Consider the following 190,675-nt stretch of genomic DNA (forward strand, 5'->3'; position numbering starts at 1 on the left):
GCGACGATCGCTTGCCACGGGTCGCCGTCCGCGGCGGCGACGAGGCCGAAAGCATGCGGCACGGCCTCCGCCATGGCAACGCCATTGCCGATCACCTCGATCAGTTCAGAGCGCGCGGCCTCGATATCCGACTTGTAGCGGATACCGATCTCGACCGCGATCTCGATGCGGCGGGCAACGCCTGCGCCGCCGACAATACGGCCGCTGCGATGCGCTTCCGCCTCGCCAAGCCGCGCGCCTTCAAGTGCTGCCTCGACAATCGTCATCGACCGCGCGGGCGAAAGCCCGACGGCGATCGCGCCGGCAACGGCGGAAGCTCCGGCATAGGCAATCTGGGTGTTGTGCGTCGGCGCCGACATCAGGCAGGCAATGCGCACGGCCTCCGAAAGATTGCCGGCGGCTGCGCAGCCTGCCGTCGGCGCGCGCATGGCGCCGCCGTTCGACGTGCCGAACATGCATGAATAGACCTCCGGCGTGGCCACCGCCTCTGCGGGCGCGCCGGCGCGCATCGCTTCCACGGCAATGCGGGTCGTCGGGCCGGCAAAGCGCTGGAACATTTCCTCGTCATGCGACCAGTCGATGAAACCGGCAATCGCATCGGCGGAGACAGGCGGGCGATCAAGCCCGATAATCCGCCTGGCCATCGCCAGCATCTGCGTGGCGTCATCCGTCAGCCGGCCCGGCGCGAGCCCCCTGGCGAAGGGCGATTTCTCCGGCGGCGTGCGAAAGGTCGTTACCGGCCCGCCGAAAACGCGGATGATTTCGTCCGGGTGCATGCATTCAGTGGCGGCCCCCAGCGCGTCGGCGACACAGGCGGCCGACAACACGGCCTCGATTGCTTTCGACGTGGTTGCCATTTTCTACAGTCTTTCCTTCATCTTGTCCTTCATCAGCGCCTCCGCGGCTGCGCCGTCGCACCGTCCCGTTTCCAGGAAATGCGCGGCGGCCGCCGTGCCGAAGACCAGCGCCGCGCCAAACCGGCCTCCGCGCCTGATGGCTGCGGCAAGGCCGGCCAGAAACACATCGCCTGCGCCGGTCGTATTGCGTGGCGTCACCCTGAACGCACCGACGCGGTGAACCGCATCGCCGTCGATAGCGACCAGCCCGTCGGAGCCGAGGGTGACGACCGCCTTGCGGCTGCCATCGGCGGCGAGCAAGCGCGCCAGCTCTTCAGCGGCCTCATCGATCGGCCGTTCATTGCCGCTGCGCGCCATCCACGCTTCCAAAACCTGCCGGTTGGTGACGACCAGCGAGGCGAAGGGAAGGATGTTTTCCATCGCCTGCCAGCCCCAGCGCTCGATTTCCGGCAGTTCGAGATCAATCAACCGGTCGATGCCCTTTTCCGCGGCGCGGTCGAACATGCGGGCCACGGCCTCCGGATGGAAGAAATTGGACACGACCGTGTCATCTGTCTGCAGCGTCACCGCGTCGCCGATCACCGCCAGCGTTTCGACGGGCACCGGATCAATCAGGATCGCCTTCTCGCCCGTGCGGTCGACGATGATGGTGGCGGATGCGGTTGCACTGTCGGCCTTGACGTCAACGGCCTCGGTGCTCATGTCGCGTTCGGCGAGCCACTGCATCAGGATCGCGCCCTCGCCGTCATCGCCGATGATCGACACCAGCCGGGCATCCTCGCCGAGCCGGCTCAGCGCCCAGGCGCAATTCAGCGGCGGACCGCCGGCGCGTTCTTCCTTTTTCTTGATGAAGGCCTTTTCATCATGGCCGGGCAGGTCGTCGACCGTGAGCACCCGGTCGAGGACGAGCGGGCCGAGACAATAGACGGCGCCGCTCATGGAAGCGCCACCTTCGCGCCGGTTAAGGGATCAAACAGCAGCGGCTCGGCCTCATCAATGCGGATATGCACCGCCTTGCCGAATGCCGGCGGGCGCGCTCGCGTCGGCACTGCAATACGATGTTCACCGAGCGCAACATGCACCAGCCAGGAGCCGCCGATATACTCGCTGGAATGCACCTCACCGGTGATCGTCAGCGGACCGGGTTCATCGGCGAAGGAGAGCCGGTCGGAGCGGAGCCCCAGTAGCACCGGCTTGCCCTCTTGCATCGCGATTGCGGCGGCGAGAGACCTGGATGGGGTGAAGACCGTGCCGCCAATGCCGTAGCCCCTGGCCGTCCTTTCCACCGGCAACAGGATCGCCGGCGGGCTGCCGACAAAGGTTGCCACAAAAGCCGATGCGGGGTGCTCGTAGATCATTTCGGGCGTGTCGTGCTGCAGCACATAGCCATCGGCCATCACCGCCACGCGGTCGGCCATGCTCATCGCCTCTTCCTGGTCGTGGGTGACCATCACCGTGGTGAGCCCGATGCGTTCATGCAACTCGCGGATATCGACGCGCACGCTTTTTCTGAGCACCGCATCGAGATTGGAGAGCGGCTCGTCAAGCAGCAGCAGTTTCGGGCGGATCACCAGCGCGCGGGCAAGGGCAACGCGCTGCTGCTGGCCGCCGGAGAGCGCGTTGGGCATGCGGGCGGAAAGCCCGTCAAGCTTGACGAGATCGAGCGCCTCCGCCACGCGCCGATCGGCTTCGTCTCCCCTGATGCCGCGCATATCGAGACCGAAACGGATATTGGCGTCGACCGTCATGTGCGGAAACAGCGCATAGGACTGGAAGACGATGCCGATATCGCGCCTGTAGGTGGGGATCGCGTCCAGCCCCTCGCCCGCCAGGGCCATCTGCCCTTCGGTGGCCTTTTCAAGACCGGCGATGATCTTCAGGAGCGTGGTCTTGCCGCAGCCGGAGGGGCCAAGCAGTGCCAGGAACTCGCCCTTGCGCACATTGAGCGACACACTCTTCAGCGCCGGCTCGCCGCTGCCATACTTTTTCATCGCCTTCTGGATCACCAGATGGTCTGGTGCGCGTGTCTCAGGCATCAGTGTCCTCCCGGAAAAGGCGCGCAAGGGCGGAAAGGCCGACCGTGATCGCCGCCGTCTGGCCGGAGCCCGACTTGTGCAAATCGCCGGTCACCACATTGTCGCCGACCGAGCAGACCGCGCCGCCGCGACGGCCGTAAAGGCTGCAGAGCGTCAGGATCGCGGCGGCCTCTCGGTCCGTGTTGAGCACGCCGGCGCGGCACCAGTAATCGATGATCTGCTTGTGGTCGTCCTGCAGATAGCCGCCCGGCCCCGGCTTGCCCCAGCCGCAATACTCGCTGTCGCCCGAACGGGTGATGCCGATGTGATAGGGATGGCCGATCTCATAGGCCGCCGCCTTCATCGCGCCGACCACCTGCCAGTCGGCAACCGCCGGATATTCGGCACGCACATGGGCTTTCGTCATGCCCTCGTCGCGCACCGCGCCGGAGGAGATGACGATATCGCCGACGCCGACCTTCGGGCTCCACGCGCCGCAGCCACCAATGCGGATGACGGTGGTGCAATCGGTGAAATTAAACAGGTCCATCAACGCAAGCTCCGCCTCGGGCGAGCCGGAGCCGCCGGAAACGATCGAGACCGGAGCATCTTGATAGGTGCCGGTCACCGTGGTGAAGAGGCCGGTCCTGGCTGCGACTTCGCCATTGTCGAGAGCGGCGGCGAGGGAATCCTCCTCCGCGCCGTCACCGACGACCAGCGGATCCTTGACGGCGAGCACCACGTAAGGGGCGATGCGGTCGCGCTTGAAGCCGGTGAGCAGCGGCACGCCGTCGCGCACGAAATGCGGCATGGTTTTGAGGTAGCGGTATTCTTCGGACATTGTTCTTTCTTTCTCAAAGACGGCGTGACCATTTGAACATGAATTCGCCGATCAGCGCGGCGACAAGGATGAAGGCGACGATCGCCGATCCGATGGCAAGCGTGATCGGATCGATGCCCTGGCTGCGAAGCTGGGCGTAGAGCCGCACCGGAAAGGTGATCCAGCGCGCGCCCGCAATCAGCGAGGAAACGATCACATCGTTGAAGGAGATCAGCACAGAGAAGGCAGCGGAAGAGACAAGTCCCGGCATGGCAAGCGGCAGGGTGACGCGCCGGACAACGCGGCCGGGTGAGGCACCGAGCGTGGCGGCGGCCTGTTCCAGCAGCGGATCGAGATCGGCAAAGGTCGAGACCATGATGCGCACGGAAAAGGGCATGGTGATCACCGCATGGGCAAGCACCAGCGCCGGCAGCGTGCCGGACATGCCAAGGCGCGAATAGATCTGCAGAAGCGCGATCGCCCAGACGATCAGCGGCAGCACCAGCGGCGTCATCAGGATCGCTTCGACGATCCGTCCGCCGGCAGGCCTGTAACGTACCAGCGCAAAGGCCGCCATTGCGCCGAAGAGGACGGCGATGAAGCCCGCAAGCAAGGCGACCAGCACCGAGACCGACAGCGCGCTTTTGTATTCCCGGCTTTCCAACGCTGCCTCGTACCAGCGCAGCGAATAGGAATTGGGCGGAAAGCGGAAGAAGCTCGCATCGTCGAAGGAGGCAAAGACCAGCACCGCGATCGGCGCCAGAAGGAAGACGAAGGCAAGGACGGTCCAGACAAAACGGGCCGAAACGGCAAAGCCATAGGTTTTCATGCGGGCCTCCGGGCGAGCAATTTCGCGGCGAACGAGCCGATGGCGAGGCCAAGCCCGAGAATGGCCAGCATGACCACCGCGATGGCCGAGGCAAACGGCCAGTCAAGCACCAGCGAGGCCTGCTGATAGGCCATGGTGCCGAAGGTCGCGATCTTGCCCTGGCCGAGAATCTGCGGCGTTACGAAGGAGGTGAGCGAGGCGCAGAACACCAGCACCGAACCTGCGATGATGCCCGGCGCGATCAGCGGCAGGATGACCCGGCGCCAGACGATGAGTGTCGGCGCGCCAAGCGTTTCGGCCGCCGCCTCCACATCCTTCGGCAGGCGGGAGAGCGCATTGACGAGCGGCAGCAGCATCAGCGGCAGGAAGGCCTGCACCAGCCCGATGATGACGCCCGGCGTCGTGCCGAGAAACTTGACACTGCGGGTGATCAGCCCGAGGTCCTTCAGGATGGAGTTGATGACGCCGAGGGGCCCCAGAAGATGCAGCATGCCGAGCGTGGGCAGAAGCGCGCCGGAGACGAGCGGCACCAGAATGAGCGCCAGCAGCAGGCCCTTGGCGCGACCGGCGCTGACGGCGATCTGGCGCGCCATCGGCAGTGCGATCACAAGAGAAATCGCGGTTGCCGCTGCGCTCATCCAGATTGTGCGGAAGAACACCTCGGCGAAGTATGTATCGGACACCAGCCTGGCGTAATTGGCCGCAGAAAAACCTTCCGCCATCAACAGCGAGCCTTCCCCCTGCAGCCTGAAACTGGTGACCAACAGCCACAGGAAGGGAAGCAGAAAGACGACGCCCGACAGGACAAGTGCCGGCATCAGCAGCATGAGCGCCCGTTTGTTCATGGAAATCACATCTACCGGATTGCAGCATCACCGAAATGGTGAACGCCGCCGCGCCGGTTTCGGCGCGGCGGCAATGATCGCGATGCTTACTGTTCGAGCAGTTCCTTGTTCCAGCGCTGGGTCCAGTCGCTGCGCTGTTCGATGACGTAGGGCCAGTCGAGCTGCACAAGGCTCTCGACCTCTTCCGGCGTGTCGATCACGTCAGCCGAGGCTGCTTCCGAGAGTTCGACCTCGGAATTGGTCGGGCCGAAGAAGATCTGCTCGGCATAATCCGTCTGGTTTTTCACGCCGAGCGCCTTTTCGGCGAACATCCTGGCAAGTTCCGGCTCGGGGCTGTCTTTCACCAGGCACAGCATGTCGCGCACCAGAACCGGGCCGGGATCAGTCGGGAAGGAGAAGCCGATATCGGGATGTTCCTTCAGAGCGGAAAGCACGTAGCCGGAAATCATCGGGGCCATCGCCACTTCGCCGGCATCCATCATGGCGAAGATTTCATCGAGATTGGTATAGGTCATCGCAATCGGCTTCAGGCCCTGAAGCTTTTCGAAAGCGGCATCGGGATCATGCTCGTCGGCGCCGGCAAGGCGTGCCGCGACCCCGATCAGGCCGTCGCCTTCCGAGCCCGGATACTGGGCAACGGCGATCATGCCGTTATATTCCGGGTCCCACATGTCTTCCCATTCCGGGGCTTCCGGAACGATGTTCTTGTTATAGGCGATGCCGAGGCCGACCAGCGACATGGCGTAGCAGCCATTGTTCATGCCGTCCCAGATGGCCTTGTACATGTCGCTTTCCGGGTCCGGCGGCAGCACGATGCCATCGGAAAGCGCCTGCGGGGCCTCGTACATATTGAGGAATGCGACATCCATGGTCGGATTGTCCTTTTCCGCATAGATGCGGGCCATGCGGTCGCCCGTGCCGCCGAGAACGAATTCGACGGAAGCGCCGGTTTCCTCTTCGATCGGCTCGGCGACATTTTCGCGCAGCAGGCGTTCGATATCGCCGCCCCAAACGCCGACGACCAGCGTGTGGCCGGAATAATCGTCAGCGGCAAAGGCGCCGGCGGCCGGCAAAGCGATGGCGCCGGCAAGAAGGGCTGTGGTCAGTTTCTTCAGCATGATGTTCCAATTCCCCTTGTTTGTCTGTTTGGCTGGAACCCGGATCGCGGCAATGTGAACCGCTTGCCGGATATCAAGAAGAGGTCCGCGGAAGACCGGCTCTCTTGAGACCAATTAAACGGCAGGAATCGACCATTCATAAGCCCCCCGACGCCAATAGACTCTATTGGCGCCCGCTAATGGCTTCGGGCGAAGTTTCACTTGATGGACGGGGTGTGAATTCGCTTATCTCTCTGGCAACCCGGCGCAACAATCTCCTGAACCACTGATTGCCGGGCGAGAGATGCGACCGTTCATGCCACAGCGTATAAAAGCTCATCCGGGCCAGTTCCTCCGGCGCGCCGACAATCGAAAAGCCGCCCGACTGCGCCATCTGCTCGGCAAAGGGTCGACTGCTGGTGAACACCAGATCGGTGCGCGCCAGCATGTGCGGCACCAGCGTGAATTCGGCAACCGACATGGCGATCTCGCGCTTGGCATCGAGTTGGGCAAGCTGTCCGTCAATGGGACTGATGGCCGGGCTCGTATGCGGCGTCGGCGAGAGATGGTCGAGGCTCAGATATTCCTGAAGGTCGATCCGTCTGCGCCCGGCGAGCGGATGCTCGTTGCGCATCACGAGAACAATGTCGGTCTCAAGCAGCGGCGCGAACCGCAGATAGTCGCGCGGCATCGGCCAGTTGCCGATCACAAGATCGAGCTTGCCCTCCTCCAGCTCGGTGAATATCCGCGATTCCTCGGGAATAGCGCAGAAATCGAGCGGCATGTTGGGCGCTTCGCGGCGCACGAGTTCGCCGATGCGCGGCATGAAGAAGGTTCCGAGGCAATTGGCCGCGTAAACGCGGAAGCGGCGGTTGTAGCTTGCCGGATCGAACGTATCCTCGGAGATGGCGAGCGCGTCGATCTCGCGCAGGATATTGGAGACCTGGGCGCGGATCGCAATACCCTTTTCCGTCGGGATCAGCTTCACGCCGGACCGCACGAGAAGTGGATCACCGAGAATTTCCCGCAACCGCTTGAGCGCGAGCGAAACGGAAGGCTGGCTCTGTCCGAGTATCGTGGCGGCTTTCGACACGCTGCACTCGTCGAGCAGCACGTCGAGAATGCGCATCAGGCGCAGGTCGAGACCGTGGTCTCCGGCTGGTGTGGCCAAAACGCTGTTCCTTTCACAAGGTTTCCGTCTGGCCGGATCGCTCCCACCACAAGCGGCCCGACCGGCGCAATTTCATCCCCGGCAAATACCCAAGCAATTTTCATGCCGCCTCACCAGAAGCGGCAATCAAACGGAGTAAAGCATGGCAATCCTGATCAAGAACGGCCTCGTCATCAACCAGAAGACCGGCGCACACAGCTTTGCGACCGGCGATGTGCTGATCGACGGTGACCGGATAATAGGCAAAGGCGGTGATCTTTCGGCACGCGCCGCCGCCTTTCAGGATATTCAGGTGATTGACGCTTCCGACAAGCTGGTCATGCCGGGCTTCATCGATGCCCACATGCATTCCAATGAAGGCTTCGAGATGGGCCGCTATGACAATCTGCCGCTCGAAATCTGGCTGTCGGAAGTCTATCCGCCCTTCGGCTCGCCGACGATGACATGGCGCGAGCATTATCTGCGCGCCATGCTGGTCGCGATCATCTCGCTGCGCTCGGGCGTCACCACGCTGCAGGACGATGTGATCAACATCTCAGGCACGCCGGAAGCGGTCGACGCAACCGCGAGCGCCTTCCGTGACGCAGGCCTGCGCGGCTGGATCACCGCCTCCATGTGGGATGAAAGCTATTGCAACAGCCTGCCCTTTGTCGGCGATCTCGTGCCAGCCGAAATGAAGGCGCGGCTCGATGCCATGCCCGCGCCGGACTGGAAGGCGCAGATCGAACTGTTCGAGGAATTGTCCGGCAAGTGGCACGGCAAGGACAATATGCGCATCATTCTCGGCCCGTGCGGCCCGCAACGTTGCTCGGAGAAACTGCTGCAGGAAGTGGCAAGCCTTTCCGAGGCGCGCGACCTGCCGGTCCATTGCCATGTACTGGAAACCAAGACCCAGGCCGTGACCGGCGAGGAGAAATATGGCCGCACGCTGGTGCAATTCCTGAAGGACATGGGCCTGATGACCCATCGGCTGACCATGAACCACGCAATCTGGCTGACCGACGAAGACATCGCCATGATGGGCGATGCCCGCTGCTCGACGACGCATAATCCGCTGGCAAACCTGAAGCTCGGTTCCGGCGTTTCGCCGGTACGGCGGATGATGAATGCCGGCGTCAATGTCGCGCTCGGCTGCGATGGCGTGGCGTCGGCCGATACCGCCGATATCTTCGTGGCCTTCAAGGCGGCCGCCGGCCTGCACAAGATCGGCACATTCGAATACAATGACTGGATCTCGGCCCATGAGGTCTATGACATGGCAACCACGTCTGCCGCGCGCTCCAGCCTTATGGAAAAGGAGGTCGGCACGCTTGAGGAAGGCATGCTCGCCGACGTGATCCTGATGGACAAGACCGACTGGGGCTTCATGCCGCTGCATGACCCGATCAAGAAGATCGCCTTCTCGGTCAATTCCGATGTCGTTACCCATTCGATCGTCGGCGGCAAGCTGGTGATGGAGGATCGCAAGCTCACAAGAATAAACGAGAACGATCTGCGCGGGGAAATCGCCGAAGCGGCGGCAAAATTCGAGCGTGACCACTGCCCGGAAATGAGCAAGGGCGCCGCCGAAGTTCGGCCCTATCTCGACCAGATGTACGACACGGCGATCACGCGCGAAATCGGCCTTTATCCGCGCGTGGAGGCGTAGGGACAAGGAGATCGCCATGGCCTCCGTCGCCATCATCGGCGCGTCCGGCATGATTGGCCGTGCGCTTGCCGAAACGCTGATTGCACGCGGCGCGCTCGGTCGGGAGCGGCTTGACGCGCTCGTCCTCTCCGATATCCGAAAAAGCGATATCGAAGGGGAGGCCACGCATTGGGTGACGGGCGATGCGGCGGATTTCGGGACGATCGGAGAGGTGATAGCCGCCCGTCCGGACGTGATTTTCCACGTGGCCGCCACCGCCATGGGCCAGGCCGACAGCAATTTCGCCATCGGCTATCACATCAACTTCGATACCGTGCGGGCAACCGTCGAGGCGATCCGGCTTGCCGGCGATGACTATTGCCCGCGCCTAGTCCACGCCTCCTCGATCGGGGTCTATGGCGCCCCCTTCCCGGCCCTCATCGATGATGCAGCTAGGCCCTGGCCGGACAGTTCCTACGGCATGCAGAAGCTGATGAGCGAGGCAATCATTGCCGATTATTCGCGCATGGGCTTTGTCGACGGCATCTGCCTGCGCCTGCCGACAATTGCGGTGAGGCCCGGCGAAGCCACCCACGGCAATTCCGGCTTCTTTTCCAACATCATCCGCGAACCGCTGGAAGGACGCCGCGCGCTTCTGCCTGCTTCCGACGATGTGCGCCATTGGCTGGCCTCGCCGGAAACGGCGGTTGCCCAGCTCATCCACGCGGCAAATATCGAGGGCCCGATCCCCGCGTATGCGCGGGCGCTGGCGATGCCCGGCGTCTCGCTGACGGTCGAGGCGCTGCTTGCCGCGCTCGCAGAACGGGCAGGTGACGACATCTTGTCGCTGATCGACCGTACGGATCCACCACTTTATGGACCGCAGGATTTTCCCGCCTGTTTTACAGCCGAGACAGCCCGAAACCTTGGATTTCCACTGCTGGAGGAAAAGCCCGCGGATTTCATAGACGGATTTCTGCGCAAACGCTTTCCGGCCTGAGAAAGGTCAGTCCACAAGCGCCAGGCCATCGGCGCGGGGATCGGCGGCGGCTTCCATCAACCCGTTTTCGTGCAGCACGACTGCGCCTGCGTGACCGGCGGCATCGCTGTAGGCAGGAAGCATCTCGACATCGTGGCCGGCCTCTTTCAACGCCGTCACGAGTGCCGGGTCAAACCGGTCCTCAAGCTTCAGCGTCGTGGTCTCCTCCCCCCAGGTGCGGCCGAGCAACCAGCGCGGCGCGGTAACGGCGGCCTGCAGATCCTGGCCGAACTGCACATGGCGCGAGAACACGGCGGCCTGTGTCTGCGGCTGGCCCTCGCCGCCCATCGTACCATAGGCCATCACGCGGCCATCCTTCAGATGCGCAAGCGCGGGGTTCAGGGTGTGGAACGGGCGTTTTCCAGGCGCAAGCTGGTTGGGGCCGGGCGAAAGCGAGAAGCCGGCGCCGCGGTTCTGGAAGAACACGCCGGTCTCGGGACAGGTGAGGCCGGAGCCGAATTCCCAGTAGACGCTCTGGATAAAGGAGACGACATTGCCGTAGCGGTCGGCGGCCCCCATCCAGATCGTGTCACCCTCAGCAGGCTCATAGGGCCATGGCAGCGCGGTGTTCATGTCGATCCTGCCGGCAAGCGCATCGAGCCGGTCATCGGCAAGCCAGCCTTGCGCGGGTTCGGCCATGAAATCCGGATCGCCGAGCCCGGCATTGCGAATGATGAAGGCCCGTTTGGTGGCTTCGATCAGGCCATGAAGGTGTTCGAAGCCTTCGCCCTTTGCGACCCCGAGCCGATCGAACAAAGCCAGGATCATCAGCGAGGCGACCCCTTGGGTCGGCGGGATCATGTTCATCAGCCTGCCATGCGCGGTCTCGACATGAAGCGGGTCGACCATGCGCGCCTGATAGGCGGAGAAATCCTGGAAGCGCAGCGGAGAGCCGGTTTCTTCAAGGAAGGCAGCGTGCGTGCGGGCGAGTTTACCGGAATAATAGGAAGATAATCCTTCCGCCGCGAGCCTGCGCAATGTCGCCGCCAACGGCTTCTGGCAAAGCCGCGCCCCGGTCCTGGGAACCTCGCCATCGATGAGGAATGTCTCGGCAAAGCCCGCAACATCGCGCAGGCCTTCAAGTTTTTCAGCCGTGCACAAAGACTGGTTACCGGTCACCGCAATGCCGCTTTCGGCATAACCGATCGCCGAAGAAAGAAGCGTTCCGAGCGGAAGGCGCTTTTCTTCCGGCACCAAAGACAGCGCCTTTTCCCAGCCGCCAACCGTTCCCGGAACCGTGAGGGCGGCAAGGGCCCCGCGCGTCGGCATGGCCGTGGCAAAACCACGTTCGACATACCAATCAGGCGTTGCCAGACGGGCTGCCTGCCCACAGGCGGAAATGCCCGTTACCTCGTGGCCCGGTCGGTGGATCAACCAGAAGCCGTCGCCGCCAATGCCGTTCATATGCGGATAGGTGACCGCAATCGTGGCCGCCGCGGAGACCATGGCCTCCATGGCCGTTCCGCCGGACTGCAGAATGTCGCGGCCTGCCAGGGCCGCTGCACGGTGCGGTGCGGAAAACGCCCCGTCAAAGCCTTTCGCGGTATGAAGCATGATATCCTCAGAAGAAGCGTTTCGCCGTCTCGATCAGCAGCCTGTCGCTGCCGGGTGCCGCGACCAGCGAAAGCCCGAGCGGCGAGCCCTGACTGGCTGCAAGCGGAATGGACATTTGCGGCAGGCCGCCATGGCCGGCGATCGCCAGCATCGAAAGGGCGCGATTGCGGAAGGTCTCGACAATGTCATTGCCGTCGGTCAGAAGCGGCGCGGGGCCCGGCGAGGTCGGGTAGACCATGATGGTGCCCGGCGACAACACCCTGCCGAGATGCGCGCGGAACGCGGCGCGCTTCGTCTTCGCCGCCTCGAATTCCTCCGCCGTGATCTTCGCCGCCATGGCGAAACGGTCGCGGATGCCGGGGCCGAATTCCGGCTCGCGCCTTTCGATCCAGGGCCCGAAATGCTGCCACACCTCATAGCCCTGATGGGTGCGGAAAACCGGCAGCAGCTCCTTCAGATCGCCGCCCGGAAGCAGCGGACTGTCGTTGCGGTCGCCCTTCGGCAGCGCCGATTTCAGGGCCGCCGCCGCTTCATCCTCGCACAGCCGCCAGACATCGGCGGGATAGACCAGCCGGACATCCTCATCAACGCCTTGTCCGCCGGCGAAGATTTCGCCAAGCATCTCCAGCGTTTCCAGATCGCGGGTCAGAAAGCCCGGCACGTCGTAGCTTTCTGCGAGCGGCAAAAGCCCCTCGCCCGACACCAGTCCATGCGTCGGACGCCAGCCGAACAGCCCGCAGAAGGAGGCCGGCAGGCGCACCGAACCGCCGGTATCGGAGCCAAGCCCGATATCGGCGAGCCCCGAGGCGACGGCCGAGGCCGATCCGGAGGAGGAGCCGCCCGGAACGCGCGAGGGCGCTGCCGGATTTTCCGGCGTGCCGAACCGGGCGTTCACCCCCATCAGGCTATAGGCGAGCTCGTCCATATGGACCTTGCCGACAAGAGCCGCGCCATTATCGAGAAGGGTCTGCACGGCAGATGCATGATGCGCTGCCGCGGCCTGATCCTCCGCCCATTCGGGATTGCCGCCGCCGGTGATCTTGTTCGCAACGTCGAAATTGTCCTTCACCGCGACGGAAAGCCCGGACAGCAGGTTGGAAGCCGGCGTCTCCCGGGCGATAGGAGGTTCGAAACGTTCGACAAAGGGACCGATGGATTGCGTCATGAAACATGCCCGATAACGGAGGAAGAATGGAGGGAGCATGCACGCGCGGCGGTGAAAACGCAACGCGAAGTGCAGGCCCGGAATTGCAGGGCCTGCGCCCGGCAATCGGCTTCAATGGGTATTGCCCATCAGCGAGACATGGGCGGCGGCGACCTTCCAGCCGGAGGCCGTGCGGATCCAGGTCTGGCTCTGGCGACCGCGAACGGCAGCGCCGGGCCGCTGGAACTCGAGATCGCACACCGCGCAGTCCCTGCCGAAGGTCGTGATCTGGCGGCGAATGACATCGCGTTGCGGCGAACCGCCTGAACGGCCCTTGCGGAAGTCGCGGATTTCGGAAATGCCATAGAGATTCTCGCCGACGCCATAGCGCAACGTCTGCTCGCTTTCCCAGAACAGCGCATCCAGCGTATCGAGATCGTTTTCCATCAGCGCCTTTTCGTAAAGGTCGCAGAGTTTGGTGACCTCCTCCAGAACGTCGGGAAGGTTGACGGGCTGAACGGCTGCGTCCTTGTCTTGCTGTGTCATGCATCTACTCAAGAAAGGCCGGCGACGATATCATCCGAGGAACAGACGAAGCCGAAGCACTGGCGGGTGTTGTAAAGTGTGGCGTCCATGCAGAATTGCGGCGAGGTGGTTGCCGAACAATCCTCGACCAGAATGCAGTCATAGCCGAGGAAGCTCGCATCCTGCAAAGTGCAGAGCACGCACTGGTCGGCATTGACGCCGGCAAAGAGCACGGTGGTGACGCCGAGATTGCGCAGTACGCTGTCGAGTTCGGTATCCTGAAAGCCGGACATGCGGAACTTGTCGACAGCAATATCGGTTTCCGCGATCTCCAGCTCGTCGATCACGGCTGCGGCCCAGCTTCCCTTCTCCAGAACATGCGCGCCATTGGGCAAGGGATCGCCAATGCCTGTTTCCCGGCCCGTGGGCTTGTAGACATGCAGTGTGGAGGGCGGCAGGTTGGCCCTGTCCGGGCGGTTGCCCCAGTTGAGCCAGATCACCGGAACTTCGGCGTCACGAAGGCCGGGCAGCAGGCGCTTGAGCGGTTCGATCGGCGTTCGGGCCGGAGACACATCGACCCCGATGCCGGCAAGCCAGCCATCGGGATGGCAGAAATCATTCTGCATATCGACGACGATGATGGCCGTGCGGTTGAGATCGAGAACAACTTCGCGGTCGCCATCCTTCACCGCAAGCGGACGCGGCGCGGGTTGTGGCCGGATCAGATCGACCCGGCCTGCACTGACCTGCCAGCGGTTCAGCCGCGAGGGGCCGAGCGGCAGGGCATCGGCGTCTTCCTGCATCAGGCCGCCTTCCCGGACAGCACCTTCAGGTCTTCGGCGTCAAGCGAGACGCGCTCGCCGGAACGGATGAGCTCGGCAAAATCCTGGTTCGGCGTCATCACCGTCAGCGTGTAAAGCTTGGAGGAGCCGGTATTCTTCACCACATGTTCGGAACCCGGACGCAAAATCAGCGCATCGCCCTTCTTGATCGGCATTTCCTCGCCATCGCTGGAGGCCATGCCCTCGCCTTCGATAACGTAGAAGAACTCGTGCGCGTGGCTGTGCTCGTTCGGGGGCGTCGCGCCGCCGACGGTGAAGATCTCGATGACGAAGATGTTGTCGATCTCATCCTTCTTCGGGTCGAAGAGAATCGCGAAATAATTGGTGTCGGTCGGCGCGATCTTGAAGACTTCGGCCTTTTCGACCTGTTCGAATGCATAGGTGAGCATGGGACCCTCTGGAAATCCTGTCTGAAAATAGGGGCCGGCATGAGCGGCGCGGAGTATTTCAAGGTGGTGGGAGACCTTTAGGGTCCGCTCATGCCGGAACCGAAGGCTGAAACCGCCGCATTGCAGGGGAAAGCGCTTTGCGGCGACGCCTTCAGCATTAGGCCCATGGTGATGCAGTTTTTGTCGCTTTAAAAGCATTTATTTTCGCATAGAATGTTGCCTTTAAGGCAACAAAGGAACCATCCCCATGCTGCACGGTCGCCTGCTCAACTATCTGGACGAGGTCGCGCGCACGGGATCGGTGCGCAAGACGGCCGAGCGGCTCAATGTCTCGGCCTCGGCAATCTCGCGACAGATCGCGGCGCTGGAGGAAGCGCTCGACACGCAATTGTTCGACCGCAGCCGACGGCGGCTGACGCTGACGGCGGCGGGCGAAATCCTCATCGGTCATGTACGCGACACGCTGAAGGGCATGAACCGCGCGGAAGCGATGATGGAAGACCTGAAGGGCCTCAGGCGCGGCGTGGTGACGATCGCGCTGATGAGCGGCCTGGCCGCCAATCTTCTGCCGCGCGCTGTTGGCCGTTTCCAACGCGCCAATCCCGGCATCAGCGTTAGGATGATGCTGATGACCACTGGCGATGATATCCGCAATGCCGTGCGTGCCGGCGAGGCGGATATGGGCCTCGGCTTCGACTTCCCGGCCGATGCCGATGTCAGCGTGCTTGAAATCGCGATCGGCCGGCTGGGCATTGCGGTCGCGCCCGATCACCCGCTGGCGCGTTCCACCAGCGTACGCCTGTCGGAATGCGTCGGCTATCCAGTTGCCGGCGCCGACCAGACCACGGCAATCCGCCCGCATATGGAGCAGGTGTTTTCCCGCGCCAACCTGCAGCTGTCATTCGCGGTGGAGGCGAACTCGATCGAAATGATGCGGCATCTCGCCATGAGCGAAGGTTATCTCACCTTCCTCACGCCCTTCGATATCGCGTTTGAAAGCCGCATGGGCCGGCTCGTCTATGTGCCGGTGCGCGAGTTCCAGTCCGAAACCCAGCAATTGATGCTGATCGGTGGCCGCCGCAATATTTCGGCGATTGCCAGCGTGTTCGTGGAGAATATCAGGACGGTGATGCGGGAGATGGCCGACTGACCGGCGGACCGAAGCCGACCGGTGAGTTTGAAGCATCGGCCGATCATGACTGATCGCCCGATGCTCTTGTCTAACGTGCATAAAGCCTGTCCAGCCGGACGAAGCGGCCGACAATCGCAAGCAGGGCGACGGTCAGCAGGATCAGCACCGAAGAGAGCGCGTGCGCCGTTGGCCTCAGTTCGAACGAGGCTTCGGCGTAAAGGCGCACTGGCAGCGTCGTCAGCCGGGCGGTGGTGAGGAAGCTCGTGACCGTCACCTCGTCGAAGCTCAAGAGGAACCCGACGATCGAGGTGGCGAAAAGGCCGGGCGCCAACCCCGGCACGATCACCAGCAGGAAGCGCTTCCAGGCGTTGGCTCCGAGACTGGCGGCGGCCTCTTCCTGCGCCTCGTCCAGCCCGATCACCGATGCCGTCAGAAGCGTGATGGCAAAGGGCAGGATGACCACGACATGGATCGCCACCAGCCCGATGAAGGGCGGCACGGCCACATAGATCTGCAACAGCTTCAACATGCCGACGCCAAGCGCCACATGCGGCAGCGTGAGCGGCAGCAGCCAGAAGGCGAGCAGCGCCGAACGCCCCCGAAACGGGAAGCGGGCCAGCGCGAAGGCCGCCGGCACGGCGATGATCAGCGATACGGCAAGGGCCGCAAGCGCCACCTTGACCGAGACGATGAAGGAATCCGTGTAATAACCGGAGACGAAAACCTCGTGATACCAGCGCAGCGTGAAGCCGCGGAAGCCTGCGGCGGTGGCCAGTTCGACATCGTTGAAGCTCTGCACGAATACGAGACCGAGGGGCAGCAGAAGCAGGATCACGGCGGCGGCAAACAGCAGCCAGGACAGGATGGGGCCGGCGAAATTGACGGCGGGCTCGACAAAGCGCGGCAGCGCGATCGGTCGGCTCTTGCCGCCGTAACGCCAGGTCATCAACCGGTTGAGCGCGAGCGTTGCCAGCACGGCGAAAAGCAGGCCGGTGACGGTCATCACCAGCGCAAGGGCTGCGGCAAGCGAAGTGTTGAGGTTGTGCATGGCTTCCTGAAGCACCAGCATGCCGGTGGTCCAGACCTTCTTGCCGCCCAGCATGGTGGCCGAGACATAGGAGGTCGATGACAGCAGGAAGACCACGATCGTGCCGGATTTCAGCCCCGGCAGGGAAAGCGGAAGGTCAACCGTGAGGAAGCGGATCGCGGGCGAGGCGCCGAGACTTTCAGCCGCCTCGTGCACGCGCGGCGATGTGTTCTGCAGATTGTCGTAGAGCGCCAGCACCATGAAGGGCATATAGACTTGGGTGAGCGCCACGATCACCGCGCCATGGTTGAACAGCATGGTCTTGACGGGCGGAATGCCGAACCAGCCGGTGACGATGTTGATGAGCCCTTCGGGCGACAGCAGGAGAATGATGCCGAGCGAGCGCACGACCACATTGGTCAGAAGCGGAATGAGGACGATGGCAAAGGCGAAGGCGCGGTATTTGCCGGGCATGCGCGACAGCCAGTAGGCCACGGGATAGCCGAGCAACGCGGAGACAAGGGTCACAGCGAGCGAAAGCCAGATCGTCTCGAACACCACCCGATAGTAGAAGCCGTCGGAGGCGATATCGATGAACTGCTGCAGCGAGGGCGTCTGGATCAGCGGCCCGAACGGGTCGGAATATTCATGCAGGGACAGGAATATAACCGCGACAAGCGGCGCGGCGAAAGCGATCAGGAGCCATATGGTGACCGGCGCTGAAAGCGCCGGTCCGAGCCATTTCCTCATCCGGCGATCTCCCGGTCGTAGATGGACTGCCATTTGTTGCGGTTGCCGTTGATGTAATCCCAGTCGAAGTCGACGAGCGTATCGATCTGGTCGGGCATGATCAGCTTGCTCTGGATGTCTGCCGGGATATCGGCATTGGTGACCGTCGGGGAGTAGTAGATTTCCTTGGCATAGGCCTGCATGACTTCCGGCGACAGGTGCAGGTTGACCCATTCTTCCGCGAGCTTCTGGTTCTTGGTGCCCTCGGTGATGCAGGCAACGTTCATCGCCAGCGCCTTGCCTTCTTCCGGATCGGCCAGCGCGAAATCGGGATTGCGTTCCTCGATGTATTTTTCGCAGAAGCTGCCGAACTCGACCGAAAGGTCGGCGATATCCTGATCGAACATGTCGAAAAGCTGCGCCTGGCTGCCCTGGATGGCGGCAAACGGCTTCAGTTCCTTGACCTTGTCGAAGCCTTCCGGCGCCATCTTGGTCTGATCGCCGAACCAGGAAAGCGTCGACATCATCAGCGCGGAAATGCCTTCGGCGCCAAGGCCGTTCGGCCATGCAATCCGGCCCTGCCATTCCGGCTTCCACATGTCCTTCCACGACGTGATCGGCGCGGATGCCTTGGTCTTGTTATAGACGATGGTGCAGGGGTTGATGGCAACGCCGTAGCCGCCTTTGCGGGCGATCGGGTAGAGATACTGGGCGTTTTCGACCGCATCGGTTGCCGGCTGGGTGACGCCGTCCTTCACCGCCTGACGGCTTTCAAAGATGTTGAGGTAGAGCACGTCGAAGCTCGGACGGCCGCGTTCTGCATAGGCGCGGGCACGGCGCTCGACGGTACCGCCCAGAACATAGGAGATCTTGCAGCCGTATTTGTCGACCAGAACCGGCTCGATATACTCCTTGACGATCTTTTCCTGGGTGCCGCCCCAGATGCCGACGACGAGTTCATCGCCCGGCTTCGGGTTCGGCGTCTGGGCGCGGACGAAGGAATAGGGAGCGGCAAGCGTGGCGGCCCCGCCCAGAATGAGTTTGTTGAAGGAACGTCTCTTGATGTTCATGTCAGCTGTTCTCCTGGTTTTATGTTTTTGTCAGATAAAGGTGGTCCCGCCCGGTTCGGCGGTGACCTGGCATGCGGTTCCCACCGGCGGCGGCGGCGTGTCGGAGGGAACGACAAGCCGGATCATGCCGCAGGCGGCCTGGATATCGGCCTCATAGGTCTCGCCAAGATAGGCTGCATTGACGAGCGTTCCTGAAACCGAAAGCGGGGAATTTTCTTCGTCGAAGCGCAGGCGCGAGGCGCGCAGCACCAGTTTGGTGGCCTTTTCCGGCGCACCGGCGCAGGTGATGCCGGGAGCGGAAAACACGCCGTTTTCCACCTTGCCGTCGATCACCGTGCGGTGGCCGAGGAAGGTTGCGGTAAACGGGCTTTTGGGCTGGTCGCAAAGGGCAAGCGGCGTGCCGATCTCGCTCATCACGCCCTTGCTCATCACCGCCACCCGATCCGACATCGAAAGCGCTTCGGATTGGTCGTGGGTGACGAAAATGGTGGTGATGCCGAGACGCTGCTGCAGCGAGCGGATCTCGTTGCGCATGTCGGCCCTGAGGTTGGCATCGAGGTTGGAGAGCGGTTCGTCGAGGAGCAGCACATCCGGCTCGATCACCAGCGCGCGGGCAAGGGCGACGCGCTGCTGCTGGCCGCCGGAGAGCTGGCCGGGATAGCGGTCGGCATAGGGGCCGAGGCCGACGGTTTCGAGCGTTTTCGCCGCCTTCTCCCGCCATTCGGCGCGCGAGGCATTGCGCATCCTGAGGCCGAAACCGACATTGTCGATCACGGTAAGGTGCGGAAACAGCGCATAGGACTGGAACACCACGCCGATATTGCGCTTGTGCACCGGCTTGTGGCTGATGTCCTTGTCATTGAGGATGATGCGGCCGCCCGACGGCTCGACGAAGCCCGCAATCATCCGGAGCGTCGTGGTCTTGCCGCAGCCGGACGGGCCGAGCAGCGACAGAAGCTCGCCCTTGGGCACTTCGATCGTCAGCCCGGAAACGGCCGTGGTATCGCCATAGGTCGCCGAAACATTGTCGAGGGTGAGATAGGGCTTAGGCGCCATTGACGGTGTCCTCTTTCAGAACGGAAAGCACAAGACGGCTGGCTTCGTGACGGATCGCCAGCGTCAGCGGCTCGGCGTCCATCCCGTCGGCTTCTGCCGGGTCTTGCGCATGGAGAGAAAAGGCGGGCCAGGCGGCGGCCTGCAGCGACAGGCGGAGGCTGAAGCCCGCCGGCACTGTGACATAAGCCGCTCTGAGACCGACGCTCACCGGCGCACCCGTGTTTTTCGTTCGGGTTATGCCGGTCTGGATCACATTTGCGCTTCCGGTGGGGGTGACCAGGGAGAGCGTTGCAACGAGATCGAACACCGGTTCTTCTGTCGAGATGGTGATGTCGGCCCTGACGGGCCCGCAAAGGGTGAATGCTTGCGCAAATGGCGCTGAGGTATAGACGGCGACGTCGGACCGATCATCGCTCGCCGCCCGATCGGCGCAACCTGATGGTTCGCCCATATGACCGCCGACAAGCGGCGCCGGGCGGAAGGGATCGCTGACGAGAACATCCTCGCCGTCGCCCGCCATATCCGCAAGCCTGCCGTCATTTGCAAGCGTCGCGGCAAGCCCGCCGGAGGCGAGCATAAGGGATTTCTCCAAAGTTTCCGGCCATTTATCGAAACTCGTCCAGCGGCATGCGCCCATATCGAACAGCGTCACCGCCGGCGGCGGATCGCCGATGCCCTTCAGATAGAAATCGAAGAAGGCGATATTGGCGCGATCGACCGACCAGTCCTCCGCCCTTGGTAGACGAACGGAGCCGCTAGCGCCATTCCACGGCATATGCGTCCATGGGCCGATGGCAAGATGGGCGGTTTCCGGCGCGGCGTCGCGAAACGCCCTGTCGGCGGCAAGCGTACCTTCCAGCATGAAATCATACCAGCCGCCGGTGTGCAGCACAGGAATGTCCAGCGAGACATCCTTCAGCAAGCGCTCCGGCGAAACCTGATCCCAGTCGCTTTCAACATTGTCGATCCAGCGCTTCAGGTGCGAAAGCGCGGGACGTTCGCAGAGGTAGCGGGCCGTCTCCGGGAGGTCCTTGAGGGCGGAAAGTTCGGCATGGGTCTCGCGATCGCCATCATGGAGAGCCTTGAGCAAGGCCATCTGCTGCGCCCAGCCGACCATGCCGGCATAGCGCAATGCGCCGCCCTCATAGGCCCAGTCCCTTGCCGGCGCGAAGGATCCCATGGCCGGCGCCAGGGCATCCACCCGCGCGCCGCCGGCAAGCGCCAGATATTGGGTGATCGCCTGATAGGAGAAACCGTAGAGCCCGATTTTGCCGTTCGCGCCATCAATGCCCTTCGCCCAGGCCACCGTTTCCGCGCCATCACTCAATTCCTGACGCAGGCAATCGAAATCGCCTTCAGACGCGCCCATGCCGCGCACGTCCTGCACCACCACGACATAACCATGGCGGGCATACCAGGAGGGGTGGGCGAGCACGACGGTGGAGGCGATCGCCTTGCCATAGGGCTGGCGCATCAAAAGGACGGGCCACGGCCCCTCGCCCGCCGGACGGTAGACATCCGCCGCCAGCGCCACCCCGTCTTTCAGGGTGAGGTGCTCGACGCGCCGGTCAACGGCTGATGTCGGGTTTCGTGCCAGCAAGCGATCAGCCCTTGAACATGGTCTTCTGGGTGAGCCGTTCCATCGGAAAGGCCAGAACCTCCTCGGCCAGCGCCACAAGGCTCTCGGCCGAACGCTCGACATAGATTTTGCCGCGCTCCGCGTCAGCGGCTGCCGCGTTGCCGCAGGCGCCGGAGGGATGCAGGTCCTGGGTCTGCCAGCCAAAGCCGATCCGGCCTTCCGCCGTCAGCACCTGATTGCCGCGCTCCATCTCGACGGACATGGGTTGGAAATCCTCGGCATATTGCATGTCGATCAGATCGGGATGGAGATGCAGCATGGTCGAGGTCTCGGATTCACCGCCGTGAATGCCGTGTCTCAGTTCGTGCTCGCTGTAAAGATCGGCCTGGCTTGCACCGGCGGACACCCAGGACGAGACGGCGAACATGCCGCATTTGATGCGAAGCTCGCGGCAGACGATCTCCATCACCTGCGGCTGGCCGCCGTGGGAATTGGCGAAGATGATCTTCCTGCAGCCGGCCCGCGCCACGCTCTCGCCGATCTCGAACCAGAGGCGGGCCAGCGTCTCGTAGGACAGCGTCAGCGTGCCGGGATATTCCAGATGCTCGACCGATTTGCCGACCGCCTGCATTGGCAGCACCAGAACTTTCATGTCATCCGGCATGATTTCGACAGCGCGATTGATGATGCCGGCATTGATGGCGGAATCGACCCGGACCGGAAGGTGCGGACCATGCTGCTCGACGGCTGCCACCGGCAGGATCGCGACGAATTCCGACATGTCCATGTCGGTGAAGTCCTTGGTCGTATGATCCCACCACCAGTGCGATTTGAGCGGCATTTCCGAATTCCTTCCATCCGTGGTCCGGGCAAAGCTTCGCCGGCGGCGCGAGCGGCAGGGCTCGGGCACGGCTGAACAACCGGACTAAGTTTTATGCAATTACGATTTATGCCTACATTATGGTCATGTCGTTTGACATTCAACAATTCCACTTGGGCTTATAAGTGGTATAGGCCAGCGCTTATACCGCCGCGAGCTCTGCCAGCCCCGCCATGCCAGCCGCAGTCGGACGCTCCTGCAGATCGGCGCCATAACGCCTTGAAACATCACGGATAAGATCGCGCACCCATCTGTTCGCCGGGCTCTTGTGCGCACGCTCGTGCCAGAGGAGATAAAGCCGCATATTGCCGAATTCGCGCGGCGCGCCGACAACGCGCAGATCGTAATCGGGATAGCGATCCACCACGAATTCGGCATAGGGCTGCGCCGTGGTGAAGATCAGGTCCGTGCGGGCAATCACTGGCGGCACCAGCGCATATTCGGGCACGGAAAGCGCCACCTGGCGATTGACGCCAAGCTGCTTGAGCCGGCCGCCGATCGGAGAGAAGGCCGGACGCACGACGGAGCCGAGCGACAGGTGCGGCAGCGAGAGATAGGCCTCCATCGGCATTTCATCGGCGTCCGCGAAAGGATGATCGGCATTGACGATGCAGGCCGTCTCGCAATCGAAGATCGTGCTGGAGCGCAGGCTTTCGTGGGGTGACGGCCAGTTGGCGACGAGCAGGTCGGAAACGCCGGAGCTGAGTTGCTCAGTCAGATCGTCGCTCTCGGCTGGCGCAAAGAAATCGATCGAGGCCATCGGCGCTTCCCGGCGCAGCCTTTCGGCTATCGGCGGTATGAGGAAGCCGTTGAAACAGCTCATTGCCGAAATGCGCATGGCAAATGCCGTGGTGGCGGCATCGAACGCTTCTTCGGGGCTGATGGTTTCATTGAGTTCGGCAAGGATACGGCCAAGCGAGGCGCGCACCGCCTCGCCGCGTTCGGTGACGGCCATGCCCTGCCCGCTCCTGACCAGGAGAGGGTCGTCGAAGACATGGCGCGCGCGTTTGAGCACCGCGCTCACCGAGGGCTGGCTCTGGCCGAGCTTTCCGGCAACGCGCGAGACATTCTGTTCGCTCAACAGAAGGAAGGTCGTGCGTAAAAATCGGACATCAATCGTGCCGTTCTGATCCGTGATCATGCAGATTGCCTTTCACAAGTACAAAACGGTCTCCCGGAAGGCTGTCATGCAATTCCCGTGCCGCCCGGCAGGGCTAACGGGCTCATCACCTTTGAGGCGTGCAGAACAGGCGTGGACTGGGCCGCTCGAATGTCTTTCGACCGTTGCGCCAGCCGCAAAGCGCCGGCGCGATGGTTGCCACGGCTTCCGAAGGGGTCTCGGCATCGAATAGCACCACGGTGGCGGGCGCTCCCGCTGCAATCTGCGAGGGCGCGCGCCCAAGCAGGCGCTCCGCCTGGCCGCTCATCATGTCATGGACGGTTTGAAGTTCGTCAACCGTGCCAAGCTGGGCGATATTGGCGTAGAGATTGGCGATCCGCATCAGCGAGACATCGCCGAAGGGCGTGAACGGGTTGAGCACATTATTGGTGGAAAGCGTGGCGATGCCGCCCGCCGCGATCAGCCTGTGGCCTGGCGTCACTCCGCGCGGCACCAGGTGGGTGAATTCTCGACCATTCAGATAAAGATCGGTCGCCGGAAGCACCGTGAGGGCGATACCGTTTTCGGCAAGTTCGGCGAAGGCCGCCGCGCATGCCTCCGGCGCAAGCGCCGAGAGCTTGGTAACATGGCCGACGGAAACACGGCCCTGATAGCCGCGCCTCCTGGTTTCGGCGATGATCGCGCCGAGATTGGTGCCCTCCGGCTTCAGGTCGAAATCGACGTGGAAGTCGACATTGACGCCGAAGCGCTCGGCAAGATCGAAAATCTTTCTCACATGGGCGCCGGGATCGGCATCGGTATAGGGGCAGCCGCCAACCTGATCGGCGCCGCTTGCCAGCGCCTCGGCGAGCATCTCCTCCGTGCCCGGATCATTCGTCAGCCCCTCCTGGGCAAAGGCGCAGATGATGATCTCTATCGCATCGGCATAATCGCCCCGGATCGCCTTGATCGCCTCGAAGGAGCGAAAACCCGCGCGCGGATCGATCTCAACGAAGGTGCGCATCACCGTGGTGCCGTGGGCGATGGCCTGTTCGACCACCTTTGCCGCGCGGGCGTAGACATCCTCTTCGGTGAAAGCGGCCTTGGCCTTCGCGGTTTCGCGCACAGCCTCGGCCAGCGTGCCCTCGCACAGCGCGCAGCGGCCGATGATGCCTGCCTTGTCGAGGTGGATATGGGTTTCGATAAGCCCCGGCGTGGCGAGCTTGCCGCCCGCATCGAACGAGGGCGCATCGCAGGCAATCCCGCTGGCAACACGCGCGATACGACTCCCGGCAAAGGCGATATCAACCGGCGTCTCGTTTCCGGCGCGACGGGCATTGCGAATGAGGAAATCGATATCGGCCATCAGCTCACACCAGCCGCCCGCCTTCGGCGACCTTGCGGCCAGCCTTGAACACCGTGCGGGCCACGGGCCGCTCGGCCAGCGTCTCGGCGATGCTGCCGCACTCGACCAGAATGAAATCGGCGGGCGCGCCGGGGGCAAGCGGTTCCGCGCGGCCAAGCACTGCGCCGGAGGCCTGGGTCACCAGCGCAAAGGCTCGCTCCAGATCATCATCGGCGCGAAAATCCTGCCGGTCGCAGATGATGCCGGCGCGCTCGATCAGATCGCCATTGCCGAAGGGCGACCAAGCATCGCGGATATTGTCGGAGCCACAGAAGACGCGCACGCCCGCCGCCTGAAGCCGCTTGACCGGCGGCATCGGAACCGGGCCGGGCCCGTTGGTCATGATCGAGATTTCGGCGCGCGCCAGAAGCTCTGCCGTCCTGCCGAAATCCGCATCATCCAGCTCGCCAAGGCAGAAGGCGTGGCTGACGGCCACCCGGCCCTGAAGCGAAGCGGCAATCGTGCGCTCGGCGATCTGGCGTAGCTCGAACGCGCCGAGCGCCCCGCCATCATGCAGATGCAGGTCGACGCCGACATTGTGCCTTTCGGCCACGTCAAAGACCGCGTCGAGATGGCCATTTATGTCATCGTCGATGCCCGCCGGGTCCAGCCCGCCGACGAGATCCGCACCGGCCGCCACCGCCTCATGCAACAGGTCCGCCGTGCCCGGATCGCGCATGATGCCCGATTGCGGAAAGGCGACGATCTCGATGTCGACAAGATGGCCGTGGCTTTGTCTGAGCGACAGCACCTGCTCGAGACCTTTCAGCCCGATCTCGGTATCGATATCGACATGGCTTCTGACGGCAACCGTTCCAAGCGCCGCGATCTTCTCGATCAGCGCCCCGCCGCGCGCCGTCACCGGAAGCGCCACCGTGCGGCGCAGTTCACGCTCAGCCGCAATGCGCTTGGCGACCGTTTCGCCGGGAATATGCGGAATGAAGGGAAGGCCGATCAACGTCTTGTCGAGATGGATATGCCCGTCGACAAGCCCCGGCAGGATCATTTCCCCGCCGCCGTCGATGCGCTCCGCCATCTCCGGAACCGCCAGCGCTCCCGCAGGCGCAAGACCGGCGACCAGGCCATTTTCGATCAGGAGAGTGACGGGCTCGCCCCGTGTATTGCGGATATTTTCAACGGCGATCTTTGCGGGCAAAGGTTTTCCTCAGTCGATCTGGCCTCAGTCAATCAGGCGAAGGCGGCGGGCGGCGGCGACGCGGTAGAGCCTGTCCCCGCCCCATGCCTTCTGCTCCTCGGAGGCGGAAAAGGTCAGGCTGACATCGTGCTCGTCATAGGAGGCAATGGCCGCCGCCTTGATCTCCGGCCATTCGGGCGCGTCTCGTTCGCGCATCTCCTGCACCTCATCCGCCGACGGGAACACCGGAAAGCCGATCTTGGGGATCAGCGCCGCGATCACCTGCCAGAAGGCGCGGTAGAGCGGTTCCACCTTGTCCTCATCCACATGCGGCGCAACAAGGCGCATCCAGTGCATGCCGGTCACCGCATGAAGGGCTGAGAAATCGAGCGTGAAGGCGAAGGCGACGAGCGAGACCTCGGTCATGCGCCGGACCGTGTTGTCGTGAAAGCGCAGCCTGTCGATCACCGGGGCAAAACCCGGCAGCGCGCCGACGGCGCGGATATTGTGCCAGAGCAGGTCGGTCTCGGTCTCGTAGTCGCGGATGCCCTCGATATCGGCGATGCCGGCGAGCACCTCTGCCGGGTCGTCCGTATCGGCCGTAAAACGGCCCGGCCCCGGCAGCGGCAGGTAGGTCGCCGCCCAATAACCGAGCGCGTGGCCGACTTCGCGGGCGTCATTCTTCAACACGCCATAGGCAAGCCGCATCAGGGGGTGCGTGGCGCTTGCCGCAATGCCCTGCGTCATCGCCGGAAGATAGGCGCGGATCGCCTTGTCGATGCCGAGCCGCTGCACCTCGCCCACGAAAAAGCCGCGATAATCCGCCTCGCGGGCGCGGTCTCCGACCGCGTCCTGCCAACTGCCGGGATTGATCGGCGCGACGGGCGCGGCGATCGGCGGCACGGCATGGGCGTCACGATAGGTCTCGTACCACTCGTCGAGCCGCTCGGGCGTCGCGCCGAGGCGGTCGAGCGCGATCAGCACCATCGGCACATGATTGGCCAGAAGATAGGGAAACTCGAAACTGCGCGTCTGGGCCTTTGCCAGCACGGTATCGAGCGTCAGTGGTGTCGTCATATTGCCCTCCCCGGTCCGTCAAGCCGAGATCCTGTCGCGCGGATTGAAATGCTGCTCGCGATAATTCGCAAGCTCTTCCCGAAAATGCGCGGCATCCTCCAGGAAGAAAGCCCGCGTCATGCCGTCGGCAATGCGGGCGATGCCGTATTTGACGCCGGTGATGCCGTTGCTGATCGGACCGAGGCTCGGCACGGCGCCGCCATTGAACATATGGATGCGCGATACCCACCGGTCCCGCTCCGCGTCCATCGGCGTCAGTTCGAATGTGCGCCCGAGATAGGGCGCCTGCAAGACCGGCCCGCATGTTTCGCCTCCCGGCGGAGTGAAACGGTCGCGCCAATGGGCAAAACGCCCTTCAAGGGCGGCAAGCTCCGGTCGCATGGAGAAATCGACGCCGTAGCCGGTTCCAAGCAGAATATGATCGGCCTCGATCGTTCCGTTCTTCGTCTCCGCGCGGATGCGGCCGTTCTCGATCGCGAGCGACAAGACTCCGCTGCCGAGTTCCATGACGAAATTGGCATAGGATGTTGCGCGATCATACTGATCCTGCGTCGGCGGCACCTTCAGGTCATAATAGTGCTGCGAGAAACGCCATTTTTCCGCGTCCGGCAGTTCGGCGTAATTGCCGAGATAGCCCGGAAAATTGGTCCAGGCCAGCACCTCGGTGCAGGCCAGCGCCTTTGCCCGCGCCACCATGATGACGCGCCGCGCACCCGCTTCCAGCGCGGTGACCGCCCAGTCGAAGCTGGATGTGGCCGAGCCGAGCACGATGACATCCTTACCCTTGAGGTGGCTGTCATCGGCCTCTTCGGCGCTGTGGGTCCAGAATTCCTTCGGCAGGGCTGCGACATCTTCAGGCACATAGGGCCCGCCGCAGCCATCCATGCCGTTTGCCATGATCAGCCGACGACAGGTGATTTCGCCGGGCAGCGCTTCATTGCCGGAGATCGTCAGCCGCACGCCGCCTTCGGCTTCCGCCACGGCTTCGAGCCGCGTCCGGTTATGCACCGTGACGCCGCTCGCCCTGCGGAACCAGAGCATGTAGCGCATCCAGTCCTCGCGACCGATCTTCTCAAGCCCCGCAAAGGTCTCCGCGCCATGGACCGTTTCGTACCAGGCGCGCGGGCTGAGGCTCGGTATCCCGAAATCGGGGCCGGCCAGCGTTTTCGGCGAGCGCAGCGTCTTCATGCGCGCCGAGGTGATCCACGGTCCCTCGCGGCCGACTTCCGCCTGATCGATCACGAGGACGCCCTCGATCCCGCGGCGTCTGAGCGCGAAGGCGGCGGAGAGCCCGTTCAGCCCGCCGCCGACGATGACGACATTATAATGCGCATCGCGCTGCGGCTTCTTCAGCCAGACCGGCGCCTCGGCCTCGATACACGCCATCTCCCAGGCCGCGCGCGCGGCAAGTTGTTCGAGCCGCTGCTCGACACCGCCGGAAAACGACGGCTGGTTTTCGGTGAGGCGCTGCATTTTCTGGTTCCCGATCAGGCGTTTGCTCAAAATTCAGGCAAAATTGGCCGCCTTTGTCTGATTTTTGGGCGATTATGTTCTTTTTTGTGATTTTTTACGTGATTTCTTTTTTTGTCAAGTGCGCTTGAGTGCGTTTTTGTTTGATGTATAGTGCTTATCGATCATGACATTACTGAGAACAACAAATGCATGGTATAAAGGGGAACCGAATGAAAACCACCGCCAAATATGCGACAGCCGGGCTGCTGGCCTGCCTGATGGGCTCGACCGCCCTTGCCCAGGACAAGCCGTTTTCCGGCATCACGCTGACCATCGCCTCCCAGAATGACCAGTTCGCGCCGGTGATCGCCGAACTGGCCCCGAAATTCGAGGAAGAAACGGGCGCAACCGTCAAGGTCGACATCCTCGATTACGGCTCGCTTCTGACCAAGACCACGGCCGACTATATCGGCGACACCGAGGGCTACGACCTCGTCACCATGGACATCGTCTGGGCCGGCGAATATGCCGAAAACGGATATTCGATCGAGCTTTCCGAACTGATCGAACGCGACGCCGACGAGATCGACGTCGATGACATCTATCCCAACCTGATGATGGGTCTCGGCAATTACGAAGGCCAGCAGGTTGCCTTCCCCTTTGCCGGCTATGCCAATGTTCTGGCCTATAACAAGACCCGGCTTGACGCGGCCGGCCTTGAACCGCCGAAGACGATGGAAGAGTTCGTCGCCGCCGCCGAAAAGCTGACCGATCCCGACGCCGGCCTCTACGGCTTCGTCGCCAACGGCCAGAAGGGTCCGGCAAGCGCCCAGGACTGGATGCAGTATAACAGCGAAATGGGCGGCTCGATCATGGGCGAGGACGGCATGCCGACGCTCAATTCGGACGCCAATGTGGAAAGCCTGAAGGTCTATCGAGACCTGTTCCGCAACGCCGCTCCTCCCGGTGCTGCCGGCTATGACTGGGGCGGCCGCGAGGAAAGCTTCCGCCAGGGCGTTGCCGCCTTGATGCAGACATGGTCAGTTGGCGCGCCGGGCTACTACAATCCCGAGATTTCCAAGGTCGTCGACGATGTCGCCATCACCACCGCTCCGCATCCGGGCGATGCCGCGCCGAGCTACGGCATTGGCGGCTGGGGCATGGCGATCAACGCCGATGTCTCCCCGGAAGAACAGGAAGCCGCCTGGGCCTTCATCAAGTGGCTGACCAGCCCCGAGATCCACAAGGAATTCAACATGCTCGGCGCCGGCAGCTTCCTGCGCAAGAGCGAGATGACCGATCCTGACCTGATGGCCAAATTCCCGTTCCTGCCGGTGCTTGCCGAAACCTTCGAGAACGGCAATTATGATTACCGTCCGCGCATTCCGGAATATCCGCAGATCCAGGATTTCCTCGGCACGGCGGTCAATTCCGTGCTGGTCGGCGATGCCGACCCGAAGGAAGCGCTGGACGCCGCACAGGCACAGGCCGAAGACCTGTTCTGAGCCCTGCGCTGAGTTCTGCGGACCGCGCGCCATCATGCCGCGCGGTCCGGCTTTTGCATGTTTCTTGAAATCGAGGTTACGCGCGTGAGTGCGATCGCAGATCCCCTGCCCTCCGGGTTGATCGAGCCCAAGGGAATGGCCTTTGCCACGAGACGAAAGGTCTTTCTCGCCATCATGGCCGTGCCGGTCGTCGCTTACGTGCTGGTTGTCGGCATCTGGCCTCTGGCGCAGGGCATCTGGTACAGCCTCTACGACTACAATCTGATCCGCCCGCAGCGGACCAAATTCGCCGGTCTCGACAATTATATCGAGATCATCACCGACCCGGTGAGCCGACAGGCGCTGATCAATACTGCGATCTTCACCATCGGCGCGGTGTTCTTCGAACTTCTGCTCGGCTTTGCGCTGGCGCTGTCGCTGTGGCGCGATGACCGGTTTAACCGGCTGGCGCTGGCGCTGATCCTGATCCCCGTGACCATCACACCGCTGGTCGTCGGCCTGATCTTCAAGGGGCTGCTGGCCGCCGACTATGGCATGATCGGCTACTACCTCGCCCAATGGGGGCTTACCGATCCGCGCGGCCTGCTGGCAGACCAGCACGCCGCCCTTGCGACCCTGATCTTCATCGATGTCTGGGAGTGGACGCCGCTGGTGGCGCTGATCCTGCTCGCAGGCCTGAAGGCGCTTCCCGCAGACATCCTCGAGGCTGCCTCCGTCGATGGCGCAACGGGGCTTCAGAAGCTCAGGATCGTCGTGATCCCGCTGATGCTGCCGGCCATTCTGCTGGCGCTGATCCTGCGCACCGTCGATGCCTTCCGCGTGTTCGATACGGTCTATGTCGCAACCGGCGGCGGGCCGGGCAATGCCACCAACACGCTGATGCTGCACGCGGTCAAGCAGGGGCTGGAATTCTTCAACATCGGCAAGGCCTCGGCGATCGCCAACCTCACCCTGCTGATCATAGCCCTGATTGCCGCGGGCTTCGTGATGATGATCCGCCATGCAGACAGGAAGGCCAACGGGAAATGACAGCACGCTATTGGCTTCAGACCGGCCGCCGCGCCTTTCTCCTCATCATGCTGGCGTTCTTTCTGGCGCCCTTCCTGTGGCTGGCAACCACCGCCTACAAGCCGTCAAGCGCGATCTTCTCGATACCGCCGACCTTCGGCTTCTCGCCCACGCTGGACCAGTTCCGCACGATCTTCCGGCTGTTCGATGTCTGGAGCCTGCTGCGCTCCAGCGTGCTGATCGCCACCGGCTCGGTCATCCTGTCGCTGGCGCTTGGCGTTCCGGCCGGCTATGCGCTGGCGCGTTCGAAAAGCCGCTATGCCATGGGGATTGCCTATTTCCTGATGGCGATCCGGATGATCCCGTCGGTCGCGGCGCTCATCCCGTTTTACCTGATGATGCGCGATATCGGCCTTCTGGGAAGCTGGATGTCTGTCGTGCTGATCAACTCGATGCTGAACTCGGCCTTCGTCACCTGGCTGATGTTTTCCTATTTCCGCGAGTTACCGCCGGAGCTCGAGGAAGCCGCGCTGACGGATGGCTGCACCCAGTTCGGCGCCTTCTTCAAGGTGGCGCTGCCCGCCGTGATGGCCGGCATCATCGCCTGCGTGCTGTTTTGCCTGATGTTTTCGTGGAATGATTTCCTCTACCCGATGTTCCTGACCCGGCTGGAATCAAAACCACTCTCCGTGGCGCTGCTGTCGGCCTATGGCACCAAGGACATCACCTGGGGCACGCTCGGCGCGCTGGCGCACTTCTCCACCATCCCGATCGTGATCGTGATCCTGTTTCTGAACCGCTATTTCGTGCAGGGACTGACGAAGGGGATTCACTGACAAGCTCGGCTGGAGGGCTGGCCGTTATCCAAGACGAAAGGTCCGGCGCTGTTCTCACGACGGCCTTGTGACCCGTTCAATCCCGGATCGCGCGCTCCGTCTGCGCATTGAAGACATGGATATTTCCGGCATCCACGGCGAGCGTGATGGTCTCGCCGGCCCGGATGCGCATCTGGCCGTCCAGAACGACGCGCAGGCGCGGTGCTGACAGCGCGCCGTCACCCTCGCCGTCATGACCGATTTCGCGCAGACTGCCATCGGCGGAGCCGAGGTCGATATGGGCAAGAAGCGTCGCCCCCAGATCCTCTACGAAGACGACTTCGCCGGTCACGGCATTGGCCACGCTCTCGGAACCAGCGACCGGCGTGAACATTTCCGGACGGATGCCGAGGATGACGCGGTCGCCGACCGAGCGGTCGAGCCCCGGTCGCAGGGCAAGATCGCCAGCCCCGAAGACAAAGCCGAACGGCCCGAGGCGAGCCTCGATCCCGCCCTCGACCGCTAAAAGATCGGCCGCCATGAAATTCATCGACGGCGCACCGATAAAGCCCGCGACGAAGAGATTGGCGGGCGTATCGTAAAGCGCGCGCGGCGTATCGAGTTGCTGGAGAACGCCATGACGCATGACGGCGACGCGGTCTCCCATGGTCATCGCCTCCACCTGGTCGTGGGTGACATAGACGGTGGTGACGCCGGTGAGCTTCTGCAGCCGTGCGATCTCGGTGCGCATCTGCCCGCGCAGCCGGGCATCGAGGTTGGAGAGCGGCTCGTCCATCAGGAAGGCCTTGGGATCGCGCACCAGCGCCCGGCCCATGGCGACGCGTTGGCGCTGACCGCCCGAAAGCTGGCCGGGCTTGCGCTTCAGGTGCTCGGAAAGCTCCAGAAGCTCGGCCGTCTCGCGCACCTTCTTCGCCAGCACCTGCTTGTCCGCGCCGCGAACCCTGAGGCCGAAGCCGATATTCTCCTCGACATTCAGATGCGGATAGAGCGCATAGGACTGGAACACCATGGCGATGTCGCGATCGCGCGGCGCGAGATTGTTGGAGACGACGCCGTCGATGATCAGCCGCCCGTCGGTGATATCCTCAAGACCCGCGATCATCCTGAGCGCAGTCGATTTGCCGCAGCCGGACGGGCCGACAAGCACCAGAAACTCGCCGTCCCTGATATGGAGATCGAGATTGGCGATTGCCGCATACCCGTCCGGATAGCGCTTGCCGATACCGTCGAAAATAATGTCTGCCATTGGATTACCCGGTTATCCCCGTCGGTTCATTGCCAGCCGCATTTCCTGTCTCTGGGCGGGCTTCACGTCATGTACACGCCGCCGGTCACGTTCACGCCCTGCCCGGTCATGAAGCGGGCGGAGTTGCTGGCGAGGAAGACCGCCACGTCGGCGACGTCCTCGGGCGTTTCGATCCGGCCGAGCGGGGTCTGCGAAACGTAATCCGCGATCACCTCTTCCGGCGTCATGCCGCGCAGGCTGGCTTCCCACTCGACCTCACGCTCCTGCATCGAGGTTCTGACGAAACCGGGGCAGATCGCGTTGACGCGGATGCCGTCGCCGGCAAGCTCGCGCGCCAGCGCCTGCGTCCAGCCGAGCACGGCGAACTTGCTTGCCGAATAATGCGCAAGCAGCGGCGCGCCAACCTTGGCGGCAAGCGAGGCGGTGTTGACGATGACGCCCTTGCCATTGGCCTTGAAGCGGCGGCCGGCGATCTGGTTGGTGAGAAAGATGCCGCGCGTGTTGACGTCGAAATTGAAGTCCCACTCCTCATCCGTCAGCTCCAGCGCGTGCTGCATGGAGGAGACGCCGGCATTGGCGAACAACATGTCGAAGCCGCCGAGCTTTTCTTCCGCCTCGGCGAATGCCGCCTCCACCGAAGCCCGCTTGCGCACGTCAATCGCTATGGCAACGGATCCGGTTTCGGCGGCGGTTTTCGCCGCCGTTTCGGGATTGATATCGCACAGCGCGACATCGACCTTCTGGCGTCTGAGCGCCTCCACGATGGCGCGCCCGATACCAGTGGCGCCACCCGTAACCACGACCTTGCGACCCTCAAGCTCCGGAAAGACCGGCTGTGTCATTTTTCGTTCCCCTTTTTGATTAGTTCGATCATATATCAACAAAAACATACACAACAAGAGAAATTAATGTTTGAATTTGTTCGAACCTGCTGCTAATCATGAAGTTCAATATCGTAGCGCTTGTGGAAGAGCAGGCTGCGCATGTTCGAAACACGCCGAAAGGAGACGTCTTGCAGGGTGGCCAGGGAGAAAAGACCGGAGAGAAAACCAAGGTTCTCGCGCAGGTGCGTCATGCGCGCATCCTTGATGTTCTGGCAGAATTCGGCGCGCTCTCGGTCTCCGATGTCGCGGGACAGCTCGGCGTTTCCGAGATGACTGTACGGCGCGACCTTGCCGAACTGGAAAAGGAGGGCAAGCTTGCCCGCACCCATGGAGGCGCGGTGCGCTCCGAACAGAGCGCGGAACCTGCCGCCGCCCCGGCACCCCTTCCCGGCGAGCCGTCGTTCCAGCTCAGAACCGTCAAGAACGCGCTGGCCAAGCAGGCCATCGCCGTTGAGGCCGAGACACTTTCCGCCGGCGCTCGCACCATTGCGCTCGATGTCGGCACCACGACGCTGCTTCTGGCCAGACGGCTGCAGGACCGCCAGCACACCAAGATCTTCACCAGTTCTGTCCGAAACGCCTTTGTGCTCGGTGAGGGCCTGGCCGAGGTCTATCTGCCGGGCGGGCGCATGCGCGGCGACGAAATGTCGATCTCCGGCCCGGCGGCCATCGCCGAATTCAGCGCGCTCTGGTTCGACATCGCCTTCATCGGCATTTCCGGACTGACCCCGCAGGGAATTTACGACTATTCCTTCGATGACGCCGAGATGAAGCGCGTCTTCCTGAACCGCTCCACGCGCAAGGTGGTTTTGTGCGATGCCTCCAAGTTTTCCTGCATGTCGCTAGTCCATGTCGCCGAACTTGAACAGTTCGATGTGCTGATCACCGATGCTGAGCCGCCGGCGGACCTCGCAAAGGCCCTTGCCGCGGCCAAGGTGGAGGTCCGTACCGCCAGCCCCGCGCGCAAAATGGCGTCCTGACCGCATTATGCGGGCCGCGCCCGACAGACTGCTTTCTCAAATGGAGTGCTTCAATGATTTTCGAGTTCTTCGGCGCCAGGAAGAAGGCGGTGATCGCCATGGCCCATATCGGCGCCCTGCCCGGTTCCCCGCAATATGACAAGGATGGCGGTCTCGACAAGCTGATCGCAGATGTGCTTGCCGATATCGAGAAGCTGCAGGGCGGCGGCGTCGACGCAATCATGTTCGGCAATGAGAACGATCGGCCCTATGTCCTCAAGGCTCCCGTCGAGGGCATTTCCGCGATGACCGCCGTGGTGCAGGCGCTGAAACCGGAAATCAAGGTGCCCTTCGGCGTTAATTATCTCTGGGATCCGGAAGCGAGCGTTGCGATCGGCGCGGTCACCGGCGCAAGCTTCGTCCGCGAGATCTTCACCGGCGTCTTTGCCTCCGACATGGGCGTCTGGGCGCCCGACTGCGCCACGCCCGCGCGATTGCGCGCCAATCTCGGCGCAAAGCACATGAAGCTCCTTTTCAACATCAACGCCGAATTCGCGCACCCGCTCGACCAGCGCCCGATCGCGCTCAGAGCCAAGAGCGCCGTGTTCTCCTCCATGGCCGATGCCATTCTGGTTTCCGGTCCGATCACCGGCCAGCCCGCCGATCAGTCGGACCTGAAAACCGTGTGCGAGACGATCGATGAGGTGCCGGTTTTCGCCAATACCGGCGTCAATATCGACAATGTGACGGATGTCATGTCGGTTGCCGATGGCTGCATCATCGGCACGCATTTCAAGGTCGATGGAGACACCTGGAAGCCGGTCGACAAGGACCGGGTCAGCCGTTTCATGGACAAGGTCGCCACCCTGCGCTGACCCTCGGTCGAGACACAAGCCGGAGGCGCCATGACCCATGTGATCGGACTCGATATCGGAACGACATCCACGATCGGCATTCTGATCGCTCTGCCTGACCGCGTTGTGGGGATCGCCTCGAGACCGGTCACGCTGTCCTCACCGCATCATGGCTGGGCGGAGGAAAACCCCGCGGAATGGTGGCAGAACGTCCAGGCGATCACGCGCGAACTGCTTTCGCTGGAAGGCACCGACCCGGCCGAAATCGGCGCGGTCGGCGTCACCGGCATGTTGCCGGCCGTGGTGCTCCTGGATGAGGCCGGGACCGTGCTGCGGCCGAGCATCCAGCAAAGCGACGGTCGTTCGGGGCGCGAGGTCGAGGCCATGCGCCGGGAGCGCGACGAGGCCGCCTTCATCGTCAAGGCCGGCAACGGCATCAACCAGCAGCTTGTCACCGCCAAACTGCGCTGGATCGAAAAGCACGAGCCGGATGTCTTTGCCCGCATCGCCACGGTGTTCGGCTCCTACGACTTCATCAATTTCAAGCTCACCGGCAAACGCGCCGTGGAGCAGAACTGGGCGCTGGAAGCGGGCTTCGTCGATGTCGCGCGCGGCGAACTCGATGACGATCTGATCGGCTGGGCGCATCTTCCGCCCGGCGCCATTCCGCCCAAGATCGCCTCGCATGAGGTGCTCGGAACCGTCAGCGAGGAAGCTGCCGCGCTCACCGGCCTTCGCGCGGGAACGCCGGTTGTCGGCGGCGCTGCCGATATGGTCGCCTCGGCCTTCGGTGCGGGCGTGCAGGAGGCCGGCGATGTTCTTTCGAAATTCGGCGGCGCCGTCGATATCCTGACGGCAACCGACAATGTGCACCCCGATCCCCGCCTGTTTCTCGACTACCACCTGATCCCCGGCCTTTATATGCCGAACGGCTGCATGTCGACGGGAGGCTCGGCGCTGAACTGGTTCATCGCCACCTTTGCCGGCAAGGAGCAGCAAGCCGCCGAAGCCGAAGGCATATCAACCTATCGCTATCTCGACCGGCTGGCGGAAAACCGTCCGGCGGGTGCGGAGGGCGTGATCATCCTGCCCTATCTGCTCGGCGAGAAGACGCCGATCCACGATCCCGATGCGCGCGGACTGATCTCGGGCCTCACCCTTTCCCATGATATCGGCCATCTGTGGCGGGCGCTCCTGGAATCCTATGCCTATGCGCTGAGACACCATGTCGACGTGCTGAACGACATGGGGCTCGAAACCAGGCGTTTCCTGGTTTCCGATGGCGGTGCGCAGAGCAGAATCTGGATGCAGATCGTCGCCGATGTGCTGCAACAGCCCGTGCAATGTCTGACCGGCCATCCGGGCTCCTGCCTCGGCGTTGCCTGGACGGCGGCGATGGGCGCCGGGCTCGTCGATGACTGGGCGGGCGTTACGGCCTTTGTCGGGCACGGCGTCACGATCAAGCCCGATGTGTCGAACCGGGCGGTCTATGATGACGGCTATGCCCGCTTCCGCGCACTCTACCGACCACGTGCCTCCGCCTAATCCGCCGGTCCAGGTCGATCAGATCATCTCGAGCTGGCGCGCAGGAAGTGCTCGCCTTCTTCACCGGACGGACGAGCATTAGCGCCTGCAATTGAAGCCGCGCCTGCATGCCCGCGCCGAAAACGCAGGCCGTCGCGGAGTCTTCGCGCGAACAGGGCCTGGCCGCCACGGCGCCGGCGGCCGCCGTGCGCACGTCGGTCAGATAGCCGTTGTCGAGGAGCAGGGCTTCGAGAACCCCGGTCCTGGCCGGGAAAACCCTCATCAATCCGGACGTGCTCGGCAGACCGATCTTTGGATTGTCGAAGAAGCCGGGCGAGACTTTTATGGCAAAACTGTCGAGAGACCGGGCACATAGGCCGTCTTCACGTCTATTTCGCCATTCGCTTCCTTGATCGCGAGGCTCAGAATCGGCGGCATGATCACCTTTCCACCGGCAAGGGCCGCAAAGGCGTTCTCGGCTCAACCGACCGCCTCGCCACCGAGCGGCACACGCTCCTGCACCGGCCTCGCATTTCGCTTGCGTCAAATTGGCAGGTTGCAATAAATTGCGGCTTCCATTCTTGTTTCGCCGAGCTTATGCAAGCTTCGGCGAAACAGCGCGATGATGGGGAGGCATTGGGTTTGCGGGGATTGAAGGCAGCGATGCGGGAACTGGCGGCGGCGCTGGCCGTGATCGCCGTCTTTGCGCTTGCCTTTGTCTATCAGCCATATATGCCGGCCTTGACGCATCATGATGCCGGTTCGCTCCTGGCATCCTCCCAGAGCGTTGTCTGCGGCAGCGGGCCTGCCGACCACGGGACCGCAAGCCATGGCCCCTGCCATGCCTGCCGCCAGGATGCCGCCATCCTGCCGTCCCCGCCGGACGAGGCCGTTCCGGCCTATACCTGCCTTGTGGCGCATGTCTTCACGGTGAACGACCAGGCCCCGACGCTCGTCCTCCACACCGATCACTACAATCCGCGCGCGCCGCCGTTTGCCGTCTGATTTTTTGACGCGGGCTTCAACAGCCCAAAAAATCATGACAATTCCAAACGGAGTATTTTCCATGACCACGTTCATGAGCCGTCTCGCATGGGCCGGCGTTATCAGCCTTGCCTGCCTTTCTTCCGCCAACGCCCACATGACCCTTGAAACCAACGAAGCGCCCGCCGGCGGCAGCTACAAGGCCGTCATTCGCGTACCGCATGGCTGCGACGGCGCGGCGACCACCGAAATCCGCGTTCAGGTGCCTGAAGGGTTTTACAGCGTAAAGCCGATGCCGCATGCCGGCTGGGAGCTCGAAACAGTTACGGGCGCCTATGCCAACACCTATATGAACCACGGCGCGCCGGTCAGCGAAGGCGTGACCGAGGTGATATGGAAGGGCGGCGAACTGCCCGACGCCCATTACGATGAATTCGTCATGCGCGGCTCGCTCTCTTCCGATATCGCACCCGGCACGGCGCTCTACTTCCCCGCTGAGCAGCTCTGCGCCGATGGCAGCGCCAACCACTGGACCGCCACGGGCGAAGCCGGCGACGGCGAGCCCGCGCCGAAACTCGCCGTTACCGCCGCCAAGGGCGGCGACGACCATCACGGCCACGATGATGCCACGGCGCCGGACCATGTGACGCTCGGCGACCTCGCAATCGACGGCGCCTTTGCCCGCGCCACCCTGCCCGGCGCGCCGGTCGGCGGCGGTTTCATGACGATCACCAATAATGGCGATGCCGACGACCGCCTCATCGCCGCCTCTTCCGATGTCGCCGGCGAATTGCAGCTTCACAATATGCGCATGGATGGCGAGGTGATGAAGATGTACCGGATGACCGACGGCATTCCGGTTCCGGCTCATGAAACCGTGACGCTTTCGCCCGGCGGCATGCATGTGATGTTCATGCAGCTCAACGGCCCGCTGGCCGAAGGCAGCGTCATCGATGTCGAGCTGACCTTCGAAAAGGCCGGTACGGTAACCGTGCCCTTCGCCGTCAAGAGCATCGCCGCGAAGGATGCCGGTATGGACCATGGCAGCATGGATCACGGCGACATGAAGATGAACGCCGGATCCCAGTAACCTCTGTCCCCCGAATGGCCTGAGACGCTCCGGCCATTCGTGGTTTCAAGCACCGCACCATGCCGCGGGCGGCCTGCCTGCCGCATGTTCCGCTGCGGCAAGAGGCAGGATATCAGGATGAAAAACCTTTGACGCGCGCCACGGGCAACCATCGTCATCGTCCGCGCTTTGATCGGCTGGCTGGTCTATGAGATCGACCAGGCCAATAAAGAGATGAATCAAATCCCGATGGGACGGACTTCACGCTGACTGCCGATGACGGCTCCCCTATCGCTCAGGCAACCTTCCGCAAAAGGCCGACCGCGATCTTTTCCGGCTTCACCCATTGCCCGGAAGTCTGCGAGACGACCCTCTATGAGCTCAATGACTGGCTGCTCGCGGTCGATCCCATGGCGAGGCGCCCGATTCACTTCAATGGAGTTCAAAGAGCCCGCCACAATCTCGCCCGGGCCGGGCCAGGCGCAATTGGTATCGTCTACCCCTACACCGCCACCGGCGCGGCGATCGCCGGGTGGGGATCGTAGGCGGTTACCTCGAAGTCCTCGATCCGGTAGCCGTCTATGGAGGCCGGGCGGCGCAGCAGGCGGAGTTTCGGGAACGGGCGCGGTTCGCGGGCGACCAGTTGCTGAGCCATATCGAGATGGTTCAAATAGAGGTGATAATCGCCGGCCATCCAGATCAGTTCGCCGGGGACCATGTCGACCTGTTGCGCGACCATGCTAAGCAGCGCAGCGGAGGCCGCACAGTTGAAGGGCGCGCCGAGGCCGACATCGAGGCTTCGCTGGAACAGCAGCATGGAAAGCTTGAGCTTCGGTTCGCCCGGCCCCGCGCCCTTGTTCTCCGAGGTATGGAACTGATAGGTCATGTGGCAGGGCGGCAGCGCCATCTGGTCAAGCTCGCCCACATTCCAGGCGTGAAACAGCATGCGCCGGCTTGCCGGATTGGTCTTGAGCGTCTCGATGACGGTCGCGATCTGGTCGTGTTCCTTGCCATTGGCATCGAGCCAGCGCCGCCACTGCTTGCCGTAGACGGGGCCGAGATCGCCCCACTCAAGCGCAAATGCGTCATCGGCGAGAATGCGTTCCTCGAAGGCCTCCTGCGAGATCTGTTCGCCCGTGGCATTCCGGTATTTCTCCAACGGCCAGTCGGTCCAGATGCGGACGTTTTCCTTAAGCAGAGACTGGATATTGGTCTGGCCGGTCAGGAACCACAGCATCTCCTTGATCGCGGTCTTCCAGTAGACGCGCTTGGTCGTGAACGCCGGAAACGTGCCATCGGAAATGTCGAAGCGCATCATCGCGCCGAAGGCGGAAAGCGTGCCGACGCCGGTGCGGTCTATCCGGCGGTCGCCTTTTTCCAAAAGGTGCTCGAGCAGGTCGAGATACTGATATTCGGGATGGCGCGCCATGCGAAGCTCCTTGGAATCGAGCCGCAAGTCTGACGACGGCGGGCCGGCAAGGCAAGATATCGGCGCTGAATTTGAACGGTTGCCCACCGGAATGCGGCGTCTGCGGGCCCGGGAGCGGAATTTCTCGGTCCTCGCCCCTTTCCAGAAGCTTTTGAAACACTTATATCAGGTCTGCCGGCTTGACCGGCTATGGTGATAAACGGCAATGCAATAAGCTCATTGGACCCGGGGGCGGTACCCGGCGCCTCCACCATGATCAGGCGGGAAGGCCTGATTTTGATGGGGGCGAAACAGGATCGACAAGAGTGTAAAGATTGACCTTTTACCCGGCATGATACCACCGTTATCGGGTCAAACGAGTAGTTGCAAATGACAACAAAGCTCAGGGTTACGCTGTAGCTGCCTAATGGCGGTTCCAGAAACCCACCTTAAGTCCTTGCGGGTAGCACTGTAAGGCGGGGTCCGGAGGCACCTGGCAACAGAAGCCTCCACCTGATTTTGAACAAAATCCCCTATAATGATTGCGATTTCCGAAAAGCCGACTTATGGCTGTGGGGAACGCAGCAACCGGGCGAGAGGCAGGAAGATTTAATGGGGCAGGACCATATTCGCTACGACGTTTTGGCGCAGGATGCATTGCGGGGCATGATCCGCAAGGTTCTGGCCGAAGTGGCCGCTACCGGCCACCTGCCCGGCGAACATCATTTCTTCATCACCTTCCTCACCGGCGCGCCCGGCGTGAAAATCTCGCCGGCGCTGAAGGAAAAATACGCCCAGCAGATGACCATCGTCATCCAGCATCAGTTCTGGGATCTGAAGGTGACCGACGCGCTGTTCGAGATCGGCCTGTCCTTCTCCGACGTGCCGGAGCGCCTCGTCATTCCCTTCAACGCCATCGTCGGTTTCTACGACCCTTCGGTGAATTTTGAGCTCGAATTCGACGTCGCCACGCTTGATGTAGAAGACGAGACGCCGACAGATCCGCCGATGAACGACGGCGACGATACGCCCGGCGGCGATGACGGCGCGTCCGTGGTCTCGCTCGACGCCTTCCGCAAGAAGCACTGAACGTTCGATGTGCGCCGAGATCGTCAATCTGCGGCAGCAGCGCAAACGCAACGAACGCCGCAAATCCGAGCAGAAAGCCGCTGAAAATCGCGCGCTTCACGGCCTCACCAAGGGCGAGAAGCAGCGCGAGAAGCTTGAGCGCGACAAGGCTGAGCGCCGGTTCGATCAGGGGCGGCGCGAGCGCGGCGACGGCGAGGCGTGATCCGCAAGCACTCCATCAGCCTGCACGGCCACCGCACCAGCTTTTCCCTGGAAGATGCGTTTTACACGGAACTGTCCCGGATCGCGCACGCCCGCGATCTCAGCCTCGCGGCCCTTATCGCTGAAATCGACGACGCGCGGGATGGCGAGATCAACCTGTCATCCGCCATCCGGCTTTTCGTGCTTGCCGAGGTAAAGGCGGGGAAGTGAGCCCCTGCCCTTCTCAGACCTCGCCGTAGAATGCCCGGTGATAGGCGACCTTACCGCTTGGCACATGACCATCGAAATCAAGCGCCATGAAGTGATCCGGCGGCACGCCGTCCAGCGTCAGCGCCGGCTCGTGGCGGAAGCCGAAGCGCTGGTAGAAGCCGGGCGCGCCGAGCACCACGACGCCATGCGCGCCCTCGTCCTTCAAAAGCTCCAGCCCGCCGAGCACGAGCGAGGTGCCGATCTCGCGGTCCTGAAACGCAGGATCGACGGCGAGCGGGCCGAGCCCGAACCAGCCGTCCGTTCCATCGGAAATGCCGACCGGCGAGAACGCGATATGGCCGACCACCCGCTCTTCTTCCTCCGCAACGAGCGCCAGCGACAGGGCGCCCGCCTTGCGCAGCCTTCGGATGATGTCGGCCTCGCTGCCATCGCTGTACGGCGTCCCAGCAAAGGCCGCGGCCACGAGTTTATAGACCGCAGCGACATCACCCAGGCGTTCCCGGCGGATGATCATTCCACCGTCACCGCCTTGGCGAGGTTGCGCGGCTGGTCGGCATCCGTGCCCATGAACACCGCGGTATGATAGGCCAGGAGCTGGATCGGCAGCGAGAACACCATCGGCGTGATGAATTCCGGCATGTCCGGCAGCACGATGGTCTGCATGGTCTTCAGCTCCGAGGCCTTCGCGCCGCTCTCGTCGGTGATGAACACGATCTTGCCGTCGCGCGCGGCGACCTCCTGCATGTTCGATACCGTCTTCTCGAAAAACCGGTCGTGCGGCGCGATCACGATCACCGGCATGTTTTCATCGATCAGCGCGATCGGCCCGTGCTTCAGCTCGCCGGCGGCATAGCCCTCGGCGTGGATATAGGTGATCTCCTTGAGCTTGAGCGCGCCTTCCATCGCCAGCGGGAAGCTGGTGCCGCGACCGAGATAGAGAACGTGATGGAAATGCGAAAGCTCGCGCGAGAGCTTTTCGATCTGCGGCTGCACGGCGTGCAGCACCTGGCTCATCAGACGCGGCACTTCCGAAAGCGCGTGCACCAGCTCCTTTTCATCCTCCGGCGAGAGCGTGCCGCGTTCGCGCCCGGCGCGCAAAGCGAGCGATGCCATCAGCGCGAGCTGGCAGGTGAAGGCCTTGGTCGAGGCGACCGAGATTTCCGGCCCCGCCAGGATCGGGAACACCGCATCGGCCTCGCGCGCGATCGTCGAGCCGGTGACGTTGACGAGCGCGCCGGTCTTTGCGCCCTGCTCCTTGCAATAGCGCAGCGAGGCCAGCGTATCGGCGGTTTCGCCAGACTGCGAGATGAACAGCGCAAGCGTATCGTCCGATATCGGCAGTTCGCGGTAGCGGAACTCGGAGGCGACATCGATCTCCACCGGCAGGCGCGCATAGCGCTCGATCCAGTACTTGCCGATAAGACCGGAGAGATAGGCCGTGCCGCATGCGGCGATGGTGAGACGGGAGATTTTCGAAAAATCGATGCCGTCTTCTGCCGCCGCGGTTCGTTCCGCCGCGAAGTCGCAATAGCGGCCGAGCGTGTGCGAAATCACTTCGGGCTGATCGAAAATCTCCTTCTCCATGAAGTGGCGATGATTGCCCTTGTCGATCAGCATCGCGGAAAGCTGGAGCGGCTGGCGCTGACGGCGCACCGGTTCGCCGGCAAAATCGCAGAACACCACGCCGTCGCGATCGACGATCGCCATATCACCGTCTTCCAGATAGGAGATGCCGGTGGCAAGCGGCGCAAGCGCGATCGCGTCGGAGCCGACATACATCTCGTCGTCGCCATAGCCGATGGCTAGCGGCGGGCCATAGCGGGCGACGAACAGCGTATCCGGCCGGTCCTTGAACAGGATAACCAGCGCGAAGGCGCCCGTGACCCTCTGGAGCATCGCCAGCACCGCATCGCGCGGGGCCATGCCGGCGCGGCGATAATCGTCCAGCAGCCGTGCGACGACCTCGGTGTCGGTGTCGCTGGAGAAGTTGACGCCCTTGGCCGTCAGTTCGGCGCGCAGTTCCGCGAAATTCTCGATGATGCCGTTATGAACGACGGCGACATCACCGGCGATGTGGGGATGGGCATTGGCCTCGTTGGGAACGCCATGCGTGGCCCAGCGGGTATGGGCGATGCCCGTGACGCCGTCGACCGGATCATCGGCCAGGCAGACCCGCAGGTTTTCGAGCTTTCCCGGCGCGCGGCGGCGCACCAGTTCGCCCTCCTCGATCACAGCAATGCCGGCCGAATCATACCCGCGATATTCAAGTCGCTTCAAAGCATCGACGAGACGTTCAGCCACCGGCCGAACGCCAACGATCCCCACTATTCCGCACATATGGTCACTTGCCCCCGTCCTTCTTGCGCGCCGCCTTGATGGCCAGCGAGCGGGCGCGCAGCATTTCGGCGCGCCCTTCCTTGTTTTCCTGGCGTCCGCGCGCGAGCGCAAGCGCGTTGTCCGGCACATCGCGCGTCACCACGCTGCCGGAGCCGACATAGGCATGGTCGCCGATGCGCACCGGCGCCACCAGCGAGGAATTGGAGCCGATGAAACTGTCCGCCCCGATCTCCGTCCTGAACTTGTTCACCCCGTCATAATTGCAGGTGATCGTGCCCGCGCCGATATTGGCGCGCGCACCGACGCTGGCATCGCCGATATAGGTCAGATGGTTGACCTTGGCGCCCACGCCGATATCGCCATTCTTCACCTCGCAGAAATTGCCGACCTTGGCATCCTCATGCAGCACCGCGCCCGGCCTCAGCCGCGCGAACGGCCCGACCTTGCTGCCGGCCGCGATCCTCGCGCCCTCGATGTGACTATAGGCGTGGATCGTGACATTATCGGCAATCTCGACGCCGGGGCCGAAGAAAACATTCGGCTCGATCACGCAATCGGGGCCGATCACGGTGTCGTGGCAAAGGAACACGGTCTCCGGCGCGATCATGGTGACGCCCTCAAGCATCAGTTCGCGGCGGCGGCGCGCCTGCCAGATGCGCTCGAGTTCGGCGAGTTCGGCGCGGTTGTTGCAGCCGAGCACCTCTTCGGCGTCGGCCATCACAACGCCGGCGCGCCCGCCGCTTGCAAGCGCCGCCTCTACGATGTCGGTCAGATAGTATTCGCCCTTGGCATTGTCATTGCCGATCGCATCGAGCAGTGCGAGCGCGCGCCTGCCGTTGAAGGCCATCAGACCGCTGTTACAGAGCGTCACCCTGCGCTCCTCGTCGGTGGCGTCCTTTTCCTCGCGGATGGCACAGAGCGCGCCGTCGCGGGTCAGAAGCCGGCCATAGCCTGTCGGCTCGTCGGTCTCAAAGCCGATCACGACGACATCGTCGCCCGCTTCGAGCGCCGCCCGCGCCTTGTCGAGCGTCTCTCCCGTCACCAGCGGTGTGTCGCCATAGGTCACGATCACATCGTCATAGCCGCGTTCCAGCGCCGCGCGGGCGGCAAGAACGGCGTGGGCGGTGCCAAGCCGTTCGCGCTGCTCATAGGTCTCAAGCGCCACGCCGGGCAGCGCGCAGGCGTCCGCCACCCGGTCGCCATCGCGGCCGACGACAAGCGCTACGGCATCGACGCCAGAACGGGAAACGGTATCCACCACATGCGCCGCCATCGCGCGGCCAGCCACCTCGTGCAGCATCTTGGTCCTGGCCGATTTCATCCGCGTTCCATCGCCCGCCGCCAGAACGATTGCCAGTGCGCTGCGTGACATGAAATCCCCTTCCGTTTTCGCCGGTTTATCAGATATCGCTTGTAGCCGAATCCTGACCGAGACCTATTCAAAAAATGTGAACAATTTTTATGTGCGGAGCCGCGATGCGGCGTGTTTTCCGCGGCACGCGCCCTGCCCTGCGCCGAACGCTGCGACGCCCCGCAAGCCATCTTGACCCAGGTCAATGAAACACAACCGGCATTAAACTCTAATAACGACGGAACGGTCTGGCGGAAGGCCGAACTATTGCATCCGGGAAACAGTTGTGAACAAACATATGCTGGTCAAGAACCTGGCGCCGTTCTCGGCGCTCTCATCGACACATGGCACGATTCTGGGGCTCTGCGATGCGCTGGAGGCGGTGGCCGATTCGCTGCCCGGCAATATCGACCGGCACAGTTGCCAGTGCCTGTCCGAGACCCTGATGCCTCTCTTGAAGCTCGCCCAGCAACGCGAGGAAAGACAGGTATTTCCGCCATTGCGCCGCAAAGGTGGGGCGGCGGCGATGTTCGACCGGCTTCATCAGGAGCATTTCGAGGATCTGTGCTTTGCCGAGGAGGCCAGCGAGGCGCTGGGACGGCTCGCCCGGGGCGAAGAGGTCAATACCGAGGCGACCGGCTATCTGCTGCGCGGCCTTTTCACCACGCTGCGTCGGCATATCGTGTTCGAAAAGGACTTTCTCGAAAGTCTGCAGGCCACGAAGCAGTAAAGCCGCTATCCCCGTTTCCGGCGGTTCCAGCGGTCGTGATACCACAGCCACTGCTCGGGATATTCCCGCACCCAGCTTTCAACCTTGTCGTTCAGCACCTGAGCGGTCGCCGGAATATCGATCGCGCCTTTTTCGTTGCGCGGCAGCGTGATCTCATTCTCAAGCTCCAGACGGAACCGGTTGTTCGGCAGGCGGATGCAGCGCGCGGGATAGATCGCACAGTCGAACTGGCGCGCGAGCTTTCCGAGCAGCGGATTGGTCTGCACCTCCTGCCCGAAGAAGGTTGAATGGGTGCCGCGCTTGAACTTCTGGTCCACCAGCACGCCAACGCCGCCGCCCTGTTCCAGCGTTCCCGCCAGGGCGAAGGCCGAGCCGGCATGAGACGGCACCAGATTGCCCATGCGCTTACGCCGGAAGCGGAACACCTTCTTGGCGATATAGGGGTTGTTCGGCGGGCGGAACAGCACCGAGACATGGAGGTCGAAGGATGCGGCCGCGACCGGCAGAAGCTCGAAATTGCCGGTATGGGCGGTGAAGACGATGAACGGCCGATCGCGATCGAGCAGCGTGAGAAAGCGCTCCACACCCTCCACCTCGATCCGGCCGGGGGTCTTGGCCTCCGGATCGAAATCGAAAAGCTCATCGAGAAACACATATTCCGCCGCCAGCCGGCCGATATGGCCCCAGCTTGCGATCGCGATGCGCTCGATCTCGGCGTTATCCTTTTCCGGAAAGGCTTTCCGCAGGTTTTCGAGAATCAGCTTGTGGCGGCCGGTATGGGGGCCGATTTTGCGCATCACCCAATCCGCAAAGCGGATCGAACCGTCGGCCGGAAACAGCTTGAGCACCGAAAGCAGCGCGAAAATCAGATAGGCCACCAGCCATTGCTGGAACTGGCGGGCTTTCAGAACGACGCGGGTGATGAAGGATTTCAAAGACTCTGGCCCATATTAGAACTTTGCGAAGCAAATGCCGCGCGTCCGTCTTTTATCGGCGAAAGCCCCTCAAGCCAAGTCGCAATCAATCATCGATCCTGAGCACGATCTTGCCGAACACCTGGCGGCTTTCCATGCGTTCCAGCGCCTTGTCGATACCGTCGAAGTCGACCAGCGTATCGATCACCGGATGAACCACGCCCTGCGCCATCTTCTGCATGGCGTTTGCCATGTTTTCCATGCGGCAGCCGAACGAGCCGAGCAGCTTGAGCTGCTGCTGAAACAGCATCATCAGATTGACATTGGTGGAGACGCCCGAGGTCGAACCGCAGGTGACCAGCCGGCCGCCGCGTTTCATCGACAGCATCGAGCCCGCCCAGGTATCGGCGCCGACATGTTCGAACACGACGTCCACGCCCTTCTTCTTGGTGAGCTTGCGGACCACGCCCTCGAACCGGTCCTCGCGGTAATTGATGACGTGATCGGCGCCGAGTTGGCGGGCTTTTTCCATCTTGTCCTCGGAGCCCACCGTGGTGATCACGGTGCAGCCCGTTTTCTTGGCAAGCTGGATCGCCGCCGAGCCGATGCCGGAGCCGCCGGCATGGACGAGGATGGTCTCGCCCGGCTGCAGCTTGGCGTTGTCGAACAGCATATGCTCCACGGTACCGAACGTTACCGGTGCAAGCGCCGCCCCGATCGCGTCCACGCCGGGGGGTGCTGCCACGAGTTGGCGGGCGGGAATGTTGATCTTTTCCTGCGCGAAACCGTCAAGATGAAAACCGTGAACGCCGCCGACATGTTCGCAGAGATTGTCGCGGCCCTCGCGACAGGCCTTGCAGCGACCGCAGACCCGCGCGCCGTAGATCGACACCAGATCGCCGGGCAGGACATTGGATACCCCTGCCCCGATCGCCTCGACCACACCGGAAGCTTCCGCGCCGATCGTCAGCGGCAGCTTGCGCTTGGCGAACGCCATGCCGCGCCAGCCCCAGACATCGATATGGTTGAGCGCGACCGCCTTCAAACGCAGCGTCACCTCGCCGGGCGCCGGCGCGTCGGGCTCGGCCACGTCGCGCAATTCGATCTTGCGGTCATCGGTCAGCTGCAAGGCGCGCATGGGTCATTCCTTCATATTCAATATGTTAGAGCTACTAACTAAACTATACTATCAACCAATCAGGCTCACGCCGGCTCGCGCGTCATCACCAGGCAGGCATTCTGTCCGCCGAAGCCGAACGAATTGGAGAGCACCGATCCGGTATCGGCCGACCGCTTCACGTTCGGCACCACATCGAGCTCGATCGCCGGATCAGGATTGACGTGATTGATGGTCGGCGGCAGCACGCCGGTCTGCATCGCCTGGAAGGAGAACACCGCCTCAACCGCGCCGGCCGCGGTCAGAGTGTGGCCGATCATCGACTTGTTGGACGACAGCGGGATCGACTTCAGCCCTTCGCCGAACACGGCCTTGAGCGAGGAATATTCCATCTTGTCGTTTTCCGGCGTCGAAGTGCCGTGGGCGTTGATGTAATCGATGCCGTCGATGTCGAGGCCCGCATCGTCCAGCGCCGCGCGCACGGTCGCGATCGCCGGCGCGCCATCGGGCGAGGACCGGGTGCGATGGAAATGATCGGCCTTTTCGCCGCAGCCGCGCACGATGCCGTAGACCTTCGCGCCGCGGGCAACGGCGGAAGCGAGCGATTCGAGGATCAGCGTGGCCGCGCCCTCGGCAATCACGAAGCCGTCGCGATCCTTGCTGAAGGGCTTGGAGGCCTTTTCCGGGGGATCGTTCTGGGTCGACAGCGCGGAAAGCAGCGAGAACCGCACCAGCGCCTCGGCGCTGACGGAGCCGTCGGTGGCAACCGTCATGGCGCGCTCCGTGCGGCCCTGCCGGATCGCCTCGACGCCGAGCTGGATCGCAGTCGCGCCGGAAGCGCACGCCGTCGATGTCGTCACCGGCAGGCCGCGCGTGCCGAACTTGTCGGCAATCCGCTCCGAGATCGAGCCGAATAGCACCGCTTCGTGAAAGGCCGGATCGCCCTTCTCGCGCATGGCGGCGAGGAAACGGACATAGGCGTCGTTCTCCTCGACCGGCGGACCGGAGCGATCGGTCAACGCGAAGCGCATCGACCATTCGGGCTCGACCGGCGGGGCGGCGAGAAACAGCGGCGCATCGAAATCGCCGGAAAGGCCGGCCGCGGCAAGCGCCTCCTCGATGGTCGCCTCGGCAAAATTATAGGAGCGGGAAACCGCATTGTCCTCGGCCGGAATGAAATCGACCGTGCCGGCGATGCGGGTGGAAAGATGGTCGGTCGGAAAGCGCGAAATGGCGTGGATGCCGGAGACGCCCTCCGTCAGCTTCTTCCAGTTGTCCTCGAGGCCGCGACCGAGCGAGGTCACCACGCCCATGCCGGTGACGGCGACGAGCGGGCGACCGAGATGATCTGTATAGGCATTGCTCATCTGTCCGGTCCTTCCTTATTTCTCGGCCGAGAGCACGGCGACGCCCTCGCCGCGCTGATGGCCGACCGTGGTTACCGCGATCTTTTCGGCAGGCGCCGCCATCTTCTGTTCCGCACCGGGGTTGAAGACCGGCAAAGCGACCTTCCTGTCGAGCGCCAGGGCTGCCAGCGCGAGACCCAGGGTGAAATTGGCTTCCATGGCATGGCCGGTTGCGCCGGTATAGCCGCGCAGCGGCGCCGACGGGAAATGCTCTCTCGCGAAAGCGGCCTCGCGCTTGGTGATATCGGTCAGGCCGGTCGCACCGGATAGGATCGCCTCGTTGGCGGCGCCTGAAAACCCGGCATCCTTGAACAGCCGTTCGAGCCGCTGCTCCAGACGGCCATCGTCGCGCTTGCCGCGATCGCCTTCGACGCCGGAAAGCACCGCATAGATATGCGCGCCGCGGGCTTCGGCATGTTCACGCGATTCCAGAACCAGAAACGCGCCGGCGGTGCCCATGACCATGCCGCCATCTTCGTCTTCAGGCCGGTCCCAGAGCGGTCTCCACTCACCGCGCGACAGCGCATGCACCGATTCCATCATCAGCAGGATATCGCGCCGCTCGGCCACGAACGAGCCGCCGACCAGCGTGTGGCTGGACTGGCCCGCGAGGATGCGGGCATAGGCGGTGGCGACGGCGGAAATCCCCGCGCCTTCCTCGCCCATGAAAGTGCGCGACGAGCCGGCGACCTTGTGGACGATCGAGATATTGCCGGCGACGAGATTGGCAAGCTGGGCGAGAAACAGCGTCGGGCGCAGTTCGGTGGTGAGCTTCTCGTTCAACAGGATTTCGCGATCATTGCGCTGGCGCGCCTGGTTGACGATCAGGCTGTCGACGGCGATATCGCGCTCGCCACCGCCGGCGGCGACGATCATGTCCATCGTCGCGCAGAGCTCTTCGTTTTCCTTCATCCCGGCATCGTCCAGCGCGAGGCCTGCGGCATAGACGCCGAGACGCTGCCAGTTTTCCATCTGGCGCTGATCGCCGCGCTTCGGGATCTGCTCCTTCCAGTCGATTTCCGGCAGCGGATGCACCGGATAGGGCGCGCAGATCTCGGAATCGATCCGGATATCGGGCTGGCCGCCGGTGAGCATTGCGACGTGGGGCTCGATGCCGACGCCGAAACTCGTGACCAGACCAATGCCGGTAACGACCACATCATTGGAGGATTTCGCCATGTCAGGACCTCTCCGCGGCCTGCCCGGCGATCGCCGCAAACAGGCCGACTTCCTCGGCGCGCCGTTTCACGATCGGCGCGAGTTCATTGTCATCGAAGGACATCGTGCGGAATTTGAGCTGGGCGCTCGCGATCGGCTTTCCGCCCGACGCGATCTTCGCCTTGGTAACGGCAAATCCCGAGCCCTCATGCTCCAGTTGCGCTTCGATATCGAGCACGGCATTGGGCTCCACGAAGCCGCGCAGCTTGGCGCTGTCGACCATCATCAGAAACGGCATCGCCGTGCAGTCATTGACGCCAAGCAGCAGCATGCCGGACGCCTGCGCCATGGTTTCGATCAAAAGCACGCCCGGCACCAGCGGCATGCCAGGAAAATGTCCCTCGAAAACCGTGCTTTTTTCGGGAACCGTGGAACGCGCGACGATCGTCCCGGCGGAAATGTCCGCCGACACGATCTCGTCAATCATCTGGAAATATTCGAGCAGCATTGAATGCTTTCAGCCCCTGCATCAGTTCCGCAGCGAAGCCAGGCGGGCTGAGATGCCGGTCGTAAAACCGGTCGCCCTTAAGACTGCTTTGCCGCTCTCAGCTCGTCGATCTTGGCGCAGAGATTCTTCAGAATGAAGTACTCGTCCGCATCGACCTTGCCCTCGTTGACGTCCTGCGTCCACTTTTCGAGCGGGATCTTGATACCGAATTCCTTGTCGATCGCAAAGACGATATCGAGGAAATCGAGGCTGTCGATGCCGAGATCGTCGATCGTATTGCTTTCCGGCGTAATCTGATCGCGGTCGATTTCGCTCGTTTCCGCGATGATATCGGCAACTTTATCAAATGTAGCGCTCACGCCTATTACCTCTTCATCTTTCAAGTGTGCCCTCCTCATAGGCAATGATTGGCGAAAAGCCAATGGCCACAGGTTGCACGAGGGCAATTTTTCGATTGTAACTCAGACCGCCGCCGAATGGCGACCCTTGCCGCGCCCAAGATAGGTATCGAAAACCGCAGCAACAGAGCGCGCGAACGGAAAAGCCTCATTTTTCAGTCGAAATCCGAACCGATCGTAAACGCACACGTCCGGATTTTCGCGCGCATAAGCCTTGGCCTCGGCGATGATATCGTCTGTTCCGGCGGCGAATCGCGCCTTCAGTTCGCAGGCGGAAAATCCGTAGGCGCACATGATTCTCTCGATCACGAACGCCCGCGCGCGGTCTTCCGGCTGAAGCGCGACACCGCGCACCACTGCCAGATCGCCGCCTTCGACCATGCGCCGGTACTCGCCGGTCGCCGGCATGTTCTGCCAATAACCCTCGGGGAGCTGGCTGATGGATGACGCCCCGAGCCCGATCAGCGCATCGGCGCTTTCATCGGTATAGCCCTGGAAATTGCGCCGCAGCCTGCCGGTGCGCGCCGCCTTGGCAAGCGAGTCGTCGGCAAGCGCGAAATGGTCGATGCCGATCGCCTCGTACCCCGCCTCGGCCAGCATCCCGGCCGCCAGCGACATCTGGCGGAACCTTTCGTCCGCATCCGGAAGAGCGTGTTCGGGAATCAGCGCCTGATGCTTTTTCATCCATGGCACATGGGCATAACCGAACAGCGCGATCCGGTCGGGTTTCAGGCTGATGATATCGGCGACGGTCTTCGCCATCGTATCAAGCGTCTGATACGGCAGACCGTAGAGCAGGTCGCAATTGACGGAGTGGACGCCCCGCTTGCGCATCGCCGCAATCACCTCTGCCGTCTGCTCGAAGGTCTGCAGGCGGTTGATGGTCTTCTGCACCTTGGGATCGAAATCCTGAACGCCGAGGCTTGCCCGCGTAACGCCGATCTCGGCCAGCGCATCATAGCGCGCCTCGTCGAGATCGTTCGGGTCCATCTCGACGCTGATCTCGGCGTCATCGGCGAAATTGAAGGCGGACCGCAGCCAGCCCATCAGCCGGTGCATGTCCTCCGGTTTCAGCATGGTGGGCGAGCCGCCGCCCCAATGCAGGCCGGTCACCATCACATCGGGCGATACAAGCCGGCCCATGGTCTCGATTTCATGCTTCAGGCTATCGAGATAAGCGGCCACCGGCTCATATTTCAGCGTATGTTTGGTATGGCAAGCGCAAAACCAGCAGAGACGGTCACAGTAAGGAATATGCAGGTAAAGCGAGAGCTTCCGGCCTGCGCTCAGCGCCGCGATCCATTGTCTCGCCGTGGCCGGATCGACGCCGTCGTGGAAATGTGGCGCCGTGGGGTAGCTCGTGTAGCGCGGAACCGGCTCCGAAAACTTATCCAACAACTGTCGTTGCGACGTCATGACGCGCCCCTTCCTGACTGATAATGCAAACGAGATAGCCACTCGGCGCGCTCGCAGCTTTGACTTTGATCAAGTTTGGTTGCACAGTGTGAAGGAGCGACGCTAGGCGGTTGTGGCGGCGGCGCGGCCCTGCCCTCCCGCGATGCAGAGAATAAGGCAGGTGGTTTCACGCCACAACGAATTGAGAATGTCCGATGACCGACCACACCCACCGATCCCATGAAGGCGACGACCTTCTGCCGCTCGTATGCCGGGCATGCGAGGCGCGCCATGGCGGCATCTGTTCGGTCCTGACGCCCGAGCAACTGGCGCAGATCAACAAGTATTCCTCGCGCCGGACGATCGAGGGCGGCGCAGAAGTCGTCGGCCAGGGCGAAAGCGTCGGCAGCTATTCCAACATCCTGCGCGGCGTGGTGAAGCTTTCCAAGATGATGGCCGATGGCCGCCAGCAGATCGTCGGCCTTCAGTTCGCGCCCGATTTCATGGGCCGCCCGTTTTCGCGCGAAAGCGCGCTGACGGCCGAAGCGGCGACAGAAACGGAAATCTGCGCCTTCCCGCGCGCCGCGCTGGAGCGGATGATCGAAGAAGCGCCGGAGCTCGAGCGCAAGCTTTACAATCAGTCGCTGAAGGAGCTCGACGAGGCGCGCGACTGGATGCTGACGCTCGGCCGCAAGAGCGCGCGCGAAAAAGTCGCCTCCTTCCTCTATCTGATCGCGACCCATATCGATCCGCTCGCCGATGACGGCTTCACCTTCGACCTGCCGCTGTCGCGCGCCGACATCGCCGATTTTCTCGGCCTGACTATAGAAACCGTCAGCCGACAGATGACCAAGCTGCGCAACGAGAAGATTATCATCGTCGAAAACAACCGCCACGTCAGCGTGCCGGATATCGACAGGCTGAGCGCGGCGGCCGGCAACGACTGATTCCCGGTATCAGTCGCCGATCACCACCGTCACGTTTTCCAGCCCCATCGTCTGGGCAAGTTCGAACAGCAGCGCCGCATTGTCCGGATGAAGCCGCACGCAACCGTGCGAGGCGGGGCGGCCAAGCCGCGAGAGCTGGTCCGTGCCGTGGACGGCATAGCCGTGATGAAAGAAGATCGCGTAGGGCATCGGCGCATTGTTGTATTTGCGCGAGCGGTGGTTCTTCGACAGCCATTCCGCGCCGTATATGCCGCGCGGCGTCGAATAGCCCCCTGCCCCGGTCGAGACCGGCCATTCATAGCGCTCATGGCCGCCAATGATGACCTTCATGGTCTGGCTCGTCAGGCTGACGGCCGCGACGACCTTGCCCGGATCGAAAATCTCGTCGCCGGATTTGCGGGCGGCATTCGCAGCCGACGCCGCGCCAAGCAACACCAGTAACGCCAACAGTATTTTACGCATATCCACCCCCGACACACATATGTTTCTAATGAACGATATGTGCAACGGGGGTTACTATCAACGCGATACTGATTTTAAGGTAAACACAACCGGCACAAGACCGGTCTGTTCATGCGTCAGGGCGCGAGCGTGGCGGCGATCAGATCGACCACCTTTTTCGCTTCGATGGTCATCGCCACCTTCTGCTCGGTCTTGTCATCCCACGGGCTCGGGCCGAACGCGCCGCCGGCCGGCTTCTGCAGGGTCAGTCCGTCGGCAATGCCGCCGCAGACCACGCGCACGGAGCCGGACCTGAGACCGAAGAGCTCGGGCGCCACGACATAGGCGCAGGCGCAGCTGTCATGCACCACCATGCCGTCTTCGACCTGCTGGCTGTAGAAATCGATATAGGGATCGGAGATCCGTGCCAGCAGTTCCACCGCTGGACCGCCGCGCAGAGCCAGTTCCTTCATCGTGGTCCGGGTCATGACAGTCTGGAGGGTGACGTCGAGGCCGATGATCACGACCTTCCACGGCGCGGTGAACACGACATCGGCAGCTTCCGGGTCGCCATGGATGTTGGCTTCCGCGGCCGGCGTCACATTGCCGTTGGTCTCGAACGCGCCGCCCATCACGACGACCTGCTTGACGAGGCCGGCGATTTCCGGATCGCGCGCCAGCGCCATGGCAAGGTTGGTCATCCGGCCGACGGCGACGATCTCGACCTCGCCGGGATGTTCACGCACCGTATCGATGATGAACTGAAAGGCAGGACGCGGATCGAGCGGCACATCGTCGATCGTCTCCGGCACGTCGATATCGCCAAGCCCGTTGACGCCATGCACGAATGTCGGCCACGAGGCCATCGGCCGGCCCGGATCGAAGGTAATGTCGGCGCCACGGGCGACCGGCGCCTTGATGCCGAATTCACGCTTCAGGAACTGCGCATTGCGGGTGGTCGTGTCGGCGGAGGCGTTGCCGAAAACAGAGGTTACGCCGAGGAGTTCGATATCAGGATGGCGCTCGAGGAAGAGCAGCGCCATGGCATCGTCAATACCGGGGTCCGTGTCGAAAATTACCTTGTGCATGAAAACGCATCCTGTCTTCGGAAATATGGGAACGGCGTTTGCGCCGGATCGAGAAAGGCCCTACACGATCCGGAGAAAAAAGGAAACGCCGCAGGTCCGCGCGGCGATGCCCCTGCAAAGGATGTTTCCGTGTTTGAAGCCAGTATCGAACTGTTGCTGATCCTGTTTGCGGCCGCCTATATCGCCGGCTTCGTCGATTCGATCGCCGGCGGCGGCGGCCTTATCACCATACCGGTGCTGCTGATTTCCGGCGTACAGCCGCTGCAGGCGCTCGGCACCAACAAGCTGCAGGGCATGTTCGGCGCGGCTTCCGCCACGATCTCCTATGCCCGCGCCGGCCGGGTGGAGCCGCTACGGCAATGGCCGATGGCGCTGATCGCGATTGCCGGCGGCGCGCTCGGCGCGCTTGTTGCCACGCTGATCTCCGGCGATGCGCTGCGCGCCGCGCTCCCCTTCCTGCTGGTCGCGATCGGGCTTTATTTCGCGCTGCGCACCGGGCTTGATGACAGCGACCGCGAAAAGCGGCTTTCCACCCCGCTCTTCGCCGCTTTGGTGGTGCCCGCGATCGGCTTTTATGACGGGCTTTTTGGCCCGGGGACCGGGTCGTTTTTTATGATCGCCTTCGTCACGCTCGGCGGCTTCGGCATGCTGAAGGCCACCGCCCACACCAAGTTCCTGAACCTGTCGACCAATATCGGCGCTTTCGCGGTGTTCATGTTCGGCGGCGCGATCCTGTGGAAGGTCGGGCTGGTGATGGGCCTTGGCCAGTTTCTGGGTGCCCGCACCGGATCGAATCTCGCCATGAAGAACGGCGCGAAAATCATCCGTCCGCTTCTGGTTCTCTCGTGCATGGCGATGGCGATCAGGGTTTTCCTCGACGAAAAGAACCCGGCCTATCAATGGCTTATGATGCAGTTTTAAGGTGAAGCGGCAGGCCCGCCGCCATGAACACCACCTCCGCCGAGACCGCCGCGATGCGCTGGTTCAAAATGCCCGCGGCATCGCGAAAGCGACGCGCCAGCGCGTTGTCCGGCACAATCGAGAGCCCCACCTCGTTGCTGACCATGATCAGCCGGTAGGGGCAGCGCGCGACGAAACCGGCAAGCCGCGCGCCTTCGGCCTCGATATCGCGCTCCGCCAGCAGCAGGTTGCTAAGCCACAGCGTCAGGCAGTCGAGCACCGCCACCGGCTCCTTCTCCCGCTCCAGCGCTTCGAGACGCTCGACCAGCGCGAATGGCGTTTCATGGGTGATCCAGTCGCTGCCGCGATCGGCCCTGTGCCGCGCGATCCGCGCCGCCATTTCGGCGTCGTCCATGCTTTCGGCGGTCGCGATATAATGCAGGTTGCCGTCATGCCGGCGCGCCAGCATTTCGGCATGACGGGACTTGCCGGAGCGTGCTCCGCCGAGGACCAGACAGGTGGCCTTCATGCGGCTGAACCCGGTCGGCTTCTCCAAGCTAAGGAGAATGCGCCGGCGGGCGGCAGCTTGGCGAAAACGGACGATTCGTAGTTCATGGAGGCGTCCGCGTTGTTGATCGCCAAGGGTCACAATGACCGAACGGAGACCATCCCCGACTGCGGCCCTTGCCGGCACGCCGCGATGATAACGGCGACGGGCCGGCAGTGCAATAACCGTCGCCGGTCAGATCTTGCCGGCGACCTTTTCGGCGATGTCCTCCGGCAGCCAGGCCTTCCAGACATCGGGATAATTGGCGAGGAAATGGCGGGCGCCGGCCTCATTGCCGGCTTCCTCCTCATCCATCCAGGCCAGCACTTCGCTCACCGTCCCGTTGCTCCATGAGCGCGTGTTGAAATAGCTCATCAGTTCGGGATTTTCATCGACGAAATCACCCGCGATCAGCGTGTAGACGGCCGAGACGGGATAGGTGTTGAGCTTGGGATCCGGGCAATCCGGCACAATGGTGCAATTATCCCATTCCTCCTTGCTGAACTCCACGCCGAAGCTGAGCTTAACCATCGGATGATTGCCGAGAAGGGCCGTCGGCGCCCAGTAATAGCCGAGCCAGCCCTCCTTGTTCTCGAAGGCCTCGATGATCGATTCGTCGAGGGCGGCGGCATCCTTCACATCGTGAAGCGCGAAGCCGGCCGCTTCCGCATCGAGCGCGCGGAACAGGTTTTCGGTCGAGGCGCGACAGGCCCAGCCCTCGGGACAGTTGAACACCGCCGGCTTGCCGCCCTCCTCGGCCGGCATGAAAAGCTCAGGATGCTGCAAGGCCTGCTGGACGGTTGTCATACCGGGATTGGCGTCGAGGATATATTTCGGCATCCACCAGCCCTGAACGCCGCCTTCGTTCAGCAGCGCCGCTCCGAAGGCGACGCGCTTGTCGGCGACCGCCTCCTCAAGCGCCGGCGTCATGCTTTCGAACCAGAATTCCGGCACAATATCGGGCTTGCCGTCCTTCGCGATCGAAGCGACGGCGCTGTTGGTGTCGCCCTCGACAAGCGACACCGTGCAGCCGTACCCCGTTTCCATGATCAGCTTGTCGACCCAGGCCGCAAGCCCGGCCGAGGGCCAGTTCAACTCGGCGATCGTCAGATCGCGACAGTCGGTCTCGGCTGCGGCCGCTCCGGAAAACAATGCAACGGCTGAGGCCAATGACAAGGCGACGACATAGGACTTCATTGTTGCTGTTTCCTCCGGTAACCACATTCGGCGGACTGCCGCCGCTTGAGGGCACTACCGCCCAATTGGTCCAAGAATACGTCTGTCGCGCTGAAATAACAAACCGCAAGAGGCGGCTTTTAGGGTGAAATCCGACCAGTTTCCGCCTTTATGCGGAAACGCTAACCAACCAGTAACGTTCTACCGCTAGAACGGGTGTCAGCGGACGGTTGCGCGGCAAATGTCCTCCCGGCTTTATCAGTTTCGCGTTTCCGGGAGTGCCGTTTCAGGTATTGCGTATGCAACCGCCGCGCAGCGTCGAACCGGGCTTCGGCGCTAGATCTTCTTCACCACCCAGGAATAGCTGTCGGTCACGACATGCAGCGGTACCGTCAGGGCATTGGTGAGCTGCTGGCGCGTCGGAACGATGCCCATCAGCGCCGCCATCGACCCTCTCGTCAGGCGCTGGAGGCGGTTTGGCATCTCGGTTTGCGCCTCGGCGGTCGTCGTTTCGGGCATGGTTGGTGGCAAGACGGCATCCGGGTTCCGCCCGAGCGCGGCATTGACGAGCTCGCCCGGCTCCCGGCAGACGGCGATGATCGTGGGAAAACCACTGTCGCCATAGGCCGTGATCTTGCTTTCGATTTCGCTGTCGCAGGCCTGGACAGTGGCATAGCGCGTTTCGGTCATGTCGATGTAGCTGCACTGGTTCAGACTGTCATCGCAGCCGAAAATCGTCATCGCAATCAACGCCGCCTGCATGATTCACCTCGCTCGTTTCAGGGCTGAATACATCTTCCGCGCGAATGCGCCGCAAACATGGCGGCCAAGCACGAACGCCGCGAATTTGCCGCGCGGGCAGCAAGCATATATGCGCGTTTGAGGGCGACCGAATCTAGGCTTCGGCGGCCATCTCGTCACGTTGCTCCTTCAACAGTTGAAGGGCGACGACGCAGGCGTTCTGCACATGTAGAGACGCAATTCGCGCAGCTTCGTCCGCATCGCGCTTTTCCAGCGCGGCCGCAAGAGCGTCGATCTCGGCAAGGCTTTCGTCGATTCGCGCGGGATGCATCAGCGAGGTGGCGCGCAGGATGTTGATCCGGGAAAACAGGCTTTGCAGCACCTCGCGGGCAAGGTTATTGCCGCAATTGCCGAGCATGATGTTGTAGAGCCGGCTCTTGGCTTCCAGCACCTCCGCCTTGTCGCCGGACAGGGCGTGCTCGCGAAGCGCCTCGGCGCCCTTCGAAAACTGCCTTATGGCTTCATCAGAGCCGTTGAGCGCAAATTCGCGCGCGGCGAACCCTTCAAGCACCCCGCGCAGGGCATATAGCTCCTTCGCCTCTTCCAGCGAAATGACGGCGACGACGGGTCCCTTGTGCGGAACGATCTCGAGCAGCTTCTCGGCTTCCAGCTTGCGCAGGGCTTCACGCAGCGATGTGCGGCTCACGCCAAGTTCCTCGCACAGTTCGCGCTCGACAAGGCGCGCGCCCGGCTTGTACCGGCCGGAAGTGATCCCCTGGCGAACAGCGTTTTCAATCTGTCGACGCAAAGTGTCCGGTTGCAGCGCTGTCCCACGTGAGCTCATCAAGCCTTCCCGTATTACATTATGACTATCCGCCATTAGCACGAAACACCGCTGCGCAACAAGCTTTCCGCCGCACACGCCACCCTCGCCCGTTGGCGAAAACGCTACTTCCCAGCGGCCTGATAGTCGGTCTCGCCGACCTCTTCCAGCCAGTCGGTCCTGCCGATTGATATGGCGGTGTGCAGCAGATAGCTGTCGGCGGCAGCGCCGTGCCAGTGCTTTTCGCCGGTGGCGATCCAGACCGTGTCTCCGGCTTTGAGCTCCTGTGCAGCCTCGCCTTCCTTGCAGACCCAGCCCTTGCCGGCAATGACGGTCAGGACCTGACCGGTTTCATGGGTATGCCAATAGGTGCGCGCGCCGGGTGAAAAGAACACGTTGTTGATGACGACGCCGTCCGTTGGCGGCATCACGGGATCGGCATGAACCGTTCCGGTGAAAGTATCGGATTTGACTTCCGATGGAGCGCCGGCCTGCCGGCCATGGAAAATCTTCATATCTTCAATCCTTTTCGTGGAGTCGAACTTTTCCGGAAATATCGCCGATGGCATCGACGACGCGATTGCTTATGACATCGCCATAGCCGAGTGCGGTTGCAAGGCCGAAGCTCGCCATCGGCCCTGAGGCATTCAGCGAGGAAATGCCGAGTTCGTGCAGCAGGTCGCAATAGAGCAGCACGTCCTTGGTCATAAGTTTGGAGGTGAGCCCGCCCTCGAGATAGTCACCATCGACGATCTTCGGAAAACGGTTCAGCGTCGCGAAGTTGACGCCGCTGCTGGCGTTCAGAACCTCAAGCAGGCGATGGAGATCGAGACCGGCCTTTTTGCCGGCGACCATGACCTCTGCCGTGGCGGACAGACTGACAGCATTGAGAAAATTGTTCAATAGCTTGGCGGTGTGGCCCGCGCCGCTTTCGCCCATTACGATGACCTTCTTGGCGATCAGCGCGAAGACCGGCTCAAGCCGTCCGATCGCATCCGGATCGCCGCCGACCATCAGGGTAAGCGCGCCCTTTTCGGCCGCCGCCGCCCCGCCGGAAATGCCGGCATCGACATAAAAGGCCCCCTTCTCGGCAAATTTCGCCGCGATCCGCCGGGTGGAGGCGGCAGACGCCGTGCTCATGTCGGCGACGATTTGTCCGGGGCGAACGTGGTCCAGCAACCCGCCCTCGCCTTCCACCACCTTCTCGATCACCGTGCTGTCGGGCAGGGAGAGAAAAATGATGTCGGTCTCTTCCATGATCTGGCGAGCGGAGGACGCCCGCTTGGCTCCGAAGCGTCCAGCGGCAGCCTCGTCCATATCAAAGCCCAGCACCTTGACGCCGCCCGCGACGATGCAGCGGGTCATCCGCCCGCCCATGTTTCCAAGTCCGATAAACCCTACCGTATCGATTGCCATAATGTAGCGACCCTCGCTGAACCTACCGTTTTCAAAAGGCGCGACGGCCGTACCGGCCGCCGTTCCGTCCCGCTGAAAGAGTGACGCGAGACCTTATTCCGCCGAACCGCCCTGTTTTTCCTGCTCCTCGGACCACTCCTTCAAGACGGCGCTTGCGGTTCTGAAGGCGGCGAGCGCCGCCGGCGCGCCGCAATAGACCATCGCCTGCAGCAGCACCGCCTGGATTTCCTTGGGCGTGACGCCATTGTTGAGGGCGCCGCGGACGTGAACGGCCAACTCATGATGCTGGTTCATCGCGGTTAGCATCGCAAGGTTCAGCATGCTGCGGGTGCGGAACGGCAGCGTCTCGTCGCCCCAGACCTCTCCCCAACAGTATTCCGTCACAAGCCTTTGTGCGGGGCGGTTGAACTGATCCGCGTTTTCCCAGGACTTTTCGACATGCGGAGCGCCCAGCACCGTCTTGCGGTTCTGGAACCCCTTTTCGAACATTTCGCTTTCAGTTGGCATGACATCCAATCTCCCCCGCTTCGCGCGGTCGTCCAATTCTCAAAACACTAAAGGCAATCGCTCTTGCCCCACATACCGTCGGCATAAAGCCGGGCGACGTCTTTCATTGCGCGTCCTCCGAAAGGAGGCGGTACATCTCGGTATGGTCGGTCGCGGGCGAAACCCCTTCGGCAATGCGGTGCCAGGTGCTGATGCCATAGGCCCCGAAGCTCAGCGTGTAGCCGACAGATTCGGCAAGCTTGCCTGCAATCGAAAGGTCCTTGTCCATCAGCTTCAGAGAGAAACCGGAGCCGAACGTGCCCGAAAGCATGAACTGCTTGACCTTGTTTTCGGAGGTATTGCTGCGGCCGCTCGAGGCGTTCAGCACGTCGGTCATGACATCTTCGGCGATGCCGAAACGCCTTGCGACCTGCAGCGCTTCGACCGTGATCATCAGCCCGCAGGCCGAGACCAGATTGTTGAGCGCCTTGGCGGCATGACCGGCACCGGCGGGCCCGATGAACAGGATCGACTGCCCCATTGTCTCAAGCAGCGGCCGGGCGGCATCCATCTGCGCCTGGTCCCCGCCCACCAGAATTGCCAGCGTGCCGTTCTCCGCCCGTTTGACCCCGCCGGAAACCGGCGCGTCGAGATAGTGAAGCCCGCGCCCTGCAAGCGTCTCGGCGAGTTCGCGCGAACGCACCGGCTCGGACGAACTCATGTCGATCACCCGCGCGCCGGGCTTTAACCGATCGGCCCAGCCATTTTCCAACAGCACCGACTCCACGATGGACGAATTGGGGAGCATGGTGATCAGGACGTCGAGTTCCTGCGCCACAGCCTCCGTCAGGGGCTCGGCGGACAGCTTCGCGCAAATCTCGCCAACGCGCGCCGGGTCCGCATCCGCGACGAATAATGTGTGACCGGCTCCCGCGATGCAGCCGCACATTGGCGCGCCCATCATCCCAAGCCCGATGAAGCCGACTTTTTGCATGCTCATGACGCGGTCGCCTCGCGTTTCGATGACCAGAGTTCCATTCCCGATATGCCCTCCCCGGCGAAGCTCTAGCGCAGGGCCGAAAAGTCGGTGGGCGCGAGAAAGCTGTTCTCGACCCGAGCGACGATCGGCGCGTTTCGTTCTGATTCAGCACGCGCGGCGATCCAATCGGGATCCGATTGGAAAGCGTTCCAGCGTTCTTCGCGCTCTGCCATGCTCTCCCATTTCAACAGATAGGTAAGCGCATGGTTGTCGGGGCCGACAACGGTGGTCCAGAAGCCGATCTGCTCGATGCCATACTTCTCGAAAAAGCCGAGGGTCGTGGACCGGAAACGGTCCAGAAGCGCAGGCAGGCGGGTCGGTGCGCAATAATAAATCCGGAGCTCCACGATCATTCGGCAATCCCTTCTCTTGATTGGTAGGAGTTTATTTTTGCTAGGACATTACGTCAATAATACAAAATCATTTCCGGCGGTTATGTCAGCCTGTTTCACAGACTGAAACTATCGGTGCTGTACGCGCTCGTCCTCATCCAGCCTCACGGCGAAGGCCGCGGTCTGCTCGCTGAACGACGGATAGCGGTTCATCACCGCGGGATCGTGTCCCGGCACAATGTGGCTGTCCCTCCCGGCGAGCTCTTTCAGGCGCTGGTAACCGACGACAGTGTCGGACACGCTGTCGCAGGTCGGAAACACCCGGCCGGTCTGGAAGTGCTGGTAAAGATGGCTGGCGTCTGACGCGAGCACCACGGGACCGCGCTTCGTCTCCACCCGCACGCATTGCAGGCCGCGCGAGTGGCCGCCGACGTGGTGGACGGTCACGCCTGGAAAGAGTTCGCGATCGCCCAGGCAGAACGACACCTTGCCGGCATAGGTGCGCCGGACCATGTCGACCACATCGTCAACCTCGTAAGGGTGGTTTAGGAAATGATGGCACATGCAGGGGCCGGTCGCATAACGCATCTCGCTTTCCTGCATGTAGAAGCAGGCATTCGGAAACAGCTCGTTATTGCCGGCGTGGTCATAATGCATATGCGTGGTGATCACGTGTTCGACGGCGTTGAAATCCACGCCAACGGCGGTGAGCGCGGTATGGACCGGCGTGATGAGCTCACGTCCCCGCCGCGTGCCCGATTGCGCGTTGAACCCGGTATCGACAACGATTGTGCGCGCCTCGTTGCGGATCACCCAGACATAATAGTCGATCGGCATCGAGTGGTCATGGGCATCGCCGCCGATGAAGTTCTGCGACGCAGGTCTATCGTTGCGGGCGTATTTCAGGGCCAGGATTTCGTATCTGTCGGTCATGCTGCTCTCGCTTCAACAATATATCCCGACGCGCGGGAAAACGCGTCCGGCGATCACCCGACCGCCGGACGCAGGATACTACTTCTTCGGCCAGATCGGCTCAGACAAAGCCAGGTCTTCCGGGAACACGGTGACCGGCACCCCGTCCTGCCACTGGATAACCGTGAGGCTCGCGCCCTCGCGGCGGCCCTTGTCGTCAAAGCTCAGCGTGCCGCCGGGATAGTATTCTGCCGGACCCGCATCGAGTTCGCGCAAGGCATCGCCAAGAGCGGCGCGATCGCGGCTGCAGCTTTTTTCCAGCGCTTCCTTGAACAGCCAGATATCGCCATAGGTGGATACGGCGTTCTGGGTCATCCATGGTTCGCCGTAGACGGTGTTGAGCCGTTCGATGAGCTCCTCCTGCCCCTTGGTGCCCCAATTGGCGACCGCGGACATCACGCCCTCCAGCATTTCCGGCGGCATGGTGTTCAGCACCTCCGGCTCTGCGATCGCGATGCCGAACGAGATGACCGGAACCTGAACCCGGAATTCCTTCATCTTTTCCAGGATCAGCTTGCTGTCCGAAATCACGGTCGGCAGGAAGAACAGCAGGTCCGGACGCTTCTGGCGCACCTGCTGGACCAGCGAGGTGGCATCAGCCAGCGGCGGGGTAAACACTTCCTCCAGCACCACTTCGAGGCCGACTTCATCGAGCAGGCCACTCGTCATGCGCTCGACGGAGGAGAGCGACGCGGCGGTATTATCGGTGACGATCGCGACCGTCTCGGGCCGCTTGCCGGTCTGCTCCTCCGCGAGGTCCAGAATGATCGGCAGGGCGAGCTGCGCCTGCACGCCGGCCGTCGCCGAGGTCTGGAACACGTTCTTGAAGCCGCGATCGGTGATCAGGTCCGAATAAGACAGCGTCAGCATCGGCAGGTTGGCGCGCTCCGTCACCTCGGTCACGGCCAGCGTGAACGAGCTGAGATAGGCGCCCGTGCCGCCCACCAGTTCCGGATATTCGGCAACCATTCGCTGGGCGGCATTCGTGGCCTTCTCGACGGTATCGCCGGAATCGATCACGACGAGCTCCAGCGGGGCGCCATCCAGGCAGGATATCCCGCCGGCTTCATTGACGTCCTGCACGGCGAGCTCCGCGCCCATTTTCATCACCGTGCCGGGACGGGCGTAAATGCCGGATGTCGGCGCGATCAGGCCGATCTGGATCGGCTTTTCCTGCGCCAGCGCGGGGATGCCGGGCATCGCGGCGGTGCTTGCCGCAAGGGCGAAAGCGAAACTTCTCTTCAAATGGTTGGTCATGTTTTCCTCCTCCTTTGTTCAGTTCTCATTACATTCCGAGATAGGCCTGGCGGATGCGGTCATCGGCCATCAGCGTGTCGCCGTCTCCTTCCAGAACGATGCGACCGGTTTCGAGCACATAGCCGCGATCGGCAAATTGCAGCGCCTCCGCCACGCGCTGCTCGACCAGCAGAATGGCGAGGCCAAGATCCCGCCTGATCTCCATCAGCTTCTCGAACACGAAGTCCGCGATCGACGGCGCAAGCCCCATGGACGGCTCATCAAGCATGATCAGCTTGGGCGACGATGCGAGGCCGCGCCCGATGGCAAGCATCTGCTGCTGGCCGCCGGAAAGCGTGCCGGCATACTGTCCGGCGCGCTCCTTCAGCACCGGAAACCAGGTGTAGATCCGCTCCAGATTTGCGGCCCATTCATCCCGCCCGGCCTTGGGCACCGCGCCCATTTCGAGATTCTCCAGCACGGTCATCGAGGGAAACACCTGCCGACCCTCCGGGACATGGGCGATGCCGAGATGCGGCCGCCGCGACGGCTCAAGGCTCGAAATGTCCTCGCCCTCGAAACTCAGCCGGCCGCCGATGGGCGTCAGCGTTCCGGAGATCGCCTTGAACAGCGTTGTCTTGCCCGCGCCGTTCGGCCCGACCACGGAGATGAACTGGCCAGCCTCGATGCTGATCGAAACGTCGTGCAGCACCGGAACGCTTGCGGAATAGCCGACCGTGAGATTTTCAATCTTCAGCATGGGCGCTCCACTTCTTGCCGAGATAGGCCTCGATGACGTGGGGGTTTTTGGTGACTTCTTCGGGCGCCCCCTCCATGATCACCTGACCATGGTCGAGGACCAGGAAGCGGTCGACCAGCTGCACCATGGCCTGCATCGTGTGCTCGATGATCGCCACCGTCATGCCGCTGGCGGAAAGCCGGCGGATCACCGCCACGACCTCGGCGGCCTCGTCGCGGCCGAGGCCGGCAAGCGTCTCGTCGAGAAGCAGGGTGTGCGGCTTGCCGGCAAGGGCGCGCGCCAGCTCCATCAGGCGCAGTTCCTTGGTGGTGAGTTCGCCGGCAGGGCGGTTCGAGATCGCCGACAGCCCGACCTGACGCAGGGCGTCATCGGCAACCTCCGCCGCCTCGGCCTCGCTCTCGGCCCGCACATAGGCCCCGGTGCGGACATTGTCGCGCACGGTCATGCGCGTGAAAGGACGCATGATCTGGAACGTGCGGCCCACCCCTGCCCGGCACAGCACATGCGGCTTGCTGCGCGCCATGTCCTTGCCATTGACGAAGACCTGGCCGGATGTTGGCGTCTGGAACCCGTTCAGAAGGTTGAAAAGCGTGGTCTTGCCGGCCCCGTTCGGGCCGATGATCCCGAGAATCATGCCGCGCCGCACCTGAAAGCTGACATCCTGAACCGCCTTCAGTCCGCCGAAATTCTTGGACATGTTGCGCACGTCGAGCACGATGTCGGAACCGTCGACGGCCGGAGAGAAATCCCGTGGTTCGACTACCGTCAGGTCCAGCGGTTGCGTTGCCGGATGCGTCTCGGGCCCTCCCTTCTTCCGGGCCTTGCCCATCCAGTCGCGCACCTTCCAGAACATCCCCTCCGGCGCGAGCGTGATCAGCACCACGATCGCGACGCCGTAAACCACGCCCTGAATACCGGGCAGGATGCTGCCGAGTTCGGCATGCAGGATTTCCGCGATCGGTATCAGGAAGCCCGCGCCGATGATCGGTCCCCAGAACGTGCCGATGCCGCCGAACATCGCCACCGTCAGCGCCTGGGCGGACACCAGCATGCCGAACACGGATTGCGGCGTGATCACCAGAATGACGACGGCATAGAGCGAACCCGCCATGGCCGCGATCGCGCCGCTGACGGCGATGGCGCGAAGCTTCCAGCGCAGCGAGTCGATCCCGGCCGCTTCTGCCGCCGCCTCGTTTTGCTTGATTGCGATCAGCGCCATGCCGAAACGGGAGGATTCGATCTTCCGCGACAACAGCACCACGACGATCAGAAAGGCCATAGCGATCAGCGTGTAGACCCGCCCGTCGGAGAACTGCATGTAGGCTGCCGGATTGTCGTGCACCCGCGGCACGCTGACCTCGGGAAAGCCAAGCCAGAGGAAGACGTACATGAAGGCCAGCGGATAGGCGAGCATGCTGAGCGCGAAATAGTGGCCGCGCAGGCGGAAGGTCGGAAAGCCGATGGCGACGCCAAGCACCGCGCCGATCACGCCCGAGGCGAAGAACATCACCCAGGGCGTGATCGACCAGTAGATCTGCGCCAGCACGGTGGCGAAGGCGCCCGCGCCGAAGAAGGCGGCATGGCCGAAGGATATCAGCCCGGTATAGCCGCTCAGAATGTTCCAGCTCAGCCCGAAGGTCGCCCAGATCAGGATCAGCGTGAGCATGAGCTGGTAATAGGAATTGGTCACGAATGCCGCGAGCGCCAGATAGGCGAGCGCCGGAACGATGAAATAAAGGAGAGACTTGCTGCCTGTCTTCATCATCATGTCCGATCCACATTGCGTCCGAACAGGCCCTGCGGGCGAAGCATCACCACCAGCAGGAAGCACACGAAGATTGTCGCGTTCTGAAGCTGCGTCGGCAGCACCAGCGTCGAAAACTGCTGCACGAGACCGATGATCATCCCGCCCCAGAACGCGCCGATAATGCTGCCGATGCCGCCAAGCACGACGCCGGCATACATGATGATCACATATTCCAGGCCGACGAACGGGCTGAAGGGATAGCTGGTGGCGAGCAGCCCGCCGGCGATCGCCGTCACCGCCGTGCCGATCGCGAAGGCGATCCGGTGCGCCCGGTCAACATCGATGCCCATATAAGTCGCGGCTTCCGCATTATCGGCGGCCGCCCTCAGCGACTTGCCGAGGAAGCTCCGCTGGATCAGCAGCCACAACGCAATGATGACGGCGCTGGAAACCAGCATGGCAAAGATGCGCGACTTGTTGAAGAACAGCATGATCGGCATGCTCTCGCCAAACGGCTCCAGCACCCAGGCCTCGCTTGAAAGCGGCGTGCGGATCGAGACCAGATCGGCCCCGACCAGGATCATCGCGCCGTTCTGCAGGATCAGCGCGATGCCGAGCGTGAGGATGAGCTGGGCGTAATGGCCATCGCCCTCCATCTCGATCGACTGCCGGCCGGTGACCCGGCGGATCAGGAAGCGGTGGATCAGCCAGCCAAAGGCATACATGGCAGGCGCTGCGGCGATCACCGAGAGATAAGGGCCGAGCCCGCTTCCGAACAGCGCCTGAAAGCCGAGCGCGGTGAACACGAAATAGGCGGCATACATGCCAACCATTATGAAATCGCCCTGGGCGAAATTGATGACCCGCATGATCCCGAAGATCATCGCAAGGCCAACGCACATCAGCCCGTAGATCGCGCCGAGCGATACGCCGGTGATCAGGAGCTGGAGGACGTTCTCGATGAAGAACTGGAAATCCGTCACGGGACGCCCTCCCCGCTCTTGGCTGCCGCGAGCCGGGCGAGCGCGGCGAGGCTTGCCGCGTCATTGGCGGCAAGCTGATCGACAGCACGATCGAGATCGCTTGCCCGACCGGCTCCAAGCCGCGCCTTCGCCACCTTCGAAAGCCGTTCACGCACGAGGCCGGGCGATGCCGAACGGATATCGTCGAGCGCCTCCTCGATCACCGCACCTGATGTCGTCTCGATCTTCACCCTTGCGCCCTGACGCGCCGGGAACGCGTTGTTGAGCTCGTCGGAAATCGAAACCGTGGTGATCCCGATCAGTTCGGCGATGCACGGGTCATCGAGCAGCGCATAGTTTGCCTCGGCGATCTCGCCGCGCGCAATCGCCGCCCCCATGCCGAAAAAGATGCTCATCTTGGCCTGCAGCGGCGTCTCGAACGGCCCGCGATAGTTACAGCCCGGATAGTTGAGCGCGGCATCATAGGTCGACAGATGGATGGACTTGATGCTGTCGCCCTCGCCCACCCACTCGGCGGCGGCCAGCGCCACCTGGCAGGGCGACTGGGCGAAATTGCAGGCCGGCACTTCCTTGTTGAACACCGCCATGATCTCGCATTCGCCCTCGGGATAGAGAACGATCTGGTCCGGCGCTTTCTGGCGGCCGAAAGCGGCGAAAAGCCCGGCCACGCCATCAACGGCGCTTGCGGAGCCATGCGCGCCGAGCCGCGCCAGCCGAAGGGCCGTCAGCACGTTGCGGGAGGCGAAACCGGGATGGAAATACATGTCGTCCGCGCCGCTATGCGGCCATTCATTGAGGCCGCCGGCGGAATTGATCGCAAGCGCCAGCGCGTTGACGGTCGTCTCTCGGTCGAGGCCGAGAAGCAGCGCGCCGGCGAGCGTGCCGGACAGCGGACCGACGAGACCCGTAGGACGGAAGAGACGCGCCATTTCCGGCGTCATCAGCGCGCGGCCGACCCGACCGCCAATCTCGTATCCGGCAATCGCCGCATCAAGCGGTCGTGTCTTGAGGTCCGCCGCCTCACCGGCAAGTGCGAGCAGCACCGGCCAGATTACTACGCCCATATGCGAAAGGCTGCCGGCATGCATGTCCTCGCGCACGAGACCGTGCCCGCGCACCGCATTGGCAAACCCCGCATCCTCGGGAGTGTAGCCGCCTGCCTCGCCAACGATGGCGCAATCGCCAGCCCTGCCCGCCGCCAGCGCAAAGGATTGCCGGCTCCAGGGGAGGTCCGCCGATTCAATGGCGCATGACAGGAAATCGGCAAGGCAGATCGCGGCCTTTTCCCGCGCGGCCTCTGGAAATTCGTTTTTCTCGAAAGCCTGATCGACCAGATCCGTCAGAACGGTTCGTGCGGTCATGAAATTCTCCCTCCCATCGGGCCCTATCCTTTCGACTGCCTGCTTTTGCGCGATCGTCCTTCACGCTCCCTTGATCGTCATGCCGCAATCCACCTTGAGCGTGACGCCGGTGATGCAGCGGGCATCGGACGAGGCCAGAAACGCCACCGCGCGGGCAACATCCTCCGGCTCGGCAAGACGTCCGAGCAGCGATTTCGCCGTCCGCTCCTCCCAGCCACTATCTGTGATCACGGCAGACGCGCCGGGCGTGCGCACGGAACCTGGCGCGACGGCATTGACCCTTATGCCCTTGGGTCCAAGTTCGGCCGCCTGCTGGCGGGTCAGCGCGTCGAGCGCGCCCTTGATCGAGGTGTAGACGGAGGCCGTGCCGATCGCGATCGATACCGCGATCGAAGACAGGTTGACGATGCTGGCGTTTTCGCTGTTCTTCAGAAACGGAATGGCCGCCTGCGATGCCCAGAACGTTCCCTTGAGCCCTACATCCAGCATCCGCTCGATCTTTTCGGGAGGAAAGACCTCCAGTTCGGCATAGTGAAAGGCCACGGCATTGTTGACGAGGATATCGAGCCCGCCGTTTTCGGCGAAGCCTTCGATCGCGGCCATTGTCGCGGCGCGATCGGAAATGTCGCAGCGCAGGGGTACAAGCCTGCCGCCCTCAACCTCGTCCGCCATCCGCTCAAGCGCCTCGCCATCGATGTCCAGTGCGCCGACAGTCGCGCCGCGGGCAATCAGGTCGAGCGCGATCGCGCGTCCGAGCCCATTTCCGCCGCCCGTGACGATGGCGCGCAGTCCTTCCAGCATGAAAATCACCTCCCGTTTCGCGCGGCCTCCCGCCGTGCTTCAACTATCCGTAACATATAACGACAATAATACAATATTAAAATATTTCCGTTTCAGGCGACCGTATGACGGCCGGAACAACTGGGAAATGTCGAACTCGTTCTGAACGGCAAAGGTCGTTCAGCATGATGAAATCGCGATTACTGGATATGGAAACGGGGGCAACGCGGCCCGGGCGCGGCCATCCGCCGGCGACCGCCTTCACGCGGGATGAAAGACGTCTGGCTTGCTGATGGCGTGAATTAAACGTGTTGCCGTGGTTGGTCCGGACGGCTCCGATGGTTGTCCGGGCCAAACTGATCGCCAACTGGAACGGCTGACACCCGGCCCCCCACGGCCCGTTTGCCGAAAGCGGGTGCCGGGAAGACGCCTGGCGGTTTCTCGAATTTCAGGCGAATGGTGTAGAGGAATAGCGACGCCGCAGACAGCCCGGGAGCACGCCATGATAACCGATCCGACGACACTGCACATCCTCCACATATTCTACCTAGTCGCCCTGGCGGCCGAAGCCATGACCGCGGCGCTTGCAGCCGGGCGGCGCAGCATGGACTGGGTCGGCGTCATATTGCTGGCCTGCGTCACGGGACTGGGCGGCGGTTCTGTGCGGGACCTGCTTCTCGATCATCATCCCCTGTCGTGGGTCGGCTCCCCGGGCCTGCTGCTGGTGACCGGCGGCGCCGCCATACTGACAATCATGATTGCAAGGCACATGCACCGGCTGCAACGTGTATTCCTGTTTCTCGATGCAGTCGGGCTCGTTGTCTTCAGCGTCATCGGCAGCAATATCGCGATTGGCCTGGAGCAGCCGATACTTGTCGTCATAGCGGCGGGCATGATCAGCGGCTGTGTTGGCGGCGTCCTGCGCGACATCCTCTGCAATGACGTGCCGCTGCTGTTGCGCGCCGAACTTTATGCGACGGTTTCGGTCATCACCAGCGCAATCTTTGCCGGCGGCGGACGGCTGGGGTTCGATCACAATCTGGTTCTGCTGCTGGCCGTCGCCACAGGGCTTTGCCTCCGAATGCTGGCTTTGCGGTACAACTGGAGCATGCCGAAATTCATCTACAAGCACGACCTGGACTAAACCGGCAACGCACCGCGTCCAGCCGGAAGGCAAGCCGTATCCTGTCCGGAATCGCTCGATTGTGGACAACCGGCCACCCGATAAACCCCTCCATGCCGATCGCGTCGCCATCCAGAACGAGGGCGGCGGCAGGTGGAGAAGCTCAAAGATGGAATAACCGGGGTAATTTCACTGGGATCATCCAATCTGACGGTCTATTGTTTTGAGAAATAAACGCAGCATCAAATTTCAGGGGAGACGGCAATGCCTGCGCTGGTTGATCTAAGATCCAAAATTGCAAGTACAATCATGGAGCGGGAGAAGGATCCGAATTTCGAAATCTCGAAAATATTCTCCCATTTCTCGAAGGCAATCGAATCCGCCTCATTCGCCGCTCCGCTGCAATCAAAAACGGGTATTTCCGACGATTCACCGATCTTAAGATATTCCGACCTGCAGATCGATAAGACCGTTCGGTTTGAATATGAAGGCGAAGACAGCGATTTCGTGCTGACGATCTACGTCGATAACGAATTGCGCTTCCTCCCGCAGGGCCGCATTGTGGTGAATTGCCATACGCAGATCTTCGCCGGATATGGCGCAGGTCCCATAGCGATTGCAAACGATCCTGCGCCGCTGTCGGCAGAAGACGCTCCGCCAAGGTCCGGCCCGGCGCAACATGGTTCCGACGGCGCGAATGTTGGCCGCCGCGGCCAGCCCGGGCGCGATGCTGAATACGACTCCACATCGGCCACCAATGGAGAGAACGGCGGCAAGGGCGACGACGGAAGCCCGGGCGCTGATGGTTTGCACGGAATCGACGGCGAGCACGGTCGTAGAGGCAAGGACATTACCCTGATCGTCAACGCCTTTCTGAACGGGGCATCCGTCACCATCACTTCCACAGGAGGCGATGGCGGAAAAGGTGGCAGAGGACAACGAGGCGGAAACGGCGGAAGCGGCAGGCAGGGAGGCCAAGGCGGCAAGGGAGGAGATGGCAACATCCTCCATCGCGCCAAACGAGGGGGAGATGGCGGGCCGGGCGGCCACGCAGCGCCGGGCGGACGCGGCGGGGACCACGGCTGGAACGGAAACGCGGGAGATGGGGGCGACTGCCGCGCCTTTTATCGTGACCCCGATGGCTGGCCGATGGCCGGCTCAGTCTACAGCCGGCCCGGAGAGCCGGCGACCGCCCACCTCGTACCTGCGTTCGGAGGCGCGCACGGCCAGCCTGGAGAAGGCGGGAAAAGAGGCGCTCAAGGAGAGTCCTTTCCCGGACGCAGCGCACCGCCGGTGGCAAGCCCTGGCAAGCCCGGAAACCCTGTCAGGGATACAGACGGCAACGGCCTGGCCGCACCGGGCGACACGCCGGTGGCCGGAAGACCCGGTCGCAGGGGTGTTCAGGACGGGCCCAGGCAGGCCACGGAAAAAGACCTTTCGGAGTTCGTGTTGGCCGCTCTCTCCATGAAAGGAATCGAACATGTTTAAGCTCGGAATTTTCGGAAACTCCCCGGCCTCCATGGATTTCATGAACTTTGGCGACGGAACCGCCCTGGGCCGCGAAGTGAGCGTCCATCCAACAAGCGCCAAGCTCTATTCGACCAAGGAGAACAGCAATCCGCTGCATACCGGTCTGCTCTATACCAATGTCGGTCTCGTTGTCCCGGAACTCGACTTCAGCGAGGAGTACGGCACCTGGCTTTTCGGCCTCGGCATACGGCTGGACCCCAGTTTTAGCGGTCTTTCAATGCTGACATCGGCGCTGAAACCCGGCAGCGAGATTCGTCTCTGCAAGTCGGACGACCCGAAAGACCTCGTCGACGGACCGGATTCCCGTGCATATGTTCCGGACACCGGATATGACATCGAGCAATACCGCCTCCGGCTCTACGACGCCACGCATGTGTTCATGAACGGCGGAACCGGCGAGGGAAAGATTTTCTCCATCAGCTTCTGGTAGAGAAATGGTTACGAGGTCGACACCCGACGAATCGATCGCTGAAACGCATCTCGGATGCCGTGCAGCGCCGCAAAGATGCGAAGAAACGCCCGGCATCCGAAAACATGCCGCAAAATAACGATGATAACTTTGAAAATGGTGCGGTCGAGAAGACTCGAACTTCCACGGGTTGCCCCACAGCGACCTCAACGCTGCGCGTCTACCAATTCCGCCACGACCGCATCGTGGTAGATGCCGGTTTGTGCCGGCGCCGCAGCATGTAGCAAAAGCAAACTCGCCACACAAGCGCCATTGATCGTTTTTTTTCATTTCTGCACGCGAAGTGTGAAACCGCGCTCTCCGCCCGCCGCGACAGGCCTTGCGGCGCTTGCCGTCCCGCCCCAAATCTGCAAGGAGAAGGCCGAAGGATCCGCACATGCAAAGAAGCGACATCGAAACCCTGATGCACCCCGAGCCCGGTAGCCCGCCGGTGCGCTGGCGGATGAGCGAGGGGCTGACGGAATACCCGCAAGCGCTGGCCGAAATGGAGCGCGAGGTCGACCTGATCGCGTCCGGCAAGGCGGACGAGCTCGTCTGGCTGGTCGAGCATCCCCCGCTCTACACCGCCGGCACCAGCGCCAATGCTTCCGACCTGCTGATCGCCGACCGATTCCCGGTCTATGAGACCGGACGCGGCGGCGAGTACACCTATCACGGCCCCGGCCAGCGGGTCGCCTATCTGATGCTGGACCTGAAGCGTCGCCGCCGCGATGTGCGCGCCTTCGTCGCCGCGATCGAGGAGACCATCATCAAGACGCTCGATTCGATGAATGTGCGCGGCGAGCGGCGCGAGGACCGGGTCGGCGTCTGGGTCCGGCGGCCCGAACGCCCGCCGCTACCGGACGGCTCCATGGCCGAAGACAAGATCGCCGCGATCGGGATCAGGCTTCGGCGCTGGGTCAGCTTTCACGGCCTGTCGATCAATGTCGAGCCGGAACTCGATCATTTCGGCGGCATCGTGCCCTGCGGCATTTCCGGCTATGGTGTCACCAGCCTCGTCGACCTCGGCCTGCCGGTGACCATGGGCGATGTCGACATCGCCCTGCGCAAAGCCTTCGAGGATGTATTCGGAGAAACGGAAATCGAGGACTGACCGCGTTATTGCAGCGTCCTGTTGCCGGTCGCAAAGCCTGAAAGACGCGCGCGCGATGCGGTGCCTTTGGCATCGCCGTCGCGGCGGCCGGTCTTTCCCACGCGGTTGATGCCCATCACCATGTCGGTGTGTTTCATCCCGGCCTCGCCGCAATCCTCTTCCCAGTCGCCGGAAATCAGCCAGAAGGGGCGCACGCCGAGGATCGCGGCGATCTTCACCAGGCGCTCGACGGTCGGCTCGGCGCGGTCGCATTCCCAGTTCCTGAGCGTCAGTGGCGCAACGCCAAGCCGCGCGGCCGCGGTATCGAGGCTCAATCCTGCGCTTTCGCGCGCGGCAAGCAGCCTGCCGCCGAGGGTGTCGTCGGCGTAGAGTTTCTCGTCCATTGCGCTTCCTTCCCGAAAACCGCGCCGGTTTGCCCGGTCTTGACCCTTCATAGCCAATCGCGGGCAAAACCGCCACCCACACCCGCCGCTTTCCGCAAATCAACTGAAATTGGTCGCTTGCATACTTGCCGATGATGGAGCGCGCATGCGAAACTCCGAGCACGAAAACAATGGAATCCGGGAGTAATGCCGATGGATGTACGCGCCGCAGTGGCTGTTGAAGCGGGAAAGCCGCTGGAAATCATGAATGTTCAGCTCGAGGGGCCGAAAGCGGGCGAAGTGCTGATCGAGGTCAAGGCCACGGGCATTTGCCACACCGACGATTTCACGCTGTCGGGCGCCGACCCGGAAGGCATTTTCCCGGCGATCCTCGGCCATGAAGGCGCGGGCGTGGTGGTTGACGTCGGCCCGGGCGTAACCTCGGTGAAGAAGGGCGATCACGTGATCCCGCTCTACACACCGGAATGCCGCGAATGCCCGTCCTGCCTGTCACGCAAGACGAACCTGTGCACCGCCATCCGCTCGACCCAGGGTCAGGGCCTGATGCCGGACGGCACCTCGCGTTTCTCGCTCGATGGCAAGCCGCTCTACCACTATATGGGCTGCTCGACCTTCGCCAATTTCACCGTGCTGCCGGAAATCGCGGTGGCCAAGATCAACCCGGACGCGCCGTTCGACAAGGTCTGCTACATCGGCTGCGGCGTGACCACCGGCGTCGGCGCGGTGATCAACACGGCCAAGGTGGAAATCGGCGCGACGGCGATCGTCTTCGGTCTCGGCGGCATCGGCCTCAACGTCATCCAGGGGCTCAGGCTTGCCGGCGCGGACATGATCATCGGCGTTGACCTCAACAATGACAAGAAGGAGTGGGGCGAGCGCTTCGGCATGACCCATTTCGTCAATCCAAAAGAAATCGGCGAGGAGATCGTGCCCTACCTGATCAACCTCACCAAGCGCGGCGCGGATACGATCGGCGGCGCGGACTACACGTTCGACTGCACCGGCAACACCACTGTCATGCGTCAGGCGCTGGAAAGCTCCCATCGCGGCTGGGGCAAGTCGGTCGTCATCGGCGTTGCCGGCGCGGGCCAGGAAATCTCCACCCGTCCGTTCCAGCTCGTCACCGGCCGCTCCTGGATGGGCACCGCCTTCGGCGGCGCGCGCGGGCGCACCGACGTGCCGAAAATCGTCGACTGGTACATGGACGGCAAGATCGAGATCGATCCGATGATCACCCATCTGCTGAAGCTGGAAGACATCAACAAGGGCTTCGATCTGATGCATGGCGGCGAGAGCATCCGCTCGGTCGTCCTCTACTGATGGCATTGACCGTCGATATCGCCCGGCTGGATGCGCTCACGCCGGGCGAGTTGCATGACCTGTTGCGGCTGCGGATCGACGTGTTCGTGGTCGAGCAGAACTGCCCCTATCCCGAGATCGACGGCAAGGACCCGGAGGCGCTGCATCTGCGCCTTCTGGAAGATGGCCGGCTGGCCGCCTATGCCCGCATCTTCGCAGCCGACCCGTCCAAGAGCGAAGCGCGAATCGGCCGCGTCGTCGTTGCGCCCGATTATCGCGGCCAGCGTCTCGGCGAGCGCATCATGCGAGAGGCGATTGCCGCCTGTGAAAAACGCTCGCCGGGCGCGGCGATCGCGATTTCGGCGCAGGCGCATCTGCAGCGTTTCTATGGCACTCTCGGCTTCAGCGTCACCTCGGCGGAATATCTTGAGGACGGCATCCCGCATGTGGACATGGTCCGCGCCGCCGCAAGGCGCGCCTCATGATCTATGTCGATGCCGATGCCTGTCCGGTGAAGTCGGAGGTCATCAAGGTGGCCGAGCGGCACGGCCTGCCCGTGACCTTTGTCGCCAATACCGGCCTTCGCCCGTCGCGCGATCCGATGATAAAAAACGTCATCGTCTCCGGCGCGTTCGATGCCGCCGATGACTGGATCGCCGAGCGCGCGGGCGCGGGCGATATCGTGGTTACCGCCGATGTGCCGCTTGCGGAGCGCTGCGTGGCCGCCGGCGCGATGGTGACCGGGCCCACGGGCCGGATCTTCGACGACAAGAATATCGGCATGGCCCGCGCCATGCGCGATCTCGGCCAGCATCTGCGCGAGACCGGCGAGAGCAAGGGCTATAACGCGCCGTTTTCGGCGCGCGACCGCTCGACCTTTCTGCAAACAATGGAGATGCTTTGCCGCAAGGCGAAGTCCTCCGGTGAATGACGAAGGAATCACGATGAACATTATTTCCGAAAACACCGCCTTCGGCGGCATGCAGGGCGTCTTCTCGCACGAATCGGAGACCTGCGGATGCGAGATGACCTTCGCCGTCTTCCTGCCACCGCAGGCGATCGAGCGGCCCTGCCCCGTGCTTTGGTATCTCTCCGGCCTCACATGCACCCATGCCAATGTCATGGAGAAGGGCGAGTACCGGCGCATGGCCGCCGAGCTTGGCCTGATCATCGTCTGCCCGGACACCAGCCCGCGCGGCACGGATGTCGCCGACGCGCTGACGGACTGGCAGATCGGCAAGGGCGCGGGCTTTTATGTCGATGCCACCGAGGAGCCGTGGTCGAAACACTACAGGATGGAAAGCTACATCACCGAGGAACTGCCGGCGCTGATCGCCAGGAGCTTCCGCGTCGACATGGATCGCCAGGGCATTTTCGGCCACTCCATGGGCGGCCACGGCGCGATGACGCTGGCGCTGAAGAACCCCGGCCGCTACAAGAGCTGCTCGGCCTTCGCGCCGATTGTCTCGCCATCCACATCGGCCTGGGCGCAGGGCGCGTTCACGAAATATCTCGGTTCCGACCAGTCCGTCTGGCGCAAGCACGATGCCTGCGCGCTGGTGGAGGATGGCGCACGCTTTCCCGCCTTCCTGATCGACCAGGGCAAGGCCGACAATTTTCTCGAGGACGGGCTGAAGCCGTGGATGTTCGAGGAGGCGGTCAAGGGCACCGATATCGATCTCACGCTACGCATGCACGAGCGCTACGACCACTCCTACTACTTCATCTCCACCTTCATGGACGACCACCTGCGCTGGCATGCCGAGCGGGTGTGAGGGGGCACTTGAACAGCGCTGCCGCGCATGAAGCGGCTGATGTGTATCGGGAGCCTTGCCGCCCACAATCTCCACCCTTGAGGGGGAGATTATGGGGCCAGAGCGACGCGTCGCCTACCCCAGAGCCACGAACAAATCATGCGCGGCCTTCATGTCCTCGAACCGCTTGGCGCGGCGGGCGGCGGCTTCGGCGTCTTCGCCCCAGTGCTCGATGGTCCAGTCCTCTTCCAGATTGGCGAGCGCCCAGGCCTCGTCCAGCGTCAGGCGCCGGCGCGCCAGCGCGAGGGTGACGAGGGCCGAGCCGGTGAGCGTCGTCATGACGTGGAGGCTTCCAAGGGCGAAGGGGGCGCGGTGTCGGTCGAGCTCGCTGCGGAAAGCCGAAACGCTTTCAGGGGGTTGCTCGGAAAACATAATGCCTTCCACGAGCACGAAACGCGCGCCGAATTCCTCCGCCATCCAGTCGAGAACCGGGTCCCAGCGCTCCGCCTGCCGAGCCACAAGCTCCTCGGGGCTTTCGGCGCGATAGAACAGCATGTCGTTGCCGGCATAGGCGATGATCTCTTCGAACACCGCATCGGCATTCTGCGCCACGCCGTCGATCACCGTATTGGCAAGCCGCGTGACCGGCATTTTCGCCGGATCGATCACCTTATCCTGCGCCTGCCATTCGGCGCGCACCATTTCGGCCGCATCTGCCGTCGGCAGGATCAGCGGATTGCGGCCGGGTGACTTCACGCCGCGGCCATCGAGTTTGATCGCAAACCCGTCGCCGTCCTGTTCGACGGCGGCGGTCTGATAGAATTTCTTCGGCAGTTCGGCCCGCATCAGTTCCTGCGAGCGGCGGATCGGATCGGTCTCGGTCATTGGACGGTCTTCAGCACGAGTTTGAGGATATCATCCGGGCTTTCGGCTATCGCGGAGGCGCCCGAGGTCGTAAGGTCCGTGGTTGCGCCATAGCCCCACGAGACGCCGATCGCATCGGCCCCTGCGGAGCGGGACATCTGCATGTCATAGACGGAATCGCCGATCACCACGGTTTCGGCCGGCTCGATGCCGGTTTCAACGCAGCATTCCAGCACCATGGCCGGGTGCGGCTTGGAGGGGCAGTCGTCGGCGGTGCGCGATACCACGAACTTGCTGGCATAGCCATGCAGATCGAGCATGTGATCAAGCCCGCGCCGCGACTTTCCCGTCACCGCACCGATCAGGAGATCATCCTGTAGGAAAAGGTGCTCCAACATCGGCGCGATGCCCTCGAAAAGCCGCTCCTGCATGGCCGGATCGGCGCGCACCACGGCAAACAGCGAGCGGTAATAGGCCATCATCTCGCGGCATTCCTCGTCCGGGTCCTCGCGGCCGAGCAGCAGCCCGATCGACGTATCGAGCGTCAGACCAACGGTGGCGCGGGTCTTCTCGATGGCCGGAACGGGATAGCCGAAATGGGTGAAGGTGCGCGCCATCGATTCCTGGATGATGGCGATCGTATCCACCAGCGTGCCGTCGCAATCGAACAATACTAGTCTCATGTCATTCCTTGTCGAGATCCTCGCGGTCGGCATCGAAGCCGAGCAGGTTCCAGCTTTGCACCATGTGTGGCGGCAACGGCGCGGTTACGCGGAGCCGGCCGCCATCGGGATGGGGCACATCGATATGGCGGGCGTGCAGGTGCAGCCGTTTCTGGATGCCGCCCGGAAACTCCCAGTTGGGGTCGTCATCGAAATATTTCGGATCGCCGATGATCGGGTGGCCGATATGATGGGCGTGGACGCGCAGCTGATGGGTGCGCCCGGTATAGGGCTCCATTTCCAGCCAGGCGAGGTTGTGTGCCGCGGTATCGACCACGCGGTAGTAGGAGACAGCGTGATCGGCGTCCGGCTCACCGTGTTTCGCGATCCGCATCCGGTCGCCATCCGGCGTCTGTTCCTTCACCAGCCAGGTGGAAATCTTGTCCTCGCGCTTGCGCGGCACGCCCTTGACCAGCGACCAGTAGGTCTTCTTGGTGGTGCGCTGACGGAAGGCTTCGGTGAGCGATTGCGCGGCCCGGCGCGAGCGGGCGATCACCAGCACCCCGGATGTATCGCGGTCGAGGCGGTGAACGAGGCGCGGCTTTTCGCCCTTCTTGTTGGTCCAGGCCTCCAGCATCTTGTCGATATGCCGCACCACGCCGGAACCGCCCTGCACAGCAAGGCCTGCCGGCTTGTTCAGCACAAACACCCGCTCATCCTCATGCAGCAGCATGCGCGACAGCAACTCGCCGTCCGGCGAGCGCTTGAGGTCCTTGCCCGGGATCGGGCCAGATTTCTTGGGGTCGACATTCATCGGCGGTATGCGGATCATCTGACCGGGCTCGACCCGGGTATCGGTTTTCACCCGCCCGCCATCGACGCGTATCTGCCCGGAGCGCAGCAGCTTTTGCAGCGCGCCGAAACCGAGGCCCGGATAATGCTGCTTGAACCAGCGATCGAGACGCATGCCCGCCTCGTCCTGATCCACCTTGATATGTTCGATACCCGCCATGCGATGCGACCCTGTTACTCAGGAAATGGCTTCTATCGCATGATGGAGCGGAATGAAACGGGCTAAAATACCAACCGTCCGATAGCGAGACCCGCCCAGACCGCGCCGAGACCAGTCACGACGCTGCCGATGACATAGAGCGCGGCCGGCAGCACGTCGCCGCGTTCGATCATGTTCATGGCATCGAGCGAAAACGAGGAGAAGGTGGTGAAGCCGCCGAGAAAGCCGATCACGATGAACATCCGCGCCTCGGCGGATTCGTTCAGAACCCGCGCCACGGCCTCCACCAGCAACCCGATCAGCAGCGAACCAATGATATTGACCGCCAGCGTGCCCCAGGGAAAAGTGATGGCGCCAAGGCGCGTCGCCAGAACACCGACGAAATGACGGCCGACGGAGCCGAGCGCGCCGCCGGCGGCCACGATGAGAGCGTGTTGCAGGAAGGTTGGCAAAATCTGCTCCGTTGTTGCAGCGGGACGGATTGAAACCTCGGACTATTCCGCCGCCACCATGGCAAGCTTCTTCTCGCGGTTTTCGCGCAGGCGGGCGAAGTCTTCGCCGGCGTGATGCGAGGAACGCGTCAGCGGACTTGCGGACACCATCAGGAAGCCCTTGGTGTAGGCGACCGTCTCATAGGACTTGAATTCGTCCGGCGTGACGAAATTCACAACGCGGTGATGCTTGCGGGTCGGCTGCAGATACTGGCCGATGGTCAGGAAGTCGACATCGGCGGTGCGGAGATCGTCCATGAGCTGGAGCACTTCGTTCCGCTCCTCGCCGAGGCCGACCATGATGCCGGACTTGGTGAACATGTTCGGATCGAGTTCCTTGACCCGCTGCAAAAGCCGGATCGAATGGAAATAACGCGCGCCGGGACGCACCGTCAGATAGTTCGACGGGACGGTTTCGAGATTGTGGTTGAATACGTCCGGTTTCGCGGCCACCACGCGCTCCAGCGCGCCGGGCTTGCGCAGGAAATCGGGCGTCAGCACCTCGATCGTCGTATCCGGGGAAGCCGCACGAATGGCGTAGATCACCTTCTCGAAATGTTCAGCGCCGCCATCAGCCAGATCGTCACGGTCGACGGAGGTGATCACGACATGCATCAGCCCCATCTGGGCAACCGCCTTGCCGATGTTTTCCGGCTCGTTCGGATCAAGCGCGCCGGGCTTGCCGGTCGCGACATTGCAGAAGGCGCAGGCGCGGGTGCAGATCTCGCCCATGATCATGAACGAGGCGTGCTTCTTGTCCCAGCACTCGCCGATATTCGGACAACCGGCCTCCTCGCAGACCGTGACGAGCTTGTTCTCCTTCACGATCCCGCGGGTTTCCTGATAGCCGCGCGAGACCGGTGCCTTGACGCGGATCCAGTCCGGTTTGCGCAGCACTTCGGTATCGGGCCTGTGGGCCTTTTCGGGATGGCGCACACGCTTTTGTGCGTCACTTGTCGTATCGAGAAGCGTAACCATCTGTTCGTCCTTGACCGCCGGCGGGCCTTTCCGGCCCGGACGACTTCGTTTTTCGTTAGACCGGATTCGTGGAGTGCGAACCCGGTCTATCTTGTTCTTGCGGCATTTTCGCGAATGTCAGGATTTCACCCGACAGCGAAGTGCCCTAGCGCCGGATCAGACGTCCGACGAAAATCAGAATGACCGCGCCGATGAAACCGGCGATCAGATAGCCAAGCCAGCCGCCACCAAGCGAAATCCCGAACACGCCCAGTATAGCGTTGGCGACAATGGCGCCGACAATGCCGAGAATGATGTTCATGATGATGCCCGTATCGGACTTCATGAACTTCTCGGCAAGCCATCCGGCGATACCGCCGATAATGATGGCGGCAATCCAGCCTACACCTTGATCTTCCATAGAATGCGTCTCCCTTTTTGTTAGACGTCAAAGCAGGTCCTAGCGTCCCCGCTACCGATAACATAGAGGAATCATGCGTTAAGTACACGCCCATATGCGTCGAGCACGCTTTCCTTCATCATCTCGGAAAGAGTCGGATGCGGGAAGATTGTGTGCATCAATTCTTCCTCAGTGGTCTCCAGGTTCATGGCGACCACGAAACCCTCGATCAGTTCGGTAACCTCCGCGCCAACCATATGCGCGCCGAGCAGTTCGCCGGTCTTCTTGTCGAACACGGTCTTGACCATGCCCTGATCCTCGCCGAGCGCCACCGCCTTGCCATTGGCGACGAAATTGAACCGACCGACGCGGACCTCACGGCCGGCTTCCTTGGCCTTGGCTTCCGTCAGACCGACCGAGGCAACCTGCGGATTGCAGTAGGTGCAGCCGGGAACCTTCAGCTTGTCCAGCGGATGGACGTTCTTTTCTCCGGCGATCTTTTCGACGCAGATCACGGCCTCGTGCTCGGCCTTGTGGGCGAGCATGGGCGGGCCTGCGACATCGCCGATCGCGTAGATGCCCTCGACATTGGTCCTGCAGTAGTCGTCGATGACGATGCAGCCGCGATCGGTCTTGATGCCGAGCTTTTCCAGCCCGATATTCTCGATATTGCCCTGCACGCCGACGGCCGAGATCATCCGGTCGGCGGTGATCTTCTCGACCTTGCCGTCCTTAGTCTCGACATGCGCGGTGACATTGTCCCCGCCCTTTTCGACCTTGGAAACCTTGGCTTCGAGCATGATCTTGATGCCGCGCTTTTCCAGCCGCTTCTGGGCGAACTTGGCGATCTCGTTGTCCTCGACCGGCATGACCTGCTTCATCACCTCGACCACCGTCACCTCGACGCCGAGCGAGCGGTAGAAGGACGCGAATTCGATGCCGATCGCGCCCGAGCCCATCACCAGCAGCGATTTCGGCATCTTGGCCGGCTTCAGCGCGTCGAAATAGGTCCAGATCAGCGTGCCGTCGGGCTCGATGCCGGGCAGCGCGCGCGGCCGTGCGCCGGTCGCGACGATGATGTGCTTGGCGTTGTAGGTGCCGGGCCCCTTGGCGCCTTTCGGCGTCGGGGCCTGCGGCTCCACGACCTTCTTCTTGACCTCGGAGACGGTGACCTCGCCGGGCTTCGACAGCGTCGCCTCGCCCCAGATGATGTCGACCTTGTTCTTCTTCATCAGATAGATCACGCCGGCATTCATCCGCTCGGCAATGCCGCGCGAGCGCTTGACGATCGCATCGAGATCGGCCTTGACCTGACCTTCGATGACGAGCCCGTATTCCTTGGCGTGGTTGGTGTTGTCGAGCACCTCGGCGGATCTGAGCAGCGCCTTGGTCGGGATGCAGCCCCAGTTGGAGCAGATGCCGGCCATGTGTTCGCGTTCGACGACGGCGGTCTTCAGGCCGAGCTGGGCGGCGCGGATGGCGGCGATATAGCCGCCGGGGCCGGCGCCGATGACGAGGACATCGTAGGTCTCAGACACGGGTGTATCTCCTTTAAGGGGAGCCGGACGTCAGCCGCCCGGCCCGCTTGAGGGATGCGGCCGCAGCTATGGTTTCAGCATCCCGTAGATTTCGTCCTTCAGAACCATCCGGCGTTTGCGCATTTCTTCCATATGCGCGTCATCGGTCGGTTCGATGTTTTCCTCCGCGCGGTGGATGGCGCGGTTTACCTCGTGATAGTCGTCGAAGAGCTTTGCAAAATGCGCATCCTCGACTTTCAATTCGTGAATCCGGTCGGCGAATTCAGGGAATTCATCGGCCAGTTCGTGCGGGGTGTTCGACATGGATATCTCCTCTGTTGTGGTTGATATCCACCCTATCCGCGCTTCGTGTTCACTCCTTGATATTAATCAAAAAAATCACAGGCCGAGCATCATCCTGACGATCGGCTCAAGACCGCGGCCGATGGCGCGGGTGTTTTCCGCATCGAGATGGACGCCGTCCACCGGACTTGCGCTTGCGACCGAGGCCGCATCGTAGAAACCGCAGCCCAGTTCGTCGGCCAGTTCGCTGTAGAAGGTCGAGAGCATCTGCGATTGCTCAACCACGCCCTTCAAAAAGCCCATGCCGATATCGTTGGCCGTGGGCACGGCATGCGGCGGCGCAACCACCAGGATATCCGGCGCGGCATGATCGAACGGATAGGGATGCGCCCGCACGATCTCGATCAGCCGCTTCATGCCGTTTCTGGCCGCCAACGCCCCGCCGCCGGTCCATGGTTTCAGATCGTTGGTGCCGAGCATGATCACGACCAGATCGAGCGGCGTGTGGCTGGCAAGCAGCGTCGGCAATATCCGCGCGCCGTTGCGGTCGGCCGCCGCCGTGTGATCGTCAAAGGCCGTGGTACGGCCGCCCAGCGCCTCGGGGAGAACGTGGACGCCCTCCCCCAGCGCCTTCTGCAGCACCATCGGCCAGCGGTCCTCATGCGCATGCCGCTGCTCTCCGTTCGGGTCATGCCCGAAGGTCAGCGAATCGCCATAGCAAAGAACCGTCTTCATCGGCCCGCCCTCAGACCAGCATCGACATCGGGTTTTCGATATAGCCCTTGAACGCCGCCAGAACCTCGGCCGCGAGCGCGCCATCGACGCAGCGGTGGTCGGTGGAAAGCGTGACCGACATCATGGTCGCGATCGCCAGTTCGTCGTTCTTGACCACCGGCCGCTTTTCGCCCGCGCCGACGGCGAGGATCGAGGCGTGCGGCGGGTTGATGACGGCGGCGAAGTCCTTGACGCCCATCATGCCCATGTTCGACACGGCCGTCGTTCCGCCCTGATATTCGGCGGGCTTCAGCTTCTTCTCGCGGGCGCGGCTGCCCAGATCCTTCATCTCGTTGGAGATGACCGAGAGCGGCTTTTCCTCCGCCCGGCGCACGATCGGTGTGATCAGACCGCCCGGGATCGACACGGCAACGCCGACATCGACATGCTTGTGCATGACCATGTTGTTTTCCGTCCAGGAGACGTTGGCTGTCGGCACATCCCTCAGCGCAAGCGCCATGGCCTTGATGATCATGTCGTTGACGGAGAGCTTGTAGGCCGGCTTGTCGTCCTTGACGGGGGCTGCCTTGTTGAGCTGGCTCCTGAGCGCCAGCAGCGCGTCGAGCTCGCAATCGATCGTGACATAGAAATGCGGCACGGTCTGCTTGGATTCGACGAGGCGCTTGGCGATCGTCTTGCGCATGCCGTCATGCGGCACGAGTTCGTAGGAGCCTTCCTCGAACAGCTTGAGAACCGCCTCCTCGGAGGTCGCCTTCGGCAGCGGAGCGGCGGCAGCCTCTTGCCTGCCGGCTTCCGGCTTGGCCGCGGCCTTGCCGACGCCCTCGCTCTCGGCCTTTTCGATATCGCGCTTGACGATGCGGCCATGCGGGCCGGAACCGGAAAGCTGCGCGAGGTCGAGACCGGCTTCCTTGGCCAGACGACGGGCAAGCGGCGAAGCGAAGATGCGCTCGCCATCGGCCTTGGGCGCCGCTGGCGCCTTGGGCTCGGGAACCGGCGTGTCGGAGGACGGCACGCCGCCCTTGGCGACCTTTTCGGCCGTTTCGTCGGAGGACGACTTCTCGGCCTTGGTCTCTTCCTTCGGCTTGTCTTCCTTGGGAGCCTGCTTTGCCGGCGCATCGCCGCCTTCGGCCGCCTTGGCGGCTTCGGCGGCATCCTCGCCGTCTTCGGCAAGGACCGCGATCAGGGCGTTGACAGCCACGCCGTCGGTGCCTTCCGGCACCACGATCTTGGCAACCGTGCCCTCGTCGACGGCTTCGACTTCCATCGTCGCCTTGTCCGTCTCGATCTCGGCAATCACATCACCGGCCGAAACGCTGTCGCCTTCCTTGACCAGCCACTTGGAAAGATTGCCCTCTTCCATGGTCGGCGAAAGCGCCGGCATCGTAATCTTGATGGGCATCTTGACGCTCCCTTACTTGTAGCAGACGGCCTTGACCGCATCGATGACTTCACCGACGTTCGGCAGGGCGAGCTTTTCGAGGTTGGCGGCGTAGGGCATCGGAACATCCTTGCCGGCAATCGTCATGATCGGCGCATCGAGATAGTCGAAGGCCTGCTGCATGACGCGGGTCGCGATCTCGGTGCCAACGGAGGACTGCGGGAAGCCTTCCTCGACGGTGACCAGACGACCGGTCTTCTTCACCGATTCGATGACCGTCGGAAGGTCCATCGGGCGGATGGTGCGCAGGTCGATGATCTCGACGTCGATGCCTTCTTCCTCGAGCTTGGCCGCCGCTTCCACCGCATAGGTCATACCGATGCCGAAGGAAACGATCGTTGCGTCCTTGCCGGTCTTGTGAATGCGGGCCTTGCCGATCGGCAGCACGAAATCATCGAGCTTCGGCACATCGAATTTATGGCCGTAGAGGATTTCGTTTTCGAGGAAGATCACCGGATTGGGATCGCGGATCGCCGCCTTCAGCAGCCCCTTTGCGTCGGCAGCCGTATAGGGCATGACGACCTTGAGACCCGGAATATGGCTGTACCACGAGGCGTAGCACTGCGAGTGCTGGGCCGCCACGCGGGCCGCCGCGCCGTTCGGGCCGCGGAACACGATCGAACTCTCCATCTGGCCGCCGGACATGTAGTGCGTCTTGGCGGCGGAGTTGATGATCTGGTCCATCGCCTGCATGGCGAAGTTGAAGGTCATGAACTCGACGATCGGCTTGAGGCCGGCCAGCGCTGCACCGACGGCGACGCCGGTAAAGCCGTGCTCGGTGATCGGGGTATCGACAACGCGCTTGGCACCGAACTCCTGCAGCAGGCCCTGTGTGATCTTGTAGGCGCCCTGATATTCGGCGACTTCCTCGCCCATGACGAAGACATCGCCATCGGCGCGCATCTCCTCGGCCATGGCATCGCGCAGCGCTTCGCGCACTGTGGTCGAAACCATTTCCGTGCCTTCCGGAATATCCGGATCGGACGCGACCTCAACGGCCTTCGGCTCGGCCGGCGCATTCGAAGCAGAGGCCTGCGGTTTTTCTTCCTGCTCGACCTCGGGGGCCTTTTCGGACTGTTTCGGCTGCTCGGCGGCGTCCGCCTTGCCGATATCGTCGGCGCTTTCGCCTTCTTCCAGCAGAACGGCGATCGGCGTGTTGACCTTGACGCCCTCGGCGCCTTCCTCGACCAAGATCTTGCCGATCGTGCCTTCGTCCACGGCTTCGACCTCCATCGTCGCCTTGTCGGTCTCGATCTCGGCGATCACATCACCGGCGGCGACGCTGTCGCCTTCCTTCTTGAGCCACTTTGTAAGGTTGCCCTCTTCCATCGTCGGGGAGAGTGCCGGCATGAGAATATTGGTAGGCATGGTATCCCTCCCCGTCTTAGCGCAGGATGTCGGTGTAGAGCTCGGACGCATCCGGCTCCGGATCGGTCTGGGCGAAATCGGCGGCGTCGGAGATGACCGAACGCACATCCTTGTCGATCGCCTTCAGCTCGTCTTCCGTCGCCCACTTCTTATCCAGAAGCCGCTTCCTGACCTGCTCGATCGGGTCGTGCTCGGCGCGCATCTTCTGGACCTCGTCCTTGGAGCGGTATTTCGCCGGGTCCGACATCGAGTGGCCGCGATAACGATAGGTCATCATTTCGAGGATGAACGGGCCATTGCCCTCACGCGCGAAGCTTTCAGCTTCTTCCGCGGCCGCCTTCACGGCGCGGACATCCATGCCGTCGACCTGCTTGCCGGGAATGTTGAACGAGGCGCCGCGCTTGGAGAAATCGGTCTCGGCCGAGGAGCGCGAGACGGATGTGCCCATGGCGTAGCGGTTGTTTTCGACAACATAGACCACCGGCAGCTTCCAGAGCTCGGCCATGTTGAAGCTTTCATAGACCTGGCCCTGATTGGCCGCGCCATCGCCGTAATAGACAACGGCGACATGGTCGTTCTCGCGATAGCGGTTGGCGAAGGCGAGACCGGTTCCGAGCGGAACCTGCGCGCCGACGATGCCGTGGCCACCGTAAAATGCCTTCTCCTTGGAGAACATGTGCATCGAGCCGCCCTTGCCCTTGGAATAGCCCGAGCGTCGACCGGTCAACTCGGCCATCACGCCGCGCGCTTCCATGCCGGTTGCCAGCATATGGCCGTGGTCGCGGTAGCTGGTGATGATCTGATCGCCATCCTTCAACGCCATCTGCATGCCGACAACGACCGCTTCCTGACCGATATAGAGGTGACAGAAACCGCCGATGAAGCCCATGCCGTAAAGCTGGCCGGCCTTTTCCTCAAAACGGCGAATCATCAGCATCTCACGAAGAGCATGCATTTCCTGATCACGGTCGAATTCCGTGATCCGTTTATTATCTTCTTTTTTGGGTGATTTCCGTGAAGCGGACGCTTGGGACGCCATCAGGGTCTCCTTCGTTAAGGAAAGACGTGGAATTGGCAGTCACATTAAGCGCTTTTGTGCGACACGGCAATGCTAGATTTAGCATGACATATGTCGCATCAAATTACTGTAATTACTTATTAAAAGTTCTATTAACTTGATTTCAGTTTATTGGAGATTTCGCTCGAAAATCACGATCTCGTCGGGTTTCAGCAGGTTCAGCGCGTAACGCGCCTGCTCATCGAGCGCATCCTTCATCAGCGAGCCGTCGGAGAGCATCTTGACGTGTTTCTCCATCGCCTGCCGTTCGGCCACGAGCTTCTCCAGCTTGCGCTCGTTCAGCGCCTTGTGGGCGGCAAAGCGCTCGCCGGCGATCAGGCCGTAATCGCCGTGGATCGAGTGATAGATGAAGTAGCTCATGAAGCAGACGGTGATCGCGGGTACGATCAGGCGGCCGTAAAACCGGGATTTATGATGTCGGGTCCACATGAAGCTGTCCGGAAGGCTACGCAATACAATGGATTCACACTAACGCGTGAACCTTAACCAAGGCTAAACCGGGTGGTGGCGGGATGGGAGGAAATGCGGCTTTCGTAGCGAACTCGGAGCGGCAATCGGGACTGGCTGAGAAGTATTCACATCCGCTGGGATTTCAGTTTTGCTCGACGTCGGCTCCACCCAAGGACCTGGCAGCCAACAATCTCCCCCCTTGAGGGGGAGATGTCGCGAACGCGACAGAGAGGGGTAAAGGGCGTAAGCCCTAAAAGCCGCAAACACTGTGCTCACGGAGAGGGTTCACCCCTCTCTGCCCCTGTCGGGGCATCTCCCCCTCAAGGGGGGAGATTGATTGGGGGCTATGCGGCCGCCGCCCCTCGAAAATATCAACCCTTCAGGATCGACCGGCCGGCGTAGACGGCCTGGCCGCCGAGCTCTTCCTCGATGCGGATGAGCTGGTTGTACTTTGCCAGACGATCCGAGCGCGACAGCGAGCCGGTCTTGATCTGGCCGCAATTGGTGGCGACCGCGAGGTCGGCGATGGTGGCGTCCTCGGTTTCGCCCGAACGGTGCGACATGACCGAGGTGTAACCGGCCTTGTGGGCGGTCTCGACGGCGTCGAGCGTCTCGGTGAGCGAGCCGATCTGGTTGACCTTGACGAGCAGCGAATTGCCGACCCCCATCTTGATGCCGTCCTTCAGGCGCTTGGTGTTGGTGACGAACAGGTCGTCGCCGACGAGCTGGCACTTGTCGCCGATCAGCGACGTCAGTTCCTTCCAGCCGTCCCAGTCATCCTCGGCAAGGCCGTCCTCGATCGAGAAGATCGGGTATTTGCCGATAAGATCGGCGAGATAGGCGGCCATCTCGCCGGAATCGAGCGTCTTGCCCTCGCCTTCCATCACGTATTTGCCGCCCTTGTAGAATTCGGTCGAGGCCGCGTCCATGGCGAGATAGACGTCTTCGCCCGGCTTGTAGCCGGCCTTTTCGATCGACTTCATGATGATGTCGAGCGCCGAAGTTGTGCTCGGAAGCGCCGGCGCGAAGCCGCCCTCGTCGCCGATCGCGGTGTTGTAACCGCCGGCGGACAATTCCTTCTTCAGCGTGTGGAAGATTTCCGAACCCGTGCGCACCGCATCACGCAGCGTATCGGCGCCGATCGGCATGATCATGAATTCCTGGAAGTCGATCGGATTGTCGGCATGTTCGCCGCCATTGATGATGTTCATCATCGGAACCGGCATCAGATGGGCAAAAGCGCCGCCGACATAGCGGTAGAGCGGCAGGCCGCAGGCGGTGGCCGCAGCCTTGGCGGTGGCGAGCGATACGCCGAGAATGGCGTTGGCGCCGAGGCGGCCCTTGTTGGAGGTGCCGTCAAGCTCGATCATGGTCTGATCGATTTCCATCTGGTTTTCGGCGTCGAGACCGACAATCGCCTCAAGGATTTCGTTGTTGACGGCGTCGACCGCCTTTTCAACGCCCTTGCCAAGATAGCGTTCGCCGCCATCGCGCAGCTCCACGGCCTCGTGGGCGCCGGTGGAGGCGCCGGAGGGAACGGCGGCGCGGCCGATCGTGCCGTCTTCCAGATACACATCGACCTCGACCGTGGGATTGCCACGGCTGTCGAGGATTTCACGGGCGAGAATGTCGGTGATTGTCGTCATGTCTGTCTACCTGTCGACCTTGCTACAAGAAATTGAAACGACCGCGTCGAAGCGCTGGAGCTTTGCGAGGGTCCGCCCCTTGGGCAGGCGGACCGCGTCGCTGGAATTCTGCTTAATGCAGTTCGTGCGCCAGCACTATGACGAATGAATGATTTTGGCGATCAAGCCACGCATATTTGCGGCACGATCGTCCGATTTCGAAAGAACTTACCTTCCCTTGGCAATGGCGTCAAAAGCCAGAAGCTTGTCCAGAAGCCGCGGCATGTCGTCGAGCGGCACCATGTTCGGGCCATCGGACGGCGCGTTGTCCGGGTCCTCATGGGTCTCGATGAAAACGCCGGCGACGCCGACGGCGACCGCCGCGCGCGCCAGCGTCTCGACGAATTCGCGCTGCCCGCCGGTGGAACCGCCCTGCCCGCCCGGCTGCTGCACCGAATGGGTGGCGTCGAAGATCACCGGCGCGCCGGTCGATGCCATGATCGGCAGAGCGCGCATGTCGGAGACCAGCGTGTTGTAGCCGAAGGAAACACCGCGCTCGCACAGAAGGACATTGTCATTGCCGCTGTCGACGATCTTGGCGAGCACGTTCTTCATGTCCCAGGGCGCCAGGAACTGGCCCTTCTTGACGTTGATCACGCGGCCGGTCTTGGCGGCGGCGACCAGAAGATCGGTCTGGCGCGACAGGAAGGCCGGGATCTGCAGAACGTCGACGACGGTCGCCACCTCGGCGCATTGCTCCTCGGTGTGAATGTCGGTCAGAACCGGAAAGCCGAATTCCTTCTTCAGGTCGGCGAAGACCTCGAGCGACTTGTCGAGCCCCATGCCGCGCGTCGCCTTGAGCGATGTGCGGTTGGCCTTGTCGAAAGAGGATTTGTAGACCAGCGCGATGCCGGCCGCAGCACAGATTTCGGAGAGCCGGCCGGCCACCATGAAGGCGTGATCGCGGCTTTCCATCTGGCACGGTCCGGCGATCAGCGACAGCTTTCCGGCGTTGCTGAAGCTGACGGCTTTTTCGCCAGCGCCGGCGGTCACGGTTCGGTGGGTCATTCTAGCTTTCCCTGAATATGAAGGTCACGCCCTGGCCGGGCGCCGGCGGCACGGCGATGCTCTCGCCGGCCTGCCGTGAGGCGATTTCGTTGGTTTTTAGAATATCGGCAAGGTTTTCCAGATCGGCCACCTCGAACACCACGGCGGCGGCTTCAAGCCCGCGCTCCGTGCCCGACCGCGCGATGCCGTGCTGCCGTTCGAGATTGTCGTGAGAAAACACCGAGAACCTGGCCGTCAGCGCATCCGTGGTGAAACCGTCGGGATGGATATCGGCCTCGCCGGCGCGGGTGAGCGACTGCAACAACGGCTCGAATTCCATCGGATAGTCCGCGCCGAGCAGAATTCCCGAAATGCCGGTCACCCCGTTCTGATGGCCCATGAGGGTTTCATCGGGGGCAAGCGCCTGCAGGCGTTCGCAGGTGAAGAAGAACAGATCCGGCGCACGCAGATCGGCGGCGAAAGCGAGCCGGAAGCCGGCAACCGCTTCCGTTCCGTCGGCAAGCTTGTATGGCCGGGAGAAGCTGAAAAGATCGCCGACCCCAAGTCCGGCTTCAGCGAAATCCGAATGATCAGCTTGCGCATCCTCGCTCTTGAAGACGATGGCCGAGAGCCCGTCATCGCCGTTGCGGAAGCGATAGGCGCGGTCGCGGCGCACGAATTCGGATTTCGGGAAATTCTGATCGTAGATCTGCTGGTCGGCGATCGCGATCGGCTCCAGATAGGTCGAATCGGAGAAGTAGACGCAGGCATTTTCCGTACCGAACGGATGCCGCGCCTCCGGCGCCACGGCAAAACCGAGGGCGGAAAGCCTGAGCCGCGCGGTCGCGAGATCGACGACCGGCAGGACAAGATGATCAAGAGGACGGTGGGAAAGAGACATGGCCCCTCCTTTTCGGCGCTCTTGATGGCACAGAAACGCCCGCGCCTCAAGAAGGAGCGCACGGGCTTGCGCGAAGACCTACCAGACGTAACGCAGTTTCGCCGAGGCGATCAGCGCCGAATAGCCCGCGCCCCATTCGCCATAGGCGCCAAGGCTGAGGTCAGCCTGCGAGGTGAGCTGGATCCTGGCAGCGACATTGGCGGCAACGGCGCTGCCGGTGGGCGCATTGCTGGAGATCGAGAAGCCGTAGCCCGGCAACGCCAGGAAGCGCGCGCTGGCATCGCCGCCGCCGCCATAGCGGTAGAGATAGGAAACGCGGCCATTGAGCGCGAACCGGCGCGCCACGTCGCCGGCGGCGGTATCGAAGCCGAGCCCGGCCTCGACAGTGCCGCGGAACAGGCCCACATCGGAATAGGCAAGCGCGGCATTGCCATAACCGGCCTCGACCTCTTCCTGATAATCAGGCGCGTGGGTGTAGACCACGCTCGCCCCGACGAACGGCATCAGCGCCACGCCGTTCTGGACGATGCGGCCGCCCGCCTCGATCCGCCCGCCGACAGTGGTCGCCGAATAGGAGCCGCGCAACTGGTCGACGGCATCGCCGAAGGCGACCGTGCGTTTGGTGTCGATGCTGTCAACGCCGCCGCCGAGGGCAGCGGTCGCATAAAACCCTTCCTTGTTCTGGGTGACGCCGTTGATGGCGGCGTGGAAGCTTTGCGAATCCGCCTTGCCGTCCTGCTCCGTCTGCTTGTAGGTCGAGCTGCCGCCGCCGAATATGATGCCGATCGCGTTTGCATCGTCGAGCCGCGCCAGATAGCCGCCCTCGAGCATGCTGCTGTCGATATCGGCGCCGGAATTGCCGGCCTGCGCGTTGCCGTCAACGCTCGAACTGCCGCCATTATATTCGAGCCAGCCGGTGTTGACCGGGTTGAGCGCGGCGTAAATCCCATTGCGTCGCGCCGCGGACCAGTCCCAGCGCGGATCGCCGGCAGCGCCAGCATAGCCGTCATAGCCGCCGACCGCCCAGTAGGCGAGACCCGATGTCGCCGCCGGCGCATTCTGCACCGCGTCCTCATCGCTATCCTTCTCGATCGGCCGCCAGCCGGCGAGCAAGCGGTTGGGATTGGAGGAGCGGCGCAGGAAATTGTCCATGCCGAGCGTCGCCGTCATCGTCGCGTTGATGCCGAGTTCGCCGCCCAGCGTGGTCATCGCCGCCTCGTAGGCCTGGCCGGATTGCAGCATGCCAGCCGCAAGCGTGCCCTGCAGCGGAACGCCATCGTTGAAGGCATTGACGAGCGCCGTGTTGACGCCCTGCCCGAGCGCCGAGAAGTTGAAATTGCCGCCGACATAGGCAAGGCCGAGCTTCAGCGCATTGTCCTCGTCGGTGATCGTTCCGCGGAACTGGGAGGGCAACGAATCAAGCGATGGATCGTAGGTGCCGGTCAGGTTGCCGGCCTGGAGCAGCGTATATTCCTTCTTCAGCACCCCGCCCTGATCGAAATCGAGATCGATCGCGGTGTCATCGAAGGCGACGATGCCTGTGACGACAGCCGGCTCCTGATTGATCGCGATCACGGCGACATAGGTCGCGTCGGGATCGAAATCGAGATCGCCGTCGACCGTGATCGACCCCTTGCTGTCGCCGCCGCGGAACGTGCCGCCTGTGCTCACATGGGTATCGCCGATGACGCCGGAACCGCCAAGCGTCGCGCCGGAGGCCACTTTCACGGTCGCGCCGCGCAGGTCGGCGTCGATGTCGAGCGTGCCGCCGGCCGCTTCAAGCGAACCGGTAAAATCCGCGCTGTCGGTGGAAAGGTTGAGCTCGCCCGGTCCCTTCTGCACCAGAGCGCCGGAGCCGCTCAGCGCGCCGCGGAATTCGATATCGTCGGAGCGGGCAAAGCTCAGAGTACCGCCGGAATCCACCGCGACATCGCCGCCGAGCGTTCCCGTCGTGCCGCCCGCGCCTACCTGGATTTCAGCGCCGGAGCCGATCGTCGTCAGGCCTGTATTGGTGTTGTCGGCAGTCAGGATCGTGGTGCCGGACAACGCAGCTATCTGCCCCGCCCCGCTGATGGTCGGCGCGAAGACATAATCAGATGAGGTGTGATTGAAGACGATAAGGCCGGTGCCCTCGCCGAAAGCGACGGTGGGTATCGCCACTTCGCCCGGCGCGACAGCGCTGCCGACACCGGGAATGCCGCCGATGACGAGGCCGCCCTGCGAACCGCTCTCTGCGGCAAGAATCAGGCTATCGGCCGTGACGATGCCGTTCTCTGCTACGTCGAGAACGCCGGAGCCGCCATTGCCGACCACAAGATCGCCATTGACCGTCCAACTGCCGCCATAGACTTCGGCGAGGCCGAACGATCCCGCCGCATCGGCCACAACGCTCGCCGTACTGGTGGCCGTCGCCCCGGTGGTGACGGAGAACAGACCTGTGCCGCTTTCGCCGACGGTGATGCTGCCATCGACGTCCCAGCTTGAGCCGGCTCCCGCGACCAGCACCCCGCCGCTCCCGGTTGCCGATGCCCCGAGCACGGCTGTCTTGTTGGTCACCTTCGCGCCGCTGGCGATGCCGAGAAGGCCTGCGCCATCCTGTCCGACGGTGAGATTGGAGGTGTTTGTCCAGACCCCGCCGGTCGTCAGCGCAACGGCGCCCTCGCTGTCGGCATCGCGGCCGATCACGCCGCCATTGGAATTCAGCGTGGCGCCATCGAAAATGCCGAGCGCGCCATCGCCCTTGGCGGCCACCGTCATCCGGTTGGTCAGCGTCACGCTGCTGCCGTCGCCGGTAATCACGGCACCGCCATACCCGGTCGCATTGACGCCCAGCATCGCGTAATCAGCGGTAACCGTCGCACCGTCCGATACGGTAAGGCCGCCATCGCCGGAATTGCCGACCTTCAGCGCCGCCGAAAGCTGCAGCTGCGTGCCCGCGCCATCGATCGTGACCGTGCCTTCACCGCCGCTGACATAACCGACCGTCATGTTGCTGGCGGTCATCGTCGCTCCGGCGAGAACGGAGAGCGAGCCTTCGCCGCCGGAGCCGCCGCCGGCGACGCTGCCGCCGATTGCGATGTCATTGTAGACGTTCCAGAGCGAGCCCGCGCCGGTCACCGTCGCGGTGTTTCCGGTGGAGCTGTCGTTCTGGCCGATGCTGAGCGAGCCGCTGATCGCGTGGCCGCCATTGTTCACGGTCACCGAGCCGGTTCCGGACTGCCCGACCGTGAGATCGCCATAGCCGTTCCATTCCGAGTTCGCGCCGGAGATCGTTACCGCGCCGTCCCCGCCGGCGCCCTGTCCGATGATCGTCTGATTCGATTCGAATTTGGCCCCACCGGTAACGTTGAGCGTGCCCGTGCCCAGATTGCCGATCACCACACTGTTGGCGCCGGTGCCGTAGGTGCGCATCTCCGTTCCCGCGCCGTCGAGGCTGAAGGTTCCCTCGCCGCTTGCCGCGTTGCCGATGGTGATTGCGCCGGTCTGCCCCTTCGCGCCGGACTGCATCGTCAGCGAGCCGGTACCGGCACCGCCGACCGTGATGAGCTTGTCGAACTGGATCGCGCTGCCGGCGCCCTGAACGATGACAGTGCCGTTGCCGCCGGCGGATGCGCCGAGGGTCACCACCTCGCCGCTGACCGTGGCGTTGGAGGTTAGCTTGCCGGCCGCCGTGTCGCCCACGATGAAGTTGCTTATGTATTCCGTGCCGCGGTCGGGGGTCAGCACCGGCGCATTGTTCAGCGTATTGATGGTTACGTTATCACCGGATTTCGGCGGAAGCGACGGCTGGCTGCCGTCCACGGTCCAGTTCTCCGTCGCGTACCAGTCGGTGGAGGTCGCGCCTGTCCAGTTGAAGTCGGCGGCCATACCTGGCGCGCTCCAGGCGACCAGAAGTGCGGAGGAACTCAGAAACAATGCTCTGGCAGCGCCCTGCCGAAATCTCAAACCACGCATTACCCACCCCTTGCGACCCGATCCGCGCATTCGGGGAATCGGCCGCCTTTCCAAAACTGGGGTGATTCTGGTTGCAGGACCTTAAGAACCTATTGCCATGCGTGCTTTTGCAAACATGCTTAACATTTATGGTTAATGATCGGTTATCGCCCCTGCCCGGCCGGCCATTGCATCTGCGGCTTCAATTCGGTTGCATCTTCGTCTATGAAGCGTCACAAAACCGAAGGACCGGCAACAGGGACTGCACAAGAATGCTAGAGACAATGCGCAAAGGCGCCCAGACCTGGGTCGCGAAACTCCTCTTGATCCTGCTGATCATCTCCTTCGGCGTATGGGGGGCGTCGAGCGCGTTCCTGTCCGGCAATTCCGATGTGGTGCTCAAGGTCGGCGACAAGACCGTCTCGGCCAATGAATACCGCCTCGCCTATCAGCGCCAGCTAAACAGCCTCAGCAACCAGTTCGGCCGGCGGCTGACCGGCGAGGAAGCCCGCATGATCGGCGTCGACCAGCAGGTCAATGCCCAGCTCGTTGCCGGCGCCGCGCTCGATCAGCTCGCCGACGATATGAATCTCGGCCTCTCCGAAGACCGGCTGGCCGAAATCATCGCCCAGGACCCCGCCTTCCAGAACGCCGACGGCCGTTTCGACCGTCAGCGCTTCAGCGCACTGTTGCGCAATGTCGGCCTCAACGAGGATGACTATGTCGCCGAACGCTCCAAGGTCGCCGTGCGCTCCCAGGTCGTCGATGGCATTGCCGACGGCTTCGTCCCGCCGAAAACGCTGGTGGACGCCATCAGCGAATACCGCAACCAGTCGCGCGGCGTCGATTACATCGTGCTGAACAACGCCTTCATCGAGCCGGTGAAATCGCCGGGCGACGAGGTGCTGAAGCCATGGTTCGAGCAGCGCAAGGCCGCCTATCGCGCGCCGGAATATCGCAAGGTTTCCTACGTCGCATTGCATCCGTCCGATATCGCCGATCCGGACGCTATCACCGATGCCGCCGTGCGCGAGGATTACGACGCCCGGATTTCAAGCTTCACCACGCCGGAGGAGCGCCGCATCCAGCAGCTCACCTTCTCCGATCAGGCCGAAGCCGAACAGGCCGCCCAGGCGCTTGCCGACGGCACCAAGACATTCGACCAGCTTATCAGCGAACAGGGCAAGACAACCGGCGACGTGACCCTCGGCATCTATCGCAAGGGCCAGTTTCCGGACCCGACGATCGACGAGGCGGCCTTCGCCATCGAGAACGAGGGCGGCACCAGCGAAGTCGTCCAGGGCAATTTCGGCCCGGTGATCCTGCGCGTCACCGCGATCTCGCCCGAACAGGTCACGCCGTTCGACGAGGTCAAGGACCGGATCCGCCAGGAACTCGCCGAGCAGCAGGCCACGGACGATATCCTGAATGTCGAGAACCAGTATGAGGACCAGCGCGCTGGCGGCGCATCGATGGCCGAAGCAGCCCAAAGCTTGGGCCTTGAGCCGGTGACCATCGACGCCATCGACGCCCAGGGCAATGATGAAAGCGGCACTCCCGTTGCCGATATTCCGCTCGGCACCGAACTCGTTGCCTCAGCCTTCGACAGCGATATCGGCGTCGAGAACCTGCCGCTCACGCTCAATGACGGCGGCGTCGTCTGGTATGAGGTCGTCGACATCACCCCGTCGCGCGACCGCGAATTCGACGAGGTCCGCAGCCAGGTGGAGGTCGACTGGGCGGCCGAGCAGCAGCGCGAGGCCCTGGCCGACAAGGCGAACGAGTTGCAGGCGCGCGTCGAGGACGGCGAGAGCCTGCAGCAGATTGCCGATGAACTGGCGATCGACGTCAACAGCGTGACCTCCGTCACCCGCACCACGCAGAATGACGATCTCGGCCCGGAAGCCGTCGCCGCCGCCTTCAGCGGTCCGCTGGGCACCGTGGCCACCGCGCCGCGCGACAGCGGCACCGAACAGGTGGTGCTGAAGGTCGTGGCCGTCGTCAACCCGGTCGGCACGCTGGCGGCATCCGGCGACGACCAGGCGGTCAATGCCATCGCATCCTATGCGGGCGATGACATTCTCGACGAAATGATCAACAAGCTGCAGGGCGAATACGGCGTCACGATCAACCAGACGCTGGCCCAGCAGGCGATCAACCTCAGATAAGAAGAGCGAACAATGTCCGAGCTGAAGCCCTTCATCGCGAAAGTCGCAAGCGGCCAGTCGCTTACCAGTGACGAAGCCCGCCGGGCCTTCGATCTGCTGATGTCGGGCGAGGCCACGCCCTCGCAGATCGGCGGTTTCCTGATGGCGCTGAGGGTCAAAGGCGAAACGGTCGACGAGATCGTCGGCGCCGTCTCGACCATGCGCGCCAAGATGACCCCCGTCAAAGCGCCGGCCGATGCCATCGACATCGTCGGCACCGGCGGCGATGGCGCGGGGACCTACAACATCTCGACGCTGGCGGCGATCATAACCGCCGGCGCCGGGGTCACGGTCGCCAAGCACGGCAACCGCGCGCTCAGCTCCCGTTCAGGCACTGCCGACAGCCTGTCGGAGCTCGGCGTCGATCTCGATATCACGCCGGCCCTGATCGAGGCCTGTCTGGAAGAGGCCGGTATCGGCTTCATGTTTGCGCAGAAGCACCACGCCGCCATGCGCCATGTCGGCCCGTCGCGCGTCGAGCTCGGCACCCGCACGATCTTCAATCTGCTCGGCCCGCTTTCCAATCCCGCAGGCGTCAAGCGGCAATTGCTCGGCGTGTTCTCCGCCGAATGGGTGCGTCCGCTTGCCGAGGTTCTGCACGACCATGGGTCGGAAAAGGTCTGGGTCGTCCACGGCCAGGGCCTTGACGAGATCACCACGACGGGCGAGACGCTGGTGGCCGAGCTTGCCGACGGCAAGATCCGCGAATTCACGCTGTCGCCCGCCGACTTCGGCGTTCCGCAGGTCGAACTCAAGGCCTTGCGCGGCGGTGATGGCAAGGTCAACGCGGCGGCGCTGCGCAGGGTGCTTGCCGGCGAGAAGAATGCCTATCGCGATATCGCGCTCTGCAATGCCGCAGCGGCTCTTGTGGTCGCGGGCAAGGCAGACACGATCGCCGATGGCATGGCGATTGCCACGGATGCGCTGGAAAGCGGCAAGGCCGCGCTTGCGCTCGACCGTCTGGTGGCCGTGTCGAACCGCAAGCCAGAACATGAGGCCCGGCCATGACCGATATCCTGAAGAAGATCGAAGCCTACAAGCGCGAGGAAATCGCCGCTGCGAAGAGCACCGTGCCGCTCGATGAGCTGAAGGCCCGGATCCGCGATCTCGATCAACCGCGCGGCTTTGCCGATGCGCTTTTCGCCAGGAAGGCTGCGGGCGATTTCGGCCTGATCGCAGAAATCAAGAAGGCGAGCCCCTCCAAGGGTCTGATCCGCCCCGATTTCGATCCGCCGGCCTTCGCCGCGTCCTATGAGGAGGGCGGCGCGGCCTGCCTCTCGGTGCTGACCGATACGCCAAGCTTCCAGGGCGCGCCGGAATTCCTCGCCGCCGCCAAGGCGGCCTGCGCCCTTCCCGCGCTCCGAAAGGATTTCATGTTCGAGCCCTATCAGGTCTACGAGGCCCGCGCCTGGCAGGCCGATTGCATCCTGATCATCATGGCGAGCCTTTCCGATGACGAGGCCCGGATTCTGGAGGAGACCGCGTTCGAACTTGGCATGGACGCGCTGATCGAGGTCCACGACGAGGCCGAATGCGAGCGGGCGCTGAAGCTCTCCTCGCCGCTGATCGGCATCAACAACCGCAATCTGCGCACCTTCGACGTCTCGCTCGAGACCAGCGAAAGGCTCGTTCCGATGATCCCGGATGACCGGCTGATCGTCGGCGAAAGCGGCATTTTCGTTCATGATGACTGCCTGCGGCTGAAAAAGGTCGGCATCTCCACCTTCCTCGTGGGCGAGAGCCTGATGCGCAAGGACGATATCGCCGCCGCCACCCGTGCGCTGCTGAAGGGCACAGCCGAGGCCGCGCCATGACCGACAAGCCCGCCGGACTGACCCATATCGCAGAGAGCGGCGAGGCCCGCATGGTCGATGTCGGCGCCAAGGCCGAAACCGTCCGCTCCGCCACGGCGGAAGGCCATGTGCGGATGAAGCCCGAAACGCTCGCGCTGATCGAAAGCGGCAACGCCAAGAAGGGCGACGTCATCGCCACCGCCCGGCTGGCGGGAATCATGGGCGCAAAACAGACCGCCAACCTCATCCCGCTCTGCCATCCGCTGATGTTGACAAAGATCGCCGTCGACATCGAAGCCGACGCGGCGCTTCCGGGTCTCAGGGTCGTCGCCACCGCTTCGCTTTCGGGCAAGACCGGCGTGGAGATGGAGGCGCTGACTGCGGTTTCCGTCGCCTGCCTTACGATCTACGACATGGCCAAGGCCGCCGACCGCGAAATGGAAATCGGCGCGATACGGCTGGTCGAGAAATCCGGCGGCGCAAGCGGCGACTTCAAACGCGGAGCCTGAGCCATGGCCGATCCCCTGCTGAGCGTTGAAAGAGCCGGCGAGATCCTGCTGGAGCATGCGCCGCGGGTGAGCGACACGGAAACCGTGGCGCTCGCGGAGGCCAGTGAGCGCGTGCTTGGCGAGGATATCGTCTCCCGAATAACCCAACCGCCCTTTTCGGCCTCCGCCATGGATGGCTATGCGGTGCGCGCTACCGATATCGGGCCCGCAGGCGCGGAGCTTCAGGTCATCGGCGAGGTCGCCGCCGGCGCGATGCCGGATGCGCATGTGACCGCCGGAACCGCGATGCGGATTTTCACCGGAGCGCCGTTGCCGCAAGGCGCCGACAGCGTGGTGATACAGGAAAATACCGAAAAGCGCGGCGATGCCGGCGTCTTCTTCAAAACCGCTGCCGCCGTGGGCGACAATGTCCGGGAGGCCGGACAGGATTTTGCCGACGGCGATATCCTGCTCAGCCACGGCCGCGCGCTGGACGCCCGAGCGCTTTCGCTTGCCGCAGCCGGTGGCCACGCAACGCTTTCCGTCTTCCGGCGACCACGCATCGCCGTGCTTGCTACGGGCAATGAGCTCGTGCCGCCCGGCACGCTTCCCGGCCCCGGCCAGATTTCGGCGTCCGGCAGTGTCGCCATTACAGCACTTGCCCGCAACAATGGCGCGGACGTCATCGATCTCGGCATTGCCGGCGACAGCGAATCGGCGATCCGTAGGGCCGTGGAAAAGGCGGTCGAGGCGAAGGTTGATATTCTGGTGACGATCGGCGGCGCGTCGGTCGGCGATCACGACCTGATCCGCCCCACGCTTTCCGCGATGGGCATGGAACTCGATTTCTGGAAGATCGCGATGCGGCCGGGAAAGCCGCTGATGGTCGGCCGGCTCGCAGACATGCGGGTGCTCGGCCTGCCCGGCAACCCGGTCTCGAGCTTCGTCTGCGCCCTGCTCTTTGCCGAACCGCTGATCCGCCATGTCGGACACTTCCCGCCGCGCCAGCGCGAGACCACCGCCATCGCCGCGTCCACGCTCGCGGAAAACGGCCCGCGCCAGCACTATATGCGCGGCCGCTTCGACCCCGAGGGCCGGGTCGCGCCCTTCGCGCGGCAGGATTCATCCCTGCAGGCCACGCTTGCCGAAGCGGATTGCCTGATCATCCGCCCGCCTCATGCCAAGGCAGTTGAAGCGGGCGAGACTGTCAGGATCGTGAAACTCGGCTGAGCGATGCGCGGGGAGCGGCCCGATCGGCCGCGCCTCGAAAAAGAAGCAGAGCGGTCACGCCTTCCCAAAAAGCCGCGACCGCTCAAGCCAAATCAAGCCGAGCCCTTTTCCTGAGCGGCGGCCGCGATCATGAACTCGTTCAGCTTGGCGTGAATGGTCTGCTCGTCCATTTCGACGCCGGCGGCTTTGAAGTCCGCCATCAGCTTGCCCGTCAGATCCGCATCGCCAGCCTCGATGAAATGGCTCGCCATCACTTCGCTGATATAGGCCTGGTCGCCTTCACGGTCCAAAAGTCCTGCCGCCCAGTTTGCCAGCATGCGGTTGCGCCGGGCGAGCGTATTGAAATGCGCATGCTGTTCCGCCGTATAGGCGGCCTCGTGCGCGCGCCCGCGGTCTGCAAAGATTCGATCTGCCATGTCGGCCTCCCTGATAGTCCTACTTACCTAAGATGGTATGACTCGGCGCGATTGAGAAGAAAAAAACCGGTATTTTCTTCAAAATTTGTCCGCATGCGACGCTTTGTCGTCAGCAAATCGTGCAAAACCGCAATTGCCTTGAAAAACACGTGGTTTTGATTGAGAAAGCGGCGCAAACTCGCTATTGCAGCGAAACTGATGATTTCAGCGCATTTTGCGCCAACGTATACGAGACAGAGATGAGTCGTCGCCGCCGGGTTTATGAAGGCAAGGGTAAGGTCCTGTACGAGGGCCCCGAGCCCGGAACCCTGATCCAGTTCTTCAAGGACGACGCCAGCACCGAACCGGGTGCGGGCGCCGACGTGATCGACGGAAAGGGTGTTCTGAACAACCGCATTTCGGAATATGTCTTCGGGCATCTGAATGCGATCGGTATTCCCACCCATTTCATCCGCCGCCTCAACATGCGCGAGCAACTGGTGCGCGAAGTGGAGATGATCCCGCTGATCGTGACCGTGCGCAATATCGCCGCCGGCTCGCTGTCGCGCCGGCTCGGCATCGAAGAGGGCGTTCCTCTGCCCCGCTCGATCGTCGAGTTCAGCCTGAATTCCGACGAGCTCGGCAACCCGCTGGTGACCGAGGAACACATCACCGCCTTCGGCTGGGCATCGCCGCCCGAGCTCGACGACATGATGGCGCTGGCGATCCGGATAAACGACTTCCTGTCCGGCCTGTTTCTTGGCGCCGGCATGCAGCTCGTCGATTTCAAGATCGAATGCGGCCGTCTGTTCGAGGGCGACATGATGCGCATCATCCTGGCCGACGAGATCTCGCCCGACAGCTGTCGCCTGATGGATCTGGCGACCCGCCAGCGTCTCGATTCGCGCGTCGAGGGCAGCGACGGCGTTGCTGCCAGCGCCTATTCCGAGGTCGCCCGCCGGCTCGGAATCATGAATGAGAACGAGCCGGCGCGCGCCGCCGGCCCCGTCCTGGTCAAATAGAATTTTCGAACACAAGCTGAGGTTAAGCCAGTGATCAACGCACGCGTCATCGTCACCTTGAAAAACGGCGTACTCGATCCGCAGGGAAAGGCGATCGAAGGCGCGCTGCATGGCCTGGGCTTCGACGGCCTGTCCGGCGCGCGCCAGGGCAAGGTCTTCGACCTCTCGCTCGACACCGATGACCGTGCCAAGGCGGAAGCCGACGTCGCGGCAATGTGCGAGAAGCTGCTGGCCAATATGGTGATCGAAAACTACGCCATCGAGCTGAACTGATCGGGGTTTGCCATGAAATCCGCTCTCATCCAGCTTCCCGGCCTTAACCGCGACCGCGACATGTTCGCAGCCCTCAAGCAGATTTCCGGGGCCGAACCGGTCACCGTCTGGCAGACCGAGACCGAGCTGCCGGATGTCGACCTGATCGTGATCCCCGGCGGCTTCTCCTATGGCGATTACCTGCGCTGCGGCGCGATTGCCGCCCGCATGCCGGTCATGCGCGCGGTTGCCGAGAAGGCGCGCGCGGGCGTGCGCGTCATCGGCGTCTGCAACGGCTTCCAGATCCTGCTCGAGGCCGGTCTTCTGCCCGGCGCGCTGATGCGCAATGCATCGCTGAAATTCGTGTGCCGCGAGGTCCGCCTGAAGGTTGCCAATAACCGCACGGTCTTCACCAGCGGCTATGCCGCCGGCGAGGTGATCCGCTGCCCGGTCGCCCATCATGACGGCAATTACTTCGCCGATGCCGACACGCTTGCGGCGCTCGAAGATCGCGGTCAGGTGGCGTTCCGCTATGCCGATGGCACCAACCCCAACGGCTCCGTCAACGACATCGCGGGCCTTGTCAACGAAGCCGGCAACGTGCTCGGCATGATGCCGCACCCCGAAAACCTGATCGAACCGGCCCATGGCGGCACGGACGGTCGCCGTCTTTTCGAGGCGGCGCTGGGCCAGTTGGAGACTGCCTGAAATTAACCATATTTGGCTTGACGGCAAAGCAAGAATGGTCAGTAATGTGTCAAAATCGAAGCAGCGCATCCTTGCTGCCCACGTGATTCCACTGGATCGTTCTTATGTATTTGAATAGGTTTTCCAAATCGGCAGCGGGCCTTGCGGTCGCTCTGGTAACAGCAACCTCCGCGTCAGCCGCCGATATGAATGGCGTGAGCGGTTCTGCCGCGCCAGTCTCCACCGACAGCATCTTCGATGAGGTGCGCTTCGAGGTCGCTGCCTCGCTCGGCGCCAAATCGGATTTCGAAAGCGGCGTCTTCCTGATTCCGAGTGTGTTCTTCGATCCGCTGCACAGCGAAGGCCGGGAAGGGTTCGACAAGGTTTTCCACCCCCGTTTCTTCCTGAGCGCCAGCATCTCGACCGACGACGAATCATCGCAGATCATGGCAGGCGCGAGCTGGAAGTTTCCGTTGCTGGGACCGACTTTCGCCGATATCGGCTTCGGCGGCGCGCTGACCAACGCCGATATTGACGAGGGCGGCCGCGGACCCGGCGTCGGCTCGCACCTCCTGTTCCACGAATATCTCGCGCTCGGCGTCAATCTCGATGAAAACTGGAGCCTGACGGCGACGGTGCGCCATTCCTCGAACGCCGATTTCGCCTCCCCCAACAGCGGCCTGACCTATGGCGGCATCGGGCTTGGCCGCAGCTTCTGACACAGCTCCCCTTCGGCATTTCAAGGCAACTTCCAGCACGAACGGCAATTATGCGCTTCATCTCGACAAGCGCAGGAATCCGCTTTGCCTTCAAATCGCCGGAAAATTAACCATAGATGGGAACCAGACGGACACGGACTGCGTTTCTTGTCTATAAGTTCGTAAGTGACCCCCAAGTAAACGCCCCGGCACCCCCTGCTCCGGGGCGTTTATTTTTGCCAGATCAGAAGATCATCTCGTTTTCGGCGCGATCGAATGCGCTGCGCGCCTCGCTGATCTGCCTGTGGTTTTCCTTCGCCCAGGTGACCAGCAGCGAGAACGGTTCGAGAAACGACCGGCCCGTCTCCGTCAGTTCGTATACGACCCTCGGCGGCTTGGTGGGAAACACGGTGCGGGTGATATAACCGTCGCGGTGAAGGTCTCTCAATGTCTTGGTGAGCATGCGTTGCGAGATGTCCGGCGTCATGCGCTTGAGTTCGGCAAAGCGCAGCGGTCCGCTCGAAAGCGCCATCAGCAGCAGGCTGCTCCATTTTCCGGAAACCTGATTGAGCACATCGCGCACCGGGCAGTTCCCGACCCCATCGTCAGCGATGATCTCGGCAAGCTGCGCGCGACTCCACAAGCGAAGATCGTCGGCCATTTCTTTCTCCCGGTCACAACCGTGTAACCACCGCACAAATAAAACCCGTCTTTACAACGGCGACGGTCATATTAGATGAATTACGGTCTCTTTTTGAGACTATAGTTCTATCATAGCTTTACTCTAATCGGGATACCACCCATGAACAACCCGACAATCCTCGTCACCGGCGCGTCCGGAAAGCTTGGCCGCCAAACGCTGGACTTTCTTCTGGCCTCCGGCAAAGACCCCGCCCGGATCATCGCCGCCACCCGCGACGTGACCAAGCTTGCCGACTATGCCGAGAAAGGCGTGGTGGTGCGGCACGCCGATTTCAATGCGCCCGAAACCCTGGGCCCCGCCTTCGAAGGGGCCGAGCGGGTGGCCATCATCTCAACGGATGCCGTTTTCCCCGGGGTCGATCGGGTCGCCCAGCACAGCGCTGCCGTCAAAGCCGCCAAGGCGGCCGGCGCGCGCCATATCGTCTATACCTCGATGCCGGGCCCCGAGAACTCGCTCATCAGCTTCGCGGGCGATCATCTGGGGAGCGAGAGGGCGGTCAAGGAAAGCGACCTCGGCTACACCATCCTGCGCAACACCTGGTATCAGGAAAACCTGCTGATGAGCCTGCCGCAGGCGCTGGAGCACGGCGTGATCATGTCGGCGGCGGGCCAGGGCAAGCTCAGCTACATCGCCCACGAGGATTGCGCCCGGGCGCTGGCCGCGGCTCTGATTGCGGAAACCGATGGGAACGCGATCTACACGCTCGTCGGCCCCGAAGGCCACACCATCGAGGATGTTGCCGCGCTGGCGCGCGAATTCAGCCGCAAGCCGCTCGCGGTGCAGCATGTCGACAGCGCCGCGCTGCGCAAGACCCTGGAATGCGCGGGCCTGCCGCCCTTCCTCGTGGACATGCTCGTCAGCACGGACGACAATATCCGCGCCGGCAATTTCGACATCGTCAATGATGATTTCGAATGCCTCACCGGTCGCAAGCCGAAGCCGCTTCGCGCCTTCTTCGAGAACAACCGCGAAGCCCTGTCCGCCTGAAGCAGCGCCAGCTCAGACCGGTTCGCCACAGGCATGGCGGAAGCGCCTCACGCTCTCCGCCATGCCGTATTCCAGCGCGTCGGCGGTCAGGCCATGGCCGATCGAGACCTCCGCCAGATCCGGTATCGCGGCCACAAGCGGCGGAAGGTTGGCGACGGTCAGGTCGTGGCCGGCATTGACGCCAAGGCCGCGTTCGAGCGCAAGACCGGCCGTCTCGCCCAACTGCCTGGCGAGCGCGGCCTCCCTGTCGGGATCATCGAAACACGCGCCATAAGGGCCGGTATAGAGTTCAATCCGGTCCGCTCCACTTTCGCGCGCCGCGTCGAGCTCGGCAGCGCTCGCGTCGCCATCGGCGAACATCGAAACCCGGATATTCTTCTTCTTGAGCTTCTCGACCGACTTCTTCAGCAGGTCGCGATGATCGGCGAATTTCCAGCCATGGTCGGAAGTTGCCTGGGCCGGGTCATCCGGCACCAGCGTCACCTGCTCGGGCTCGGTTTCCAGACAGAGCCCGATAAAGAAATCGCTTGGATAGCCTTCGATATTGAACTCCGCCTGCGGGAACTCGTCATCGATCAGCGCCCGCAGCACCGGAAGATCGGAAAACCGGATATGGCGCTGGTCGGGCCTCGGATGCACCGTCAGGCCATGCGCGCCCGCTTCAAGGGCGATCCTGCCGAAATGGTGCACGCTCGGCCACGGCAGATCGCGCCGGTTGCGCAACTGGGCAATCGCATTCAGGTTAACGGAAAGCTTGGCGACCATGGCTCCCTCCAGATGTACCGCGCCGAAAGGCGCCTCGCCGTGTATGCGCCAAAGCGCGCCTTGCGGCAATACACGGTTGCGTCTTTACATGACGATGGTCAGTTTTTCGGCCGCGCGGGTGATCGCCGTATAGAGCCAGCGCTCCCGCGTATCGCGAAACGCCCAGCTTTCATCGAACAGCACGACATTGTTCCACTGCGAGCCCTGGGCCTTGTGGACGGTCAGCGCATAGCCGTAGTCGAAATCATCATAGCGTTTTTTCGTCGACCACGGAATTTCGGTTTCGCTGTCTTCGAACGCCGCCTTGAGGAGCTTGATGCGAGACGCGCCGCGATCGGGATCGTCCTCCTCCGGGTTCACCAGCAGGTTGATGCCGGGCTTCACCGTTTCGCGCGAGGCGGACATCACCTTCCAGAGCGAACCGTTGAGCAGGCCCTTGGCCGGATCGTTTCTGAGGCAGACAAGCTTGTCGCCGGCCTGCGGGTGGACCTGCGAAAAACCCTTCAGCTCGCGCAGCCGCTGGTTATAGCGCCGCCTTGTGCGGTTGGTGCCGACCAGAACCTGATCGGCATCCAGCACCAGATCCTGGGTGACATCGTGCTTGGAGATCACCTGCGCGAGGCCGTAATCGCCATAGCCGATCTCATTGCCCTCGCGCACCTTCATGGCGAGATCGATGATCGGGTTGTCGCGGGCCTGGCGATGGATCTCGGTTAGCAGAAAATCGGGTTCGTGATTGGTGAAATAGCCCCCGCCGGAGACGGGCGGCAACTGGCCGGGATCGCCAAGCACCAGCACCGGCGTGCCGAAGGAGACAAGATCCTGGCCGAGCTTCTCGTCCACCATCGAACATTCGTCGATGATGATCAGCGCCGCCTTGGCGAGCGGGCTCTGGCGGTTGAGAGTGAACATCGGCGACACCGAGGTCTTGCCGGTCTCCTCGTCCTCTATCATCTCCTCGCCCTTGGGGCGATAGATCAGCGAATGGATGGTGCGGGCATTGGTGGCGCCGCGCGAGCGCAGCACCTGCGCCGCCTTACCGGTGAAGGCGGCAAACAGCACCTCGCCGTCGACATGCTCTGCGAAATAGCGCGCCAGCGTGGTCTTGCCGGTTCCGGCGAAACCGAAAAGGCGAAAGACCGGCGCCCGGCCTTCCTTCAGCCAGCGCGCCGCCGCCTGTAGCGCTTCATCCTGTTGCGGTGAAAAATCCATGAGCGTGAATTGGCAGGATTCGCCGCCGCTCGGCAACAAAAAATCGCATCGCGCGGGAATAAACCGCCGCGCTGAGGTGTCTATGGCACGTAACCACCGCAATCTGCGGTTATCACGACACGGACAGACAACCATGATGAAGAAGACACCGATCCTCGCAGCCGCAGCGCTTGCAGCCTTTGCCGGGATCGCCCATGCCGGCACCACCACCTTCCAGGCGATCAACACGCCGGACGGTCAGGTTCTCGCCGGACAGAACGGCCAGACGCTCTACACCTATGACAAGGACGCAAACCACCAATCCGTTTGCTACGGTAGCTGCGCGAAGGAATGGCCCCCATATCTCGCCAACCCATCCGCGCAACCGTTCGCACATTACAGCTTTGTGGTGCGCAAGGATGGCCAGAGACAGTGGGCATTGAATGGCGAACCGCTCTACTTCCGCTCTGCGGACAAGAAATCCGGCGACATCACCGGCCAGAACGCCGATCACGGCAACTGGCAGGTGGCGCGCCCGGCATGATCGCGCCGGAACGGCGCAGCGTCGCGCTGAGGCTGCGCCGTCGCATTCCGACTTCGAAACCGAAATACTTGCGCAATTGCCGAAGCTCCGCCGCATGGCCGGCGCTCTGGCCGGATCGGCGGCGGACGGAGACGATCTTTTGCAGAACACGCTCACGGTCGCCTTCGAGCGCCGCAGCCAGTGGCGGGGCGGAAATCTCGGCGGCTGGCTTTATGCGATCATGCGCCACATAGACGCCAACCGCCGCCGCCACGACCGGGTGTTGCCGATGATGGTTCTGGACGAGGATTGCGGCCTTGCCGACCATTCGACGGAAGCCATCGAGATCGACCGGCTCGGCGTCGAGGCCGCGCTCGACGCGCTCGAGCCCGACTTCCGGACGATCGTGATCCTCAGGGATATCGAGGGCTATGGCTATGAGGAGATCGCTGAAAGGCTTGGCATCCCGCTTGGGACGGTTATGTCGCGCCTTTGCCGGGCGCGCCGGCGGCTGGCCGCAGCGCTATCAGGAGAGCATCGGCCAGAGACTGGCGACCAGTAGGAGCGCCATGGCGATGTTGAACCATCTGAGCCGGTTGCCGACAGACAGCCAGTCGCGCAGTCCGGCGCCAAAACCGCCCCAGATCGAAAGGCTCGGCACCGACACCACGCCGAACATGCCTGACACCATCGCAACCGAAAACGCATAGTCTTCCGGATAGGTATAGACCGATATTGCCGTCAGCGACATGATCCAGGCCTTCGGATTGACCCACTGGAAAGCGGCTGCCTGGAGGAAGGTCAGCGGCCTTCCGGAAACCGTCCGCCCCGAATCCATCTGCCTAGTATTGGCGATCTTCCAGGCGATCCAGACAAGATACGCGCCGCCGGCGACCTTGGCGACGGTCAGAAGGCTGGGAAAGGCGGCGACGACCGCGCCGAGCCCGGCGCCGATCGAGGCCAGCAGCACCATGAAGCCGATCACGACGCCGGCCATATGCGGGATCGTGCGCAAAAAGCCGAAATTCACCGTCGACGCGAACACCATGAAATTGTTCGGCCCCGGCGTAAACGAGGCCGCAACCGCGAAACCGAACAGGGCCAGCAGTGTTTCATGGTTCATGTCGCCTGTTTCCCGAACTGAGTTTGCCGCCAGCAAAGCCCATGCCGCTGACGATCGCCGTAACGGGAGACGCCACCGGCAGAAACCCCTCTTCTACCTTCCGTAGCTAATCGGGAGCAAGCTCTGCCGATGTCCCCGTCCCCACAACTCATGCCACCTCGGACGAATCCGGCCTTCTCGGCAAAACCTCCAGAGCGGTCGCGAACGGGGATGAGCGAGAAATAGCGCTCTCGGTGCTATTCCAAGAGAACGGCGGAACAGACGTTCCGCCAAATATGTCACGTTAAAAGCGGGCCCGCGCTTCGATTGAAGGCGGGCCCGCTTGATGATCAGGTATCGGCGGCGGAGGCCGTCTTGCCGGACTTGCCCTTGGGACCATCGGACTTTAGTTCGCTGGGCTTGATCGGCGTGGCCTCGGGGATCGCCTCCAGCGTCAGTTCCGGCTTGCCATCCTTCTCGGCCACATCGACGCGGACGACGCCGCCCTTCTTCAGCTTGCCGAACAGTATCTCGTTGGCGAGCGGCTTCTTGATGTGCTCCTGGATGACCCGCGACAGCGGACGCGCGCCCATCTTTTCGTCGTAACCGCGTTCGGCCAGCCATTCGACCGCCTTGTCCTCCAGTTCGAAGGTGACATTGCGTTCCGAAAGCTGGCTTTCGAGCTGCATGACGAACTTCTGCACGACCTGATGGATAACCTCGGTCGGCAGCGGTGCGAACGGGATGATCGCGTCGAGACGGTTGCGGAACTCCGGCGTGAAGATGCGGTTGAGCGCCTCTTCGTCCTCGCCGGTGCGACGCGACGACCCGAAGCCGATCGCCGACTTCGACATTTCGGCAGCGCCCGCATTGGTCGTCATGATCAGGATGACGTTGCGGAAGTCGATCTTCTTGCCGTTATGGTCGGTCAGCGAGCCATGGTCCATGACCTGCAACAGGATGTTGTAGATGTCCGGATGCGCCTTCTCGATCTCATCGAGCAGCACGACGCAATGCGGATGCTGGTCGACGCCATCGGTCAGGAGACCGCCCTGGTCGAAGCCGACGTAGCCGGGAGGCGCGCCGAGCAGGCGCGAGACCGTATGTCGCTCCATGTATTCCGACATGTCGAAGCGCAGAAGCTCGACGCCCAGCGAGGAGGCAAGCTGCTTCGACACCTCGGTCTTGCCGACGCCCGTGGGGCCGGAGAAGATGTAGGAGCCGATCGGCTTGTTGGGTTCGCGCAGGCCGGCACGCGCCAGCTTGATCGAGGTCGCCAGCGCGTCGATCGCCTTGTCTTGACCGTAGACCACGGAGCGCAGCTCCCGCTCCAGATTGGCGAGCACCTGCTCGTCGTCCTTGGAGACGGTCTTCGGCGGGATCCGCGCCATGGTCGCGATCGTCGCCTCGATCTCCCTTTCGGTGATCATCTTGCGACGGCGCGAGACCGGCAGCAGCATCTGCGCCGCACCGCTTTCGTCGATCACATCGATGGCCTTGTCGGGCAGCTTGCGATCGGTGATATAGCGCGCGGACAGTTCCACCGCCGCCTTGATGGCGTCGTTGGTGTAGCGCAGGTTGTGGTACTCCTCGAAATAGGGCTTCAGACCCTTCATGATCGCGATGGCATCGTCCACGGAGGGCTCGTTGACATCGATCTTCTGGAACCGGCGCACCAGCGCGCGGTCCTTTTCGAAGAACTGGCGGTATTCCTTGTAGGTTGTCGAACCGATGCAACGGATAGCTCCGGAAGACAGCGCTGGCTTCAACAGGTTCGAGGCATCCATCGCCCCGCCCGAGGTGGCGCCGGCGCCGATCACGGTGTGGATCTCGTCGATGAAGAGCACCGCTCCTTCATACTCCTCAAGTTCCTTGACGACCTGCTTCAGCCGCTCCTCGAAATCACCGCGATAGCGCGTGCCGGCGAGCAGCGTGCCCATGTCGAGCGAGAAGATCGTGGCATCGATCAGGGCTTCGGGCACCTTGCCCTCAACGATCCGCTTGGCGAGGCCTTCGGCGATCGCCGTCTTGCCGACGCCGGGATCGCCGACATAAAGCGGGTTGTTCTTGGACCGGCGGCACAGCACCTGGATGGTGCGGTTGACCTCGGCGTCACGACCGATCAGCGGGTCGATCTTGCCGTTCATCGCCTTCTCGTTGAGGTTGACGCAATAGGCCTTCAGCGCATCCGGCTGCTTGCGAGCGCTGTCCTCGCTCTCGCGCTGGCCGCTTGCATCGCTTTCCTCCGGCTCGTTGACGCCGCGGGGCGTGCGGGTTTCAGACGAGCCCGGCCGCTTGCCGATGCCGTGGGAAATGTAGTTCACGGCGTCATAGCGCGTCATCTCCTGCTGCTGCAGGAAATAGGCGGCATGGCTCTCGCGCTCGGCGAAGATGGCGACGAGCACGTTGGCGCCGGTCACTTCCTCGCGACCGGAGGATTGCACATGGATCACCGCCCGCTGGATGACGCGCTGGAAGCCCGAGGTGGGCTTGGAATCCTCGTCATAGCCGGTGATCAGATTGGCAAGTTCGGTATCGACATATTCGGTTACAATCTTGCGCAATGCGTCGAGATCGACATTACAGGCGCCCATGACGGCGGCGGCATCACCATCGTCGATCAACGCCAGCAGGAGGTGTTCCAGCGTCGCATATTCGTGGTGACGGTCGTTGGCATAGGTCAGAGCTTGATGCAGCGCCTTTTCAAGACTGGGGGAGAAAGTTGGCACGATCAGTTCCTCACTTCTTTTCCATGACACATTGCAATGGATGTTGGTGCTGGCGCGCGAAATCCATCACCTGCGTGACCTTGGTTTCGGCCACTTCAAAGGTAAAGACCCCGCATTCGCCCACGCCGTTGTTGTGAACGTTGAGCATGATGCGGGTCGCCGCTTCGCGATCCTTCTGGAAGAAACGCTCCAGAATATGGATGACAAATTCCATTGGTGTGTAGTCATCATTCAACAGGAGAACCCGGTACAGGCTGGGTTTCTTTGTTTTCGGCTTGGTACGCGCGATGACCGCCGTTCCGCGGCTCGGATTGTCCCCGTTCTTGGAGGGATCGTTCTGCATCCGGATCGACATCGCGATCATTCTCACTAACTCCGTAAGTCTCTCAGGCGTGTTCACCAAGTCTTTTGTTGGTGTTCATATCTGTATCTACCGAGTCCGTTTCAAGCTCCCTTCGACTGAACCGATCTTAATGCCGATGCTCCGGGCTTGTCATTAACAAAATACCGGCTTTTAAGCATCTTATGATGGCAGGATCGCCGCCTTTGCCCGCCAGGGACGTGCGTGCGCGGCCCGTTGACGGTTCCCCAAACGAAACCGGTACGGGGTGGAAGCCGATAAATATAAAGTGAGGATAGCGCGAAGCGGAAATCGCGGCCACGCCGGTGCGGCGGGAGCCCTACTTGCAGTAGCTCCGGCCGGAATTGCGCTGCTTCAGGTCGAAATGCAGGTGGTCGTTGTGTTTGGGGTAACCCGGCCCCAGGACGGTGTTGAAATAGTCACAACCGCTGGCGCGGACCGATTTCAGCAGACCTTTCTCCCGGAATGCGAAGAAACCCTTGGGCGAAACGTCGATGGTCTTTCCGGTATTGAGCGTGAAGCCGCCGACGTCGATGGCATTGCCCTTCGAATGTTCGGACCATGTGCGGGAGTTGGTGCCGTTGTTCACGCGCCGGCAGGAATAGCCGCCCATCGTGTTCACCGATTTCAGACCGGTGAGATAGCGCACGCGCGCGGCGGGCGCGACGTCGTTCTGGACCCATTCGGCGAAGGCGAGCGCCGTCTGGCAATTGACCGTGACGCTGGGCGAAACCGCGACATTGCCCGACAGTGTTTCCAGCTCGACCGGATAGGCAATGCCGCACTGGCTGCCGTTCGCGATCGCCTCGACCTCGGAAAAGCTCACGCCCATTTCCCTGAGCGAACTGCGGCACTGACGCTCGGCCAGCGGCATTAGGCCGGGCAAGCGGCCCTTTTGCGGCGAGGCGACACCGCCGGGCTCGCTCAGCGGCAGAAGCGATGCGGTCTGGATCGGGTCGACACCGGGATCCGGCGTCGCGACATCGGATGCCGGGCTCTCGACCTTCGGCTTGGCGGGCGTCAGGGGCGCCGCGGCATTGGTTGCAACGACAGCGGCTTCCTCGTCCGTCGAGACGCCGAGATAGCTGTCGATCGGCACGCCGGCCTCGGTTTCGGTGCTGGCGATCAATTGCTCGATGGAAGGCGGCGGCGATGGCGCAGCGGCGGGTGCAGGCGTCGCGACGGCCGCGGTCTGCTGAGGTTGCGGTTTCTGCGCGGCCTCATCGCTGCGGGTGACGATCTGGGGACCCTTGTCGCTGGTATCCACCGAAAACGACGTCATCAATCCGCCGATGGAGCAACCGGTGAGCGTTGCGGCAATGGCTGCCAATGAAACCGCGCGTCGCAAGGGAAACGTCATACTGAACCGGATCTGCGTTGATACTCCGGACGCGAGTAGACCAGACAAGAGTAAACAAATGCTTTTGCGGCGCCGACGAAAAGACAACCTTGTGTTGCCGGCTGGACGGATGGCCCGAGTTGCAATTCCACCGTCGTCCAATATTGTCTGCAGTTGATCAGGGTGCAGCGCCCGCAAGTCACAGGAGAGCTTGATGAACGACGAGAAATCACCCACCGGCAACCTGACCATGCGCACGGTCGCCATGCCGGCCAATGCCAATCCGTCAGGCGATATTTTCGGCGGATGGGTGATGTCGCAGATGGACCTCGCCGCCTATGTCGCCTCCTCCGAGCGCGCCAACAACAGGACCGTCACCGCCGCGGTGAATTCGATGGCCTTCGCCCAACCGGTCAAGGTCGGCGACACGCTCTGCGTCTACACCTCGTTCGAGCGGATCGGCCGCACCTCGATGACGGTCCATGTCGAGGCCTGGGTGCATCGTCACCGCATGCCGCATCGCGAACAGGTGACCGAAGCACAGTTCGTGATGGTGGCGATGGATGAAACCGGCAGGCCGGCCGTGGTGCCGCAGGAGGCGTGATCGTCAGGCCCGGAAAATGAACGCCGCGCCGACGGCGATCAGCGCGAAGCCGATCACGTGATTGATGGTGATCGCCTCCTTCAGCCACAGCACCGAAAAGCCCGAAAACACCAGCAGCGTGATCACTTCCTGGATCGTCTTCAACTGCGCGGTCGAATAGACCGACGCGCCGATCCGGTTGGCCGGAACCGCGAGGCAGTATTCGAAAAACGCGATCCCCCATGCGGTGATGATCACCAGCAGCAACGGCGCGCTTTTGAACTTCAGATGGCCGTACCAGGCAAAGGTCATGAAAACATTCGAGCAGACCAGCATCAAAACCGGCCACAGGGCCGCGGGCGAAAGCGAAAATGGCATGAATTTTCTCCGGAACCGCTGCCAGCCCGGCAGCTTCGCGCGTTCTTAGCGCAAACCGCTGCGGACGGCATCAGGAATTTGAGCGGCGAAACTTGACCGAATCGCGGCGTAAGTTCTATTTTTGTTCTGTTGTTCCGCCCTTTTCTTTTTCAGGCTCGTTCCCCATATTCGCCTCATGGCCAGATCACCCAGGAAATCCTCCGACAAACAAGGTTTCGAAGAAGCGCCCCAGGCGCCGTTCGACGGCGAGAGCTATGAAGGCTCGATGTCGGACTGGCTCGCCGGGCTGGAGAAAGAGGCCGAAGCGGAAACCGTCGATTCACAGCGCAAGCTCGCCTCGAAGGCCGGCAAGCACCGCCGCAAGGCCGCCGAAAGCGGCGGCGCGACGGCCAGCCGTACCGCGCGCGGCGTTTCGATCGGCGGGTCCTCCGATCCCAAGACCCGCGCCGCCGCTGGCCTGAACCCGGTCGCCGGTGTCGATGTTTCGCTGGAGGAAGCCCAGAACCTCGCCAAGGGCGGCGTCACCGCGACCGTGGATGCGCTCTCAAGCCTGATCGAAAGCGGCAACCCGCTGTTCAAGGACGGCAAGATCTGGACCCCGCACCGGCCGGAACGCCCGGAAAAATCCGAGGGCGGCATTCCGATCCGCATGGTCACCGAATACAAGCCGTCCGGCGACCAGCCGACCGCCATCGCCGATCTCGTCGAAGGCCTCAAATCCGGGGATCGCAGCCAGGTGCTGCTCGGCGTCACCGGCTCGGGCAAGACCTTCACCATGGCCAAGGTGATCGAGGAAACCCAGCGCCCGGCCGTGATCCTCGCGCCCAACAAGACGCTCGCCGCCCAGCTCTATTCCGAGTTCAAGAACTTCTTTCCGGACAACGCGGTCGAATATTTCGTCTCCTATTACGATTACTATCAGCCGGAAGCCTATGTGCCGCGCTCCGACACCTATATCGAGAAGGAATCCTCGATCAACGAGCAGATCGACCGGATGCGCCACGCCGCCACCCGCGCGATCCTTGAGCGCGACGACTGCATCATCGTCGCCTCGGTCTCCTGCATATACGGTATCGGCTCGGTCGAGACCTATACCGCGATGACCTTCCAGATGTCGGTCGGCGATCAGCTTGACCAGCGGCAATTGCTCGCCGACCTTGTGGCCCAGCAATACAAGCGCCGCGACATGGATTTCCAGCGCGGCTCGTTCCGGGTGCGCGGCGACACGATCGAAATCTTCCCCGCCCACCTTGAGGACGCGGCATGGCGGATATCGATGTTCGGCGACGAGATCGACGCGATCACCGAATTCGATCCGCTCACCGGCCAGAAGACCGGAGACCTGAAATCTGTCAAGATCTACGCCAATTCGCACTATGTCACACCGCGCCCGACGCTGAACGCCGCGATCAAATCGATCAAGGAAGAGTTGAAGGCGCGCCTGCAAGAGCTTGAAAAGGCTGGACGTCTTCTTGAAGCTCAGCGCCTTGAGCAGCGCACCAAATTCGATATCGAGATGATGGAGGCCACCGGCTCCTGCCCCGGCATCGAGAACTATTCGCGCTATCTCACCGGCCGCCGCCCCGGCGAGCCGCCGCCGACGCTGTTCGAATATATCCCGGACGACGCTCTGATCTTCATCGACGAAAGCCACGTCACCGTGCCGCAGATCGGCGGCATGTATCGCGGCGACTTCCGGCGCAAGGCGACGCTGGCCGAATACGGCTTCCGCCTGCCCTCCTGCATGGACAACCGCCCGCTGCGCTTCGAGGAATGGGATGCGATGCGCCCCGACACGATCGCGGTGTCGGCCACGCCCGGCAACTGGGAGATGGAGGAAGCCGGCGGCGTGTTCGCCGAGCAGGTGATCCGCCCGACCGGGCTGATCGACCCACCGGTGGAGATCCGCTCCGCCAAGACGCAGGTCGACGATGTACTCTCCGAAATCCGGGAGGTTTCGGCGAAGGGCTATCGCACGCTGGTGACGGTGCTGACAAAGCGCATGGCCGAGGACCTGACCGAATACCTGCACGAACAGGGCATTCGCGTACGCTACATGCACTCCGACATCGACACGCTGGAGCGCATCGAGATCATCCGCGACCTACGTCTCGGCGCGTTCGACGTGCTCGTCGGCATCAACCTGCTGCGCGAGGGGCTGGACATTCCCGAATGCGGCTTCGTCGCGATCCTCGACGCCGACAAGGAAGGCTTCCTGCGCTCGGAAACGTCGCTGATCCAGACCATCGGCCGCGCGGCGCGCAATGTCGACGGCCAGGTCATTCTCTACGCCGACCAGGTCACCGGATCGATGCAGCGCGCCATGGACGAGACCAGCCGCCGCCGCGAGAAGCAGCTTGCCTATAACGAAGAACACGGCATCACCCCGGAATCGGTCAAGGCCAAGATTTCCGACATTCTCGACTCGGTCTACGAGCGCGACCATGTCCGCGCCGATATCGGCACCAAGGGCGGCAAGGGCTTTGCGGCCGACGGCCATCTGGTCGGCAACAACCTGCAGGCCCATCTCGACGCGCTCGAAAAGCAGATGCGCGATGCCGCCGCCGATCTCGACTTCGAGACTGCGGCCCGCGTGCGCGACGAGATCAAGCGCCTCAAGGCCGCCGAACTTCAGGGCATGGACGACAAGCTGGAGCGGCAGGAATCGCGGCAGGCGGAGAGCGCGCCGAAATCGGATGGCTATTTCGCCAAACCCGACCTCGACTCGATGGGGCCCGGCACGGATATGGCCAAGCCGCTGTTCCGCAAGAACGATCTCGACGAGATGACCGTCGGCCGCACGGAAAAGCCGCTTGGCAGCGACGTCAAGCCGGTCAAGCGCGGCAAGATCGGAACCGGCTCTTACGAAGACCCCGGCGAGCAGAAACGGCGCGGCCGCCGAACCGGCAAGACCGGCAAGCCGGGGAAATAGGACGGGCGGCGACAATGGTTGTGCCCGCCCGCCGATGGCGATACGATAGCGTTGATCAAACAAGCATATGGTTCAGAAATGACAGATTACGGAAACGTTCAGGAGCATGTGAAGTCGGCATTCAAGAAAGCCGATTCCAATGCTGAGCCCTATCGCCACTGGCTGCTTTCGGACATGTTTCCGACAGAGCTTCTGAAGGACATCCAGGCGCTCGATTTCCCAAAGCCGGATCTCGGCGGCGTTTCGGGCACGCGCGAGGTGCACAACAAGAGCCGGCATTATTTCGACCAGCCCAATATCGCCAAATATGATTGCTGCGCTGCCGTTGCCGCGGCATTTCAGGACCCCGCCGTCGCTTCGACGATCCAGGATACCTTCGGCACCAATATCGAGGGCTCGAGCCTGCGCATCGAATTCGCGCAGGACATGGATGGTTTCTGGCTGGAGCCGCACACCGATATCGGCGTGAAGCTGTTCACCCTGCTGATCTACCTCTCCGATGGCCCCGGCCACGAAAAACTCGGAACCGACATCTACGCCTCGAAGGACGAGCATGTCGGCCGCTCGCCGTTTGCGCCGAACTACGCGATGATCTTCGTGCCCGCCAACAATACCTGGCACGGCTTCGAGAAGCGCCCGATCGAGGGCGTGCGCAAATCGCTGATCATCAACTACGTGACGCCGGAATGGCGCGCCCGCGAACAGCTCGCCTTCCCCGACCAGCCGATCAAGGTCGCTTAGCTTAAAGGCCGCAGCCTCTCAGCCCCAATCTCCTCCCTTGAGGGGGAGATGTCGCCTATGGCTTTGTCGCATAGCCCCCCAATACTCTCTCCCGCTGGCGGGAGAGATGCCCCGAAAGGGGCAGTGAGGGTGGTGCAGTGCTTCAAGTCGTTAGAGCGCTCGTGGTGATAGACTCCCCCCTCACTGTCGCTGTCGCGACATCTCTCCCCTCCGGGGCGAGAAGATTGGGGGCTATGCGACAAAGCCACAGGCGATGGCCCTGCCCTCAAGGGGAGATTGTTCTTGCCAGCGCCGCGAATAAACAGAATCTCCCTGGCGTCGTTGCAAGCGCGGCCCTCCTCCAGCTCTCACCGCCCGCGCTTTGACAGCCCCTGGCGTATCGCTTCCGCAATCTCTTCCGTCGCATCCACCGGCACATAGTCATAAGGCTCCAACGCCCCCTCGAACGGTCGCGTCTGGCCCGCCGCATCCAGCCTGTCGATGAAACCGGCGAGTTTGGGGTTGAGCCGGTAGGGGCGCATCGGGAATACCGGTTTCCCGGTGGAAAGCGCCTCGCTCATCATGTTATGCGAATCAGCCGTCACCGCCAGCATGTCGACAGAACCGAGCATCGCGCGATAGGGGTTTTCGGTCTCGGGCGACCAAATCCAGTGTGGGAAGCCGTCGAGCCGCTTGCGCAAAGCCGCCATCACCGGCTCCGGCGTGCGGCGCGACTGAGTGACGATGATGCTGCCGACCTCAGCCTTCGCATGATCGATCTGCCGCATGAAGTTCTCCAGCGCCGCCGCCTGATCGCGCGTTCCGGAGACCGGGTTGCCGATCAGTACGCCGAGCCGCGGCGACGGCAGCCGGTCCCATTCGGCCGGCCGCGCTTTGACCGCCGCGGCAATCGCCTCCGGCGTCAGCGGGTGCGGGCCGGTGTCGGTGACCAGAACATTCTCGGCGCGAAACCGGTCGTGGCGCGGCATCCAGATCAGATCGGCGGCCGATTTGCCGATTCTCGGGTCCTTCAGGAAAACGGTGAATGTCCGGCCGCCCGAAGCGGCCTTCACGGCCTTGAGATAAGGCACCATGCGCCGGCCGCTCGCAATCGCGACATCGGGAAACGGCGGCGCGATCGGGCTGCCCGGCCTGCCGGGGCGGTGTTTCGGCGGCACGGGCCCGCGCGGCATCAGCCACTCCCACGGCTTGCCCGGCGCGATCACCTTCTCCTCGGCCTCCTCGCCGAGCCGCGACACCACGCCCAGGCACTGCACCCGATCTCCGATCTTGCCGTCCGTGAGTATCCAGATATGCAATGGAAAAGGCCTTTCCCGTGAACAGCGATACATCGCTTGTGCCGCGTTGCGCCATGGGCGTCAACAGCGGAAGGTCCCGGACAGAGTTTGGAAAACGGGGGAACGGAGCTAGCTTTGCCTTGCCGCAAAGCCCCCCAATCTTCTCGCCCCGGAGGGGAGAGATGTCGCGAAAGCGACAGTGAGGGGGGAGAGTGTCACCACGAACACCCTCACGATTTGAAATGCTGCGCCACCCTCACTGCCCCTCTCGGGGCATCTCTCCCGCCAGCGGGAGAGAGTAAGGGGAGAAACCCGTGAGGCCATCGGGAATCGCCGGTGAAACGCCCGTCGATTCCGCATTCAGGCCGCCTACATCCCCTCGGGGCCGCGATTCATGGAGGCCGGGCCGGTGCGGCAGATTTCGACGAGACCGAGCGGCTTCATGATGGCGATGAACTGATCGACCTTCGACACCTTGCCGGTGATCTCGAACAGGAAATGCTCGACCGTCGCGTCGACCACCTTGGCCTCGAAGGCATCGGCGAGCCGAAGCGCTTCCTGGCGCTGCTCGCCATCGCCGACGACCTTGACCAGCGCGACCTCGCGTTCGACCGGCGGGGCCTGGCCCAGTTCGCGGGCGCGCACCGACAGGTCGACGACCTTGTGAACCGGAACCATGCGATCGAGCTGCGCCTTGATCTGCTCCAGCACGTCGGGCGTGCCCTTGGTGACGATGGTGATGCGCGACAGATGCGCCTCGTGCTCGGTCTCCGAAACGGTGAGACTTTCAATATTGTAGCCGCGGCCGGAGAAAAGGCCGATGACCCGGGCGAGAACGCCCGGCTCGTTGGCGACAACGACAGAAAGCGTGTGGCGTTCGGGCGCTGCGGTCTGGCTCGAAATGAAATAGGCCGAACCGGTGGGCTGTAGTTTCGCGTTCATTGTCTGACCTCTTTCACTTAAACGAGCTGACGGCCCTTGGCGTCGATGGCGGTGGCGACGGCCTCGTCATTGGCCTCGTCCGGCAACAGCATGTCGTTATGCGCCCTGCCCGACGGGATCATCGGGAAGCAGTTGGCGAGATTGGCGACGCGGCAATCAAAGATCACCGGTTTCGGGCTGTCGATCATCCGCTGGATCGCCTCGTCGAGATCATCCGGATTGTCGCAGTAAATGCCCTCAGCGCCATAGGCTTCCGCCAGCTTGACGAAATCGGGCATCGCCTCGGTATAGGAGTGCGACAGGCGGTTGCCGTGGAGCAACTGCTGCCACTGGCGGACCATGCCCATATACTGGTTGTTCAGGATGAAGATCTTGATCGGCGCATTGTGCTGGATCGCCGCGGCCATTTCCTGAATGCACATCTGGATCGAGGCATCGCCCGCGACGTCGATGACCAGCGCTTCCGGATGGGCGATCTGGACGCCCAGCGCCGCCGGCAGGCCATAGCCCATCGTGCCGAGCCCGCCCGATGTCATCCACCGCTTCGGTTCCTCGAAGTGGATGAACTGCGCGGCCCACATCTGATGCTGACCGACCTCGGTGGTGATATAGGCATCGCGATCCTTGATCGCCGCGTTCAGCCGCTCCAGCGCGTATTGCGGCATGATCACGTCCTTGTTCGGCGTATAGGCGAAGCAGTCGCGCCCGCGCCAGCGGTCGATATTGCGCCACCAGTCATCGAGCGACGGCTTTTCCGCCGGCAGCGCCCGCCACAGGCGAACCATGTCCTCCAGAACATGAGCAACATCACCGAGGATCGGGATATCGACGCGGATGTTCTTGTTGATCGAGGACGGGTCGATATCGATATGGATCTTCTTCGAATTCGGCGAGAAGGCATCAACCCGGCCGGTAATCCGGTCATCGAAGCGCGCGCCGATACAGACCATGACGTCGCAGTCATGCATCGCCATATTGGCCTCGTATGAGCCGTGCATGCCCAGCATGCCCAGCCAGTTCTTGCCCGATGCCGGATAGGCGCCGAGCCCCATCAGCGTCGAGGTGATCGGGAAATCGGTCAGTTCGACCAGTTCGCGCAGCAGGCGCGAGGCCTCGTCGCCGGAGTTGATGACGCCGCCGCCGGTGTAGAGAACCGGGCGCTTGGCATGGGCCATCAGCTCGACCGCCGCCTGGATCGCCTCGGCATTGCCCTGGACCTTGGGCTGGTAGCTTTCGCGGATCATGTGCTCGGCAAGCGGCGTGTAGCGGCCGGTGGCGAACTGGATATCCTTCGGGACATCGACGACGACCGGGCCCGGCCGGCCGGTCTGGGCGATGCGAAAGGCTTCATGTATGACATCGGCCAGTTCGTTTACGTCCTTGACCAGCCAGTTATATTTTGTGCATGGCCGGGTGATACCGACGGTATCGCATTCCTGGAACGCGTCGGAGCCGATCAGTGCAGTCGGAACCTGGCCGGAAATGCAGACCAGCGGAATGGAATCCATCAGCGCATCCTGCAGCGGCGTTACCGCATTGGTGGCGCCTGGACCGGAAGTGACGAGCAGGACGCCGACCTTGCCGGTGGAACGGGCATAGCCTTCGGCAGCATGGCCGGCACCCTGTTCGTGGCGGACAAGCACATGCTCGATTTCGTCCTGCTGAAAGATTTCGTCATAGATCGGCAGCACCGCGCCGCCGGGGTATCCGAAAATGTGTTCGACCCCGTTTTCCTTCAACGCCTGCAAAACGATCTCGGCGCCTGTCATCATGTTGTCCGCTGCGGTCATCTCATTTTTTCCGTTTGATGGTCCTGGGTTTCCTCGGGCATAAAAAAAGGCCCCTTCGAGGAGCCTGTTGTCGCGCATGGGTGGCTGCTGCCGGATGGTTACACCATCCTGCCCATGCGCGATCCCACCACAATAAGAAGTTCTTTCTTAGCCATGCTTGGCCTGATAGCCCGACTTTCCGGCCGCGTCAACGCGCAACTGCAAGAAAAATGCCGTGAAGCCCGACCACGCGCAATAAAATTAGCCGGCCTGGGTGGGCATCCCTCGCCCTAACCCTTTGCCGGATCGAGCCTTTTCCACTCCGACCCCATCTGGTTGCGAAACCAGGTCATCTGCCGCTTGGCATATTGCCGCGTGGCAGCGCTCGCCTTTTCGATCACCTCGGCCCGGGTCATGTACCCGGAAAGCATGGCCGCGATCTCCTTGACGCCGATGGCGCGCATCACTGGCGCGGCGGGATCGAGACTGAGCGCCAGCAGCGCCTCGACCTCCTCGACCGCGCCGGCCTCTAGCATCGTCTCGAAGCGGCGGTTGATGCGGTCATGGAGAACAGGCCTTTCCGGTAACACCACGATCTTGTCCGCGCGCGCCGCATCGATCAGCGGCGGCGGGTTCTCGGCCTGAAAATCGGCAATGGACCGGCCGCTCGCCTCGAACACCTCGAGCGCGCGCACGATCCGCTGGCCATCGGAAGGCTGGAGCCTCGCCGCCATAGCGGGATCGCGTTCGGCAAGTTGCGCATGGAGGGCAACAGCCCCCTGCTCGGCGAGCGCCTGCCGCCATCGCGCGCGGATTTCGGCGGGAACCTCGGGCATTGCAGCCAGACCTTCCGTCAGCGCCTTGAAATAGAGCCCTGTGCCGCCGACGATCACCGGCACCCGCCCCTCGTCTTCAAGCCGCCCGAGCAACACTTCCATATCGCGCAGCCATGCGCCGGTGGAATAATCGCCGCCGGCCGGGACATGGCCGTAAAGATGATGCGGTATGCCCTGCATATCCTCGGCGGATGGCCGCGCCGTCAGCACGCGCAGGGTGTCGTAGACCTGCATGCTGTCGGCGTTGATCACCACGCCGCCAGCCGCTTCAGCCCGCGCGATCGCATAAGCGGACTTGCCGCTCGCCGTCGGCCCCGTTATCAGAACGGCACGCCAATGTTCACCTGAGGAATTCGCCATGGCTCTCGTTGCCACGCTTGTCGCCAATCCGTCAAACCCTGTCGTCACCGAGGACCTCGTTTCCCGGCTTTCCGGCGCCGTGCGGACGGAAAGGACGAACTGGCTGGCATCCGGCATCGCGGCGGATCTCATGCTATCTGAAAGCGCGGATGGAGCGGCGGCGGAGAGCGCGCTCAGAGCGGCAATCGGCGACCTCCCGGTCGACGTGGTGGTGCAGGATGCCGCGACGCGTCGCAAGAAGGCGCTGCTGGCGGATATGGATTCCACCATGATCGGCCAGGAATGCATTGACGAGCTGGCCGCCGAAGTCGGCCTCAAGGACAAGGTCGCCGCCATTACCGCGCGCGCCATGAACGGCGAGATCGAGTTCGAGCCGGCCGTGCGCGAGCGGGTGGCGCTGCTGAAGGGGCTTTCGATCGGCATCGTCGACGAGATCATCGAAAAGCGCATCACGCTGACGCCGGGCAGCATGGAACTGATCGCGACGATGAAGGCCAATGGCGGCTATGCGGCGCTGGTCTCCGGCGGCTTTACCGTGTTCACCAGCCGGATCGCGGCAATGCTGGGCTTTGATGAAAACCGCGCCAATATTCTGCTGGAAGACGGCGGAAAGCTCACCGGCCACGTCGCCGATCCCATCCTCGGCCGCGAGGCCAAGGTCGAGGCGCTGCATGATGTCGCGGCGAAGCGCGGCATCACCGTGGCCGATGTCATGGCCGTTGGCGACGGCGCCAACGATCTCGGCATGATCAAGCTCGCCGGCAGCGGCGTCGCGCTCCATGCCAAGCCGAAGGTTGCCGCCGAAGCCTCGATCCGCATCGACCATGGCGATCTGACGGCGCTTCTCTACATCCAAGGGTATCGGCAGGAGGACTTCGCGCCATGAAGCTCGCTGAAACCGAACGCCTGATCATCCGCAACTGGGAAGACCGCGACCGCGACCTGTTCCACGAGATCAATTCCGACGACACGGTGATGGCGTTCTTCCCGATGCGGCGCAGCAGGACGGAGAGCGACGAACTCTTCGACATGATCCGCGCGATGATCGCCGATACCGGCTATGGTTTTCCGGCGGTTGAACTGAAGGAAAACGGAGAGACGATCGGCTTCACGGGGCTGAACAAGGTCTACAGCGCCGAGATCAAACCCGAAGGCACGCCCGAGATCGGGTGGCGGATGACGACGGTCCATTGGGGCAAGGGTTATGCGACAGAAGCCGCCCGAGCGATGATCGCGCTCGCCTTCGATGAACGCGGCCACGACCAGCTTGTCTCCTTCGCCGTCGCCGACAATCGCCGCTCGACAGCGGTCATGGAACGGCTCGGCATGCAGCGGGACCTTACAGGCGATTTCGACCACCCCTCTATCCCGGACAGCCACCCCCATCTCAAACGCCACGTGCTCTACCGCCTCCACAAGGCGGACTGGCAGGGCTGAGGCCTATTCCAGCACCAGGCTGACAACGCTGAGCGCGCCATCGGGGGCGGCGACCATCAGCGATACGCTGCGGCGGCCATCGGAGATCAGCTTGACGATGCTTGAGCGCACCTCCTGCGGGGTGGAGACGGCATCCTGCTCGACCTCGACGATAACCATGCCGGGCTCCAGCCCCTCGTCGGCGCCGGCGCTGTCCGGCTCGACCTCGGTGATCAGCACGCCCTCGACATCGGCGTCGATCTGATAGAGCGCGCGACCATTGTCGTCGAGATCGCCGAGCGTCAGCCCGTAAAGCGTCACGGGAAGGCCGGGTTGATCGGGCACGCCATCCTCCGGCAGGGCTTCACCCGCCAATGCCGGCTCGCCCTCCGCAAGTTCGGGTTCCTCCAGCAATTGCGGCGTCACCTGAACCCTCATGCGTTCGCCGTCGCGCACGATCTCGACATCAGCAGGCTCACCGATGCGGCCCTCGGCAACGAAACGCGGCAGGTCGCGGGGGCTTTCGATCGGATGGCCGTCGAAACTGAGGATGATATCGCCTTCCTCGAGCGGGCCGTCGGCGCTCGGGCCGCCCTCGATGATCGAGCCGACCGCGACGCCCGATGGATCGTCCGAACCGAGCGAGGCCGCAAGGTCATCGCTGACCTCCAGCACGCGAATGCCGATCCAGCCGCGGCGCGTCTGGCCGAATTCGACGAGTTGGTCGACGATGTTTTCCGCAAGCTCACTTGGCACGGCAAAGCCGATGCCGATCGACCCTCCCGAGGGCGACAGGATCGCGGTGTTGATGCCGATCACCTCGCCATCCATGTTGAACAGCGGGCCGCCGGAATTGCCCTTGTTGATCGCCGCATCGGTCTGGATGAAATTGTCGTAGGGCCCGTCGAGCTCGCGCCCGCGCGCCGAGACGATGCCGAGCGTCACCGAGCCGCCGAGACCGAAGGGGTTGCCGATCGCCACGACCCATTCGCCGATCCGGACCTTCTGCGAATCGCCGAATTTCACGGCCGGCAGCGGCGCATCGGGCTCGACCTTGAGGACGGCGAGATCGGTCTTGTCGTCGACGCCCAGCAGCGTCGCGTCCAGCGTTTCGCCATCGGCGAGCGTCACGGAAATCGTGTCGGCGTTCTCGATCACGTGGTTATTTGTGACGATGATGCCGTCCGGATCAATGATGAAGCCGGACCCGAGAGAGGACACCGGCCGGCTGCCGGGCCCTCCTTCGCCATCGAAGAAGTCCTCGAAGAATTCCTCAAAGGGCTGGCCTTCCGGCACCTTCGGAACCGGACGATCGCCGGCATCCCCATCGCCTTCCTGAGAGATCGAGATATTGACCACGGAGGGCAACAGCCTTTCGGCCATGTCGGCGATCGAGACATCGGAGAGGGTTTCCGCCTCCGCCCGACCGACGGGACCCGCAAACGGCGTCGACGCGGCCAGAGCGACAGCAAGCCCGAAACCGGCGAGGCGGCGGACAAAGAGGGAATCGACTGTCTTCGACATGAAGCCTCCGTCATTGATGATCAGATCATAGGGCGTTCCCGGCGAAGAACGAGACCGGAGCCTCCCAAACCGCCGAACTATCCCCGCCTCAGCCGTGCACCAGAAACACCAGCAGCACGCCCAGCGCTACGGCGACAACGCCCGTCAATCTCAATGCGCCTTCCGAAATGGTCGGCAGCAGTCTTGCCATGGAGACAAGAAACGAAGGGGCCAGTGCATAGACCAGCCCCTCGATGATCAGAAAGAATGCGAATCCGATCAGGATATCCTGCATCAGCATGGATCAGTTGCTCCCGGCGGGAGCTTCCGTCGTATCCTCTTCCACGTCCGGCACGAATGGCGCGGGTGCATCGTCGCTGCCGCTGGAGCCGAAATACTGGAAGAACTCCGAATTCGGCGACAGCACCATGGTCGCATTGTCGTTGATGACGTCCTTGTAGGCGTTCATCGAACGATAGAAGGCGAAGAAGGCAGGATCGCGGCCATAGGCATCGCCAAGGATGCGGTTGCGTTCGCCATCGCCCTCACCGCGCAGGATCTCGGCTTCCTTTTCCGCCTGCGAGGTGATCTCGACCACCTGGCGATCGGCCACGGCCCGCCGGGTTTCTGCCTGTTCGCGGCCGTTCGCCCGGATCGCCTCGGCTTCCGCGAGACGCTCAGACTTCATCCGCGAATAGGTATCTTCCGAGACCTCGGGCGTCAGGTCGGTGCGCAGAACGCGGACGTCGACGATCTTGATGCCGAGCTTTTCGGCGTCGTTGCGCAGCAGTTCCTGAACTTCCTCCATCATCGAAGCGCGTTCGAAGGAGAGCGCCGCCTGGAAGCCGCGCAGACCATAGACCCGGCGCAGGGCCGCATCGAGCAGCGAGCGCAGCTGCCCCTCGGCCTCCGTCCGGTCGCCCGAAACGGCCTCACGGAAGCGTTCCGGATCATCGATGTTGTACACCGCGAAAGCGTCAACGATGTAGAACTTGCCGTCGGCGACCTGGATGCGCAGATCGCTGAGGTCAAAGCGGAGATCCTGCTTCGAGACATATTGAACCCGGTCGGCATCGATGAAGGAGAAGGGAAGCTTGAAATAGATTCCCGGCTCCGACTCCACGCGCTGGATCTCACCGAAGCGGATGACGATCGCCTGCTGGCGCGGATTGACCACGAAGAACGAGCCGTACAGCACCACGAGAATGACGCCGATGGCGGCAAGGGTAGCGAGAAGACGATTGGATGACATTACTGGCTCGCTCCCTGGGTCTGGTTCTGCGTCGAGGACGATGCGGGAAGCGTCCGCTGGGCCGCATCACGGCCGATCTGATCGAGCGGCAGATAGGGAACGACCCCCTGCCCTTCATCATCGACAATGACGTTCTTGGACTGCGACAGCGCGCCCTGCATGGTCTCGAGATAGAGACGCTTACGGGTCACTTCCGGCGCGGTGCGATAGGAATCGTAGATCGAGATGAAGCGCTCGGCCTCACCCTCTGCTTCCTTGACGACGCGGTCCTTGTAGGCGGCCGCCGCCTCGCGGACCACGGCCGCATTACCGCGGGCTGCACCCAGTTCCTTGTTGGCATACTGGTTGGCTTCCTGCTGGAAGCGGTCCGCGTCCTGTCCGGCGCGCTGCACCTCGTCAAAGGCATCGGCCACCTGCTGCGGCGGCGACGCGTCCTGGAAGGACACGGCGTTGACGGTGATCCCGGCGCCGTATTCGTTCATCGTTTCCTGGATGATCGACTTCACGTTGACGGCAATCGCCTCGCGCTGCTCACGATAGACGTCATTGGCTGGCCTGCGGCCGACAACCTCGCGCATGGCGCTTTCCGATACCTGATTGAGCGTCTCGATGGGCGATTCCACGTCAAACAGGAAGCTCTTCGGATCGGTCACGTTGTAGATCACCGAGAAGCTGAGATCGACGATGTTCTGATCGCCGGTCAACATGATGCCCTCGGGGTCGCCGCGGCCGCCGCCAAGGCTCATGCGGCGTTCGGTGATGTCGACCTTTTCGACGGTTTCGAACGGCCAGAACATGAAGTGCAGACCCGGCTGGGCGACGTCCGTCTTGGGCTTGCCGAAGCGCAGTTCCACGCCGCGCTGGTCGGGCTGGATGGTGTAGACCGACTGCATGACCCAGAACACCGCCAACACCAGAACGATGATCGCGATCAGGCCGGCGCTGAAACCGCCGGGGAACATGCCCTTGAACTGATCCTGGCCCTTACGGAAGAAATCCTCGATATCGGGCGGGCCGCCGTTTCCGTTGCCGCCATTGCCGCCGCCGGAGGGACGCTTCGGCCCCTGGCCCCAGGGCCCCTGATTATCGCCGCCGCCTCCCCAGGGACCGCCGCCATTCTGATTGCTCCAGGGCATCCACACCTCTTACCTGTTTGTTTCCTCTGGACCGCCACGCGCGGCCCCGTTGACGCGCAAGGCGTTTGCCCCGTTATAAGGATGCGGACGACCGCTTTCAACGCGATCCGTGATAACGAAAAGGTTTTCTCGGTAAATTCCTGTTCAACGACGACGTTCATAGACCCTGTAGCAGGTCGGATAGTCATCCTTCTCGCTGGCCGGGAGCCTTTCCTCTTCGACGATCTCCCACAGCGCGGGGTCGATTTCGGGAAACACCGTATCGCCCGCAAGCGTGGTCTCGACATGGGTGATGCGCAACCGGTCGGCGAGCCCCATCGCCTGCCGGTAGATTTCGCCGCCGCCCTGAACGCAGATTTCGTCCACACCCTTTTCCCCGGCATCCTTCCTGGCAAGCGTCAGCGCGTCCTCCAGCGAGGTCACGGTCAGGCATCCTTCGATCACGAGGCCGGGATCGCGCGACACGACGATATTGGTGCGGCCGGGAAGCGGCTTGCCGATCGATTCGAAGGTCTTGCGGCCCATGATCTGCGGCTTGCCCTTGGTGATCGCGCGAAAGCGCTTGAAATCGGAGCCCAGATGCCAGGGCATGTCGCCGGCCCGGCCGATCACCCCGTTTTCGGCCACGGCCGCGACCAGCACGATATCGATTTTTTCCATGAACGGGCTCCTGAAATGCGGCTCGCCGCTTCATGCCATACCCTTCCCCCAAGGTCCAACGCGAGACCGGATTGTCCACCAGAGGGCTGGACGGATATTGCGCGACTGCATAATCTGGCCGAAAGCCTCCGGCAGGCCCGCGACGACCCTTTCAGAGATCCGCCTTTGCCCCAGATCGACCAGACCCAGAAATTCATCATGCGCGGCCGTTTCGGCGCTGACAGCTTCATCCCGTGGATGGACCGCCATGCCCGCAAGCTCGGACTGGAGAAGCGAATCATCGCCGCCTCGCCCGAGCGCATCGAAATGGCGGTCAAAGGCCCGCCCGCCCTGATCGACGCGATGGAAATGGCGTGCTCGCTGGGGCCGATCGATATCTGGGTCGAAGACATCGAATGCCTGCCCCTCAATGCCATGCCGAAATCCGATGAGCCGGTCAGCCATTGACGGCACGGCTTATGGCCCCGACGCCCGTGCCATGAATTACCTTTGCATCAAATTTGTTCATTCTTGCCAATGCATATTTGCTGTGCAAATTTAGACGCCGTCGACGCGTCCGCTCGCTGAAAAGACGCGCCGGCTGATGACAAATCAAGTTTTGGAAAGCTCCGAAATGCACCCCCAGACAACGGGCAGATGGACGCCGGCGGCGCTCTCGGCCGACCTGGCCGCGGGCACGGCGATGCCGGCCCGTCTCGCGGACAAGTCTATCGCCCTGTGGCGCAGCGCCTCCGGCCGCCTGACCGCCTCCGACGATCGCTGTCCCCACAGGGGCATGCGCCTTTCCCACGGATTCGTGCGCGGCGAGGCGCTGTCCTGCATCTATCATGGCTGGCGCTATGGCCAGGATGGACAGTGTCTGCGCATCCCGGCCCATCCGGACCTCACCCCGCCAAAGACCATCCGCGTGGAAACCTACCCGGTGGTCGAACAGAACGGTATTATCTGGATCGCGGACGGCGAGGATGCCGGCGCGCCGCCGGCTCTGGACGGGCTGACGCCGCTTCGCTCGCTGAATGTCAGCGCCGGCATTGCCGCCATCGAACGGGCCGCCGATGCAAAAGCCGATGCCGACGGCGTGCTGAAACCATCCGATGACGCTTTCTGTCTTCTGCTCGCCCCGCAGGGCGAAGCCGCAACACTGATGCACGTGCTGGTTCCCGTCGAAGCGAGGCCATCGCAGCGGGTCGCCGCCTCGCGACAGGCGGAAACGCTGCGCCGCAAGGCGGAAGTCGCCAGCAATCAGGGAGCCGGATCATGAATGCCATGAAAGACGAATGGTATCCGGTCGCGCTGTTCAGCCAGCTCGATCGCCGCGACACCATGCTGATGGGCGAAAACATCACCGTTACGCGCGTCGGCGCTGACGAGGCGAAGGTGACCGCCGCGGATGGCCGCGCCCTTCCCGTGCGCCTACGCTACGGTCATGTCTGGACCTCGCTCGGCGCGCCCGACCACGAACTGTTCGACATCCCGGAAGCCGACGATCCCGAACGCCGCCTTGTCGATGTCGGCATCGTCCGGGTTCAGTGCTCGCCGCTGCGTGCCGTGGAGAATTTTCTCGACATCGCCCATTTCCCCTTCGTCCATACCGATATTCTGGGCGCTGAACCTCACACCGAAGTCTTCAACTACAAGGTCGAAATCCGCGAGGAGGAGGACGAGGTCTGGGCGACCCAGGTGAAGTTCTACCAGCCGCAGGCGGCCAAATCGGCAAGCGGCGGCATCGACACGGACTATATGTACCGCGTCCCCGCCCCCACCTGCTCGGTGCTCTACAAATCCTGCCCGCCGCGCCCCGGCGAATGGGATGTGATCGCGCTGTTCGTGCAGCCGCTGACGGAGGAAACCTGCGAGGTGTGGCCGTGGATGGCGCTGTTCGACGATACGTCGTCGATGACCGACCTGATCCAGTTCCAGCAGATGATCTTCCTGCAGGACCGTTCAATCCTCGAAAACCAGATCCCCGCGCGCCTGCCGCTTGATCCCGGCAAGGAAATCCCGACGCGGGCCGATATGACATCCATCGCCTATAGACGCTGGCTGAAGCGCCACAACTATACCTATGGCGCGCAATTGGTGGCCCAATGAAACTCTACGACTACATCCTTTCTCCAAGTTGTTACAAGGTGCGCCTGATGGCCGCCCTTGCCGGCGTCACGCTCGAAACCCGCGCGGTCGACTTTCATCCCGGCAGGGAACATCGCGGCCCGGAAATGCTGCAGCTCAACCCGGCCGGAACGCTCCCGATCCTGACGGATGGCGATCTCGTGCTGACCGAATCCTCGGCCATGCTCGCCTATATCGCGGCCGGTTCCGCGCCCTCATGGCTGGGCCGGACCGACGACCCCGTCGAGATCGCTCTCGTGCAGCAATGGCTTGCCTTCTCGCCGAGGCTGACGGCGAGCCTCGGCGGTGCAAGGCTGCATCAGATGCTCAACATGCCGGGCGATATCGATGCCTTGTCGGCCGCGGGCGTTGCGGCCCTCAGGGAACTGGAAATGGGCCTTTTCGAGCAGCGCGAGCGCGGCATGCGCTATCTTGCCGCCGATCGGCCGACGATTGCCGATATCGCCTGCTTCCCCTATGTGGCGCTCGCCCCCGACGGCAATATCCTTCTCGATTCCTACCCGACGATCCGCCTCTGGCTGCGGGCCATGCGCTCGCTCGATGGCTTCATCGAGATGCCGGGCATCCACCGGCTGCACGAGTTGAAGCCGGAACCGGAAGACGCGGCGGAGGAAAGCTGAGTGGCCGGTTATCTGCTCAAGAATTGCGCGGCCGTTGTGGTCGATGAAGGCAACGGTCCGACCGTGCTGCGCAATGTCGATCTCCTCACCGAGGGCCCGGCGATCAAGGCCATCGGCACGGATCTTGCGGAGGGAGAAATTCCCGAGGGCACGAAAGAGATCGATGCGGATGGATGGTTCGTCTATCCCGGCCTCGTCAACACGCACCACCACTTCTTCCAGTGCTTCGTGCGCAACCGGGCCGATCTGGACTGGACCAAACTTTCGGTGATCGAATGGCTCGACCGGATCTATCCGGTGTTTTCGCGCCTTGACGAGGATAGTTTCTACCACTCCTCGGTCACGGCGATGGCCGAACTGATCAAGCACGGCTGCACCACCGCCTTTGATCATCAGTACAATTTCCCCCGCCATGCCGGCAAACGGCTGATCGACCGGCAGTTCGAGGCCGCCGATCTGTTCGGCATGCGTTTCCACGCCGGGCGCGGCGGCAACAGCCTGCCGAAATCCGAGGGTTCGACCATACCCGACGAGATGCTGGAAACCACCGACGAATTCATCGGCGACTGCGCGCGGCTGATCGACGCCTATCATGACGGCAAGCCCTTCAGCATGCGTCAGGTCGTCGTCTCGCCCTGCCAGCCGGTCAACAGCTACCGCGAGACTTTCGTGGAATCCGTGCGACTGGCGCGCGATCGCGGCGTATTCCTTCACACCCATGTCGGCGAGGGCGAGAGCCCGGTGATGGAGGCCCGTCACGGGCTTCGCACCGTCGATTATCTCGAGGAGATGGGCTTTGCGGGGCCCGATACCTTCTACGCCCATTGCTGGGAACTGACCCATGACGAGCTCCGCCGGATGGCGGCAAGCGGCACCGGCGTCTCCCACTGCCCGGAGCCGGTCTATCTTGTCGGCGCCGAGGTGACCGACATTCCCGCGATGGCCGCCTTCGGTCTCCGCGTCGGTCTCGGCTGCGACGGCGCTGCCTCCAACGACAATTCCAACCTGATGCACTGCCTGCATTCCGGCTACATGCTGCAGTGCCTCGTCTCCTCGACCCGTAAGCATCCCGTGCCCCCGCCCGCCGATTTCCTCGCCTACGCCACCACCGGAGGCGCAAGCCTGCTTGGTCGGAGCGATATCGGCCGGCTCGCGCCCGGCATGGCCGCCGACCTGTTCGCAATCGACACCCGGCGCATGGATTATGTCGGCACGCGTCACGATCCGCTGAGCCTGATTGCCCGCGTCGGCATCGGCAGCACAACCGACATGACCATGATCAACGGACGGATCGTCTGGCAGGACGGCGAGTTTTCCGGCCTCGACGAGCACAAGCTTTTTGCGGACGCCGAACAGGCGCTCGCCGGTATTGCAATGTGAAGACCAACCTCCAGGGAACCGAGAACATGACCAAGATTACCCGCAGAACCTTGATCCAGGCCGCAGCCGCCACCGGCCTCGCCGGCGCGATGGGCGCACAGCGCGCCTTTGCCGCCGACGAGCCGCTCGGCATCACCCTCGTCGTGCCGTCGCCGATCGGCGATGTCGGCTGGGGCCATGCGCTGGCCGCCGGGCTCGAGCCGGTCAAGGAAGCTTATGGCGACAAGGTGAAGGTCACCGTGCTTGAAAATATCATGGAAGGCCCTGACGCCGACCGGATCATGAACAAGGCCGTTGCCGATGGGAATAATTTCCTGATCGCCGGATCGTTCGGCTACCAGAACGGCGCTTTCCAGATCGCCCGGCGCAATCCGAAGATCAGCGTGCTGCATGCCTCGGGCTACATGGTCGCGCCGAATTTCTCGCCGTTCGCAGCCAAATATTTCCAGGGCACCTATCTGCTCGGCATGGCCGCAGCCGCGGTTTCCAAGTCCGGCAAGCTCGGTTCGGTCTCAGCCTTCGCCATTCCCGAACTGATCACCTCGATCAACGCCTTCACGCTCGGCGCGCAGGCAGTCAATCCCGATGTCGAGGTCTCGGTGGTCTGGGTCAATTCCTGGTTCGATCCGGCCCAGGAACAGGATGCCGCCAAGGCGCTGATCGCGCAGGGCTGCGACGTGATCTTCTCCAACGCCCAGGACACGCCCTCGGTGATCTCGGCCTGCGAGGAAGCTGGCGTCTATGCCTTCAACCTCAACTCGTCGATGCAGAAATACGCGCCGGAGAAATATCTCGGCTGCGTGGCCACCGACTGGTCGCCCTATTTCAAGGCGCAGGTCGACGCGCATATGAACGGAACATTCAAGGGTGCCAATGCCTTCCTCGGCATGGCTGACAATGTGGTGGAAGTCGTCGACCTTAACAGCGACATCCCGGCCGACATCATGGAGAAGATCAAATCCACCGAAGCCGAGATCGCCGACGGCAGCTTCTCACCGTTCACCGGCCCGATCGCCAAGGCTGACGGCAGCGAGGGCGTCGCCGATGGCGAGACAATGACCGACGAGCAGATCGTCGCCATGGACTGGCACGTCAAGGGCGTCACCACGCCGCTGCCGCAATAAGGCCCGCAGGGAATGGAGACACCACTCCTTTCGCTCAGCGGCATTTCGAAAAGCTACGGACAGGTCCAGGCCAACCAGGACATCGACCTGTCCGTCGCCCCGAAATCGATCCACGCGATCCTCGGCGAAAATGGCGCGGGCAAATCCACGCTGATGAAGCTGATCTATGGCGTGGAGCAGCCCGACGCCGGCAGCATGGCGTGGAATTGCGAGCCGATCGCGCTCGCCTCGCCCGCCGCCGCCCGCCGGCAGGGCATCGGAATGGTGTTCCAGCATTTCTCCCTGTTCGAGACGCTCACCGTCGTCGAGAACATTCAACTGGTCATGTCCGGCACCAAGAGCGCGCTCGCCGAGCGCATGCGCGCTCTTGGCCGCGATTTCGGGTTGGAGGTCGATCCCTTCGCCCATGTCCACGCGCTTTCGGTGGGCGAGCGCCAGCGGGTCGAGATCATCCGCTGCCTGATGACCGATCCGAAGCTCCTCATCCTCGACGAGCCGACATCGGTGCTGCCGCCGCAGGCCGTCACCCTTCTGTTCGAGACGTTACAGCGGCTGCGCGATGGCGGCGTGTCGATCCTGCTGATCTCGCACAAGCTGGAGGAAATCCAGGCGATCTGCGACCGCGCCACGATCCTGCGCGCCGGCCGCGTGACCGGCCATCTCGACCCGCGCGACCACGACGAGCACACGCTTGCGAAGATGATGATCGGCCGCGATATCCCCGAACCGGTGCCCGCCGAACCGGTGGAACAAGGCGACAAGCAACTCGAGATCATTGGTCTCGACTATACGCCGGAGGACCCGTTCGGCGTCACCCTTCACGGCATCACGCTCACCGTTCGCGGCGGCGAAATTCTCGGCATCGCCGGCATATCCGGCAATGGCCAGAGCGAGCTGACCGCGCTGATTTCCGGCGAGACCCGCCTTCCCACCAGTGACCGCATCTTCATGATGGGCAAGGATGTCGGCCCCCTGGGCGCGGCCGCACGCCGCAAGCTCGGCTTCGCCTTCGTTCCCGAGGAACGGCTTGGGCGCGGCGCAGTGCCGGAAATGTCGCTGGCGATGAACGCCATTCTGACCGCCCATGGCCGCAACGTGGTGCGCAACGGCGTGATCGACAGGAAAGCGGCGGAGGCCTTCGCCCTTGAGTGCATCAGCGAATATGACGTGCGCACGCCGGGGCCGCAGGCAGAGGCAGGCGCGCTTTCCGGCGGCAATCTGCAGAAATTCATCGTCGGGCGCGAGATCATGCTGGCGCCAAAACTGCTGTTCGTCGCCCAGCCGACATGGGGCGTGGATATCGGCGCCGCGACCGCGATCCGGCAGCGGCTGATCGCGCTGCGCAATGCCGGCATGGCGATCCTGGTGATTTCCGAGGAGCTTGAGGAATTGTTCGAGCTTTCCGACCATATCCAGGTGCTCCACCACGGAAGGCTGAGTCCGCCGCTCGTCACCCGCGACACCAGACCCGAGGAGATCGGCCGCTACATGATCGGCTCCGAACCGGAAAGACGCGCCTCATGACAGCAACGACCTTCCTGCCGTCTCTGGTGAAGCGCGACCAGGCCTCGTTGAAGGCGACGCTGCTTGCTCCGCCGCTGGCGCTGCTGGCGGCCGTGATCCTCAATGTCGGGCTTTACGTGCTGATGGGCCGCAGCCCCACGGCGGTCGTCTATGCCATGCTGCTCGAACCGTTCATCTCCTGGACCTCGTTTTCGGAAGTGCTGCTGAAGACCGGGCCGCTTCTCCTGATCGCGCAGGGGCTTGCGATCGGCTTCAGGGCGAAGGTGTTCAATATCGGCGCGGAAGGCCAGTTCATACTGGGCGCGATCTTCGCCTCGGCGATCCCGGTCTGGTTCCCGATGGCGACCGGGTTCTGGATCTGGCCGCTGATGCTTCTGCTTGGCGCGGTCGGCGGCGCGCTCTGGGCCGCGATCACGGCGTTCTGGCGCACACGTCTCAACGCCAGCGAAATCCTGGTCTCGCTGATGCTGAGCCTCGTCGCGCTGCAATTGCTTTACTACCTGCTGCTTGGTCCCTGGAAGGACCCGAACGGCTTCAATTTCCCGCAATCGGTGATGTTTCAGTACGACGCGATGGTGCCAACGCTGATCCCAGGCACCAGGGTCAATGTTTCGCTTCTAATTGCCCTCGCCTTCTCCGCTGCCGCCTTCGTGTTCATGCAGAAGAGCTTCATGGGCTACAGGCTGCAGGTCGGCGGGCTCGCGCCCAAAGCGGCGGGCTATGCCGGCTTCAGCGACAGAAACGCGATCTGGCTTTCGCTGCTCATCGGCGGCTTTGCGGCGGGTCTTGCGGGCGCTGCCGAAGTGGCCGGCCCCGTCGGCCAGCTCCAGCGTTCGATTGCCACCGGCTACGGCTATGCGGCGATCATTGTCGCCTATCTCGGCGGCCTCCATCCGATCGGCATCATCTTCTCCTCGCTGTTCATGGCAGCGCTCTATATCGGCGGCGACAACGCCATGGTCTCCGCCAACCTGCCGGTCGCCGCCGTACGTGTGTTCCAGGGCAGCCTGCTGCTGGCCTATCTCGTCGCCGTCGCCTTCACGCGCTACCAGCTGGAATGGCCAGCCGCCCATCGTCGGAGCACGGCATGAACGCGATCGAATTCATCATCGCCGGCATGCTGGCCGCTGCAACGCCGTTCCTTCTGGCCGCCCTTGGCGAACTCGTGGTCGAGCGCTCCGGGGTGATCAATCTCGGCCTTGAGGGGCTGATGGCGCTCGGCGCGGCAATCGCCTTCATCGTCGTCTATCAAAGCGGAAGCCATGTCCTCGGCTTTGTTGCCGCTGGAATCGTCAGCGCGTTGCTTGCGCTGGTCTTTGCCTTCGTGGTGCTCGGGTTCCGGGCCAATCAGGTCGCGGCTGGCCTTGCGATCGGCATTCTCGGCCAGGGGCTTTCGGCGCTGTTCGGCAAGACCTATGAGAGCCTGACGATCAAGGGTCTGCCGAAACTCGCCGTTCCCGGACTTTCTGACCTCCCCGTCGTCGGCGGGCTGTTCAGCCAGGATATCGTGGTCTGGCTGTCGCTGGCGGCGACCTTCGGCGTCTGGTTCATGCTGAACCGCACCAAGACGGGCCTCGTCGTGCGCGCGGTGGGCGAGAACCCCAAGGCCGCGCATGCGATCGGCTTTCCGGTTATCGTCGTGCGTCTCGCGGCCATCGTCTTCGGCGGCGCCATGGCGGGATTTGCCGGCGCCTATGCCGCAACGGTCTATACCCCGCTCTGGGCCGACGGCATGATCGCCGGCCGCGGCTGGATCGCCATCGCCCTCGTCGTCTTCGGCACCTGGCTGACGGGACGGGTCTTTCTCGGCGCCTGCATGTTCGGCCTGGTTTCGCTGCTGAGCCTTGCCGCGCAGGCCGCCGGCGTCGGCCTTCCCTCGCAACTGCTCTCCGCCCTGCCCTACATCGTCACCATCATCGTGCTGGGCATCATCTCCGCCGACCGACGCCTGCTGAAGCTGAACGGCATAGCCTCGCTCGGCGAGCCATATGAGCGGTGAAGCTTCGACATTGGCGGCGATCGGCCCGGTAAGTAAGTAAGTCTTAACTTTCCAAGTAATCACTGATGACTCTTGTCGTCAGATCACCTATCTTCCTCTTGAGAGTGACAGGCGTACGGGGAAGCATCGACGGTGGGAGAAGCGTATCATTTCCTCGATGGCGGCGGAGACATGGCTGATGCGATACGAGCCTATCCCTGGGAGAAGACCGATCTCGGCCCGATAGACGGCTGGCCGGCGGCGCTCAAGACCGCCCTTGGCATGGCGCTGAACTCCAAATTCCCGAAAGCCCTGACGTGGGGGCCGGATTTCATTACCTTTCACAATGACGCCTTCCTGCCGATCCTGGGCAGCAAGCCACCTGCATTGGGACGCTCCTTCCGCGAGGTCTGGAAGGAAGCCTGGGAGAAGATCGGTCCAATCGCAGACCGCGCCTATGCCGGCGAAGCCACCTTTATCGAAGACTTCCCGCTCGTGGTCGACCGGCATGGCTATCCCGAACAATGCTATTTCACCTTCTGCTACAGCCCCATCCGCGACGAGAACGGCATCGTGCAAGGCATGATGGACACCGTCGTCGAAACGACAGCAACCGTGGAGACGCAGAACCAGACGCGGCTCCTGGCCGGCGAACTGGAACACCGGATCAAGAACACGATGGCGGTGGTCTCAGCCATTATCAGCCAGTCCCTGACGAGCGTCGGTCTCGAGGGAGAGGCTAAAACTCGACTTTCCCATCGCATCGCGGCGCTTGCCGAGGCGCAATCGCTACTGACCGGTTCGCAGGTTCCAAAAGCGGATATTCGAGCGGTCATAGAGAAGGCGCTTCTACCGTTCATGACGGGTCGCAACCGGCTCGAACTGGACGGCCCGCCCGTTGAGCTTCTCTCCCGTCAAGCCTCGATGCTGGCGCTCGCCATCAACGAACTGGCGACCAATGCAATAAAATACGGCGCTCTTTCAACGGCGAACGGCACGGTTTCGATCACCTGGTCGGCCGGCTGCCCCGCCACCGGCGAGCCATTCCGCCTGACATGGAGCGAGAGCGGAGGGCCGCCCGCCGCAGCGCCTCGGCGGCGAGGCTTCGGTTCGCGTATCCTTGAGCAGGCGCTGTCGCGGGAGTTTCAGGGCAATGCCTCCCTCACCTACGCGATCACGGGACTGCGATATGAACTGACGAGCGAGATGCGCCGCCTCAAGAACCATTGACCGGCTACCGGTTCGCCCGGAAACGATGTCTGTCGGGGACCAGCCGGCCTGCGAATTCTGGCGCGGCATCTATGCCAGCTGACGGTTGGCCAGCGCGGTGAAAGCGCCATCCCGCGCGAGCAGTTCGTCATAGCTCCCGCTCTCGACGATCTGGCCGTTTTCGAGAACATAAATGCGGTCGGCATGGCGGATTGTTGAAAGCCGGTGCGCTATGATGATGCGCGTCGCCTTCATGCGTTCAAGCGCGGCGCTGACCTCGGCCTGGGTGACGTTGTCGAGCGCGCTGGTCGCCTCGTCGAACAGAACGATGCGCGGCTTGCGCACCAGGGCGCGCGCGATCAGCAGCCGTTGCTTCTGACCGCCCGAAAAGGTTGCCGCGCCTTCGCCGACCGGCGTCTGCAGGCCCATCGGCATCGCCCTGATATCCCGCTCGAGACCGGCATCCCTGACGGCCTGCCAGATATCGGCCTCGGTGTAGATGCCGTTGGCCGTGATGTTGTCGCGAATGCTGCCGGTCAGGAGCTTGCCATCCTGAAGAACGACGCCGATCTGCCGGCGCAGCGCTGCGGGATCGAGCTTTTCAAGGTCATGGCCGTCATAGGCAACGCCGCCCTTCTGGGGCGTCGCGAAGCCCAGCAGCAAACGCAGCAGCGTCGACTTGCCGCTGCCCGACGGGCCAACGATTGCCACGAACTCGCCGGGCCGGATATCCAGGTTCACATCGTCGAGGATCGGCCGGCCGGCCGCCTCATAGGCGAAGCTGGCATGGGCGACGACGATCCGGCCGCTCAACTCGCCGGGGTCGATTTTAGCGCCGGAAACCTCCGGCTCGCCCGCCAGAATGGGCTCGGTGCGTTCATAGAGCGGCTTCAGCGACATGAGCGTAACGAACGCGCCGGCAAAGCCGGAGAGCCCGCCGTAAAACTGCCCGAAGGCCGTGTTGAAGGCGATGAAGGTACCGGTCGAGACGTCCTCGACATAAAAGGCGAACACCGCCAGCGCGACGATATGGAAGACGATGAGCACCCCGCTCGTCAGCAGCCCCTCGCTGTAGGAAAGCACGTTGGAGCGCAGCCGGAAATGCATGTCGCGGGCAAAGCGTTCGGTCCAGTCGGCAAAGGCCAGCCTTTCCGCTCCATTGACCTTCAGCGTGGCAATGCCGGACACGAACTGGAAGGTTCGGGCGGACAGTTTTCCGCGCAGTTCGTATTGTTCGCGCTGATACAAGAGTTGCATATAGGCGAAAGCCGCACTGATCAGAATGACGAATAGCACGAAGCCCACGGCGATGCCGGCGAGCATGGGCTGATAATAGAGCATCATCGCCAGGCTGACGGTGGAGAACAATCCGCTGAACAGGACAGAAAGGGTCGAGCCGCTGAGCGCCCGGCTGAGGGCGTTAATCCCCGATGCGCGGTTCGCGAGATCGCCGACCTCGTATTGCTGGAAGAAGGAGGCCGGCAGGCGCAGCAGCCGGTCCCAGACCGCGCTCTGCACCACCGCGTCGATCCGGCCGCGCATGCGCAGTTGCGTCAGCGCCCGCGCCGTGCCGAAGCCGAGCGTGGCGAACGCCGCCGCCACCAGAACAATGGTGACCTGGCGCAACTGGTCGTATTCCGCTTTCGGGATGATCGTATCAAAGATATGGCCCGACACCAGCGGCGTGAGCAGCGCCAGCAGCGCCGCGCAGGCCGACGCGATCAGGATGGTGGCGAAGGCCCGGACATTGTTGCGGAACACGAAGCCGAGCAGCATGCGCGACGTCACCTTGCCGTCCGGCAGCGGCCGGTAGAAGACATAGGCTTCCGGCGTCAGCGTTTCGGCAAACTGCCTGCCGACCTTGCGCTCGCGGCCCTCGGAATCGATATGGCGATAACCGAAGCGGCCGGGGATGAGGCAGGCGGGTTCGCCGCTTTCGGTAAAGGCCAGGAACGCGCCGTGATCGCCGCGCCACCATTCCTCCGGCAGTCGCGCGCGCCTGGAGCGCACATGGTTGGCCCGGGCGATCGCGGCGATCGCCTCGCCGCGATCGCCTTGCACAAAAGACTGTTGGGCTTTCAGCCGGATACCATCCACCGCCGCCACGCGGGCCGCACAGCGCGCCAGCGCATCGGGCGCGAGCGTGCCCGCGGGCTGTTTTGCCCTGCGATTAAGAAGCGCCGCCACCTCGCCGGAGGCGGCCTTCAGGCGCAGCTCCGCCGCCTGGTCGCGTCGCGAGACATTGTCGCGGCCATCAAGGCGGGTTGTGGCCAGCGTCGTTGCGATGCCTGAAAGCGCGACGCGCAGCGCTTCCGCCCGCCCGCGCAGCAGCCATCCCGCCTCAGCAAGCGCGGCACTGTCGTACACCCGCGCCGTGACTGCGGTCTGGAGCCTGACCCAGAAATCCGCCGTCAGCGGCACCAGGCCCGGCCCGAGCTCGCGCCCGTCGCCTGACTTGAGCACGCCATCCGTCTCAAGCCAGAGCAATGCGCCGGCGGCGCAGACCACCGCTCCTTGCGGTATCGAGACATGCTGCCCGGCGCGCAACGGCGCGATGCCGCGCGGCGGCAGGGCGGATGGGCATGCTGCCAGCAGTCGGCCGATCCACGCGTCGATGCCCGCGCCGGACGGCCCCTCCTCAGTCGCTGCGAGCCGACAGCCGGGCGCGGGGACAACGATGATATCGGGTGCGCCGCCGTCCCAGACGACATCGGCCAGCCCGGTGAATGCGTCGCCGCCGGCAAGGCGCATGAGATGATGCAGCGGCCCGTAGATTTGCGTATCGGGGTCGACCGCGAATATGTCGGCAGCGCCCTCTTCGACAACGAAGACGCCATCAACCGTGTTGAGCGGGATCGCACGCGGCATCCGGGCGGCGGCACGGGCCTTGCGAAGCGCCGGTGGCAGGTCTGTTTGCGGGCTGTCGGTCATCCGGTCTGCTTCTCAGTGGGCGGCCACAAGGCGGGCATAGTGCCCGTCCGGCTCAGCTATCAATCTATCGTGCGTGCCGCGCTGGACGATACGGCCCTGATCGAGAACGATGATCTCGTCGCTGTCGCGGATGGTCGAGAGCCGTTGGGCGACGATCAGGCAGGCACAGCCGCGCCGTCTCAGGTTCATGTCGACGGTCTGCTCGGTGACGGGGTCGAGCGCCGACGTCGCCTCGTCCATGATTAGCACCGACGGATCGCGCGCTAGGGCGCGGGCAATCTCGAGCCGTTGGCGTTCGCCGCCGCTGAGATTGCGTCCTGCTTCCGACAAGGCGGCATCGATCCCCTGTTCGCGCACCAGCGGCAGCTGGTCGAGGCAGGCATCGGCGACCGCGCGGTGGATCGCGGGCTCGGGGATCGATGTATCCCAGAGCGTGATATTGTCCCGCAATGTCCCGCTGAAGACATTGATATCCTGGCTGACCACACCGAGCGACGAGGTCAGCGTCAGGCGGTCGATCTGCTGCAGGGGGATGTCATCGAAGAAAATCTCGCCCTGCCATGGCCGGTAGAGCCCGGCAACCAGCTTGCCGACGGTCGATTTTCCCGAGCCGCTGGCGCCGACGAGCGCGATTCGCATGCCCGGCTGCAAAAGCAGCGAGAAATCATCGAGCAGCGGCTTTTCAAGCCGGCTGTATCCGAAGGTGACATTGCGAAGCTCGACCTTGCCGACAAGCCTGGCTGCAGCGTTGGCGGCTTGCGGCCGCGGCACCGCTTCCGGCTCGGCGGCACCGTAATTGATGACATCATCGAGACGGTTGAGATCGACCTGCGTCGTCTGCAATGACGAACCCAGTCCCACGAGCCCCGAAATTGGCCCGTTGAAACTGCCGACCAGAACCTGAAACGCAACAAGGTCGCCAACGGTCAGCCGACCGTCCAGAACGAACAGCGCGCCGAGGCTGAGAATCGCGATATGCCCGAGCGCTGAGAGGGTTCCCGGCAGCAGGCCGAGCAGGTTGTTCTGCCGCCCGATGGTCTGCGACAGCGAGACGAGCTGGGCCTGAAGGCCGCCCCAGCGGGAAAACAGATCATCCTCGAGCCCGGCGGCCTTGACCGTCTCGATCGCCGACAGGCCGCTCATGATCGCCGAGGCCTGCTCCGCCCCGTTCTTGGCCAGCAGGTGGCGCGCATTCTCCAGCCGCAGCCAGACGACCCGCGCCATGATCAAGTTGATGACGGCCATGGCGACGACGAGCGAGGCCAGCGGCACGCTGTAGGAAAACATCAGAGCGCCATAGACGACGACGGAGATCATGCCGACGATGCTGAACGCCAGCGGACCGGAGATCATCGACGCGACCCGGCTGGCGGAACCGAGCCGGCTCGAAATATCCCCGGCAAAGCGCTGGCTGAAAAAGTCCATCGGCAAATGCAGCAGGCGCCACAGCACCTTGCGCGTCATGTCGATGCTGACCCTGGCGGAAAACCGCATCAGGTAGTGCTTCTGCAGCCAACTCAAAAGCAGGCTCAACCCGCCGGCCACGACATAGGCCGCAAGCAGCGGTCTGACCCAGTCCTCCTGTCCTCCGACAAGGAAGCCATCGACATAAATCTTGCTGAGCGCCGGTATCACGATGCCGGGAATGACCATCAGGAGCGTTACCAGCAATATGAAGGCGAACGGTCCTGCCGTCCCGCGCGAGAGCTGCCTCAGTTCGCGCAGCACCGATGGTTTCTCGCCGCCGGTTTCGAATTCTGGCCCGGGCTTGACGGTCACTACGATGCCCGTGAAATCCCGATCCATTTCCGACCAGGCGACGCGCCTGCGCCCCTGCGCCGGGTCATTGATCTGGGCGCCTTTGCGGTCGATCTTTTCCAGCACGACGAAGTGATTGAAGCGCCAGAAAATGATGGCCGGCAGCGTCACCTCGCGCAGTCGCTCCAGTCCGACCTTGACCCCCTTGGCCTCACAGCCGAAGCGCCTGGCGGCCTCGATGAGGCTCCAGGCGTTCGAGCCATTCCGCGACACGCCGCATTCGAGCCTCAACCTTTCAAGGGGGACCCATCGGCCGTGATGGGCCAGCACCATCGCGAGACAGGCGGCACCGCATTCGACCGCCTCCATCTGCAGGATGGTCGGCGTCTTCGCGCTGCGAAAGATCCTTCCCAGTCTCAGCGCCGAAAACAGTTTCGTCATGCCCGCGCTCCGCCGATCATTGATCGAGACCGAGCACGCGGCGGATAGCCGGGATCACCAGAACGATCGGCGGAACCTGCTCCACGGCGACATCGGCATCGGCCAGAGTGCCGGTGCGGACCTCCATATTCGGACCGTGCCCCGAGGTCCATTTCAAGCCGGAGGGCGAGGCCGCGTCCTTCTCAAGCTGAACGCCGAAGGCGATCGGAGGTTCACTGCCTGCAAGCGCCTTCGCCAGCGTTTCGTTGCCGAGCTGACGCGCGACGGCGGTGTCGCTCTGCGGATCTTCGCTGACCCAGACGACCTTTCCGCGGATGGTGCCGAAACGGGACGCCTCGACGGTCGAGGGCGAAACATTGACCTCCATGCCCGCCAGAACTTTCTTGCCGTGCAGCGGATTGGCGAAAAACACCCCTTCGATATCGGTGTTGACAGGCTGGACCGTCACGATGGGCGATCCCGGCTGGACAAAGGAGCCGATGCTGGCGTCGACTGCGATGACCTGTCCGGCCATGTCCGAGAGCACCTTTCCGCCGCTGTCGAGCGTGTCCTCGAGATCGGCGAGGTTTTCCTGGGCCTTCAGCAGCCGGTCGCTCATCGCCTGAAACGCCGTGGTCTTCTGGTTTTCGAGTTCAAGCCGCTTGGCCGCGAGCTGCTCCTTGTCGAATTTGTTCTCGTCCAGATTTGCGGATGCCTGGATGAATGAGTCCCGCGCCTGTTCGAGCCTCAGCGGCGTGATCGCGCCATCGCTGCTGGCCTGTTCGAAGCCGTCGAGAATCTTCTTCCGGCTCTCGACCTGCTGTTCGTCCCACGCGATCTGGCGTTCCAGATCCTGCTCCTTCTGCTTGAGGTCGGCCAGCTGTTGCGGCAGCAGGTTGTTCCAGTAGGTTTCCAGCAGATCCTGCTCGGTCTTCAGCGAGCGCAGCGTGCGCTCCGCCTCGCGCTTGTCCTCCGCCACCGAGACGATTTCAATGGAGGCCAGAAGCTCGCCTTTTTCGATCGTATCGCCGAGTTCAACCGGCAGCGAGCGCAATATGCCGGAATGGGTCGCAACGAAATCGCGGGTCTCGCCATAAGCCGGACCAAGAATGCCCTTGCCCTGGACAAAGGTCGTCACCGTTCCGAAAATGCTCCAGTAGATCGCGCCGCAGAAGACGAGCGCGATCGCGATCGCCACGACCCAACCGCTCGGGCCGACGACACGCATCAGGCTGTCGGTGCTTTCCGGGGTCTGGAGATGCTTGAGGGCGGATTCGCGATAGATCTGCTTCGGGGGCTCACTGGATGTAGACATGATTTCGCGACGATCTTACTTGGGCAGCGCAAATCTCACTCACCATCCGCGCCCAGACGATAAGCAGTGCGAAATCCGCCATCAGAACACGAGGAAAACTGTCTCCCGCAGCCGCAAGAGACAGTTTTGAATATCCCGCCCGAAACTTCAGGCGTCATCGATCACTTTCTTGAACATATCGGCGATACCGCCGACAGCACCGCCGGAAAAGACTCCAGCCGCCGTCTTCGCAGCCGCTCCGACCGCAAGATCGCCGCCTGATACACCCGCGATCGCGGCGGCATCGCTGCCTGCAACGGCAACAGCCCCGGCAACCGCGTCAACACCTGTGACAGCACCGACGGCGAGGGCCACGGCCGCAACCGGGTGGTTCTCCACTTCATTCCCAACCCAGTCTCCCGCGCTCTTGACGTCGTCCCAGGCATCGCCCAGGAAACTGCCGCCGGCAGCGCTTTGCAGCTCCTGCTGACCGAGCTCTGTGATTTCCGTCTCGTCCATCTTTGCTGGACCGATTTTCCTGCTTTCATTTTCCATAGTGCATTCTCCCCTGCTCAAGCTCTATCGCCACGTAGCGGTCAGTTGCCCCGCCATCGCGGGAGACCGCAGGTGTGACGCGGAATACCTGCCACCAATCAAGGCAGCGCTATATATAACCCGGCCGTCAAAAAATCTTCTTGAGTTCGTCGACGCCATCCGCGATGCCGTGCGCAACGCCTTCAGCCGCACCGGCCGCAGCCGCGCCCAGGCCGCCTGCCGCTGCAGACATACCCGCCGCAAGAGCGACGGTGCCCTGCCCCGCGAGCACCGAAGCCGCGGCAACGCCGCCCATTGCCCCGGCAGCGATTACCCCGGCGCCGATCGCAACATCGCCCGGATGGTTGTAGGCCCATTCCGCGCCTTCCCCAACCACATGGCCGACATCATCGGCAGCATTCTCGATATCACCGAGCACACTTCCGCCAGCCGCATTCTGCAAATCTTCCTGCCCCAGTTCCGTGATCTGAGAGTCGTCAGACGCTTCGATTTTCTTGCCTGTCATAACAATTCCTTCCATCCGTTCGAGGTCATCAGATTACAAGTCAAAGCCGGCATACCGCCGCACAAGGATTTCTTGTTTTCCGGTCCCCTGGTCGCCGCGGACGTTTGAGGTTCGCGTTTGTCATACCTGCTCTCCATCTACTTCAGTTTTCAAGCGGTCGTAGGCGGGCATGACATGCGCTTTCGGGAACCTGACCGACATCCGTGATAACAGCCGGGGCCTCGAAACATCTCAAACGGCCTCCGGCCAAATCAGCAGCAGCGATACCGTCCAATAGAAGTAAATATTAGAAAGCCAAAGATATCAAATAAAAAACGGAACGTTGACTAATTTTAACGATATTACTTAGTTATATCTTGTTACGAGACGTAACTTAAAGTAACGATGATAGCGCAATCTTTAGGCGGTCGCACATGATGGGTGTATGCTGTTGCGCCATAGCGTTGAAAAAGGTCTGCGTCGAGCAGGCTCGCTGCCGTCGTCCCGACCGCCGCGTGCCCCGTGACGTTACAGGATAGAGAATCGCGATAGCGCCCGCCAAAGATGACAGCGCTTCCGACACCGGAGCAACAGAAGGGCCTCTTTTCTTCGAAGGGACGTCAATAGAAAGGAGGACGGCCCGCGACCCAAACCGGCGCGGGCTCACGCTCTGAAAGAGGCATTTTAAGCCTCGTCCTCTTCCGAGGCGCTCTCTTCCTCTGCCGCTTCGACGCGCTTGCGTTCCACGATCCGCGCCGCGTAGATCGCGACCTCGTAGAGAAGCACGGTCGGAAGCGCCAGGCCGAGCTGCGAAAGCGGATCGGGCGGGGTCAGCACGGCGGCGATGATGAAGGCGATCACGATCGCGAATTTGCGCTGCTTGCCAAGCCATTCCGACGAGACAAGCCCGACGCGCGCCATCAGCGTGGTGACCACCGGCAACTGGAACACCAGGCCGAAGGCCAGCACCAGCGACATGATCAGGCTGAGATATTCCGAGACCTTCGGCAGCAGCGAGATCGCCACCTCGCCCTCTCCCGCGGATTGCTGCATGCCGAGGAAGAATAGCATGACCACGGGAATCAGGAAGAAATAGACGATGGCGCCGCCGATGATGAACAGGATCGGCGACGCCACCAGAAACGGCAGAAAGGCCGAACGCTCGTTGCGATAAAGTCCGGGTGCAACGAAGCTGTAGACCTGAAAGGCGATCACCGGGAAGGCCAGCAACAAGCCGCCGAACAGCGAGATCTTGATCTGGGTGAAGAAGAATTCCTGCGGCGCGGTATAGATGAGCTGCATCTTCTCCGGATCGTGTCCGGACCACATCACCGCCCATTTATAGGGCAGCACCAGAATGTTGAAGAGGTCCTTGGCGAAGGCGAAACAGAGCAGGAAGCCGAGGAAGAAGGCCACCAGCGACCAGACAAGCCGCTTCCTGAGCTCGATCAGATGCTCGACAAGCGGCTGCGGCTTGTCGTCGATATCATTGTTCGCGCTCATCGCCCGCTCCTGCGTCCACCGGACGATTTCGATTTGACCGGCCTGGGCGCAGCCTTGAAGCCGGGCCTGTGGCTGATGAGCTTTTCGTCCCGGGGCTTCGAGACCAGCGTCGGCTCATCCTTCTTCGCCGCCGCCTTGTCGAAGGCGTTGACGGAGGAGACATCGGGGTTTGTGCCGGGCGTCGGGTAGGAGGTCTTTTTCAGCTCCGGCCCATCGGCTTTGGGTTTCGGCTTGTTGTCCAGCGCGGTCGATTTTTTGAGATCGTTGTCGATATCCCGCGCGGTCTGTCGCAAAGGATTGATCGCGTCGCGCAACTGATTGGCGGGATTGATTTTTCTGACGTCCCGGATCGCCGTCGAGACGTCTTCCATATCCGCCTCTTTCAGCGCATCGTCCATCTGGGAGCGGAAATCGGACGCCATGCGCCGGAACTTCGTCATGGTCTTGCCGAAGGTTCTCAGCACATGCGGAAGTTCGCGGGGCCCGACGACAACGACCAGCACGATCGCCACGACCAAGAGCTCGGTCCAGCCAATGTCAAGCATTCACATTCTCCTGCGGCCAGCCGTTGCCGGCTGCCCGGCATCAGCCCTGCTTGGTCTCGTCTGCCCTGTGCTCAACAGTGTGCTCGACGGTCTTGTCCTTGTCCGCCGGCTTTTCGTCGTCGTCCGAAATGCCCTTCTTGAAGCTCTTGATGCCCTTGGCGACATCGCCCATGAGTTCGGGAATCTTGCCGCGGCCGAAAAGCAGCACGACAATCGCCAGAATGATGAGCAGCTGCCAGATACCGAGATTACCCATAACCAAATCTCCTGTTACTTAGGTGTCTCTGGTGTAAGGCGTTTGCTCGCGATTTTCAAATACCAAAATAGTCTGATCGTCGACTTCGACAAAAACCCGTTCCGCGCCCTCGCCGATCGCGCCGGCGGAAACGCTGGCGTCGAGAACATGCGGCGTGCCCTCGATCCTCAGCCGGAACAGTTCCTGGGTCCCGAGAAAGCGGCGCTCGAGCACCTCCGCCGGCTGGCCGGAAAGCGTCGCCTCCGCACTCAGCCGGATATCGCCGGGGCGGATCGCGATCGTGACAGGGCCGTCTGGCATGGCGACGGCAAGCGGTCGACTGCCAAACGGGGCCTCGACCCTTCCTGCTTCAACTTTTCCATCAAAGCGATTGATTTCAGAGAAGAAAGAGGCGGCGAACAGGCTCTCCGGCCGGGAAAACAGCGCGCGCGGCGTGCCCGTCTGCACCAGATGTCCGTCCTTCAGCAAGGCGATCCTATCGGCGACGCCCATCGCCTCGCCGGGATCGTGGGTGACGATCATGACGGTCGCGCCGGTCTCGCGCAAAACGCCGAGCGTTTCGGCCCGCACCTGATCCTTCAACCGCGAATCGAGGCCGGAAAACGGCTCGTCCATCAACAGCACGGAAGGGCGCGGCGCGACGGCGCGCGCAAGCGCCACCCGCTGCTGCTCGCCGCCCGACAGCATATGCGGATATTTGTCGCGGTAGCCGGCAAGCCCGACGCGCGCCAGCGCTTCGCCGACGGCGGCCTGACGGGAGGCTTTCGGCAGGCGCTGCAGCCCGAAGGCGACATTATCGGCGACCGTCATATGCGGAAAGAGCGCGAAATCCTGAAACATCAGCCCGATGCCACGTCGCTCCGGCGGCAGGAAGGTTGAAGGCCCTGTCACCTCGACGCCATCGATCAGCAGCCGGCCGTGATGTGGCCGTTCAAGGCCCGCCGCGATGCGCAGAAGCGTGCTTTTCCCCGAACCGGACGGCCCCAGCAGGCACAGGACCTCGCCGGGCGCGGCCGACAGCGACACGCCCTTGACGACGTCGCCCTGGCCATAGCCGTGGCGGATATCTTCGAAACCGAGCCGCGCGGTCTGACCGCTCTCAGCTACAGGGCGCCGGGCAAAATTCATCGCCGCTCCAGAACGTTTTGCCTCGCCTTACAATGGCGTGGCCACTTTTTCTAGAGCTTATTCATCATGTTTACCGCCCGGTGTCAAAAGCCCCAGATCCTCAAGATCCGCAGCATCCAGCGGCTCCTCGTCGTCGGTGAGGTCTTCGTCGTCATTGAGCGGCAGCGGTATCTGGAAGCCGGGCGGTATCCGGCCGGACAGCAGACCCGCGCCGCGCAGTTCCTCCAGCCCCGGCAGATCGCGGATTTCCTCCAGACCGAAATGATCGAGAAAGCTGCGGGTCGTGCCGATGGTGACCGGACGGCCGGGCGTGCGCCTGCGGCCGCGAAACCGGACCCAGCCCGCCTCCATCAGCACGTCCAGCGTGCCCTTGGAGGTCTGAACGCCGCGAATTTCCTCGATCTCGGCGCGGGTGACCGGCTGATGGTAGGCGATGATCGACAACACTTCGAGTGCAGCGCGGGTGAGCTTGCGCGCCTCGCGCTCACCGCGGTGGATGACGAAGGAAAGGTCGGCGGCGGTGCGGAACGCCCAGTGATCCTCGACGCGAACCAGATTGACGCCGCGATTGCGATATTGCTCGGCAAGCGCCGTCATCAGCTCCGCGACATCGACGCCTTCGGGAATACGCTCGGCGATATAGGCCTCGCTCACCGGCTCGGCGGAGGCGAAAACCAGCGCCTCGGCAATCCGCTCGGCCTCCAGCATGCGTTCCGGGCTCAACGATTCTTCGTTGTCCTCGGGCTCGCTCATTCGGCGGCCTCGCCGGTGAAGGGTTCGATCCTGCCTCTGCCGCGACGCATCATCAGCGGCGCGAAGGCTTCGTCCTGTCTCAGATCAAGCCGGCCCTCGCGCGCTAGTTCCAGCGATGCGGCGAAGGTGCTGGCGATCGCGGTGCGCAGATCCTCAGGCCGGGTGAGGTAGCGCAACAGATAGCGATCGAGCGCCGTCCATTCGCCGATCTCGCCGATCAGCCCCTGCAACAGCTCGCGCGCATCGGTAAGCGACCAGACGTGACGCTTTGCGATCGTCACCTCGCTGATCGCCTCGCGCTGGCGCATATTGGCATAGGCGTCCAGAAGCTCGTAAAGCGTCGCCATGTAGCGGGAGCCGGTTTCATCGGGAATATGCTCCGGCGCGCCGCGGCGGAAGACGTCGCGATCGAGCCGGTTGCGGTTGATGAGCTGGCTTGCGGCATCGCGCATCGCCTCCAGCCGCTTGAGGCGGAAGGCGAGCGTGGCCGCCATATCCTCGCCCGAAGGCTCCTCATCGCTCGGCCTCTTGGGGATCAACAGCCGCGACTTCAGATAGGCGAGCCAGGCGGCCATGACGAGGTAGTCGGCGGCAAGCTCGATGCGGATGCGGCGCGCGCTCTCGATGAAGGCGAGATATTGCTCGGCGAGCGCCAGAACCGAGATTCGCGCCAGATCCACCTTCTGCGTGCGCGCCAGATGCAGCAGCAGGTCGAGCGGCCCTTCGAAGCCGCCGACATCGATGACCAGCACCGCCTCGCCCGCCGCGCGAACCTCGACGGTGGCGTTATCGCTTTCGGGGAAGAAGCTTTCCTGCATGATCAGATCCCCGCCTGAAGAAGGTCGTCGAGACGGCGGGAGAGCGCATCGAGATCGGCGTCATCGGCCGCAGGCCGGCCCGCCAGCGCCCGTTCGCTGCGGATCAGGGCTGCGCCGGCAAGCGCCGGGGCGGCATCGGCGACGGCCCGCATCTCATCCATCTTGCCGTTGCAGTGAAGAATGATGTCAATGCCGGCGGCCGCGACCGCGCGGGCGCGCTCACCGATATCGCCGGCCAGCGCGTTCATGGAAATATCGTCGGAGATGATAAGCCCGTCGAAACCGATCGAGCCGCGCATCACCTGCTCGACCACCTTCGCCGAGGTGGAGGCCGGGTGTTCGGCATCGACTGCATCGAACAGCACGTGACAGGTCATCGCCATCAGGATGCCGGTGAGTTCGCGAAACGGCCGGAAATCGCGTTCGGCGAGCAGCGCCAGCGGCTCTTTGACTACTGGAAGGCCGATATGGGAATCGGCAAGGCCGCGCCCGTGGCCCGGCATGTGCTTGATCACCGGCAGCACGCCGCCGGCCGTCAGCCCGTCGGCCATGGCCTGCGCCAGAACCCGCACCTGGTCGGGATCCGAACCGAAAGCGCGGTTGGCGATGAAGCCGGTATCGGGTTCCGGGGGCATGTCGAGCACCGGGGCGCAATCGACATCGACGCCGACCGACAGCAGATCGGCGGCGATCAGCCGCCCGCAGGCATAGGCCGCCTCTTTCGCCTCATCGGGAGCACCGGCATAGCGCTTCTCGATCACCGAGGCGGCGGGATAATCGCGCACCAGCGGCGGGCGCAGTCGGCGCACGGTTCCGCCTTCCTGATCGATCAGCACCGGGGCATCGCGGCCCACCGCCGCGCGCAGTTCCGCCGTCAGCGCCCTCACCTGGTTCATCGTCTCGACATTACGGCCGAACAGGATGAAGCCCCAGGGCTGCTCCGCGCGTAAGAATGCTTTCTCCTCGGCGCTGAGGCGGGCGCCGGCGCAACCGAGAATCATGGCTTTCGGGGCGTTTGTCATGGGCGAATCATATGAGATCGAGGCCAAAGCACGAATAAGCCCCGACATTCATGCACAATTTTGTGTGGTCCTGCACGGCAAAAACACCAATTCCGCGCCCGCGCCGCCAAAGATCAGCGTGGAACGAAGCAGCTTCCACCTTCTGCCTTGTACTGCTCGCACAGCGACAGCGCTTCCGAAAGGCTGGAGGCCCCGATGCGCACGCGATAATAAGTGCCCTTGCCGGCAATCGTCGCGGGAACGATCTCCGCCGGTCGACGCCCGAGCACCGCCGGATGCTGTGCGCTGAGCCGCCGGTAGGCCTGCTCCGCTTCCTGCTGAGACGGCAGCGATGCGATCTGCATGGCATAGGCCGAACTTGCTTGTGCGCTTGGCTGCGGCGCTGCAGCGGCAGGCGCAGCGGTGGTCGTCGAAGCGGCGGGGGCCGGGCTGGCGGCGGCAACGCGCGCGGGCGCGCCGCCCGGAGGCCGCCGCGTCGGCAGCGGCACATTGGCGATGCCGAAATCCTGCACGGGCTCTTCCGTGGCGGCCGGCTCTTCGGTCGCTTCGACTGCACCCTCGGCGGCAGCTTCTGCCACGGTGGACGGCTCGGTGGCGGCCGGCGTTTCCGAGCCCGTTTGGTCCGTTGCTCCAGCCGTCTGCGAGGCGGTCGTCGCCTGCGATGACGGGGGTGCCAGCGAGGGCGCAGCGGTCTCGTCGCCTGCGCTGGCATTCGTGCTTTCCTGAGGCTCGGAGGTGACAAGCTGACCGTTCTCATCGGGAAGCGCGGTCTGCGTCTCGATCCTTCTGACCCCGGTCGAGGGCGAAGAGCTGGCCTCGGCCGCGTCGCGCTCGACCAGCGTGCCGTCGGGCCTGACGATCATGGTTCTGACCTTGCGCGGCTCGAGACCGCCGGTATCGGCTGTGCCGCTCGCGGCGCTGCCGGCCAGCGGATTGGGCGCGACGCTTTCGACATCGGTCGGCTCCTGGTCGGAGGCGATCAGGCTGTCCTGACGCGGCGCTTCGGCCAGCGTTCCGGACACATCGTTGAAGACGGCATTATCCTGATTGGGAACGACCTCGCCGCCCGGGTCCTCCGGCGCTTCCTTGACGCTTGAATTGTCGGCCGTGATGACCACCGGTTCGCCGCCGCCGTCGCCGGCGAAATAGCGCATGCCCGCGAACACGAACAGCACGGCCAGCGCAATCGCGGCAATGCCGATCAGGGCGACGCGCCCTGCTCCGAGGAAGGTGGCGGGCAGCAGGCCCGGACGGCGCTCGCGATCGTCAAAGTCGTAATAGTCGTCATCGACCGCAGCTTCAAAGCCCTCGGCAGCGTCGTTGTAGCCGGCCTGCGGCGGAACGGCCTGCCTGAGGGGTTCTTCATAGGCTTCGCTGTGAGCGGCGGCGTAATAGTCGACCTCCTCCGGCAGGTCCGGTTGGGCGGGCGTCTCCTGAAGCGGATCGACCAGCGCCGGCTGGCTCGCCAGCACATCGGCAAGCTCCTCGTCGAGATCGAATTCGTAGGGCTCGGCGGAGGCGCGGGCCGGCACGACCTCGTCGTCGCCCATCGGCGGCAGGTCGAGCTCGTCCACCGGCGCGGGCGGCTCCTCCGTCGAAATCAGCGCGGCCGGATCGAAGTCGCCGTCGCGATCGTCGTCGCCTGCCGCCACTTCGTCCAGCGGTCCCGGGCCGTCATCGGCCAGTTCGAGCTCCGAAAGCTCAAGCGCGATTTCGTCGAGGTCGAGATCGAGCTCCTGATCATCATGCGCCGCCGGCTGCCGCCGCTCGGGCTCGTATGCGGGTTCCGTCTGGTATTCCGGTTCCGGTTGGTGCGGCGGCTCCGGCTCGTATTCCGCCTTCGGCGCGTAGCTTGGTTCCGGCTGATATGGCGGCGGATGCGCGACAGGCTCCTCTGCGGGCGGCGTCACATCGGACTGACGGGGCTGCTGCGGCTCGTATCCGCCAAGCGAGCCGCGCAATTCGAAGCTTCCGAAATCATCCGGCTGCTCTTCCTCGGGCGCGGGTTCGGCCGGCATGCTGTCCCAGATCGAAGCCGGCCTCTCCTCGGGTTCGAAGGGCGAAGGCTCGTCGTAACGTTCGTCCTCTTCCGGCGCGAAGGACGGCTCGGCCGCGTGGCGCGGCGGCGGATCGGACCGTTCGGACGGAGCGGAAAAGCTGTCGAACTCGCGCAGAAGCTCGTCCGTCAGGTCATCCGCCGTTTCCGGCGGGTACGGACCTTCCTGTCGGCGCGGCGGCTCATTGTCTGACGTGCCGATCAGCCTCGCCAGTTCGGCAAAGGGATCGTCCTCGTCAAAGCCGCCATTATTGCCGTTACCCGGCTTGTTCTTGTCTGCCATTTTCAAACCACCGAGGCTGCCATCGGCCTAAAAGGCCGACGGGAGAGTGCAGGTGGACCTAACGCATTTCCTGCGGCGCGTCGGTTCCCGTGAGAGCCAGTCCGGAACGCAATACGGCAGCGACAGAAGATACGAGTCCGAGCTTCGCAATCGTTGATTGTCTGTCACTCTCATTAATAAAGCGTAACTCATGCTTTTCCTTCCCTTTATTCCAGTGGGAATGGAATTGCGACGCCAGATCATAGAGATAAAACGCCAGCCGATGCGGCTCGCGCATTGTCGCCGCCGATTCGACTACCCGCGGATATTCCGCAAGCTTGGCCACAACTCTAAGTTCTTCCGGCTCATAAGTCGCCTGTTTTACCGCATCTTCCAGTGTTTTTTGTGAAATTTCCAGTCCCGGGAAGTTCTCCTGGGCCTGCCGCAGGACCGACATGCAGCGCGCATGCGCATACTGCACATAGAACACCGGATTGTCTTTCGATTGCTCGGTAACCTTGGCGAAGTCGAAATCGAGCGGCTCGCTGCTCTTGCGGTAAAGCATCATGAACCGCACGGAATCGCGGCCGACCTCGTCGACGACCTCGCGCAGCGTCACGAAATTGCCCGACCGCTTGGACATCTTGAGCTCCTGTCCATCGCGCATGAGCTTGACCATCTGGCACAGCAGAACCGTCAGCTTGGTCTTGCCGCCGGACACCGCCTTGGCGAGCGCCTCCAGCCGCTTCACATAGCCGCCGTGATCGGCCCCGAGAATATAGACCATTTCATCGAAGCCGCGCTCGTACTTGTCGCGGAAATAGGCGACGTCGGCGGCGAAATAGGTGTAGCTGCCGTCCGACTTGATCAGCGGCCGGTCAATATCGTCGCCCACCTCGGTGGAGCGGAACAGCGTCTGCTCGCGGTCCTCCCAGTCTTCCGGCGTCTGCCCCTTCGGCGGCGGCAGCGTGCCCTTGTAGACATGGCCCTTGAAGGTGAGATCGTTGATCGCGGACCGGATCGCCGCGGCATCATCGGCGTGAAGCTGACGCTCGGAAAAGAACACCTCATGGGTGACGTTGAGCGCGGCGAGATCGGCGCGGATCATCTCCATCATGGCGTCGATCGCCTTTTCCTTGACGATCGGCATCCACTGGTCTTCCGGCAGATTGTGCAGCGACTGACCGAATTCCGCCTTCAGCGCCTCGCCGACGGGCACGAGATAATCGCCCGGATAAAGCCCCTCGGGGATATCGCCGATCGTCTCGCCCAGAGCCTCGCGATAGCGCAGAAAGGCGGAGCGGGCGAGCACGTCGACCTGCGCACCGGCATCGTTGATGTAATATTCCTTGGTCACCGCAAAGCCGGCGTAATCCAGGATATTGGCAAGCGTGTCGCCCACCACCGCGCCGCGGCAATGGCCGACATGCATCGGCCCCGTCGGATTGGCGGAGACATATTCGACGTTGATCTTGCGGCCCTTGCCGATTTCGCTGCGGCCGAAATCCTCGCCTTCTCGGACCAGCGCAAGCAGAACGCGCTGCCAGTAGCGCGCAGAAAACCGGATATTGATGAAGCCCGGACCGGCGATCGAAAGCTCGGCGATATCCTCATCGGCCTCAAGCGCGGCGACGATTTTTTCGGCAAGGTCGCGCGGCTTGGTCTGCAGCGGCTTGGACAGCACCAGCGCGGCGTTGACGGCAATATCGCCATGGCTCGGGTCGCGCGGCGGCTCCACCACGATGCGGGTGAAATCCAGCGTGTCGCGCTTTTCCGCGATTTCGGCAATCGTCAGCAGTTGTTCGTTCAGTCTGTGTTCGAAATCGGTAAAAAGGTTCATGTCTATTTCCATCCGCCGCCGCGCGGCCGGCGCAAAAGGGCGCAGTTTGCCGGGCTCCTACCGTAAATCAGGGGTATGGTCAAACAACTGGCGGTGCGTGTTGTAGGCGTAGGTATCGGTCATGCCGGCGAGATAGTCGGCCACATGGCGGGCAAGCTGCGCCTCCTCCAGCCGCTCGATCCCCTCGCTCCATGAATGCGCGCCCATCAGCTTCGGGTCGGCGATATAGGCGTCGAAAAGATCGGTCACGATCTGGGCCGCGCCCTTGCGGATCACCATGATATCCGGATTGCGGTAGATATGATGAAACAGCAGCTTCTTGATCTGGCGATCGATTTCCGCCATCGCCGGCGAGAAGGTGGCCAGCGCCATGCCGGCGCGGCGCACCTCGTCGGCCGATTGCGGCGCGACCGTGCGCAGGTTTTCCTGGGCAACGCCGATCACGTCCTCGACCATGGCGGTGATCTGGCGGCGCATGATCTCATTGGTGAACCGGCTCGATTCCAGCCCGGGATAGCGATCGCGCACCTCATACATCAGGCCGGCCAGAAACGGCACCTCCTCCAGCATGTCGTAGCTCAGATAGCCCGAACGCAGCCCGTCATCGATATCATGCGTGTTGTAGGCGATATCGTCGGCGATCGCGGCCACCTGCGCCTCCATGCTGGCATGGGTCGAAAGCCAGAGATCATGGCGGGCGCAATAGTCGAGGATCGGCTGCGGAACCGGGCCGCCAATGCCCTTCCCCTCTTCATCTTGCAAGGGACCGTTATGCTTGACGAGCCCCTCCAGCGCCTCCCATGTCAGGTTGATGCCGTCGAATTCGGCATAGCGGCGCTCCAGCTTGGTCACGATCCTGAGCGATTGCGCATTGTGGTCGAAGCCGCCATAGGCCGCCATCTTCTCGTGCAGCGCATCCTCGCCGGTGTGGCCGAACGGCGTGTGGCCGAAATCATGCACCAGCGCCACGCCTTCCGCGAGGTCCTCGTCCAGACGGAGCGCGCGGGCGAGCGAGCGCGCGACCTGCGCCACCTCGATCGTGTGCGTCAGCCGGGTGCGGTAATGATCGCCGTCCTGCGCGATGAAGACCTGGGTCTTGTGCTTCAGCCGGCGGAAGGCGGTGGTGTGGATGATCCGGTCGCGGTCGCGCTGAAACGGCGAGCGCGTCAGGCTGTCGGGCTCGGGATAGAGCCGGCCGCGGCTCTCCCACGGATTGCAGGCATAGGGCGCGAGCGCCACATCGCCGAAACCCAATGCCGATTTGTCGATTGTCATGCTTATTCCTGTCGCGGGAAGTGTTCCTGCTTGCGTCCTGCCGGCCACCCGGTTGCAGATAGACCGTTGACGGCTGTCATCGCCGTTCTTAACTAAGATCAAAGGCCATTGGAAGGCGTGGATCATTCCGTGCGCCAAAACACCGATTTCAGCCCGCATGCCGGGCTCAGGAGACTGACAATGGACACCAAGACTGTCACGCTTTCAGAGGCGGCGGCCAAGAGGATCGCCGCAATCATCGCAGCCGAGGACGGCAAGAAGGCCTTGCGCGTTGCCGTGGAAGGCGGCGGCTGCTCCGGTTTCTCCTATAAATTCGACCTTGCCGAAGACGCGGAAGCCGATGACGTGGTGATTACCCGCGGCGACGCAAAGGTGCTGATCGACGAAATTTCGCTGGTCTACATGGCCGGCTCCGAAATCGACTTCGTCGACAACCTTCTCGGCCAGTCGTTCCAGATCCAGAACCCCAACGCAGTCGCAAGCTGCGGCTGTGGCACCAGTTTCTCGATCTGAGCAACATTGCAAAAGCGCGGCGCAGGGCGCCGGTCGCGGGCGTTCGACGCCTTATCCGACCGATCTTCAAAGGCCGGTCTCAAGGAGTCTGCAGCAGCCTTTGTTTTGAGTTCGCGTGGCATCAATGCCTCTTTCGCCGCACGGCGATTTATTTTTTAATCATCTGATTGACTAAAGGACGACAAGTGATTACGTTCAACTTATAGCGCTTGGCGTTATGACCAAATTCATCGTGGGTTGGTTAAGTCGGCCGTCTACCGACTTTGGCCTTTCAGGCAGCCGCGTTCGCGATGACCTCCAGGAACACCCCGGCAATCCCTGCGCCGGGGTGTTCTTTTTTGTTCAGACCGATCCTATGGGCGTGCCACGCGCGAACAACGCCTGGACAACCAACGCTTGCAACCGCGCCGATACCGCCCCCACCAGCAAAACAAAACGCCCCGGACATGGTGTCCGGGACGCTGCAAAAGCCGGAGGACCCCAAGGCGGCCCCCCGCTCAGCTTCAGGCGTCGATCGTCTTGCCCGCCCGCTCCGGAATGACCAGGGAAAGCAGGATCGCCGAAATGCCCGACAGGGTGATCGGCGTGGCAAACACCTTCTGGATGATATCCGGCATCTGCTGCATCGACTGGGGCACCAGGGTGACGCCAAGCCCGAGGCCGAAAGAGACCGCCATGATATAGACCTTGCGATGGTCGATCGGCTCGGAGGCCAGGATTCGGATGCCGGCGACGGCGATCGAACCGAACAGCACCACGGTGGCCCCGCCGAGCACTGGCTTCGGCACCAGCAGGAACGCTCCGCCGATGATCGGGAAGAAGCCGAGCACCACGAGTATGCCCGCAATATAGAGGCCGACATGGCGGCTGGCCACGCCGGTCATCTGGATAACGCCATTGTTCTGGCTGAAGGTCGTGTTCGGAAAGGTGCAGAACAGCGCCGCAATGCCGGAATTGATGCCGTCTGCCAATACGCCGCCCTTGATGCGATTCAGATAGACATCGCCCTGAACCGGCTCGCCGGAAATAACCGAATTTGCCGTCAGGTCGCCGGTCGTCTCGATCGCGGTGATCAGGTAGACGAAAGCGATCGGAATGAACAGGCCGAGATCGAAATCCAGGCCGAACTTCAGCGGCACGGGAACGGCAAACAGAGGCTGTGTGCCGAGCTGCGAAAAGTTCACCATGCCGAAGAAGATCGAAACGATGAAGCCGACCAGCAGACCGAGCATGATCGCGGCGATCCTGACCATAGGCTGCTTCGAAAACGAGAAGAAGATGATGACCGCAACAACGAGCAGGCCGAGGAAGATATTGACCGGCGCGCCAAGCGCTTCACCGGCGCCGGCGCCGCCGGCAAAATCCGTGAAGCCCGATTTCACCAGGCTGAGGCCGATCACGGTGATCACGATGCCGGTCACCGTCGGCGTGACAATACGGCCCATACGGGAGATGAACTGACTGAGCACGATCTCGACCACGCAACCGACGAGGCAGAGCCCGAAAATCATCGCCAGAATGTCCTCCGGCGTGCCGCCCCTGCCCTTGACCGCGAAACCGGCTGCCAGAATGACGCCGAGAAAGGCGAAGCTGGTGCCCTGAACGCTGAGAAGGCCGGAACCGACCGGCCCTATGCGCCGGCACTGAATGAAGGTCGCGACGCCCGAAACGAACATCGACATGGCCAGAAGATACGGCATGTGAACGCCGAGCCCCAGAGCGCCGCCAATGATGAGCGTCGGCGTGACGATGCCGATGATGCTGGCCAGAATGTGCTGGATGGCAGCCAGAAACGAGGCGCCCGGCGAAGGCACGTCGTTGAGTTTGTATATGATGTGATGTTGATCGGACATTAAATCATCCCCCGCGGCCCTGGCCGCTTGTTATCGCTCGCACTTACACGAATGTCCCAAGCAACATCCGTGCCACAAATGTGTCACAAAGCGTTTCATGCGCGCAAGACGTGAAAATTAGGCCCATTGCACGTTTCGCATCTCGGCGACGGCGAGAGACAGGCTGAAGCGGATTGGCCGGCACCCCGGCCATGAGGCACGAATTCATGCAACGAAAACGCGAACTGCTTATTTCTGTGGCAGATCGCAAGGCAAGCGCAGCCGCCGCGCCCTGCCGACCTGCTGTTTGGCCCGTCCTGCCATCGGCCCGGCAAAGAGATGTTGATTAACGCCGGTCGGGGGCTTCCTTGCCCGTGCTTGATCCGGCATGATCGCGCGACCCGGCTGCCGCGACGCACGCGTCGCGAACAATGGCTTTTCCAAAACGCCTGGCACGGGCGAAACGGTTTCCCCAACGCGGTCGTGGATACGGATTTTGACATGAAGATAGCCACCTGGAACATCAACGGCATCAAGGCGCGGCAGGAAAACCTGGTCCGGTGGCTGGAAATGGCATCGCCCGACATTGTTTGCCTGCAGGAGATCAAGTCCGTCGATGAGAATTTCCCGGCCGCCCCATTTCAGGACCTCGGCTATCACGTGGAGACTCACGGCCAGAAAGGCTTCAACGGCGTAGCACTTCTGTCGAAGAAAGCGCCGGAAGACGTCCAGCGCGGCTTTTCGGATGGTCTTGATGATGATCAGTCGCGCTATATCGAGGGGGTCTTCAGCGTGAAGGGTGGGGTGATCCGCGTCGCCTCCATCTATCTGCCGAACGGCAACCCCGTCGACACGCCGAAATACCCCTACAAGCTTGCATGGATGGAGCGTTTGAAAACGCTTGCCAAACAGCGGCTCGACCTTGAGGAACCGCTGGTGCTGGCGGGCGACTACAATGTCATTCCCCGCCCCTGCGACTGCCACGACCCCGCCGTGTGGGCGGGCGACGCCCTGTTCCTGCCGCAGACCAGAGAGGCCTTTTCAGAACTGCTCGGTCTGGGGCTCTACGATGCCGTCGCCGGCGCCGACGAGGCTGGCGGTCAGTATACGTTCTGGGATTATCAGGCCGGAGCCTGGCCGAAGAACAACGGCATTCGCATCGACCATATGCTGCTCTCGGCCGAGGCCGCCGACAGGCTGGTGGCCACCTCGATAGACAAGTCTGTCCGAAGCTGGGAAAAACCATCCGACCATGTGCCGGTGATCTGCCAGATTGAGTGCGACTGGGCCTAGAAACCTTGCCTGGATGCAGGCTGCGCTACACATCCAGCCGTGGTCGCGTCAGGGAGAACCGGTGCTCATGTTGTGCGCGAGCGCGATCGCGCCGCGGCGGTCATTCTCGTCCACCACGGAGAAGCACTTTTCCTGCAGATCACGAATCCAGCTGCAATCGCCGATCTGGCAACGATCGGCCGCCATGGTGAGATAGGCAAGACCGAGAACCGGCTGGCCTTCGTTGAAAATCAGGTCGCCGAAAACGGCCATCGCACTGACATTGCCGTTCTTTCTGGCAAGATTCAGCCATTTCTTGGCCAAGCGCACATTCTTCGCGCCGCCCTCGCCATTTAGGATCATCTGGGCCAGTTGGAACTGCGCTTCCGGATTGCCGAAGACCGAAGCGGCCTGGAAATAGAGCTGGCGGGCTTGCGCCAGGTCCTTCTCCACCGGCGTATCCGGAATGCCGACCTTATAGTAGCCAGCGAGCGCGAGAAGCGCGTTGACATAGAACCCGGTATCGGGCGAGCCAGGCTCGACATCGTGGTTGACGATCTCCGCATAGGCCTTGAAGGCCTCGTAGTCGTTTTCCGGCACGCCATCGCCAAACGCATACATATTCGCGAGCGCCCAGCGCGAGCCGGTATGGCCCTTTTCGGCAGCATAGCGATAGGCTTCAACAGCCTTTTGCTTGTCGCCGTTCTTGTAGGCCTTGAAGCCGAAGCGGAACAGATCGAAACGCCCGGAATCCTTGGGTATGTCGTTGGAGATATCAAAGGCCGATACCGGCGCGCCGGCCATGACGAACAAGCCCGCCGCCACCACATACACGCCTGTCTGTCTCAGAATTGCCTTCATCATCAAACGATTTCACCACGTTGTCGAGGGCGCAAAGATCTTGTCGGATAAAACCGCGATCGCACGTCCGGCGGACTGATGCGCGCTCTGTCTCTTTTCACATGCCCCGTGTTTGTGGCGGGAAATAGACGCTAACGCCGACATCGTTTGTACGAGAGAACTGAAACAATTGCTGTGACAGAAGAGCCACAGTCATCGGATTCATTGGAAAGCGTTAACATGTCGATGATGGGAGAAGACCTCGGCTCTCCCGCCAAGCGCATCGTCCCGCGCTCCAGGCGAGGTCTCGGACAAACGCTGCCGCCGCGCTCAACAAACACTGCCCGGTCATCTTCAGACCCCGTGTGGAACCATCGGCCCAATTGCCTTGCTCTATTGCGGAAGTCGCTTCGCCATACTACACATCGCTCACCGCTTCGCCGATTGCGGGGAAGCGGACGCAGGTTGCGGCTTAACTTCGCCAAAACGCGCGCCGGAAAGGTCGATTCCCCTTCTCCGACGCGACCAGGCGGAAGTCGAGCCATTCCCGTGCTTCGGGAACAACCTGCTGCGGGCGTGGCGAAACTGGTAGACGCAAGGGACTTAAAATCCCTCGACCGGATGGTCATGCGGGTTCGACCCCCGCCGTCCGCACCAACATAGCGGAAACAGAAATCAGGCGCTCTACCGACGCTTCCAGCGATGCACGGTCAGACCCAAAGGCGGCGTATCTTATCCAGATCAGCTCGGCGTTTTACAGCAATACCGCCCGCCTGAGGGAACGATCCGTGCTCACAATCATCAGAAGCGTCTGATCGCCGCTGCAGAGCTGAACGAACTCCGCCTCAGCCAATGCGCCTCGTTGACGTCCGCAGACAAAGCAGGTGCCGACTTTCGTAATCGAAGCCATCCGGACAAACGGCAAGGAGACCCGGCTCGCCAGCCGCAAAGCACAGAGCGCGTCACCGCTCTTCTGCAGAACGAAAAAGCCCGACCAGACGGCCGGGCTTTTCCTGATATCTAAAGGCGTCTTCTTAGAAGTCGCGCTGCAGACGGAACCAACCAGCCCAGTAATCATCAGCATAGTACTGATCAGGCGTGTCGGTGTAACGGAAGTTCAGCTTGGCACTCAGACCTTCGACGATGGTGTAGTCGAAGAGTACGCCAGCGGACCAGAAGTCTTCGTTGTCGGCACCCGGAACGTTAGCCGAGGTCCACTGAAAAGCAGGCGTCATCGCGAAATTGTCGGATACGTTCAGCTTGTAACCGGCGGCCAGAGCCCACTCGGCATATACGCCCGGAATAGCGGTCGGGGTCGCGAGCGAGTAATCCTGGAAGTCGTTGGCACCGTAGGTAACGGCATAAGCGTTCCAGCCGGTTGCATAGATAGCACCGAGGTCAAGAGCGCCCGGGCCAAGCGCCAGCGAGGCCATAGCGCGGAAAGCAGCTTCTTCGCTGTAGGTGTCGTAACCGACATCGAGCTTGGCGCCAACGCCGCCAGCCTGGAAGCCGATACGGCCCGAAACGCCGAGATGCGGTACATTGTCGCCGCTGTTCATCAGGCCGATCATCGAGGGCGTAAGAGCGTCGAGCGAGATACCGCCTACGAAACCGTCGCCGGTGTAGACGTAACGGACCGAGTTGAACTTGGTCTGGCCGTTCAGGTCATCGATTTCGCCGATAAGGCCCTGATCCCAATAGCTGTTGAAGTAACCAGCCTGAAATCCACCAAGCGCGAGGTAGGTCTCGTCGAGGTAGGTAGTGGTGGAAGCGTCATCGGAATAATATTCCGAGTTCAGCGAGATGAAACCGGTCAGAACACCGAGTTCGGTTTCGGTCTTCGAAGAAATGTCGATATGGCCGCGAGTCCATACGTTCCAGCTATCCGGCGAATTCGCACCGGTCTGAGCGTCAATTTGGAAACGGATGTAACCGCCGATATCGAGGCAGGTTTCAGTACCCGGGATGTAGAAGTAGCCGGCACCAAAGGCGTCGCAGATTTCTACATAGTTGGCAGCTACAGGTTCGATGACCACAACCGGGTCGGCCGCCTGGGCGCCGGAAGCTGCCGCGACTGCTGCAGCGGAGCCGAGAAGAAGGCTCTTCACGTTCATAATGACCTCCAAAAGGTTTTAAAGCGGAATGGGTTTTTCGCCTGAGCGTTCCCTGCCCCATTCCGGGTTTCAAGAAGATCGGGCTGTCTAGACCCTCGCTTCTGACTATGAACATACAAGACCGCCGCCCGATCGCAATCATCAATCGCCCGCATAGCCGCCGCCGAGGCTTCCTTACCGGCTTGCTGTTGCCGATACGCAACAAGTTGGGGTCGCGGAACGCCCAAACCTTTACAAAAGGTAAAGAAAACAAGCATCAACAGAGCGGTTCCAGCCAGCCACGGCAAACAGAACACGCCAAAAACGGCGCATACTCTGCGACTTCAACGTGCAAACGCGCCCAACACCCGCCAAAAACGAAGCGAGTCCGACTCTCGACCACCGCAAAAGCGAATCGAACCTGATCACCTCTCCCGCAAGGGGCTAAACGAGTTCGACGTCGACCACGCCCGATACCGCACGCATGGCTGATGCCACTTCCGGGGAAAGCCTGTACTTGCCCGGAAGCTCGACCTCCACTTCACGCAGCCCTTCGTTCTGGATAACCACAAAGGACACGATCCCGTCTCCGCTGCTGTTCAGATGCCGGGACAGCGACGCCAACGGCGAATCATCGCGCAGGTAGACGCGCATTGCGCTTTGCTGGCGCACTGCCTCTTCCTCCAGCGACTGGACCGTCTGTATCCGCATGCCGATGCCTTCGGGACGGACATCGGCCGCCACGGTGATAACAACGGAGGTTCCCGGTTCCAGAAGGTCGCGGTATTGATAAAGCATCTCGGAAAACAGCACCGCCTCGAACTGGCCGGTCGCATCCGAAAGCGTGATGATGCCCATACGGTTGCCCGTGCGTGTCTTGCGCTCCTGCTTGGCCACCACCGTGCCGGCCAGGCGTCCGCGGCCGGCGCCATTCTTCACCGAGAGCGAAAAATCGGCGAAGCTCTGGACGCGCATGCGCGACAATATATCGGCATAGGCATCAAGCGGATGTGCGGTCTGATAAAAACCCAGCATCTGGAACTCCCGCATTAGCCGCTCCGAATCCGGCATCGGGGTATAGTCCGGCAGCGTGATCTGCGGCAGGTCGCCGGCGCTGCCGAAAATGTCCGCCTGGCCGCTGGTCTTGTCATCCTGGCTGCGCTGCGCCAGGCCGATGATGCGATCGAGCCCGGCCAGAAGTGCGGCGCGATCCTTGCCGAAGCAATCGAAGGCGCCCGCGCAAATCAGGCTTTCGAGCACTCTGCGGTTGACGAGCTTCGGATCGATCCGCCGCGCAAAATCCTCGAGGCTATCGAACGCCCGGTCCCCTCTGACCGCAACAATATGGTCGACCGCTGCCTCGCCCACGCCCTTGATCGCCGCGAGCGCATAGAAGATCCGCCCTTCGCCCGGCTCGAAATGCCGGTAACTGGTCTGCACCGAGGGAGCGACGACCTCGATGCCGAGGCGCTTTGCATCATGACGAAAATCGTTCAGTTTTTCGGTATTGGCCATATCAAGCGTCATCGACGCTGCAAGGAACTCGACCGGATAATGCGCCTTCAGGAAGGCCGTATGATAGGACACGATCGCATAGGCGGCGGCGTGGGACTTATTGAAGCCGTAATTGGCGAATTTCGCCAGGAGATCGAAAATCTCGTTGGCCCGCTGCTTCTTGACGCCCTTTTCCACCGCGCCATCGACAAAGCGAACCCGCTGCTTGTCCATCTGCTCCTTGATCTTCTTGCCCATGGCGCGGCGCAGAAGGTCGGCTTCGCCGAGCGAATAGCCCGCCAGCACCTGCGCCACCTGCATCACTTGTTCCTGATAGATGATCACACCCTGGGTCTCTGCGAGCAGCGGATCGATCAGCGGATGGATCGACTCGATCTCCTCCTCATTATGCTTGCGGGCATTATAGACCGGGATATTCTCCATCGGGCCCGGACGATAGAGCGCCACCAACGCGATCAGATCCTCGATGCGGTCCGGCCGCATGCCGATCAGCGCCTTGCGCATGCCCGCGCTTTCCACCTGGAACACGCCGACCGTCTCGCCGCGCGCCAGCATCTCGTAAGATTCGGCATCATCCAGCGGGACGAGCGAAAGATCGACCGTGATACCGCGGCGAGCAATGAAGTCGACTGCGGTCTTCAACACCGTCAGCGTCTTCAGCCCCAGAAAGTCGAACTTCACAAGGCCGGCCTGCTCCACCCATTTCATATTGAACTGGGTAACCGGCATGTCGGAGCGCGGATCGCGATACATCGGCACCAGCTGCGACAACGATCGGTCACCAATAACAATGCCCGCCGCATGGGTCGAGGCATGGCGATAAAGCCCCTCGATCTTCTGCGCGATCGCGAGCAGCCGACCGACGATCGGTTCCTCCTCCGCAGCTTCCTGGAATTTGGGTTCGTCCGCGATCGCCTGAGCGAGCGTCACGGGGTTGGCGGGATTGTTGGGAACGAGTTTGGAGATGCGGTCAACCTGACCATAGGGCATTTCGAGCACGCGGCCGACGTCGCGCAGCGCCGCGCGGGCCTGCAGCGACCCGAAGGTGATAATCTGGGCAACCTGCGCGCGGCCGTATTTCTCCTGCACGTAGCGGATGACTTCCTCACGCCGGTCCTGGCAGAAGTCGATATCGAAGTCCGGCATCGATACGCGTTCGGGATTGAGGAAGCGTTCGAACAGCAGCGAGAAACGCAGGGGATCCACATCCGTGATCGTCAGGGCGTAGGCGACCAGCGAGCCCGCGCCGGAGCCGCGGCCGGGCCCGACCGGTATATCGCGCTCCTTCGACCATTTAATGAAGTCGGCAACGATCAGGAAGTAGCCCGGAAACTTCATGCCTTCGATCACGCCGAGTTCGTAATCGAGCCGCTCGAAATAATCTTCGCGCGTGTGGCCCGGGCTCAGACCCACATGGGCAAGCCTCGCCTCCAGCCCTTCGCGCGCCTGCCGGCGCAGCTCCGCGGCTTCCGCCCGCTCCGCCTCTTCGGGATCATCTGAGGCGCCGGTGAAACGCGGCAGAATGGGCATGCGGGTATCGAGCACGAAGCTGCATCGGCGCGCGATCTCCACGGTGTTCTCGATCGCTTCCGGCAGATCGGCAAACAGAGCCGCCATTTCATCCTGCGACTTCAGATAGTGATCCGGAGTCAGTCTGAAACGGCGATCATCCGATACAATGGCGTTGTGCGCCACCGCCATCAGCGCATCATGCGCCTCGAAATCATCGCGGGTCGGGAAAAACGCCTCGTTGGTCGCAACCAGCGGCAGATCGAGCTCATAAGCGAGAGCGATGACCCGACGCTCGTGCTGGACGTCGAAGTTGCCGTGTCGCTGCACTTCGACATAGAGCCGGTCACCGAAAGCGGATTTCAGGAATGCGAGCCTTTCGGCGGCCTTCGCCTCGAATCCGGAGATAACGGCCTCGTCGATCGGCCCGGTCCGCCCTCCGGTGAGCGCGATCAAACCGTCCGAATGCGCGCTGAGCCATGACTTCGTTATATATGTGCTGTCATGCCCCTCTCCGCCGAGATAGGCCTCGCTGACAAGATGCATGAGATTGGCATAGCCGGTCGGATCGGCAGCGAGCAGCACGATCGAAGGTTTCTTCGGCGGCAGATGCCCGCCGCTGCGGCGCTCGCCGTCGCCGCCATCCTCCATATCGATCGACAACTGGCAGCCGATGATCGGCTGGAGCCCCTCGCCCACTGCCTTCTGGGAAAACTCCAGCGCGCAGAAGAGATTATTGGTATCGGTCACCGCAATTGCGGGTTGCCTGTCGGCCACGGCCAGCTTCATCACCGTTTTCAGCGGCAGCGCCCCCTCAAGCAGCGAATAGGCCGAGTGAACGCGCAAATGCACGAAACGAACCGCCTGCTCTTTGCCTTCAGCCTGCATCTCGAGATCACTCCTTCACCGCCGCCAAATCAGATACGTCACCCGATTTTGGCAGGCGAGCAACGCCGGTGCAATCGCTCGTCTCGCAATGCACAGAAACCTATAGCGAACTGACGATCAAAGCCATGCTGGCCAGAAACAGGCTGACTGAGAAGAAAGCCGCGATGTCGCGCAGAATATCGGTCATGATTGCCTCCGTTTTGCTTATAGTCCTTTTATGTTCTATTTTTGTTCTAATTGCAAGCCGGTTTATTGCCGACGAAGTCAGACCACAGCGCACGAAGAGACTCGAAATCCGTGCAAGCATCTGAAAATATGTACTATATTGATAGAAGTCCGTTCCTGAAAAAAACGCGACGGAGGCCGTTCTCCGGCACCTGTATTCAGGTTTGATGCGCAGTTCGATCCGCCATGCGCACGCTCCCGGCGCCGTAATTCGGGCTCGACAAGGCCGAAGACTTCGCCCAAAGCCCTCGACCGCGAAAACGCGACAGACGAACCCGATTTTGCCTTTCCGGATAGCCCCGATCGAAAGCAGTCCCAAACTGCAGCCGCGACTTGCGTTGGATATAATTTATACTCATAATACCCATATGCAGAACAAGACCAAACGGGTCGTCGCCGCGATCGGTCGGTGGGCGGAAGAGAGGATCGACAAGGCATCGCCCGGTGAAAGGCTTCCGACCGTTCGCCATCTGATGCGCGAATTCGGAACGGCGCAGCGCTCCGTGGAGGCGGCGCTGAAGCCATTTCTCGAAGACGGCCGCCTGATTGCCCGCCCCGGCGCGGGCATCGTGGTCGCCGGCAAGAGCGAGGATAAGGCGCCCGACAGCTATGCCGCGGATCTCCTGATCCTCTACCGCAATTCCGACAGCAGGCTGGCGCGGGTCACGCTGCAGGAGGTCGCCACGCGGATAAAGTCCGCCGGCTTTTCGGTGTTGCAGCTCGGCTTTTCGAGCGACGCCCAGGCGATCGACGTGCTGGAACGGATCGGGCGGTTCCGGGCCTGCCTGATCCAGGTGAATTTCGAGATACTGACGGTCGCATTCCTCGCCGCGCTTCACCGGCAGGCCGACCATATCGTCATCGATGGCGTTTCGGCGACGGGCATCGATGTTGACGCCATCGGCACCAACTGGCGCGAGGCGCTGTCGATCGCCTTCCGGACATTCAGGGAAAGCGGCCACGAGAGGATCGCGTTTCTCACGTCAGCGCATCATGCCCGCCAGATTGCCATGGCGCGCCGCGAGTTTCACCTGCTCGGCAGTTTTCTGCCCGATCCCGACCAACGCTTTCTGATCGAGCTGAACGCACTGCCTGGCAGCTACCAGATCGATGACATCGCCGCGGCCATCGGTCGGCATGCCGATGCCGAGGGGCGGCTTCCGTTCACGGCGTTGATCGCCTGGGGCGTCGTCGAAGGTTTCATTCTGGAACGCGCCCTCGCCAGGCTCGGCCTTGAGGCGGGCCGCGACCTCAGCGTCATCATGCTCGGCAGCACGGATTTTCAGTCGGAGCATCTCGGCCGGTTCGATGTGGTCGGCAACAGCCATGACGAGAAGCTTGCGGTGTTCGAGCGGATCATCCGTGAACGGATCGCCGACAGGCCGGAGGAGCCGCAAACCCATTATCTCCCCATTTCCTACGTCCGCCATGGATCGGTGATCGATCTCCACACCGACTGAGTACATCAATTATTGTACACATATATATACTCAAATAGCATCCGATGCCGATAACAAGAACAAGTTCAGAGGCATTGCATGCTCCAGGAGCCGGTCCAGCAGAAAACCACGGGCGTCGCCATTATCGGCGCGGGCGAGCGCGGCATCTATTATGTCGGCTCGCGCATGGCCGAAATCGCGGCGGAGACCGGCTTTCGCATCATCGGCGTGTTCGACCGGCTGGAAGACCGCGCCAGCTATGCTGCCGACCATCTGAACGGGCTCTATGGCAAGGCGGGCATCCGCCATGCCGTGCGGGTTTTTGAAAGCCTGGAAGCTGCCGTTGCGGATCCGGCCGTCGATCTCGTAATCGTCACCACCCATACCAATGCCCATCGCGAGCCGGTGGAGGCAGCGATCGCGGCCGGCAAGCGCGTCTATCTCGACAAGCCGATCTCGGTGACGATTGATGACGCCGAGGCCATTCAGGCGGCGGAAAGGCGCTCCGGTCAGCCAGTGCTTATGGCGTTCACCCGGCGCTACGAGAAGCCGTGGATCGAGACGGTGAAGCTTGCCCATTCCGGCCGCATCGGCGATCCGCAAATGATCCTGCTGCGCTCGGTCATTCCCTATACCCGTTATCTCCAGCTCTGGCACCGCAAGCAGGCGCTGTCGGGCGGCGCGCTCAACGACAAGTGTTCGCACCATTTCGATGTGCTGAACTGGGTTGCACGGTCGCCGCCGCTTTCCGTCACCGCCGTCGGTGGCCGCAGCAATGTGTTCCCGCCCGATCCGAACGCGCCGGAACGCTGTTCGCTCTGCGACCGCGACTGTCCCTATCGCCGCCATGAAACGCTGGTGGACCGCTTCGAGGGCGCCGGCGCCATCGCCAATCCGAGCTGGGGCGAGGCCGCGCTGCCGGAAGACCGCAACGACACCTGCGTCTATCGGCCAGGCGCGGATATCGACGATCACGCAATCGTCACCATCCGCTATGAGAACGGCGTTTCGGCCTGTCTGTTCTTCGCCATTTTCGGCCCCTGGGCCGAAGATCAGGAAACGCTGGAAGTTGTCGGCTCTTCCGGTCGTATCCGGATGGAGCGTCATTCGGGCGAAATCGACATCGTCGAGGATTATGGCCGCAAGCACGGCACACTCGGCTTCACCAGCCCGGACCGCGGCTCGACCCATTTCGGCGCCGATCTCGAGCTCGTGCGCACGCTCCGCCGCTTCATGGACGGGGAAAACCCGCCCGTTGGCATCGACGACGGCGTCGCCTCGCTCAGGATCGTCCTGGCGGCCCAGAAATCCATGAAGAATGGCGGCATGCCCGTCGATCCGGAAACCCAGGAGTTTTCGCAATGACGCGCCGTTTCCCCGAACGTCTCACACCACTCGCCAACCGGCTCGGCCTTCAGCCGCTGTTCGGCGATATCCACAATCACTGCGCCCTCTCCTATGGCCATGGCCGGCTGGAAGATGCGCTTGCGCGGGCCGCGCTGCAGCTCGATTTCGTCTCAATCACCGGCCACGCGGCCTGGCCCGATATGCCGGTCGACGTGCCGGAGGTGGCCCATATCGTCGATTTCCACGTCAAGGGTTTCGCGAAGCTGAAGGCCAACTGGAAGGATCATTTCGAGGTTCTGAAGACCTTCGAGAATCCCGGCCGCTTCGCCGTGTTTCCCGGATACGAGATCCATTCGTCGGAACATGGCGACTACACGATCGTCTATGGCGACCTCGATGTCGCCGAGCCTGAACTCGCCGACAGCCCGGCGGCGCTGAAGCAGGCGCTTCACAAGGCCAAGGGCGACAACGCCCTCGCCTTCCCGCACCATATCGGCTACCGGCAGGGCGCGCGCGGCATCAACTGGGACACGTTCGATCCCGAACTCTCGCCCTTCGTCGAGATGTTCTCGATGCATGGCTGCGCGGAGGAATCGGAATCCGAACGCTCCTACCTGCATTCCATGGGACCGGTGAACGGCGCATCGACCATGCGCGCGGGGCTGAAGCGCGGCGCGGTCTTCGGCGTGGTCGGCAATACCGATCATCACTCAGCCTTCCCCGGCTCCTATGGCCATGGCCGCATGGCGGTCTATGCCGGAGATGACAGCCGGGACGCCATATTCGCGGCCATGCGGGCGCGCCGCACCAATGCGCTGACCGGCGACAATATTCATCTGCTGACGGCGATCGGCGATGCCGTTCAGGGCGGCATCGCCGCGCCGTCGCCTGATGCCGCGCTGGAGATCGAGGCCATCGGCGGTGGGTTCATCGACGCAATCGACATCTTCCGCAACGGCGAACTGTTCGAGCGCATCTCGCCCGAGCTGAGCCCCGCGCCGATCGAGGCCGAGAGCGAAGCGGAGACCATCCTGTTTGTCGAGCTCGGCTGGGGCGCGCGCGGCAGGAGCCATGACTGGACGGGCGAACTCCGTCTCGAAGGCGGTGAGATTCTTGGCCTTGAGCCCAGGTTCCGCGGCGCGGAGATCGTCTCGCCGCTCGAAGGCCAGGATGAGGCCGCGAGGCTGCCGACGCTCAGGCTTGAAGAAGGCAACGTGCGGTTCTCCGTCACGGCCGCGGCCAACCCCAACAACGTCACCTCCGCCACCCAGGGCTTCGCCCTCCGGCTGAAAGCGAGGCCCGGGGCGCGGCTGAAGGCGAGGCTTTCGGGCAAGCAGCTCGATATTCCGCTCGACCAGCTCTTCGAGGGCGCGCTCTCGGGCAATCTCGGCCCGATCGACAGCCCCGCCTATCGCTTCCACGCCCTGCCCCGGCCGCACCAGTGGCAATGGCATGGCGCGGTCGCGCTCGGCGCATTGGCCGACGGCGAAAACATCTATGTGCGACTGCGCGAGAAGACCGGGCAGATGGCCTGGACCTCGCCGATTTTCTGCAGAAGGGAGGCGTGAGACGAAACAGGCGAAACCGCCGGATCTCAAAATCCGGCTCATGTGGGCAATGACGGCAGGGCCGCGATACGGCGATGCGTCGGTTTGCCCGGACAACAGGAAAGCGGCCCCCGATGGACCGGCTTTCAGACGCGGGAACTTTTGAAAACCGGACCTGACAAAGGCCGGAGGGAGAACAGGCAATGAAGCATTTTGGAAAATTCACGGGCGTTCTGCTCGCCGCAAGCGCGCTGATGTCGGTTTCGGCCGGCGCCGTCGAACTCAACATCGTCCATGGCGCGATCGGCAAGGACAATGAGGTCCTGCGCAAGGAGCTCGACCGCTATGAGGAGATGACCGGCAACACCGTCAACATCGTCTCCATGCCGGAATCGACGACCGACCAGTTCGGCCAGTACAAGCTCTGGCTTTCGGCCAAGTCGCCGGATATCGACGTCTACCGCATCGACGTCATCGGCGCGCCCCAGCTCGCCAGCCATTTCGTCGATCTGACGGAGGCGACCGCCGATATCATCGACCAGTTCGTGCCGGCAGCCGTCGAATCGCAGACCGTCGATGGCAAGCTCGTCGCGCTGCCGATGTTCCTCGGCGCCCCGGCGCTCTATTACCGCAGCGATCTTCTGGAAAAATACGATCGGCCCGTTCCCGAGACCTGGGATGAAATGACCGAGACCGCGCAGATCATCATGGATGGCGAGCGGGCCGAGGGCAATGGCGACATGTGGGGCTTCGTGTTCCAGGGCGCGCCCTATGAGGGGCTCACCTGCAACGGCCAGGAATGGATCTATTCCTATGGCGGCGGCCGCATCGTCGAACTCGACGGCTCGATCGCGATCAACAATCCGGAAGCGGCCGAAGCGCTGAACATGGCGAAATCCTGGGTCGGCACCATCGCGCCGCAGGGCGTGCTCAACTACATGGAAGAGGACGCGCGCGGCGTGTTCCAGTCGGGCAATGCCGTGTTCATGCGCAACTGGAACTACGCCTATGCGCTGGCCGATGGCGACGATTCCCCGGTCAAGGGCAAGTTCGACGTGACCACGCTGCCGGTCGGCGGCGAAGGCGACAGCTCGGCGGCGACGCTCGGCGGCTGGCACCTTGCCGTTTCCAAATATTCGCCCAATCCGGAGGAGGCGATCGAACTGGTGAAGTTCCTCAACAACTTCGAAAACCAGAAGGAACGCGCGATCGAAACCTCGCGACCGCCGACGGTGACCGCCGTCTACGACGATCCGGAAGTGGCCGAGGCCCAGCCCTTCATCCCGCGCTGGAAGCCGGTGGTGCTGAACGCCCTGCCGCGTCCGTCCGCCGCCACCAAGCGCAAATATAACGAGGTCTCCTCGGAGTTCTGGACCGCCGTGCATGATACGCTTTCGGGCGATGGCACCGCCGAGCAGAACCTCGCCAAGCTGGAAGCCAAGCTGAAGCGCCTGCGCGGCAACGGCTGGTAAGACAAGACGGCGCCGCCCGCATTGCCGGCGCGGCGCCGTTTTTCGCAAGAGAAGAAGGGAACGGAACATGGCAGAACCGGTCGAAAAATCGACCCTGTCGCAACAGCGCGTCGTCTCGGCCTGGGTGTTCCTGGCGCCGATGCTGGCGGTGTTGGCCGTGGTCGCGGTCTATCCGCTGGTCAGAACGATCTATTTCGGCTTCACCGATGCCTCGATCGATTTTCCGGGCGAAGCGCAATGGATCGGCTTCCGCAACTATCTCGAATATCTCGACTATGGCGACGGCACCGGCGAGTTCTACGGGCTGCTGGCCGATCCCGACTGGTGGCGGGCGGTCTGGAACACACTGCGCTTCACCTTCTTCTCGGTTCTGTTTGAAACCATTTTCGGCATGATCATCGCGCTCGTGCTGAACACCCAGTTTCCCGGCCGCGCGCTGGTCCGCGCCGCCGTCCTCATCCCCTGGGCAATCCCCACTATCGTTTCCGCCAAGATGTGGGCCTGGATGATGCATGACCAGTTCGGCATTCTGAACGATATCCTGATGAAACTGCACATCATCGCCGAGCCGGTGGCCTGGACGGCCAACCCGGATACCGCGCTTCTCGCCGTGCTGATCGTCGATATCTGGAAGACCACGCCGTTCATGGCGCTGCTGATCCTCGCCGGCCTGCAGATGGTGCCGAAGGACATGTATGAGGCGGCGAAGCTCGACGGCATTCATCCCGTCCGCGTGTTCCGCAAGGTCACCCTGCCGCTGATCATGCCGGCGGTGCTGGTAGCGATCGTATTCCGCGCGCTCGATGCACTGCGCGTCTTCGACATCGTCTATGTGCTGACCCCCAACAATGCCAACACCGCCACCATGTCGGTGTTCGCGCGCGAGAACCTTTTCGATTTCGACCAGTTCGCCTATGGCTCGGCGGCCTCCACGCTGCTGTTCCTGATCATCGCGCTGCTCACGATCGGCTTCATCCGCGCCACCCGCATGAACCTTGGAGGCGACAGATGACCATCCCCGCTCCCGTCAAACGCATCGCGTTTTACGCGCTCGTTCTGGTCATCCTCGTCCAGGCGCTGTTTCCCTTCTACTACGCAATCCTGACCTCGCTGGAAAACGGCCAGGCGCTGTTCGAGGTCAATTATCTGCCGAAGGCGGTCACCTTCGACAATTACCAGCACATGCTGACCGACGGCGTCTTCGGCCACCAGATCTTCAACTCGATCTTCGTCGCCACTGTGGTCGTGATCTTCTCGCTGTTTCTCGGCGTCACAGCGGCCTTTGCGCTGAGCCGCATCCGTTTCCGGGGCCGCGGGCTGCTGCTGTTCACCATCCTGTCGGTGTCGATGTTTCCGCAGATCGCGGTGCTTTCCGGCTTGTTCGAGCTGATCCGCAATTTCGGCCTGTTCAATTCGCTCTGGTCGCTGGTGTTCTCCTACATGATCTTCACCCTGCCCTTCACGGTCTGGGTGCTGACCACCTTCATGCGCGATATGCCGATCGAGATCGAGGAAGCTGCGATCATGGACGGCGCCTCGTCGTTTACCATCATCCGCCGCATCTTCCTGCCGCTGATGTGGCCGGCGATGGTGACGACGGGGCTGCTCGCCTTCATCCACGCCTGGAACGAGTTCCTGTTCGCCCTCACGTTTCTCTCCACCGACAGCCAGCGCACCGTGCCGGTGGCGATCGCGATGATTTCCGGCCTTTCCGAGTTCGAGGTGCCGTGGGGCAACATCATGGCGGCCTCGGTGATCGTCACCGTGCCGCTGATCGCGCTCGTACTCGTCTTCCAGCGCAAAATCGTTTCCGGCCTCACCGCCGGCGCCGTGAAAGGATAATCTCATGGCCTCCATCGAACTGAAGAAAATCTGCAAGTCCTTCGGCCATGTCGAGGTGCTGAAGGATATCGACCTCAATCTCGAAAAGGGCGAGTTCGTCGTCTTCGTCGGCCCTTCCGGTTGCGGCAAGTCCACGCTGCTGCGCCTGATCGCCGGTCTGGAGGATATCTCCGGCGGCGACCTGATGATCGACGGCGAGCGCGTGAACAATGTGCTGCCGGCAAAGCGCGGCATCTCCATGGTGTTCCAGTCCTACGCGCTCTACCCGCACATGACAGTCTACGAGAACATGGCCTTCGGTCTGGAACAGGCGAAACTCAACAAGGCGGAGGCCGACAAGCGCATCCGCGAGGCGGCCGAGATGCTGCAGATCACGCCCTATCTCGACCGCAAGCCCCGCCAGCTTTCCGGCGGCCAGCGCCAGCGCGTCGCCATCGGCCGGGCGATCACCCGCCAGCCGCGCATCTTCCTGTTCGACGAGCCGCTGTCGAACCTTGATGCAGCACTTCGGGTCGATACCCGGATCGAGATTGCAGCGCTCCACAAACGCATGAAGGGCGTCACCATGATCTATGTGACCCATGACCAGGTCGAGGCGATGACGCTTGCCGACAGGATCGTGGTGCTGAACGCGGGGCATGTGGAACAGGTCGGCACGCCGATGGAGCTCTACATGAAGCCCGCCAGCCGCTTCGTGGCCGAATTCATCGGCTCGCCGCGCATGAATGTGATCGAGGGCGACATTGCTGAGGGGTTCGGCGCGGCGGCCTGCGGCATCCGACCGGAACATCTCGCGATCTCGCGTGAGAGCGGACTCTGGAACGGGAAAGTGCTGCTTTCAGAGGATCTTGGAAGCGATACTTACATTCATGTCGAAACCGAAAATACCGGCATGCTGAATGTCCGCGCGCCGGGCGCGCAGGATTTCGAAGCCGGCGAGACGGTCTTTGTGACGCCGGACGAGACGGCGCTGCATCGCTTCGACGCTGCCGGCGCGGCGATCTAGGAGACCGGCATGAACAGCAGACCACCCGAACCGCCGCGCCCGATCTGCGTCATCGGCAATGCCAATCTCGACCTCGTGGCCGGCAGCATCGATGACTGGCCGGAATGGGGAACGGAGGTGTTTCTCGAACGCTCGGATTTCCGGATCGGCGGATCGGCGGCCAATACCGCGCTCGTGCTCCAACGGCTCGGCCACCCCGTCGGCCTCGTCTCGGCGACCGGCAGCGATGCGGCGGGCGCGATGATCACCCGCCAGTTTGCCGGCGCGCTTGACAGGATCGCGACCCGGCCCGGCCCGACATCGATGTCCGTCGGCATCTTGCAGAAAGGCGGCGAGCGCAGTTTCTTTTCCACCAACGGCCATCTCGACGGGCTCGATGCCGCCTTCTTCTCCGCCACGCTGGAAGACTGGCCGCTTTCCGGGGCGATCGCGCTGGTCTCCGGCGGCTTCGCCCTGCCCGGCCTGATGGCGGAGCACACGGCGTTTCTGGGGCAGCTGAGGGCGCGCGGCGCAACCATTGCCATCGATCCCGGCTGGCCGGGCGAAGGCTGGAGCGATGCCGCCATCGCCAGTGCCCGCGCATGGATCGGCCTTGCCGACCATATCCTGCTGAACGACAAGGAGGCGCTCGGCCTTTCCGGCGAAAACGCCGTCCACGCCGCCTGCCGGGCGCTCGCCCCCCATATGCGCCCCGATGCCGCGCTGGTTGTAAAGCGCGGTCCTGAAGGCGCCGCCTGCTACCGGCATCGCAACTATATCATCGAACAGGCCCGCCCTCTTGACGTGATCGACACGGTCGGCGCCGGAGATGCCTTCAACGCGGGCTATCTCAGCGCCGTCGCGGAAGGGGCATCCGAACGCGCGGCGTTGAGGCGCGGCATCGATGTCGCCTCCGCCGTGATCAGCGAATTTCCCCGCAGCAGCTCTGCGATCGAACGGAGCGATGTCTCATGCGCAATATCCTCCTCCTGATCGCCGACGATCTCGGCCGGATGACGGGTTGCTACGGCGAGACCGCGATCGCGACGCCGAATATCAACCGGCTTGCCGAAACCGGCACGCGCTTCGACATGGCGTTCACGTCAACCGCCTCATGCTCGGCCAGCCGCTCGGTGATCTATACCGGCCTCCACACCCATGAGACCGGGCAATACGGCCTCAACCACCACCAACACCATTTCATGACCTTCGATCATGTGGAAACCGCCCCGGCGCTTTTGAACGCGGCCGGGATGAAGACCGGGATCATCGGCAAGATCCATGTCGGGCCGGATGCCGTCTATCCCTGGCAGGTGCGCGAGGAAAGCTGGGAACGCGATGTGCGCCGGGCCGCCGACCGCGCCGCAACCTTTTTCGGGGATGCGAAGGTGGAGGAAAAACCCTTCTTCCTGACCATCGGCTTCATCGATCCGCACCGGGATGAAACGCGCGGTGGGTTCGGCAATGACCGCGCCTATCCCGGCGTCGAGGATCGCGTCTTTGCGCCGAAGGACGTCGCCGTCCCGCCCTTCCTGACGGACCTGCCGGAAGTGCGCCAGGAGCTCGCCGATTATTACCGCTCAATCCATCGCCTCGACCAGGGCGTCGGCATGGTGCTGGATGAACTGGAGAAGTCGGGCCTTGCCGATGACACGCTCGTCGTCTTCCTCTCCGATAATGGTTCGCCCTTCCTCAATTCCAAGACCACGCTCTACGATGCCGGCGTGCACCTGCCGCTGATCATCCGCAAACCCGGCGGCCGCGCGGGCGTCGCCAATCCCAACCTGGTGTCCTTCACCGATATCCTGCCGACCTTTCTCGACTGGGCGGGGCACGCCACCCCGCCTGGCCAGCGCAGGGGCCGCTCACTGCTCCCCATTCTCGAATCAGACACGCTTGAGGACGACTGGCAGGCGGTATTCGGCTCCCACACCTTCCACGAGGTGACGAACTACTGGCCGACGCGCTTCATGCGGACCACGCGTTACAAATATCACCGCAACGTCGCCTGGCAGCTCGATTTCCCCTTCTCCGGCGACCTTTACGGCTCGCTGACCTGGGAGGGCATCCGCAACCAGACCCCGGCAATGATCGGCAGGCGATCGGTCAAAGGCTATGTCCGCCGCCCGCCCGAGGAACTCTACAACCTGGAAGCCGACCCGCACGAAGTAAACAATCTGGCCGACGACCCCGCTCACCGCGATCGCCTGCTGGAAATGCGGGCCGCGACAGAAGCCTGGCAGCGGGAGACCCGCGACCCTTGGCTCTATCGCGACGGCGTATCGCTGCGCGCGATCGAAAAGCACATCGAAAGCGGGCTTGCCGTACCAGATCGCTTCGATTTCGACCCGGACAATCCCGGCTCGCGATAACCTATCTGATATCCGAGGCCGGCCTGCCCGCTGAGATCGCCGGCGCGGCTAGTTCCCGAGCAGCCGCTCGACATGGCGCGGGATTGCCGTTTCGCGTTCGCGCTTGGCGCGTTCGGCGCGCAGGATCGAGCGGACGAGGTCGTAGGCGTCGTCGAGGTCGTCGTTGATGACGACATATTCGTAGTCTCGCCAGTGCGAGATTTCGCCGGTGGCGTTCTTGAGGCGCACTTCCATGGCGGCCTTGCTGTCTTCCGCGCGGGCCAGAAGCCGGGCCCTCAGCGCCTCCATCGAGGGCGGCAGCACGAAGATGCCGACAACATCGTCGGGCATGGCCTGCTTCAGCTGCTCGGCGCCCTGCACATCGATATCGAACAGCACGTCGCGACCGGCGGCAAGCGATTGTTCGACGGCGGCCTTCGGCGTGGCGTAGTAATTACCGTGCACTTCCGCCCACTCCAGAAACGCGCCCTGGTCGCGCTTCTTCATGAAGCCGTCAGGGTCCATGAAGAAATAGTGCACGCCCTCGCGTTCGCTCGCGCGGATCTGCCGCGTGGTAGCGCTGATCGAAAGATCGATCATCGGGTCTTCGGCGAGAAGCCGCCGTGCGATCGTCGATTTCCCGGCGCCAGAGGGGGCCGCCAGCACCAGCATCACGCCCCGTCGTCTGCCCGTTTCGCTCACGTCCATGCTCACTCCAGATTCTGCAATTGCTCGCGAAACTGATCGACAACCGTTTTTAGTTCAAGTCCGGCAGCCGTCACTTCCACCGAATTGGACTTGGAGCAGATCGTATTGGTCTCGCGGTTGAATTCCTGCGCGAGGAAGTCGAGCCGTCGCCCGCACGGCCCGGGCTCGGCCAGCAGCGCGCGGGCGGCCATCACATGGGCGCGCAGCCGGTCGATTTCCTCGCGGATATCGGATTTCGTGGCCAGCAGCACCGCCTCGGCATAGAGCCGATCGCTTTCGAGCGAGGGGGCCGCCTCCAGAAGCCGCTGCACCTGTTCGGCAAGTTTCGCTGCGATCACGGCGGGCTGGCGCGAGGGGTCCGCCTCGATATCGTCCGTCAGCGCCTCGATCGCATCGACCTGCCCTTGCAGCACGGCGACGATCTTCTCGCCCTCCTCCGCCCGCATCGAAGCGAGCCGATCGATTGCGAGTTCCAGATCGCGCAGGATCAGCGCTTCGCGTTTTTGCAGGGTCTCGCCGCGCTCCTCCGCCTCGCGCAATTCGGCGATGCCGCGAATCGCCAGCAATCCTTCGAGCGACAGGCGCGAATCATCCAGCCTGGAAGCAAGCCGGGTCTTGAGATCGAGTACGGCCTCGAGCGCGCTGTCATTGACGGCCAGTTCCAGCTTGCTGTCCGATACGCTGAGGTTGAGCGCAACCTGCACATTGCCGCGCGTCAGCCTTGCGGCGGCAAGCTTTCTGACAGCGCTTTCCAGATGGTCAAAACCCTGCGGCAGCCTGAGACGCAGATCGAGGCCCTTGCCGTTGACCGAACGCAGCTCCCAGGTCCAGCGATAGCGATCAAACTGACCCTGACTGCGGGCAAAACCTGTCATCGATTGCTGTGTCATGGTCCCTCGCTAACGCTCGCGTGGCGGCACACTACAGGATTTGACGCAACGTCGGAACGCAATAGACAGGCAAACGCACGGTTTTTAGTTGGCGGAACGCTCGGCCTCGACCTTGCGCCATGCCCGCACATTGGCGTTGTGCTCATCCAGCGTCTCGGCAAAGGCGTGGCCGCCGCTGCCATCGGCAACAAAATACAGCGCATCGGTCTCGGCGGGGTTGGCGACGGCCTCCAGCGCATCGCGTCCCGGATTGGCGATCGGCCCCGGCGGGAGACCGTTGATGCGATAGGTATTGTACGGCGTTTCCTTGTCGAGATCGGAACGATAGATCGGGCGATCGGAGGGTTTTCCCTCGCCGCCGAAAATGCCGTAAATCACGGTCGGATCGGACTGGAGGCGCATGCCGCGCTTGAGACGGTTGAGGAACACCGCCGCAACCTGCGGCCGCTCTTCCGCCACGCCGGTTTCCTTTTCCACGATCGAGGCAAGCGTGAGGAATTCCTCCTTGTTCTCGATCGGGAGATCCCGGGCGCGCTGCAGCCAGATTTCATCGACCAGCGCCTCCTGTCCCGCCTCCATCTGCTCAACGATCTCGATACGCGGCGTTCCGCGCGCAAAGGAGAAGGTCTGCGGCATCAGGCTGCCTTCCGGCGGCAATTTCTCCGGCAGATCACCGGAAAGGTTCGGGTCGGCCGCCAGCTTGTCGAAGACCTCGCGCACCGTCAGCCCCTCGGGAAAGGAAATGCTGAACAGGATCGACTTGCCGGATTCGAAAAGATCGGCGATCTCCTGCATCGAAGCGCCCGCCTCGATTTCGTAATCGCCGGCCTTCAGGGTCTCGCCGTCGCGCATGCGCGCCGCCGTCACATAGCGGAAAATCCGGGAATCCGAGATCACGCCCGCGCGCTCCAGATCACGCGCGATCATCGCCAGCCCCGCGCCGCTCTTCACCGTGAATTCCGTGTCGGCGGCGAGCGGACCGGGATCGCGATAGCTCGACATGGCGTAGTAATAGATTGCGATTGCGCCGAGGCAGCACAGCACCAGCAGCGTCATCATGAAATTAAGCAGGATGACGACCGGGCTCTTGGCTTTCTTCGAACGCGCGCTTGGTTGGGGTACACGCTCAGGCCTCAGCGCCTGCTTGGCCGATTTCACCGCCGCCGGTCTGCGTTCCGGCGCCGAACTGCGCTCACTGTCCTGATCCGAGCCGCTCACCGGACCCCCTTTTCGCATGTTCCTCGACGACTTCGACAAGCCGCCTGACCCAAATGAATTGCCGGTGTTGTTATCAATGTCCGACATTGCCGGCGAACCGGATGAAAACGGCCAGTCGAAGCTTAGCCGGATGGCGGCGCTGATTCGTCATCAACGGCTGCCAAAGCCTGCTCTTCAATAAAAAAACGGCTGTAAAATGTCAGCCGTTTCTTTTCCATGTCCACAATGGCGGTCGGCTCAATCCGCGTAGCGCCGCAGCACCAGCGAGGCATTGGTGCCGCCAAAGCCGAAGGAATTCGACAGCGCGACATCGATGTTGCGCTTGCGGGCCGCTTTCGGCACCAGATCGATCGCCGTCTCGCGCTCGGGATTGTCGAGATTGAGCGTCGGCGGCGCAATGTTGTCGCGGATCGCCAGCGTCGAGAAGATCGCCTCGATCGCGCCCGCCGCGCCCAGAAGATGGCCGGTCGCGGACTTGGTGGAGGACATCGACACCTTGCCGGCGGCACCGCCCAGCAGTCGTTCGACGGCGCCAAGCTCGATCGTGTCGGCCATGGTCGAGGTGCCGTGGGCGTTGATGTAGTCGACCTCGGACGGCGCGATGCCGGCGCGCTTCAACGCGGAGGTCATGCAGCGGAAGGCGCCCTCGCCATCCTCGCTCGGCGCGGTGATGTGGAAGGCATCGCCGCTCATGCCATAGCCGACGACCTCGGCATAGATCTTGGCGCCGCGGGCCTTGGCGTGTTCAAGTTCCTCCAGCACCACAATGCCGGAGCCCTCGCCCATCACGAACCCGTCGCGATCGACATCATAGGGGCGCGAGGCGCGCTGGGGGTCGTCATTGAAATTGGTGGAAAGCGCCTTGCAGGCGGCAAAACCGGCGAGCGCGATGCGGCAGATCGGCGATTCCGTTCCGCCGGCGACCATCACATCGGCATCGCCGTAACCGATGATCCGGCTGGCGTCGCCGATCGCATGCGCGCCCGTGGAGCACGCCGTGACCACGGAGTGGTTGGGACCGCGCAGCTTATGGCGGATCGAGACCTGGCCGGAAGCAAGATTGATCAAACGGCCGGGAATGAAGAACGGGGAAACGCGGCGGGGGCCGCGGTCGCGCAGCGTGTAGCCGGCTTCAACGATGCCCTCGAGCCCGCCGATGCCGGAGCCGATCAGCACGCCGGTGGCAATCTGGTCGTCGTCGCTCTCGGGATGCCAGCCGGCATCGTCAAGCGCCATGTCGGCGGCGGCGATCGCATAGGTGATGAACGGATCGACTTTGCGCTGTTCCTTCGGCTCCAGCCACTGATCGGCGTTGAAGGTGCCATCGCTGCCGTCGCCAACCGGGATCATGCATGCAATCCGGGCTGCAAGGTCTTCGGTCTCGAACGCCGTGACCTTGCTTGCGCCGCTGACGCCGTCAAGCAGACGCGACCAGGTTGTCTCGGTTCCTGAGCCCAGCGGCGTTACCATGCCCAGACCGGTGATTACGACACGCCTCATTGGTAAATCGCCCCCATTCTCTCAAGTTTCTTGTCTTCGTGACCGGCGTTTCATGCCGGCCGGCGCCGAGCGGAATCGGCATTCGTCCGACTATAAACGCTCTCGTCACAAGCGCAAAACCGTCCGTGATGCGCTCCCGTCCCGGAACGCCGGACAAAAAAATGGCCCGACTGATCGGGCCGTTCGAGGCGGGTTGCAGGTATGACCCGAACGCCGCCCTGAATTTTCAGTCGATCAGGCCTGAGCCTTTTCGATGAACTTGATGGCATCGCCGACCGTGAGGATCGAATCAGCGGCATCGTCGGGGATTTCCACACCGAACTCTTCTTCGAAGGCCATGACCAGCTCGACGGTATCGAGCGAGTCGGCGCCGAGATCGTCGATGAAGCTTGCGCTTTCGACAACCTTGTCGGCATCCACGCCCAGGTGGTCAACTACAATTTTCTTAACGCGTTCTGCGATATCGCTCATGTCGGTTTCCTCGACCTGTCTCAAGTTCTACCGGATGCCTTGACATCCGCTATGTGAAAGCCGCCGGCCCTCCAAAAGGAAACACGCCGCGGCGGATATGTGAACCAAAGCCCACTTAAACCGAAATCCCGGTCGATGGACCGGGCTTCGCTCACTGGACTGTTCTTGGCAGTCCCGGCCCGCTTACCATGCTTTGTTCTGAGCGCAAAGCCCAAAAAACACCGCGTTGCCGGTCTCTCCAGCATTTTCGACGGCCCGCGTGGAGCGGACCGCGATGTCAGATCATGGCCATGCCGCCATTGATATGCAAGGTCTGGCCCGTCACGTAGCCGGCCTCGTTGGAGGCAAGATAGGTAACGGCGGCGGCAATGTCATCCCCGCTGCCCATCCGCTTCATCGGAACGGCGCCGAGGATCGCCTCTTTCTGCTTGTCGTTCAGCTTGTCGGTCATCGCGGTTTCGATGAAGCCGGGGGCAACGCAATTGACCGTGACGTTGCGCGGCGCGACTTCCTGCGCCAGCGATTTCGAAAAGCCGATCATGCCGGCCTTGGCGGCGCAATAGTTCGCCTGGCCCGGATTGCCGGTGACGCCGACGATCGAGGTGATGTTGATGACCCGGCCGAAACGGCGGCGCATCATCGGGTGCATGATGGTGCGCGTCAGCACGAAGGCGGCGGTCAGATTGACCTCCAGCACGCTTTCCCAGTCGGCATCGCTCATGCGCACGAACAGGCCGTCCTTGGTGATGCCGGCATTGTTGACCAGAATGTCGATGCCGCCGAGATCGGCCTCGGCCTTTTCACCGAGCGCCTTGACGGCTTCGCGATCCGAAAGATTGGCTGGGAACACATGGGTGCGTTCGCCAAGCTCGCCGGCGAGTGCCTCGAGCTTTTCCGCGCGGGTGCCGTGGAGCGCCACGGTCGCGCCCTGGGCGTGGAGCATGCGGGCGATCGCCTCGCCGATGCCGCCGCTGGCGCCGGTAACGAGCGCCTTTCGGCCAGTCAGATCCAACATGTCATAACCTCGTCAGATGTTTGCCCGCAAGAACCGGGCCGTTTCGTTTTCAGCCCTTGATCGCCTTCAGCGCCGCGTCGATATCGCCCGGCGCGCCGATGGCCACACCATTCAACGAGCGCTCGATGCGCCGCGCAAGACCGGTCAGCACCTTGCCGGCGCCGACTTCATAGAGCGTTTCGATTTCGTTTGCCGCAAACCAGCTCACCGTCTCCCGCCAGCGCACCCGACCGGTGACCTGCTCGACCAGCAGCTTCGTGATCTCGTCGGGATCGGAAACGGGGGCGGCGCGGACATTGGCGATCACCGGCACCACCGGCTCGCCGCGACGGACTTCGGCCAGCGCCTCTTCCATCGCGTCGGCGGCCGGCGCCATCAGCGCGCAATGGAAGGGTGCGGAGACCGGCAGCAGCAACGCGCGCTTGGCACCCTTTTCGGTCGCGATCCCGACCGCCTTTTCGACAGCGTCCTTGCTGCCGGAGATGACCACCTGGCCGCCGCCATTGTCATTGGCGATCTGGCAGACGCCGGCGGAGGCGGCGTCTTCGCAAAGCGCCTCGACATCATCGAATTCGAGCCCGATGATCGCCGCCATCGCGCCCTCGCCGACGGGGACCGCGCGCTGCATGGCATTGCCGCGTATCCTCAGAAGACGCGCGGTATCGGCCAGCGAGAAGGTGCCGGCGGCGCACAGCGCCGAATATTCGCCGAGCGAATGGCCGGCGACATAGGAAATGTCCTTGGCGAGATCGAGCCCTTCGGCTTCCAGCACCCTGACGGTTGCAAGCGAGACCGCCATCAGCGCCGGCTGGGCGTTGGCGGTGAGCTGAAGCTGATCCTCCGGTCCTTCCCAGATCGTGGCGGAAAGTTTCTCGCCGAGCGCATCGTCGACTTCCTCGAACACCAGCCGGGCGGCCGTGAATTCGTCCGCCAGCGCCTTGCCCATGCCGACGGTCTGGCTTCCCTGTCCGGGAAAGGTAAATGCAACGCTCATCTCGATCAGCCTCTTTGCCGTGAAACCTCCCCGCGCGCTCCTTCTTCATAGCGGATCGCGTCGGTTTTCGTTCTCCAATTGACGTTTCATGCGCCCAAGTCAAGGGCGCGCCATGATGCGCCGTTATGGGGCCCGTCCCGAAAAAAGCCCGGATGCGCTTGCGCCCGGGGCGCTTCACGCTAAAGTCGCCTCACCGATCACACCAGCCGTTTTTCAAGGTAAACTTATGAAAATCAAAAGTTTGGGCCGCACCGGCATCAGGGTTTCGCAAATCTGCCTCGGCACCATGACATGGGGCACGCAGAACACGCTGGAGGAAGCCTCCGCCCAGATGGACTATGCCGTGGAAAACGGCGTCAACTTCTTCGATACCGCCGAGATGTATCCGACCACGCCGATCGGCCCGGAAACCTATGGCCGCACCGAGGAATTCATCGGGCAATGGCTGAAGGCGCGCGGCAGGCGCGACGATATCGTGCTGGCCAGCAAGGTCGCCGGACCCGGCCGGCCTTGGGTCAGAGACGGCGCGCCGGTAACCCCCGCCGGCATCCGCACCGCGCTCGATGACAGCCTGAAGCGGCTCAACACCGATTACATCGACCTCTACCAGGTACACTGGCCGAACCGGAACCATTTCCACTTCCGCAATTCCTGGTCCTATTCCCCCTTCGGCCAGGACCGCCATCAGGCCCGCGTCGATATCGCCGAAACGCTGGATACGCTCGACGCGCTGGTGAAGGCCGGCAAGATCCGCGCGATCGGGCTTTCCAACGAAACCTGCTGGGGCACGATGAAATATCTGGAGCGCGCCGAGGCGAAGGATCGCGCCCGCATCGCCACCATCCAGAACGAATACAATCTTCTCTACCGCCACCACGATCTCGATATGGCGGAGCTCGCCTTTCACGAGGATGTCGGCCTGCTGGCATTCTCGCCGCTGTCCGCCGGGCTTCTCACCGGCAAATACCGCAACGGAAAGCGGCCCGAAGGATCGCGCGCGGCGGTCTCGTCTGCCGATCTCGGCGGCCGCCTGCAGGAGCATCAGGAACCGGCGGTCGATGCCTATTGCAAGCTTGCCGAAACCCACGGACTGGACCCGGCGCAGATGGCGATCGGCTTTGTGCTGTCGCGCCCCTTCGTGACCGCCGCCATCATCGGCGCGACCACGATGGACCAGCTCAAGACCAACATCGCCGCAGCAGACGTGGCCATGACCGACGACATTCTCGGCGATATCGCAAGGGTGCACCGGGCGTTCCCGGCGCCGGTCTGAGGCCCAGCCGCATAGCCCCCAGACAATCTCCCCCCTTGAGGGCAGGGCTATCGCATAGCGCGTAGTAGCTTGCTCCCAATACTCTCTCCCGCTGGCGGGAGAGATGCCCCGAAAGGGGCAG

At 62.6% G+C, this 190,675-nt stretch carries 183 protein-coding genes, 2 tRNA genes, 1 other RNA gene and 1 pseudogene (1 of these 187 cut by a window edge); 69 read left to right on the forward strand and 118 right to left on the reverse strand.

What is annotated here, in order from left to right; genetic code table 11:
* The 8 genes from V6766_RS08300 to V6766_RS08335 form a co-directional block, all read right to left on the reverse strand.
* Positions 1–857, reverse strand: the 5' portion of a protein-coding gene (locus tag V6766_RS08300; protein ID WP_448465360.1) for an ADP-ribosylglycohydrolase family protein. It extends 196 nt beyond the left edge of the window; 857 of the gene's 1,053 nt are visible here — the first part of the coding sequence; the start codon lies at positions 855–857; its stop codon lies off the left edge, out of view.
* 3 nt (positions 858–860) lie between these two features.
* Positions 861–1,796: a carbohydrate kinase family protein gene (locus tag V6766_RS08305; RefSeq protein ID WP_448465362.1), complete on the reverse strand. Its 936-nt coding sequence runs from the start codon at positions 1,794–1,796 to the stop codon at positions 861–863.
* Positions 1,793–2,893, reverse strand: coding sequence for an ABC transporter ATP-binding protein (locus V6766_RS08310; RefSeq protein WP_448465364.1), 1,101 nt, complete (start codon positions 2,891–2,893; stop codon positions 1,793–1,795). The genes V6766_RS08305 and V6766_RS08310 overlap by 4 nt, the downstream gene beginning before the upstream one ends.
* Entirely contained in the window at positions 2,886–3,713 is an 828-nt protein-coding gene (locus tag V6766_RS08315) for a nucleoside phosphorylase (protein ID WP_448465366.1), read from the reverse strand. Before V6766_RS08315 ends, V6766_RS08310 begins: the two co-directional genes overlap by 8 nt.
* A 13-nt stretch (positions 3,714–3,726) precedes the next feature.
* A complete protein-coding gene (locus V6766_RS08320) occupies positions 3,727–4,521 on the reverse strand; it encodes an ABC transporter permease (RefSeq protein ID WP_448465368.1) in 795 nt (264 codons plus the stop codon).
* Positions 4,518–5,366, reverse strand: a complete 849-nt coding sequence (locus V6766_RS08325; protein WP_448465370.1) for an ABC transporter permease — start codon at positions 5,364–5,366, stop codon at positions 4,518–4,520. The genes V6766_RS08320 and V6766_RS08325 overlap by 4 nt, the downstream gene beginning before the upstream one ends.
* An 86-nt stretch (positions 5,367–5,452) precedes the next feature.
* Positions 5,453–6,484: an extracellular solute-binding protein gene (locus V6766_RS08330; RefSeq protein WP_448465372.1), complete on the reverse strand. Its 1,032-nt coding sequence runs from the start codon at positions 6,482–6,484 to the stop codon at positions 5,453–5,455.
* Between the two features lie 163 nt (positions 6,485–6,647).
* Positions 6,648–7,634, reverse strand: coding sequence for a LysR family transcriptional regulator (locus tag V6766_RS08335; protein ID WP_448465374.1), 987 nt, complete (start codon positions 7,632–7,634; stop codon positions 6,648–6,650).
* Positions 7,635–7,776: 142 nt separating this feature from the next.
* Here V6766_RS08335 and V6766_RS08340 point away from each other — a divergent pair, with 142 nt between their 5' ends.
* Together V6766_RS08340 and V6766_RS08345 are read left to right on the forward strand one after the other, a co-directional pair.
* A complete protein-coding gene (locus V6766_RS08340) occupies positions 7,777–9,282 on the forward strand; it encodes an amidohydrolase family protein (RefSeq protein WP_448465376.1) in 1,506 nt (501 codons plus the stop codon).
* Between the two features lie 16 nt (positions 9,283–9,298).
* The gene (locus V6766_RS08345) at positions 9,299–10,261 is read left to right on the forward strand and encodes an NAD-dependent epimerase/dehydratase family protein (protein WP_448465378.1); all 963 of its coding nucleotides are present in this window, start codon (positions 9,299–9,301) and stop codon (positions 10,259–10,261) included.
* Positions 10,262–10,267: 6 nt separating this feature from the next.
* Here the strand turns inward: V6766_RS08345 and V6766_RS08350 are convergent, their stop codons facing one another.
* The 5 genes from V6766_RS08350 to V6766_RS08370 form a co-directional block, all read right to left on the reverse strand.
* Entirely contained in the window at positions 10,268–11,854 is a 1,587-nt protein-coding gene (locus tag V6766_RS08350; RefSeq protein WP_448465380.1) for a gamma-glutamyltransferase family protein, read from the reverse strand.
* A gap of 7 nt (positions 11,855–11,861) precedes the next feature.
* A complete protein-coding gene (locus tag V6766_RS08355; RefSeq protein WP_448465382.1) occupies positions 11,862–13,019 on the reverse strand; it encodes an amidase in 1,158 nt (385 codons plus the stop codon).
* Positions 13,020–13,130: 111 nt separating this feature from the next.
* The gene (hpxZ, locus tag V6766_RS08360; protein WP_448465384.1) at positions 13,131–13,544 is read right to left on the reverse strand and encodes an oxalurate catabolism protein HpxZ; all 414 of its coding nucleotides are present in this window, start codon (positions 13,542–13,544) and stop codon (positions 13,131–13,133) included.
* 8 nt (positions 13,545–13,552) lie between these two features.
* Positions 13,553–14,326: a cysteine hydrolase family protein gene (locus V6766_RS08365; RefSeq protein ID WP_448465386.1), complete on the reverse strand. Its 774-nt coding sequence runs from the start codon at positions 14,324–14,326 to the stop codon at positions 13,553–13,555.
* Positions 14,326–14,754, reverse strand: coding sequence for a cupin domain-containing protein (locus tag V6766_RS08370; protein ID WP_448465388.1), 429 nt, complete (start codon positions 14,752–14,754; stop codon positions 14,326–14,328). The genes V6766_RS08365 and V6766_RS08370 overlap by 1 nt, the downstream gene beginning before the upstream one ends.
* A 247-nt stretch (positions 14,755–15,001) precedes the next feature.
* On the opposite strand from V6766_RS08370, the gene V6766_RS08375 reads away from it, so the two are divergent.
* Positions 15,002–15,904, forward strand: a complete 903-nt coding sequence (locus tag V6766_RS08375) for a LysR family transcriptional regulator (RefSeq protein WP_448465390.1) — start codon at positions 15,002–15,004, stop codon at positions 15,902–15,904.
* Positions 15,905–15,974: 70 nt separating this feature from the next.
* Here the strand turns inward: V6766_RS08375 and V6766_RS08380 are convergent, their stop codons facing one another.
* The 10 genes from V6766_RS08380 to V6766_RS08425 form a co-directional block, all read right to left on the reverse strand.
* On the reverse strand, positions 15,975–17,663 hold the full coding sequence (locus V6766_RS08380) for an ABC transporter permease subunit (RefSeq protein ID WP_448465392.1): 1,689 nt from the start codon (positions 17,661–17,663) through the stop codon (positions 15,975–15,977).
* The gene (locus V6766_RS08385; protein WP_448465394.1) at positions 17,660–18,712 is read right to left on the reverse strand and encodes an ABC transporter substrate-binding protein; all 1,053 of its coding nucleotides are present in this window, start codon (positions 18,710–18,712) and stop codon (positions 17,660–17,662) included. Before V6766_RS08385 ends, V6766_RS08380 begins: the two co-directional genes overlap by 4 nt.
* A gap of 30 nt (positions 18,713–18,742) precedes the next feature.
* Positions 18,743–19,768 carry an ABC transporter ATP-binding protein gene (locus V6766_RS08390; RefSeq protein ID WP_448465396.1) on the reverse strand — a complete coding sequence of 342 codons (1,026 nt, stop codon included), beginning with the start codon at positions 19,766–19,768 and terminating at the stop codon, positions 18,743–18,745.
* Positions 19,758–21,368 carry a CocE/NonD family hydrolase gene (locus V6766_RS08395; protein ID WP_448465398.1) on the reverse strand — a complete coding sequence of 537 codons (1,611 nt, stop codon included), beginning with the start codon at positions 21,366–21,368 and terminating at the stop codon, positions 19,758–19,760. Before V6766_RS08395 ends, V6766_RS08390 begins: the two co-directional genes overlap by 11 nt.
* 4 nt (positions 21,369–21,372) lie before the next feature.
* Complete coding sequence (locus V6766_RS08400) at positions 21,373–22,188, reverse strand: creatininase family protein (protein ID WP_448465400.1); 816 nt, start codon at positions 22,186–22,188, stop codon at positions 21,373–21,375.
* A 181-nt stretch (positions 22,189–22,369) separates the two neighbouring features.
* Positions 22,370–23,368, reverse strand: coding sequence for a LysR family transcriptional regulator (locus V6766_RS08405; protein WP_448465402.1), 999 nt, complete (start codon positions 23,366–23,368; stop codon positions 22,370–22,372).
* 85 nt (positions 23,369–23,453) lie between these two features.
* Positions 23,454–24,692, reverse strand: coding sequence for an amidohydrolase family protein (locus V6766_RS08410; protein WP_448465404.1), 1,239 nt, complete (start codon positions 24,690–24,692; stop codon positions 23,454–23,456).
* A gap of 4 nt (positions 24,693–24,696) precedes the next feature.
* Entirely contained in the window at positions 24,697–25,887 is a 1,191-nt protein-coding gene (locus tag V6766_RS08415) for an amidohydrolase (protein ID WP_448465406.1), read from the reverse strand.
* Positions 25,888–25,911: 24 nt separating this feature from the next.
* Complete coding sequence (locus V6766_RS08420) at positions 25,912–26,943, reverse strand: questin oxidase family protein (protein WP_448465408.1); 1,032 nt, start codon at positions 26,941–26,943, stop codon at positions 25,912–25,914.
* 18 nt (positions 26,944–26,961) lie between these two features.
* Positions 26,962–28,416 (reverse strand): NAD(P)-binding domain-containing protein, encoded by a 1,455-nt coding sequence (locus V6766_RS08425; RefSeq protein ID WP_448465410.1) that lies wholly within the window; start codon positions 28,414–28,416, stop codon positions 26,962–26,964.
* Positions 28,417–28,625: 209 nt separating this feature from the next.
* Here V6766_RS08425 and V6766_RS08430 point away from each other — a divergent pair, with 209 nt between their 5' ends.
* The 3 genes from V6766_RS08430 to V6766_RS08440 all read left to right on the forward strand — a co-directional run bounded on the left by V6766_RS08430 (position 28,626) and on the right by V6766_RS08440 (position 31,744).
* Positions 28,626–29,900 carry an ABC transporter substrate-binding protein gene (locus V6766_RS08430; RefSeq protein WP_448465412.1) on the forward strand — a complete coding sequence of 425 codons (1,275 nt, stop codon included), beginning with the start codon at positions 28,626–28,628 and terminating at the stop codon, positions 29,898–29,900.
* A 135-nt stretch (positions 29,901–30,035) separates the two neighbouring features.
* Positions 30,036–30,929: a carbohydrate ABC transporter permease gene (locus V6766_RS08435; protein WP_448465707.1), complete on the forward strand. Its 894-nt coding sequence runs from the start codon at positions 30,036–30,038 to the stop codon at positions 30,927–30,929.
* On the forward strand, positions 30,926–31,744 hold the full coding sequence (locus V6766_RS08440) for a carbohydrate ABC transporter permease (RefSeq protein ID WP_448465414.1): 819 nt from the start codon (positions 30,926–30,928) through the stop codon (positions 31,742–31,744). The genes V6766_RS08435 and V6766_RS08440 overlap by 4 nt, the downstream gene beginning before the upstream one ends.
* Before the next feature lie 76 nt (positions 31,745–31,820).
* On the opposite strand, the gene V6766_RS08445 is transcribed toward V6766_RS08440, so the two are convergent.
* Together V6766_RS08445 and V6766_RS08450 are read right to left on the reverse strand one after the other, a co-directional pair.
* Entirely contained in the window at positions 31,821–32,990 is a 1,170-nt protein-coding gene (locus tag V6766_RS08445) for an ABC transporter ATP-binding protein (protein ID WP_448465416.1), read from the reverse strand.
* Between the two features lie 62 nt (positions 32,991–33,052).
* Complete coding sequence (locus V6766_RS08450) at positions 33,053–33,832, reverse strand: SDR family NAD(P)-dependent oxidoreductase (protein ID WP_448465418.1); 780 nt, start codon at positions 33,830–33,832, stop codon at positions 33,053–33,055.
* A gap of 170 nt (positions 33,833–34,002) precedes the next feature.
* Between V6766_RS08450 and V6766_RS08455 the strand changes: the two genes are divergently transcribed.
* The 3 genes from V6766_RS08455 to V6766_RS08465 are packed head-to-tail and all read left to right on the forward strand — an operon-like array spanning position 34,003 to position 37,232.
* The gene (locus V6766_RS08455) at positions 34,003–34,854 is read left to right on the forward strand and encodes a DeoR/GlpR family DNA-binding transcription regulator (RefSeq protein ID WP_448465420.1); all 852 of its coding nucleotides are present in this window, start codon (positions 34,003–34,005) and stop codon (positions 34,852–34,854) included.
* Between the two features lie 53 nt (positions 34,855–34,907).
* Positions 34,908–35,708: a BtpA/SgcQ family protein gene (locus V6766_RS08460; protein WP_448465422.1), complete on the forward strand. Its 801-nt coding sequence runs from the start codon at positions 34,908–34,910 to the stop codon at positions 35,706–35,708.
* A gap of 30 nt (positions 35,709–35,738) precedes the next feature.
* The gene (locus tag V6766_RS08465; protein ID WP_448465424.1) at positions 35,739–37,232 is read left to right on the forward strand and encodes an FGGY-family carbohydrate kinase; all 1,494 of its coding nucleotides are present in this window, start codon (positions 35,739–35,741) and stop codon (positions 37,230–37,232) included.
* A gap of 52 nt (positions 37,233–37,284) precedes the next feature.
* On the opposite strand, the pseudogene V6766_RS08470 reads toward V6766_RS08465, so the two are convergent.
* Positions 37,285–37,733: pseudogene (locus V6766_RS08470) on the reverse strand (ornithine cyclodeaminase family protein); the annotation flags it as partial.
* Between the two features lie 120 nt (positions 37,734–37,853).
* On the opposite strand from V6766_RS08470, the gene V6766_RS08475 reads away from it, so the two are divergent.
* From V6766_RS08475 to V6766_RS08485, 3 genes are all read left to right on the forward strand, one after another.
* A complete protein-coding gene (locus V6766_RS08475) occupies positions 37,854–38,216 on the forward strand; it encodes a hypothetical protein (protein WP_448465426.1) in 363 nt (120 codons plus the stop codon).
* 61 nt (positions 38,217–38,277) lie between these two features.
* Entirely contained in the window at positions 38,278–39,285 is a 1,008-nt protein-coding gene (locus tag V6766_RS08480; RefSeq protein ID WP_448465428.1) for a DUF1775 domain-containing protein, read from the forward strand.
* 269 nt (positions 39,286–39,554) lie between these two features.
* Positions 39,555–39,809, forward strand: a complete 255-nt coding sequence (locus V6766_RS08485; RefSeq protein ID WP_448465709.1) for an SCO family protein — start codon at positions 39,555–39,557, stop codon at positions 39,807–39,809.
* On the opposite strand, the gene thyA is transcribed toward V6766_RS08485, so the two are convergent.
* Positions 39,767–40,693, reverse strand: a complete 927-nt coding sequence (gene thyA / locus V6766_RS08490) for a thymidylate synthase (protein WP_448465430.1) — start codon at positions 40,691–40,693, stop codon at positions 39,767–39,769. The two genes, V6766_RS08485 and thyA, sit on opposite strands and share 43 nt — an antisense overlap.
* Positions 40,694–40,827: 134 nt before the next feature.
* Here thyA and ssrA point away from each other — a divergent pair.
* From ssrA to V6766_RS08510, 4 genes are all read left to right on the forward strand, one after another.
* Positions 40,828–41,186, forward strand: a transfer-messenger RNA (tmRNA) gene (gene ssrA / locus V6766_RS08495).
* A 98-nt stretch (positions 41,187–41,284) separates the two neighbouring features.
* The gene (locus V6766_RS08500) at positions 41,285–41,761 is read left to right on the forward strand and encodes an SspB family protein (RefSeq protein WP_448429190.1); all 477 of its coding nucleotides are present in this window, start codon (positions 41,285–41,287) and stop codon (positions 41,759–41,761) included.
* A 7-nt stretch (positions 41,762–41,768) separates the two neighbouring features.
* On the forward strand, positions 41,769–41,963 hold the full coding sequence (locus V6766_RS08505) for a DUF4169 family protein (protein WP_448465432.1): 195 nt from the start codon (positions 41,769–41,771) through the stop codon (positions 41,961–41,963).
* Positions 41,960–42,172, forward strand: a complete 213-nt coding sequence (locus V6766_RS08510; protein WP_448465434.1) for a ribbon-helix-helix domain-containing protein — start codon at positions 41,960–41,962, stop codon at positions 42,170–42,172. The genes V6766_RS08505 and V6766_RS08510 overlap by 4 nt, the downstream gene beginning before the upstream one ends.
* Before the next feature lie 13 nt (positions 42,173–42,185).
* Here V6766_RS08510 and V6766_RS08515 read toward each other — a convergent pair whose 3' ends face one another.
* From V6766_RS08515 to glmU, 3 genes are read right to left on the reverse strand one after another with little or no spacing between them, the layout of a single operon-like run.
* Positions 42,186–42,686 carry a GNAT family N-acetyltransferase gene (locus V6766_RS08515; protein ID WP_448465436.1) on the reverse strand — a complete coding sequence of 167 codons (501 nt, stop codon included), beginning with the start codon at positions 42,684–42,686 and terminating at the stop codon, positions 42,186–42,188.
* Positions 42,683–44,509: a glutamine--fructose-6-phosphate transaminase (isomerizing) gene (gene glmS, locus V6766_RS08520; protein ID WP_448465438.1), complete on the reverse strand. Its 1,827-nt coding sequence runs from the start codon at positions 44,507–44,509 to the stop codon at positions 42,683–42,685. The genes V6766_RS08515 and glmS overlap by 4 nt, the downstream gene beginning before the upstream one ends.
* 4 nt (positions 44,510–44,513) lie before the next feature.
* The gene (gene glmU, locus V6766_RS08525) at positions 44,514–45,881 is read right to left on the reverse strand and encodes a bifunctional UDP-N-acetylglucosamine diphosphorylase/glucosamine-1-phosphate N-acetyltransferase GlmU (RefSeq protein WP_448465440.1); all 1,368 of its coding nucleotides are present in this window, start codon (positions 45,879–45,881) and stop codon (positions 44,514–44,516) included.
* A gap of 265 nt (positions 45,882–46,146) precedes the next feature.
* Between glmU and V6766_RS08530 the strand changes: the two genes are divergently transcribed.
* Positions 46,147–46,590, forward strand: a complete 444-nt coding sequence (locus tag V6766_RS08530) for a hemerythrin domain-containing protein (protein WP_448465442.1) — start codon at positions 46,147–46,149, stop codon at positions 46,588–46,590.
* A 5-nt stretch (positions 46,591–46,595) separates the two neighbouring features.
* On the opposite strand, the gene V6766_RS08535 is transcribed toward V6766_RS08530, so the two are convergent.
* The 7 genes from V6766_RS08535 to hemN all read right to left on the reverse strand — a co-directional run bounded on the left by V6766_RS08535 (position 46,596) and on the right by hemN (position 53,507).
* Positions 46,596–47,525, reverse strand: coding sequence for a lipid A biosynthesis lauroyl acyltransferase (locus V6766_RS08535; protein WP_448465444.1), 930 nt, complete (start codon positions 47,523–47,525; stop codon positions 46,596–46,598).
* Between the two features lie 85 nt (positions 47,526–47,610).
* Positions 47,611–48,642, reverse strand: coding sequence for a zinc-binding dehydrogenase (locus tag V6766_RS08540; RefSeq protein ID WP_448465446.1), 1,032 nt, complete (start codon positions 48,640–48,642; stop codon positions 47,611–47,613).
* Positions 48,643–48,707: 65 nt separating this feature from the next.
* Positions 48,708–49,988 carry a beta-ketoacyl-ACP synthase gene (locus V6766_RS08545; RefSeq protein ID WP_448465448.1) on the reverse strand — a complete coding sequence of 427 codons (1,281 nt, stop codon included), beginning with the start codon at positions 49,986–49,988 and terminating at the stop codon, positions 48,708–48,710.
* Positions 49,989–50,003: 15 nt separating this feature from the next.
* Positions 50,004–51,206 carry a beta-ketoacyl-ACP synthase gene (locus V6766_RS08550; protein WP_448465450.1) on the reverse strand — a complete coding sequence of 401 codons (1,203 nt, stop codon included), beginning with the start codon at positions 51,204–51,206 and terminating at the stop codon, positions 50,004–50,006.
* Position 51,207: 1 nt separating this feature from the next.
* Positions 51,208–51,693 carry a 3-hydroxyacyl-ACP dehydratase FabZ family protein gene (locus V6766_RS08555; RefSeq protein ID WP_448429212.1) on the reverse strand — a complete coding sequence of 162 codons (486 nt, stop codon included), beginning with the start codon at positions 51,691–51,693 and terminating at the stop codon, positions 51,208–51,210.
* A gap of 77 nt (positions 51,694–51,770) precedes the next feature.
* Positions 51,771–52,058, reverse strand: a complete 288-nt coding sequence (locus V6766_RS08560) for an acyl carrier protein (RefSeq protein ID WP_085986543.1) — start codon at positions 52,056–52,058, stop codon at positions 51,771–51,773.
* Positions 52,059–52,154: 96 nt separating this feature from the next.
* Entirely contained in the window at positions 52,155–53,507 is a 1,353-nt protein-coding gene (hemN, locus tag V6766_RS08565) for an oxygen-independent coproporphyrinogen III oxidase (RefSeq protein WP_448465452.1), read from the reverse strand.
* Positions 53,508–53,701: 194 nt separating this feature from the next.
* On the opposite strand from hemN, the gene V6766_RS08570 reads away from it, so the two are divergent.
* Positions 53,702–54,433, forward strand: a complete 732-nt coding sequence (locus V6766_RS08570) for a Crp/Fnr family transcriptional regulator (RefSeq protein ID WP_448465454.1) — start codon at positions 53,702–53,704, stop codon at positions 54,431–54,433.
* A 9-nt stretch (positions 54,434–54,442) separates the two neighbouring features.
* Here the strand turns inward: V6766_RS08570 and V6766_RS08575 are convergent, their stop codons facing one another.
* Together V6766_RS08575 and V6766_RS08580 are read right to left on the reverse strand one after the other, a co-directional pair.
* Positions 54,443–54,895, reverse strand: coding sequence for a L,D-transpeptidase (locus V6766_RS08575; RefSeq protein ID WP_448429218.1), 453 nt, complete (start codon positions 54,893–54,895; stop codon positions 54,443–54,445).
* 116 nt (positions 54,896–55,011) lie between these two features.
* Positions 55,012–55,962: a nucleoside hydrolase gene (locus tag V6766_RS08580; protein ID WP_448465456.1), complete on the reverse strand. Its 951-nt coding sequence runs from the start codon at positions 55,960–55,962 to the stop codon at positions 55,012–55,014.
* Between the two features lie 129 nt (positions 55,963–56,091).
* Here V6766_RS08580 and V6766_RS08585 point away from each other — a divergent pair, with 129 nt between their 5' ends.
* Positions 56,092–56,883, forward strand: a complete 792-nt coding sequence (locus V6766_RS08585; protein ID WP_448465458.1) for a TSUP family transporter — start codon at positions 56,092–56,094, stop codon at positions 56,881–56,883.
* Here V6766_RS08585 and cobU read toward each other — a convergent pair.
* From cobU to V6766_RS08665, 16 genes are all read right to left on the reverse strand, one after another.
* Positions 56,867–57,391: a bifunctional adenosylcobinamide kinase/adenosylcobinamide-phosphate guanylyltransferase gene (gene cobU / locus V6766_RS08590; RefSeq protein WP_448465460.1), complete on the reverse strand. Its 525-nt coding sequence runs from the start codon at positions 57,389–57,391 to the stop codon at positions 56,867–56,869. The two genes, V6766_RS08585 and cobU, sit on opposite strands and share 17 nt — an antisense overlap.
* A 213-nt stretch (positions 57,392–57,604) precedes the next feature.
* Positions 57,605–58,606: a glycine betaine ABC transporter substrate-binding protein gene (locus V6766_RS08595; protein WP_448465462.1), complete on the reverse strand. Its 1,002-nt coding sequence runs from the start codon at positions 58,604–58,606 to the stop codon at positions 57,605–57,607.
* 315 nt (positions 58,607–58,921) lie between these two features.
* A complete protein-coding gene (locus V6766_RS08600; protein ID WP_448465464.1) occupies positions 58,922–59,347 on the reverse strand; it encodes a hypothetical protein in 426 nt (141 codons plus the stop codon).
* Between the two features lie 133 nt (positions 59,348–59,480).
* Positions 59,481–60,170 (reverse strand): GntR family transcriptional regulator, encoded by a 690-nt coding sequence (locus V6766_RS08605; protein ID WP_448465466.1) that lies wholly within the window; start codon positions 60,168–60,170, stop codon positions 59,481–59,483.
* A gap of 104 nt (positions 60,171–60,274) precedes the next feature.
* A complete protein-coding gene (locus tag V6766_RS08610) occupies positions 60,275–60,664 on the reverse strand; it encodes a cupin domain-containing protein (protein ID WP_448465468.1) in 390 nt (129 codons plus the stop codon).
* A gap of 4 nt (positions 60,665–60,668) precedes the next feature.
* Entirely contained in the window at positions 60,669–61,565 is an 897-nt protein-coding gene (locus tag V6766_RS08615) for an NAD(P)-dependent oxidoreductase (protein WP_448465470.1), read from the reverse strand.
* Between the two features lie 93 nt (positions 61,566–61,658).
* Positions 61,659–62,072 carry a carboxymuconolactone decarboxylase family protein gene (locus V6766_RS08620; protein ID WP_448465472.1) on the reverse strand — a complete coding sequence of 138 codons (414 nt, stop codon included), beginning with the start codon at positions 62,070–62,072 and terminating at the stop codon, positions 61,659–61,661.
* 103 nt (positions 62,073–62,175) lie between these two features.
* The gene (locus V6766_RS08625) at positions 62,176–63,051 is read right to left on the reverse strand and encodes an NAD(P)-dependent oxidoreductase (RefSeq protein ID WP_448465474.1); all 876 of its coding nucleotides are present in this window, start codon (positions 63,049–63,051) and stop codon (positions 62,176–62,178) included.
* Between the two features lie 65 nt (positions 63,052–63,116).
* Positions 63,117–63,443 carry an NIPSNAP family protein gene (locus tag V6766_RS08630; RefSeq protein WP_448465476.1) on the reverse strand — a complete coding sequence of 109 codons (327 nt, stop codon included), beginning with the start codon at positions 63,441–63,443 and terminating at the stop codon, positions 63,117–63,119.
* A gap of 108 nt (positions 63,444–63,551) precedes the next feature.
* On the reverse strand, positions 63,552–64,355 hold the full coding sequence (locus V6766_RS08635; RefSeq protein WP_448465478.1) for an N-acyl homoserine lactonase family protein: 804 nt from the start codon (positions 64,353–64,355) through the stop codon (positions 63,552–63,554).
* A 78-nt stretch (positions 64,356–64,433) separates the two neighbouring features.
* Positions 64,434–65,651 carry an ABC transporter substrate-binding protein gene (locus V6766_RS08640; RefSeq protein ID WP_448465480.1) on the reverse strand — a complete coding sequence of 406 codons (1,218 nt, stop codon included), beginning with the start codon at positions 65,649–65,651 and terminating at the stop codon, positions 64,434–64,436.
* 28 nt (positions 65,652–65,679) lie between these two features.
* Complete coding sequence (locus V6766_RS08645) at positions 65,680–66,390, reverse strand: ABC transporter ATP-binding protein (protein ID WP_448465482.1); 711 nt, start codon at positions 66,388–66,390, stop codon at positions 65,680–65,682.
* Positions 66,377–68,158 carry a branched-chain amino acid ABC transporter ATP-binding protein/permease gene (locus V6766_RS08650; RefSeq protein ID WP_448465485.1) on the reverse strand — a complete coding sequence of 594 codons (1,782 nt, stop codon included), beginning with the start codon at positions 68,156–68,158 and terminating at the stop codon, positions 66,377–66,379. The genes V6766_RS08645 and V6766_RS08650 overlap by 14 nt, the downstream gene beginning before the upstream one ends.
* Positions 68,155–69,120, reverse strand: a complete 966-nt coding sequence (locus V6766_RS08655; protein WP_448465487.1) for a branched-chain amino acid ABC transporter permease — start codon at positions 69,118–69,120, stop codon at positions 68,155–68,157. The genes V6766_RS08650 and V6766_RS08655 overlap by 4 nt, the downstream gene beginning before the upstream one ends.
* Positions 69,117–70,481, reverse strand: a complete 1,365-nt coding sequence (locus tag V6766_RS08660) for an MmgE/PrpD family protein (protein WP_448465489.1) — start codon at positions 70,479–70,481, stop codon at positions 69,117–69,119. Before V6766_RS08660 ends, V6766_RS08655 begins: the two co-directional genes overlap by 4 nt.
* Before the next feature lie 60 nt (positions 70,482–70,541).
* The gene (locus tag V6766_RS08665; RefSeq protein ID WP_448465491.1) at positions 70,542–71,282 is read right to left on the reverse strand and encodes an SDR family NAD(P)-dependent oxidoreductase; all 741 of its coding nucleotides are present in this window, start codon (positions 71,280–71,282) and stop codon (positions 70,542–70,544) included.
* A gap of 481 nt (positions 71,283–71,763) precedes the next feature.
* Here V6766_RS08665 and V6766_RS08670 point away from each other — a divergent pair, with 481 nt between their 5' ends.
* The 3 genes from V6766_RS08670 (at position 71,764) to V6766_RS08680 (ending at position 74,344) form a co-directional block, all read left to right on the forward strand.
* A complete protein-coding gene (locus V6766_RS08670; protein ID WP_448465494.1) occupies positions 71,764–72,405 on the forward strand; it encodes a trimeric intracellular cation channel family protein in 642 nt (213 codons plus the stop codon).
* A gap of 243 nt (positions 72,406–72,648) precedes the next feature.
* On the forward strand, positions 72,649–73,872 hold the full coding sequence (locus tag V6766_RS08675; protein ID WP_448465496.1) for a hypothetical protein: 1,224 nt from the start codon (positions 72,649–72,651) through the stop codon (positions 73,870–73,872).
* Complete coding sequence (locus V6766_RS08680) at positions 73,865–74,344, forward strand: hypothetical protein (protein WP_448465498.1); 480 nt, start codon at positions 73,865–73,867, stop codon at positions 74,342–74,344. Before V6766_RS08675 ends, V6766_RS08680 begins: the two co-directional genes overlap by 8 nt.
* A gap of 136 nt (positions 74,345–74,480) precedes the next feature.
* Here V6766_RS08680 and V6766_RS08685 read toward each other — a convergent pair.
* Positions 74,481–74,565 (reverse strand) — tRNA-Leu (locus V6766_RS08685).
* A gap of 194 nt (positions 74,566–74,759) precedes the next feature.
* Here V6766_RS08685 and lipB point away from each other — a divergent pair.
* Positions 74,760–75,476: a lipoyl(octanoyl) transferase LipB gene (lipB, locus tag V6766_RS08690; protein ID WP_448465500.1), complete on the forward strand. Its 717-nt coding sequence runs from the start codon at positions 74,760–74,762 to the stop codon at positions 75,474–75,476.
* A gap of 5 nt (positions 75,477–75,481) precedes the next feature.
* On the opposite strand, the gene V6766_RS08695 is transcribed toward lipB, so the two are convergent.
* Positions 75,482–75,859 (reverse strand): helix-turn-helix domain-containing protein, encoded by a 378-nt coding sequence (locus tag V6766_RS08695; protein WP_448465502.1) that lies wholly within the window; start codon positions 75,857–75,859, stop codon positions 75,482–75,484.
* A gap of 192 nt (positions 75,860–76,051) precedes the next feature.
* On the opposite strand from V6766_RS08695, the gene V6766_RS08700 reads away from it, so the two are divergent.
* The 4 genes from V6766_RS08700 to fghA are packed head-to-tail and all read left to right on the forward strand — an operon-like array spanning position 76,052 to position 78,933.
* Complete coding sequence (locus V6766_RS08700) at positions 76,052–77,179, forward strand: S-(hydroxymethyl)glutathione dehydrogenase/class III alcohol dehydrogenase (protein WP_448465504.1); 1,128 nt, start codon at positions 76,052–76,054, stop codon at positions 77,177–77,179.
* A complete protein-coding gene (locus V6766_RS08705; RefSeq protein WP_448465506.1) occupies positions 77,179–77,643 on the forward strand; it encodes a GNAT family N-acetyltransferase in 465 nt (154 codons plus the stop codon). Before V6766_RS08700 ends, V6766_RS08705 begins: the two co-directional genes overlap by 1 nt.
* Complete coding sequence (locus V6766_RS08710; protein ID WP_448465507.1) at positions 77,640–78,089, forward strand: YaiI/YqxD family protein; 450 nt, start codon at positions 77,640–77,642, stop codon at positions 78,087–78,089. The genes V6766_RS08705 and V6766_RS08710 overlap by 4 nt, the downstream gene beginning before the upstream one ends.
* A 13-nt stretch (positions 78,090–78,102) precedes the next feature.
* Complete coding sequence (fghA, locus tag V6766_RS08715; RefSeq protein ID WP_448465510.1) at positions 78,103–78,933, forward strand: S-formylglutathione hydrolase; 831 nt, start codon at positions 78,103–78,105, stop codon at positions 78,931–78,933.
* Positions 78,934–79,047: 114 nt separating this feature from the next.
* Here the strand turns inward: fghA and V6766_RS08720 are convergent, their stop codons facing one another.
* From V6766_RS08720 to eno, 14 genes are all read right to left on the reverse strand, one after another.
* Entirely contained in the window at positions 79,048–79,797 is a 750-nt protein-coding gene (locus tag V6766_RS08720) for an ATP12 family chaperone protein (protein ID WP_448465512.1), read from the reverse strand.
* Entirely contained in the window at positions 79,794–80,459 is a 666-nt protein-coding gene (locus V6766_RS08725) for an HAD-IA family hydrolase (protein ID WP_448465514.1), read from the reverse strand. The genes V6766_RS08720 and V6766_RS08725 overlap by 4 nt, the downstream gene beginning before the upstream one ends.
* A 1-nt stretch (position 80,460) precedes the next feature.
* Positions 80,461–81,450 (reverse strand): RluA family pseudouridine synthase, encoded by a 990-nt coding sequence (locus V6766_RS08730; protein WP_448465516.1) that lies wholly within the window; start codon positions 81,448–81,450, stop codon positions 80,461–80,463.
* 62 nt (positions 81,451–81,512) lie between these two features.
* The gene (gene crcB / locus V6766_RS08735; protein WP_448465711.1) at positions 81,513–81,890 is read right to left on the reverse strand and encodes a fluoride efflux transporter CrcB; all 378 of its coding nucleotides are present in this window, start codon (positions 81,888–81,890) and stop codon (positions 81,513–81,515) included.
* A gap of 54 nt (positions 81,891–81,944) precedes the next feature.
* The gene (lipA, locus tag V6766_RS08740; protein WP_448465518.1) at positions 81,945–82,919 is read right to left on the reverse strand and encodes a lipoyl synthase; all 975 of its coding nucleotides are present in this window, start codon (positions 82,917–82,919) and stop codon (positions 81,945–81,947) included.
* A gap of 145 nt (positions 82,920–83,064) precedes the next feature.
* Entirely contained in the window at positions 83,065–83,319 is a 255-nt protein-coding gene (locus V6766_RS08745; RefSeq protein WP_448465520.1) for a GlsB/YeaQ/YmgE family stress response membrane protein, read from the reverse strand.
* A 71-nt stretch (positions 83,320–83,390) separates the two neighbouring features.
* Positions 83,391–84,836 (reverse strand): dihydrolipoyl dehydrogenase, encoded by a 1,446-nt coding sequence (gene lpdA / locus V6766_RS08750; protein WP_448465522.1) that lies wholly within the window; start codon positions 84,834–84,836, stop codon positions 83,391–83,393.
* Between the two features lie 66 nt (positions 84,837–84,902).
* On the reverse strand, positions 84,903–85,139 hold the full coding sequence (locus V6766_RS08755; RefSeq protein ID WP_448465524.1) for a YdcH family protein: 237 nt from the start codon (positions 85,137–85,139) through the stop codon (positions 84,903–84,905).
* 75 nt (positions 85,140–85,214) lie between these two features.
* Entirely contained in the window at positions 85,215–85,853 is a 639-nt protein-coding gene (locus V6766_RS08760) for an SGNH/GDSL hydrolase family protein (protein ID WP_448465526.1), read from the reverse strand.
* 10 nt (positions 85,854–85,863) lie between these two features.
* On the reverse strand, positions 85,864–87,252 hold the full coding sequence (locus tag V6766_RS08765) for a pyruvate dehydrogenase complex dihydrolipoamide acetyltransferase (RefSeq protein ID WP_448465528.1): 1,389 nt from the start codon (positions 87,250–87,252) through the stop codon (positions 85,864–85,866).
* Between the two features lie 12 nt (positions 87,253–87,264).
* Entirely contained in the window at positions 87,265–88,659 is a 1,395-nt protein-coding gene (locus tag V6766_RS08770; RefSeq protein ID WP_448432897.1) for a pyruvate dehydrogenase complex E1 component subunit beta, read from the reverse strand.
* A gap of 16 nt (positions 88,660–88,675) precedes the next feature.
* Entirely contained in the window at positions 88,676–89,698 is a 1,023-nt protein-coding gene (gene pdhA / locus V6766_RS08775) for a pyruvate dehydrogenase (acetyl-transferring) E1 component subunit alpha (RefSeq protein WP_448465530.1), read from the reverse strand.
* A 147-nt stretch (positions 89,699–89,845) separates the two neighbouring features.
* Entirely contained in the window at positions 89,846–90,166 is a 321-nt protein-coding gene (locus V6766_RS08780; RefSeq protein ID WP_448465532.1) for an FtsB family cell division protein, read from the reverse strand.
* A gap of 392 nt (positions 90,167–90,558) precedes the next feature.
* Complete coding sequence (gene eno / locus V6766_RS08785) at positions 90,559–91,833, reverse strand: phosphopyruvate hydratase (RefSeq protein ID WP_448465534.1); 1,275 nt, start codon at positions 91,831–91,833, stop codon at positions 90,559–90,561.
* On the opposite strand from eno, the gene V6766_RS08790 reads away from it, so the two are divergent.
* The gene (locus V6766_RS08790; protein ID WP_448465536.1) at positions 91,832–91,981 is read left to right on the forward strand and encodes a hypothetical protein; all 150 of its coding nucleotides are present in this window, start codon (positions 91,832–91,834) and stop codon (positions 91,979–91,981) included. The two genes, eno and V6766_RS08790, sit on opposite strands and share 2 nt — an antisense overlap.
* Before the next feature lie 59 nt (positions 91,982–92,040).
* Here V6766_RS08790 and kdsA read toward each other — a convergent pair whose 3' ends face one another.
* The 3 genes from kdsA to V6766_RS08805 all read right to left on the reverse strand — a co-directional run bounded on the left by kdsA (position 92,041) and on the right by V6766_RS08805 (position 97,714).
* Positions 92,041–92,880, reverse strand: coding sequence for a 3-deoxy-8-phosphooctulonate synthase (gene kdsA, locus V6766_RS08795; protein WP_448465538.1), 840 nt, complete (start codon positions 92,878–92,880; stop codon positions 92,041–92,043).
* A 1-nt stretch (position 92,881) separates the two neighbouring features.
* Positions 92,882–93,760, reverse strand: a complete 879-nt coding sequence (locus V6766_RS08800; RefSeq protein ID WP_448465540.1) for a VOC family protein — start codon at positions 93,758–93,760, stop codon at positions 92,882–92,884.
* Between the two features lie 78 nt (positions 93,761–93,838).
* Positions 93,839–97,714, reverse strand: a complete 3,876-nt coding sequence (locus V6766_RS08805) for an autotransporter domain-containing protein (protein WP_448465542.1) — start codon at positions 97,712–97,714, stop codon at positions 93,839–93,841.
* Between the two features lie 251 nt (positions 97,715–97,965).
* Here V6766_RS08805 and V6766_RS08810 point away from each other — a divergent pair, with 251 nt between their 5' ends.
* Genes V6766_RS08810 through V6766_RS08830 form a run of 5 tightly spaced genes read left to right on the forward strand, consistent with a single transcriptional unit; the run spans position 97,966 to position 103,411 of the window.
* On the forward strand, positions 97,966–99,861 hold the full coding sequence (locus tag V6766_RS08810; protein ID WP_448465544.1) for a SurA N-terminal domain-containing protein: 1,896 nt from the start codon (positions 97,966–97,968) through the stop codon (positions 99,859–99,861).
* Between the two features lie 12 nt (positions 99,862–99,873).
* On the forward strand, positions 99,874–100,908 hold the full coding sequence (trpD, locus tag V6766_RS08815) for an anthranilate phosphoribosyltransferase (protein ID WP_448465546.1): 1,035 nt from the start codon (positions 99,874–99,876) through the stop codon (positions 100,906–100,908).
* Complete coding sequence (gene trpC / locus V6766_RS08820) at positions 100,905–101,714, forward strand: indole-3-glycerol phosphate synthase TrpC (RefSeq protein WP_448465548.1); 810 nt, start codon at positions 100,905–100,907, stop codon at positions 101,712–101,714. The genes trpD and trpC overlap by 4 nt, the downstream gene beginning before the upstream one ends.
* Positions 101,711–102,202: a cyclic pyranopterin monophosphate synthase MoaC gene (gene moaC / locus V6766_RS08825; protein ID WP_448465550.1), complete on the forward strand. Its 492-nt coding sequence runs from the start codon at positions 101,711–101,713 to the stop codon at positions 102,200–102,202. The genes trpC and moaC overlap by 4 nt, the downstream gene beginning before the upstream one ends.
* Before the next feature lie 3 nt (positions 102,203–102,205).
* Complete coding sequence (locus V6766_RS08830; RefSeq protein ID WP_448465552.1) at positions 102,206–103,411, forward strand: molybdopterin molybdotransferase MoeA; 1,206 nt, start codon at positions 102,206–102,208, stop codon at positions 103,409–103,411.
* 92 nt (positions 103,412–103,503) lie between these two features.
* Here the strand turns inward: V6766_RS08830 and V6766_RS08835 are convergent, their stop codons facing one another.
* Positions 103,504–103,827: a DUF1476 domain-containing protein gene (locus tag V6766_RS08835; RefSeq protein ID WP_448465554.1), complete on the reverse strand. Its 324-nt coding sequence runs from the start codon at positions 103,825–103,827 to the stop codon at positions 103,504–103,506.
* A gap of 239 nt (positions 103,828–104,066) precedes the next feature.
* Here V6766_RS08835 and V6766_RS08840 point away from each other — a divergent pair, with 239 nt between their 5' ends.
* The 4 genes from V6766_RS08840 (at position 104,067) to V6766_RS08855 (ending at position 106,486) form a co-directional block, all read left to right on the forward strand.
* Entirely contained in the window at positions 104,067–104,828 is a 762-nt protein-coding gene (locus V6766_RS08840) for a phosphoribosylaminoimidazolesuccinocarboxamide synthase (RefSeq protein WP_448465556.1), read from the forward strand.
* 30 nt (positions 104,829–104,858) lie between these two features.
* Positions 104,859–105,101 (forward strand): phosphoribosylformylglycinamidine synthase subunit PurS, encoded by a 243-nt coding sequence (gene purS, locus V6766_RS08845; RefSeq protein WP_448465558.1) that lies wholly within the window; start codon positions 104,859–104,861, stop codon positions 105,099–105,101.
* A 12-nt stretch (positions 105,102–105,113) separates the two neighbouring features.
* On the forward strand, positions 105,114–105,788 hold the full coding sequence (gene purQ, locus V6766_RS08850) for a phosphoribosylformylglycinamidine synthase subunit PurQ (protein WP_448465560.1): 675 nt from the start codon (positions 105,114–105,116) through the stop codon (positions 105,786–105,788).
* A 194-nt stretch (positions 105,789–105,982) separates the two neighbouring features.
* Positions 105,983–106,486, forward strand: a complete 504-nt coding sequence (locus tag V6766_RS08855; RefSeq protein WP_448465562.1) for an acyloxyacyl hydrolase — start codon at positions 105,983–105,985, stop codon at positions 106,484–106,486.
* 223 nt (positions 106,487–106,709) lie between these two features.
* On the opposite strand, the gene V6766_RS08860 is transcribed toward V6766_RS08855, so the two are convergent.
* The gene (locus V6766_RS08860) at positions 106,710–107,126 is read right to left on the reverse strand and encodes a winged helix-turn-helix transcriptional regulator (RefSeq protein WP_448465565.1); all 417 of its coding nucleotides are present in this window, start codon (positions 107,124–107,126) and stop codon (positions 106,710–106,712) included.
* 141 nt (positions 107,127–107,267) lie between these two features.
* Between V6766_RS08860 and V6766_RS08865 the strand changes: the two genes are divergently transcribed.
* Positions 107,268–108,155, forward strand: coding sequence for an SDR family oxidoreductase (locus V6766_RS08865; protein ID WP_448465567.1), 888 nt, complete (start codon positions 107,268–107,270; stop codon positions 108,153–108,155).
* Between the two features lie 12 nt (positions 108,156–108,167).
* Here the strand turns inward: V6766_RS08865 and V6766_RS08870 are convergent, their stop codons facing one another.
* A complete protein-coding gene (locus V6766_RS08870; RefSeq protein WP_448465569.1) occupies positions 108,168–108,920 on the reverse strand; it encodes a pyridoxine 5'-phosphate synthase in 753 nt (250 codons plus the stop codon).
* Positions 108,921–109,004: 84 nt separating this feature from the next.
* Positions 109,005–110,132 carry an ATP-dependent DNA helicase gene (locus V6766_RS08875; RefSeq protein WP_448465571.1) on the reverse strand — a complete coding sequence of 376 codons (1,128 nt, stop codon included), beginning with the start codon at positions 110,130–110,132 and terminating at the stop codon, positions 109,005–109,007.
* A 133-nt stretch (positions 110,133–110,265) separates the two neighbouring features.
* On the opposite strand from V6766_RS08875, the gene V6766_RS08880 reads away from it, so the two are divergent.
* Both V6766_RS08880 and V6766_RS08885 read left to right on the forward strand, forming a co-directional pair.
* Positions 110,266–110,655: a COG4315 family predicted lipoprotein gene (locus tag V6766_RS08880; protein ID WP_448465573.1), complete on the forward strand. Its 390-nt coding sequence runs from the start codon at positions 110,266–110,268 to the stop codon at positions 110,653–110,655.
* Positions 110,555–111,196, forward strand: coding sequence for an RNA polymerase sigma factor (locus tag V6766_RS08885; RefSeq protein WP_448465575.1), 642 nt, complete (start codon positions 110,555–110,557; stop codon positions 111,194–111,196). The genes V6766_RS08880 and V6766_RS08885 overlap by 101 nt, the downstream gene beginning before the upstream one ends.
* Here the strand turns inward: V6766_RS08885 and V6766_RS08890 are convergent.
* The 4 genes from V6766_RS08890 to V6766_RS08905 form a co-directional block, all read right to left on the reverse strand.
* Entirely contained in the window at positions 111,161–111,757 is a 597-nt protein-coding gene (locus V6766_RS08890) for a LysE family translocator (RefSeq protein ID WP_448465577.1), read from the reverse strand. The two genes, V6766_RS08885 and V6766_RS08890, sit on opposite strands and share 36 nt — an antisense overlap.
* A 329-nt stretch (positions 111,758–112,086) precedes the next feature.
* Positions 112,087–114,465, reverse strand: coding sequence for an ATP-dependent Clp protease ATP-binding subunit ClpA (gene clpA, locus V6766_RS08895; protein WP_448465579.1), 2,379 nt, complete (start codon positions 114,463–114,465; stop codon positions 112,087–112,089).
* 10 nt (positions 114,466–114,475) lie between these two features.
* Positions 114,476–114,829: an ATP-dependent Clp protease adapter ClpS gene (gene clpS / locus V6766_RS08900; protein WP_018063049.1), complete on the reverse strand. Its 354-nt coding sequence runs from the start codon at positions 114,827–114,829 to the stop codon at positions 114,476–114,478.
* A 316-nt stretch (positions 114,830–115,145) separates the two neighbouring features.
* The gene (locus V6766_RS08905; protein WP_448465581.1) at positions 115,146–116,108 is read right to left on the reverse strand and encodes an extensin-like domain-containing protein; all 963 of its coding nucleotides are present in this window, start codon (positions 116,106–116,108) and stop codon (positions 115,146–115,148) included.
* Positions 116,109–116,379: 271 nt separating this feature from the next.
* On the opposite strand from V6766_RS08905, the gene V6766_RS08910 reads away from it, so the two are divergent.
* Complete coding sequence (locus V6766_RS08910) at positions 116,380–116,769, forward strand: acyl-CoA thioesterase (RefSeq protein ID WP_448465583.1); 390 nt, start codon at positions 116,380–116,382, stop codon at positions 116,767–116,769.
* A 3-nt stretch (positions 116,770–116,772) separates the two neighbouring features.
* Here V6766_RS08910 and V6766_RS08915 read toward each other — a convergent pair whose 3' ends face one another.
* Positions 116,773–117,126, reverse strand: a complete 354-nt coding sequence (locus V6766_RS08915) for a DMT family protein (protein ID WP_448465585.1) — start codon at positions 117,124–117,126, stop codon at positions 116,773–116,775.
* Between the two features lie 175 nt (positions 117,127–117,301).
* Here V6766_RS08915 and uvrB point away from each other — a divergent pair, with 175 nt between their 5' ends.
* The gene (gene uvrB, locus V6766_RS08920; RefSeq protein ID WP_448465587.1) at positions 117,302–120,058 is read left to right on the forward strand and encodes an excinuclease ABC subunit UvrB; all 2,757 of its coding nucleotides are present in this window, start codon (positions 117,302–117,304) and stop codon (positions 120,056–120,058) included.
* Between the two features lie 78 nt (positions 120,059–120,136).
* Positions 120,137–120,799 (forward strand): 2OG-Fe(II) oxygenase, encoded by a 663-nt coding sequence (locus V6766_RS08925; protein WP_448465589.1) that lies wholly within the window; start codon positions 120,137–120,139, stop codon positions 120,797–120,799.
* A gap of 347 nt (positions 120,800–121,146) precedes the next feature.
* Here V6766_RS08925 and V6766_RS08930 read toward each other — a convergent pair whose 3' ends face one another.
* The 4 genes from V6766_RS08930 to miaA form a co-directional block, all read right to left on the reverse strand.
* Positions 121,147–122,097: a mitochondrial fission ELM1 family protein gene (locus V6766_RS08930; protein ID WP_448465591.1), complete on the reverse strand. Its 951-nt coding sequence runs from the start codon at positions 122,095–122,097 to the stop codon at positions 121,147–121,149.
* Between the two features lie 348 nt (positions 122,098–122,445).
* A complete protein-coding gene (gene ilvN / locus V6766_RS08935; RefSeq protein WP_347445384.1) occupies positions 122,446–123,018 on the reverse strand; it encodes an acetolactate synthase small subunit in 573 nt (190 codons plus the stop codon).
* A 17-nt stretch (positions 123,019–123,035) separates the two neighbouring features.
* Positions 123,036–124,808, reverse strand: a complete 1,773-nt coding sequence (locus V6766_RS08940) for an acetolactate synthase 3 large subunit (RefSeq protein WP_448465593.1) — start codon at positions 124,806–124,808, stop codon at positions 123,036–123,038.
* A gap of 269 nt (positions 124,809–125,077) precedes the next feature.
* On the reverse strand, positions 125,078–125,983 hold the full coding sequence (gene miaA / locus V6766_RS08945) for a tRNA (adenosine(37)-N6)-dimethylallyltransferase MiaA (RefSeq protein WP_448465595.1): 906 nt from the start codon (positions 125,981–125,983) through the stop codon (positions 125,078–125,080).
* On the opposite strand from miaA, the gene serB reads away from it, so the two are divergent.
* The gene (gene serB, locus V6766_RS08950; protein ID WP_448465597.1) at positions 125,982–126,869 is read left to right on the forward strand and encodes a phosphoserine phosphatase SerB; all 888 of its coding nucleotides are present in this window, start codon (positions 125,982–125,984) and stop codon (positions 126,867–126,869) included. The two genes, miaA and serB, sit on opposite strands and share 2 nt — an antisense overlap.
* Entirely contained in the window at positions 126,866–127,420 is a 555-nt protein-coding gene (locus tag V6766_RS08955; RefSeq protein ID WP_448465599.1) for a GNAT family N-acetyltransferase, read from the forward strand. Before serB ends, V6766_RS08955 begins: the two co-directional genes overlap by 4 nt.
* A 3-nt stretch (positions 127,421–127,423) precedes the next feature.
* Here V6766_RS08955 and V6766_RS08960 read toward each other — a convergent pair whose 3' ends face one another.
* The 5 genes from V6766_RS08960 to V6766_RS08980 form a co-directional block, all read right to left on the reverse strand.
* The gene (locus tag V6766_RS08960) at positions 127,424–128,923 is read right to left on the reverse strand and encodes a Do family serine endopeptidase (protein WP_448465601.1); all 1,500 of its coding nucleotides are present in this window, start codon (positions 128,921–128,923) and stop codon (positions 127,424–127,426) included.
* 88 nt (positions 128,924–129,011) lie between these two features.
* Complete coding sequence (locus tag V6766_RS08965) at positions 129,012–129,197, reverse strand: DUF2065 domain-containing protein (protein WP_448429853.1); 186 nt, start codon at positions 129,195–129,197, stop codon at positions 129,012–129,014.
* 9 nt (positions 129,198–129,206) lie between these two features.
* Positions 129,207–130,154 carry a protease modulator HflC gene (hflC, locus tag V6766_RS08970; protein WP_448465603.1) on the reverse strand — a complete coding sequence of 316 codons (948 nt, stop codon included), beginning with the start codon at positions 130,152–130,154 and terminating at the stop codon, positions 129,207–129,209.
* The gene (gene hflK / locus V6766_RS08975; protein WP_448465605.1) at positions 130,154–131,290 is read right to left on the reverse strand and encodes an FtsH protease activity modulator HflK; all 1,137 of its coding nucleotides are present in this window, start codon (positions 131,288–131,290) and stop codon (positions 130,154–130,156) included. Before hflK ends, hflC begins: the two co-directional genes overlap by 1 nt.
* Positions 131,291–131,434: 144 nt before the next feature.
* Complete coding sequence (locus V6766_RS08980; RefSeq protein ID WP_448465607.1) at positions 131,435–131,950, reverse strand: dihydrofolate reductase; 516 nt, start codon at positions 131,948–131,950, stop codon at positions 131,435–131,437.
* A 165-nt stretch (positions 131,951–132,115) separates the two neighbouring features.
* Between V6766_RS08980 and V6766_RS08985 the strand changes: the two genes are divergently transcribed.
* The 10 genes from V6766_RS08985 to V6766_RS09030 all read left to right on the forward strand — a co-directional run bounded on the left by V6766_RS08985 (position 132,116) and on the right by V6766_RS09030 (position 141,936).
* Positions 132,116–132,397 (forward strand): acylphosphatase, encoded by a 282-nt coding sequence (locus tag V6766_RS08985; RefSeq protein ID WP_448465609.1) that lies wholly within the window; start codon positions 132,116–132,118, stop codon positions 132,395–132,397.
* Positions 132,398–132,563: 166 nt separating this feature from the next.
* Positions 132,564–133,211 carry a Rieske 2Fe-2S domain-containing protein gene (locus V6766_RS08990; protein ID WP_448465611.1) on the forward strand — a complete coding sequence of 216 codons (648 nt, stop codon included), beginning with the start codon at positions 132,564–132,566 and terminating at the stop codon, positions 133,209–133,211.
* Positions 133,208–134,041, forward strand: a complete 834-nt coding sequence (locus V6766_RS08995; RefSeq protein ID WP_448465613.1) for an aromatic ring-hydroxylating dioxygenase subunit alpha — start codon at positions 133,208–133,210, stop codon at positions 134,039–134,041. Before V6766_RS08990 ends, V6766_RS08995 begins: the two co-directional genes overlap by 4 nt.
* Positions 134,038–134,700, forward strand: a complete 663-nt coding sequence (locus V6766_RS09000) for a glutathione S-transferase family protein (RefSeq protein ID WP_448465615.1) — start codon at positions 134,038–134,040, stop codon at positions 134,698–134,700. Before V6766_RS08995 ends, V6766_RS09000 begins: the two co-directional genes overlap by 4 nt.
* Complete coding sequence (locus tag V6766_RS09005) at positions 134,701–136,080, forward strand: amidohydrolase (protein ID WP_448465617.1); 1,380 nt, start codon at positions 134,701–134,703, stop codon at positions 136,078–136,080. It begins immediately after the preceding gene.
* 26 nt (positions 136,081–136,106) lie between these two features.
* Positions 136,107–137,204: a BMP family ABC transporter substrate-binding protein gene (locus V6766_RS09010; protein ID WP_448465619.1), complete on the forward strand. Its 1,098-nt coding sequence runs from the start codon at positions 136,107–136,109 to the stop codon at positions 137,202–137,204.
* A gap of 12 nt (positions 137,205–137,216) precedes the next feature.
* Complete coding sequence (locus V6766_RS09015) at positions 137,217–138,728, forward strand: ABC transporter ATP-binding protein (protein ID WP_448465621.1); 1,512 nt, start codon at positions 137,217–137,219, stop codon at positions 138,726–138,728.
* The gene (locus V6766_RS09020) at positions 138,725–139,819 is read left to right on the forward strand and encodes an ABC transporter permease (protein WP_448465623.1); all 1,095 of its coding nucleotides are present in this window, start codon (positions 138,725–138,727) and stop codon (positions 139,817–139,819) included. Before V6766_RS09015 ends, V6766_RS09020 begins: the two co-directional genes overlap by 4 nt.
* On the forward strand, positions 139,816–140,727 hold the full coding sequence (locus tag V6766_RS09025) for an ABC transporter permease (protein ID WP_448465625.1): 912 nt from the start codon (positions 139,816–139,818) through the stop codon (positions 140,725–140,727). Before V6766_RS09020 ends, V6766_RS09025 begins: the two co-directional genes overlap by 4 nt.
* 171 nt (positions 140,728–140,898) lie before the next feature.
* Positions 140,899–141,936, forward strand: coding sequence for a sensor histidine kinase (locus V6766_RS09030; RefSeq protein WP_448465627.1), 1,038 nt, complete (start codon positions 140,899–140,901; stop codon positions 141,934–141,936).
* Positions 141,937–142,005: 69 nt separating this feature from the next.
* Here V6766_RS09030 and V6766_RS09035 read toward each other — a convergent pair whose 3' ends face one another.
* The 15 genes from V6766_RS09035 to V6766_RS09105 form a co-directional block, all read right to left on the reverse strand.
* Entirely contained in the window at positions 142,006–144,846 is a 2,841-nt protein-coding gene (locus tag V6766_RS09035; protein WP_448465629.1) for an NHLP bacteriocin export ABC transporter permease/ATPase subunit, read from the reverse strand.
* A gap of 12 nt (positions 144,847–144,858) precedes the next feature.
* Positions 144,859–147,045, reverse strand: a complete 2,187-nt coding sequence (locus V6766_RS09040) for an NHLP family bacteriocin export ABC transporter peptidase/permease/ATPase subunit (RefSeq protein WP_448465631.1) — start codon at positions 147,043–147,045, stop codon at positions 144,859–144,861.
* Between the two features lie 16 nt (positions 147,046–147,061).
* Positions 147,062–148,339 carry an NHLP bacteriocin system secretion protein gene (locus V6766_RS09045; protein ID WP_448465633.1) on the reverse strand — a complete coding sequence of 426 codons (1,278 nt, stop codon included), beginning with the start codon at positions 148,337–148,339 and terminating at the stop codon, positions 147,062–147,064.
* 147 nt (positions 148,340–148,486) lie between these two features.
* Complete coding sequence (locus V6766_RS09050; RefSeq protein ID WP_448465635.1) at positions 148,487–148,873, reverse strand: hypothetical protein; 387 nt, start codon at positions 148,871–148,873, stop codon at positions 148,487–148,489.
* Between the two features lie 127 nt (positions 148,874–149,000).
* Positions 149,001–149,378, reverse strand: a complete 378-nt coding sequence (locus V6766_RS09055) for a hypothetical protein (protein WP_448465637.1) — start codon at positions 149,376–149,378, stop codon at positions 149,001–149,003.
* Between the two features lie 663 nt (positions 149,379–150,041).
* Positions 150,042–150,860 (reverse strand): twin-arginine translocase subunit TatC, encoded by an 819-nt coding sequence (gene tatC / locus V6766_RS09060; RefSeq protein WP_448465639.1) that lies wholly within the window; start codon positions 150,858–150,860, stop codon positions 150,042–150,044.
* Positions 150,857–151,405: a Sec-independent protein translocase protein TatB gene (tatB, locus tag V6766_RS09065; RefSeq protein WP_448465641.1), complete on the reverse strand. Its 549-nt coding sequence runs from the start codon at positions 151,403–151,405 to the stop codon at positions 150,857–150,859. The genes tatC and tatB overlap by 4 nt, the downstream gene beginning before the upstream one ends.
* Before the next feature lie 40 nt (positions 151,406–151,445).
* Positions 151,446–151,661 carry a twin-arginine translocase TatA/TatE family subunit gene (locus V6766_RS09070; protein WP_448428578.1) on the reverse strand — a complete coding sequence of 72 codons (216 nt, stop codon included), beginning with the start codon at positions 151,659–151,661 and terminating at the stop codon, positions 151,446–151,448.
* 18 nt (positions 151,662–151,679) lie between these two features.
* Positions 151,680–152,789, reverse strand: coding sequence for an ABC transporter ATP-binding protein (locus tag V6766_RS09075; RefSeq protein WP_448465643.1), 1,110 nt, complete (start codon positions 152,787–152,789; stop codon positions 151,680–151,682).
* Between the two features lie 57 nt (positions 152,790–152,846).
* Positions 152,847–153,542: an SMC-Scp complex subunit ScpB gene (scpB, locus tag V6766_RS09080; RefSeq protein ID WP_448465645.1), complete on the reverse strand. Its 696-nt coding sequence runs from the start codon at positions 153,540–153,542 to the stop codon at positions 152,847–152,849.
* A complete protein-coding gene (locus tag V6766_RS09085) occupies positions 153,539–154,360 on the reverse strand; it encodes a segregation and condensation protein A (RefSeq protein ID WP_448465647.1) in 822 nt (273 codons plus the stop codon). The genes scpB and V6766_RS09085 overlap by 4 nt, the downstream gene beginning before the upstream one ends.
* Before the next feature lie 2 nt (positions 154,361–154,362).
* Positions 154,363–155,382, reverse strand: coding sequence for a beta-N-acetylhexosaminidase (gene nagZ, locus V6766_RS09090; RefSeq protein WP_448465649.1), 1,020 nt, complete (start codon positions 155,380–155,382; stop codon positions 154,363–154,365).
* A gap of 113 nt (positions 155,383–155,495) precedes the next feature.
* Complete coding sequence (locus tag V6766_RS09095; RefSeq protein WP_448465651.1) at positions 155,496–157,721, reverse strand: SPOR domain-containing protein; 2,226 nt, start codon at positions 157,719–157,721, stop codon at positions 155,496–155,498.
* A gap of 58 nt (positions 157,722–157,779) precedes the next feature.
* Positions 157,780–159,540 (reverse strand): arginine--tRNA ligase, encoded by a 1,761-nt coding sequence (gene argS / locus V6766_RS09100; RefSeq protein WP_448465653.1) that lies wholly within the window; start codon positions 159,538–159,540, stop codon positions 157,780–157,782.
* Positions 159,541–159,597: 57 nt separating this feature from the next.
* A complete protein-coding gene (locus V6766_RS09105) occupies positions 159,598–160,815 on the reverse strand; it encodes a deoxyguanosinetriphosphate triphosphohydrolase (RefSeq protein ID WP_448465655.1) in 1,218 nt (405 codons plus the stop codon).
* 180 nt (positions 160,816–160,995) lie between these two features.
* Between V6766_RS09105 and erpA the strand changes: the two genes are divergently transcribed.
* Complete coding sequence (erpA, locus tag V6766_RS09110; protein ID WP_230718284.1) at positions 160,996–161,328, forward strand: iron-sulfur cluster insertion protein ErpA; 333 nt, start codon at positions 160,996–160,998, stop codon at positions 161,326–161,328.
* 503 nt (positions 161,329–161,831) lie between these two features.
* On the opposite strand, the gene V6766_RS09115 is transcribed toward erpA, so the two are convergent.
* The gene (locus tag V6766_RS09115; protein ID WP_448465657.1) at positions 161,832–163,181 is read right to left on the reverse strand and encodes a uracil-xanthine permease family protein; all 1,350 of its coding nucleotides are present in this window, start codon (positions 163,179–163,181) and stop codon (positions 161,832–161,834) included.
* 480 nt (positions 163,182–163,661) lie between these two features.
* Between V6766_RS09115 and xth the strand changes: the two genes are divergently transcribed.
* Positions 163,662–164,453: an exodeoxyribonuclease III gene (gene xth / locus V6766_RS09120; RefSeq protein WP_448465659.1), complete on the forward strand. Its 792-nt coding sequence runs from the start codon at positions 163,662–163,664 to the stop codon at positions 164,451–164,453.
* A 48-nt stretch (positions 164,454–164,501) separates the two neighbouring features.
* Here the strand turns inward: xth and V6766_RS09125 are convergent, their stop codons facing one another.
* The gene (locus V6766_RS09125; protein WP_448465713.1) at positions 164,502–165,236 is read right to left on the reverse strand and encodes a tetratricopeptide repeat protein; all 735 of its coding nucleotides are present in this window, start codon (positions 165,234–165,236) and stop codon (positions 164,502–164,504) included.
* A gap of 606 nt (positions 165,237–165,842) precedes the next feature.
* On the opposite strand from V6766_RS09125, the gene V6766_RS09130 reads away from it, so the two are divergent.
* Positions 165,843–165,929 (forward strand) — tRNA-Leu (locus V6766_RS09130).
* A 377-nt stretch (positions 165,930–166,306) separates the two neighbouring features.
* On the opposite strand, the gene V6766_RS09135 is transcribed toward V6766_RS09130, so the two are convergent.
* Both V6766_RS09135 and dnaE read right to left on the reverse strand, forming a co-directional pair.
* Positions 166,307–167,386: a porin gene (locus V6766_RS09135; protein WP_448465661.1), complete on the reverse strand. Its 1,080-nt coding sequence runs from the start codon at positions 167,384–167,386 to the stop codon at positions 166,307–166,309.
* 423 nt (positions 167,387–167,809) lie between these two features.
* Positions 167,810–171,277 (reverse strand): DNA polymerase III subunit alpha, encoded by a 3,468-nt coding sequence (gene dnaE, locus V6766_RS09140; RefSeq protein ID WP_448465663.1) that lies wholly within the window; start codon positions 171,275–171,277, stop codon positions 167,810–167,812.
* Between the two features lie 593 nt (positions 171,278–171,870).
* On the opposite strand from dnaE, the gene V6766_RS09145 reads away from it, so the two are divergent.
* The 9 genes from V6766_RS09145 to V6766_RS09185 all read left to right on the forward strand — a co-directional run bounded on the left by V6766_RS09145 (position 171,871) and on the right by V6766_RS09185 (position 182,506).
* Positions 171,871–172,962 (forward strand): GntR family transcriptional regulator, encoded by a 1,092-nt coding sequence (locus V6766_RS09145; RefSeq protein ID WP_448465665.1) that lies wholly within the window; start codon positions 171,871–171,873, stop codon positions 172,960–172,962.
* Positions 172,963–173,040: 78 nt separating this feature from the next.
* Entirely contained in the window at positions 173,041–174,306 is a 1,266-nt protein-coding gene (locus V6766_RS09150; RefSeq protein WP_448465667.1) for a Gfo/Idh/MocA family protein, read from the forward strand.
* The gene (locus tag V6766_RS09155) at positions 174,303–175,856 is read left to right on the forward strand and encodes a hypothetical protein (RefSeq protein WP_448465669.1); all 1,554 of its coding nucleotides are present in this window, start codon (positions 174,303–174,305) and stop codon (positions 175,854–175,856) included. The genes V6766_RS09150 and V6766_RS09155 overlap by 4 nt, the downstream gene beginning before the upstream one ends.
* A 182-nt stretch (positions 175,857–176,038) precedes the next feature.
* Positions 176,039–177,307, forward strand: coding sequence for an ABC transporter substrate-binding protein (locus tag V6766_RS09160; RefSeq protein ID WP_448465671.1), 1,269 nt, complete (start codon positions 176,039–176,041; stop codon positions 177,305–177,307).
* 67 nt (positions 177,308–177,374) lie between these two features.
* Entirely contained in the window at positions 177,375–178,319 is a 945-nt protein-coding gene (locus V6766_RS09165) for a carbohydrate ABC transporter permease (protein WP_448465673.1), read from the forward strand.
* On the forward strand, positions 178,316–179,149 hold the full coding sequence (locus V6766_RS09170) for a carbohydrate ABC transporter permease (RefSeq protein WP_448428542.1): 834 nt from the start codon (positions 178,316–178,318) through the stop codon (positions 179,147–179,149). The genes V6766_RS09165 and V6766_RS09170 overlap by 4 nt, the downstream gene beginning before the upstream one ends.
* Before the next feature lie 4 nt (positions 179,150–179,153).
* Complete coding sequence (locus tag V6766_RS09175) at positions 179,154–180,155, forward strand: ABC transporter ATP-binding protein (protein WP_448465675.1); 1,002 nt, start codon at positions 179,154–179,156, stop codon at positions 180,153–180,155.
* Positions 180,156–180,164: 9 nt separating this feature from the next.
* Positions 180,165–181,127, forward strand: a complete 963-nt coding sequence (locus tag V6766_RS09180; RefSeq protein ID WP_448465677.1) for a carbohydrate kinase family protein — start codon at positions 180,165–180,167, stop codon at positions 181,125–181,127.
* Entirely contained in the window at positions 181,106–182,506 is a 1,401-nt protein-coding gene (locus V6766_RS09185; protein ID WP_448465679.1) for a sulfatase family protein, read from the forward strand. The genes V6766_RS09180 and V6766_RS09185 overlap by 22 nt, the downstream gene beginning before the upstream one ends.
* Positions 182,507–182,554: 48 nt before the next feature.
* On the opposite strand, the gene gmk is transcribed toward V6766_RS09185, so the two are convergent.
* The 3 genes from gmk to mltG form a co-directional block, all read right to left on the reverse strand.
* Complete coding sequence (gene gmk / locus V6766_RS09190; RefSeq protein WP_448465681.1) at positions 182,555–183,193, reverse strand: guanylate kinase; 639 nt, start codon at positions 183,191–183,193, stop codon at positions 182,555–182,557.
* A 2-nt stretch (positions 183,194–183,195) separates the two neighbouring features.
* Positions 183,196–184,083: a YicC/YloC family endoribonuclease gene (locus V6766_RS09195; RefSeq protein ID WP_448465683.1), complete on the reverse strand. Its 888-nt coding sequence runs from the start codon at positions 184,081–184,083 to the stop codon at positions 183,196–183,198.
* 84 nt (positions 184,084–184,167) lie between these two features.
* Positions 184,168–185,301 carry an endolytic transglycosylase MltG gene (mltG, locus tag V6766_RS09200; RefSeq protein ID WP_448465685.1) on the reverse strand — a complete coding sequence of 378 codons (1,134 nt, stop codon included), beginning with the start codon at positions 185,299–185,301 and terminating at the stop codon, positions 184,168–184,170.
* Positions 185,302–185,317: 16 nt separating this feature from the next.
* Here mltG and V6766_RS09205 point away from each other — a divergent pair, with 16 nt between their 5' ends.
* Positions 185,318–185,482: a hypothetical protein gene (locus V6766_RS09205; protein WP_448465687.1), complete on the forward strand. Its 165-nt coding sequence runs from the start codon at positions 185,318–185,320 to the stop codon at positions 185,480–185,482.
* Between the two features lie 56 nt (positions 185,483–185,538).
* On the opposite strand, the gene fabF is transcribed toward V6766_RS09205, so the two are convergent.
* The 4 genes from fabF to fabD form a co-directional block, all read right to left on the reverse strand.
* Positions 185,539–186,801: a beta-ketoacyl-ACP synthase II gene (gene fabF / locus V6766_RS09210; protein WP_448465689.1), complete on the reverse strand. Its 1,263-nt coding sequence runs from the start codon at positions 186,799–186,801 to the stop codon at positions 185,539–185,541.
* A gap of 234 nt (positions 186,802–187,035) precedes the next feature.
* Positions 187,036–187,272 carry an acyl carrier protein gene (locus tag V6766_RS09215; protein WP_018062986.1) on the reverse strand — a complete coding sequence of 79 codons (237 nt, stop codon included), beginning with the start codon at positions 187,270–187,272 and terminating at the stop codon, positions 187,036–187,038.
* A gap of 277 nt (positions 187,273–187,549) precedes the next feature.
* Positions 187,550–188,287 (reverse strand): 3-oxoacyl-[acyl-carrier-protein] reductase, encoded by a 738-nt coding sequence (fabG, locus tag V6766_RS09220; RefSeq protein ID WP_448465691.1) that lies wholly within the window; start codon positions 188,285–188,287, stop codon positions 187,550–187,552.
* A gap of 49 nt (positions 188,288–188,336) precedes the next feature.
* Positions 188,337–189,281, reverse strand: coding sequence for an ACP S-malonyltransferase (fabD, locus tag V6766_RS09225; protein ID WP_448465693.1), 945 nt, complete (start codon positions 189,279–189,281; stop codon positions 188,337–188,339).
* A gap of 226 nt (positions 189,282–189,507) precedes the next feature.
* Here fabD and V6766_RS09230 point away from each other — a divergent pair, with 226 nt between their 5' ends.
* The gene (locus V6766_RS09230) at positions 189,508–190,554 is read left to right on the forward strand and encodes an aldo/keto reductase (RefSeq protein ID WP_448465695.1); all 1,047 of its coding nucleotides are present in this window, start codon (positions 189,508–189,510) and stop codon (positions 190,552–190,554) included.
* Positions 190,555–190,675 lie beyond the last annotated feature (121 nt).

The organism is Martelella sp. AMO21009, assembly GCF_053484295.1.

Coding starts and splice junctions, on each gene's coding strand:
- V6766_RS08330 (WP_448465372.1), bottom strand. CDS start 6,484: ATGCTGAAGAAACTGACCACAGCCCTTCTTGCCGGCGCCATCGCTTTG.
- V6766_RS08960 (WP_448465601.1), bottom strand. CDS start 128,923: ATGTCGAAGACAGTCGATTCCCTCTTTGTCCGCCGCCTCGCCGGTTTC.
- kdsA (WP_448465538.1), bottom strand. CDS start 92,880: ATGACCCACCGAACCGTGACCGCCGGCGCTGGCGAAAAAGCCGTCAGC.
- V6766_RS09000 (WP_448465615.1), top strand. CDS start 134,038: ATGAAACTCTACGACTACATCCTTTCTCCAAGTTGTTACAAGGTGCGC.
- V6766_RS08465 (WP_448465424.1), top strand. CDS start 35,739: ATGACCCATGTGATCGGACTCGATATCGGAACGACATCCACGATCGGC.
- V6766_RS08745 (WP_448465520.1), bottom strand. CDS start 83,319: ATGGAAGATCAAGGTGTAGGCTGGATTGCCGCCATCATTATCGGCGGT.
- V6766_RS08385 (WP_448465394.1), bottom strand. CDS start 18,712: ATGAACATCAAGAGACGTTCCTTCAACAAACTCATTCTGGGCGGGGCC.
- V6766_RS08500 (WP_448429190.1), top strand. CDS start 41,285: ATGGGGCAGGACCATATTCGCTACGACGTTTTGGCGCAGGATGCATTG.
- V6766_RS08635 (WP_448465478.1), bottom strand. CDS start 64,355: ATGACCGACAGATACGAAATCCTGGCCCTGAAATACGCCCGCAACGAT.
- V6766_RS09115 (WP_448465657.1), bottom strand. CDS start 163,181: ATGTCCGATCAACATCACATCATATACAAACTCAACGACGTGCCTTCG.
- erpA (WP_230718284.1), top strand. CDS start 160,996: ATGGACACCAAGACTGTCACGCTTTCAGAGGCGGCGGCCAAGAGGATC.
- glmU (WP_448465440.1), bottom strand. CDS start 45,881: ATGTCACGCAGCGCACTGGCAATCGTTCTGGCGGCGGGCGATGGAACG.
- V6766_RS09195 (WP_448465683.1), bottom strand. CDS start 184,083: ATGACACAGCAATCGATGACAGGTTTTGCCCGCAGTCAGGGTCAGTTT.
- glmS (WP_448465438.1), bottom strand. CDS start 44,509: ATGTGCGGAATAGTGGGGATCGTTGGCGTTCGGCCGGTGGCTGAACGT.
- V6766_RS08720 (WP_448465512.1), bottom strand. CDS start 79,797: ATGACCGAGACCGATCCGATCCGCCGCTCGCAGGAACTGATGCGGGCC.
- hemN (WP_448465452.1), bottom strand. CDS start 53,507: ATGACGTCGCAACGACAGTTGTTGGATAAGTTTTCGGAGCCGGTTCCG.
- V6766_RS08355 (WP_448465382.1), bottom strand. CDS start 13,019: ATGACGCAATCCATCGGTCCCTTTGTCGAACGTTTCGAACCTCCTATC.
- V6766_RS09025 (WP_448465625.1), top strand. CDS start 139,816: ATGAACGCGATCGAATTCATCATCGCCGGCATGCTGGCCGCTGCAACG.
- V6766_RS08625 (WP_448465474.1), bottom strand. CDS start 63,051: ATGAGCATGCAAAAAGTCGGCTTCATCGGGCTTGGGATGATGGGCGCG.
- V6766_RS08375 (WP_448465390.1), top strand. CDS start 15,002: ATGCTGCACGGTCGCCTGCTCAACTATCTGGACGAGGTCGCGCGCACG.
- V6766_RS08630 (WP_448465476.1), bottom strand. CDS start 63,443: ATGATCGTGGAGCTCCGGATTTATTATTGCGCACCGACCCGCCTGCCT.
- V6766_RS08435 (WP_448465707.1), top strand. CDS start 30,036: ATGGCCTTTGCCACGAGACGAAAGGTCTTTCTCGCCATCATGGCCGTG.
- V6766_RS09175 (WP_448465675.1), top strand. CDS start 179,154: ATGGCCTCCATCGAACTGAAGAAAATCTGCAAGTCCTTCGGCCATGTC.
- pdhA (WP_448465530.1), bottom strand. CDS start 89,698: ATGGCGTCCCAAGCGTCCGCTTCACGGAAATCACCCAAAAAAGAAGAT.
- V6766_RS09050 (WP_448465635.1), bottom strand. CDS start 148,873: ATGGAAAATGAAAGCAGGAAAATCGGTCCAGCAAAGATGGACGAGACG.
- V6766_RS09055 (WP_448465637.1), bottom strand. CDS start 149,378: ATGACAGGCAAGAAAATCGAAGCGTCTGACGACTCTCAGATCACGGAA.
- V6766_RS08910 (WP_448465583.1), top strand. CDS start 116,380: ATGAACGACGAGAAATCACCCACCGGCAACCTGACCATGCGCACGGTC.
- V6766_RS08350 (WP_448465380.1), bottom strand. CDS start 11,854: ATGCTTCATACCGCGAAAGGCTTTGACGGGGCGTTTTCCGCACCGCAC.
- V6766_RS08660 (WP_448465489.1), bottom strand. CDS start 70,481: ATGACCGCACGAACCGTTCTGACGGATCTGGTCGATCAGGCTTTCGAG.
- V6766_RS08305 (WP_448465362.1), bottom strand. CDS start 1,796: ATGAGCGGCGCCGTCTATTGTCTCGGCCCGCTCGTCCTCGACCGGGTG.
- V6766_RS08840 (WP_448465556.1), top strand. CDS start 104,067: ATGAGTCGTCGCCGCCGGGTTTATGAAGGCAAGGGTAAGGTCCTGTAC.
- V6766_RS09105 (WP_448465655.1), bottom strand. CDS start 160,815: ATGACAATCGACAAATCGGCATTGGGTTTCGGCGATGTGGCGCTCGCG.
- V6766_RS09015 (WP_448465621.1), top strand. CDS start 137,217: ATGGAGACACCACTCCTTTCGCTCAGCGGCATTTCGAAAAGCTACGGA.
- V6766_RS09045 (WP_448465633.1), bottom strand. CDS start 148,339: ATGTCTACATCCAGTGAGCCCCCGAAGCAGATCTATCGCGAATCCGCC.
- V6766_RS08425 (WP_448465410.1), bottom strand. CDS start 28,416: ATGCAGCGCCTCACCGAAAACCAGCCGTCGTTTTCCGGCGGTGTCGAG.
- V6766_RS08315 (WP_448465366.1), bottom strand. CDS start 3,713: ATGTCCGAAGAATACCGCTACCTCAAAACCATGCCGCATTTCGTGCGC.
- V6766_RS08870 (WP_448465569.1), bottom strand. CDS start 108,920: ATGGTCGCCAAGCTTTCCGTTAACCTGAATGCGATTGCCCAGTTGCGC.
- V6766_RS08405 (WP_448465402.1), bottom strand. CDS start 23,368: ATGATCACGGATCAGAACGGCACGATTGATGTCCGATTTTTACGCACG.
- V6766_RS08710 (WP_448465507.1), top strand. CDS start 77,640: ATGATCTATGTCGATGCCGATGCCTGTCCGGTGAAGTCGGAGGTCATC.
- V6766_RS08940 (WP_448465593.1), bottom strand. CDS start 124,808: ATGACCGCAGCGGACAACATGATGACAGGCGCCGAGATCGTTTTGCAG.
- fabG (WP_448465691.1), bottom strand. CDS start 188,287: ATGTTGGATCTGACTGGCCGAAAGGCGCTCGTTACCGGCGCCAGCGGC.
- V6766_RS08725 (WP_448465514.1), bottom strand. CDS start 80,459: ATGAGACTAGTATTGTTCGATTGCGACGGCACGCTGGTGGATACGATC.
- moaC (WP_448465550.1), top strand. CDS start 101,711: ATGACCGACAAGCCCGCCGGACTGACCCATATCGCAGAGAGCGGCGAG.
- V6766_RS08905 (WP_448465581.1), bottom strand. CDS start 116,108: ATGACGTCGTTTTCGGTGGATACCAGCGACAAGGGTCCCCAGATCGTC.
- V6766_RS08675 (WP_448465496.1), top strand. CDS start 72,649: ATGCCTGCGCTGGTTGATCTAAGATCCAAAATTGCAAGTACAATCATG.
- V6766_RS08370 (WP_448465388.1), bottom strand. CDS start 14,754: ATGCTCACCTATGCATTCGAACAGGTCGAAAAGGCCGAAGTCTTCAAG.
- V6766_RS08550 (WP_448465450.1), bottom strand. CDS start 51,206: ATGGCGAAATCCTCCAATGATGTGGTCGTTACCGGCATTGGTCTGGTC.
- V6766_RS08800 (WP_448465540.1), bottom strand. CDS start 93,760: ATGTCTCTTTCCCACCGTCCTCTTGATCATCTTGTCCTGCCGGTCGTC.
- V6766_RS08540 (WP_448465446.1), bottom strand. CDS start 48,642: ATGCGCGCCTTGCAGCTGACCGATGACCGCAAGATCGAATTGCGCGAC.
- uvrB (WP_448465587.1), top strand. CDS start 117,302: ATGGCCAGATCACCCAGGAAATCCTCCGACAAACAAGGTTTCGAAGAA.
- V6766_RS09095 (WP_448465651.1), bottom strand. CDS start 157,721: ATGGCAGACAAGAACAAGCCGGGTAACGGCAATAATGGCGGCTTTGAC.
- V6766_RS08610 (WP_448465468.1), bottom strand. CDS start 60,664: ATGAAGATTTTCCATGGCCGGCAGGCCGGCGCTCCATCGGAAGTCAAA.
- V6766_RS08515 (WP_448465436.1), bottom strand. CDS start 42,686: ATGATCATCCGCCGGGAACGCCTGGGTGATGTCGCTGCGGTCTATAAA.
- gmk (WP_448465681.1), bottom strand. CDS start 183,193: ATGGACGTGAGCGAAACGGGCAGACGACGGGGCGTGATGCTGGTGCTG.
- thyA (WP_448465430.1), bottom strand. CDS start 40,693: ATGGCGCGCCATCCCGAATATCAGTATCTCGACCTGCTCGAGCACCTT.
- V6766_RS08340 (WP_448465376.1), top strand. CDS start 7,777: ATGGCAATCCTGATCAAGAACGGCCTCGTCATCAACCAGAAGACCGGC.
- V6766_RS09020 (WP_448465623.1), top strand. CDS start 138,725: ATGACAGCAACGACCTTCCTGCCGTCTCTGGTGAAGCGCGACCAGGCC.
- V6766_RS08580 (WP_448465456.1), bottom strand. CDS start 55,962: ATGCACAAGGTAATTTTCGACACGGACCCCGGTATTGACGATGCCATG.
- cobU (WP_448465460.1), bottom strand. CDS start 57,391: ATGAAGGCCACCTGTCTGGTCCTCGGCGGAGCACGCTCCGGCAAGTCC.
- V6766_RS08730 (WP_448465516.1), bottom strand. CDS start 81,450: ATGGCGGGTATCGAACATATCAAGGTGGATCAGGACGAGGCGGGCATG.
- V6766_RS08790 (WP_448465536.1), top strand. CDS start 91,832: ATGTCTGTCTACCTGTCGACCTTGCTACAAGAAATTGAAACGACCGCG.
- V6766_RS08890 (WP_448465577.1), bottom strand. CDS start 111,757: ATGAACCATGAAACACTGCTGGCCCTGTTCGGTTTCGCGGTTGCGGCC.
- V6766_RS08390 (WP_448465396.1), bottom strand. CDS start 19,768: ATGGCGCCTAAGCCCTATCTCACCCTCGACAATGTTTCGGCGACCTAT.
- V6766_RS08345 (WP_448465378.1), top strand. CDS start 9,299: ATGGCCTCCGTCGCCATCATCGGCGCGTCCGGCATGATTGGCCGTGCG.
- V6766_RS08595 (WP_448465462.1), bottom strand. CDS start 58,606: ATGAAGTCCTATGTCGTCGCCTTGTCATTGGCCTCAGCCGTTGCATTG.
- V6766_RS09135 (WP_448465661.1), bottom strand. CDS start 167,386: ATGAACGTGAAGAGCCTTCTTCTCGGCTCCGCTGCAGCAGTCGCGGCA.
- V6766_RS08760 (WP_448465526.1), bottom strand. CDS start 85,853: ATGAAGACGGTTCTTTGCTATGGCGATTCGCTGACCTTCGGGCATGAC.
- V6766_RS08835 (WP_448465554.1), bottom strand. CDS start 103,827: ATGGCAGATCGAATCTTTGCAGACCGCGGGCGCGCGCACGAGGCCGCC.
- tatB (WP_448465641.1), bottom strand. CDS start 151,405: ATGCTTGACATTGGCTGGACCGAGCTCTTGGTCGTGGCGATCGTGCTG.
- V6766_RS09215 (WP_018062986.1), bottom strand. CDS start 187,272: ATGAGCGATATCGCAGAACGCGTTAAGAAAATTGTAGTTGACCACCTG.
- hflC (WP_448465603.1), bottom strand. CDS start 130,154: ATGTCATCCAATCGTCTTCTCGCTACCCTTGCCGCCATCGGCGTCATT.
- V6766_RS09150 (WP_448465667.1), top strand. CDS start 173,041: ATGCTCCAGGAGCCGGTCCAGCAGAAAACCACGGGCGTCGCCATTATC.
- V6766_RS08645 (WP_448465482.1), bottom strand. CDS start 66,390: ATGCTGAAGATTGAAAATCTCACGGTCGGCTATTCCGCAAGCGTTCCG.
- lipB (WP_448465500.1), top strand. CDS start 74,760: ATGCAAAGAAGCGACATCGAAACCCTGATGCACCCCGAGCCCGGTAGC.
- V6766_RS08620 (WP_448465472.1), bottom strand. CDS start 62,072: ATGCCAACTGAAAGCGAAATGTTCGAAAAGGGGTTCCAGAACCGCAAG.
- V6766_RS09185 (WP_448465679.1), top strand. CDS start 181,106: ATGCGCAATATCCTCCTCCTGATCGCCGACGATCTCGGCCGGATGACG.
- V6766_RS09075 (WP_448465643.1), bottom strand. CDS start 152,789: ATGAATTTTGCCCGGCGCCCTGTAGCTGAGAGCGGTCAGACCGCGCGG.
- dnaE (WP_448465663.1), bottom strand. CDS start 171,277: ATGCAGGCTGAAGGCAAAGAGCAGGCGGTTCGTTTCGTGCATTTGCGC.
- trpC (WP_448465548.1), top strand. CDS start 100,905: ATGACCGATATCCTGAAGAAGATCGAAGCCTACAAGCGCGAGGAAATC.
- V6766_RS08365 (WP_448465386.1), bottom strand. CDS start 14,326: ATGCAGGAAGACGCCGATGCCCTGCCGCTCGGCCCCTCGCGGCTGAAC.
- tatC (WP_448465639.1), bottom strand. CDS start 150,860: ATGAGCGCGAACAATGATATCGACGACAAGCCGCAGCCGCTTGTCGAG.
- V6766_RS09125 (WP_448465713.1), bottom strand. CDS start 165,236: ATGGCCGGCGCGCCGGTATCGGCCTTTGATATCTCCAACGACATACCC.
- V6766_RS08310 (WP_448465364.1), bottom strand. CDS start 2,893: ATGCCTGAGACACGCGCACCAGACCATCTGGTGATCCAGAAGGCGATG.
- V6766_RS08615 (WP_448465470.1), bottom strand. CDS start 61,565: ATGGCAATCGATACGGTAGGGTTTATCGGACTTGGAAACATGGGCGGG.
- V6766_RS09030 (WP_448465627.1), top strand. CDS start 140,899: ATGGCTGATGCGATACGAGCCTATCCCTGGGAGAAGACCGATCTCGGC.
- V6766_RS08705 (WP_448465506.1), top strand. CDS start 77,179: ATGGCATTGACCGTCGATATCGCCCGGCTGGATGCGCTCACGCCGGGC.
- V6766_RS08650 (WP_448465485.1), bottom strand. CDS start 68,158: ATGATGATGAAGACAGGCAGCAAGTCTCTCCTTTATTTCATCGTTCCG.
- V6766_RS08320 (WP_448465368.1), bottom strand. CDS start 4,521: ATGAAAACCTATGGCTTTGCCGTTTCGGCCCGTTTTGTCTGGACCGTC.
- V6766_RS08770 (WP_448432897.1), bottom strand. CDS start 88,659: ATGCCTACCAATATTCTCATGCCGGCACTCTCCCCGACGATGGAAGAG.
- V6766_RS08545 (WP_448465448.1), bottom strand. CDS start 49,988: ATGAGCAATGCCTATACAGATCATCTCGGTCGCCCGCTCGTCGCCGTC.
- V6766_RS08555 (WP_448429212.1), bottom strand. CDS start 51,693: ATGCTGCTCGAATATTTCCAGATGATTGACGAGATCGTGTCGGCGGAC.
- V6766_RS09040 (WP_448465631.1), bottom strand. CDS start 147,045: ATGACGAAACTGTTTTCGGCGCTGAGACTGGGAAGGATCTTTCGCAGC.
- serB (WP_448465597.1), top strand. CDS start 125,982: ATGGCTCTCGTTGCCACGCTTGTCGCCAATCCGTCAAACCCTGTCGTC.
- V6766_RS08505 (WP_448465432.1), top strand. CDS start 41,769: ATGTGCGCCGAGATCGTCAATCTGCGGCAGCAGCGCAAACGCAACGAA.
- V6766_RS08755 (WP_448465524.1), bottom strand. CDS start 85,139: ATGTCGAACACCCCGCACGAACTGGCCGATGAATTCCCTGAATTCGCC.
- V6766_RS08640 (WP_448465480.1), bottom strand. CDS start 65,651: ATGACCAACCATTTGAAGAGAAGTTTCGCTTTCGCCCTTGCGGCAAGC.
- V6766_RS08440 (WP_448465414.1), top strand. CDS start 30,926: ATGACAGCACGCTATTGGCTTCAGACCGGCCGCCGCGCCTTTCTCCTC.
- ilvN (WP_347445384.1), bottom strand. CDS start 123,018: ATGAACGCGAAACTACAGCCCACCGGTTCGGCCTATTTCATTTCGAGC.
- V6766_RS08695 (WP_448465502.1), bottom strand. CDS start 75,859: ATGGACGAGAAACTCTACGCCGACGACACCCTCGGCGGCAGGCTGCTT.
- nagZ (WP_448465649.1), bottom strand. CDS start 155,382: ATGACAAACGCCCCGAAAGCCATGATTCTCGGTTGCGCCGGCGCCCGC.
- fabD (WP_448465693.1), bottom strand. CDS start 189,281: ATGAGCGTTGCATTTACCTTTCCCGGACAGGGAAGCCAGACCGTCGGC.
- V6766_RS08380 (WP_448465392.1), bottom strand. CDS start 17,663: ATGAGGAAATGGCTCGGACCGGCGCTTTCAGCGCCGGTCACCATATGG.
- V6766_RS08665 (WP_448465491.1), bottom strand. CDS start 71,282: ATGCTGGAAGGACTGCGCGCCATCGTCACGGGCGGCGGAAATGGGCTC.
- V6766_RS08980 (WP_448465607.1), bottom strand. CDS start 131,950: ATGGAAAAAATCGATATCGTGCTGGTCGCGGCCGTGGCCGAAAACGGG.
- fghA (WP_448465510.1), top strand. CDS start 78,103: ATGAACATTATTTCCGAAAACACCGCCTTCGGCGGCATGCAGGGCGTC.
- V6766_RS08450 (WP_448465418.1), bottom strand. CDS start 33,832: ATGACACAGCCGGTCTTTCCGGAGCTTGAGGGTCGCAAGGTCGTGGTT.
- V6766_RS09010 (WP_448465619.1), top strand. CDS start 136,107: ATGACCAAGATTACCCGCAGAACCTTGATCCAGGCCGCAGCCGCCACC.
- V6766_RS08680 (WP_448465498.1), top strand. CDS start 73,865: ATGTTTAAGCTCGGAATTTTCGGAAACTCCCCGGCCTCCATGGATTTC.
- V6766_RS08995 (WP_448465613.1), top strand. CDS start 133,208: ATGAATGCCATGAAAGACGAATGGTATCCGGTCGCGCTGTTCAGCCAG.
- scpB (WP_448465645.1), bottom strand. CDS start 153,542: ATGAGCGAGCCCGAGGACAACGAAGAATCGTTGAGCCCGGAACGCATG.
- V6766_RS08810 (WP_448465544.1), top strand. CDS start 97,966: ATGCTAGAGACAATGCGCAAAGGCGCCCAGACCTGGGTCGCGAAACTC.
- V6766_RS08830 (WP_448465552.1), top strand. CDS start 102,206: ATGGCCGATCCCCTGCTGAGCGTTGAAAGAGCCGGCGAGATCCTGCTG.
- V6766_RS08605 (WP_448465466.1), bottom strand. CDS start 60,170: ATGAGCTCACGTGGGACAGCGCTGCAACCGGACACTTTGCGTCGACAG.
- V6766_RS08325 (WP_448465370.1), bottom strand. CDS start 5,366: ATGAACAAACGGGCGCTCATGCTGCTGATGCCGGCACTTGTCCTGTCG.
- clpS (WP_018063049.1), bottom strand. CDS start 114,829: ATGATCGCGATGTCGATCCGGATGCAGAACGATCCCTCCAAGAACGGG.
- miaA (WP_448465595.1), bottom strand. CDS start 125,983: ATGGCGAATTCCTCAGGTGAACATTGGCGTGCCGTTCTGATAACGGGG.
- V6766_RS08600 (WP_448465464.1), bottom strand. CDS start 59,347: ATGCAGGCGGCGTTGATTGCGATGACGATTTTCGGCTGCGATGACAGT.
- V6766_RS09205 (WP_448465687.1), top strand. CDS start 185,318: ATGTTCCTCGACGACTTCGACAAGCCGCCTGACCCAAATGAATTGCCG.
- hpxZ (WP_448465384.1), bottom strand. CDS start 13,544: ATGACACAGCAAGACAAGGACGCAGCCGTTCAGCCCGTCAACCTTCCC.
- argS (WP_448465653.1), bottom strand. CDS start 159,540: ATGAACCTTTTTACCGATTTCGAACACAGACTGAACGAACAACTGCTG.
- xth (WP_448465659.1), top strand. CDS start 163,662: ATGAAGATAGCCACCTGGAACATCAACGGCATCAAGGCGCGGCAGGAA.
- V6766_RS08420 (WP_448465408.1), bottom strand. CDS start 26,943: ATGACGACACCACTGACGCTCGATACCGTGCTGGCAAAGGCCCAGACG.
- fabF (WP_448465689.1), bottom strand. CDS start 186,801: ATGAGGCGTGTCGTAATCACCGGTCTGGGCATGGTAACGCCGCTGGGC.
- V6766_RS09145 (WP_448465665.1), top strand. CDS start 171,871: ATGCAGAACAAGACCAAACGGGTCGTCGCCGCGATCGGTCGGTGGGCG.
- V6766_RS08965 (WP_448429853.1), bottom strand. CDS start 129,197: ATGCAGGATATCCTGATCGGATTCGCATTCTTTCTGATCATCGAGGGG.
- V6766_RS08990 (WP_448465611.1), top strand. CDS start 132,564: ATGCACCCCCAGACAACGGGCAGATGGACGCCGGCGGCGCTCTCGGCC.
- V6766_RS08780 (WP_448465532.1), bottom strand. CDS start 90,166: ATGTGGACCCGACATCATAAATCCCGGTTTTACGGCCGCCTGATCGTA.
- V6766_RS09160 (WP_448465671.1), top strand. CDS start 176,039: ATGAAGCATTTTGGAAAATTCACGGGCGTTCTGCTCGCCGCAAGCGCG.
- V6766_RS08885 (WP_448465575.1), top strand. CDS start 110,555: ATGGCGAACCGCTCTACTTCCGCTCTGCGGACAAGAAATCCGGCGACA.
- V6766_RS09170 (WP_448428542.1), top strand. CDS start 178,316: ATGACCATCCCCGCTCCCGTCAAACGCATCGCGTTTTACGCGCTCGTT.
- V6766_RS08805 (WP_448465542.1), bottom strand. CDS start 97,714: ATGCGTGGTTTGAGATTTCGGCAGGGCGCTGCCAGAGCATTGTTTCTG.
- V6766_RS08765 (WP_448465528.1), bottom strand. CDS start 87,252: ATGCCCATCAAGATTACGATGCCGGCGCTTTCGCCGACCATGGAAGAG.
- V6766_RS09035 (WP_448465629.1), bottom strand. CDS start 144,846: ATGACCGACAGCCCGCAAACAGACCTGCCACCGGCGCTTCGCAAGGCC.
- lipA (WP_448465518.1), bottom strand. CDS start 82,919: ATGGTTACGCTTCTCGATACGACAAGTGACGCACAAAAGCGTGTGCGC.
- V6766_RS08875 (WP_448465571.1), bottom strand. CDS start 110,132: ATGGATTTTTCACCGCAACAGGATGAAGCGCTACAGGCGGCGGCGCGC.
- V6766_RS09070 (WP_448428578.1), bottom strand. CDS start 151,661: ATGGGTAATCTCGGTATCTGGCAGCTGCTCATCATTCTGGCGATTGTC.
- V6766_RS08955 (WP_448465599.1), top strand. CDS start 126,866: ATGAAGCTCGCTGAAACCGAACGCCTGATCATCCGCAACTGGGAAGAC.
- V6766_RS08575 (WP_448429218.1), bottom strand. CDS start 54,895: ATGCGTAAAATACTGTTGGCGTTACTGGTGTTGCTTGGCGCGGCGTCG.
- hflK (WP_448465605.1), bottom strand. CDS start 131,290: ATGCCCTGGAGCAATCAGAATGGCGGCGGTCCCTGGGGAGGCGGCGGC.
- V6766_RS08670 (WP_448465494.1), top strand. CDS start 71,764: ATGATAACCGATCCGACGACACTGCACATCCTCCACATATTCTACCTA.
- V6766_RS08480 (WP_448465428.1), top strand. CDS start 38,278: ATGACCACGTTCATGAGCCGTCTCGCATGGGCCGGCGTTATCAGCCTT.
- V6766_RS08430 (WP_448465412.1), top strand. CDS start 28,626: ATGAAAACCACCGCCAAATATGCGACAGCCGGGCTGCTGGCCTGCCTG.
- V6766_RS08880 (WP_448465573.1), top strand. CDS start 110,266: ATGATGAAGAAGACACCGATCCTCGCAGCCGCAGCGCTTGCAGCCTTT.
- V6766_RS08860 (WP_448465565.1), bottom strand. CDS start 107,126: ATGGCCGACGATCTTCGCTTGTGGAGTCGCGCGCAGCTTGCCGAGATC.
- V6766_RS08570 (WP_448465454.1), top strand. CDS start 53,702: ATGACCGACCACACCCACCGATCCCATGAAGGCGACGACCTTCTGCCG.
- V6766_RS08700 (WP_448465504.1), top strand. CDS start 76,052: ATGGATGTACGCGCCGCAGTGGCTGTTGAAGCGGGAAAGCCGCTGGAA.
- V6766_RS09155 (WP_448465669.1), top strand. CDS start 174,303: ATGACGCGCCGTTTCCCCGAACGTCTCACACCACTCGCCAACCGGCTC.
- V6766_RS08925 (WP_448465589.1), top strand. CDS start 120,137: ATGACAGATTACGGAAACGTTCAGGAGCATGTGAAGTCGGCATTCAAG.
- V6766_RS09165 (WP_448465673.1), top strand. CDS start 177,375: ATGGCAGAACCGGTCGAAAAATCGACCCTGTCGCAACAGCGCGTCGTC.
- purQ (WP_448465560.1), top strand. CDS start 105,114: ATGAAATCCGCTCTCATCCAGCTTCCCGGCCTTAACCGCGACCGCGAC.
- trpD (WP_448465546.1), top strand. CDS start 99,874: ATGTCCGAGCTGAAGCCCTTCATCGCGAAAGTCGCAAGCGGCCAGTCG.
- eno (WP_448465534.1), bottom strand. CDS start 91,833: ATGACGACAATCACCGACATTCTCGCCCGTGAAATCCTCGACAGCCGT.
- V6766_RS09085 (WP_448465647.1), bottom strand. CDS start 154,360: ATGCAGGAAAGCTTCTTCCCCGAAAGCGATAACGCCACCGTCGAGGTT.
- V6766_RS09180 (WP_448465677.1), top strand. CDS start 180,165: ATGAACAGCAGACCACCCGAACCGCCGCGCCCGATCTGCGTCATCGGC.
- V6766_RS08865 (WP_448465567.1), top strand. CDS start 107,268: ATGAACAACCCGACAATCCTCGTCACCGGCGCGTCCGGAAAGCTTGGC.
- V6766_RS08460 (WP_448465422.1), top strand. CDS start 34,908: ATGATTTTCGAGTTCTTCGGCGCCAGGAAGAAGGCGGTGATCGCCATG.
- V6766_RS08915 (WP_448465585.1), bottom strand. CDS start 117,126: ATGCCATTTTCGCTTTCGCCCGCGGCCCTGTGGCCGGTTTTGATGCTG.
- V6766_RS08445 (WP_448465416.1), bottom strand. CDS start 32,990: ATGGCAGACATTATTTTCGACGGTATCGGCAAGCGCTATCCGGACGGG.
- V6766_RS08400 (WP_448465400.1), bottom strand. CDS start 22,188: ATGCCGCTCAAATCGCACTGGTGGTGGGATCATACGACCAAGGACTTC.
- V6766_RS08410 (WP_448465404.1), bottom strand. CDS start 24,692: ATGGCCGATATCGATTTCCTCATTCGCAATGCCCGTCGCGCCGGAAAC.
- V6766_RS09230 (WP_448465695.1), top strand. CDS start 189,508: ATGAAAATCAAAAGTTTGGGCCGCACCGGCATCAGGGTTTCGCAAATC.